This window comes from Streptomyces sp. NPDC029164, from assembly GCF_055563995.1.
The window spans coordinates 57,392-247,029 of the sequence record NZ_JBVHWW010000006.1; the positions used below are offsets into that span (position 1 = coordinate 57,392).

At 71.5% G+C, this 189,638-nt stretch carries 173 protein-coding genes, 5 tRNA genes, 2 pseudogenes and 1 riboswitch (1 of these 181 cut by a window edge); of the genes and pseudogenes, 132 read left to right on the forward strand and 48 right to left on the reverse strand.

Annotated elements, in window-relative coordinates:
- Positions 1–1,941, reverse strand: the 5' portion of a protein-coding gene (gene glgX / locus ACZ4VT_RS07900; RefSeq protein WP_467947615.1) for a glycogen debranching protein GlgX. 438 nt of this gene lie to the left of the window's left edge; only the first 1,941 of its 2,379 coding nucleotides appear in the window; its start codon is at positions 1,939–1,941; the stop codon falls past the left edge of the window.
- 179 nt (positions 1,942–2,120) lie between these two features.
- On the opposite strand from glgX, the gene ACZ4VT_RS07905 reads away from it, so the two are divergent.
- The 6 genes from ACZ4VT_RS07905 (at position 2,121) to ACZ4VT_RS07930 (ending at position 8,923) form a co-directional block, all read left to right on the forward strand.
- Positions 2,121–3,341, forward strand: coding sequence for a L,D-transpeptidase (locus ACZ4VT_RS07905; RefSeq protein WP_467947836.1), 1,221 nt, complete (start codon positions 2,121–2,123; stop codon positions 3,339–3,341).
- Positions 3,342–3,701: 360 nt separating this feature from the next.
- Positions 3,702–4,943 carry a L,D-transpeptidase gene (locus tag ACZ4VT_RS07910; RefSeq protein ID WP_467947617.1) on the forward strand — a complete coding sequence of 414 codons (1,242 nt, stop codon included), beginning with the start codon at positions 3,702–3,704 and terminating at the stop codon, positions 4,941–4,943.
- 87 nt (positions 4,944–5,030) lie between these two features.
- Positions 5,031–5,798 (forward strand): enoyl-CoA hydratase/isomerase family protein, encoded by a 768-nt coding sequence (locus ACZ4VT_RS07915; protein WP_030708276.1) that lies wholly within the window; start codon positions 5,031–5,033, stop codon positions 5,796–5,798.
- Positions 5,799–6,039: 241 nt separating this feature from the next.
- Positions 6,040–6,552 (forward strand): ATP-binding protein, encoded by a 513-nt coding sequence (locus tag ACZ4VT_RS07920; protein ID WP_362805408.1) that lies wholly within the window; start codon positions 6,040–6,042, stop codon positions 6,550–6,552.
- Between the two features lie 377 nt (positions 6,553–6,929).
- Positions 6,930–7,739 (forward strand): polysaccharide deacetylase family protein, encoded by an 810-nt coding sequence (locus ACZ4VT_RS07925; protein ID WP_467947620.1) that lies wholly within the window; start codon positions 6,930–6,932, stop codon positions 7,737–7,739.
- On the forward strand, positions 7,736–8,923 hold the full coding sequence (locus ACZ4VT_RS07930) for a YncE family protein (protein ID WP_467947622.1): 1,188 nt from the start codon (positions 7,736–7,738) through the stop codon (positions 8,921–8,923). The genes ACZ4VT_RS07925 and ACZ4VT_RS07930 overlap by 4 nt, the downstream gene beginning before the upstream one ends.
- Before the next feature lie 107 nt (positions 8,924–9,030).
- Here ACZ4VT_RS07930 and ACZ4VT_RS07935 read toward each other — a convergent pair whose 3' ends face one another.
- The 3 genes from ACZ4VT_RS07935 to ACZ4VT_RS07945 are packed head-to-tail and all read right to left on the reverse strand — an operon-like array spanning position 9,031 to position 10,340.
- Positions 9,031–9,333: a hypothetical protein gene (locus ACZ4VT_RS07935; RefSeq protein WP_467947624.1), complete on the reverse strand. Its 303-nt coding sequence runs from the start codon at positions 9,331–9,333 to the stop codon at positions 9,031–9,033.
- A gap of 55 nt (positions 9,334–9,388) precedes the next feature.
- Positions 9,389–9,610 carry a hypothetical protein gene (locus ACZ4VT_RS07940; protein WP_467947625.1) on the reverse strand — a complete coding sequence of 74 codons (222 nt, stop codon included), beginning with the start codon at positions 9,608–9,610 and terminating at the stop codon, positions 9,389–9,391.
- Positions 9,591–10,340 carry a tRNA-dependent cyclodipeptide synthase gene (locus tag ACZ4VT_RS07945; RefSeq protein ID WP_467947627.1) on the reverse strand — a complete coding sequence of 250 codons (750 nt, stop codon included), beginning with the start codon at positions 10,338–10,340 and terminating at the stop codon, positions 9,591–9,593. The genes ACZ4VT_RS07940 and ACZ4VT_RS07945 overlap by 20 nt, the downstream gene beginning before the upstream one ends.
- A 254-nt stretch (positions 10,341–10,594) precedes the next feature.
- On the opposite strand from ACZ4VT_RS07945, the gene ACZ4VT_RS07950 reads away from it, so the two are divergent.
- Entirely contained in the window at positions 10,595–10,807 is a 213-nt protein-coding gene (locus tag ACZ4VT_RS07950) for an EF-hand domain-containing protein (protein WP_467947629.1), read from the forward strand.
- 69 nt (positions 10,808–10,876) lie between these two features.
- Here the strand turns inward: ACZ4VT_RS07950 and ACZ4VT_RS07955 are convergent, their stop codons facing one another.
- Positions 10,877–11,428: a PadR family transcriptional regulator gene (locus tag ACZ4VT_RS07955; protein WP_467947631.1), complete on the reverse strand. Its 552-nt coding sequence runs from the start codon at positions 11,426–11,428 to the stop codon at positions 10,877–10,879.
- A gap of 95 nt (positions 11,429–11,523) precedes the next feature.
- Here ACZ4VT_RS07955 and ACZ4VT_RS07960 point away from each other — a divergent pair, with 95 nt between their 5' ends.
- Both ACZ4VT_RS07960 and ACZ4VT_RS07965 read left to right on the forward strand, forming a co-directional pair.
- On the forward strand, positions 11,524–12,237 hold the full coding sequence (locus tag ACZ4VT_RS07960; protein WP_467947633.1) for a flavodoxin family protein: 714 nt from the start codon (positions 11,524–11,526) through the stop codon (positions 12,235–12,237).
- Positions 12,238–12,262: 25 nt separating this feature from the next.
- Positions 12,263–12,907, forward strand: a complete 645-nt coding sequence (locus tag ACZ4VT_RS07965) for a dihydrofolate reductase family protein (protein ID WP_467947635.1) — start codon at positions 12,263–12,265, stop codon at positions 12,905–12,907.
- 207 nt (positions 12,908–13,114) lie between these two features.
- Here ACZ4VT_RS07965 and ACZ4VT_RS07970 read toward each other — a convergent pair whose 3' ends face one another.
- Positions 13,115–13,660, reverse strand: coding sequence for an AMIN-like domain-containing (lipo)protein (locus tag ACZ4VT_RS07970; RefSeq protein WP_467947637.1), 546 nt, complete (start codon positions 13,658–13,660; stop codon positions 13,115–13,117).
- A 189-nt stretch (positions 13,661–13,849) separates the two neighbouring features.
- Here ACZ4VT_RS07970 and ACZ4VT_RS07975 point away from each other — a divergent pair, with 189 nt between their 5' ends.
- The gene (locus ACZ4VT_RS07975; protein ID WP_467947639.1) at positions 13,850–14,470 is read left to right on the forward strand and encodes a hypothetical protein; all 621 of its coding nucleotides are present in this window, start codon (positions 13,850–13,852) and stop codon (positions 14,468–14,470) included.
- Between the two features lie 67 nt (positions 14,471–14,537).
- On the opposite strand, the gene ACZ4VT_RS07980 is transcribed toward ACZ4VT_RS07975, so the two are convergent.
- The 4 genes from ACZ4VT_RS07980 to gcvT form a co-directional block, all read right to left on the reverse strand.
- The gene (locus tag ACZ4VT_RS07980) at positions 14,538–15,920 is read right to left on the reverse strand and encodes an L-serine ammonia-lyase (RefSeq protein WP_362854501.1); all 1,383 of its coding nucleotides are present in this window, start codon (positions 15,918–15,920) and stop codon (positions 14,538–14,540) included.
- A 288-nt stretch (positions 15,921–16,208) separates the two neighbouring features.
- A complete protein-coding gene (glyA, locus tag ACZ4VT_RS07985; protein ID WP_467947641.1) occupies positions 16,209–17,465 on the reverse strand; it encodes a serine hydroxymethyltransferase in 1,257 nt (418 codons plus the stop codon).
- Between the two features lie 15 nt (positions 17,466–17,480).
- Positions 17,481–17,861, reverse strand: a complete 381-nt coding sequence (gene gcvH / locus ACZ4VT_RS07990) for a glycine cleavage system protein GcvH (protein ID WP_467947643.1) — start codon at positions 17,859–17,861, stop codon at positions 17,481–17,483.
- Positions 17,862–17,973: 112 nt separating this feature from the next.
- Positions 17,974–19,089: a glycine cleavage system aminomethyltransferase GcvT gene (gcvT, locus tag ACZ4VT_RS07995; RefSeq protein WP_467947645.1), complete on the reverse strand. Its 1,116-nt coding sequence runs from the start codon at positions 19,087–19,089 to the stop codon at positions 17,974–17,976.
- Between the two features lie 140 nt (positions 19,090–19,229).
- A riboswitch (glycine riboswitch) is annotated at positions 19,230–19,333 on the reverse strand.
- Between the two features lie 206 nt (positions 19,334–19,539).
- On the opposite strand from gcvT, the gene ACZ4VT_RS08000 reads away from it, so the two are divergent.
- The 11 genes from ACZ4VT_RS08000 to ACZ4VT_RS08050 all read left to right on the forward strand — a co-directional run bounded on the left by ACZ4VT_RS08000 (position 19,540) and on the right by ACZ4VT_RS08050 (position 31,606).
- Positions 19,540–20,208, forward strand: a complete 669-nt coding sequence (locus tag ACZ4VT_RS08000) for an AAA family ATPase (RefSeq protein WP_467947647.1) — start codon at positions 19,540–19,542, stop codon at positions 20,206–20,208.
- A gap of 135 nt (positions 20,209–20,343) precedes the next feature.
- Entirely contained in the window at positions 20,344–21,078 is a 735-nt protein-coding gene (locus tag ACZ4VT_RS08005) for an enhanced serine sensitivity protein SseB (protein ID WP_467947649.1), read from the forward strand.
- A 56-nt stretch (positions 21,079–21,134) separates the two neighbouring features.
- Positions 21,135–21,875 carry an enhanced serine sensitivity protein SseB C-terminal domain-containing protein gene (locus ACZ4VT_RS08010; protein WP_467947651.1) on the forward strand — a complete coding sequence of 247 codons (741 nt, stop codon included), beginning with the start codon at positions 21,135–21,137 and terminating at the stop codon, positions 21,873–21,875.
- A gap of 437 nt (positions 21,876–22,312) precedes the next feature.
- A complete protein-coding gene (locus ACZ4VT_RS08015) occupies positions 22,313–23,311 on the forward strand; it encodes an ABC transporter permease (protein ID WP_467947653.1) in 999 nt (332 codons plus the stop codon).
- Between the two features lie 77 nt (positions 23,312–23,388).
- Entirely contained in the window at positions 23,389–25,143 is a 1,755-nt protein-coding gene (locus ACZ4VT_RS08020; RefSeq protein WP_467947655.1) for an ABC transporter substrate-binding protein, read from the forward strand.
- Between the two features lie 141 nt (positions 25,144–25,284).
- On the forward strand, positions 25,285–26,292 hold the full coding sequence (locus ACZ4VT_RS08025; RefSeq protein WP_362805376.1) for an ABC transporter permease: 1,008 nt from the start codon (positions 25,285–25,287) through the stop codon (positions 26,290–26,292).
- Complete coding sequence (locus ACZ4VT_RS08030) at positions 26,289–27,413, forward strand: ABC transporter ATP-binding protein (RefSeq protein ID WP_467947657.1); 1,125 nt, start codon at positions 26,289–26,291, stop codon at positions 27,411–27,413. Before ACZ4VT_RS08025 ends, ACZ4VT_RS08030 begins: the two co-directional genes overlap by 4 nt.
- 8 nt (positions 27,414–27,421) lie before the next feature.
- Entirely contained in the window at positions 27,422–28,516 is a 1,095-nt protein-coding gene (locus ACZ4VT_RS08035) for an ABC transporter ATP-binding protein (protein ID WP_467947659.1), read from the forward strand.
- A 192-nt stretch (positions 28,517–28,708) separates the two neighbouring features.
- Positions 28,709–29,365, forward strand: a complete 657-nt coding sequence (locus ACZ4VT_RS08040) for a trimeric intracellular cation channel family protein (protein WP_362805370.1) — start codon at positions 28,709–28,711, stop codon at positions 29,363–29,365.
- A gap of 47 nt (positions 29,366–29,412) precedes the next feature.
- Positions 29,413–30,267, forward strand: coding sequence for a thioesterase family protein (locus ACZ4VT_RS08045; protein ID WP_467947661.1), 855 nt, complete (start codon positions 29,413–29,415; stop codon positions 30,265–30,267).
- A 175-nt stretch (positions 30,268–30,442) separates the two neighbouring features.
- Positions 30,443–31,606, forward strand: a complete 1,164-nt coding sequence (locus ACZ4VT_RS08050) for a cysteine desulfurase family protein (protein WP_467947663.1) — start codon at positions 30,443–30,445, stop codon at positions 31,604–31,606.
- On the opposite strand, the gene ACZ4VT_RS08055 is transcribed toward ACZ4VT_RS08050, so the two are convergent.
- Positions 31,599–32,273 carry an N-acetylmuramoyl-L-alanine amidase gene (locus tag ACZ4VT_RS08055; RefSeq protein WP_467947665.1) on the reverse strand — a complete coding sequence of 225 codons (675 nt, stop codon included), beginning with the start codon at positions 32,271–32,273 and terminating at the stop codon, positions 31,599–31,601. The genes ACZ4VT_RS08050 and ACZ4VT_RS08055 overlap by 8 nt on opposite strands.
- A gap of 69 nt (positions 32,274–32,342) precedes the next feature.
- Here ACZ4VT_RS08055 and mnmA point away from each other — a divergent pair, with 69 nt between their 5' ends.
- Positions 32,343–33,476 (forward strand): tRNA 2-thiouridine(34) synthase MnmA, encoded by a 1,134-nt coding sequence (mnmA, locus tag ACZ4VT_RS08060; protein WP_467947667.1) that lies wholly within the window; start codon positions 32,343–32,345, stop codon positions 33,474–33,476.
- Between the two features lie 65 nt (positions 33,477–33,541).
- Here mnmA and ACZ4VT_RS08065 read toward each other — a convergent pair whose 3' ends face one another.
- Positions 33,542–34,318 carry a PE-PPE domain-containing protein gene (locus ACZ4VT_RS08065; protein ID WP_467947668.1) on the reverse strand — a complete coding sequence of 259 codons (777 nt, stop codon included), beginning with the start codon at positions 34,316–34,318 and terminating at the stop codon, positions 33,542–33,544.
- Positions 34,319–34,517: 199 nt separating this feature from the next.
- On the opposite strand from ACZ4VT_RS08065, the gene ACZ4VT_RS08070 reads away from it, so the two are divergent.
- A complete protein-coding gene (locus ACZ4VT_RS08070; RefSeq protein WP_467947669.1) occupies positions 34,518–37,016 on the forward strand; it encodes a helix-turn-helix transcriptional regulator in 2,499 nt (832 codons plus the stop codon).
- A gap of 61 nt (positions 37,017–37,077) precedes the next feature.
- On the opposite strand, the gene ACZ4VT_RS08075 is transcribed toward ACZ4VT_RS08070, so the two are convergent.
- Positions 37,078–38,004, reverse strand: a complete 927-nt coding sequence (locus ACZ4VT_RS08075) for an NADP-dependent oxidoreductase (RefSeq protein ID WP_467947671.1) — start codon at positions 38,002–38,004, stop codon at positions 37,078–37,080.
- 130 nt (positions 38,005–38,134) lie between these two features.
- Here ACZ4VT_RS08075 and ACZ4VT_RS08080 point away from each other — a divergent pair, with 130 nt between their 5' ends.
- From ACZ4VT_RS08080 to gatB, 11 genes are all read left to right on the forward strand, one after another.
- Positions 38,135–39,100, forward strand: coding sequence for a GlxA family transcriptional regulator (locus ACZ4VT_RS08080; protein WP_467947673.1), 966 nt, complete (start codon positions 38,135–38,137; stop codon positions 39,098–39,100).
- Between the two features lie 89 nt (positions 39,101–39,189).
- Positions 39,190–39,534 (forward strand): DUF1330 domain-containing protein, encoded by a 345-nt coding sequence (locus tag ACZ4VT_RS08085; RefSeq protein WP_467947675.1) that lies wholly within the window; start codon positions 39,190–39,192, stop codon positions 39,532–39,534.
- A 2-nt stretch (positions 39,535–39,536) separates the two neighbouring features.
- Positions 39,537–40,487, forward strand: a complete 951-nt coding sequence (locus tag ACZ4VT_RS08090; protein WP_467947676.1) for a hypothetical protein — start codon at positions 39,537–39,539, stop codon at positions 40,485–40,487.
- A 49-nt stretch (positions 40,488–40,536) separates the two neighbouring features.
- The gene (locus ACZ4VT_RS08095) at positions 40,537–41,226 is read left to right on the forward strand and encodes an SDR family oxidoreductase (protein ID WP_467947677.1); all 690 of its coding nucleotides are present in this window, start codon (positions 40,537–40,539) and stop codon (positions 41,224–41,226) included.
- Complete coding sequence (locus ACZ4VT_RS08100; RefSeq protein ID WP_467947678.1) at positions 41,223–42,206, forward strand: methionine synthase; 984 nt, start codon at positions 41,223–41,225, stop codon at positions 42,204–42,206. The genes ACZ4VT_RS08095 and ACZ4VT_RS08100 overlap by 4 nt, the downstream gene beginning before the upstream one ends.
- 30 nt (positions 42,207–42,236) lie before the next feature.
- Positions 42,237–44,438, forward strand: a complete 2,202-nt coding sequence (ligA, locus tag ACZ4VT_RS08105) for an NAD-dependent DNA ligase LigA (RefSeq protein ID WP_467947679.1) — start codon at positions 42,237–42,239, stop codon at positions 44,436–44,438.
- Positions 44,439–44,845: 407 nt separating this feature from the next.
- A complete protein-coding gene (locus tag ACZ4VT_RS08110) occupies positions 44,846–47,026 on the forward strand; it encodes a putative bifunctional diguanylate cyclase/phosphodiesterase (protein WP_467947681.1) in 2,181 nt (726 codons plus the stop codon).
- 249 nt (positions 47,027–47,275) lie between these two features.
- Entirely contained in the window at positions 47,276–47,572 is a 297-nt protein-coding gene (gatC, locus tag ACZ4VT_RS08115) for an Asp-tRNA(Asn)/Glu-tRNA(Gln) amidotransferase subunit GatC (RefSeq protein ID WP_030010586.1), read from the forward strand.
- 5 nt (positions 47,573–47,577) lie between these two features.
- The gene (gene gatA, locus ACZ4VT_RS08120) at positions 47,578–49,071 is read left to right on the forward strand and encodes an Asp-tRNA(Asn)/Glu-tRNA(Gln) amidotransferase subunit GatA (protein WP_467947683.1); all 1,494 of its coding nucleotides are present in this window, start codon (positions 47,578–47,580) and stop codon (positions 49,069–49,071) included.
- 5 nt (positions 49,072–49,076) lie between these two features.
- Complete coding sequence (locus ACZ4VT_RS08125; RefSeq protein WP_319722110.1) at positions 49,077–49,310, forward strand: hypothetical protein; 234 nt, start codon at positions 49,077–49,079, stop codon at positions 49,308–49,310.
- 16 nt (positions 49,311–49,326) lie between these two features.
- Positions 49,327–50,838 carry an Asp-tRNA(Asn)/Glu-tRNA(Gln) amidotransferase subunit GatB gene (gene gatB, locus ACZ4VT_RS08130; protein WP_467947685.1) on the forward strand — a complete coding sequence of 504 codons (1,512 nt, stop codon included), beginning with the start codon at positions 49,327–49,329 and terminating at the stop codon, positions 50,836–50,838.
- Positions 50,839–50,904: 66 nt separating this feature from the next.
- Here the strand turns inward: gatB and ACZ4VT_RS08135 are convergent, their stop codons facing one another.
- From ACZ4VT_RS08135 to ACZ4VT_RS08145, 3 genes are all read right to left on the reverse strand, one after another.
- Positions 50,905–52,791: a protein kinase domain-containing protein gene (locus ACZ4VT_RS08135; RefSeq protein WP_467947687.1), complete on the reverse strand. Its 1,887-nt coding sequence runs from the start codon at positions 52,789–52,791 to the stop codon at positions 50,905–50,907.
- 169 nt (positions 52,792–52,960) lie between these two features.
- Positions 52,961–53,560: a GNAT family N-acetyltransferase gene (locus ACZ4VT_RS08140; RefSeq protein ID WP_467947689.1), complete on the reverse strand. Its 600-nt coding sequence runs from the start codon at positions 53,558–53,560 to the stop codon at positions 52,961–52,963.
- Positions 53,557–55,698 (reverse strand): penicillin acylase family protein, encoded by a 2,142-nt coding sequence (locus ACZ4VT_RS08145; protein ID WP_467947690.1) that lies wholly within the window; start codon positions 55,696–55,698, stop codon positions 53,557–53,559. Before ACZ4VT_RS08145 ends, ACZ4VT_RS08140 begins: the two co-directional genes overlap by 4 nt.
- A 76-nt stretch (positions 55,699–55,774) precedes the next feature.
- Here ACZ4VT_RS08145 and ACZ4VT_RS08150 point away from each other — a divergent pair, with 76 nt between their 5' ends.
- Positions 55,775–56,515: a siderophore-interacting protein gene (locus ACZ4VT_RS08150; RefSeq protein ID WP_467947691.1), complete on the forward strand. Its 741-nt coding sequence runs from the start codon at positions 55,775–55,777 to the stop codon at positions 56,513–56,515.
- A gap of 80 nt (positions 56,516–56,595) precedes the next feature.
- Here ACZ4VT_RS08150 and ACZ4VT_RS08155 read toward each other — a convergent pair whose 3' ends face one another.
- On the reverse strand, positions 56,596–57,096 hold the full coding sequence (locus ACZ4VT_RS08155) for a DinB family protein (RefSeq protein ID WP_467947693.1): 501 nt from the start codon (positions 57,094–57,096) through the stop codon (positions 56,596–56,598).
- Between the two features lie 73 nt (positions 57,097–57,169).
- On the reverse strand, positions 57,170–57,973 hold the full coding sequence (locus ACZ4VT_RS08160; protein WP_467947838.1) for a GNAT family N-acetyltransferase: 804 nt from the start codon (positions 57,971–57,973) through the stop codon (positions 57,170–57,172).
- 60 nt (positions 57,974–58,033) lie between these two features.
- Between ACZ4VT_RS08160 and ACZ4VT_RS08165 the strand changes: the two genes are divergently transcribed.
- The 6 genes from ACZ4VT_RS08165 to ACZ4VT_RS08190 all read left to right on the forward strand — a co-directional run bounded on the left by ACZ4VT_RS08165 (position 58,034) and on the right by ACZ4VT_RS08190 (position 65,646).
- Complete coding sequence (locus ACZ4VT_RS08165; RefSeq protein WP_467947695.1) at positions 58,034–58,471, forward strand: cupin domain-containing protein; 438 nt, start codon at positions 58,034–58,036, stop codon at positions 58,469–58,471.
- Positions 58,472–58,606: 135 nt separating this feature from the next.
- Positions 58,607–60,856: an MMPL family transporter gene (locus ACZ4VT_RS08170; protein WP_467947696.1), complete on the forward strand. Its 2,250-nt coding sequence runs from the start codon at positions 58,607–58,609 to the stop codon at positions 60,854–60,856.
- 39 nt (positions 60,857–60,895) lie between these two features.
- On the forward strand, positions 60,896–61,450 hold the full coding sequence (locus ACZ4VT_RS08175; protein WP_467947698.1) for a GNAT family N-acetyltransferase: 555 nt from the start codon (positions 60,896–60,898) through the stop codon (positions 61,448–61,450).
- Positions 61,451–61,559: 109 nt separating this feature from the next.
- Entirely contained in the window at positions 61,560–62,147 is a 588-nt protein-coding gene (locus tag ACZ4VT_RS08180; RefSeq protein ID WP_467947699.1) for a hypothetical protein, read from the forward strand.
- Between the two features lie 167 nt (positions 62,148–62,314).
- The gene (locus ACZ4VT_RS08185) at positions 62,315–62,503 is read left to right on the forward strand and encodes a hypothetical protein (protein ID WP_467947701.1); all 189 of its coding nucleotides are present in this window, start codon (positions 62,315–62,317) and stop codon (positions 62,501–62,503) included.
- A 59-nt stretch (positions 62,504–62,562) separates the two neighbouring features.
- A complete protein-coding gene (locus ACZ4VT_RS08190) occupies positions 62,563–65,646 on the forward strand; it encodes a helix-turn-helix transcriptional regulator (RefSeq protein WP_467947840.1) in 3,084 nt (1,027 codons plus the stop codon).
- On the opposite strand, the gene ACZ4VT_RS08195 is transcribed toward ACZ4VT_RS08190, so the two are convergent.
- From ACZ4VT_RS08195 to ACZ4VT_RS08205, 3 genes are all read right to left on the reverse strand, one after another.
- On the reverse strand, positions 65,609–65,797 hold the full coding sequence (locus ACZ4VT_RS08195; RefSeq protein ID WP_467947703.1) for a DUF6191 domain-containing protein: 189 nt from the start codon (positions 65,795–65,797) through the stop codon (positions 65,609–65,611). The genes ACZ4VT_RS08190 and ACZ4VT_RS08195 overlap by 38 nt on opposite strands.
- A 34-nt stretch (positions 65,798–65,831) precedes the next feature.
- Positions 65,832–67,067, reverse strand: a complete 1,236-nt coding sequence (locus ACZ4VT_RS08200; RefSeq protein ID WP_467947705.1) for a PQQ-dependent sugar dehydrogenase — start codon at positions 67,065–67,067, stop codon at positions 65,832–65,834.
- Between the two features lie 105 nt (positions 67,068–67,172).
- Positions 67,173–68,180: an aldo/keto reductase gene (locus tag ACZ4VT_RS08205; protein ID WP_467947706.1), complete on the reverse strand. Its 1,008-nt coding sequence runs from the start codon at positions 68,178–68,180 to the stop codon at positions 67,173–67,175.
- 73 nt (positions 68,181–68,253) lie between these two features.
- On the opposite strand from ACZ4VT_RS08205, the gene ACZ4VT_RS08210 reads away from it, so the two are divergent.
- The 6 genes from ACZ4VT_RS08210 to serA all read left to right on the forward strand — a co-directional run bounded on the left by ACZ4VT_RS08210 (position 68,254) and on the right by serA (position 77,998).
- Positions 68,254–69,201, forward strand: a complete 948-nt coding sequence (locus tag ACZ4VT_RS08210) for a 2-hydroxyacid dehydrogenase (RefSeq protein ID WP_467947708.1) — start codon at positions 68,254–68,256, stop codon at positions 69,199–69,201.
- A gap of 282 nt (positions 69,202–69,483) precedes the next feature.
- Entirely contained in the window at positions 69,484–72,390 is a 2,907-nt protein-coding gene (locus ACZ4VT_RS08215) for a putative bifunctional diguanylate cyclase/phosphodiesterase (protein WP_467947709.1), read from the forward strand.
- 204 nt (positions 72,391–72,594) lie between these two features.
- A complete protein-coding gene (locus tag ACZ4VT_RS08220; RefSeq protein ID WP_467947711.1) occupies positions 72,595–74,481 on the forward strand; it encodes an acetolactate synthase large subunit in 1,887 nt (628 codons plus the stop codon).
- A gap of 31 nt (positions 74,482–74,512) precedes the next feature.
- The gene (ilvN, locus tag ACZ4VT_RS08225) at positions 74,513–75,037 is read left to right on the forward strand and encodes an acetolactate synthase small subunit (RefSeq protein ID WP_030010002.1); all 525 of its coding nucleotides are present in this window, start codon (positions 74,513–74,515) and stop codon (positions 75,035–75,037) included.
- Between the two features lie 128 nt (positions 75,038–75,165).
- Entirely contained in the window at positions 75,166–76,167 is a 1,002-nt protein-coding gene (gene ilvC, locus ACZ4VT_RS08230; RefSeq protein WP_467947713.1) for a ketol-acid reductoisomerase, read from the forward strand.
- 241 nt (positions 76,168–76,408) lie between these two features.
- Positions 76,409–77,998, forward strand: coding sequence for a phosphoglycerate dehydrogenase (serA, locus tag ACZ4VT_RS08235; protein WP_467947715.1), 1,590 nt, complete (start codon positions 76,409–76,411; stop codon positions 77,996–77,998).
- A gap of 66 nt (positions 77,999–78,064) precedes the next feature.
- On the opposite strand, the gene ACZ4VT_RS08240 is transcribed toward serA, so the two are convergent.
- Positions 78,065–79,621 (reverse strand): MFS transporter, encoded by a 1,557-nt coding sequence (locus ACZ4VT_RS08240; protein WP_467947717.1) that lies wholly within the window; start codon positions 79,619–79,621, stop codon positions 78,065–78,067.
- A gap of 89 nt (positions 79,622–79,710) precedes the next feature.
- On the opposite strand from ACZ4VT_RS08240, the gene ACZ4VT_RS08245 reads away from it, so the two are divergent.
- Positions 79,711–80,304, forward strand: coding sequence for a TetR/AcrR family transcriptional regulator (locus ACZ4VT_RS08245; RefSeq protein ID WP_467947718.1), 594 nt, complete (start codon positions 79,711–79,713; stop codon positions 80,302–80,304).
- A gap of 590 nt (positions 80,305–80,894) precedes the next feature.
- Here the strand turns inward: ACZ4VT_RS08245 and ACZ4VT_RS08250 are convergent.
- Positions 80,895–82,262 (reverse strand): PucR family transcriptional regulator, encoded by a 1,368-nt coding sequence (locus ACZ4VT_RS08250; RefSeq protein ID WP_467947720.1) that lies wholly within the window; start codon positions 82,260–82,262, stop codon positions 80,895–80,897.
- Positions 82,263–82,421: 159 nt separating this feature from the next.
- Between ACZ4VT_RS08250 and ACZ4VT_RS08255 the strand changes: the two genes are divergently transcribed.
- The 4 genes from ACZ4VT_RS08255 (at position 82,422) to ACZ4VT_RS08270 (ending at position 86,377) form a co-directional block, all read left to right on the forward strand.
- Positions 82,422–83,348: a proline dehydrogenase family protein gene (locus ACZ4VT_RS08255; RefSeq protein ID WP_030708400.1), complete on the forward strand. Its 927-nt coding sequence runs from the start codon at positions 82,422–82,424 to the stop codon at positions 83,346–83,348.
- A gap of 31 nt (positions 83,349–83,379) precedes the next feature.
- The gene (gene pruA / locus ACZ4VT_RS08260; protein WP_467947722.1) at positions 83,380–85,011 is read left to right on the forward strand and encodes an L-glutamate gamma-semialdehyde dehydrogenase; all 1,632 of its coding nucleotides are present in this window, start codon (positions 83,380–83,382) and stop codon (positions 85,009–85,011) included.
- A gap of 257 nt (positions 85,012–85,268) precedes the next feature.
- The gene (locus tag ACZ4VT_RS08265) at positions 85,269–86,162 is read left to right on the forward strand and encodes a hypothetical protein (RefSeq protein WP_467947724.1); all 894 of its coding nucleotides are present in this window, start codon (positions 85,269–85,271) and stop codon (positions 86,160–86,162) included.
- Positions 86,162–86,377 (forward strand): hypothetical protein, encoded by a 216-nt coding sequence (locus tag ACZ4VT_RS08270; protein WP_467947726.1) that lies wholly within the window; start codon positions 86,162–86,164, stop codon positions 86,375–86,377. The genes ACZ4VT_RS08265 and ACZ4VT_RS08270 overlap by 1 nt, the downstream gene beginning before the upstream one ends.
- Here the strand turns inward: ACZ4VT_RS08270 and ACZ4VT_RS08275 are convergent.
- Positions 86,361–87,062 (reverse strand): nitroreductase family protein, encoded by a 702-nt coding sequence (locus ACZ4VT_RS08275; RefSeq protein WP_467947727.1) that lies wholly within the window; start codon positions 87,060–87,062, stop codon positions 86,361–86,363. The genes ACZ4VT_RS08270 and ACZ4VT_RS08275 overlap by 17 nt on opposite strands.
- 109 nt (positions 87,063–87,171) lie before the next feature.
- On the opposite strand from ACZ4VT_RS08275, the gene ACZ4VT_RS08280 reads away from it, so the two are divergent.
- Positions 87,172–87,453 carry a hypothetical protein gene (locus ACZ4VT_RS08280; RefSeq protein WP_467947728.1) on the forward strand — a complete coding sequence of 94 codons (282 nt, stop codon included), beginning with the start codon at positions 87,172–87,174 and terminating at the stop codon, positions 87,451–87,453.
- Between the two features lie 5 nt (positions 87,454–87,458).
- A complete protein-coding gene (locus tag ACZ4VT_RS08285) occupies positions 87,459–87,992 on the forward strand; it encodes a GNAT family N-acetyltransferase (RefSeq protein ID WP_467947730.1) in 534 nt (177 codons plus the stop codon).
- Positions 87,993–88,011: 19 nt separating this feature from the next.
- On the opposite strand, the gene ACZ4VT_RS08290 is transcribed toward ACZ4VT_RS08285, so the two are convergent.
- Together ACZ4VT_RS08290 and ACZ4VT_RS08295 are read right to left on the reverse strand one after the other, a co-directional pair.
- On the reverse strand, positions 88,012–90,042 hold the full coding sequence (locus tag ACZ4VT_RS08290; RefSeq protein WP_467947731.1) for a phosphocholine-specific phospholipase C: 2,031 nt from the start codon (positions 90,040–90,042) through the stop codon (positions 88,012–88,014).
- Positions 90,043–90,161: 119 nt separating this feature from the next.
- Entirely contained in the window at positions 90,162–90,344 is a 183-nt protein-coding gene (locus tag ACZ4VT_RS08295; RefSeq protein ID WP_467947732.1) for a hypothetical protein, read from the reverse strand.
- A gap of 53 nt (positions 90,345–90,397) precedes the next feature.
- Here ACZ4VT_RS08295 and ACZ4VT_RS08300 point away from each other — a divergent pair.
- From ACZ4VT_RS08300 to ACZ4VT_RS08315, 4 genes and pseudogenes are all read left to right on the forward strand, one after another.
- Positions 90,398–90,914: pseudogene (locus ACZ4VT_RS08300) on the forward strand (LysR substrate-binding domain-containing protein); the annotation flags it as partial.
- Positions 90,915–91,174: 260 nt separating this feature from the next.
- On the forward strand, positions 91,175–91,303 hold the full coding sequence (locus tag ACZ4VT_RS08305; RefSeq protein ID WP_362805286.1) for a hypothetical protein: 129 nt from the start codon (positions 91,175–91,177) through the stop codon (positions 91,301–91,303).
- 78 nt (positions 91,304–91,381) lie between these two features.
- The gene (locus tag ACZ4VT_RS08310) at positions 91,382–92,422 is read left to right on the forward strand and encodes a 3-isopropylmalate dehydrogenase (RefSeq protein WP_467947734.1); all 1,041 of its coding nucleotides are present in this window, start codon (positions 91,382–91,384) and stop codon (positions 92,420–92,422) included.
- Between the two features lie 229 nt (positions 92,423–92,651).
- Complete coding sequence (locus ACZ4VT_RS08315; RefSeq protein WP_351287621.1) at positions 92,652–93,737, forward strand: branched-chain amino acid aminotransferase; 1,086 nt, start codon at positions 92,652–92,654, stop codon at positions 93,735–93,737.
- Positions 93,738–93,813: 76 nt separating this feature from the next.
- On the opposite strand, the gene ACZ4VT_RS08320 is transcribed toward ACZ4VT_RS08315, so the two are convergent.
- The gene (locus ACZ4VT_RS08320; protein ID WP_467947735.1) at positions 93,814–95,247 is read right to left on the reverse strand and encodes a cytosine permease; all 1,434 of its coding nucleotides are present in this window, start codon (positions 95,245–95,247) and stop codon (positions 93,814–93,816) included.
- Between the two features lie 156 nt (positions 95,248–95,403).
- Between ACZ4VT_RS08320 and ureA the strand changes: the two genes are divergently transcribed.
- The 6 genes from ureA (at position 95,404) to ACZ4VT_RS08350 (ending at position 103,044) form a co-directional block, all read left to right on the forward strand.
- Entirely contained in the window at positions 95,404–96,114 is a 711-nt protein-coding gene (gene ureA, locus ACZ4VT_RS08325) for an urease subunit gamma (RefSeq protein ID WP_467947737.1), read from the forward strand.
- A complete protein-coding gene (locus ACZ4VT_RS08330; RefSeq protein WP_467947739.1) occupies positions 96,111–97,853 on the forward strand; it encodes an urease subunit alpha in 1,743 nt (580 codons plus the stop codon). The genes ureA and ACZ4VT_RS08330 overlap by 4 nt, the downstream gene beginning before the upstream one ends.
- 34 nt (positions 97,854–97,887) lie before the next feature.
- On the forward strand, positions 97,888–98,934 hold the full coding sequence (locus ACZ4VT_RS08335) for an agmatine deiminase family protein (RefSeq protein WP_467947741.1): 1,047 nt from the start codon (positions 97,888–97,890) through the stop codon (positions 98,932–98,934).
- 29 nt (positions 98,935–98,963) lie between these two features.
- Complete coding sequence (locus ACZ4VT_RS08340; protein WP_467947742.1) at positions 98,964–99,602, forward strand: TetR/AcrR family transcriptional regulator; 639 nt, start codon at positions 98,964–98,966, stop codon at positions 99,600–99,602.
- A gap of 392 nt (positions 99,603–99,994) precedes the next feature.
- Complete coding sequence (gene cimA, locus ACZ4VT_RS08345; protein ID WP_467947743.1) at positions 99,995–101,623, forward strand: citramalate synthase; 1,629 nt, start codon at positions 99,995–99,997, stop codon at positions 101,621–101,623.
- A 62-nt stretch (positions 101,624–101,685) separates the two neighbouring features.
- The gene (locus ACZ4VT_RS08350; RefSeq protein ID WP_467947744.1) at positions 101,686–103,044 is read left to right on the forward strand and encodes a hypothetical protein; all 1,359 of its coding nucleotides are present in this window, start codon (positions 101,686–101,688) and stop codon (positions 103,042–103,044) included.
- A gap of 48 nt (positions 103,045–103,092) precedes the next feature.
- On the opposite strand, the gene ACZ4VT_RS08355 is transcribed toward ACZ4VT_RS08350, so the two are convergent.
- A complete protein-coding gene (locus ACZ4VT_RS08355) occupies positions 103,093–103,713 on the reverse strand; it encodes a YceI family protein (protein ID WP_467947746.1) in 621 nt (206 codons plus the stop codon).
- Between the two features lie 274 nt (positions 103,714–103,987).
- Here ACZ4VT_RS08355 and ACZ4VT_RS08360 point away from each other — a divergent pair, with 274 nt between their 5' ends.
- On the forward strand, positions 103,988–105,571 hold the full coding sequence (locus ACZ4VT_RS08360) for an acyl-CoA carboxylase subunit beta (RefSeq protein WP_362813625.1): 1,584 nt from the start codon (positions 103,988–103,990) through the stop codon (positions 105,569–105,571).
- A gap of 23 nt (positions 105,572–105,594) precedes the next feature.
- Positions 105,595–105,795, forward strand: a complete 201-nt coding sequence (locus tag ACZ4VT_RS08365; RefSeq protein ID WP_351287646.1) for an acyl-CoA carboxylase subunit epsilon — start codon at positions 105,595–105,597, stop codon at positions 105,793–105,795.
- A gap of 194 nt (positions 105,796–105,989) precedes the next feature.
- On the opposite strand, the gene ACZ4VT_RS08370 is transcribed toward ACZ4VT_RS08365, so the two are convergent.
- The 8 genes from ACZ4VT_RS08370 to ACZ4VT_RS08405 all read right to left on the reverse strand — a co-directional run bounded on the left by ACZ4VT_RS08370 (position 105,990) and on the right by ACZ4VT_RS08405 (position 116,336).
- Positions 105,990–106,577 carry a GTP-binding protein gene (locus ACZ4VT_RS08370; RefSeq protein WP_215149809.1) on the reverse strand — a complete coding sequence of 196 codons (588 nt, stop codon included), beginning with the start codon at positions 106,575–106,577 and terminating at the stop codon, positions 105,990–105,992.
- Positions 106,558–107,112: a DUF742 domain-containing protein gene (locus ACZ4VT_RS08375; protein ID WP_467947749.1), complete on the reverse strand. Its 555-nt coding sequence runs from the start codon at positions 107,110–107,112 to the stop codon at positions 106,558–106,560. Before ACZ4VT_RS08375 ends, ACZ4VT_RS08370 begins: the two co-directional genes overlap by 20 nt.
- 93 nt (positions 107,113–107,205) lie before the next feature.
- Entirely contained in the window at positions 107,206–107,619 is a 414-nt protein-coding gene (locus ACZ4VT_RS08380) for a roadblock/LC7 domain-containing protein (RefSeq protein ID WP_030037347.1), read from the reverse strand.
- A 10-nt stretch (positions 107,620–107,629) separates the two neighbouring features.
- A complete protein-coding gene (locus ACZ4VT_RS08385) occupies positions 107,630–110,812 on the reverse strand; it encodes a sensor histidine kinase (protein ID WP_467947750.1) in 3,183 nt (1,060 codons plus the stop codon).
- A 333-nt stretch (positions 110,813–111,145) separates the two neighbouring features.
- The gene (locus ACZ4VT_RS08390) at positions 111,146–111,730 is read right to left on the reverse strand and encodes a GTP-binding protein (protein ID WP_266605322.1); all 585 of its coding nucleotides are present in this window, start codon (positions 111,728–111,730) and stop codon (positions 111,146–111,148) included.
- Positions 111,711–112,103 carry a DUF742 domain-containing protein gene (locus tag ACZ4VT_RS08395; RefSeq protein ID WP_030037344.1) on the reverse strand — a complete coding sequence of 131 codons (393 nt, stop codon included), beginning with the start codon at positions 112,101–112,103 and terminating at the stop codon, positions 111,711–111,713. Before ACZ4VT_RS08395 ends, ACZ4VT_RS08390 begins: the two co-directional genes overlap by 20 nt.
- Before the next feature lie 153 nt (positions 112,104–112,256).
- On the reverse strand, positions 112,257–112,670 hold the full coding sequence (locus ACZ4VT_RS08400; RefSeq protein ID WP_030708442.1) for a roadblock/LC7 domain-containing protein: 414 nt from the start codon (positions 112,668–112,670) through the stop codon (positions 112,257–112,259).
- A 9-nt stretch (positions 112,671–112,679) separates the two neighbouring features.
- Positions 112,680–116,336, reverse strand: coding sequence for a nitrate- and nitrite sensing domain-containing protein (locus ACZ4VT_RS08405; protein WP_467947752.1), 3,657 nt, complete (start codon positions 116,334–116,336; stop codon positions 112,680–112,682).
- A 578-nt stretch (positions 116,337–116,914) separates the two neighbouring features.
- Here ACZ4VT_RS08405 and ACZ4VT_RS08410 point away from each other — a divergent pair.
- The 11 genes from ACZ4VT_RS08410 to ACZ4VT_RS08460 all read left to right on the forward strand — a co-directional run bounded on the left by ACZ4VT_RS08410 (position 116,915) and on the right by ACZ4VT_RS08460 (position 121,549).
- On the forward strand, positions 116,915–117,103 hold the full coding sequence (locus ACZ4VT_RS08410) for a hypothetical protein (RefSeq protein WP_362859859.1): 189 nt from the start codon (positions 116,915–116,917) through the stop codon (positions 117,101–117,103).
- Between the two features lie 96 nt (positions 117,104–117,199).
- Positions 117,200–117,988 (forward strand): fumarylacetoacetate hydrolase family protein, encoded by a 789-nt coding sequence (locus tag ACZ4VT_RS08415; protein WP_030708445.1) that lies wholly within the window; start codon positions 117,200–117,202, stop codon positions 117,986–117,988.
- The gene (gltX, locus tag ACZ4VT_RS08420) at positions 117,981–119,456 is read left to right on the forward strand and encodes a glutamate--tRNA ligase (protein ID WP_467947755.1); all 1,476 of its coding nucleotides are present in this window, start codon (positions 117,981–117,983) and stop codon (positions 119,454–119,456) included. The genes ACZ4VT_RS08415 and gltX overlap by 8 nt, the downstream gene beginning before the upstream one ends.
- Before the next feature lie 106 nt (positions 119,457–119,562).
- On the forward strand, positions 119,563–119,826 hold the full coding sequence (locus ACZ4VT_RS08425; protein WP_467947756.1) for a hypothetical protein: 264 nt from the start codon (positions 119,563–119,565) through the stop codon (positions 119,824–119,826).
- Positions 119,823–120,194 (forward strand): PIN domain-containing protein, encoded by a 372-nt coding sequence (locus ACZ4VT_RS08430; RefSeq protein WP_467947757.1) that lies wholly within the window; start codon positions 119,823–119,825, stop codon positions 120,192–120,194. Before ACZ4VT_RS08425 ends, ACZ4VT_RS08430 begins: the two co-directional genes overlap by 4 nt.
- Before the next feature lie 42 nt (positions 120,195–120,236).
- Positions 120,237–120,965: an HAD family hydrolase gene (locus tag ACZ4VT_RS08435; RefSeq protein WP_467947758.1), complete on the forward strand. Its 729-nt coding sequence runs from the start codon at positions 120,237–120,239 to the stop codon at positions 120,963–120,965.
- Between the two features lie 86 nt (positions 120,966–121,051).
- Positions 121,052–121,123: transfer RNA gene (locus ACZ4VT_RS08440), tRNA-Gln, on the forward strand.
- 27 nt (positions 121,124–121,150) lie between these two features.
- Positions 121,151–121,223 (forward strand) — tRNA-Glu (locus ACZ4VT_RS08445).
- A gap of 61 nt (positions 121,224–121,284) precedes the next feature.
- Positions 121,285–121,357 (forward strand) — tRNA-Glu (locus tag ACZ4VT_RS08450).
- Positions 121,358–121,381: 24 nt separating this feature from the next.
- Positions 121,382–121,453, forward strand: a tRNA-Gln gene (locus ACZ4VT_RS08455).
- A gap of 23 nt (positions 121,454–121,476) precedes the next feature.
- A tRNA-Glu gene (locus tag ACZ4VT_RS08460) sits at positions 121,477–121,549 on the forward strand.
- A gap of 163 nt (positions 121,550–121,712) precedes the next feature.
- On the opposite strand, the gene ndgR is transcribed toward ACZ4VT_RS08460, so the two are convergent.
- Positions 121,713–122,429: an IclR family transcriptional regulator NdgR gene (ndgR, locus tag ACZ4VT_RS08465; protein ID WP_007266782.1), complete on the reverse strand. Its 717-nt coding sequence runs from the start codon at positions 122,427–122,429 to the stop codon at positions 121,713–121,715.
- Between the two features lie 183 nt (positions 122,430–122,612).
- On the opposite strand from ndgR, the gene leuC reads away from it, so the two are divergent.
- From leuC to ACZ4VT_RS08485, 4 genes are all read left to right on the forward strand, one after another.
- A complete protein-coding gene (gene leuC / locus ACZ4VT_RS08470; RefSeq protein WP_467947760.1) occupies positions 122,613–124,037 on the forward strand; it encodes a 3-isopropylmalate dehydratase large subunit in 1,425 nt (474 codons plus the stop codon).
- Between the two features lie 3 nt (positions 124,038–124,040).
- Positions 124,041–124,634, forward strand: a complete 594-nt coding sequence (leuD, locus tag ACZ4VT_RS08475; RefSeq protein ID WP_362808916.1) for a 3-isopropylmalate dehydratase small subunit — start codon at positions 124,041–124,043, stop codon at positions 124,632–124,634.
- Positions 124,635–124,771: 137 nt separating this feature from the next.
- Positions 124,772–124,999 carry an SCO5555 family protein gene (locus ACZ4VT_RS08480; protein WP_030009267.1) on the forward strand — a complete coding sequence of 76 codons (228 nt, stop codon included), beginning with the start codon at positions 124,772–124,774 and terminating at the stop codon, positions 124,997–124,999.
- A gap of 144 nt (positions 125,000–125,143) precedes the next feature.
- Positions 125,144–125,815 carry an HU family DNA-binding protein gene (locus ACZ4VT_RS08485; protein WP_467947763.1) on the forward strand — a complete coding sequence of 224 codons (672 nt, stop codon included), beginning with the start codon at positions 125,144–125,146 and terminating at the stop codon, positions 125,813–125,815.
- Between the two features lie 301 nt (positions 125,816–126,116).
- Here ACZ4VT_RS08485 and cofC read toward each other — a convergent pair.
- Positions 126,117–126,719 (reverse strand): annotated as a pseudogene (gene cofC / locus ACZ4VT_RS08490) (2-phospho-L-lactate guanylyltransferase); the annotation flags it as partial.
- 268 nt (positions 126,720–126,987) lie between these two features.
- On the opposite strand from cofC, the gene ACZ4VT_RS08495 reads away from it, so the two are divergent.
- Genes ACZ4VT_RS08495 through ACZ4VT_RS08505 form a run of 3 tightly spaced genes read left to right on the forward strand, consistent with a single transcriptional unit; the run spans position 126,988 to position 129,944 of the window.
- Positions 126,988–127,740: a lysophospholipid acyltransferase family protein gene (locus tag ACZ4VT_RS08495; protein ID WP_467947764.1), complete on the forward strand. Its 753-nt coding sequence runs from the start codon at positions 126,988–126,990 to the stop codon at positions 127,738–127,740.
- Entirely contained in the window at positions 127,737–128,747 is a 1,011-nt protein-coding gene (locus ACZ4VT_RS08500) for an NAD(P)H-dependent glycerol-3-phosphate dehydrogenase (RefSeq protein WP_467947765.1), read from the forward strand. Before ACZ4VT_RS08495 ends, ACZ4VT_RS08500 begins: the two co-directional genes overlap by 4 nt.
- A gap of 39 nt (positions 128,748–128,786) precedes the next feature.
- On the forward strand, positions 128,787–129,944 hold the full coding sequence (locus ACZ4VT_RS08505; protein ID WP_467947767.1) for a D-alanine--D-alanine ligase family protein: 1,158 nt from the start codon (positions 128,787–128,789) through the stop codon (positions 129,942–129,944).
- A gap of 93 nt (positions 129,945–130,037) precedes the next feature.
- Here the strand turns inward: ACZ4VT_RS08505 and ACZ4VT_RS08510 are convergent, their stop codons facing one another.
- Together ACZ4VT_RS08510 and ACZ4VT_RS08515 are read right to left on the reverse strand one after the other, a co-directional pair.
- Positions 130,038–130,529, reverse strand: coding sequence for a DUF3515 domain-containing protein (locus ACZ4VT_RS08510; protein ID WP_362809034.1), 492 nt, complete (start codon positions 130,527–130,529; stop codon positions 130,038–130,040).
- 23 nt (positions 130,530–130,552) lie between these two features.
- Positions 130,553–130,786: an Lrp/AsnC family transcriptional regulator gene (locus tag ACZ4VT_RS08515; RefSeq protein ID WP_327416637.1), complete on the reverse strand. Its 234-nt coding sequence runs from the start codon at positions 130,784–130,786 to the stop codon at positions 130,553–130,555.
- A gap of 245 nt (positions 130,787–131,031) precedes the next feature.
- Here ACZ4VT_RS08515 and ACZ4VT_RS08520 point away from each other — a divergent pair, with 245 nt between their 5' ends.
- Entirely contained in the window at positions 131,032–132,015 is a 984-nt protein-coding gene (locus tag ACZ4VT_RS08520; RefSeq protein ID WP_030708470.1) for a thiamine-phosphate kinase, read from the forward strand.
- Entirely contained in the window at positions 132,012–132,812 is an 801-nt protein-coding gene (thiD, locus tag ACZ4VT_RS08525; RefSeq protein ID WP_467947769.1) for a bifunctional hydroxymethylpyrimidine kinase/phosphomethylpyrimidine kinase, read from the forward strand. Before ACZ4VT_RS08520 ends, thiD begins: the two co-directional genes overlap by 4 nt.
- Before the next feature lie 88 nt (positions 132,813–132,900).
- Here the strand turns inward: thiD and rpmB are convergent, their stop codons facing one another.
- Positions 132,901–133,086, reverse strand: coding sequence for a 50S ribosomal protein L28 (rpmB, locus tag ACZ4VT_RS08530; RefSeq protein WP_007266795.1), 186 nt, complete (start codon positions 133,084–133,086; stop codon positions 132,901–132,903).
- Positions 133,087–133,325: 239 nt separating this feature from the next.
- Here rpmB and ACZ4VT_RS08535 point away from each other — a divergent pair, with 239 nt between their 5' ends.
- The 9 genes from ACZ4VT_RS08535 (at position 133,326) to mutM (ending at position 142,357) form a co-directional block, all read left to right on the forward strand.
- Positions 133,326–135,038, forward strand: a complete 1,713-nt coding sequence (locus tag ACZ4VT_RS08535; RefSeq protein ID WP_467947771.1) for a DAK2 domain-containing protein — start codon at positions 133,326–133,328, stop codon at positions 135,036–135,038.
- 26 nt (positions 135,039–135,064) lie between these two features.
- The gene (gene recG / locus ACZ4VT_RS08540) at positions 135,065–137,260 is read left to right on the forward strand and encodes an ATP-dependent DNA helicase RecG (RefSeq protein WP_467947773.1); all 2,196 of its coding nucleotides are present in this window, start codon (positions 135,065–135,067) and stop codon (positions 137,258–137,260) included.
- 72 nt (positions 137,261–137,332) lie between these two features.
- Positions 137,333–137,911 carry a 16S rRNA (guanine(966)-N(2))-methyltransferase RsmD gene (gene rsmD / locus ACZ4VT_RS08545; RefSeq protein ID WP_467947774.1) on the forward strand — a complete coding sequence of 193 codons (579 nt, stop codon included), beginning with the start codon at positions 137,333–137,335 and terminating at the stop codon, positions 137,909–137,911.
- Positions 137,912–137,925: 14 nt separating this feature from the next.
- Entirely contained in the window at positions 137,926–138,405 is a 480-nt protein-coding gene (gene coaD, locus ACZ4VT_RS08550) for a pantetheine-phosphate adenylyltransferase (protein ID WP_362809037.1), read from the forward strand.
- Between the two features lie 103 nt (positions 138,406–138,508).
- On the forward strand, positions 138,509–139,549 hold the full coding sequence (locus tag ACZ4VT_RS08555) for a DivIVA domain-containing protein (RefSeq protein ID WP_467947776.1): 1,041 nt from the start codon (positions 138,509–138,511) through the stop codon (positions 139,547–139,549).
- A 140-nt stretch (positions 139,550–139,689) separates the two neighbouring features.
- Entirely contained in the window at positions 139,690–140,340 is a 651-nt protein-coding gene (locus ACZ4VT_RS08560; RefSeq protein ID WP_351597467.1) for a YceD family protein, read from the forward strand.
- Positions 140,341–140,342: 2 nt separating this feature from the next.
- Positions 140,343–140,516, forward strand: coding sequence for a 50S ribosomal protein L32 (rpmF, locus tag ACZ4VT_RS08565; protein ID WP_003965982.1), 174 nt, complete (start codon positions 140,343–140,345; stop codon positions 140,514–140,516).
- Positions 140,517–140,535: 19 nt separating this feature from the next.
- A complete protein-coding gene (gene rnc, locus ACZ4VT_RS08570) occupies positions 140,536–141,381 on the forward strand; it encodes a ribonuclease III (protein ID WP_030708490.1) in 846 nt (281 codons plus the stop codon).
- 115 nt (positions 141,382–141,496) lie between these two features.
- Positions 141,497–142,357: a bifunctional DNA-formamidopyrimidine glycosylase/DNA-(apurinic or apyrimidinic site) lyase gene (gene mutM, locus ACZ4VT_RS08575; protein WP_467947778.1), complete on the forward strand. Its 861-nt coding sequence runs from the start codon at positions 141,497–141,499 to the stop codon at positions 142,355–142,357.
- Here mutM and ACZ4VT_RS08580 read toward each other — a convergent pair.
- A complete protein-coding gene (locus ACZ4VT_RS08580) occupies positions 142,330–142,734 on the reverse strand; it encodes a winged helix-turn-helix transcriptional regulator (RefSeq protein WP_467947780.1) in 405 nt (134 codons plus the stop codon). The two genes, mutM and ACZ4VT_RS08580, sit on opposite strands and share 28 nt — an antisense overlap.
- Positions 142,735–142,882: 148 nt before the next feature.
- On the opposite strand from ACZ4VT_RS08580, the gene ACZ4VT_RS08585 reads away from it, so the two are divergent.
- Positions 142,883–143,485, forward strand: coding sequence for a flavodoxin family protein (locus ACZ4VT_RS08585; protein WP_467947842.1), 603 nt, complete (start codon positions 142,883–142,885; stop codon positions 143,483–143,485).
- A gap of 5 nt (positions 143,486–143,490) precedes the next feature.
- On the opposite strand, the gene ACZ4VT_RS08590 is transcribed toward ACZ4VT_RS08585, so the two are convergent.
- Positions 143,491–144,429 (reverse strand): CAP domain-containing protein, encoded by a 939-nt coding sequence (locus tag ACZ4VT_RS08590; protein ID WP_467947782.1) that lies wholly within the window; start codon positions 144,427–144,429, stop codon positions 143,491–143,493.
- Between the two features lie 137 nt (positions 144,430–144,566).
- On the opposite strand from ACZ4VT_RS08590, the gene ACZ4VT_RS08595 reads away from it, so the two are divergent.
- The 4 genes from ACZ4VT_RS08595 to ACZ4VT_RS08610 all read left to right on the forward strand — a co-directional run bounded on the left by ACZ4VT_RS08595 (position 144,567) and on the right by ACZ4VT_RS08610 (position 151,217).
- Complete coding sequence (locus ACZ4VT_RS08595) at positions 144,567–144,848, forward strand: acylphosphatase (protein ID WP_030708499.1); 282 nt, start codon at positions 144,567–144,569, stop codon at positions 144,846–144,848.
- A gap of 348 nt (positions 144,849–145,196) precedes the next feature.
- The gene (locus tag ACZ4VT_RS08600; RefSeq protein WP_030708500.1) at positions 145,197–145,415 is read left to right on the forward strand and encodes a hypothetical protein; all 219 of its coding nucleotides are present in this window, start codon (positions 145,197–145,199) and stop codon (positions 145,413–145,415) included.
- A gap of 220 nt (positions 145,416–145,635) precedes the next feature.
- Positions 145,636–149,559, forward strand: coding sequence for an AAA family ATPase (locus ACZ4VT_RS08605; protein WP_467947785.1), 3,924 nt, complete (start codon positions 145,636–145,638; stop codon positions 149,557–149,559).
- A gap of 227 nt (positions 149,560–149,786) precedes the next feature.
- Entirely contained in the window at positions 149,787–151,217 is a 1,431-nt protein-coding gene (locus ACZ4VT_RS08610; RefSeq protein WP_467947787.1) for a sugar porter family MFS transporter, read from the forward strand.
- A gap of 40 nt (positions 151,218–151,257) precedes the next feature.
- Here ACZ4VT_RS08610 and ACZ4VT_RS08615 read toward each other — a convergent pair whose 3' ends face one another.
- Together ACZ4VT_RS08615 and ACZ4VT_RS08620 are read right to left on the reverse strand one after the other, a co-directional pair.
- Positions 151,258–152,244 (reverse strand): LLM class flavin-dependent oxidoreductase, encoded by a 987-nt coding sequence (locus ACZ4VT_RS08615; RefSeq protein WP_467947789.1) that lies wholly within the window; start codon positions 152,242–152,244, stop codon positions 151,258–151,260.
- Between the two features lie 63 nt (positions 152,245–152,307).
- Positions 152,308–153,774 (reverse strand): cytosine permease, encoded by a 1,467-nt coding sequence (locus ACZ4VT_RS08620; RefSeq protein WP_467947791.1) that lies wholly within the window; start codon positions 153,772–153,774, stop codon positions 152,308–152,310.
- A gap of 142 nt (positions 153,775–153,916) precedes the next feature.
- Here ACZ4VT_RS08620 and ftsY point away from each other — a divergent pair, with 142 nt between their 5' ends.
- A complete protein-coding gene (gene ftsY, locus ACZ4VT_RS08625; RefSeq protein WP_467947793.1) occupies positions 153,917–155,131 on the forward strand; it encodes a signal recognition particle-docking protein FtsY in 1,215 nt (404 codons plus the stop codon).
- 87 nt (positions 155,132–155,218) lie between these two features.
- Here the strand turns inward: ftsY and ACZ4VT_RS08630 are convergent, their stop codons facing one another.
- The gene (locus tag ACZ4VT_RS08630) at positions 155,219–155,887 is read right to left on the reverse strand and encodes a bifunctional DNA primase/polymerase (protein ID WP_467947795.1); all 669 of its coding nucleotides are present in this window, start codon (positions 155,885–155,887) and stop codon (positions 155,219–155,221) included.
- Positions 155,888–156,309: 422 nt separating this feature from the next.
- Between ACZ4VT_RS08630 and nsdA the strand changes: the two genes are divergently transcribed.
- From nsdA to ftsH, 6 genes are all read left to right on the forward strand, one after another.
- Positions 156,310–157,800: a transcriptional repressor NsdA gene (nsdA, locus tag ACZ4VT_RS08635; protein WP_467947797.1), complete on the forward strand. Its 1,491-nt coding sequence runs from the start codon at positions 156,310–156,312 to the stop codon at positions 157,798–157,800.
- Positions 157,801–158,092: 292 nt separating this feature from the next.
- On the forward strand, positions 158,093–159,436 hold the full coding sequence (locus ACZ4VT_RS08640; protein ID WP_467947799.1) for an ammonium transporter: 1,344 nt from the start codon (positions 158,093–158,095) through the stop codon (positions 159,434–159,436).
- On the forward strand, positions 159,433–159,771 hold the full coding sequence (locus ACZ4VT_RS08645) for a P-II family nitrogen regulator (RefSeq protein WP_030708521.1): 339 nt from the start codon (positions 159,433–159,435) through the stop codon (positions 159,769–159,771). The genes ACZ4VT_RS08640 and ACZ4VT_RS08645 overlap by 4 nt, the downstream gene beginning before the upstream one ends.
- A gap of 17 nt (positions 159,772–159,788) precedes the next feature.
- Complete coding sequence (locus ACZ4VT_RS08650; RefSeq protein WP_467947801.1) at positions 159,789–162,218, forward strand: [protein-PII] uridylyltransferase; 2,430 nt, start codon at positions 159,789–159,791, stop codon at positions 162,216–162,218.
- 206 nt (positions 162,219–162,424) lie between these two features.
- Positions 162,425–163,999, forward strand: a complete 1,575-nt coding sequence (gene ffh, locus ACZ4VT_RS08655) for a signal recognition particle protein (protein ID WP_467947803.1) — start codon at positions 162,425–162,427, stop codon at positions 163,997–163,999.
- Positions 164,000–164,219: 220 nt separating this feature from the next.
- The gene (gene ftsH / locus ACZ4VT_RS08660; protein WP_467947844.1) at positions 164,220–166,064 is read left to right on the forward strand and encodes an ATP-dependent zinc metalloprotease FtsH; all 1,845 of its coding nucleotides are present in this window, start codon (positions 164,220–164,222) and stop codon (positions 166,062–166,064) included.
- Positions 166,065–166,086: 22 nt separating this feature from the next.
- On the opposite strand, the gene ACZ4VT_RS08665 is transcribed toward ftsH, so the two are convergent.
- Entirely contained in the window at positions 166,087–166,764 is a 678-nt protein-coding gene (locus ACZ4VT_RS08665) for a class I SAM-dependent methyltransferase (protein ID WP_467947805.1), read from the reverse strand.
- Between the two features lie 131 nt (positions 166,765–166,895).
- Between ACZ4VT_RS08665 and proS the strand changes: the two genes are divergently transcribed.
- The 18 genes from proS to ACZ4VT_RS08755 all read left to right on the forward strand — a co-directional run bounded on the left by proS (position 166,896) and on the right by ACZ4VT_RS08755 (position 181,566).
- Positions 166,896–168,308 carry a proline--tRNA ligase gene (gene proS / locus ACZ4VT_RS08670; protein WP_467947807.1) on the forward strand — a complete coding sequence of 471 codons (1,413 nt, stop codon included), beginning with the start codon at positions 166,896–166,898 and terminating at the stop codon, positions 168,306–168,308.
- 211 nt (positions 168,309–168,519) lie between these two features.
- Positions 168,520–169,116: a hypothetical protein gene (locus tag ACZ4VT_RS08675; RefSeq protein ID WP_467947808.1), complete on the forward strand. Its 597-nt coding sequence runs from the start codon at positions 168,520–168,522 to the stop codon at positions 169,114–169,116.
- Between the two features lie 383 nt (positions 169,117–169,499).
- Positions 169,500–169,940, forward strand: coding sequence for a 30S ribosomal protein S16 (gene rpsP / locus ACZ4VT_RS08680; RefSeq protein WP_030386406.1), 441 nt, complete (start codon positions 169,500–169,502; stop codon positions 169,938–169,940).
- A 2-nt stretch (positions 169,941–169,942) separates the two neighbouring features.
- Entirely contained in the window at positions 169,943–170,182 is a 240-nt protein-coding gene (locus tag ACZ4VT_RS08685; RefSeq protein WP_007266827.1) for an RNA-binding protein, read from the forward strand.
- A gap of 163 nt (positions 170,183–170,345) precedes the next feature.
- Positions 170,346–170,924: a ribosome maturation factor RimM gene (rimM, locus tag ACZ4VT_RS08690; protein ID WP_467947810.1), complete on the forward strand. Its 579-nt coding sequence runs from the start codon at positions 170,346–170,348 to the stop codon at positions 170,922–170,924.
- Entirely contained in the window at positions 170,924–171,745 is an 822-nt protein-coding gene (gene trmD / locus ACZ4VT_RS08695; protein ID WP_362858431.1) for a tRNA (guanosine(37)-N1)-methyltransferase TrmD, read from the forward strand. Before rimM ends, trmD begins: the two co-directional genes overlap by 1 nt.
- A gap of 132 nt (positions 171,746–171,877) precedes the next feature.
- Complete coding sequence (gene rplS / locus ACZ4VT_RS08700; protein WP_030823745.1) at positions 171,878–172,228, forward strand: 50S ribosomal protein L19; 351 nt, start codon at positions 171,878–171,880, stop codon at positions 172,226–172,228.
- Positions 172,229–172,271: 43 nt separating this feature from the next.
- The gene (gene lepB / locus ACZ4VT_RS08705; RefSeq protein WP_467947812.1) at positions 172,272–173,069 is read left to right on the forward strand and encodes a signal peptidase I; all 798 of its coding nucleotides are present in this window, start codon (positions 172,272–172,274) and stop codon (positions 173,067–173,069) included.
- Complete coding sequence (lepB, locus tag ACZ4VT_RS08710) at positions 173,062–173,919, forward strand: signal peptidase I (protein ID WP_467947814.1); 858 nt, start codon at positions 173,062–173,064, stop codon at positions 173,917–173,919. Before lepB (ACZ4VT_RS08705) ends, lepB (ACZ4VT_RS08710) begins: the two co-directional genes overlap by 8 nt.
- 112 nt (positions 173,920–174,031) lie before the next feature.
- Positions 174,032–174,928: a signal peptidase I gene (lepB, locus tag ACZ4VT_RS08715; RefSeq protein WP_467947816.1), complete on the forward strand. Its 897-nt coding sequence runs from the start codon at positions 174,032–174,034 to the stop codon at positions 174,926–174,928.
- A 43-nt stretch (positions 174,929–174,971) separates the two neighbouring features.
- The gene (gene lepB / locus ACZ4VT_RS08720; protein ID WP_467947817.1) at positions 174,972–175,754 is read left to right on the forward strand and encodes a signal peptidase I; all 783 of its coding nucleotides are present in this window, start codon (positions 174,972–174,974) and stop codon (positions 175,752–175,754) included.
- A complete protein-coding gene (locus ACZ4VT_RS08725; RefSeq protein ID WP_467947819.1) occupies positions 175,744–176,247 on the forward strand; it encodes an NUDIX hydrolase in 504 nt (167 codons plus the stop codon). Before lepB (ACZ4VT_RS08720) ends, ACZ4VT_RS08725 begins: the two co-directional genes overlap by 11 nt.
- 55 nt (positions 176,248–176,302) lie before the next feature.
- Entirely contained in the window at positions 176,303–176,611 is a 309-nt protein-coding gene (locus tag ACZ4VT_RS08730) for a DUF2469 domain-containing protein (RefSeq protein WP_005311352.1), read from the forward strand.
- A gap of 109 nt (positions 176,612–176,720) precedes the next feature.
- Positions 176,721–177,092, forward strand: coding sequence for a YraN family protein (locus ACZ4VT_RS08735; protein WP_362809013.1), 372 nt, complete (start codon positions 176,721–176,723; stop codon positions 177,090–177,092).
- Positions 177,092–178,726, forward strand: a complete 1,635-nt coding sequence (locus ACZ4VT_RS08740; protein ID WP_467947821.1) for a YifB family Mg chelatase-like AAA ATPase — start codon at positions 177,092–177,094, stop codon at positions 178,724–178,726. Before ACZ4VT_RS08735 ends, ACZ4VT_RS08740 begins: the two co-directional genes overlap by 1 nt.
- Positions 178,723–179,880 carry a DNA-processing protein DprA gene (gene dprA, locus ACZ4VT_RS08745; RefSeq protein ID WP_467947822.1) on the forward strand — a complete coding sequence of 386 codons (1,158 nt, stop codon included), beginning with the start codon at positions 178,723–178,725 and terminating at the stop codon, positions 179,878–179,880. The genes ACZ4VT_RS08740 and dprA overlap by 4 nt, the downstream gene beginning before the upstream one ends.
- A 239-nt stretch (positions 179,881–180,119) precedes the next feature.
- Positions 180,120–180,956 (forward strand): RNA polymerase sigma factor WhiG, encoded by an 837-nt coding sequence (gene whiG, locus ACZ4VT_RS08750; protein ID WP_467947824.1) that lies wholly within the window; start codon positions 180,120–180,122, stop codon positions 180,954–180,956.
- A gap of 52 nt (positions 180,957–181,008) precedes the next feature.
- A complete protein-coding gene (locus ACZ4VT_RS08755) occupies positions 181,009–181,566 on the forward strand; it encodes a TetR/AcrR family transcriptional regulator (protein WP_467947846.1) in 558 nt (185 codons plus the stop codon).
- Between the two features lie 9 nt (positions 181,567–181,575).
- On the opposite strand, the gene ACZ4VT_RS08760 is transcribed toward ACZ4VT_RS08755, so the two are convergent.
- Positions 181,576–182,085 (reverse strand): M23 family metallopeptidase, encoded by a 510-nt coding sequence (locus tag ACZ4VT_RS08760; protein ID WP_467947825.1) that lies wholly within the window; start codon positions 182,083–182,085, stop codon positions 181,576–181,578.
- A gap of 249 nt (positions 182,086–182,334) precedes the next feature.
- Here ACZ4VT_RS08760 and rpsB point away from each other — a divergent pair, with 249 nt between their 5' ends.
- From rpsB to ACZ4VT_RS08795, 7 genes are all read left to right on the forward strand, one after another.
- A complete protein-coding gene (gene rpsB / locus ACZ4VT_RS08765; RefSeq protein ID WP_467947826.1) occupies positions 182,335–183,264 on the forward strand; it encodes a 30S ribosomal protein S2 in 930 nt (309 codons plus the stop codon).
- 135 nt (positions 183,265–183,399) lie between these two features.
- A complete protein-coding gene (gene tsf / locus ACZ4VT_RS08770; protein WP_030718538.1) occupies positions 183,400–184,236 on the forward strand; it encodes a translation elongation factor Ts in 837 nt (278 codons plus the stop codon).
- A 162-nt stretch (positions 184,237–184,398) separates the two neighbouring features.
- On the forward strand, positions 184,399–185,178 hold the full coding sequence (pyrH, locus tag ACZ4VT_RS08775) for a UMP kinase (RefSeq protein ID WP_030016384.1): 780 nt from the start codon (positions 184,399–184,401) through the stop codon (positions 185,176–185,178).
- Between the two features lie 84 nt (positions 185,179–185,262).
- Positions 185,263–185,820: a ribosome recycling factor gene (gene frr / locus ACZ4VT_RS08780; protein ID WP_031144133.1), complete on the forward strand. Its 558-nt coding sequence runs from the start codon at positions 185,263–185,265 to the stop codon at positions 185,818–185,820.
- Entirely contained in the window at positions 185,820–186,896 is a 1,077-nt protein-coding gene (locus ACZ4VT_RS08785; protein ID WP_467947828.1) for a phosphatidate cytidylyltransferase, read from the forward strand. Before frr ends, ACZ4VT_RS08785 begins: the two co-directional genes overlap by 1 nt.
- Before the next feature lie 152 nt (positions 186,897–187,048).
- On the forward strand, positions 187,049–188,164 hold the full coding sequence (rlmN, locus tag ACZ4VT_RS08790; protein WP_327416677.1) for a dual-specificity RNA methyltransferase RlmN: 1,116 nt from the start codon (positions 187,049–187,051) through the stop codon (positions 188,162–188,164).
- A gap of 253 nt (positions 188,165–188,417) precedes the next feature.
- Positions 188,418–189,500, forward strand: coding sequence for a thiamine ABC transporter substrate-binding protein (locus ACZ4VT_RS08795; protein ID WP_467947830.1), 1,083 nt, complete (start codon positions 188,418–188,420; stop codon positions 189,498–189,500).
- The last annotated feature ends 138 nt before the right edge of the window (positions 189,501–189,638 follow it).

A 189,638-nucleotide genomic window follows, 5' to 3' on the forward strand; every position in this document is an offset into this window, starting at 1 on the left:
CAGCCGCTCCGTCAGCGCGAACAGCTCCCGCCACGCCGGGTCCTCCAGCAGCGACCAGTCCACCCACCCCGTCTCGTTGTCCTGGCAGTAGGCGTTGTTGTTGCCGTCCTGCGTGCGCCCGAACTCGTCGCCCGCCACCAGCATCGGCACCCCCGTCGACAGCAGCAGGGTGGTCAGCAGGTTGCGCAGCTGGCGGCGGCGCAGCACGCCGACCCGGGCGTCCTCGCTCTCGCCCTCCGCCCCGCAGTTCCACGAGCGGTTGTCGTTGGTCCCGTCCCGGTTCGCCTCCCCGTTGCCCTCGTTGTGCTTGCGCTCGTAGGACACGAGGTCGCGCAGGGTGAAACCGTCGTGCGCGGTCACGAAGTTGACCGAGGCGTACGGGCGCCGCCCGCCCCAGGCGTACAGGTCGCTCGACCCCGAGAGCCGGTACCCGAGGTCCCGTACGTCGGGCAGCGCGCCCCGCCAGAAGTCCCGTACGGCATCCCGGTAGCGGTCGTTCCACTCCGTCCACAGCGGGGGGAACGCGCCCACCTGGTAGCCGCCCGAACCCACGTCCCACGGCTCGGCGATGAGCTTCACCCGCCGCAGCACCGGATCCTGGGCGATCACCGCCAGGAACGGGGACAGCATGTCCACGTCGTGCATCGAGCGGGCCAGCGCCGCCGCCAGGTCGAAGCGGAAGCCGTCCACCCCCATCTCCGTGACCCAGTAGCGCAGCGAGTCCGTGATGAGGCGCAGCACGTGCGGGCGCCCGGCGTGCAGGGTGTTCCCGCAGCCCGTGTAGTCGGCGTAGCGGCGCTGGTCGGACTGGAGCCGGTAGTAGCCCCGGTTGTCGATCCCGCGCAGCGACAGGGTCGGACCCAGCTCGCCCGCCTCCGCCGTGTGGTTGTAGACCACGTCGAGGATCACCTCGATCCCCGCCGCGTGCAGGGCCCGCACCATCCGCTTGAACTCGCCGACCTGCTGGCCCGTCGTCCCGCTCGACGAGTACCCCGCGTGCGGGGCGAAGTAGCCGATCGAGTTGTAGCCCCAGTAGTTGCGCAGCCCCCGGCGCAGCAGGTGGTCCTCGTGCGCGAACTGGTGCACCGGCAGCAGCTCGACCGCCGTGACGCCCAGCTTCGTCAGGTGCTCGACCGCCGCCGGATGGGCCAGCCCCGCGTAGGTGCCGCGCAGCTCCTCCGGAACACCCGGATGGCGCATCGTGAAGCCGCGCACGTGCAGCTCGTAGATCACCGAGTCGGCCCACGGGGTCTTCGGCCGGACGTCGTCCGCCCAGTCGTCGTCATCGTGGACGACCACGCCCTTCGGGACGAACGGCGCCGAGTCCCGGTCGTCGCGCACGGTGTCCGCGATGTACTGCTGCGGCCAGTCCCGGACGTGCCCGTACACCTCCGGCGGCAGGGTGAAGTCCCCGTCGACGGCCCGTGCGTACGGGTCCAGGAGCAGCTTCGCCGGATTGAACCGGGCACCCGTCCAGGGGTCCCAGCGCCCGTGCACCCGGAACCCGTACCGCTGACCGGGGCGCACGCCCGGCACGAAACCGTGCCAGATCTCGTGCGTCAGTTCGGTGAGCGAACAGCGGGTCTCGCCGCCCTCGGCGTCGAACAGGCACAGCTCCACCGCCTCCGCGCCCTGCGCCCACAGGGCGAAGTTGGTGCCCGCGGTCCCGTCCGGTCCGTGGTGGAACCGGGCCCCCAGGGGATGCGAGGACCCCGGCCACACCGGTGGTCCCGGGCGCGTGTGGACCCGTAACACCTGCCCCTTGACCTGGCCGTTCGGCTGGCCGGCCGGATGACCGTTCGGCCGGCCGTTCGGATGGGCGCCCGGCTGGCCGCCCGGATGTCCGTCGACCCGCGGTGCGGGCGCGGTCTGGCCGCCCCGCACCGCATCGACGGCGTTGCCGACGGCTTCCACCGCCTCTTGCTCGGCTGCGCTCGACACTGCCCGCCTCCACGGCTCCTGGGTACCTGCGGGGGTGGGGAGTGCGGCCCCGGCGTCCCGGCCTGGGCCCGCCCCCGTCTGGTCCTTCACACTGTTCTGCCCGGACTGTTCCGCCCGGAACGTGGCGCGCGCTCACGTTTCCCCCGGAGGGCCCGGTCGTTGGAGGGATCGTGACACTTCTGACGAGGCGGGCAGGGGCGGGCTTGGCCGCCGTGGCGGCATGGGCGGGCCTGTTGGGCGGGCTGGCCGGATGCACCAAGGACGGCAAATCGCCGGTCGAGATCCAGCTGCCCGGCAAACCCCGCTCGCCGGACGAGGCCATCCGCATCACCCCCGGCGACAACGCCAAGGGGGTCCCGGCCGACGCGCGGCTGGTGGTCACCGTGCCCGAGGGCCGGCTGGAGCGGGTCGTCGTCACCAAGGTGGAGGACGCGCAGCAGGAGGACGTCCCCGGCGCCATCGCCGACGACGGGCTCAGCTGGAGCCCCGACCTCGACTCCGGCCGGCTCGCACTCGCGGCCAAGTACACCGTGGACGCCGTCGCCCTCGACGGGCACAACCGCCGCCAGGCCCGGCACACCACCTTCACCACCTACGTGCCCGAGGAGCGGTTCATCGGCTACTTCAAACCCGAGAACCGCTCCACCGTCGGCACCGGCATGATCGTCTCCTTCAAGTTCAACCGCGCGATCGAACGCCGCGCGGAAGTGGAGCGGGCCATCACCGTCACCTCCGACCCGGCCGTGCAGGTCGTCGGCCACTGGTTCGGCAGGGACCGGCTCGACTTCCGGCCCAGGGAGTACTGGAAGGCCGGCACCAAGGTCACCGTGAAGATGGACCTGCGCGACGTCGAGGGCGCGGCCGGCTCGTACGGCATCCAGTCCAAGACCGTCACCTTCACCGTCGGCCGCTCCCAGATCTCCCGGGTGGACGCGGCCGCGCACACCATGGAGGTCCGCCGGGACGGGGAGCTGCTGTCGACCGTGCCGATCAGCGCCGGAGCGCCCAAGACCACCACGTACAACGGGAAGATGGTGGTGATGGAGCTCTTCGACGTCACTCGCATGAACGGCCAGACCGTCGGCTTCGGCGGCGAGTACGACATCCCGGACGTCCCGCACGCCATGCGGCTCACCGCCTCGGGGACCTTCCTGCACGGGAACTACTGGTCCAGCCCCGACACCTTCGGCTCCACCAACGTGAGCCACGGCTGCGTGGGCCTGCGCGACGACAAGGGCGGCGGCTCCGACACCCCGGCCGGCTGGTTCTTCGACCGGACCCTGATCGGCGACGTGGTGGAGGTCGTCAACTCGCAGGACAAGACGGTCGCCGCCGACAACGGGCTGGGCGGCTGGAACATGTCCTGGGCGGACTGGGTCGCCGGCTCCGCCATCGTCTGAACGCCGCCCGGCAGCGCCGTACGAGTGACTCGTGTGATCGCAATGCCGTAACGGAGAGTGTCCGGGCCCCGTCCGCCGGCGCCCGCCCCCGGCCCATCAGGGCTGCCCTCACCGAATCGGACGAGGAGCGCCTCTGGGACCTGCTCGCCGAGGGCGACGCGGTGTACGTGTGGGGCACCGGGCCGGGCACCGGGGACTGACCCCGACGACGGTCCCGGCCACCCTCTCGCCGCCCCGCCCGACGCCAGGTCCGGCCGCTGATCAGCAGTTGGGACGGAACGGTGACAAGACCGTGGCTCATCGTGATCTGCCCATGTGATTTCCTGTCGACAAGCGCGCGACTGTCCGTGCGCGGGGGACATGGGGAGAACAAGAGTGAACCTGCAGCCGATACGCGGCCGCGCCCGCACCGGCCTGCCGGCCCTTCTGCTGGGGGCGGCCCTGCTGTTCACCACCGCGTGCAGCGGTGGTGGCGGGAGTGACAGCAGCGGCAGCGGCGGCGACAACGCCGGGGGTGGCGCCAAGAACGGGACCGAGGCGTCGAAGGCCGTCGTCAGCGTCAAGCCCGACGACGGGGCCAAGGAGGTCGCCACCAGCGGCGTCCTGAAGATCTCCAGCAGCGGCGGCAAGCTCACCACGGTGACCGTCGCCGACACCAAGGGCAACGCGGTGGAGGGCAAGCTCGCCGACGACGGTTCGAGCTGGGAGCCGGCCCGTCACCTGGCCTCCGCCACCGAGTACAAGGTGCACGCGGTCGCCAAGGACGAGGCCGGCCGGGAGTCCGCCAAGGACACCACCTTCACCACCCTGACGCCGACCAACACCTTCGTCGGCCACTACACGCCGGAGGACGGCGCGGAGGTCGGCGTGGGCATGCCGGTCTCGATCAACTTCACCCGTGGGATCACCAACCCCGAGGCCGTCGAGAAGGCCATCACCGTGACCGCCGAGCCGGCCGTGCCGGTCGAGGGCCACTGGTTCGGCAACGACCGCCTGGACTTCCGCCCCGAGAAGTACTGGGCCGCGGGCACCACGGTCACCGTGAAGCTCGCCCTCGACGGCGTCGAAGGCCGCCCGGGCGTCTACGGCAAGCAGACCCGTACGGTCACCTTCAAGATCGGCCGCTCGCAGATCTCCACGGTCGACGCGAGCGAGAAGCAGATGCAGGTCGTCCGTGACGGCCAGGTCATCAAGAACCTCCCGATCACCGCGGGCGCCCCGTCGACCACCACGTACAACGGGCAGATGGTCATCAGCGAGAAGTACAAGGTCACGCGGATGAACGGCGCGACCGTGGGCTTCGGCGGCGAGTACGACATCTCCGACGTCCCGCACGCGATGCGCCTGTCGAACTCGGGCACCTTCGTGCACGGCAACTACTGGGCCTCCTCCAGCACGTTCGGCTCGGAGAACGTCAGCCACGGCTGCGTCGGCCTCAAGGACGTCCGCGGCGCCGGCGACGGCAACCAGCCCGCCGCCTGGTTCTTCAACGAGTCCCTGATCGGCGACGTGGTCGTCGTGAAGAACTCCAAGGACAAGCAGATCGCCCCGGACAACGGCCTCAACGGCTGGAACATGGACTGGGCGGAGTGGATCAAGTAAGCGGGTCCCGTACCCCGTGAAGCCGGCCCGGTGCTGTGACACACAGCACCGGGCCGGCTCGCGTTAACCGCGGCTAACCTGGCCCGTATGACCATCTCTCTCGAAGTCTCCGAAGGCGTCGGCACCATCCGCCTGGACCGGCCGCCCATGAACGCCCTGGACATCGCCACCCAGGACCGGCTGCGCGAGCTCGCGGTGGAGGCGACCGACCGGGCCGACGTCCGCGCCGTCGTCATCTACGGCGGCGAGAAGGTGTTCGCGGCGGGCGCGGACATCAAGGAGATGCAGACGATGGACCACGCGGCGATGGTCGCCCGGTCCCGTGCGCTCCAGGACGCCTTCACCGCCGTCGCCCGCATCCCCAAGCCGGTCGTCGCGGCCGTCACCGGCTATGCGCTGGGCGGCGGTTGCGAGCTCGCGCTGTGCGCCGACTACCGGATCGCCGCCGACAACGCGAAGCTCGGCCAGCCCGAGATCCTGCTCGGCCTGATCCCGGGCGCGGGCGGCACCCAGCGCCTCTCCCGGCTGGTCGGCCCGTCGAAGGCCAAGGACCTCATCTTCACCGGGCGCATGGTCAAGGCCGACGAGGCGCTCACCCTGGGCCTGGTCGACCGGGTCGTGCCCGCCGCCGAGGTGTACGAGCAGGCGCACGCCTGGGCCGCCAAGCTGGCGCAGGGCCCGGCGATGGCGCTGCGCGCCGCCAAGGAGTGCGTGGACGCCGGCCTGGAGGCCGACATCGACACCGGGCTCACCATCGAACGCAACTGGTTCGCGGGCCTGTTCGCCACCGAGGACCGCGAGCGCGGCATGCGCAGCTTCGTCGAAGAGGGCCCGGGCAAGGCCAAGTTCGTCTGAGCGAGGCGCCGGTCCTCCCTGGGGGTGGATTAGCCAGGCCTTAAGGCGGCCTTAAGCGGAAACGGTGATCCACTGACCGTGATCACTTCCCTGCGGTGTGTCACCGCAGGTCAATCCGGGTATTAAGGCACCCTTGTTGCCTCCCGCATATGACAGGACACCCCCTTGGATTCGTTGAATCCGGGGGGTGTTTTCCTCTGGAACGGCCCGGAGGGGCAGGTCGGCCGTCCATGATGGGTGCATGGCGGGCCTGGAGGGTGTGGAACAGCCGCGGCAGCGCGGCAGCGCTTCGACGGTACGGCTCACGGCGGCTGTTGAGGACGAACAGGGTCTCAAGGCGCTGGAGTTGTACGGGAATCCGGCCGAGGCGGAAGTGACACTGCCGTCCATGCCGGAGTCGGCGAGCACGGCACGCCGGCTCACCCAGTGCGTGGTGATCCGCCTCTGGGGACTCTCGCCGCAGATCGCCGAGCATGCCGTCCTGCTGGTCTCTGAACTCGTCGGCAACGCGGTGCGGCACACCGGGGCCCGCTCCTTCGGCTTACGCATGCTGCGGCGGCGCGGCTGGATCCGGGTGGAGGTCCGCGATCCCTCGCGCGGACTGCCCTGCCTGATGCCGGTCCACGAGCTCGACACCACGGGCCGGGGCCTCTTCCTCGTCGACAAGCTGTCCGACCGCTGGGGCGCCGACCTGCTGCCGCGCGGGAAGATCACCTGGTTCGAGATGCGGGTCGCGGACCGCCAGAACGCCTAGGAAACGCCTGAAGCCCCCGGCTCGCCGCGGTGGGGCGGCGTGGGGGCTTCATGGGTGCGCCGAGGATCGAAGGGGGTGTGATCCTCGGCGTGGCGACTTCGCTCGGGTCAATGGGGAAGCCGTGATTCCGACTATGGCAGACGAGGGTCCAAACGCCAAAAGTCCCTACTTGGGCATAAGTGTGCAAATCGTAAGACTTTCTAGCTAAATCCTAGGTGAGGTGGGCCACTCGCCTCGTAATCTATGAATAACCATCGGAACCTCTGAGTAAATCGTTGATCACATAGAGGATTGGCCACCCGTTCGGACCCTTCTGGGGGGCGTCCCGAATTGGGTCAATCATTACCTTCCGGGTCATCCACCCCTTAAATGGGCAGGTGCTCTCACAACCAGGCCGCCGCGCGGCCCTGCGCGGGGCCCTGCGTGCGGCCGGTCTCGGAGCGGCCGCGACCGCGGCGGCCGGCCTCACCGCCGCCTGCGGACCGGGCCGCCCCGCCCCCGGGTCCTCCGCCCCGCCCCCCGGTCCGGCCAGACCCGACCGCCCCGCCAAGGCGGCCGCCGCCTCCCCCCGCCGGTTCGCCGGGCAGCCCGTGGAGATCGGCCACGGCCCGCGCGACCGCCCCCGGGTCGCCCTCACCTTCCACGGCAACGGGGACCCCGCCATCGCCCGGGCGGTCCTGACCGAGGCCGAACGCGGGGGCGCGCGGGTCACCGTACTGGCGATCGGCACCTGGCTCGACGCCCACCCGGACATGGCCCGCCGCATCCTCGACGGAGGCCACGAACTCGGCAACCACACCCAGCGCCACCTCGCCGTCAACGACCTGCCCGAGGCGGAGGCCTACGCCGAGATCACCGGCTGCGCCCAGAGGCTCAAGCGGCTCACCGGCTCCATCGGCACCTGGTTCCGGCCCTCCCAGACCCAGTACGCGACCCCGCTCGTCCGGCAACTGGCCCAGCGGGCCGGCTACCCGCACGTCCTCTCGTACGACGTCGACTCCCTCGACTTCACCTCGCCCGGCGCCGCGGCCGTCATCCGCACCGTCACCGGGACGATCCAAGGCGGATCGGTGGTGAGCCTGCACTTCGGCTACGCGGACACGGTCGACGCGATGCCTCCCCTCCTCGAAGAACTCGCGCGCCGCAAGCTGCGCGCGGTGACCACCACGGAGCTGCTGACCCAATGACCACCACCCGCCTTCCCCGGAAGGTCACCGTGCTGCTGGCCGGTCTGGTCCTCGCCGCCCTCGCCGGCTGCGGCGCAGCCGAAAAGGGGCCCGCCGAGGCGCTCGGCACCAAGGGCCCGGCCAAGCCCGTCAAGGCCGTGCCGGCCATCCCGCCCGGCCTGCCCGGCATGCCGCCGCTCCTCGATCCGAACGACGTCTACGCGGCGGACCGGCCGAACAGGCTCTCCCCGGTGGTCAAGGACTTCCCGTCCCGCGTCTACGTGCCGAACACCAACTCCAACACGGTGTCCGTCATCGACCCGGTGACCTACCAGGTCATCGACACCATCCCGGTCGGCGTCCAGCCCCAGCACGTGGTGCCCTCCTGGGACATGAAGACCCTGTGGGTCAACAACAACCGCGGCCACACGCTCACCCCGATCAACCCGGCCACCGGCGAGGCCGGGAAGCCCGTCGAGGTGCACGACCCGTACAACCTGTACTTCACGCCGAACGGCAAGTACGCGATCGTCATGGCCTCGATGGACAAGGAGCTGGTCTTCCGGGACCCGCACACGATGGACCGCGTCAAGACGGTCCCGGTGACCTGCTACGGCGTCAACCACGCGGACTTCTCCGCCGACGGCCGCTACTTCATCGTGAGCTGCGAGTTCTCCGGCGAGCTCCTCAAGGTCGACACCGAGCGGATGGAGGTCATCGGCCAGCAGAAACTGCCGTTCGAGGGCGCGATGCCGCAGGACGTCAAGGTCTCCCCGGACGGGAAGACCTTCTACGTCGCGGACATGATGGCGCACGGCATGTGGGTGCTCAGCGGGGACAAGTTCGAGACCCCCAAGCTGCTGCCCACGGGCAAGGGCTGCCACGGCCTGTACGTGAGCCGCGACTCCAAGGAGATGTACGTCTCCAACCGCGGCGAGGGCACCATCTCGGTCTACAACTTCCCCGAGAACAAGCTCACGAAGAAGTGGACCCTGCCGGACGGCGGCAGCCCCGACATGGGCGGGGTCTCGGCCGACGGCAAGGTGCTCTGGCTGTCGGGCCGCTACAACTCCGAGGTGTACGCGATCGACACCGTGACCGGCAAGCAGCTCGCCCGGATCCCGGTCGGCGGCGGCCCGCACGGGCTCGCGGTGTACCCGCAGCCCGGCCGCTACTCGCTCGGCCACACCGGGATCTTCCGGTAGCCGAGCACGCGCCAGCCGAAGAGCCCTTCGGCCCAGTGATGTGACGACGGTGCCCCGGGGGCTCGCACGACTCCCGGGACACCGTCGTCGGCCCGTCGGGCCACGGACTACCAGGCGACCGGAAGCCGCTCCGGAAGCCGCTTGATGAAGCCCGTGCGCCAGACGAGGTTCTCGGCGGGCACCGCGAGGCGCAGCCCGGGCAGCCGCTCGACCAGCACCTCCAGCGCGATCTCGGCGTGTGCCCGGCCCAGCGCGCAAGCCGGGCAGAAGTGCCGCCCGGCGCCGCGGGCGAGATGGGCGTTCGGGCTCTCGCGCTCCAGGTCCAGCTCGTCCGGGTGCTCGAAGGCCTCCGGGTCGAAGTCGGCGCCCTCCAGGAGGACGAGGACGAGCTCGCCCTCCTTCACCAGCACGTCGCCGACCCGAACGTGTCGTCGCTCAGGTGGGCCGACTCCGGGTCGGCCTCCTTCAGCCCGGCGAACCTGCCGGGGAGCCCCGTACGCTCCCCGGGGGCCAGCGCGAGCTGGACGCCCAGCCGCTCGGCGAAGTAGCCACGTCCTTGTACCGGTTGAGGGCCGAGTCGGCGAACGGCTCGCGCGCGGTCATGAAGGCGATGTCCAGCGAGAGCGGGAAGTCGAGGAGCGGATGCGGCTCCCGGCCCTCCCGGCCCTCAAGCTGCTCGACGCTCATCGGCGGTCCCTTCGGTCGGTGCGTGGTCCGTGGCCGCGACGGGCTCGGGCCGTACGACGGCGTACGCCTGGTTGCGGGTCGCGCGCAGGCCCCCGCCGCGTGCGAAGAGGACATCGGTCAGCGGCATCCTGACGTGGTAGGCCGCCACCGAGGAGGGCACGTCGAGAATGCTCGGGGTGTCCACGAAGAACGGCAGCTCGGCCGCCATGTAATCGAAACGGACCTGCCACTGGACGGCTGTGATCGATTCACCTTCCGGCAACTTGGATCCGACAAAATGCAGGGCCATCTCCTCGTATCCCTTGCGGAATTCGTCGTCGGTTTCCAGGAAATGCGGGATACGGCGGTGGAGCAGTTGGTAAACGGGGTTGGACTGAAACTCCGACAGGGCTCGCACGCGAATATCGGCCCGTCCGGGTCCGGACTCCTCCACGCCCTTGAGGATCCGCCGCCGGACCGCCTTGATTTCCTTCGCGGCGCGCTTCTCCGCATGCTCGCGGGTGTAGCCGAAGGCGCCGAACATCCGGTCCACGTGGAGGTCTGCGTAGACGAAGTCGACCTGTGCGAAGCGGGTCGTGGCCCACTGGGCGAGGCCGGCGACGCGCTCGGAACTGAAGTGGCTGTTTCCGGGACTCACTCCGATGAGCACATGGTCGCCGTCTTCCCAGATGTGGCGGCAGGTGCGGGTGAAGGGCAGAACTTCGAATGATGCGTCAGCTGTGATCGTCACCGGTGTGATCGCCCTTGTTGCCGCTGGTCCCTGGGAGCCCTGCGCTCCTGGTGTGGCGGCAATTCCGTGACGTTATGCCGTGGCCCCGGAGCGTGACAAGCGCGGGCCGGATTTGTTGGCTGGAATTATCGCTTCCGTATTTCGGAAGGCTCATTGGATTTCTTTCTGCCGTCCGAACGGGACCCGCGGCGGGGGCCGTCCGGGAGGACCGCTACCCTGAGCCGGTCAACAAGCACCAAGAAGGGGTGGACCCAGTGGCGGACATCGAGAGCGCACGGACGACGTTCGGCAAGTTCGACGTGAACGGTGACGGCTTCGTCACGGCCGACGAGTTCAAGGCCGCCATGGCGGCCATGGGCGACCCGTTCGTCACCGGCCCGGTCGCCGACGCCGTGATCGCCGCCAAGGACGCGAACGGCGACGGCCTGCTGAGCTTCGACGAGTTCTGGGCCTCCCTGAGCAAGTAGCCCCTCCACGTCCGCTCCCGCCCCGCGCATCCCGGCCCGCCGGCCGGCCGGGGCGGGAGCGCGTGTGTGTCAGGCCTCCGGCCCGGACGACATGTCCCCGACCTCGGCGAGGGCCTCCTCCAGCCAGTGCAGCCAGAACGTCTCCAAGGCGATCCCGCCGTGCAGGACGAGCCGGCGCAGCCGGTCCTCCACGGCGTCGCGCCCCGGCGGGAAGTCCTTCTCCTCGATGGCCTCGTACTGCGCCAGCCGGCGCCGGTGCAGGTCCAGATGGCGCCGCAGCTCAGGGCCGAGCCCCTGCGGCCCCACCACGCCCGCCGCGCGGATCCGCAGCAGCAGCGGGTCGCGCATCGGCTTCGGGTCCTGGCTCTCGCCGACCCACCGCGCCAGCTCCGCGCTGCCGCCGGGCAGCACCTCGTACTCCTTCTTCTGCCCCCGCACGGGCACCTCGCTGGGCAGCGCCCGGATCAGCCCGGCCTCCTCCAGCCGCCCCAGCTCGCGGTAGATCTGCTGGTGCGTCGCCGACCAGAAGTAGCCGATCGACTTGTCGAACCGCCGGGTCAGCTCCAGCCCGGACGAGGGCTTCTCGAGCAGGGCGGTGAGGATGGCGTGCGGGAGGGACATGCCGCCATCCTAGGTTTGCGGCCGCCCCCGTTCGGCCGCCCCCGTTCGGCCGTCCCCGGCTGGTGGCCGGGCCCGGCGGTCCACAGGCTGGGGGAGTGTCCGCCGACTTCGAGTACCCAGACCTCACCGCCGTGTACGTGAACTGCACGCTCAAGCGCTCGCCCGAGACCAGCAACACCGAGGGCCTGATCGACAAGAGCCGGGCGGTCATGGAAGCCGCCGGCGCCCGCACCTCGCTCATCCGGGCCGTCGACCACGACATCGCGACCGGCGTCTGGCCGGACATGACCGACCACGGCTGGGAGAGCGACCAGTGGCCGGTCCTCTACAGCCAGATCATGGACGCCGACATCCTCGTGCTCTGCGGCCCCATCTGGCTCGGCGACAACAGCTCCGTCATGAAGCAGGTCATCGAACGGCTCTACGCCTGCTCCTCCCTCCTGAACGAGCAGGGCCAGTACGCCTACTACGGGCGGGTCGGCGGCGCGCTGATCACCGGCAACGAGGACGGCGTCAAGCACTGCGCCATGAACATCCTCTACAGCCTCCAGCACCTCGGCTACGCGATCCCCCCGCAGGCCGACGCGGGCTGGATCGGCGAGGCCGGACCCGGGCCCTCGTACCTCGACGCCGGCTCGGGCGGTCCCGAGAACGACTTCACCAACCGGAACACCACCTTCATGTCGTGGAACCTGATGCACCTGGCCGCCCTGCTCAAGCGCGCGGGAGGCATCCCGGCCCACGGAAACCAGCGCTCGCTCTGGGACGCCGGCTGCCGCTTCGACTTCCCCAACCCCGAGCACCGCTGAACCCGTGCCAGACCGGAGGAAGCCTGTGGAGCAACTGCTGAGAGTCCAGAACTTCAGCGTCTCGCGCGACGGATTCGGCGCCGGGGAGCACCAGAGCCTGGAGCGGCCCTTCGGAGACGCCGATCCCGGGGAGATGTTCGCCTGGGCCGGAGCCACGGCGAGCTGGCCCAACCGCACCGACCCCGGAGGCAGCCGCGGCCTCGACGACTACTTCACCCGGGACTTCGCGCACCACATCGGTGCCGAGATCATGGGCCGCAACAAGTTCGGGCCCCAGCGCGGGCCCTGGGCCGACCACGCATGGCGCGGCTGGTGGGGCGACGAACCCCCCTTCCACACGCCGGTGTTCGTCATGACGCACCACGAGCGCCCGTCGTTCACGCTCTCCGACACCACCTTCCACTTCGTCGCCGCCGACCCGGCCACGGTCCTCGGCATGGCGCGGGAAGCGGCGCAGGGCAGGGACGTCCGGCTCGGCGGCGGGGCCACCACCATCCGGGAGTTCCTCGACGCCGACCTCGTCGACACCCTGCACGTCGCGGTCTCACCGGTGGAGATCGGAGCCGGGGCACGGCTCTGGGAGTCCCCCGACGAGCTCCTCGACCGGTTCCACCTCGACGTCGTGCCCAGCCCGAGCGGCGTGACGCACCACCTCTTCTGGCGGCGGTGACCGTCCCAGGGCGCGCCTACGCCGGCACCTCCGCCAGTGCCGACTCCGGCCGTGCCGACTCCGGCCGTGCCGGCAGCGGCCGGGCGTTCATCCGCCGGCAGCCGGCCAGGGCCTCCCGCAGCAGGGCGCGGGCGAGCAGCGGGCCGGTGGCGGGCCCGGGGCACGTGCGACGCCCCGGACCCGCCGGCCTGTCGGCTCGTCCGCTCGTCACTGGGTGACGTGCGAGATGTCCACGACGAACCGCTCCGGGGAGTGCAGGGTGTAGGCGCGGTAGTACGGCACCGTGTCGAAGGCGGCGCCGAGGGTCACGTACCCCTCGTAGTCGCCGGTCAGGGCGAGACCCTTGAGCTTGCTGAGGTAGATCTTCTGGAGCTTGGGTCCCTGGTAGACGTTCTGCCCCGCGTCGTTGTGCGCGGCGGCGGGGTGGAAGCGGATCTCCAGGAAGTACTTCCCGGCCAGCGGCACGGGCTTGCCGGACCCGTCGTAGACCAGCTGCGGGACGGGAGTGACGGTCACCTCGGGGACGTACCCCTGAAGGTCGACGACGATCCGGTCGTACGTGGCGTGCCCGCCCCAGCGGGCATTGACGACGAGCGGGGTCTGGCTCTGGGTGGCGGTGGCGGTGGCGGTGGGGGCGGTAGGGGCGGCGGCGGTGGTAGGGGCGGCCGAGGCAGGCGCGGCGAAGGAGAGGCAGGCGGCGAGCAGAGCGCCGGAGGCCAGGGCCACGATCTGCCGGAGACGTGCGTGGATCATGACGTCCCCTCGATTCCTGAGAGACGGGGACTGGTGGCACGGCTTAGGACGCCACGGAGGGATCCCGCGGTTCCCGCTCTCGCTCCCGCTCTCCTCCCCCTCCTGGTTCGGTCAATCCACCGCTGCACAACTGCCGTGGATGGCAAGGTGGTTGGGTGGAACCCGGCCCGCCCGACAGGAGAGAACCGGATGCGTCTTCCCCGCTTGTCCCGTCTTGCGACGGTCGCCGTGGCCCTCGTGCTGGCGGCCACCGCCTGCGGTGGTGACGCGGAGCGCGAGGTCTCGCAGGAGGGCAAGGGCGGCTACCGCTGGGTGGCCACGGACGAGATCTGCAACGTGCTCCCGTACGGCGAGCTCGCCGACCCGCTCGGAGCGCGCGAGGAGGCCGCGGACCGGGAGAAGCGGTCCGGCACGGGCGCCCCGGGCGTCACGTGCGTCCAGCCGCTCGTCGAGTCCGGCCCGGCGAAGTACGGGAACGTCAAGGTGGAGCTGGACCTCGCGTACACGGAGAGCGTCGACTTCTCCCAGGACGTCTTCGCCAGGGCCCGCGAGAACACGGCCAAGGACATGCCGGACAGCGGCTTCACCGAGGTGAAGGGCGTCGGCAAGGAGGCCTACCGGTTCGCCTTCAACAAGCCGACCGAGCTGCGGCAGGTCCATGCGCTGCGGCTGCGCGACAGCAACATGCTGATCGACGTGACGGTCACGGCCGAGGCGCGCACGCCGCCCACCGCCGAGAGCCTGAAGGCGTACGACGCGGCGGTGGACGATTTCGCCCGGGGGGTCCTCAAGGCCCTGCGCCGCGGATAGCGCCAAGGGCAGACGGAAGGGGCCCGGCGCGCACGCGCACCGGGCCCCTTCCGTCACCTGCCGTCGATCAGCACTCGATGACGTTGACCGCGAGACCGCCGCGGGCGGTCTCCTTGTACTTGACCTTCATGTCGGCGCCCGTCTCCTTCATGGTCTTGATGACCTTGTCGAGGGAGACCTTGTGGGTGCCGTCGCCGCGCATCGCCATCTTGGCGGCGGTGACGGCCTTGACGGCGGCCATGCCGTTGCGCTCGATGCAGGGGATCTGGACCAGACCGCCGACCGGGTCGCAGGTCAGGCCCAGGTTGTGCTCCATGCCGATCTCGGCCGCGTTCTCGACCTGCTCCGGGGTGCCGCCGAGGACCTCGGCGAGGGCGCCGGCCGCCATCGAGCAGGCCGAGCCCACCTCGCCCTGGCAGCCGACCTCGGCGCCGGAGATCGAGGCGTTCTCCTTGAAGAGCAGGCCGATCGCACCCGCTGCCAGCAGGAAGCGGACCACGCCTTCCTCGTCGGCGCCGGGCACGAAGTTCACGTAGTAGTGCAGGACCGCCGGGATGATGCCCGCGGCGCCGTTCGTCGGAGCGGTGACCACCCGGCCGCCGGCCGCGTTCTCCTCGTTCACGGCCATCGCGTAGAGGGTGATCCACTCCATCGAGAGCGCCAGCGGGTCGCCCTCGGAGCGGAGCTTGCGGGCGGTGTTCGCGGCCCGGCGCCGGACCTTCAGGCCGCCCGGCAGGATGCCCTCACGCGACATGCCGCGCGCGACGCACGCCTGCATGACCCGCCAGATCTCCAGCAGGCCCTCGCGGATCTCCTCCTCGGTGCGCCAGGCCTTCTCGTTCTCCAGCATCATCGCGGAGATCGACAGACCGCTCTCCCGGGCCATGCGCAGCAGCTCGTCGCCGGAGCGGAAGGGATACTTCAGCACCGTGTCGTCGAGCTTGATCCGGTCCTCGCCGACCGCGTCCTCGTCCACGACGAAGCCGCCGCCGACCGAGTAGTAGGTCTTCTCCAGCAGCGGGGCGCCGGCGGCGTCGTACGCGAAGAGGGTCATGCCGTTCGCGTGGTACGGCAGGGAGCGCCGGCGGTGGAGGATCAGCTGGTTCGGCTCGTCGAAGTCGATCTCGTGGACGTCGCCTATCTCCGCGCCCAGCAGCCGCAGCCGGCCGCTCTTGCGGATGCGCTCGACCTCGTCGTCCGCCGTCTCGACGTTCACGCTGCGGGGGGAGTGCCCCTCCAGGCCCAGCAGCACCGCCTTGGGGGTGCCGTGGCCGTGGCCCGTGGCGCCGAGGGAGCCGAAGAGCTCGGCCCGCACGGCGGCGGTCTGGGCGAGCACGCCGTCCTTCTTCAGCCGCGTCACGAACATGCGGGCGGCCCGCATCGGACCGACGGTGTGCGAGCTGGACGGACCGATGCCGATCGAGAAGAGATCGAAAACGGAAATGGCCACGTTGGCGGTCTCCCGGGTCATCCCCGCGGTGGCGGGGAACGGACCGTCCAGTCGCGCTCGCAGCGTAGCGAGGCGGCCGACGGAGGGGCGGACTTTGCAGGGATTGCGGGCAAAGATCACCTCGTGGGCGCCCTTGCCCGGTTCATCAGCGTACGTCAGTTCGTGCGGGGGCCGGTTACGCCGACCTGTACGGCGGCTTTCGCGGCCCCGACGTCGAGGACCGCGCCCCGGGTCATGGGGAAGGCCCGGCCTTGTGCGAGACGAGGCCGGGCCTTCCCAAGCCGTTGCCTAGAGCGACGGGTACAGCGGGAACTTCGCGGCGAGCGCGGAGACGCGCGCCTTGAGGGACTCGGCGTCGTAGGCCGGCTTCAGCGCCTGCGCGATGATCTCGGCGACCTCGGTGAAGGCCTCGGCGTCGAAACCGCGGGTGGCGAGGGCCGGCGTACCGATCCGCAGACCCGAGGTGACCATCGGCGGCCGCGGGTCGTTCGGGATGGCGTTGCGGTTGACCGTGATGCCGACCTCGTGGAGGCGGTCCTCGGCCTGCTGACCGTCGAGCTCGGAGTTGCGCAGGTCGACCAGGACCAGGTGCACGTCGGTGCCGCCGGTGAGGACGTCCACGCCCACGGCCTTGACGTCGTCCTGGACCAGGCGGGCGGCGAGGATCTTCGCACCCTCCAGGGTGCGCTCCTGGCGCTCCTTGAACTCGGGCGAGGCCGCGACCAGGAAGGAGACGGCCTTGGCCGCGATCACGTGCTCCAGCGGGCCGCCCTGCTGACCGGGGAAGACCGCGGAGTTGATCTTCTTGGCCAGCTCCTGCGTCGACAGGATGACACCGCCGCGCGGACCGCCGAGGGTCTTGTGCGTGGTGGTGGTGACCACGTGGGCGTGCGGCACCGGGTTCGGGTGCAGACCCGCGGCGACCAGGCCGGCGAAGTGCGCCATGTCGACCATCAGGTACGCGCCGACCTCGTCCGCGATGCGGCGGAAGGCGGCGAAGTCCAGCTGGCGCGGGTACGCGGACCAGCCGGCGACGATCAGCTGCGGCTTGGACTCCTTGGCGAGGCGCTCGACCTCGGCCATGTCCACCTCGCCGGTCTCGTCGACGTGGTACGGGACCACGTTGTAGAGCTTGCCGGAGAAGTTGATCTTCATGCCGTGGGTCAGGTGACCGCCGTGGGCCAGGTTCAGGCCCATGATCGTGTCGCCCGGCTTCAGCAGCGCGAACATCGCGGCGGCGTTCGCCTGCGCACCCGAGTGCGGCTGGACGTTCGCGGCCTCGGCGCCGAACAGCGCCTTGATCCGGTCGATCGCGATCTGCTCGACGACGTCGACGTGCTCGCAGCCACCGTAGTAACGGCGGCCCGGGTAGCCCTCGGCGTACTTGTTGGTCAGGACCGAGCCCTGGGCCTCCATGACGGCGACCGGAGCGAAGTTCTCCGACGCGATCATTTCCAGGGTGGACTGCTGGCGCACGAGCTCGGCGTCGAGGGCGGCGGCGACGTCCGGGTCGAGCTCGTGGAGAGGGGTGTTCAGTACAGACATCAGGGTCCCCTGGGGTCAGTTACCGGCGGTGAGCTTGGTGTACTCCTCGAAGGACAGGGTGTCCTTCGGCTCCTCCGAGAGGCGCACCTTGAAGAGCCAGCCGCCCTCGAACGGGGCGGTGTTCACGAGCGCCGGGTCGTCCACGACGTCCTGGTTGAACTCGACGATCTCGCCGGAGACGGGGGAGTACAGGTCGCTGACCGACTTCGTCGACTCCAGCTCGCCGCAGGTCTCGCCCTCGGTCACGGTCTCGCCGACCTCGGGGAGCTGGGCGTAGACGACGTCACCGAGCGCGTTGGCCGCGAACTCCGTGATGCCGACCGTCGCGACGCCGTCCACGGCGTCCGACAGCCACTCGTGCTCCTTGGTGTAACGCAGCTTCTCGGGGTTGCTCATGACCTGATTCTCCTGGATGCGGGGGAGTGGATACGAACGGTGGTCTCGGGTACTGAGACGCTGCCGGACGGGGTTCCCGTACGGCTCGTGCACGGCTGGACCGTGTGCGGAACTACTTCTGCCGCTTGTAGAACGGCAGCGCCACGACCTCGTACGGCTCATGCGTACCGCGAATGTCGACGCCGACGCCGGAGGTGCCGGGCGCGGCGTGCGCCGCGTCCACGTACGCCATCGCGATCGGCTTGCCCAGCGTCGGGGACGGGGCGCCCGAGGTGACCTCGCCGATGACCTGACCGTCGGCGACGACCGGGAAACCGGCGCGCGGGACGCGGCGGCCCTCGGCGATCAGGCCGACCAGCTTGCGCGGCGGATTGGTGGCGGCGCGCTCGGCGGCGGCCTCCAGCGCGGCGCGGCCGACGAAGTCCCCCTCCTTCTCGAACTTCACGACCCGGCCCAGACCCGCGTCGAACGGGGTGAGGGAGGTGGTCAGCTCGTGCCCGTACAGCGGCATGCCCGCTTCCAGGCGCAGGGTGTCGCGGCAGGACAGGCCGGCCGGCACCAGGCCCACGCCCTCGCCCGCCTTGGTCAGCGCCTGCCACAGCTCCACGGCGTGCTCGGGGGCGACGAACAGCTCGAAGCCGTCCTCGCCGGTGTAGCCCGTACGCGCGATCAGCGCGGGCACGCCCGCGACGGTGCCCGGCAGGCCGGCGTAGTACTTGAGGCCGTCCAGGTCGGCGTCCGTCAGGGACTTCAGGATGCCGGGGGACTCCGGGCCCTGCACCGCGAGCAGCGCGTACGCGTCGCGGTCGTCGCGGACCTCGGTGTCGAAGCCGGCGGCACGCTCGGTCAGGGCGTCGAGGACGACCTGGGCGTTGGAGGCGTTGGCGACGACCATGAACTCGGTCTCGCCGAGGCGGTAGACGATCAGGTCGTCGACGATCCCGCCGTCCTCCTGACAGATGTGCGTGTAGCGGGCGCGGCCGACGCCGACGGTGGAGATGTTGCCGACCAGCGCGTGGTCGAGCGCCTTGACGGCCTCCGGGCCGGTCAGCGTGATCTCGCCCATGTGCGACAGGTCGAAGAGACCGGCCTTGGTGCGTACGGCGTTGTGCTCGTCGCGCTCGCTGGCGTACCGCAGCGGCATGTCCCAGCCCGCGAAGTCGGTCATGGTCGCACCGAGCGAGCGGTGCAGCGCGTCGAGGGCGGTCAGACGGGGGGCAGTGCTCATGGGTGTGGCTCCCGAGTCCCAGGGCATGACATGACGAGGAGGGTCCTCCCCATCTGTCATCGGAACCTGAGAGGTTCGCCGAGAGTTCCTCGGCTTGCACCTTGGGTGGAGCTGTCGAACAGCTCGCTTTTCAGATCTGCCTCATCCACGCGGTACGGGGCCTGAGAGATTCAAGGGAGGATCTTGCTCCTTCGGCGCCCGCGCACGGCCTTGCGGCGTGCCGGGACTCTCCCGCGCGGATTCAAGCGGCCGGTATGCAGTTGGTCCAGATGGCGCACATCATTGCACGCCATGCCCGTGATCGGGCGGAGGGGTCCGAAAGTTCGTACGGTACCCCGAGGGGGCGGACCGGAACCGGGGATGCCGGATTACCGTCTCTTTACACTCAGTGGGCAAGGGTCCTGGTGACCCGATTCGGGGGAGGCGAACACTGTGCGGAGATTCGGAGTGGTGACGACGACGGGAACGGTGGACGCGGTGCCGGCGCAGCGCGAGGCGCGCGGACGGGACCGCGAGCGCGAGCGTGCGGTGGACGCGGGCACCGGGTCCGTACGTGACCTGCGCGGACCCGAGGCAGGCGGCCCGCAGCGGCTCGCCTTCGCGGAGGGGGACATCGTCGTGGTGTCCGGCCTGCCCGGCGGCGGCAAGAGCACCCTGATCAAGCGGGCGGCCGCCGAGGGCGGCGCCGTCGACTCACAGGACACCCGCGAGCGCTGGGAACGGCGCATGCCCGCGGCCCTCCCGTACGCGGTGTACCGGCCGCTGGTGCGTGCCGCGCACTACTGGGGGCTGTGGCGGCTCCTGCGCTCCGGAGCCTCCGTGGTCGTCCACGACTGCGGTACGCAGAGCTGGGTGCGGGGGCTGCTCGCGGCGGCCGCGCGGCGCCGGGGGCGGGCGCTGCACCTGCTCCTCCTCGACAGCAGCCCCGCGGAGGCCCTCTCCGGCCAGGCGGCGCGGGGGCGGCGGGTCTCGGCCTACGCCTTCGCCCGGCACCGGGGCGCGGTGGGCCGCCTCCTGCGCGAAGCCGAAGCGGGCCTCCCCCCGCACGGCTGCGCCTCGGTCACCCTGCTGGACCGCGCCTCCGCCGCGACGGTGACCCGCATCGCGTTCCACGCCTGACCCGCCGGGTGCGGCGCCCCGGTCCTGAAGCCCCGCCGGCGTTCGAGGCGCGGCGGGCCGGGCCCCCGCAGCGGCGGCGCCAACGGGCCGGTACCCTGCGGGGCGACACGCGGCGGGATCACGGAGGCACGGGACATGCAGGGCAGCGGCTGGCCGGGGAATGAGCTGGAGCACGTGCTCGGGGCGGCGCTCGGGCAGCCGGACGCCGGCGGACGGATCCTGGAGGTGCTCGGGCGCAGCCAGGTGTGGGTGCCCCTGCCCGGCGGCGGTGGCCCGGACTCGGCCGACCTCACCCTGCCCACGATGGACATCGACGGCGCGGCCTACGTCCCCGTCTACAGCTCCGAGGCCCAGTTCCTCGCCTGCGTCGGCCCCGGCATGGACTTCGCCGTGGCCCCGGCCGTGGAGTTCGCCCGCGGCCTGCCGCCGCAGCTCGGCATCGCCGTCAATCCCGAGGGCGCCGTCGGCGTCCCGCTCCCCCCGCCCGCCGTCGCGGAACTCTGCCGTACCGGCCGGACCCCGCTCGACGGCGCCTCCACCGGCGGCCGCGTCCGGCTCTACGAGCCCGACTGGCAGGAGGACCCGGTGGACTTCCTGGCCGCCGCCGCCGAGGAGTTCCGGGCCACCGGAGTGGTCGCGGCCGCGCACCGCTGCCTGGCCAGCGTCGAGGGCGGGGCGCCGGAGCTGTTCATCGGTGTCCGCCTGGTGGGATGGGAACCCGAGATGCGCGAGGCCCCGATGGAGGCCCTCGGACGGGCGCTGACGCGTGTCGCGCCGCCGTGGCCCGTGCAGTTGATCCTGCTGGACGCCGCCCAGGACCCGGTCACGGACTGGATTCGTGAGCGCGTACGCCCCTTCTACCTCCCGTAGGGCCGCTTAAGCTGAGGGGCACGCGTGGACGACGGGCGGACGAAGAGGGGTACCGGGTGAGTGCGTCAGGCACGGCCGCGGCCGGGCAGGTCGAGCACATGATGCGCCAGGTGACCCCCGGGCGCTATGAGAGTTACGAGTCGCTCCTGCACGGCCTGTCCGAGGGGCGGCTCTGGATGCTGCTCTGGCAGGGGCAGCCGGGCTCCCCGGACGCCCAGTACGGCGGCATGGAGGTCGACGGCCTCGGGTACGCGCCCTGCGTCACCTCCCCGCAGGAGCTGGCCGCCAGCGGCTGGAACCGGGGCTACGAGGTGGTCACCGGGCGGGACATCGCCCGCGCGCTCTACCCGGACCGCTGGGGCCTGTGGCTCAACCCGCACGCCCCGGGCGGCGGCCTCGGCGTGCCCTGGGCCGACCTGCGCCGGATCGCCACCGGCCTGGACCGGATGCCGGCCGGCCCGCTGCGGCTCTCCGAGCCCGCCATCGAGCTCCCGCAGTTCTACGGGCTGCTGACCCAGCACGCGCACCGCACGCCCGCGGTCCGGTCGCTGCGCCGCGCCTGGGTGCAGCCCGCGCTCGGGTCCCCGTACCTCGCGGTCGGGCTCGACCTGTACGACGCCTCCGCGCCCGCGCTGGAATCCGTACGGGAGATGATGCGCCAGTCCGTCGGGGTGGTGCCCGAGGGCGTCCCGGTGTGCACGGTCGCGCTGGCGGACGAGCACGACCCGGTGGCGATGTGGCTGCGCGCGCAGACCCGCCCCTTCTACGACCGCGAGGGCCAGGCTCCGGCGTACTGATCCGTCTCCTCCACATATCGAGACAACCCCCTCGAAGGCCGCACCGGACCCATCGGTGCGGCCTTCGGCATATCCGCTGAATAGACCCAAGATCCATGCACGAAAAGGCAGTTGGGACGGATGTCCGTTCCGCGCCGAACGTGAGGTCTTGAACCGCTGAGGCGGGTGCGCCGTTCGGATAACGGAAGTCGACTCGTCACATCACGGTTGCGCATCACATCCCCGTCGGGTCTGGCGGGTGATCGAGAGACCGTTGAAGACTCCCCCCACTGAGAGGGCCCAACCAGCGGGTGCCCACTCTTCATCCGCATTTCGCGAGCAGTTCCGTAGCGACGAACCGCCGGCAACCAGCGACAACCGCGACACGATGTGAACCAAGCCGTCACAGCGGCTGGCAGGGGCCGGCCACCAGCCGGCCGAGAGGGGTCCCCACCACGATGACGGCACCTACCGAGACCAGCGGGCCCGCGGGGCTCCAGCCCGGCGCCAGCCCGGACGGGGCGAAGCAAGGGGCGATTGAGGGCCGTTCGCTCGGCCGGATCGCCTGGACCCGCCTCAAGCGGGACCGGGTCGCGATGGCCGGCGGGATCGTCGTCCTCTTCCTGGTCGTGCTGGCCGTTCTCTCGCAGCCGATCCAGGCGATCTTCGGCCTCGATCCCGACGCCCTCCACCAGGACCTGATCGACCCGTCGCTCGCGACCCCCATCGGTCCCTTCGGCGGCATCAGCTGGTCCCACCCGCTGGGCGTGGAGCCGAAGTTCGGCCGCGACATCGCCACCCGCATCCTGGAGGGCTCCTGGGTGTCGCTGCTCGTGGCCTTCGGTTCGACGCTGCTGTCCGTGGTCATCGGCTCGGTGCTGGGCGTCGTCGCCGGCTACTACGGCGGCTGGGCCGACACCGTCATCAGCCGGATGATGGACACCTTCCTCGCCTTCCCGCTGCTGCTGTTCGCGATCTCCATCTCGGCCGCGCTGCAGGGCGGTGCCTTCGGACTGGAGGGACTGCCGCTCCACATCAGCGTGCTGGTGTTCGTGATCGGCTTCTTCGGCTGGCCGTACATCGGACGCATCGTCCGCGGCCAGACCCTGTCCCTGCGCGAGCGGGAGTTCGTCGACGCGGCACGCTCCCTGGGAGCGCGGGGCCCGTTCATCGTCTTCAGGGAACTGCTCCCGAACCTGGTGGCGCCGATCCTCGTCTACGCGACCCTGCTGATCCCCACCAACATCCTTTTCGAGGCGTCCCTGAGCTTCCTGGGCGTCGGTATCCAGCCCCCGCAGGCTTCCTGGGGCGGAATGCTGAGCGAGGCCGTCAGGTACTACAAGGTCGACCCGATGTACATGGTCGTGCCGGGCCTGGCGATCTTCATCACCGTGCTCGCCTTCAACCTGCTCGGCGACGGTCTGCGGGACGCCCTGGACCCCAAGAGCCGCCGCTGAACCGTTTCCTCGGGCGCGGCCGGGCCACCGCCCACCCCATCACCACTCCACTCTGAATCAGGGGGCTTAACTCCACCATGAAAAGCAGGTCGAGATCAGCTGCGGTGCTCGTGGCCGCCATCAGCATCGCCATGGGCGCCTCCGCGTGCAGCGGCGGGGACAAGACGGGCGAGGGCGACGGCAAGGGTTCCGCCGCTGCCAACGCAGCCGTCACGGGCGTCGTCAACGCCTCGGACAAGAAGGGCGGGACGCTCGTCTACGAAGCGTCCGACACGCCCGACTCGTTCGACCCGGGCAACACGTACTACGGCTTCGTCTTCAACTTCAGCCGCCTGTACGCGCGTCCGCTGACCACCTTCGCCCCCGCCCCGGGCGCCGAGGGCAACAAGGTCGTGCCGGACCTCGCCGAGTCCCTGGGCGTCGCGAGCGACGGCGGTGCCACCTGGACGTACAAGCTCCGCAAGGGCGTGAAGTACAGCGACGGCACCGAGGTCACCTCGAAGGACGTCAAGTACGGCGTCGAGCGGAGCAACTTCGCCCGTGACGTCCACTCCAACGGCCCGAGCTACCTGGCCCAGTACCTCAAGGACAACGAGCCGAAGTACGAAGGCCCGTACAAGGACAAGAGCGACGAGGGTCTGAAGTCCATCGAGACCCCGGACGACCACACCATCGTCTTCAAGCTCAAGCAGCCCTTCGCGGAGTTCGACTACCTCCTGGCCAACCCGCAGTCCGCCCCGGTGCCGAAGGCCAAGGACGACGGCGCGGACTACGTCAAGCACATCATCTCCTCCGGCTCCTACATGTTCGAGAGCTACGAGCAGGACAAGCAGGCCGTCCTGGTCCGCAACCCGAACTGGGACGCCGGCAACGACCCGCTCCGCAAGCAGCTGCCGGACAAGATCGTCGTCAAGCTGAAGGTCAACCAGGAGACGATCGACTCCAACCTGAAGGCCGGCAACTCCCACATCGACATCGTGGGCAACGGCGTCGCCCAGCAGACCCAGTCGGAACTGCTGAGCTCGAAGGACCCGAACACCGACAACGCGCAGGGCGGTCGCCTCGTCTACATGGCGATCAACACCAAGGTGGCGCCCTTCGACAAGCCGGAGTGCCGCAAGGCCGTCCAGTACGCGGTGGACAAGGTCTCGGTGCAGACCGCCTTCGGCGGACCGGTCCGCGGCGCCATCGCCACCACGGTGCTGCCGACGGACATCCCGGGCCACGTGGACTTCGACACCTACAAGACCCCGGACAACAAGGGTGACGAGGCCAAGTCGAAGGAAATGCTGACCGCCTGCGGCCAGCCGAACGGCTTCGAGACCACCATCACGGCCCGCAACGACCGTGCCGGTGAGGTCGACATGGCCACCGCGATCCAGGCCTCGCTGAAGAAGGTCGGGATCACCGTCAAGATCCAGCAGTACCCGGCCGGCAAGTACTTCAGTGACTACGCGGGTGTCCCGAAGTTCACCGAGGACAACAAGATCGGCCTCATGATGATGCAGTGGGGTGCCGACTGGCCGACCGGCTTCGGTTTCCTCCAGCAGGTGGTCCACGGTGACGCGATCGGCAAGACGGGCAACACCAACCTGTCGCAGCTGAACAACCCCGAGATCAACAAGATGCTCAACGACAACATCGCCAACACCGACCCCGCCGCGCGGGAGAAGGTCTACGGCGACATCGACAAGAAGGTCATGGACGAGGCGGTCATCGTGCCGCTGACCTACTTCAAGGTGCTGCACTACCGCTCGCCGAAGATCACCAACGCGGTGTCGAACCCGGCCTGGAGCGGCCAGTACGACTACCTCAACGTCGGCCTGAAGTAAGTCCGAACCCAGTAAGGCCCGACCTTTAAGCCCGATCTGCCAGAACCGTGGAAGGCAGGTGAAGGCAGCAGTGCACGCCGGCTCGTGCGGCTCCCCCGACCGGGGAGCCGTACGGGCCGGCGGACGCCGAAGCCGACCCTCGTGTTTGTGTACATCGTCCGGCGGATGATCGCCGCGGTGGCCCTGCTGCTCGTCGTCAGCGCGATCACCTTTGCGATTTTCTTCCTGCTGCCCAGGCTGGCCGGCGGCACCGTCGACTCGCTTGCCACCCAGTACATCGGCAAGAACCCGTCACCGGAGTCGATCGCCGCGGTCAAGCAGAACCTCGGCCTCGACCAGCCCCTGCACCACCAGTTCTGGGAGTTCCTGAAGGGGATATTCGTCGGCCGCGAGTTCAACTTCGGCCCGCAGCCCTCGCAGTGCCACGCGCCCTGCCTCGGCTACTCCTTCAAGGACCACGTCGAGGTCTGGCCCCAGATGCTGGAGCGCCTGCCGGTCACGGCCTCCCTCGCCTTCGGCGCGGCCGTCGTCTGGCTGGTCACCGGCGTGACCACCGGCGTCATCTCCGCCCTGCGCCCCGGCTCGCTCTTCGACCGCGTGGCCATGGGCGTGGCGCTCGCCGGCGTCTCGCTGCCCATGTTCTTCACCGGCGTCCTGTCGCTGGCGCTGTTCGTCTTCAACTGGCCGATCTTCACCAACGTGTACGTCGACTTCTCCGAAGACCCGGCCGGCTGGTTCCAGGCGCTCGTCCTGCCCTGGTGCACCCTCGCCTTCCTCTACTCGGCGCTCTACGCCCGCCTCACCCGGGCCGGGATGCTGGAGACGATGAGCGAGGACTACATCCGCACCGCCCGCGCCAAGGGCCTGCGCGAGCGCGTCGTGGTGACCCGGCACGGCCTGAGGTCCGCACTGACGCCGATCATCACCATCTTCGGCATGGACTTCGGGCTCCTCCTCGGCGGCGCCATCGTCACCGAGACCGTCTTCTCGTACCACGGGGTCGGCGAGTACGCCTACCAGGCGATCGCGGTCAACGACCTCCCGAAGATCCTCGGCGTGACCCTGTTCGCCGCGTTCTTCATCGTGTTGTGCAACCTGGTGGTCGACCTCGTCTACGCCATCATCGACCCGAGGGTGAGGCTGTCGTGACCGACCCGACGAAGCCCGTCAGCGGTGCCGGCCAGGGCACCGGAACCGCCGCCGGCACCGCAGCCGCGACGGCCCCCGCCGCGCCCGGGGCCTTCCTCGACGTCCGCGACCTGCGGGTCCACTTCCCCACGGACGACGGCCTGGTGAAATCGGTCGACGGACTCTCCTTCCAGCTGGAGAAGGGCAAGACCCTCGGCATCGTGGGCGAGTCGGGCTCCGGCAAGTCCGTCACCTCGCTGGCCCTCATGGGCCTGCACCGCGTCGGCAACGGCGGCCGCTCCAGCGCCTCCCTCTCGGGCGAGGTCTGGCTGGACGGCAGGGAACTGCTCTCCGCCCACCCGGAGGAGGTGCGCAAGCTGCGCGGCCGGGAGATGGCGATGATCTTCCAGGACCCGCTGAGCGCGATGCACCCCTACTACACCATCGGCTCCCAGATCGTGGAGGCCTACCGGGTCCACCACGACGTGAGCAAGAAGGCCGCGCGCGCCCGGGCCGTCGAGATGCTGGACCGCGTCGGCATCCCCGAACCCGGCAAGCGGGTGGACAACTACCCGCACGAGTTCTCGGGCGGCATGCGCCAGCGCGCCATGATCGCGATGGCTCTGGTGAACAACCCCGAGCTGCTCATCGCGGACGAGCCGACGACCGCCCTCGACGTCACCGTCCAGGCGCAGATCCTCGACCTCATCCGGGACCTGCAGAAGGAGTTCGGCTCCGCGGTCATCATGATCACCCACGACCTCGGCGTGGTCGCCGAGATGGCCGACGACATCCTCGTGATGTACGGCGGCCGGTGCGTGGAGCGCGGTTCCGCCGAGAAGGTCTTCTACGAACCCCGCCACCCGTACACCTGGGGCCTGCTCGGTTCGATGCCCCGCATCGACCGCGACCAGACCGAGCGGCTCATCCCGGTCAAGGGCTCGCCGCCCAGCCTGATCAACATCCCCAGCGGCTGTGCCTTCAATCCGCGCTGCCCGTACGCCGACGTGCCCAAGGACGGGATCACCCGCACCCGGCGGCCCGAGCTGACCGAGGACGGGCACAAGCACTGGTCCGCCTGCCACATGCCGACGGAGCAGCGGACCCGGATCTGGACCGAAGAGATTGCGCCGAAGCTGTGACCGAGGACATGAAGAAGACGGATGCCCCCGGCGTCCCCGCGCAGCGGGCGGAGGAGCCCGGGCCGCTGCTCAAGGTGTCCGGGCTGACCAAGCACTTCCCGATCCACAAGGGGCTGCTGCGCCGCCAGTCCGGCGCGGTCCAGGCCGTCGACGGCCTCGACTTCGAGGTGCGGCGCGGTGAGACCCTCGGGGTCGTGGGCGAGTCCGGTTGCGGCAAGTCCACGATGGGCCGGCTGCTCACCCGGCTGCTGGAGCCCACGGGCGGGACCATCGAGTTCGAGGGCAGGGACATCACCCACCTCGGGGCCTCGGCCATGCGGCCGCTGCGCCGAGACATCCAGATGATCTTCCAGGACCCGTACGGCTCGCTGAACCCGCGCCACACGGTCGGCACGATCGTCAGCGCCCCCTTCAAGCTGCAGGGCGTGCAGCCGGAGGGCGGGCTCAAGGCGGAGGTCCAGCGGCTGCTGTCGCTGGTGGGCCTCAACCCGGAGCACTACAACCGCTACCCGCACGAGTTCTCCGGCGGCCAGCGCCAGCGCATCGGCATCGCCCGCGCCCTGGCCCTGAACCCGAAGCTCGTCGTCGCGGACGAGCCGGTCTCGGCGCTGGACGTGTCGATCCAGGCCCAGGTGGTCAACCTGCTGGACGACCTCCAGGAGGAGCTCGGCCTCACCTACGTGATCATCGCGCACGACCTGTCGGTCATCCGGCACGTGTCCGACCGCATCGCCGTGATGTACCTCGGCAAGCTCGTGGAACTGGCCGACAGGACCGCGCTCTACGAGACCCCGATGCACCCGTACACCAAGGCGCTGCTGTCGGCCGTACCGGTGCCGGACCCGCGCCGGCGGGGCGCGAAGAGCGGGCGCATCCTCCTCAAGGGCGACGTGCCCTCGCCGATCTCGCCGCCGAGCGGGTGCCGCTTCCACACGCGGTGCTGGAAGGCCACGCAGATCTGCACGACGCAGGAACCGCCGCTGCTGGCGCTGAAGACGGGCCACCAGGTGGCCTGCCACCACCCGGAGAACGCCCCCGACCAGGCCCCGGGCGACAAGCCCCTGCCCGGCGCGGCGGACGCGGTGGCGAAGACGACGGAGTAACCGGGCCGGCGGAGCCGGACAACCCGGCTCCGCCTGGCACTCTCCGGCTCCGCCGCACCAATCCAGCCCCGCCGGCGTTTGAGGCGCGGGGTCCGGGGCGGAGCCCCAGGTCCTTGAGCCGCACCGGCCCCGCACCCCGCACCCCGCCCCACCCCGTCACCCCGTCGGGAGACGAGGGGCGACAATGACCCGGTGCTCCACGATCTCTTCCCGCCCGGGGTCCAGCATGCGCTGGACCTCGCCGGCATCTTCGTCTTCGCCACCGCCGGCGCCCTGCTCGCCGTCCGCAAGAACTTCGACGTCTTCGGCATCGCCGTCCTCGCCCTGGTCACGGCCCTCGGCGGCGGCCTCTTCCGCGACCTCGTCATCGGCGCGGTCCCGCCGGCCGCCTTCGGCGAGCTCAGTTTCTTCGTCACGCCGCTGATCGCCGCCGCGCTCGTCTTCGTCCTGCACCCCGAGGTCCAGCGGATCAACCGGGCCATCAACGTGTTCGACGCCGCCGGCCTCGCGCTGTTCTGTGTGACGGGCACGACCAAGGCCTACGAGTACGGCCTCGGCCTCACCGCGTCCGCCGCGCTCGGTCTCGCCACGGCCGTCGGCGGCGGCGTACTGCGCGACGTACTCGCCAACGAGGTGCCCTCGCTGCTGCGCGACCGCGAGATGTACGCCGTGCCCGCGACCGTCGGCGCCGCGATGGTCGCCGTCTTCATCGCCCTGGACTCCCTCAACGCCGTCACCACCGGCCTGGCGATCGTCACCACGTTCGTTCTGCGGATCCTCGCCATGCGCTACCACTGGCGGGCCCCGCTGGCCTGGAACCGGCGCTCTTCGGTGGCCGAAGAGCCGTAACACGAGAAAGCTACCGCTTAGTAGCAACGCGGTGTACCGTCGTTTTCATGTCACACGCAGCTGCCAAGGCATCCATCGGCGACAGTGAGTTCGACCGCGACACCAGCATCACCGCACGCGCGGACGAGCCCGGGGTGTACGACGCGGAACTCTCCGCCGGGTGGACGATCATCGCCGCCGTCAACGGCGGCTACCTGCTGGCCCTGGTCGGCCGGGCCCTCTCCGCGGCCCTCCCGCACCCGGACCCCTTCACCGTCTCCGCGCACTACCTGACCTCCTCCGTGCCCGGCCCCGCCGTGATCCGCACGCAGGTGGTCCGGGTCGGCCGCACCCTCTCCACCGGACAGGCCTCGCTGTTCCAGTTCGACGAGAGCGGCGCCGAGGTCGAGCGCATCCGCGTCCTCGCCTCCTACGGCGACCTCGCGGCCCTGCCGGACGACGTCCGCACGGTCGCCGAGCCGCCCGTCATGCCCGCCTACGAGGACTGCGTCGGCCCCGAGGCCGGCCCGGCCCCGATCCCCGGCAGCTCCGCCATCGTGGACCGGCTCCGGCTCCGGCTGGACCCGGCGACCGCGGGATGGGCCGTCGGCGCCCCCTCGGGCAAGGGCGAGATGCGGGCCTGGTTCGAGCTGGCCGACGGCCGCGACGCCGACCCGCTGTCCATGCTCCTCGCGGTGGACGCGCTGCCGCCGACCGCCTTCGACCTCGGCCTGGTGGCCTGGACCCCGACCGTGGAACTCACCACGCACGTCCGCCGCCGCCCGGCCCCCGGCCCGCTCCGGGTCGCCATCACCACCCGCAACCTGGCCGGCGGTTTCCTGGAGGAGGACGCCGAAGTCTGGGACTCGACGGACCACCTGGTGGCCCAGTCCCGCCAACTGGCCCGCGCGCTCCGCTCCTAGACGGACTCCGTCCGTCGGGGGCGCCGGGGGTGGCGCCGGCCGAATCCGGCCCCGCCGGCGTTTGAGGCGGGGCCCCCGGACGGAATCCGGGGGAGGGTCTGGGGCGGAGCCCCAGGGGACGGCCGGGGTCCCGCCGGGCGGACCGGCACCGGCGGGCTCGTAGAATCGGGGGATCATGGCCTACCTCGACCACGCCGCCACCACCCCGATGCTGCCGGAGGCCGCCGCGGCGATGACCGCGCAGTTCGCCGCCACGGGCAACGCCTCCTCCCTGCACGCCGCCGGCCGCCGGGCCCGCCGTACCGTCGAGGAGGCCCGCGAGGCCTTCGCCGACGCGGTCGGCGGCCGCCCCAGCGAGGTGGTGTTCACCGCCGGCGGCACGGAGGCCGACAACCTCGCCGTCAAGGGCCTCTACTGGGCCCGGCGCGACGCCGACCCGGCCCGGACCCGGGTCCTCGCCAGCCCCGTCGAACACCACGCCGTGCTCGACGCCGTCCACTGGCTCGCCGAACACGAGGGCGCCCGCGTCGAGTACCTGCCCGTGGACCGCTACGGCCGCGTGCACCCCGACGCCTTCCGGGAAGCCGTCGAGCGCAACCCCGACGACGTGGCCCTGGCCACCGTCATGTGGGCGAACAACGAGATCGGCACCGTCATGCCGGTCCGCGAACTGGCCGCCGTCGCCCGCGAGCACGGGATCCCGCTGCACTCCGACGCCGTCCAGGCCTTCGGGCAGCTCGACGTCCACTTCGCCGACAGCGGCCTCGCCGCCATGACCGTCAGCGGCCACAAGGTCGGCGGCCCCTACGGCATCGGCGCGCTGCTCCTGGGCCGCGACCAGACCCCCGTACCCGTCCTGCACGGCGGCGGCCAGGAGCGGCACGTCCGCTCCGGCACCCTCGACGTGCCCGCCATCGCCGCCTTCGCGGTGGCCGCGGTCCTCGCCGCCGAGCGGCGGGAGCGGTTCGCCACCGAGATCGGCGCCCTGCGCGACGAGCTGGTCGCCGCCGTCCGCGCGGCCGTGCCCGACGCCGTCCTCGGGGGAGACCCCGAGGGGCGGCTTCCGGCCAATGCCCACTTCAGCTTCCCCGGCTGCGAGGGCGACTCCCTGCTGCTCCTGCTCGACGCCCAGGGCATCGAGTGCTCCACCGGCTCCGCCTGCACCGCCGGAGTGGCCCAGCCGAGCCACGTCCTGCTCGCCACCGGCACCGACCCGCAGCTGGCCCGCGGCACCCTGCGCTTCTCCCTCGGCCACACCTCCACCAAGGAGGACGTCGCGGCCGTGGCCGCGGCCATCGGCCCGGCGGTGGAACGCGCCCGCACGGCGGGCCTCAGCTAGGGCCGGACTTCGCCGCGAGCGCTTCCCGAACGAGGCGTACGTAGCGGTCCCAGTCCCAGTGGGGGCCGGGATCCGTGTGGTCGGCGCCCGGCACCTCGGAGTGCCCGACGAGGTGGGCGCGGTCCGCCGGTATCTCGTACCGGCGGCAGATGTCCGCCGCCAGCCGGGCCGAGGCCGCGTACATCGCGTCCGTGAAGTCCTTCGGGCGGTCCACGAAGCCGACGTGCTCGATGCCGATGCTGCGCTCGTTCATCTTGCGGTTCGCCGCGTGGAAGGCCACGTCCATCTCGCGCACCAGCTGCTCCACGTGGCCGTCGCCGCGCACCATGTAGTGCGCCGACGCCCGGTGGAACGGGTTCTTGAAGGCCTGCACCGAGCCCTCGAAGCTGCCCTGTGTGACATGGACGACGATCCGGTCCACCCGGTAGTCGTCGGGCCGGTCCGCCATCCGCCAGTTCGCGGGCGAGGCCGAGGTCCAGCTCGCGCCCACGTGGTCGATCTCGCCTTCCTTGCGCGGCTTGGCCACTCCCGGTATCAGCCACCGGGCCCGGCCGATCTCGTCGCGGCCGGCGACGGCCGCCGCCGCGAAGACCCCGAGCCCGCCGAACAGCACCGCCCTGCGGGTCCGGTTCCGCGGTTTCGATCTTTTGTTCCCGAGTTCGGTCATGTGATCCACCCCCCGTACCCGATAACGCGCTGTGACCCCGGCCGGTTCCCCCGTACCCTGGAAGGCGCTATGACTGAGAACCTGCCGCGCACCGCCCGCCCCCTTCGCGTCCTGGCCGCCATGTCCGGCGGCGTGGACTCCGCCGTCGCCGCCGCCCGCGCGGTCGAAGCCGGGCACGACGTGACCGGCGTCCACCTCGCCCTCTCCGCGAACCCGCAGTCCTTCCGGACCGGCGCCCGCGGCTGCTGCACCATCGAGGACTCCCGCGACGCCCGCCGCGCCGCCGACGTCATCGGCATCCCGTTCTACGTCTGGGACCTGGCCGAGCGCTTCCGCGAGGACGTCGTCGAGGACTTCATCTCCGAGTACGAGGCCGGGCGCACCCCGAACCCCTGCCTGCGCTGCAACGAGAAGATCAAGTTCGCGGCGCTGCTCGACAAGGCCCTCGCCCTCGGCTTCGACGCCGTCTGCACCGGCCACTACGCCACCGTCGTGCTGAACGAGGACGGCTCCCGCGAGCTGCACCGCGCCTGCGACATGGCCAAGGACCAGTCGTACGTCCTCGGCGTCCTCGACGAGAAGCAGCTCGCCCACGCGCTCTTCCCGCTCGGCGACACCCTCACCACCAAGGACGAGATCCGCGCCGAGGCCGAGCGCCGGGGCCTGGCCGTCGCGAAGAAGCCCGACAGCCACGACATCTGCTTCATCGCCGACGGCGACACCCAGGGCTTCCTCGCCGACCGCCTCGGAAAGGCCGAGGGCGACATCGTCGACGAGGCGACCGGCGAGAAGGTCGGCACCCACGAGGGTGCCTTCGGCTTCACCATCGGCCAGCGCAAGGGCCTGCGCATCGGCCACCCCGCCCCCGACGGCAAGCCGCGCTACGTCCTCGACATCTCCCCGGTGAACAACACCGTCACCGTCGGCCCGGTCGAGGCCCTCGACGTCACCGCCCTCACCGCGATCCGCCCCCGCTGGTGCGGAGCCGTGGCCGCCGCCCCGGGCACGTACACCGCCCAGCTGCGGGCCCACGGCGGCGAGACCGAGGTCTTCGCCGAGGTCGTGGACGGCGAGCTGCGCGTCTCCTTCACCGAGCCGGTCCGCGGCGTGGCACCCGGCCAGGCGATCGTGCTCTACGACGGCACCCGCGTGGTCGGCTCCGCCACCATCGCGACGACCACCCGGGCCGCCGCCGCCGTCTGACCGGCGCCCCGCACGGCACGACGCCGCGGCCCCCCGTGCGGGCCGCGGCGTCTCGCTGTCCGGGATCAGGCCGCCGGGTACCAGACGGTGCCGCGGCCGCCGTGCTGGGTGAGGGTGGTGGCGATGATCTCGCCCTCCTGGAAGTAGCGCGGGTGCTGCTGCAGGAAGCCGGGGAAGGAGTCCAGGGACGTCGCGTCACAGACCCCGTCGGTCTGGATGCAGTGGCGCTGGACGGGGACGCCCGGGAAGTCCTCCGGCCCGGTGCCGGGGGAGTAGGCCACGAACGGGATGAGGACCCCCTCCGGGACCAGGCGCCAGAAACCGGTTCCGGGCTGCATCGGGTCGGAGTAGAGCATGCCGTCGACCCGCTCGCGCGGCACCTCGGTGCCGTGGTCGGCGATCGTCTGGAGCAGCAGGTCGGCGACCCAGGCGCCCTGGGAGTACCCGGCGACCGTGAAGGTCGCGTTCGGGTCGGCGCGGTAGGCCTCCTCCAGGGCGGCCTTGGCGTTCCAGTAGCCCTGGTTCACGCTGTCGCCGAAGCTCGGCGCGAAGGGGGCCGGCTGCTCGTTGTGGCTCCCGACGAAGGGGCCGCCGCTGGCCACGTAGCAGACCGGTATCGCGATGCCCCCGTTCAGATCCCTGTTCGCGGCGTCGAAGCTCGTGGTGCATCCGGGCGCGTCCGCGGCCGCGCCGGTGCCGCCGATCTCGATGTAGTAGTGGTTCGCCGGGGCGGCGTGCGCGCCGGTCGGTGCGACGACGGCGCCGGCGAGCAGTAAGACCGTCGACGCGACGACGGACTTGAGGCGGCGGGTGAGCCTGTTCGGCTTCGTGGTGGTGGACATACGGGTCAGCTCCCCTGGGTCGAGGCGGCGCCGCGTCGGGTGCGGCGACAGGCACTCATCGTGGTGTTCGTGCTGGTCGGCGGACCATGCCCGCAACCGGCCATATGTGGCCGGTGGGCCGCGCCCCGTGGTTTGACCGGGATCCCGGAGGACATCGGACACAGGTGGCAGGAGCGTCGTCAGGAGAAAGGGCGTACAAGTGAGCGGCCGGTTCGGTGCGTTGCTCCGCGGGTTGCGGCACGAGGCGGGGATGACGCAGGAGCAGTTGGCCGAGCGGTCCCGGCTGGGGGTCCGCACCATCCACCGGCTGGAGACCGGCAAACCCACCGACGCCCGGATGGGAACGGTGAAGCAGGTCGCGCACGCACTGGCCGACGAGCTGCGCCGCGACCGGGACGAGCTCTGGGCGGACCTGCTGGCCGCCCACCGGGGCACCGGGAGCCCCGCCGGGCAGGCCGCGGGGGAGGGCGTACGCGATCAGCCGTCCGCGCCCGTGGCGGCTCCGGCTCCCGCAGCCGCCTCCGTACCGGATCCCGTACCGGATCCCGTACCGGATCCCGCGCCGGCCCGGCCGGGGCGTCCCGGCACGCTGCCGACGTCCCGGGGCGCCCTGGCCGCCGTCGCCGAGGCGCTCGCCCACGACGTCCACGGCCGCTGCATCCGCGAGGAGGAGCAGCGCCGCGTCCACGACCCCTTCCCGCTGCCCGTGCGCTGGCGCGCTGCGCCCGCCGAGCTGCTCGACCACCGGGCCAACATCAGCGGTGCTCCACCCGGGGCCTCCGACGCGCCCGGAGCACCCGGAGCCGCCGACGGGCCGCCGTCCCTGGACGGCGGCCTCACCGACATCGCCGACGTCTACCGGCGCGTCCGGTCCGGCCGGCTGGTGGTGCTCGGCCGGGCCGGCTCCGGCAAGACCGTCCTCGTCCTGCGGTTCGTCCTCGACCACCTGGGGGCCCGCACCCCCGGCGAGCCCGTGCCCGTGGTCTTCAGCATGGGATCGTGGGACCCGACCGGCACCACCCTGCGCGACTGGCTGATCGCCCGGCTGCTGCGCGACCACCCGCACCTCGACGCGAGCGCACCCGGCGGCTCCACGCTCGCCGCCGCCCTGGTGGACGCCGGATGGATCCTGCCGGTGCTGGACGGGTTCGACGAGATGGCCACCGGGCTGCTCGGCGTCGCCCTGCGCGAGCTCAACACCAGCGCGCTGCCGTTGCTCCTGACCAGCCGCACCGAGCAGTTCGCCGAGGCCGTCGGGGTCGAGGTGCTCCGCCGGACCGCGGGGATCGAGCTGCTGGACCTGGACGCCGACGACCTGGTCCGCTACCTGCCCCGCACCGCGCGCCCCACCGCACCGGCCGACCCCGACGGCCGGGCCGCCACCGGCTGGGACCCCGTGCTGGAGCGGCTGCGCACGGATCCGGAGGGCGCTCCCGGCGCCCGCCTCGCGGCCGTGCTTCGCACCCCCCTGATGGTCCTGCTCGCCCGGACCGTCTACAGCGACACGCCGGCCCAGGACCCGGCCGTACTGCTGGACTCCGCACGCTTCCCGACCCCGGGGGCCGTCGAGGAGCACCTGCTGGCCGGGTTCGTGCCGAGCGTCTACGGGTCGCCCCCCACGGCCGTCCCGGGCGCACGCCGCGCGCGCGGACCCCGTACCTGGGACCCGCAGCGCGCCCGGCACTACCTGGGCCACCTCGCCGGGCACCTGGACCGGCCCGGGCGGCGCGAGGGTCAGGACCTGGCCTGGTGGCAGCTGCGCGAGTCACTGCCGCTGACCTCGCGGATCCTGGCCGTCGTCCTCGCCTGCTCGCTGGTCACCGCGGTCGCCGACTGGCTGGTCTTCCCCGCCAAGAACCTGGCGGCCGGCCACGGCGCCGCCTTCGCGCTCGGTGCGGGCCTGCTGGACGCGCTGCTGTTCGGCCCCGCCGTCGGCCTCGCCTTCGGGCTGGTCCACGGACTCGTGGCCGTGCTCGGGATCCGGGCGTTCGAGCCGTCGCGGGTGCGGATGCGGCTGCCGGGCCGCCGCCGGCCGTCCGCCGGGCCGTCCCTGCGCCGGGTCGCCACTCTCGTACCGGCCGGACTGCTGGGCGGCTGCGTGATGGGCCTCGGGTGCGGGCTCGCCTACACCGTCGGTGCGCAGCTGACGTACGGCGGGGTGCTGGTCAACCCGGCGGTGATCGAGGCGACGGCCGTCAACTGCCTGATGTACGGGCTCACGTTCGCCCTGGCGGGAGGGCTCGTACTCGGGCTCGTGGCCACCCTGGAGACCCCCATCGACCTCGGCCGCGCCGCCACCCCGACGGACCTGCTGGCCATCAACCGCAGCATCGTGGTGCGCCAGGCCCTCTTCCTCGCGCCGATGCTCACGGTGGTGATCGCCTTCGGCGGCCGGCTCATGACCGAGCTGCTCCAGGGCGTCGTCGGCCCCCTGACGTGGCCGATGGCCGACGGGCTCGCGCTCGGCGCCGTGGGCGGGGTGGCCGGAGCGCTCTCCTACGCCCTGGCGTTCACCGCCTGGGGCCAGTGGGTGCTCCTGACCCGCGTCTGGCTGCCGCTGACCGGGCGCCTCCCCTGGGCGACCGTCGCCTTCCTGGAGGACGCCTACCGGCGCGGCGTGCTGCGCCAGGTCGGCGCCGTCTACCAGTTCCGCCACGCCCGGCTCCAGCGCCACCTGCGCGGACGGCCCAGGAGCTAGGTCCGGACAGGGCCTGGGCCCTGTCCTGGGCCGTGGGCCGTCCCGCGGCGGACCGCGCCGCTCAGGCGACGGTCAGGACGATCTTGCCGGGGGTGCGGCCCAGTTCGCCGATCTCGTGGGCCTTCGCCGCCTGCTCCAGCGGCAGCACCGTGTCGATCAGCGGCTTCAGCAGGCCCTGCTCGGCCAGGGCGGCGATCTCCCGCAGGCCCTGCAGGTCGGGCTCCACGAGGACCCAGGAGGCGTGCACGCCCTCCGTGTCGGCGGGGAGGCCCTCCGGGCCGCTCAGCAGGGTCACCAGGTGGCCGCCCGGCTTGAGCACCTTCAGGGAGCGCCGCGTGTAGTCCCCGCCGATGGCGTCGACCACGACGTCCACGCCGGAGACGGCGTCCTCGAAGTCCGTGGTGCGGTAGTCGATCACCTCGTCGGCGCCGAGCTCGCGCAGCAGCGCGTGCTTGCCGGCGCTCGCCGTGCCGATCACGTACGCGCCGCGGGCCTTGGCGATCTGCACCGCCAGGTGCCCGACCCCGCCGGCCGCCGCGTGCACGAGCACCCGCTGCCCGGCCGCGACCCCGGCCGTGTCCACCAGCGCCTGCCAGGCGGTCAGCCCCGCCAGCGGCAGCGCGGCCGCCTGCACGTGGTCGAGGGAGGCGGGCTTGCGGGCGAAGTGCCGGGCGGGGGCGGTCACGTACTCGGCGTATCCGCCGGCCTGCCGCGGGAAGCGGGGCATGCCGTACACCTCGTCGCCGGCCCGGTACAGGGTCACGCCCGGTCCGACGGCCTCGACCGTGCCCGAGACGTCCCAGCCGACCATCGGGACCGGCCCCCAGGGGATCATGGCGCCGCTCTCGCGGGTCTTCCAGTCCACCGGGTTCACCCCGGCGGCGCGGACCCGTACCAGGATCTCGCCCAGGCCCGGCTCGGGCCGGTCCAGCTCGGTCTCGGTCAGGACCTCGGGTCCGCCCCACTGGCTGACGACGATGGCGCGCATGGTTTCTCCTCTGGTGCGATGCGTGTGATTCGCGTGATTCGTGTGTTCTCGTGCTGCTGCCGCACCAGCTTCGGCTCCGTGGCACCCTCGTGGTATTGGCCGTACGGCCACCATGTGACAGGATCTGGCCATGCACAGGATCGCGGTACTGGCCCTCGAAGGCGTCCCCCCGTTCGAGCTCGGGATCCCCTCCCGGGTCTTCGGCAATGCCTTCGACGAGGCCGGGAACCCGCTCTACGAGCTCACCGTCTGCACCGCCGACGGACAGCCGGTGACCAGCGACGCGGGCTTCACCGTGGGCGTCTCGGCGGGAGCCGAGGCCCTCGCCGCGGCCGACACCGTGATCATCACGCCCACGCACGCCATGGACGAGCTCGCACACGGCTCGCCCCTGCCGCAGCCCCTGGTCGACGCCCTCGCCGCGATCAGGCCCGGCACCCGGCTGGTCTCCCTCTGCACCGGCTCGTACGTCCTCGCCGCCGCCGGACTGCTCGACGGCCGGTCCGCCACCACGCACTGGCGGCACGCCCCCGAGTTCCAGCGCGGCTTCCCGCGCGTCCGGCTCGACGAGGAGGTGCTCTTCGTCGACGACGGCGACATCCTCACCTCGGCGGGCGTGGCCGCCGGCGTCGACCTCTGCCTCTACATGATCCGCCGGGACCACGGCACGGCCGTGGCCAATCGGGCCGCGCGCCTGTGCGTCGTACCGCCCTGGCGCGACGGCGGGCAGGCCCAGTACATCGACCGGCCCGTCCCCGAACCCACCATGGCCACCACCACCGCCACCCGCGCCTGGGCCCTGGAACGCCTCGCCGAACCGGTCACCCTCGCCGAACTGGCCGCCCACGCCCGGATGAGCCTGCGCACCTTCACCCGGCGCTTCCGCGACGAGGCCGGCATGACCCCGGTGCAGTGGCTCACCGCCCAACGCCTCGAAGTGGCCCGCCACTTGCTGGAGTCCAGCGACCTTCCGGTCGACCTGGTCGCCCACCGGTCCGGCTTCGGCTCCGCCAACTCCCTGCGCCAGCACATGCGTGCCGCCCTCGGCATCTCCCCGATCGCCTACCGGCGCACCTTCCAGCCCGCGCAGGCATGACCCCGGACGTAATCGCCGCGGCCGGCGCGCGCTGACAGGATCGGATCAACGGGCCCGGACCGACGGGCCGGTCGACAGGGGAGCCGACCATGACCGCGTACGCCATCGCCCACATCCGCCCCGAGACCATGAACGAGGACGTCCTCGACTACATCGAGCGGATCCAGTCGACCATGGACCCCTTCGAGGGCCGCTTCCTCGTGCACGGCAAGGAGGTCGAGGTCCTGGAGGGCCCCTTCCCCGGCACCGTCGTCGTGATCGGCTTCCCGGACATCGAGCGGGCCCGCGCCTGGTACGCCTCGCGCGCCTACCAGGCCATCCTCCCGCTGCGCACCGACCACATCGCCGGCGAGGTCATCCTCGTCGAGGGCGTCCCCGCCGACTACGACGCCTCCGGGACGGCCGCCCGTCTGCGCGAAGAAGCCGGGCTCTGACGATGGGCAACCGGGCCGTCTTCGTCCTCTCGGGCCCCCGGGGCCACACCCGCCACCGCTCCTCCTACGGCGCCGTGCACCTGGACCTCGACCTGCTGGCCGGGCCCGAGGCGGTGCTCCCCTTCCTGCGCGGCCACGCGAGGGAGGACAGCTGGTACCCCGACGACATGGTCGAGGCCGGCGTGCTCGCCGACGAGGCCCGGCGGCTCCTCCTGGTCTTCGCGTGGGAGGGGGCCATTGCCTCGCAGCGCACCCGGGCCGCCACCCTGGAACTGCTGCGGTGTGCCTGGCCGGGCTGGGAGGTGCACTGGCTCTACGACGGCCAGAGCGGGCTGCGCGCCCACCTCGGGCTCGACCCGCGGGAGGCGGACACCGCCGTCCACCCCGGTCCCGCACTGGAGCCGGACGACGAGGAGCTGGACGCCCCCGACCCGCTGGTCGCCGTGGTCACCATCGGAGCGGACCGCTGTCACGTGCTCGCCGACATCAACGACCACCCCGTCGAGGAGGGGCCCGCCCTGCTGGAGCGGCTCCGGGACGCCCCGGACCACGGGAGCCACCGGCTGCGGGCGGACGCCGGCATCCACGTGGATCCCGAGCGGCGCCGGGTCGGCTGGTGGCTGACCGCGGCACGGGCCCGCGGCGGTGCCCTCGCCGCCCGCTGGCCGGGCTGGACGGTGGAGTTCTGGGAGGACCGCTGGGCCGAGCACGAGCGGGCCTGCGGCGGCCGCTTCGCGCCGCCCGCGCCGGACCGCGCCGCCGCGCTGGCCGAGGTACGCGACCAGGCCCTGGAGCGGTGGGCCGGGCCGCGCGGCGACGTACGGGCCCGGCTCGTCGAGGCGCTCCCGCACGCCGTGATCGGCCGGGGCTTCGCCCCCGCCGTCACGGCCGGGCAGGCGGCCGCCGCCCGCGCCGCCGTGGAACGGGCCCACGCGGCGTCCGTCGGCACCTGACCTCGACCTTCGGCTCCCGCGCACGCGCAGGGGTGCGAGCATGGGCGGTATGGCTACTCACATGATCACCGGTGCCGGATCCGGCATCGGCGCTGCCGTCGCGGCCCGCCTGCACGCCCGTGGCGACGACCTCGTCCTCCTCGCCCGCGACGCCGCCCGCGGCAAGCAGCTCGTCGAGCGGTACCCCGGGGCGCGCGCCCTCGTGGGCGACCTCGCCGACCCCGAGCGGCTCTCGTGGGCCTTCTCCAAGCAGGCGATCCCCGAGCGCATCGACTCCCTGCTGCACGTCGCCGGGATCGTGGACCTCGGACCGGTCGGGGAGCTCCGGCCCAAGACCTGGCACCAGCAGCTCAACGTCAACCTGATCGCGCCCGCCGAGGTCACCCGGCTGCTCCTGCCCACCCTGCGCGCCTCCAAGGCCACCGTCGTCTTCGTGAACTCCGGCGCCGGCCTGACCGCCCACGCCGACTGGAGCGCGTACGCCGCCTCCAAGCACGGGCTGAAGGCCCTCGCCGACTCGCTGCGCGCGGAGGAGAAGGCCAACGGGATCCGCGTCACCTCCGTGTACCCGGGGCGGACCGCCAGCCCCATGCAGGCCAAGGTGCACTCCCAGGAGGGCAAGGAGTACGACCCGGCCGCCTGGATCGACCCCGAGTCGGTGGCGACCACCATCGTCATGGCCGTCGACCTGCCGCGCGACGCCGAGGTCAACGACCTGAGCGTCAGGCCGGGCCGGTGACCGCGAGCGCCACCGGCGTCGGTTCGCTGCCCGGCGGCGACGCCCGCGAGGCCGCCAAGACCGTCACCGGGTCCTTCGAGGAGTTCCCGTACCTCCCCGAGCTGCCCGCCCGGGGACCCGGCGCCGACATGATCGGCCGTTCCCTCGGACTGCTCGTCGACATGTACGCGCACGTCGAGCCCAGCGGCTGGCGGATCAGCGACCGCCCCGGACGGGACTCGAAGCGGGCCCGGTCCTGGCTCGGCGAGGACCTCGACGCCCTGGAGGAGTTCACCCAGGGGTACACCGGGAAGCTCAAGGTCCAGGCGGTCGGCCCGTGGACGCTGGCCGCCTCCCTGGAGCTGCATGGCGGCGAGGCGATGCTCCAGGACGCGGGCGCCTGCCGGGACCTGGCCGGATCGCTGGCCGAGGGGCTGCGCGAGCACCTGGCCGACGTGCGCAAGCGGATCCCCGGCGCCGACGTCGTGCTGCAGTTCGACGAGCCGTCCCTGACCGCCGTGCTGCTCGGCCGGGTCCGCTCCGCGAGCGGCTACCGCACGTACCGCGCCGTCGACCGGCAGGTCGTCGAGGGCACGCTGCGCGAGCTCTTCGCCGTGCACGACGGGGATGTGATCGTGCACTCCTGCGCGCCCGAGGTCCCCTTCGGCCTGCTGCGCCGGGCCGGGGCCACGGGCGTGTCGTTCGATTTCTCCCTGCTCACCGAGCGCGAGGATGACGCCATCGGGGAGGCCGTCGAAGGCGGTGCGAAACTCTTCGCCGGAGTGGTGCCGGGCACGGACGGCCCGTTGTCGGACCCTGCCGGTAGCGTCATGGGTGTCAGGAAGCTTTGGCGCAGGCTGGGGCTGGCCCCGGGGACTCTCGCGGAGTCCGTCGTGGTCACTCCGTCGTGCGGTCTGGCGGGCGCCTCGCCCGGCTACGCCCGTGCGGTGCAGGCGCATTGCGTCAGGGCGGCGAGGTCGCTCGCCGACAACCCTGAGTGACGGTCGAGACGGGGCACGGGAGGACACGGCATGGCAGCCGAACAGCAGGACACGGCAGTACCGGCGGCGGTGCGTGAGCAGCACCAGCTGCTCGCCGAGCAGATCGAGGAGCACCGCTTCCGGTACTACGTGAACGACCAGCCGGTCGTCAGCGACGCCGAGTTCGACAAGCTGCTGCGCTCGCTGGAGGCGCTGGAGGAGCAGTACGCGGAGCTGCGCACGCCCGACTCGCCCACCCAGAAGGTGGCCGGGGCGTACGAGACGGACTTCGCCTCCGTCGAGCACCGGGAGCGCATGCTCTCCCTCGACAACGCCTTCGACGACGAGGAACTGGCCGCCTGGGCCGAGCGGGTGGCCCGGGACGTGAACACCTCGGACTACCACTACCTGTGCGAGCTGAAGGTGGACGGCCTCGCCGTCAACCTCACCTACGAGAACGGCCGGCTCACCCGTGCCGCCACCCGCGGCGACGGCCGCACCGGTGAGGACATCACGCCCAACGTCCGCACCATCGCGGAGATCCCGGACCGTCTCAAGGGCGACCGGATCCCGGCCCTCGTCGAGATCCGCGGCGAGGTCTACTTCCCGATGGAGAAGTTCGAGGAGCTCAACGCCCGGCTCGTGGAGGCGGAGGGCAAGCCCTTCGCCAACCCGCGCAACGCCGCGGCCGGTTCGCTGCGGCAGAAGGACCCGAAGGTCACCGCGAGCCGCCCGCTGCACATGGTCGTCCACGGCATCGGCGCCCGCGAGGGCTTCGAGATCGAGCGCCAGTCGCAGGCGTACGAGCTGCTGCGCGAGTGGGGCCTGCCGACCGCCCGGCACAACAAGGTGGTCGCCTCCCTCGCCGACGTCCGCGCGTTCATCGTGGAGTTCGGCGAGAACCGGCACTCGGTGGAGCACGAGATCGACGGCGTGGTCGTCAAGCTCGACGAGATCGCCCTCCAGGGGCGGCTCGGCTCCACCGCGCGCGCCCCGCGCTGGGCGATCGCCTGGAAGTACGCCCCCGAAGAGGTCAACACCAAGTTGATCGACATCAAGGTCGGCGTCGGCCGCACCGGGCGCGTCACCCCGTACGCGCAGGTGGAGCCGGTGACGGTGGCCGGCTCGGAGGTGGAGTTCGCCACCCTGCACAACCAGGAGGTCGTCAAGGCCAAGGGCGTGCTCATCGGGGACACGGTCGTGCTGCGCAAGGCGGGCGACGTCATCCCCGAGATCCTCGGGCCGGTGGTGGACCTGCGGGACGGCAGCGAGCGGGAGTTCGTGATGCCCGCCGAGTGCCCCGCGTGCGGGACGGCGCTGCGGCCCATGAAGGAGGGGGACATTGACGTCCGGTGCCCCAACGCCCAGACCTGCCCCGCCCAGCTGCGCGAGCGGCTCTTCTACCTGGGCGGCCGGCAGTCCCTGGACATCGAGAACTTCGGCATGGTTGCCGCGGCCGCGCTGACCGCCCCGCTGGAGCCGGCCCAGCCGCCGCTGCTCGACGAGGGCGACCTCTTCGGCCTGACCATCGAGCAGCTGCTGCCCATCAAGGCGTACGTCCTGGACCCGGACAGCGGCCTGCCCAAGCGGGACCCGAAGACGGGCGAGGAGAAGATCGTCACGGTCTTCGCCAACCAGAAGGGCGAACCGAAGAAGAACGCCCTGGCGATGCTGGAGAACATCGCCGCCGCCAAGCAGCGCCCGCTCGCCCGCGTCATCAACGGTCTGTCGATCCGTCACGTCGGCCCCGTCGCGGCGCAGGCCCTCGCCCGCGAGTTCCGTTCGATCGAGCGCATCGAGCAGGCCACCGAGGAGGAGCTGACCGCCACCGACGGGGTCGGGGCGATCATCGCCGCCTCCCTCAAGGAGTGGTTCGCCGTCGACTGGCACCAGGAGATCCTGCGCAAGTGGCGGGAGGCCGGGGTACGGATGGAGGAGGAAGGTTCCGCCGAGGAGGAGGGGCCCCGGCCGCTGGAGGGACTGACCGTCGTCGTCACCGGCACTTTGCAGAGCCACACGCGGGACGGCGCGAAAGAGGCCCTGCAGAGCCGCGGCGCCAAGGTCACCGGCTCCGTGTCGAAGAAGACCTCGTTCGTCGTCGTCGGCGACAACCCGGGCTCCAAGTACGACAAGGCCGTGCAGTTGAAGCTGTCCATCCTCGACGACGCCGGTTTCGCGGTGCTGCTGGAGCAGGGCCCGGACGCGGCGCGGGAGGCCGCGCTCCCGGTGGACGGCGAGGGCGAAGGGGAGTAATACCGGTTAGTACCGGGGAAAGCCCGCGAGGGGAATCGCCGAGGGGGAGTAGCGAAGGCGAACGGATGCGTGGCGTGCGGCCGTACGGGCGGGCGCACGCCAGGCGCGGCGGCCGGTGGTAAACGGCTGGTACAAGGCTGGTCGCAGGGCGGTGACCTGTCGGATCATCGGATGGGTGGCGTGGGGGTCCTGGTCCAAACTCACCCGTTCGGCGGATACCGTACTGATGAGGATGGCTGGGTCGCATTCGGGCAACCACTGCCGACCGCTGCCCCTGGGAGCCTCCCGGGTCCTACTGTTGAGGGGTGCGCCTGTCGTGCACGGCTGCAGGATGCGATCCGGCCGTGGTGGCATGACATCGGGGCCATCGCGTGACATCGGCATCGCCGGCTGTGAGAGGTACGGGCATGAAACCCACCGAAAGCGCCGACCCGTCACCTGAATTCGGCGGGGAACTCCCGTCCATGCGGGCGGGCAGGCTCGGGGTCCTGGGTGCCAGGACACCGGAGACCCGACCGATCGACACCGACGCGGGCGGACAGGAACGGCGCGGCGTGCTGCCCTTCCTGGTCGTGGGCCTCTCGGTCGTGGTCCTCGGCGCCGGCATCGTGTCCGCGCTGAGCGGCCGTCACGCGCTGTTCCCCGGCGGCACGGTCGGCTGGGCGCTGGCCCTGCTCACCGGCATCATCGTCGGCCACCTGGTCGCCCTGGGCCGCGACCGCTGGTGGGGCGGCACCGGATCCGGCGCCGCGCTCACCCTCGGCGTGCTCCTCCTCTACGGGTGGGTGCCCGCGGGCCTCGTCTCGCTGGCGGTGGTCTCCCTCGTCGGAGCCGCCCGCCGGCACCGCTGGCGGCAGGGTCTGCTGCACGGCTCCGTGGACATCCTCGGCATCGGCGCCGGGGCCCTCGTCCTCGCCGCCTTCGGGGTGGAACCCTCCGTCGAGACCCCCTGGCTGCCCACCGCCTGGGAGCTGGAGGCGGTCCCCGAGGTGGTCCTCGTCGCCGTCGCCTACCTGCTCGTCACCCGGGTCCTGCTCTGGATCGCGCTCGCCCCGCGCGGCGGCGGCCTGCCCACCGTCGCCCGCACCGCCCTGCTCCGCCAGGCCTTAGTCGCGGTGGCGCTGCTCGGCATCGCCCCCCTGATCTGCGTCGTCGCGGTCACCCAGCCGGTCCTGCTGCCGCTGTTCGCCGTCCCGCTGATCGCGCTGGACTCCACCCTGTGGATCGCCCGGGCGCGCGCCGAGGAACAGCTGCGGGACCCGCTGACCGGCCTCCCGAACCGGCAGTGGCTGCTGGAGCGCGCCTGGTCCGCCCTGGACGAGGCTGAACGTTTGGGCACCCGGGCAGCTCTTGTGCTGATCGACCTGGACCGCTTCCGGGCGGTCAACGACACCCTCGGCCACCTGGCGGGCGACCGCCTGCTGCTCCAGATCGCCGACCGACTGCGCCAGGCCCTGCCCGAGGAAGCCGAGGCGGCCCGGCTCGGCGGCGACGAGTTCGCCGTGCTGCTCCCCTTCACCGACTCCACCACGAGCGCCCAGCGCGTCGCCCGCCACCTGGTCGCGGAGCTCAGCTCCCCGCTCGACCTGGACGGTCTCACCCTCGTCCTTGAGGCCAGCGCCGGCCTCGCCGTCTTCCCCGACCACGCGCTGGACGCGGAGGGGCTGCTGCGGCGCGCGGACGTGGCGATGTACCAGGCGAAGCGCGACCGGACGGGCGTGGAGGTGTACGAGTCCAAGCGGGACAGCAACACCCCCGACCGCCTGGGCCTCCTCGGCGACCTCCGCAGGGCCCTGGACGCCGGCGAAGTGGAACTCCACTACCAGCCGAAGGTCCGCTTCGACGGCCAGGTGGCCGGGCTCGAAGCCCTGGTCCGCTGGGTTCACCCGGAACGCGGGCGGGTGTCCCCGGACGAGTTCATCGCGATCGCCGAGACCTCCGGGCTGATGCCGCACCTGACGGAGTACGTCCTGGAGACGGCGCTCGCCCAGGTGGCACGCTGGCGGGCCCAGGGACTGAAGGTCCCGGTGGCCGTCAACGTCTCGCCCCGCGACGTCCACACCCCGGGCTTCGCCGGTGCGGTGGCCGCCCGGCTGGCCCGGCACGGGGTCCCGGCGAGCGGGCTGCAGCTGGAGATAACGGAACACGTCCTGCTGGAGGACCCCCAGCGGGCGGCCGACACCATGGCCGGGCTCACCGGCCACGGCGTGAAGATGTCCCTGGACGACTTCGGCACGGGCTACTCCTCGCTGGTCCACCTGCGGCGGCTGCCGGTCAGCGAGCTGAAGATCGACCGCTCCTTCGTGGGCCGGCTGGCGGTCGACGCGCAGGACGCGGAGATCGTCCGCTGCACGGTGGACCTCGCGCACTCGCTGGGCCTGCTGGTCGTCGCGGAGGGCGTGGAGGACGACGAGACGTGGGAGCGGCTGCGGGACCTGGGCTGCGACGCGGTGCAGGGGTGGCTGGTCGCCGCCGCGATGCCGCCGCAGGAGGCCACCGCCTGGCTGCTGGCCCGCGGCGAACGCGGCTGGCGCCGCCCGGCCGACATCTCGGCGGAACTGGCCGCGGCCGAGGCCGACGCGGTCTGACCGCCGGCACCCTCCAGCCCCTCCGGCGTTTGAGGAGCGGGGTGCGGGGCGGAGCCCCGGTGTCTGAGCCGCGCCGGCCTGTGCGGCGCGGGTCCGGGCGCCGCCCGGGAGGCCCAGGCAGCCGCCCGCGCGGCGAAACCGCAGCGGCCCCGTTCAGGCATCGGGCCAAACCGTTTCGCAGGCCGGGCGCCGGGCCCCATAGGATTGGGTCCGAAACCAAACATCCACCCACCCCCAGAGGATCGCTGCATGCCTGGCATTACGCGCGAGGAGGTCGTCCACCTCGCTCGGCTGGCGCGCCTTGAGCTGTCCAGCAACGAGCTGGATCACTTCGCCGGACAGCTCGGCGACATCATCGGCGCGGTCGCCCGCGTTTCCGAGGTCGCCGACCAAGACGTCCCGCCGACCTCCCACCCGCTGCCGCTGACGAACGTCATGCGCGCGGACGAGGTCCGTCCGTCGCTCACCCCCGAGCAGGCGCTCTCCGGTGCTCCCGCCCAGGAGCAGCAGCGTTTCAAGGTGCCGCAGATCCTGGGGGAGGACTAACAGCCATGGTCGACATCATCAAGCTCACGGCCGCCGAGACCGCCGAGAAGATCGCCTCCGGCGAGCTCACGGCCGTCGAGGTGACCGAGGCCCACCTGGCCCGCATCGACGCCACCGACGAGAAGGTCAACGCCTTCCTGCACGTGGACCGCGAGGGCGCCCTCGCGCAGGCCCGCGCCGTCGACGCCAAGCGCGAGCGCGGCGAGAAGCTCGGCCCGCTGGCCGGCGTCCCGCTCGCCCTCAAGGACATCTTCACCACCGTCGGGGTCCCGACCACCGTCGGTTCGAAGATCCTCGAAGGCTGGATCCCGCCGTACGACGCCACCCTGACGCGCAAGCTGAAGGAAGCCGACGTCGTCATCCTCGGCAAGACCAACATGGACGAGTTCGCCATGGGGTCCTCCACCGAGAACAGTGCCTACGGCCCCACCGGCAACCCCTGGGACCTCACCCGGATCCCCGGCGGCTCCGGCGGCGGCTCCGCGGCGGCCCTCGCCGCCTTCCAGGCCCCGCTGGCCATCGGCACGGACACCGGCGGTTCCATCCGCCAGCCCGCCGCCGTCACCGGCACGGTCGGCGTGAAGCCCACGTACGGCGGCGTCTCCCGCTACGGCATGGTCGCCTTCTCCTCCTCCCTCGACCAGGGCGGGCCCTGTGCCCGCACGGTCCTGGACGCGGCGCTCCTGCACGAGGTCATCGCGGGCCACGACCCGATGGACTCCACCTCCATCGACGCCCCGGTCCCGCCGGTCGTCGAGGCCGCCCGCAACGGCTCGGTCGCCGGCATGCGCGTCGGTGTGGTCAAGCAGTTCGCCGGCGAGGGCTACCAGGCCGGCGTCGTCCAGCGCTTCAACGAGTCGGTGGAGCTCCTCAAGGAGCTCGGCGCCGAGATCGTCGAGCTGGACTGCCCGTCCTTCGACCTCGCGATGGCCGCGTACTACCTGATCGCGCCGTCCGAGTGCTCCTCGAACCTGGCCCGCTTCGACGCCATGCGCTACGGCCTGCGCGTCGGCGACGACGGCACCAAGTCCGCCGAGGACGTCACCGCCCTGACCCGCGAAGCCGGCTTCGGCGACGAGGTCAAGCGCCGCATCATCCTCGGCACGTACGCGCTCAGCTCCGGCTACTACGACGCGTACTACGGCTCCGCCCAGAAGGTCCGCACGCTCATCACCCAGGACTTCGAGAAGTCCTTCGAGCGGGTCGACGTGATCGTCTCCCCGACGACCCCGACCACCGCCTTCCCGATCGGTGAGCGCACCGACGACCCGCTGGCGATGTACCTCGCGGACCTGTGCACCATCCCGACCAACCTGGCCGGCAACTCCGCCATGTCGCTCCCCTGCGGCCTGGCCCCGGAGGACGGTCTCCCGGTCGGGCTGCAGATCATCGCCCCGGCGATGAAGGACGACCGGCTCTACAAGGTCGGTGCCGCCGTCGAGGCCGCCTTCGTCGCACGCTGGGGTCACCCGCTGCTCGAGGAGGCTCCGTCGCTGTGAGTGCCATGGCAAAGAAGGCCAAGAACTTCAAGAAGTCGAAAACCGGCGTCTACGTCTCGCTGGCCACCACCGCGTTCGGCGCCGTGAGCGTTGCCAAGCAGGCCAAGCTGGCCCGCAGCGACGGCGACGTGCTGCGGCTGATCGACGCCGCCGTGTCCGCCGCCGCCATCGTCACCGGCCTCGCGATCCTGTACCGCGAGCTGAAGCGCCTGGGCGACGACGACGTCCTGCTGGGCTGAGAGGGAAAGTTTCACCGTGACCTTCACCGAACTGCTGTCGTACGAGGACGCTCTCGCCTCGTTCGACCCCGTCATGGGCCTTGAGGTCCATGTCGAGCTCGGCACCAAGACGAAGATGTTCTGCGGCTGCTCCACGGAGCTGGGCGCCGAGCCCAACTCGCAGACGTGCCCCACCTGCCTCGGCCTGCCCGGCTCGCTCCCGGTCGTCAACGCGATCGGCATCGAGTCCGCCATCAAGATCGGTCTCGCGCTGAACTGCGAGATCGCCGAGTGGTGCCGCTTCGCCCGGAAGAACTACTTCTATCCGGACATGCCGAAGAACTTCCAGACCTCCCAGTACGACGAGCCCATCGCCTTCAACGGCTACCTGGACGTCCAGCTGGAGGACGGCGAGATCTTCCGCGTGGAGATCGAGCGCGCCCACATGGAGGAGGACACCGGCAAGTCGCTGCACGTCGGCGGCGCCACCGGCCGTATCCACGGCGCGTCCCACTCCCTGCTGGACTACAACCGCGCCGGCATCCCGCTCATCGAGATCGTCACCAAGCCCATCGAGGGCGCGGGCGTACGGGCCCCCGAGGTCGCCAAGGCGTACGTCGCCGAGCTGCGCGAGGTCATCAAGGCGCTCGGCGTCTCCGAGGCCCGCATGGACAAGGGCCAGATGCGCTGCGACGTGAACCTGTCGCTGCGCCCGACCCCCGAGTCCGAGTTCGGCACCCGCAGCGAGACGAAGAACGTCAACTCGCTGCGCTCCGTCGAGCGCGCCGCGCGCTTCGAGATCCAGCGCCACGCGGCCGTGCTGACCTCCGGCGGCTCGATCGTGCAGGAGACCCGGCACTTCCACGAGGAGGACGGCTCCACCACGGCCGGCCGCATCAAGGACAACGCCGAGGACTACCGGTACTTCCCGGAGCCCGACCTGGTGCCCGTGGCCCCGGCCCGCGCGTGGGTCGAGGAGCTGCGCGGCGCGCTGCCCGAGATGCCGCGCGTGCGCCGCAACCGGCTCCGCGAGGAGTGGGGCGTCACCGAGCACGACATGCAGTCGATCCTCAACGCGGGCGCCGTGGACTCCATCGTCGCCACGATCGAGGCGGGTGCCGACCCGGCCGCCGCGCGCAAGTGGTGGATGGGCGAGCTGGCCCGCAACGCCAACGAGCAGGGCGTCGTGGTCGACGAGCTGCCGATCACCCCGGTCCAGGTGGCCCGGGTCGCGGCCCTGGTCGCGGACGGTTCGCTCAACGACAAGCTGGCCCGCAAGGTCCTCGAAGGCGTCCTCGCCGGCGAGGGCACCCCGGACGAGGTCGTCGAGAAGCGCGGCCTGAAGGTCGTCTCGGACGAGGGCGCGCTCGGCGCGGCCGTGGACGAGGCCATCGCGGGCAACGCGGCCATCGCCGACAAGATCCGCGGCGGCAAGATCGCCGCGGTCGGCGCCCTGGTCGGCGCGGTCATGAAGACCACCCGCGGCCAGGCCGACGCCGCGCGCGTCAAGGAGCTCATCCTGGAGCGCCTGGGCGTCTCCGAGGGCTGAGAGTGAACGAAGGGCGCCCCGCACCGGTTCCGTACCGGTGCGGGGCGCCCTCGCGCGTACCCGGGCTCAGCGCTTCAGGGTGGGGCTGGCGAGGACGACGTACCCGTCCTTGAGGCCGCAGGTGTCCTCGACCCGGATCCGCAGCCGCAGGGCGCCCTTGACCTCGACCGTCTTGGAGACCGGCTTGCCCAGGGAGACCTCCTCGTTGAAGAGGGCGGGCTGGTCGTCGATGGAGACGGAGATGCGGCCCCGCTCGACGGGCGAGTTGTCGGCGATCCCGGCCGTGAACTCAAGCTGGGACCAGGCCCGGTTGAGGTTGAACTCGGTGGACGAGGTCTGCGAGCAGTCCGCGACGAAGGAGCTGCCGTAAGACTTGGTGTTCAGCGTGGCGGCCGACACCCGCAGGCCGTTCAGCCCGTCGATGGGCTGGAGGTTGGTCAGGTCCGCCACGTTGCTCGCCGGCGCGGTGCCGGGGTCGCTCGGTCCCGGACTGTCCGACGGCCCGGACCCGCTGCCCGGCGGGGTGGCGCGGGAGGCGGAGGGTGTCGGTTCGGCCGGAGCGCCGGTGGCGCCCCCGGCGCTCGGGGTGGAGCCGCCCGCCTGGACGCCCCCGCTCTTGTCCTTGTCCTTGTCACCCAGGAGCTGTACGCCGACCACCGCGAGGGCGGCCAGCACCAGCACCGTGGCCACCGAGCCCAGGACCAGGCCGGTCCGCCGCTTCTTCGGACGCACGGGCTCCGGCGGGGCCGGGGCCGGTGCCGGGGCCGGTGCCGGGTTCAGGTTGTACGTCGGCCCGTACCCGGGGGGCACGGCCGCCGCGACAGGCTCCGGCGCGGCCGTCGGCGCGGGATCCGGCACCGTCTCCGGGGCGGTCGCCCGGTCCGGTACCGGGACGGGCTCAGGCGACGCCGCCGGAGCCTCGTGCGCGATCGGGGTGTACGCGGGCGGCGCCGCCGCCGCCACCGGCGGCGGGCTCGCGGGCTGCGGCGGAACCGCGGGCTGGGGCGGGGCGGCCGGGCGCGGCGGAGTCTCCTGGACGGCCCGCTGCGAGGTGGAGGTGGTCGTCGACACCACCGCGTGGCGGACGTCCTTCATCCAGCCGGCCAGGTTCACCGGCCGCTTCCCCGGGTCGGCCGCGTAGATCGAGGCGATCCGCGCCCGCTGCTCGGCGTCCAGCACGGCGATCTGCGGCAGCGCCGTCAGCGCTTGAGCCAGCTGCTCCGGCGTGGCGGGCGGTGACTGCCCGCTCAGCAGGAAGTAGGCGATCGCCCCGAAGGCGTACCGGTCCGTGCCCGGCGTCCGCTTGCCGTCGAAGACCTCGGGTGCCGCGTAGCCCGGGGTGAACCAGACCTCCGCCGTCTGGTGGTCGGCGGTGAGCTTGCTGAGGCCGAAGTCCACGAGCGTGGCCTGCCCGTGGGCGTCGACCATCACGTTGCCGGGGGAGAGGTCGCCGTGGACGACCTGGCGCCCGGACGGGGTGGCCTTCCCCGAGTGCAGCCAGTCCAGTACGTCGGCCAGCTGCTCCAGCGTGCGCATCACCTCGCGCCGCTCGGCGGCGGTGGCGAGCGTCCGCTCGGCCCGCCAGTCCCGCAGGTCCAGGCCGTCGACGTGGTTCATCACGAGGACGAGCGCCCGCCCCGTCAGGGTCGAGGACTCCCCGGGCCGGTGGATCGGCGGACCCTCGAAGTGCTCGCGTACGCCCACCACTCCGGGCCGGTGGACGAAGCGCAGCAGTTCGGCCTGCTCGTTCCACTTCTGGCTGATGCGGTCGAAGATGTCGGGAGTGATGGTCGTCTTGGAGTCGAGCACCTTGACGACCACGGGCTCGGATCCGCCGGCGAGCTCGATCTCCGCGAGATAGAGCACGGCCTCCCCGCCACGCCCGATCGACCGGAGCAGGCGGTACCGGTCCGCCGCCGAGTCCGGTCCGATGTGCAGGTTCTGACTGGTCAATGTCCCCCACCTCAACACAGTTTGAGAGGGCATCAGCTTCCCGGGGGATACGTGCGCGGTCAATCGGAATCGGAAATCCCCGTGGGAAGCGCGGCCGGGCGCCCTGCGCGCGGAACCGCCCGTGGGGCAGGCTCCGTTCGCCGGCCGCCCGGCCGAGTGGGTGAAACCGTCAGCGGGTTGCCGGAGCGTCGTAGAACGCCAGCCGGGCCGGCTTTGCCGGGAGGTAGACCTCGGGCAGGTCGATCTCCGGGAGGACGACATCCGGTCCGAGCACGAAGCCGGTGCGCTCCATGCGGGCGATGGCCTTGGTGTTGCGGGCGTCCGGTTCGACGACCACGCGCCGCGCGGCGCCGTCGGAGAACACGAACCCGATGAAGACGGCCATCAGGGCCCCGGTGAAGCCGCGCTCGGCCGCACCCCCGTTCGGTCCGATCAGCAGGTGCACGCCGACGTCGCCGGGCCGCACCTCGTAGCACTCGCTGACCCGGTCCTCGGCGCAGTCGTACGTCTGGAACAGCGCGACCTGCTCACCGTCGCGGCTGACCATGAAGGCGTGGTGGGTGGTGCGGCGGTCGACGTCCTCGTAGATCTCCTGGACCAGTTCGCGGCTGGCCTCGCCCATGCCCCAGAAGCGGGCCCGCTCCTGCGTGACCCAACTGTGGATCAGCGCGGAGTCGGCGGCCGGGTCGACGGGCGTGATGGTGACGGTGCCGAAGCCCTCGACGACCTGGGTGTGCACGGGCTGTCTGACGGAGGGGGCGGAGGTCATATCGATTCCTTGGTGAGACGGGTCCAGTCGGTGACGACGGGGACGAGTTCGCAAGCGGCCCACAGGGGGAGCTGGTCGCGGTGGTGGGGTGAGCCGGTGACGCCGTCCGCGCCCAGGGGGACCGCCCAGAGACTGTCCTCGCGGCGGGCGAGGTCCCAGACGTAACGGGCCGCCGACGCGCGGGCGGTGAGGTCGGTGAAACCGGGGACGGTGGAGGTGGCGTTCACGCAGTCGTGGTCGCCGCCGAGACCGGGCCACTGCGTGGCCTCCAGGTCGGGCACGGCCTGCCAGGGGGTCAGGCGGTGCACCTCGGACCAGGGGGTGTCGGGGGCGCCGGCCGCGGCCGTCTCCTCCAGGGCGGCCCGGACGTGCGCCGCACGGTCGAGGCCGGGGACGAGGGAGGTGGTGAGCAGGCCTTCGAGGGCGTAGCCGATCTTCGGGACCAGGTACTGCCACGGGTGGAAGACGGCCGGGCCGGCGGGCGCGCCCCACAGCCCCTCGAAGACCGGGTCGGCGGCGAAGCGGCGTACGGTCGCGCTGCGGAAGGCCGAGAAGACGGTGGCGTCGCCGCTGTCGGCGGCCATGTGCCGGTCCCAGGCCAGCAGCCGGGCGCGCAGCGCCTGCGCCGCCGGGGTCAGGTCCTCGAAGCCGGGCAGCAGGGCGAGCAGGGGCGCGGCCGAGGCCAGGTACGTGTCCCGGTGTACGTCGGCCATCGCCTTCGGGGTCCAGTCCGCGGAGCCGCTGAGCAGCTCGCGGATGCGGTTGGCGCGGTGCGGGGGTGCGAACTCCACGCCGAGCGGGGAGGCGATCCCGCGCGCGTTGGCCATCACGGCGAAGCCCTGCACGGGCTCGGCGGGGGTCGGGGCCCAGTCCTGCCAGGCGTGCTGCGGGTCCCAGGCGGGCACGGGGCGCAGCCGGTTGGCGCGGTGGCGCAGCGGCACGGCGCCCGCGACGCGGTGCAGCAGGCCGCCCTCGGTGTCGGCGGCGTGGACGACGTTGACCGGCTCGGCCCAGCCGTCGAAGGCGCGGTCGATGTCGGCGACCGTACGGGCGCGCAGGAGGGCGGGGAGGGCGGCGAAGCCCAGGTCCCGGCGGACCCGGGGCGGGTAGCGGAGGGAGAGCGTCTGCGCGCTGCCGTCGCCGTGGGCCTCGGCGTGCGCGTCGGCCGCGGTGTCCCCGTCCGCGTGGATGATCACGGGGCCGCGGGCGGTCTCCAGGACCTCCACCTCGACGTCCTCGCCGCCGGCCACGGTGATGGTCTCGGTGTGGCGGGTGACGGGCTCCCAGGCGCCGTCCGCGCCGAGGGCCTCGACGACGCCGTCGGCGCCGCGGCGCAACTGCTCGACGTACAGGTCCTGGTAGTCGGACATCGCGTTGGTGATCGCCCAGGCGGCGGTGCCGGTGTGGCCGAAGTGGCCGAGGCCGGGGACGCCGGGGACGGCCAGTCCGAGCACGTCGTACTCGGGGCAGGAGAGACGTATCTGCTGGTAGACGCCCGGGTCCTCGATGAAGCGGTGCGGGTCGCCCGCGATGATCGCCGAGCCGGAGGCGGTGCGGTCGCCCGGCACCAGCCAGCCGTTGCTGCCGGCGGTGCCGGGGCCGTCGGTGGCGAAGAGGGTGACCGCCTCGTCGCCGAGGGCGCGGGCGACGCGCTCGCGCCACAGCTTGGTGGGGAAGCCGGCGAACAGGATGTGGGTGGCCGTCCAGACGGCGAGCGGGACCCACGGCTCCCAGGGGGCGGGGGTGAGGCCGGTGCGGGCGAAGCGCTCGTCGCGGGCGGCGCCGGCGGCGAGCCCGTCGTTGACGCCGTCCACGTACGCGCGGACCCAGGCGGCGGTGGCGGGATCGTCGGCTTCCAGGGCCTCGTGGCAGAGGCGGGCGGTGTCGGCGAGGCGGCACTGGCGGGCGAAGCGGTCCCAGCCGACGGAGTCCGCGCCGAGGAAGGAGGCGCTGGAGCCCTGGGCGCGGTGCCGCTCGACCTCCAGCTGCCAGGCGCGGTCGAAGGCGGTGACGCGGCCCTGCGCGTAGACGAGTCGGAGCTCGTCGGATGCGCGGAGGTGGGGGACGCCCCAGGGGTCGCGGAAGACCTCGTACGCTTCGGAGGTCTCCGAGTCGTTCTCGCTGCTCACACTGCTCACGCTGCTCACACTCTTCCCCAAGGTGCATTAGGTTAGGCTGCCCTAACTATAGATGCGTACAGGGGAGGGGCTGGACATGGCTGTCGGCAAGGGCTGGGAGGGCGTGGTCCTGAAGCTCATGCGGGGCAAGGACTTCACGTTCACGGTCACGGCGGCGGAAGACGTCACGGAGCACTACCGCCGGGTCCACTTCACCGACGGCGGGCTGCTGGCGGCCGCCGGTGAATCGCTGCACCCGACGATGTGGGTCCGGGTCTGGTTCGAGGGCGCGGGCCGCCCGCACCAGCGCGCCTACACGCTCGTCGACCCGGATCCCGAAGCGGGCACCTTCTGCTTCGAGTTCGCCCTGCACGACGGGGCCGCCAGCGCCTGGGCGCGCGGCGCCCAGCCGGGCGACACGATCGAGGCCACGGTCCAGGGCACCGCATTCACCGGCCCGGTCCCGGCCCCCGAGCGCCTGCTCGTCATCGGCGACCCGGCCTCCCTCCCGGCGGTCAACTCGCTGATGGACGCCTACCCGCAGACCCCCGCGACCCTCTGGTTCGAGACGCAGCACGCCTCGGACGCGGAACTGCCGGTTCGCGGGGACACGGAACTGCGCGACGTCCGCCGCGTACCGCGGGGCGGCACGGCGCTGGCCGACCGGGTCCGGGCCGAACTCCCCGAGCTGCTCGGCGACCCGGAGTCGGCGTACGTCTGGCTGGCCTGCGACACGGTGACGACGCGCGCCCTGACGGCGTACCTCCGCAAGGACCTCGCGCTGCCGAAGCACCGGGTGAACGGCCTCGGCTACTGGCGGCCGGGCACGGGCGGCTGAGACGGCGCGCCGGGCCGTGCCGCCGCCGGGCCTGCCGCGCCGTGCCGCCGCCGGGCCGTGTCGCCGGGAGACGGCCCGGCCTAGGCGCCGGTGGCGCCGTCGAGCGCCTCGCGCAGGAAGTCGGCGTGGCCGTTGTGGCGGGCGTACTCGTGGATGAGGTGGAGCATGACCAGGCGCAGCGAGGCCTCCTCCTCCCAGCTCGGCACGTACGCCGTCACGTCCAGGGAGTCGGCTGCGGACTCGATCCGGCGGGCGTGCGCGACCTCGTCCCGCCAGGCGGTGAAGGCCTCGGTGCGGCTGGAGCCGGAGGCGTCGTAGGCGGCCTGGAAGTCGTGGGTGTCCGACCACAGGTGCGGGAGCTCCTCGCGGTTCAGTACGCGGCGGAACCAGTGCCGCTCGACCTCGGCCATGTGCCGGACCAGCCCCAGCAGGGACAGCGTGGACGGGGGCACCGAGCTCTCGCGCAACTGCTCGTCGGTGAGGCCCTCGCACTTCCAGGCGAGGGTGGCCCGGTGATAGTCGAGAAAGGCCCGGAGGGTCTCGCGCTCGTTGCCGGTCAGGGGCGGGCCGATGCGTTCCATGCGGGCGATCCTGCCCGTTGATCCCCTCGCCGGGGAACCCCGGCGGCGGCGGGCAGGACCTCCCCGCCGCGGGTCAGGCGGCGCCGGGGGCCGTCCACATGTACGGCACCGTCACGCCCAGAACCCCGAAGCCCAGCCGCTCCAGGATCGGACGGCTGTCGTCCGAGGCGTCGACCTGGAGGTACGGGATGCCGCGCTCCGCCGCGATCCGGGCGCGGTGGGCCACCAGCAGGCGGTAGATGCCCCGGCCGCGCCACTGCGGGACGGTGCCGCCGCCCCAGAGCCCCGCGAAGGCCGTCCCCGGCCGCATCTCCATCCGGGCCGCGCTCACCGGGGTGTCGCCCGCCATCGCCAGCACCGCGGCGATGCTCTCCGGCTCGTTGCGCAGCTGGTCGAGCAGATGCCCGCGGATCCGCGGCCGCTCCGTTCCGAAGGCCCCCGCGTGGACCTCCATCATCAGGTCGACCCCGGCCTCGTCCGTCACCACCCGCAGCGTGATCCCCTCGGGCGGCTCCACCGGCAGCCGAGCGAGCTCGGTCGCCCGCCCGACCATCAGGGTCTCCGGCGGCTCCGGTACGAACCCGGCCGCCCGCAGCCGTGCCCCGAGATCAGCCGGCCCGTCGTAGTCGTACAGCTTCCACTCGAACTCGGGACATCCGCGTCCCGCGAAGAACGCCACCTGCGCCGCGATCTCCGCGTCCGCGCTCTCCTCGTCGAGGTCCGACCAGAGCACGCCGTTCCACCCGAGCCCGGGCACGCTCTGCCGTACGACCCGCCCCGCCCGCTCCACCTGGGCCTGGGCGCTGTCCGGCTGCGCCCCCTCACGCACCTCGGCGTCGTAGCGGGCGCGCACCTTCAGAAGTCCGTCAAGATCCATCGTCATCGTCCCAGCTCACCAGTGTCCGGCCGCCCGCCACAACTGCATTAGCCTCACCCCGTGAACGACGACTCCACCATCTACACCGGCAAGGCGGCCCCCGACGCCGCCGCCGACCGCGGCTGGCTGCTGGGCCACTTCAAGCACCCCGACGATCCCCGTCACAGCGAGGACGTGGAGATCAAATGGGGTGTCCACCCGAAGGGCGACGAACGGGAGCGGTGGGCGACCGCCGAGCGGCGCACCGCACTGCTGGTCCTGATCAGCGGACGCTTCCGGCTGGAGTTCCCGGGGCGGACCGTCGTCCTCGCCGAGCAGGGGGACTACGTGCTCTGGGGCCGCGGCGTCGACCACTCCTGGTACGCCGAGGAGGACGCGGTGGTCCTCACCGTCCGCTGGCCCTCGATCCCCGGCTACCGGGTGGACGAGCCTTCCCGGGCCGCCTGTGACGATGCACACGAAACGGGCCAACGATCACGAAACGCTGAGACCGTGTAGGTGTAGACCATCTGGGCCCCATCCCCCGGGGCGATCCCCCGGGCCGCCGGCCCGGCCTCGGTCTTCACGAGTTCATGCGTTCTTTGCGACGGGCCGACTCCCGGTGAAGACCCGAACCATCAGGGAGCACGTCCGTTGGCAGGAATCGCACGCTGGTGCATGCGCCACCGTCTCCTCACCGTCCTGATCTGGCTGCTCGCACTCGGTGGGACAGCGGCGGCCGCAGGCATCACCGGAACGGCGTTCTCCAACGACTACGAGGTCCCCGGCACCGAGTCCGGCAAGGCGAACGACCTCCTCCGCGAGGGCTTCCACGGCCAGGGCGGCGACACCGACACCATCGTGTGGCGGGCCCCGGACCATCAGAGCGCGCGCACCCCGGACATCGAGCAGCGCATGACCCGGGCGCTCGACGCCGTCGCCGCGCTCCCGGGCATCGGCTCCGTCGCCGGCCCCTACGGTCCCGGCCCCGAGAGCGCCGCACGGATCAGCCCCGACGGGCGCACCGCCTATGCCGTGGTGACCTTCGACCAGCACGCGGACTCCGTACCCAAGGCCCAGGCCCAGGCCGTCGTCGACGCGGTGAAGAACCCCGCCACCGAGGCCGACGGGCTCCAGGTCGAACTGGGCGGCCGCGCCATCCAGCTCACCGAGGCCCCCACCGCGCACCTCGCCGAGGTCATCGGCGTGGCCGTCGCGGCCCTGGTCCTCTTCCTCGCCTTCGGCTCGCTCGCCGCGAGCCTGCTGCCCATAGCGACCGCCCTGGTCAGTGTGGGTACCGCCTATTTCGGCATCACCCTCCTCGGGCACGCGATGCCCGTCGCCGACTTCGCCCCGATGCTCGGCACCCTCGTCGGCCTCGGCGTCGGCATCGACTACGCGCTCTTCATCGTCACCCGCCACCGCAAGGGCCTCACGCGCTGCCTCCCCGTCGAGGAGGCGGCCGAGAACGCCGTCGCCACCACCGGCCGGGCCGTCGTCTTCGCGGGGGCCACCGTCTGCATCGCCCTGCTCGGCATGCTCGTGCTGCGGCTGAACTTCCTCAACGGCGTGGCGATCGCGGCCTCCGTGACGGTCGTGCTGACGGTCGCCGCCTCGGTCACCCTGCTGCCCGCCCTCCTCTCCTACATAGGGACGCGCGCCCTCTCGGGCCGCGAGCGCCGCAAGCTCGCCGCCGAAGGCCCGCGGCCCGCGCAGCCCTCCGGCTTCGCCGCCCGCTGGTCCGTCTTCGTGGAACGCCACCCCAAACTGCTCGGCCTCGTCGCCACCGCGGTGATGCTGGTGCTGGCCCTGCCCACCCTCTCGCTCCACCTGGGCACCTCCGACCAGGGCAACAACCCGGCCACCTCCACCACCCGCAAGGCCTACGACCTGCTCGCGGACGGGTTCGGGCCCGGCACGAACGGCCCGCTCACCGTCGTCGCCCGGCTGGACGGCGCCGGCGACCGGCTCGCCGTCGACCACCTGGCGCAGGCGCTCCGTACGACGGAGGGCGTCGCCTCCACCGGCCCCGCCGTCCTCAACCGCAGCGGGGACACCGCCGTCCTGACCGTCGTCCCGGAGTCCGCCCCCCAGTCCCGGGCCACGAGCGACCTCGTCGACACCCTCCGCCAGGACGTCATCCCGCGCGCCGGGCACGGCAACTCCATGGAGGTCCGGGTCGGCGGTGTGACCGCCGCCTACGACGACTTCGCCGAGGTCATCATCGGCAAGCTGCCGCTCTTCGTCGGCGTGGTCATCGCCCTCGGCTGCGTGCTCCTGCTGCTGGGCTTCCGGTCCCTCGGCATCCCGGTGAAGGCGGCGGCCATGAACGTCGCCGCCGTCGCCTCCTCCTTCGGCGTCGTGGTCGCGATCTTCCAGTGGGGCTGGGGGAGCGAACTGCTGGGGCTCGGCAGCGCCGGACCCATCGAACCCTTCCTCCCCGTGATCATGGTGTCCGTCCTCTTCGGACTGTCCATGGACTACCAGGTCTTCCTCGTCAGCCGGATGTACGAGGAATGGCTGGAGACCGGCGACAACCGGCGGGCCGTGCGCGTGGGCCTCGCCGAGACCAGCCGGGTCATCAACTCGGCGGCCGTGATCATGATCTCCGTCTTCCTCGCCTTCGTCCTCAGCGGCGACCGCATCATCGCGATGTTCGGCATCGCGCTCGCGGCGGCCGTGGCCCTCGACGCCTTCGTGCTGCGCACCCTCCTCGTCCCGGCCCTCATGCACCTGCTCGGCGGCGCCAACTGGTGGCTGCCCGCCTGGCTCGACCGGCGGCTCCCCAGGATCAGCATCGAGCCCCCCGAATGCCGCCCGCATGCGAAACTTCCGGCACAGCGGTCCGCCGCGGTCCCCGCCACGAGCGAGGACGGCGCCGAGCCCGCCACCACCTCCCGGTGATCCGGCCACCCGCCGTCCGAGACCCAAGGAAGACCGCGCATGTTCTCGATAGACCTCGCCGACGACGCCCAGCTGTTCCCGCTCGAGGCCCGGCACGCCGAGGAGTTCTTCGCCCACATCGAACGCGGCCGGGAGTTCATCGGCCAGTACGTCGGCTTCCCGGACCGCTCGCCCGACCTCGACTCCGCCAGGGCCTTCCTGGCCAAGTACGCCGTGAAGGCGGGCGAGGACGGTGCCCGGTTCTTCGGCATCCGGCTCGACGGCACCCTCGTGGGCGGGGTCCTCTTCCCCGCCTTCGACGCGGACGGCGGCAACTGCGAGATCGGCTGCTGGCTGGAGCCCGCCGCGGCCGGCCGGGGCCTGGTGACCAAGGCCTGCCAGGTCCTGATCGACTACGCCTTCGGCGAGCGCGGCATGCACCGCGTCGAGTGGCACGCCGCCACCGGCAACAAGAAGAGCCTCGCCGTCGCCGAGCGCCTCGGCATGACCCGCGAAGGCGTCATGCGGGAGAACCACCTGCACCGCGGCGTCCGCCAGGACACCGAGGTCTGGTCGCTCCTCGCCCACGAGTGGTCCACGGCCCGCTCCGCCTAGACCGGGTCGAGCGGCCGCCGGCCCGGGCCCCGCCGATCGCGGGGCCCGTTGTGGCCACAACCAGCGGATTCTCAGAAAACTCTCAGACAGGGCGCCTACGGTGCCCCGCATGGACACCACGAAGACCCCCGCCGCGAACGCCACCGAGGCGGACGCCACCCCGGTCGACCTCGACAAGACCGAGGCCGCCCAGCCCGCCGAGGCCGAGGCCGACTCCGTACGCACCGACGCGGACCCGGAGGACGAGACCTTCGCCGAGGACGCGGACGAGGACGAGGACGAGGCGGAGGGCGCGCAGCCGGGCCACGTCGGGTCCGCTGCCTCCGCGATCGTCGCCGCGGGGCTCGGCATCGTGGCCCTCAGCGGCAGCTGGGTCGCCGGCATCGTGTCCGAGCGCGCGAGCATCGCCGCCCGGCTTGAGCTGAGCCAGGCCGCCGACGCCAACGCGCAGATCGCCGCCCAGTTCGTCGACCCGTGGCACACCACCGCGATGGTGAACGGCGTCTTCTCCGCCCTCGCCCTGATCATCGCCACCTTCGTGCTGGCCCTCCCCGCCTTCAGCACCCCCGAGCGCGTCCTCCCCACCTGGGTGCGGTCCGTCTCCTGGGCGGGCATCGGCCTGGGCGCCCTCGGCGTACTCCTCTTCGTCCTCATGTACTTCGACCTCCTCCTCGCCATCCCGAAGGCGGCGGGCTAGGTACTGCCTTAGGCGAACTCGGCCTGGTCCGGGCACATCCCGGCCCGGACTAAGGCCCCCCGCCCCCGGCAGATGCGGCATCCGACCGATGTGCCGGCACCCCCTGGGACGCGAATCTTGGATCACACCGAACGAGGTGCCCGAGAAACGCCACCAGGGAGTACGAGATGTTCGAGTACGAGATCGCCGCCACCGCCCGCACCGCCGACCTCCTCCGCGAGGCCGCCGCGTACCGCACCGTCCGGGACGCCGGCGCGCGCCGCGCCTCCTTGCGCAGCCCCGAACCGCGAGGGTCGGTGAGAGCACTCCGGAGCCGCTTCGCCCGCACCGCGGGCCACGCGCCCCGCACCGCCTGAACCGACGCGTCATGAGAAGCGCACCGATATCGAGTGCCGCCGCACCGGACGGCTGTGCGATGCTCGGCGACGTGGAGACCCGATCTGTCAGCCCGGTGTTCGTCGGCCGAGCCGACGAACTGGCCGTTCTCACCGACGCACTGACCCGCGCCGCCGGCCGGGAGCCGCAGGCGATGCTCATCGGCGGAGAGGCCGGGGTCGGAAAGACCCGCCTCACCGAGGAGTTCCTCTGCGAGGCCGAGCGCCGCGCCGCCGTCGTCGCCGTCGGAGGCTGTGTGGAGATCGGCGCGGAGGGCCTTCCCTTCGCCCCCTTCTCGACGGCCCTGCGCGCCCTGCACCGCCTGCTCCCCGAGGAACTGGCCGCCGCCACCGCGGGCCAGGAGGACGAACTCGCCCGGATCCTCCCCGAACTCGGCGACACCCCGCGCGGCCCGCACGACGAGGAGAGCACCGCCCGGCTCTTCGAACTGACGGCCCGGATGCTGGAGCGGCTCGCCGCCGACCGCACCGTCGTCCTCGTCCTCGAGGACCTGCACTGGGCGGACACCTCCACCCGGCACCTGCTCTCCTACCTCTTCCGCACCCTCGGCAGCGGCCGGCTCGTCCTCGTCGCCACCTACCGCGCGGACGACGTCCACCGCCGCCACCCGCTGCGCCCCCTCCTCGCCGAACTCGACCGGCTCCGCACCGTCCACCGCATCGAACTGGCCCGATTCAACCGGGCGGAGGTGCGCCGCCAGCTCGCCGGCATCCTCGCCACGCAGCCCGACGAGGACTTCGTCGACTCCGTCTTCGACCGGTCCGACGGCAACGCCTTCTTCGTCGAGGAACTCGTCGCCTCCCGGGCGAGCGGCTGCCGCACCGGCCTCACCGAATCCCTGCGCGACCTGCTCCTCGTCCGCGTCGAGGTGCTGCCCGAGGAGACCCAGCGCCTGGTGCGGATCGTCGCCGAGGGCGGCTCCACCGTGGAGTACCCGCTGCTGCGCGCCGTCGCCGGACTCACCGAGGACGAGCTGATCGAAGCGCTGAGGGCCGCGGTCGGAGCCAACATCCTGCTCGCCACCCCCGACGGCGACGGCTACCGCTTCCGGCACTCGCTGGTCCGCGAGGCCGTCAGTGACGACCTGCTGCCCGGTGAGCGGGCCCGCGTCAACCGCCGCTACGCCGAGGCCATGGAGGCCGACGAGTCGCTGATCCGCTCGGGGGAGCGGGTCATCCGGCTGGCCAGCTACTGGTACCAGGCGAACGACCCGGCCAAGGCGCTGCCCGCCGTACTGGCCGCCTCCGTGGCGGCCCGCCGCCGACACGCCTACTCCGAACAGCTGCGCCTGCTGGAGCGGGCCATGGACCTGTGGGACAGCGCTCCGGAGGAAGTCCGCGAGGCGCTCCGCCCGGCGGACTACACCGAGGTGTACCCGCCGTGCGGCTGCGAGGACTCCGCCGCCACCCCGCTCCGGCGGATCGACCTGCTGGCCGAGGCGACCGTCGCGGCACGCTACGGCGGCGAGCGCGAACGCGCCCTGAAGATCACGAAGACGGCGCTGCGCCTGCTGGAGGAGGAGTGCGACTCGCTGCGGGCCGCCTGGTTCTGGACCGAGCGCTCCCGGCTGGTCGCCAGCCTCGGCCGCGGCGACGGCTGGGAGGAGATCGCCCAGGCGCAGGAGCTCGTCCGGGGGCTGCCCCCGTCCCAGGTGCACGCCGAGGTCCTGGTCCGGGCCGCGAGCTGGGGCATGCTCCACAAGCCGGGCCCCGACAACCTCGCCGCCGCCGAACGCGCCGTCGAGTACGCGCGCATGCTGGGCGCCGAGGACACCGAGCTCAATGCCCGGATCACGGTGGGCTGTCTGCTCACCGACTCCGGTGACGGCTCCGGCGGCCTCGCCGAACTGCACGCGGTCAGGGAACGGACCGCGAAGCTCGGACTCACCAAGCTGGCAGGGCGTACGCATGTCAATCTCACCTCTCAGTTGGAAAGCATGGGCCGGTCCCGCGAAGCCGTGGAACTGGCCGAACAAGGGGCAGAACTGGTCCGGAGATCCCGGCTGATGGACAGCGAGGCCTGGATCTGCGGAAACATGGCCGAGAGCCTCTACAGCCTCGGCCGCTGGGACGAGGCCGCCGAGGCGGCCCGGCGCACCCTGCGCGTCGGCCAGAGCGCGGCCCCGCGCGGCTCCGGCTCCGCACGGCTGGCCTACCTCGCACTGGCCCGTGGCGAGTTGACCGAGGCGGCCCACCAGCTCGCCGCCGCCCACGCCCACTTCGGCACCCACGACACCCAGCCCCAGCACCGGATCCCGCTGTACCGCCTCGCCATCGGGATCGCGGCGGGGGAGGGCCGCATCGCCGACGTGCGCGCCGAGACCGCGGCCGCCGTCGCCTACGGGTTCCCGCTCGGCCAGCACCGCTACGCCTGGCCGCTGCTGCTCGCCTCCGCCTCCGCCGAGGCGGACGCCCGCGGGCTGCCGGCCGCCGACGCCGGCCGGGACGCCGCCCTGGGCGTGCTGCGCGGCGCCGCGCGCACGCTCGCCACCCCGGTCCCGCTGTGGGCCGCCCACGCCGAGTACCTCCGGGCCGAGCTGCTCCGGGCCGAGGCCCGGGACACCCCCGCGGACTGGACCGCCGTCGAGGCGGCCGTCCGCCCGCTGGAGCGCCCCTACCTGCTGGCCCGGGCCCGCCACCGGCTCGCCGAGGCCCTGCTGGCCGCCGGCGGCGACCGGGAACCCGCGGCCGCCCTGCTCCGCGAGGCCTACGCCACCGCCGAGCGGATCGGGTCCCGCCCACTGCGCGAGGACCTGGCCCTGCTCGCCCAGCGCGCCCGGCTCCTCCTGACCGACGCCGACACGTCCACGGCCCCGCCCGCCCCGCACAGCGACCCGGTCGAGGCGCTCGGCCTGACCAGCCGCGAGCGGGACGTCCTGCGCCTGGTGGCGACGGGCAGCACCAACCGCAAGATCGCCGAGGAGCTCTTCATCTCCCCGAAGACGGCGAGCGTGCACGTCTCCAACATCCTGGCGAAGCTGGGCGTCGCCGGCCGCGGCGAGGCAGCCGCCCTCGCCCACCGGCTACGGCTCTTCGCCCCGCCCGTCCAGGGCGGCCCCGGCCCCGTCAGTCCTCGTCCGGAGGCTGCTCGGCAAGGCGTATGAGCACTCTGCCGGACTCGAGGTCTATCGGCCCCCGTCCCGGATCGTTGTCATCGACATCGGTCCGGGACAGCTCCAGCCGCTTCTTCTCGTCGTTCGTGTGCGTGCGTCCCGGGTTGAACAGCTCCTCGATCATGTTGAACAACGCGCCCACCGTCCCCGTGGTCCCCGGTGCGAGAAACTGCTGGTCACCGCACCGTCAATGTCAGGATCCTGTCGTCGCCCGCCTCCGGCGACCCCCGGCCGTCCGTCTCGCTCGTGACCAGCAGCAAGCGGTCACCGCCGAGCGCCACCACCGTCCGCAGCCGGCCGTACTGCCCTTCCAGGAAGGCCTCGGGCTCCGCCACCGGCTCCGTCCCGGCCAGCGGTATCCGCCACAGCCGGTTGCCCTTCAGTCCGGCCATCCACACCGAACCCTCCGCCCAGGCGATCCCGCTCGGCGAGGCCTCGTCGGTCTTCCACACGGCCACCGGATCGCGGAAGCCGGGCTTGCCCGCCTTCCCCTCGGCCTCGGGCCAGCCGTAATTCGCCCCGGGCTCGATCAGGTTCAGCTCGTCCCAGGCGTTCTGGCCGAACTCGGCCGCCCACAGCCTCTTGTCCTTGTCCCAGGCGAGGCCCTGCACGTTGCGGTGCCCGTAGGAGTAGACGACCGAATCCGCCTCCGGGTTGCCGTGCACCGGATCCCCGTCCGGGGTCATCCGAAGGATCTTGCCGCCCAGCGACTTCTTGTCCTGCGCGAGCCCCTTGTCACCGGTCTCGCCCGTCCCCGCGTAGAGCATCTTGTCCGGGCCGAAGGCGATCCGGCCGCCGTTGTGCACGAGGCCCTTGGGGATGCCCCGGAACACGGTGTCCGGCGCGCCCAGTTGCTGGCCGGCGGATCTGTGCTCGTCATACCGCAGCCGGGCGATGCGGTTGTCGGACTCGGTCGTGAAGTACACGTACACCAGCCGGTCCGAGGCGAAGGAAGGCGACAGCGCAAGGCCCAGCAGCCCGCCCTCACCACCCGGGGCCACCCCCGGGACCTCACCGATCCGCGTCACCGTGCCCGAGCCCACCGCGACCCTGCTGATCATCCCCTTGTCCCGCGAGGCGACCAGCAGGTCGCCGCCCGGCAGCTCGGCCACGCCCCACGGAGACTCCAGGCCCTTGGCGACCTCGCCGGTCACCGTCACCGCGCCCTTGGCGGGCGGCCCGGTGGGCTCCGGCGGGGCGGACGCGCTCCCCGACGGACCCGCCGGCCCGGAGCCCGCCGCGGCCGTGCCCGGCGGAGAACTCCCACGCCCCGCTCCGGGGGCACCGGCCGGCGAGCAGCCCGCCGCCAGCAGAGCGCCGCATCCCGCCAGAGCCACCGCCGCCAGCACGCTCCGGTGCCGCGCGCCCGGCGCCCCGTACCCCACCAGCCCGGCAGAACTTCCGTATCGCATCGCCCTGCTCCCTTCCGGTCCTCCGATCGTGCCCTTCACCAGTCTCAACAGCAGCGGCAGTTCCCGAAGTTCCACCACTCGTACACTCGATCGAGTGGTTGTCGCTCAGTCCCAGGCTCCCACCTCGGCCGGCAGGGCCGCGATCTCGGCCAGGTCCCCGGCCGAGAGCCGCACCTGCGCCGACCGCGCGTTCTCCGCCGCCCAGTGCGCCCGGTCGGCCCCCGGCACCGGCACCACCTGCGGCCCCTGCGCCAGCACCCACGCCAGGGCCACCTGCGCCGCCGTGACCTCCGCCCCGTGCCGCCGCGCCACCCGCCGCAGCCCCGCCACCAGCACCTGGTTCGACGCCATCGCCTCCGCCGTGAACCGCGGATGCCGGGCCCGCACGTCCTGCGGCTCGAAGCCCTCACCCGGGGTGAGCGTCCCGGTCAGGAACCCGCTGCCCAGCGGCATCGCCGCCAGGAATCCCACCCCCCGCGCCGCACACCACGGCAGCAGCTGCCACGCAGCCTCCGGCGACCACACCGACAGCTCCGCCTGCACCGCGCTCACCGGGAACACCTGCTGCATCCGCTCCAGGTGCCGCAGCGTCGTCCGGTACGTCCGGTCCCCGCCGCGCCCCGCCCCCGGCCCGGCCCCGGCACCCAGCGCGCAGAAACCGAGGGCGCGGACCTTCCCCGCACCCACCAGCTCCGCCATGGCACCCCAGGTCTCCTCCACGGGCACCTCCGGATCCACCCGGTGCAGCTGGTAGAGGTCTATGACATCGGTCCGCAGCCGCCGCAGCGAGGCGTCGCAGGCCCGCCGCAGATAACCGGGCCGCCCGTCGGCGACCACGTGCTGCTCACCCGCCCGCAGACCCACCTTGGCCGAGACGAACGCCTCGGAGCGCCGCTCCCGCAGCACCCGCCCCAGCAGCAGCTCGTTGGTGAACGGCCCGTACACATCGGCCGTGTCCAGCAGGTTCGACCCCAGGTCCAGCGCCGCGTGCACGGCCGCCAGCGACTCCGGCCCCCGCCGCCGCGAAGGCGCGTACGCCCAGCTCATCGGCATACAGCCGAGGCCGACGGCGCCCACGGTCAGCGCCCCCGCCCCGATCGACCTGCGCTCCACCCCTGGGTCCCCCTCACGCTCCGGCCACCAAACTAACGGCTTGATCAAGACGGCTTGGCATAGCCTCGTGATCATGACTGCTACGCCCCAGGACGTCTGGCTCCCCTTCCCCGCCGAGGAGGTCGCCGGCCTCCCCGACTCCTTCCGGTACCGCCTGTGGGACGGCGAGGACACCTACCCGGCCGATCCCGCCGACTGCGTCTTCTACGTGACCCCCTACATGAAGCCCGCCGAGGTCACCGTGCGCCCGCTCGCCGCGATGACCGCGGTCCGCGTCGTCCAGACCCTGACCGCCGGCATCGACGACGTACTCGGCCGCCTCGGCGACCTGCGCCCCGGCGTCCGGCTGTGCAACGCCGCAGGGGTCCACACGGCCAGCACCGCCGAGCTCGCCCTCGCGCTGACCCTCGCCTCCCTGCGCGGCATCCCCGGCATGGTCCGCGGACAGGACCGCGAGGAGTGGCGCTCCGGCTTCTACGACGCACTCGCGGACAAGTCCGTTCTGATCATCGGCTACGGATCGATCGGCTCGGCCATCGAGGACCGGCTCGTACCGTTCGAGTGCGGGCCGGTCGCACGCGTGGCCCGTACGGCGCGGACCACCGGGCGCGGGCCCGTGCACGCCCTCGCCGACCTGCCGGGCCTCCTGCCGCAGGCCGACGTGGTGATCCTCGTGACGCCGCTGACGGACGCCACCCGGGGCCTGGCCGGCGCCGACTTCCTGAGCCGCATGAAGGACGGCGCCCTCCTGGTGAACGTCTCCCGCGGCCCCGTCGTCGACACCAAGTCCCTCCTCGCGGAGGTCGAATCGGGCCGGCTGCGCGCGGCGCTCGACGTCACCGACCCGGAACCGCTGCCCGCCGGCCACCCGCTCTGGCATGCTCCGAATGTCCTGATCACGCCTCATGTCGGCGGCAGCAGCACGGCGTTCGAGCCACGCGCCAAGCGCCTGCTCGCCCGCCAGCTCGGCCGGTTCGCCGCGGGAGATCCCTTGGAGCACACGGTACTGATCACCGAATGACCCGCGCCGCACACGCTCCGCATTCACCCGGACGCGCACCGTGGATACAACTCCCAGATCGGTAACTGAGAGTAGAGGGACTATGTCCCTGAGTGACGAAAGTGGTGTATCGTCCGGAACAAGGGGCTGCGCCACGAACGTCTGGCGCTGGGGAGTGATCGGACACTTTGGGGGGCGACGGGCGATGCACGGCCAATGGACGAAGGATCCGACGCGGCACAGCCGCCGGAGGCGACGCTGCCGAGACTGGACCGCACCGGAACCAGCCGGCGAGGGGGACCGGTGAGTGCCCCGGGGGCGGCGCTCCTGAACCGGCCGTCCGTCTCGGGCGGAGGCAGGGGTCTGGCGATGCAGCTGCTCCTCGCGGTGGTCAGCGGCGGGTACGCCGTCGGCGCCGCCCTCAACTGGGGCTCGGAGGAAGTCGCCGAGATCATGGGGGACTTCGGACTGAGCGCGGCCGGCTTACTCGCCGCCGTCTCCTGCTACACCTACGCACGCGCGATCGACAGCCGTGAACGCCCCGCCTGGCTGCTCTTCGCCTTCTCCTCCCTCATGGGCGCCGGCGGGAACGCGGTCTGGGGCTGGTACGAGGTGATCCTCGGCCAGGAGGTGCCCAAGCCCTCGCTCGCCGACTTCGCCTTCCTCTGCTTCGCCCCGCCCGCCATCGTGGGCCTGCTCGTCCTCGCCAAACGCCCGGTGACCCGCGCCGGCTGGGTCTGCCTCGGGCTCGACTCCTGGCTCATCGGCGGCTCCCTGCTCACCCTGTCCTGGAGCCTGGCCCTGGCCCACGCGGCGCGGACCGCACAGTCCGGCGCCCCCGGGAGCGTCCCGCGCGCCGCGCTCTCCCTCGCCTATCCGCTCCTGGACATCGCGCTCGTCTCGATGGTCCTGGTCCTGCACTTCCGGCGGAGCGAGACCAACCGCTCCGCCGTCAACACCGCCATCGCGGCGCTGGCCCTGACCGTGCTCAGCGACGCGCTGTTCACCTCGCCCCTGCTGAGCGCCGAGTACCAGTCCGGACAGCTGCTCGACGCCGGCTGGTTCGCCGGCTCGCTGCTGCTCGCGTACGCACCCTGGGGCGCCCGGCGCATCCACCCGGGCCCCGAGCCGGCCGGGCACCCGCGCGGGAACCGGCCGCACAGCCGCCCGATCACCGGCTCGCTGCCCGCCCTCACCCCGTACCTCGCGGCCGCGGTGTGCACCCTCGGCATCCTCTACAACGTCGTGGACGGCCGGAAGGTCGACCGGATGGTCGTTTTCACCGGCTGCACGGTCGTGCTCGCCCTCGTCATCCGGCAGGGCATCATGCTCCTCGACAACATCGCGCTCACCCAGGAACTGGCCCAGAAGGAGAACCACTTCCGCTCCCTGGTCCAGGGCTCCAGCGACGTCATCATGATCGCCGCGCCCACCGGCACCCTGCGCTACGTCAGCCCGGCCGCCGCCGGGGTCTACGGCCGCGAGGCAGAGGAGCTGGTCGGCACCGAGCTCGCCACGCTCATCCACCCGGACGACCTCGGCCGGGTGGTCCACGAGGTACGCCGCTTCCTCGCCGCACCGCCGACCGAGGAGCCCACCACCCGCATCGAGTGCCGCTTCAAGTCGGGCGGCGGCGAATGGCTCAACGTCGAGTCCACCGTCAACCGCCACCAGGGCGGGCTCATCCTCAACAGCCGGGACGTCACCGAGCGGGTCCGCCTCCAGGCCCAGCTCCAGCACAGCGCCGAGCACGATCCGCTGACCGACCTGCCCAACCGCGCCCTCTTCACCCGGCGGGTGCGCCAGGCCCTGACCGGCCGGCGCGCGGGCGACCACAGTACCGCCGTCCTCTTCATCGACCTCGACGGCTTCAAGGCGGTCAACGACACCATCGGCCACCAGGCCGGCGACGAGCTGCTCATCGAGGCCGCGCGCAGGCTCCAGGACTCCGTCCGCGCCGGGGACACCGCGGCCCGGCTCGGCGGTGACGAGTTCGCCGCGCTGATCCTGGGCGACGGCAACCGCGACCGCAGCGCACGCGAGTACCAGGCGCGCGAGATCGCCGACCGGCTGCGCACCACCCTCTCCCAGCCGTACCGGATCGGCGGCAGCGAGGTACGGGTGGCCGCCAGCATCGGCGTGGCCTTCGCCGACCCCGGCATCACCCCTTCGGACCTGATGCGCAACGCGGATCTCGCGATGTACCGGGCCAAGGCGGGCGGCAAGGACCGCGTCGAGATGTACGCCCCCCAGATGCAGGCCGAGGTCGTACGGAAGGCCGAGCTCGCCGGCCGGCTGCGGACCGCACTGCACGAGGGGGAGTTCGCGCTGCTGCACCAGCCCGTGGTCTCGCTGGCCACCGGCGAGGTGGCGGCCGTCGCCGCGCAGGCCCGCTGGCGCTCCGCCCAGGGGATCCTCTTCACCCCGGCCGAGTTCCTCCGCGTCGCCGAGTACAGCGAGGGCGGTGCGGGCGGCTCCGGCGGCGCCGGCGGCTCCGGCGCGGCGGGCCCCGACGCCTCGCGCACCGCCGAGCTGGGCCGCTGGCTGCTGGAGGAGGCCGTCGAGCAGGCCGCCGACCGGCACCGGGCCGGGCACGACGTACCGGTGGCCGTGCGGATGACCGCCCAGCGGCTCCTGGACCGTGCCATGCCGCTCGGCTCCGTGGAGGCCCTGCTGACCCGGCACGGCCTGCCCTCCGGAGCCCTGGTGCTGGAGCTCGCCGTATCCGACCCCAGAGTGCCCTTCGACGACCTGGAGCGCCGCCTGACGGCCCTGCACCGGCTTGGGGTGGGTATCTCCCTGGACGGCTTCGGCAGCGGCTACGCGGCCATCAGCGCCCTGCGCCGGCTCCCCGTGGACATGCTCAAGCTGGACCGCGGACTGGTGGAGGGGGTGGTCGAATCGGCCCGCCTCCACAAGATCACTGCCGGTCTCTTGCGGATCGCAAACGACCTGGGCATGCGGTCGGTGGCCGATGGGGTCGACCTCCCCGAGCAGGTCATGGCCCTGCGGGCGATGGGGTGCACGCATGGTCAGGGAATGGCCTTTTCCGGCCCCCTCGACGAGTACAGGCTGCGCCGTGCGCTGGTGCGCGGTACGTTCCCAGTACCGGGCGGAGCGGCCCAGCCGGCTCTGGCCGGAGGCTCCCCCGGGGGCTCGATGGCCATCCGCAGAGGCTCACATAATGAGACGCCCGTCCCACCTACTTGACATCACCCTCCCGCCAGAGGGAGGGTCAGTGCCATGCGCACCCGAATTCTCGTACTTGGAAAGCGCGTCGGCTGAAGCTGGGACCTGCATGTCCCCGCTCAACACCCCCGACGCGCTCCCCTCGCTTGCCTCCTGGCACGAGGGGTTTTTTGTTGCACTGGCACAGAGTCGAATCCGCGTAAAACCCTCAGCTTCGAGAAGAGAATGCCGATGACCGAGCAGGCCACCGGGGCCCACCATCCGCAGCCGCGGCCCCGTTCCGGCGGACAGCAGTCCGCCGCAGTTGAGCACGTCACGGGTGCGCAGTCCCTCATCCGCTCTCTCGAAGAGGTGGGGTGCGACACCGTCTTCGGGATTCCGGGCGGCGCCATCCTCCCCGCGTACGACCCGATGATGGACTCCAAGAAGGTCCGTCACATCCTGGTCCGCCACGAGCAGGGGGCCGGCCACGCCGCCACCGGCTACGCGCAGGCCACCGGCAAGGTCGGCGTCTGTATGGCCACCTCCGGCCCCGGCGCAACCAACCTGGTCACCCCGATCGCCGACGCGCACATGGACTCGGTCCCGCTCGTCGCCATCACCGGCCAGGTCTCCTCCAAGGCGATCGGCACCGACGCCTTCCAGGAGGCGGACATCGTCGGCATCACGATGCCGATCACCAAGCACAACTTCCTGGTCACCAAGGCCGAGGACATCCCGCGGACGATCGCCGAGGCCTTCCACATCGCCTCCACCGGCCGCCCGGGCCCGGTCCTGGTCGACATCGCCAAGGACGCCCTGCAGGCGAAGACCACCTTCTCGTGGCCGCCCGCCCAGGACCTCCCCGGTTACCGGCCGGTCACCAAGCCGCACGCCAAGCAGATCCGCGAGGCCGCCAAGCTCATCTGCCAGGCCAAGCGCCCGGTGCTGTACGTCGGCGGCGGCGTCATGAAGTCCGGCGCGACCGCCGAGCTGAAGGTCCTCGCCGAGCTGACCGGGGTCCCGGTCTGTACCACCCTGATGGCGCTGGGCTCCTTCCCCGACAGCCACCCGCTGCACGTCGGCATGCCGGGCATGCACGGCAGCGTCACCGGCGTCACCGCGCTGCAGAAGTCGGACCTGCTGATCGCCCTCGGCACCCGCTTCGACGACCGCGTCACCGGCAAGCTGGACAGCTTCGCCCCCTTCGCCAAGATCATCCACGCGGACATCGACCCGGCCGAGATCGGCAAGAACCGCGCGGTCGACGTCCCGATCGTCGGTGACGCCCGCGAGGTCATCGCCGACCTGATCCAGGCCGTCCAGGCCGAGCACACCGAGGGCAACGCCGGGGACTACACCGCCTGGTGGAACGACCTCAGCCGCTGGCGCGACACGTACCCGCTGGGCTACGACCTGCCCACCGACGGCAGCCTCTCGCCCCAGCAGGTCATCGAGCGGATCGGCGCGCTCGCGCCGAAGAGCACGATCTTCGCGGCCGGCGTCGGCCAGCACCAGATGTGGGCCTCGCACTTCGTCAAGTACGAGGAGCCCCGCACCTGGCTGAACTCCGGCGGCGCCGGAACCATGGGCTACGCGGTCCCGGCCGCGATGGGCGCCAAGGTCGGCATGCCCGAGCGCACGGTCTGGGCGATCGACGGTGACGGCTGCTTCCAGATGACCAATCAGGAACTGGTCACCTGCGCCCTGAACAACATCCCGATCAAGGTCGCGATCATCAACAACGGTGCGCTGGGCATGGTCCGCCAGTGGCAGACCCTGTTCTACAACCAGCGGTACTCCAACACCGTCCTGCACGCCGACGAGACCGGCCACGACACCGTCGGCTCCCAGCTCGGCGAGTCCATCGCGCCCCGCAAGGGCACCCGCGTCCCGGACTTCGTCAAGCTGTCGGAAGCCATGGGCTGCGTGGCGCTGCGCTGCGAGGACCCGGCCGACCTGGACAAGGTCATCGCCGAGGCCAACGCGATCAACGACCGTCCCGTCGTGATCGACTTCATCGTCCACGAGGACGCCATGGTGTGGCCGATGGTCGCCGCCGGCACCTCCAACGACGAGGTCATGGCAGCCCGGGGCGTCCGTCCCGACTTCGGCGACAACGAAGACGACTGAGCCGAGAGAGCCGAGAGAGAGAACGCCCCACATGTCCAAGCACACGCTCTCCGTCCTGGTCGAGAACACGCCCGGCATCCTCGCCCGGATCGCCGCCCTGTTCTCCCGCCGCGGGTTCAACATCGACTCCCTCGCGGTCGGCGTCACCGAGCACCCCGACATCTCCCGCATCACGATCGTCGTGAACGTCGAGGACCTCCCGCTGGAGCAGGTGACCAAGCAGCTGAACAAGCTGGTCAACGTGCTCAAGATCGTCGAGCTGGAGTCCCACAACGCCATCGAGCGTGAACTCGTCCTGGTGAAGGTCCGCGCCGACAACGAGACCCGTTCGCAGATCGTCGAGATCGTCCAGCTGTTCCGCGCCAAGACGGTCGACGTCTCCCCGGAGGCCGTCACCATCGAGGCCACCGGCGGTTCCGACAAGCTCGGCGCGATGCTCAAGATGCTGGAACCCTTCGGCATCAAGGAACTCGTGCAGTCCGGCACGATCGCCATAGGGCGTGGCGGACGGTCCATCACGGACCGCAGTCTGCGCGCGCTCGACCGCAGCGCCTGACCCGCCCGGCGCAGCGGACACCCAAGCCGCTCCAGACACGCTCAGCTCGCATAGCGAGACCGAGAAACTCAGATTCCGTTCCCCGCCGTACGGTGGGAGCAACACCAGCGCACCAAGGAGATATCCCAGTGGCCGAGCTGTTCTACGAGAACGACGCCGACCTGTCCATCATCCAGGGCCGCAAGGTCGCGGTCATCGGTTACGGCAGCCAGGGCCACGCCCACGCGCTGTCGCTCCGTGACTCCGGCGTCGACGTCGTCGTCGGCCTGAAGGAGGGCTCGAAGTCCAAGGCCAAGGCCGAGGAGCAGGGCCTGAAGGTCGTCCCCGTGGCCGAGGCCGCCGAGTGGGCGAACGTCATCATGATCCTGACCCCGGACCCGCTGCAGGCCGAGATCTACGAGGAGTCCGTCAAGGACCACCTCAAGGAGGGCGACGCGCTCTTCTTCGGCCACGGTTTCAACATCCGGTACGGCTTCATCAAGCCCCCCACCAACGTCGACGTCGCCCTGGTCGCCCCGAAGGGCCCCGGCCACCTGGTCCGCCGTCAGTACGAGGAGGGCCGCGGCGTTCCGTGCATCGCCGCCGTCGAGCAGGACGCCACCGGCAAGGCCTTCGACCTGGCGCTCTCGTACGCGGCCGGCATCGGCGGCACCCGCGCCGGCGTCATCAAGACCACCTTCACCGAGGAGACCGAGACCGACCTGTTCGGTGAGCAGGCCGTCCTCTGCGGTGGCGCCTCCGCCCTGGTCAAGGCCGGTTTCGAGACCCTGACCGAGGCCGGCTACCAGCCGGAGATCGCGTACTTCGAGTGCCTGCACGAGCTGAAGCTCATCGTCGACCTCATGTACGAGGGCGGCCTGGAGAAGATGCGCTGGTCGGTCTCCGAGACCGCCGAGTGGGGCGACTACATCACCGGCCCCCGCATCATCACGGACGCCACCAAGGCCGAGATGAAGCAGGTCCTCGCGGAGATCCAGAGCGGCGAGTTCGCCAACACCTGGATGGCCGAGTACAAGGCCGGTCTGCCGAAGTACAACGAGTACAAGAAGGCCGACGAGGCGCACCTGCTGGAGACCACCGGCAAGAAGCTGCGCAAGCTGATGAGCTGGGTCGACAGCGACGAGAGCTGATCGTGGACGGTGGGGCCGGGATGGTGTGTCCCGGCCCCGCCGCGCGTCGCTTGTCCAACACGGCCAACCCCGGAAGGGTGATCCTTCCGTACAGGCGGAAATCCGGTCCGTCAGCGCCACTACACTGCTCAACACATACGCGTCAGGCCCACAGTGTCGTGCGTCTTCCACGCGGCTACCCCCTCCACCGCCTGCGGCCGTCGGGACGGCCGTCCGCACTGGACTTGTGAGGATGACCCACGTGAGCTCGAAACCTGTCGTACTCATCGCCGAAGAGCTGTCGCCCGCCACGGTGGACGCGCTCGGTCCGGACTTCGAGATCCGGCACGTCAACGGTGCCGACCGCGCGGAGCTGCTGCCCGCGATCGTCGACGTCGACGCGATCCTCGTCCGCTCCGCCACCAAGGTCGACGCCGAGGCCATCTCCGTCGCCAAGAAGCTGAGGGTCGTCGCGCGCGCCGGCGTCGGTCTGGACAACGTCGACGTCGCCGCCGCCACCAAGGCCGGCGTGATGGTCGTCAACGCCCCGACCTCGAACATCGTGACGGCCGCCGAGCTGGCCTGCGGTCTGCTCGTCGCCACCGCCCGCAACATCCCGCAGGCCAACACCGCCCTGAAGAACGGTGAGTGGAAGCGGAACAAGTACACGGGTGTCGAGCTCAGCGAGAAGACCCTCGGTGTCGTCGGCCTCGGCCGCATCGGCGTCCTGGTCGCGCAGCGCATGTCGGCCTTCGGCATGAAGATCGTCGCGTACGACCCCTACGTACAGCCCGCGCGCGCCGCCCAGATGGGCGTCAAGATGCTGACGCTGGACGAGCTCCTCGAAGTCGCCGACTTCATCACCGTGCACCTGCCCAAGACCCCCGAGACCCTCGGTCTCATCGGGGACGAGGCCCTGCACAAGGTGAAGCCCTCCGTCCGCATCGTCAACGCCGCCCGCGGCGGGATCGTGGACGAGGCCGCGCTGTACTCGGCCATCAAGGAGGGCCGCGTCGCCGGCGCCGGCCTCGACGTGTACGCGAAGGAGCCCTGCACGGACTCCCCGCTCTTCGAGCTCGACCAGGTCGTCTGCACCCCGCACCTCGGCGCGTCCACGGACGAGGCCCAGGAGAAGGCCGGTGTCTCGGTCGCCAAGTCGGTGCGGCTGGCCCTCGCCGGCGAGCTCGTGCCGGACGCGGTCAACGTCCAGGGCGGCGTCATCGCCGAGGACGTCCGTCCGGGCCTGCCGCTCGCCGAGAAGCTCGGCCGCATCTTCACCGCCCTCGCGGGTGAGGTCGCGGTCCGCCTCGACGTCGAGGTCTGCGGAGAGATCACCCAGCACGACGTCAAGGTGCTCGAACTCTCCGCGCTCAAGGGTGTCTTCGAGGACGTCGTCGACGAGACGGTCTCCTACGTCAACGCCCCCCTGTTCGCACAGGAGCGCGGGGTCGAGGTGCGCCTGACCACCAGCTCGGAGTCCCCGGACCACCGCAACGTGGTGACCGTCCGCGGCACCCTGTCGGACGGTCAGGAGGTTTCGGTCTCCGGCACGCTCGCGGGCCCGAAGCACCTCCAGAAGATCGTCGGCATCGGCGAGTACGACGTGGACCTGGCGCTCGCCGACCAGATGGTCGTGCTGCGCTACACCGACCGCCCCGGCGTGGTCGGCACCGTCGGCCGCGTCCTCGGCGAGGCCGGTCTGAACATCGCGGGCATGCAGGTCGCCCGTGCGGAGGAGCACGGCGAGGCGCTCGCCGTCCTCACCGTCGACGCGGAGGTGCCGGCGAACGTCCTCGCGGACATCTCCGCCGAGATCGGCGCCGTCTCGGCGCGTACCGTCAGCCTCGACTGACCCGTGTGACACGACGAAGGGCCCGGGGGATTCCCCCGGGCCCTTTCACGTTCCGCGCCGTCCCGATCATTTGTACGTCGGCACCGGCACGTCGCCCTCCGCCACCTCGGCCTGCTCCGCCCCGGCCGGGGCCGGGGTTTCGATGCCCCGCATCAGAGCCGCGGCGAGCACGGCGGCCCCGAGCAGCAGCGCCGCGCCGCCCCAGGCCGCGTACTGCATCCCGTGGACGAAGGCCTCCCGGGCCAGGGCGAGGACCTGCTCGCCCGCCTCCCCGCCGATCCGGTGGGCGGTGGCCACGGCCCCGCCGAGGGTCTCCCGCACGGCGGGCTCGGAGCCCGCCAGGTCGCCGCGGTAGACCGCGGTGCCCAGGCTGCCGAGGACCGCCATGCCCAGGGCGCCGCCGAACTCCGCTCCGGTCTCCAGCAGGGAGGCGGCGGAGCCGGCCTTTTCGGCGGGGGCCGCGGCGAGCGCCATGTCGGAGACCAGCGACATCACGGCGACGACGCCCGAGGAGAGCACCCCGGCGCCGATCAGGACCAGCCACAGGGAGTCGGTGCCCACGAGGCCGAACAGGATGAACCCGGCGGCGGCGAGGACGAACCCGCCGGCGATGACGTAGCCCCGGTCCACCTTCTGGGCGAGGGCGGCGGAGACGGGGGCCGCGGCGCCGATGACGACCGAGGGGGCGAGGCTCCACAGGGCAGCTTCCAGGGTGCCCATGCCGAGCACCGACTGGAGGTACTGGGTGGTGAAGTAGGCCGAGCCCATCACGGCGAAGGCGGAGAGGGTGTTCAGCGCGATGCCCGCCCCGAAGCCGCGGCCTTGGAAGAGGGCCCGGGAGATCATGGCGTCGTCACGGGTGCGCTGGCGGCGGATGAAGACGTACGCGAAGGCCAAACCGACGGCGAGGCAGCCCACGTAGAGCGGCTCGAAGCCCTCGGCGGCGATCTCCTTGAGGCCGTAGACGACCGGCAGCACGGCGGCCATGGACAGCGGGACGCTCAGCAGGTCGAAGCGGCCGGGGGCCGGGTCCTTGAACTCCGGGACCAGGACCGGGACGAGGAGCAGCAGGAGCAGCATCGCCGGCACGTTGACGAGGAAGACCGAGCCCCACCGGAAGTGGTTCAGCATCACACCGCTGAGCACCGAGCCGAGGGCGATGCCGCCGGTCATGGCCCCGGACCAGATGGCGATGGCCTTGCCGCGCTGCTTGTCGTCCTGGAAGAGGTTCCGTACGAGGGCCAGCGTGGACGGCATCAGGGTCGCGCCGCCGATGCCGAGCAGGACGCGGCAGGCGATGAGCATGTCGGCACTGGTGGCGTAGCCGCCGCCGATCGAGGCGATGCCGAAGGCGGCCGCGCCGATCAGCAGCAGTTTGCGGCGGCCGATCCGGTCCCCGAGGGAGCCCATCGTGATCAGCAGGCCGGAGAGGGCGAAGGCGTAGCTGTCGAAGATCCAGAGCTGCTGGGTGGCGCTCGGGGCGAGCTCGTCGGTGATGGCCGGGATGGCGAAGTAGAGGACGGAGACGTCCATCGACACCAGGAGGAGGGGCAGCAGGAGGACGGTGAAAGCGGTCCATTCGCGGCGGCCGGCAAGTCGCGCTGGGGCGACGGGAGTTGTCATGAGCAGGAATATACATACGTCTTAAACGTCTGTCTATGACGATTGTATAGAACTGTTGTCTCAGACGGTTGTCTTGCTACCGTGTGGCCATGGGACATCGCGAAGATCTGCTCGAAGGCGCCAAGAAGTGCCTGGTCGAGAAGGGGTTCGTGCGCACGACCGCGCGCGACATCGTCAGCGCCTCGGGGACCAACCTGGCGTCCATCGGCTACCACTACGGCTCGAAGGACGCCCTGCTCACCCAGGCCTTCATCGGCCTGATGGAGGACTGGGGCGCCGTCTTCCAGGCCGGCCTGGACGGTGAGGGCGGCTCACTGGAGCGGTTCCGCGCGCTCTGGGAGGGCGTCCTCGCCCAGCACGACGCGTCGGGTCCGGTCTGGGCGGCCAGCCTGGAGGTGGCGCTCGGCAGGGACCAGCGGCCGGAGTTGCGCGCCATGCTCGCGGCCTCGCAGGCCGAGGGGCGCCGCGGCCTGATCTCCATGCTGACCGGCACTCCCGAGGACCAGCTCGACGACCGGGACGTGCGCACGCTGGGCACCTTCTACCAGGCGCTGCTGAACGGCCTGATGATCCAGTGGCTGTTCGACCCGGAGTCGGCGGCCACGGCGGAGGAGTTCACCGAGGGCATGCGCCGGGCCGCCGAGGCGATGATCCGCCCCCGGGACCCCGAGAACGCGGAGTAAGCGGAGCGGGAACCACCCTCGGGAACGCCCCGCACCACCCCCGAATCGGCCCGGGACGAGGGGGAGTCGCCAGGGCGGCAGCGCGAGCGGGAGCCGGAGGGGCGAGAACAAGGACAGGGGGAGCGCCGACGCGGTCGGGCGCGGTGAGGTGCGCTCTGGCGGCGGTGCTCCTGACGGCCGCCTGCGGTGCGCCGCGCGGCGCGCACGAGGGCACCCCCGTGAACACGGGCCGGAGACCCGGACGGACACCCGGACGACCATCCGTCAGCGGATGGAGCAGGTGGCCGCCGCCTGGGAGGGTTCGGCGGCCCTCCGGCAGTGGCGCGAGGGCTTCCACCCGCTGGACGAGCAGGACTGGCAGCCGCCGGGCGGCTTCCGCTCCGGGGAGGACACGCGTACATCGGGAAGAGCTTCGTCCTGCGCGCCGAACTGCCACCCACGCCGCCGCCGGCCACCCCGGTCCGGTGGCCCGACGGCAGCACGCTCACCCGCCTGCGTGGCGGACCGGTCCGGTGCGGAAGGGGTCGGCTGACCGGAAGGCCAACGCTGTGCGCGACGCTGGGCGGCCGACGGCCGGGCCCCGACATTCCCTACGTCAGGCGGGCGGCTTTCAGGGCCATGTGGAGCAGCAGGCGGTCCTCGCCCTCGTCCAGATCGAGCCCGGTCAGCTGTTCCACCCGGGCGAGGCGGTAGTAGAGGGTCTGGCGGTGGATGCCGAGGGCCGCCGCCGCGCGGCCCGCCTGGCCGGCGCAGTCCAGGAACACCTCCGCGGTGCGGGCGAGTTCGCGGTGGGCCGGGGTCAGCAGGGCGCGCGCCGCCGGATCGTCCACCGGGTCGGCGGCGAGGGTCGCGAGCAGCCGGTACGGGCCGATCGCCGACCACTGGGCGACCGGGCCGAGCCGGGGCTGCGCGACGGCCGCCCGGGCCGCCGCCACGGCCTGCTCCCAGGCGGCGGGCAGCTCCGCGAGACCCCGGACGGGGTCGGCGACGCCCGCGGTCATCCGGCGGGCGGGGTCGGCCGTGGGCGTGGCCCCGGCCTTGGCCGCCGCGGGCGCGGCCCTGGCCTTGGCGGCCGTGGGCGCGGCCCTGGCCTTGGCCGCCGCGGTCGACCCGGCCGCCGCCTTGGCCGCCGTGCCCGTTCCGCTCGCGCCGCCCGTTCCACCTGCCGCGGCCGCCGCGCCCGCTCCGGTCGTCCGCGCCGGTTCCGCCGCGCGCGGCAGCAGCCGGGCCACGGCCGTCAGGGCCGGGGTCAGCGCGTCCGTCGAGCGCAGCCGGAGCAGCACCGCCAGAGCCGGGTCGCCCGCCGCCCCCGCTTCGTCCCCGCCCCCGCCCCGCCGCGGTACGAGGCACACGGCCGCCGCGCCCGGTACCGACGCCGGAGCCTCCCCGGACCAGGGCGCCACGCACACCGCCGCGTGCAGCCCGTCGCCGCCCGGGCCGAGGGCGACCCGCAGCGCGGCCACGGCCATGTCCTGCTGCCAGCCCCGCCCCGCGGTGAGCACGGCCTGGAACTCCCGCGACAGGTCAGCCCCGGCCTTCGCCTCCTCGGCGAGCAGCACCCCGATCCGCTGGGCCACCTCCATGGCCGCGGCCAGGGCAGCCTGATCGGGGCCGGGCGTGCCGGGCTCCTGGTCGAGGAGCCATACGTAGCCCTGCACGATGCCCCGGAACCGCACCGGCAGGCAGATCCGCCCCCGGAAGACCCCCGCGTCGGGCGCCGCCGGGATCCGGACGGGGCCGGTGGCGCGGGCGATGCCGAAGCCCTCGAACCAGGAGCGGACGGCCGCCGTCGACTGCCGCGTCAGGATCGAGCGGGTCCGTACCGGGTCCATCGCGAGATCGTCATCGCTGTCGTGCGCGCCGAAGGCGATCAGGCGGAAGTCCCGGTTCTCCAGGGTCGCCGGGGCACCGAGCAGCGCGGAGATCTCGTCCACCAGGTCCTGGTAATCGCCCTTCACCCGAACATTCTCCCACCCCGGGACCGGCTCTTCAGACAGATGTATGAGATCCGGGACACGGATGCGTGACAGCTGTCGATGGCAGAGGATCAAAGCGATCCTTAGGTTTCACGGTGGTTTTACTTGCGCTTTTCTTCTGCCACCCGCTGGAGGTGCCCCGTGCTGGGTCCCGTGATCCTCGCCGCTTCGCGCAGCGACAAGATGCGTCGTATCGTCTCTGCCGCCCCGGTGACCAAGCCCGTGGTGAATCGGTTCATCCCCGGCGAGACCGTCGACCAGGTCATCCCGATCGTCGAGGAGCTCACGCAGGCCGGGCTTGAGGTGACCCTCGACGTCGTGGGCGAGGACATCACCGAGGTGGCGCAGTCCTACGCCGCCCGGGACGCCTACCTCCAGCTCATCGAGCGCCTCGCGGAGCTCGGCCTCGGCGAGAAGGCCGAGATGTCCGTGAAGCTGTCGATGTTCGGCCAGGCGCTGGAGGGCGGCCACGAGCTCGCGCTCGCCAACGTCCGCCCGGTCGTCGAGGCCGCGGCCGCCATCGGCACCACCGTGACGCTCGACGCCGAGGACCACACCACCCTCGACTCGATGTTCGCCATCCACGAGGAGCTGCGCCGGGACTTCCCGCAGACCGGCTGCGTGATCCAGGCGTACCTCTTCCGCACCGAGGCCGACGCCCGGCGCCTGGCCGCCGCCGGCAGCCGCGTCCGGATCGTCAAGGGCGCCTACAAGGAGCCCGCCGAGGTCGCGTACCAGGACAAGGCGGAGATCGACAAGGCGTACGTCCGGATCATGAAGATCCTGATGGAGGGCGAGGGCTACCCGATGATCGGGTCCCACGACCCGCGGCTGATCGCCATCGGCCAGGAACTGGCCCGGCAGGCCGGGCGCAAGCTGGACGAGTACGAATTCCAGATGCTGTACGGCATCCGCAGCGAGGAGCACCTGCGGCTCGCCGCCGAGGGCCACCGCATGCGGGTGTACACCGCGTACGGGACGGACTGGTACGGCTACTTCATGCGCCGCCTCGCGGAGAAGCCGGCCAACCTGCTGTTCTTCCTCCGCTCGATGATCACCAAGAACTAGCCAAGAACTAGGTCAAGGAGTTACCAGCCCCATGGATGCTGTGACCCAGGTCCCCGCGCCGGTCAACGAGCCGGTCCACTCGTACGCCCCCGGCACCCCGGAGCGCGCGCGGCTCGAAACACAGCTCAAGCAGCTGTCCGAGAACCCGATCGACCTCCCGATGACGATCAACGGCGTCAAGCGGATGGGCGGCGGCGAGCGTTTCGACGTGGTCCAGCCGCACGACCACAAGTCGGTGCTCGGCACCTTCGCCAACGCCACCCAGGGCGACGCGCAGGAGGCCATCGACGCCGCCCTCGCCGCCGCCCCGGCCTGGCGCTCGATGTCCTTCGACGACCGCGCCGCGATCATCCTGCGCGCCGCCGAGCTGCTGTCCGGCCCGTGGCGCGAGAAGCTCGCCGCCTCGACCATGCTGGGCCAGTCGAAGACCGCGCAGCAGGCCGAGATCGACACCCCTTGCGAGCTCGTCGACTTCTGGCGCTTCAACGTCCACTTCGCCCGCCAGATCCTGGCCGAGCAGCCGGTCGCGAACTCCGCCGGCGTGTGGAACCGCAGCGACCACCGCCCGCTCGAGGGCTTCGTCTACGCGATCACGCCCTTCAACTTCACGGCCATCGCGGGCAACCTGCCGACCGCCCCGGCCCTGATGGGCAACGTGGTCCTGTGGAAGCCGTCCCCGACGCAGACCCACTCCGCGGTCCTCCTGATGGAGCTCCTGGAGGAGGCCGGCCTGCCCAAGGGCGTCATCAACCTCGTCACCGGTGACGGCATCGCGGTCTCGGAGGTGGCCCTGAACCACCCCGAGCTGGCCGGCATCCACTTCACCGGTTCGACCAAGACCTTCCAGTACCTGTGGAAGACGGTCGGCAACAACATCGAGAAGTACAAGTCCTACCCGCGCCTGGTCGGCGAGACCGGCGGCAAGGACTTCGTCGTCGCGCACCCGTCCGCGGACCGCGCCGTCCTGAAGACCGCCCTGACCCGCGGCTCCTTCGAGTTCCAGGGCCAGAAGTGCTCGGCGTCCTCGCGCGCCTACGTCCCGGCCTCGATCTGGAACGACGGCTTCAAGGAGGCCTTCGCGGCCGAGGTCGACGGCATCGCCATGGGTGACGTCCGCGACCTGACCAACTTCATCGGCGCCGTCATCGACGAGCGTTCGTTCGCGAAGAACAAGGCCGCGATCGACCGCGCCATCGCCGACCCGACCTGCGAGATCATCGCCGGCGGCACCTACGACGACTCGGAGGGCTACTTCGTCCGCCCGACCGTCATCGCGTGCACCGACCCGGAGAACGAGGTCTTCACGACCGAGTACTTCGGCCCGATCCTCGCGATCCACGTCTACGAGGACGCCGACTTCGACGCGATGCTGGCGCAGATGGAGTCCGTCTCGGCGTACGCCCTGACCGGCTCGATCATCGCGGCGGACCGTTACGCGGCCGCGGACGCGATGGAGAAGCTCCGCTTCGCGGCGGGCAACTTCTACATCAACGACAAGTCCACCGGCGCCGTCGTCGGCCAGCAGCCCTTCGGCGGCGGCCGCGCCTCCGGCACCAACGACAAGGCGGGCGCGGCGACCAACCTGCAGCGCTGGACCTCCACGCGCTCCATCAAGGAGACCCTGGTCGCGCCGACCGAGTACGGCTACCCCCACATGGGCTGATCCCCGGCCCCACTGAACCCCGCCCCCGCTCCGGTACCCCCAAGTCCGGAGCGGGGGCGGTTTCCATTTCGCCCCCCGGTACCCCCCAACCGCTGCTAGCCTGAGGCCAGTTGTCGCGTACGGCGACACGCTCCACTACTCGGGCCCGGTTACCCGAGGGAGCGAAGGGCTCTCGCGAGTTCCCGTGCGGGGTGGGATGTTTGCCAGGAAATACGAGACCTCTACGCGTCCGTGCCGGGACGACGCCGGGGAGACGTATGTCCAGGCGCACCGACAACCGCCACCGCGTGGCAACCATCTGCCGCGAGGCCACGGGCCTGCCGCACCACACCTGCCTCCGCTGGGCCGAAGCCGGCCTGATCACGCGCCACCAACCGGTCCCGGAGCCCGAGGACGAGGCGCAGCGCACCCTCGAATCGCTCCTGGTGTCCGAGCTCGCCGACGGGCTCCGCGAGGGCGACCTCCGTGACGGGGCGCTCTTCGGTTTCACCTCCGCCCGGCCCGCCCAGGGCGGCCTGGCTCTCGGGCTGCACCCGGCCATGGCCGATCCGGTCCTCGCCACTGTGCTGCCGCGCATCGACCAGCGCTACGGCGGACTCCGCGGAGTGCCGGGCCTGCGCATCGTCCCGACGGGGCGTGGTTGGGCACTGATCCACCTGCCGGGCCGAGCCGCCGTCCATCTGGTGCACCCCGACCCGGACTGGCGCCCGGTGCTGCCGGACCACGGCGACGGGCTGACGCAGCTGTGGCGGCGCAACCGCCACCGCCCGCACCCAGCCGAGGCGGCGGACCTGCGGGAGCGCGCCGGCGCGGGGGCCGATCCCGGATCGGCCGCGGCCCAGGACTGGCTGAACAGCAGGCTCCTGAGGCGGCCACGACTTCTGGGCGCGGCCGGTGCCGCCCACGGATCGGCGAACGTGTACACCCACGGCGGCGGGGACCTGGTCGTCGAGTGGTGCTGCGCCGTGGAACGGGACGAATTCGAACGGAGGCTGCGCCGGAGCGGTCTGGCGCAGCGGCCGGGCCGGGTCCCCGAGCGGCTCCGGGACCAGCCGTGGTTCCCCGGCGAGATCGCCATGGGGGGAGCCTTCGTCACCCTGCGGCGGGGGCCCTGCTACGCCCCGGATGCCTCGGCGCGGAGGTACGGGTGATGCTGACCGCGGCGATCGTGACGGCGGCCGTGCTCGGGGTGAGCAAGGTGGTGCGGGACTGGTTGATCCTGCGGCAGGTGCGGGCGGCCATGGACGCGGGGACCTCGGAGGACCGGGTGCGGATCGGGATGCGGCTCGCGGAAGCGCTCGGCGGCGGGCAGTCCGGGCCGTTCCCGGAGCCGCCCGCCGGGGAGGTCGTCACACCTCCACGATGACCTGGGGCAGGGACTTGCGGACGAGGTCCGGGACCTCGCAGTCGTCGGCCGGGTAGCCGACCGGGATGACGGCGAAGGCCTTCTCGTTCTCCGGGCGGTTCAGGACGTGGCTCAGGAAGCGCATCGGGCTCGGGGTGTGGATCAGTGCGGCGAGGCCCGACAGGTGCAGGGCGGACAGGAGCATGCCGACCGCGATGCCGACCGACTCGTCGACGTAGTAGTGCTTGTGCTTCGTGCCGTCCGGGCCGAGCCAGTAGCGCTGCTGGAAGACCACGATCAGCGCCGGGGCGTCGGTGAGGTGGGTCTTGACGGCGTCCGTGCCGATGGGGCGCAGGGCGGCGAGCCATTCGTCGCCGAGGCGGCCGTCGTAGGACAGCTGCTCCTCCTGCTCGGCGGCCGCGCGGATCTGCTGCCGTACGGCCGGGTCCTTGACCAGGACGAAGGTCCACGGCTGCTGGTGCGCCCCGGACGGAGCGGTCGCCGCGCAGGCGATGGCGTCCCGGACGACCTGCTCCGGTACCGGGTCGGGGGAGAAGTGGCGTACGGTCCGCCGCTCGTCCATCCGGGCCCGCAACTCGGCGGCCCGCGCGAGGGATTCCTCCTGCGGCATCCGCGCGGGGCGGTAGGGGGCGGGGCGGTACGGCTGGCCGTGGATCGGGGTCCACTGCTGGATCTGAGGCGACATGCGGCGAGTCTGCCGAGGCAATGGTCCAGACCGCCAGGGCCGCGTCGGCCGATTCCGGCCGGGGGACGGCGTCGGGCGTCCGCAATGCGGTCCTTGGTACGGTCGCGGGATGAGCGACTGGGATGCGGAAGCCGTACGGGCCCGCCGGCTGGCCGCGCCCTGCCCGATCCGGGAACCCCGTCCGTTCGACGTGAACCGGAGGTTCGACGAGCGCGAGGGGCTGACCCTGGGCACGCTGATGCTCACCGAACAGGGGTGCGGCATGTACACGCGGCTGATCCTCAACGGGCCGCTGGCCGGCCAAGTCTGGCACCTGGACCAGGACTTCGGGACCTGCCTGCCCGCGAGCCCGGACTTCCGCACCTGGTACACCGACTGGCTGGAGAAGTGAGGGACGTGCGCGTCGCACACACCGCCGGGCTGACCGGCGACGAGCTCCGCGAGGTGCGGGCCCTGCTCGACGAGGCCTTCGAGGGGGACTTCGGCGAGGAGGACTTCGAGCACGCGCTCGGCGGGATGCACGTGCTGGTCCGGGACGCGGGCGGCCTGCTCGTCGCGCACGGCAGTGTGGTGCAGCGCCGGGTCGTGCACGGTGGGCGGGCCCTGCGGACCGGGTACGTGGAGGCCGTCGCCGTACGGGCCGGCTCGCGGCGGCGGGGCCTCGGCGGGCAGGTCATGGCCGAGCTCGAACGGATCGTCGCGGGCGCCTACGTGCTGGGCGCGCTGTCGGCGTCGGAGGAGGGGGCCGGGCTCTACCTCGGCCGCGGCTGGTCGGTGTGGCCGGGCCGGGTCGGCGCGCTGTCGCCCGACGGGCCGGTGCCCCTGCCCGAGGAGGAGGGGTCGACGTACGTCTGGGTGCCGCCCGGCGGGATCCGGCTGGACCCGGCCGGGCGGCTCGACTTCGACTGGCGGGACGGGGACGTGCTCTAGCGGGCTCTGGCGGCGGGGATCACGAGCCCGAGATGCTCGGTGCGCCGGACTCGATGTGGCCGGTGTAGCGGCGCGACCAGGTGCCGTCGGAGTCGGCCAGGATCGTGAAGTCGTACCAGCCGTTGCCGTAGGCCACGGCGTTGAAGTAGTCCTCGCGCGAGGACTTCGCGGGGACGGTGTACGTCCAGGGGCCGTCCGTGCGGTAGGCGTTCGAGCGGATCGTGAAGGTGACGGGGGAGGCGGAGGAGTTCGTCAGCTTGAAGTAGACAGCCGTCTTGCCGGTCCCCGGCTCGATCGCGAAGCGGGCCGCCACCTCGATGTCCTTGCCCGCCTTCGAGGCGTCGCCGATGAAGCGGCGCAGGAAGCGGTTCGGCCCGTACATCGAGATGTCGTACTTGCCCGAGCCGTGGCCGAGGCCGATGTTGAAGTAGTCGCTGCCGGTGGCGCCCGGGTCGACCGTGTACTGCCAGGCCGCGGTGTCCCGGTGCTGGTGCGGGTGGATGGAGAAGTGCGCGGGCCGCTTCGCCTCCGTGCCCTGGTTGGTCATCGAGAACCAGGCCAGGATCTTGCCGGCCGCCCCGAACTCGAAGCGGTCCAGGTTCCCGTTCACCTGGTACGGAAGGGGCCGCGCCGGGCGGGTGCCGGGCTCCTGCGCGGGGAGGGCGTTGTCCTGGGGCGCCGGGTTGGGCAGCGGACCGCAGGTCGACTGGCCGATGACCTTGGCGGTGGACGGGAGGCCGGCCGGGACCCCGTAGACCGGGTGCGCGAAGTCGAAGACGCCGGTCAGGTCGCCGACCACCTTCCGGCGCCACGCGCTGATGTTCGGACAGGTGGCCGGGGTGCCGAGGGCGGCCGTCCACTGCTCCATGAACCGCAGGACGGAGGTGTGGTCGAAGACCTCCGAGCTCACCCAGCCGCCGCGGGTCCACGGGGACATCACGATCATCGGGACGCGGAAGCCGAGCCCGATCGGGATGCCGTCCAGGTACTCGCCGGGGGTGCCGGGCGGGGCGATGGGCGGGGGCACGTGGTCGAAGAAGCCGTCGTTCTCGTCGTAGTTGAGGAAGAGGACGGTGGAGTCGAAGACCTCCGGGTTCGCGGCCAGGGCGCGGTAGACCAGGTCGACGAAGTGCGCGCCGTCGCCGGGCGGGGCGTACGGGTGCTCCGAGAAGGCCTCGTTGGCGACGACCCAGGACACCTGGGGGAGGGTGCCCGCGACGACATCGGCGCGGATCGCGGCCGCGATGTCGTCCGGGGTGGAGCCGGTGACCTTGGGGACCGAGCCCATGCCCCGGTCCCACAGCGGGTTGCCGGGGGCCGCGTCCGTGAACTTCTTGAAGTAGGCGAGACCGTTGTCCCCGTAGTTGTCCTGGGCGTTCTGGTAGACCTTCCAGCTCATGCCGGCCCGCTGGAGGGCCTCCGCGTACGTCTCCCAGGTCAGCCCGGACTCGTCGCCGCCGTCCTTGCTGGAGGCGTCGATCTTGCCGCTCCACAGGAAGGTGCGGTTGGGGCCGGTCGCGCTGAGGGTGGAGCAGAAGTAGGCGTCGCAGATCGTGTAGTTGTCGGCGAGGCCGTAGTGGAACGGTATGTCCCCGCGGTCCAGGTACCCGAGGGTGCGGGTGTTGCCCACGCCGGTGACCCAGTTGTCCATCCGGCCCTTGTTCCAGGCCGCGTGCTGCGAGGTCCAGCTGTGCGGGAGGTCGCCGTTGCACTGGGCCAGGGTCTCGCCGTCGACGCCGCCGGCCGGCGGGGTGGAGCTGAGCTTCCACGGGTACTGGCGGCCGCCCCGGTTGGGCTGGTTGAACATGCCCCAGCCGCCCGGGATGTTGCCGGCGGCGCGGTCGCCGAATCCGCGGACGCCCTTCAGCCTGCCGAAGTAGTGGTCGAAGCTGCGGTTCTCCTGCATGAGGATCACCACGTGCTTCACGTCGGTGATGGTGCCGGTCGCGGCGGCCGCGGCAGCCGTCGTCGGCAGGGCCGCGGGCAGGGCGGCCCCCGCCATCAGCCCGGCGCCGATTCCCACGAAACCTCTGCGGCTGATCGGTGTCACTGGCCCCTCGCCTCCAACTCAAGTGCCCCGCTGGCACATCGACGGCAAGAGTGGCGGCGCCGGAGTCAAAGGTCTACAGCCGTGCGGTAAGAGTTCGGTGAACATAAGGGTGGCTGGAATCAGCCGTCCGTCCGGACCGGAATCTTGCCCGGATCGTCCCCGCGGAGCATGCCCGGAAAGGCCCCCACCGTCCGGTCGAAGCCCTGGACAACGGTGGTGCCGGTGCTGATCCGGCCGCTGCTCAGATGCGGCACGAGGAACTCCTGCGGCTCCTCCTGCAGATTGGTGTGATTGCGAACCAATACCCCTTCCAGTCGAAGTGACTTGTGTACGACCGCGAAGAGGTTGCGGGTTGCGGGGCGCGGCCGGGGAACGGCCCCCGTTGTACGGCCCCGGCAGGGGGTTGCGGGCCGTCGCCCTCGCCCGCCGGATCCTGCGGATGTACGAGGTCCTCGGTGCGGAGGTCCGCAGCGCGGGCCGGGGCGCGGCGGAGGGCGTGCTGCGGATCGCCGCGTTCCGCAGTGCCGCCCTGGTCCATCCGGCCTGGCATCCGGACCCGAAGGGTGTGCCGCTGATGGACCGGGACGAGAACTGCGGTTCCCGCACACGTTCCTGGTGGCGGACCCAGGACTGGATCCCGCGGGCGACGGTCACGGCGGAGGACGACGCGATGTGCTGACCATGGTCGGCCGCGGGCTCGGCATGGCGATCATGCCCGAGCTGTCCCTGACGGAGGCGACCGAGGCGGTCGGCATCACCCATCTGGCCCCGGGGAACCGGTGAGACAGGTGGGGTACGTCACTACGGCGGAATGGGCCCCGTCTCTCGTCGTGCACGCTCTGATCAGGGAACTTCGCTCCAGCGGGGGCTGAAACGGATCGCTGGGAGGGGGCCTTCCGATGGGGTTCGCGTCTCAGATAGTAGGAAGTCCGAGTAATTGCCGAGACATACAGCGAGACCTGCCCTAGCGTTGTAGAAGCCGAACGTCTCGCCGATCCGGCGAATGGCGGCCGAGAGCGCGCGCCCCTGGCAGGCAACCCCTGCGGCGCACTGCTCCCCGCCTCTTCCGGCGCCTTGAAGGAACCCCTCATCCGTGGCCCCGCCACGCCGTGATCTCAAGGAGTCGATCACCATGACCGCAACCACCGCCGCCCGTCGCGTCCGCCACACCTCCGCCTCGGCCGCCGACCGCAAGAACGCCGCCGCCGCCCTCCAGCGCGCCCTCGACCGCCGTGACAACGGCGGATCGACCGGCCACTGAGCCACCCGCGCGGACATATTGCGTCCACATGATGGACGCAATATGTCTGAGGGCTGGGACAGGGAGTACGGTTTCGTCATGTCGACCAGCATCAATCTCGCAGTGATCCCCGGTGATGGCATCGGCCAGGAAGTCGTGGCTCAGGGACTCAAGGTCCTTACCGCGGTCCTGCCCCAGGACGTGAAGCTGGAGACCAAGCAATACGATCTCGGCGCGCAGCGCTGGCACCGCACCGGTGAAACCCTCCCGGACGCGGAGCTCGAAGCCCTCAAGCACCACGACGCGATCCTCCTCGGCGCCATCGGCGACCCCTCGGTCCCGTCCGGCGTGCTGGAGCGCGGTCTGCTGCTGAAGCTCCGCTTCGCCTTCGACCACTTCATCAACCTGCGCCCGTCGAAGCTGTTCCCCAACACGGCCACCCCGCTCGCCGGCCGTCCGGACATCGACTTCGTCGTGGTCCGCGAGGGCACCGAGGGCCCGTACACCGGCAACGGCGGCAGCCTGCGCACCGGCACCCCCGCCGAGGTGGCCACCGAGGTCAGCCTCAACACCGCGTACGGCGTGGAGCGCGTGGTCCGCGACGCGTACGAGCGGGCCAACGCCCGCCCCCGCAAGAAGCTGACGCTCGTCCACAAGAACAACGTCCTCGTGTACGCCGGTCACCTGTGGAAGAACATCTTCGACAAGGTCGGCCAGGAGTACCCCGAGGTCACCACCGACTACCTGCACGTCGACGCCGCGACGATCTTCTTCGTCACCCAGCCCGACCGCTTCGACGTCATCGTCACGGACAACCTCTTCGGTGACATCCTCACCGACCTGGCCGCCGCCGTGACCGGCGGAATCGGCCTCGCCGCCTCCGGGAACATCAACCCGACCGGCGCCTTCCCGTCCATGTTCGAGCCCGTCCACGGCTCGGCCCCGGACATCGCCGGCACCGGCAAGGCCGACCCGACCGCGACGATCCTCTCCGTCGCCCTCCTGCTGCGCCACCTCGGCTACGAGGCCCAGGCCGCCCGCATCGAGGACGCGGTCTCCGCCGACCTGGCGGAGCGTGACGGCACCTTCCGCTCCACCGACGCGATCGGCGACGCGCTCGCCGCTCGAGTAGCCGGCTGACCCGGCAGCCCCACCTCACGAAGGAAGCCGCCGGGTCACAATGGGACCTGGCGGCTTTTCCTGTGCGGCCCCGGGTGCCACCATCTCCCCTGGGCCGCAGTCCCCGCTTTTCCGCAGCTCCCTCGCGCGCGATAATCGAACGCGAGGCCGCGGAATGCGGGGAAGCTCGGACGTCCTAGCACGCCGTGAGCGCGGTCCGCCATACACAACCGGTGAAGGACAAGCACTCATGACGACGCCCACGATCGAGCTCAAGCCCTCCTCGAACCCGCTGTCCGATGCGGAGCGCGAGGCGATCCTGGCCAGCCCCGGCTTCGGCCGCCACTTCACCGACCACATGGTGACGATCAAGTGGACCGAGGGTCGCGGCTGGCACGATGCCGAGCTGGTCCCGTACGCGCCGCTCGCGATCGACCCGGCGAACATGACCCTGCACTACGCGCAGACGATCTTCGAGGGGCTCAAGGCCTACCGCCAGCCCGACGGCACCGTGGCCACCTTCCGCCCCGAGGCCAACGCCGCCCGCTTCCAGGCCTCCGCCCGCCGGATGGCCATGCCGGAGCTGCCGGCCGAGCTGTTCATCGAGGCCTGCGACGCCCTCATCAAGCAGGACCGCGCCTGGGTGCCGGACTCCGGCGAAGCCTCGCTGTACCTGCGGCCGTTCATGTTCGCCTCCGAGGTCGGCCTCGGCGTCCGCCCGGCCAACGAGTTCCTCTTCATCGTCATCGCCTCGCCCGCCGGCGCGTACTTCCCCGGTGGCGTCAAGCCCGTCTCCGTCTGGCTGTCCGAGGACTACGTCCGCGCGGTCAAGGGCGGCACCGGCGCGGCCAAGACCGGCGGCAACTACGCGGCCTCGCTGGTCGCCCAGGCCCAGGCGGCCTCCCACGGCTGCGACCAGGTGGTCTGGCTCGACGCCGTCGAGCACCGCTGGATCGAGGAGATGGGCGGGATGAACCTGTACTTCGTGTACGGGGACCGCATCGTCACTCCGGAGCTCACCGGCTCGCTCCTTCCGGGCATCACCCGCGACTCCCTCCTCACCATCGCCCGCGACCTCGGCTACACCGCCGAGGAGGGCCGCCTGACCACCGAGGACTGGCAGCGCGACAACGCGAACGGCACCCTCACCGAGGTGTTCGCCTGCGGCACCGCCGCCGTCATCACCCCGGTCGGCTCCGTCAAGTCCGAGCGCGCCGACTGGACCCAGGGCGACGGCGAGCCCGGCGAGGTCACCATGCGGCTGCGCAAGGCGCTCCTGGAGCTCCAGACCGGCCACAGCGCCGACACCCACGGCTGGATGCACCCGCTGGGCTAGTCCCGAGGGCTCCAAGCACCCAGGCCCGCGCCCCGGAAATCTCCGGGGCGCGGGCCTGCGTACGTCCAGGGGGTGCTCAGGCGTTCGCGGGCTCCTCGGCGGCGGGGGCGGCGAGCGCCGGGACCGGGGCGGGGGAGCGGCGGGCGGTGAGCGCGGTGTACACGAGCCCGCCCGTCAGGCCGGAGAGGACGAAGGAGCAGTCCACGCCACCCGTGAGGGCGAGCAGCGGGCCCTCGTAGAAGGGGGTCGTCACGGCGAGCAGGCCGACGCCCGCACCGATCGCCCAGGAGGCGGTGGCCGCGAGGTTCCAGCCGGCGCGGTACCAGTAGATCCCGCCCACCGAGCGGCGGTTGAAGACCTGGAGCGCGTCGGCGTCGTAGACCCCGCGGCAGCGCACGTACCCGATGAGGGTGATGACGGCCCACGGGGTGCCGATCGCGGTCAGCAGCAGCACGAAGGAGGTCATCGCGGACTGCACGTCCCACTCGAAGGAGCCGAAGAAGACGAAGGCGGTGGCGACGGCCGCGGCGACCAGGGTGGCGGTGGTGCGGGTGGCCTTGGGGACGATCGCGTCGAGGTCCAGGCCCATGGAGTAGAGCATCAGCCCGGCATTGCCCACCGAGCCGGCCGCCGCGGCGACCAGCAGCGGGACCAGGTACCAGAACGGCGCGGCCTCGACGAGCGGCCCGGCGTAGTCCAGCCCCGCCCGGGCGGCCAGCGCGGTGTACGTGCCGAACAGCTGCGGTGTGAGCAGGCCGATCAGCAGGCCGAAGGCGGTGGCCCAGAGCACCTTGCGGGAGCCGTGCCGGCGCGGGGAGATGTAGCGGGTGTAGTCGCCGAGCAGGGTGATGAAGGCGACGGGCCCGCTGAGGCCGGCGGCGACGGCGGCCAGCAGCCAGGTCGGCCAGAAGGAGCCGAGCAGGTACGAGGTCTCCGGCGGAGCGGCGGTGGTGAAGTCCGGGGCGTAGGCGAGGAAACCGGCGGCCAGCAGGATCACCATGCCGATGGAGAGCACCTTGCTCATGCGCAGCAGAAGCCGGTAGCCGAAGACGGCCCCGACGACGGTGCACGCGGCGAGCACCCCGTACATCGCGGCGCGCGAGACACCGGTGTCCGGAAGCCCGGTGAGCCGCGAGAGGGCGCCCACCATCACGTCGCCGCCGATCCACAGGGTGAGCGCGGTGTAGCCGAGCGAGAGCAGCAGGCCCACCACCGAGCCGACGAGCCGGCCGCGGACGCCGAACTGCGCGCCGCTCGAAGTGGAGAGGTTGGTCGCGGTGCGCAGGGAGACGAGCGCCAGCGGCGCGGTGAAGGCGATACCGACGAGCGTGCCGGTCACGATGGCGGTGACCGAGGGCCACAGGCCCAGTCCGAAGGACGGGGGCAGCCAGCCGAAGACGATCACACCGAGGCAGAGGTTGGAGCCGAGGAGGATCGAGATCAGGTCACGGGGACCGCTCGTCCGCTCCTCCTCCGGGATGGTGTCGACTCCGCGCTGTTCGATGGGCATGGGGGGACTCCCTTGGCAGGGCGGGGGGTGGTTCGCATTTGTTTGAGCGACACTCAATGTGACGCAAGCCCATGTCCCAGGTCAATGATTCCCTACAACGAAATGAAGAGTTAGAGTGATGCTCTAACCCATCGACTCAAGAGGTGGTGGATCGGCGTGCGGCTGACCCCTACGGAGCGCGACCGGCTGCTGCTCCGCAGCGCGGCGGAACTGGCCAGGGCCCGGCGGGCCCGTGGCCTGAAACTCAATGTCCCCGAGGCCACCGCGCTGATCGCGGACACGGTCTGCGAGGCCGCGCGCGACGGCAAGCGGCTCGCGGAGGCCATCGAGGAGGCCCGCAGCGTGCTGGGCCCCGGCGATGTCCTGCCGGGCGTTTCCGACGTGGTCACCGAGGTGCACGTGGAGGCCGTCTTCGACGACGGATCCCGCCTCGCGGTGGTCTCGTCGCCGATCCGGGGCGCGCGGCCGCTGGGCGACGACGCCCCGGGCGCGGTCGTCCCCGGCCCCGGCGCCCCCCAGCCGGAGCCGGTGGTGCATCTGCGCGTGCGCAACACCGCCGCCGTGCCGGTGAGCGTGACCTCGCACTTCCACTTCTTCGAGGCCAATCCGCGCCTGGACTTCGACCGCGCCGCGGCCTACGGGATGCGGCTGTGCGTGCCCGCGGGCTCGTCCGTACGGTTCGACCCGCACGGCGAGGGCGAAGTCGGCCTCGTCCCCATCGGCGGCGATCGGATCGCGATCGGCTTCGCGGGCCTGGTCGACGGCCCGCTGGACGCCCCCGGAGCCAAGGACGAGGCCCTGCGGCGCGCGGCGGCCTGCGGATACCTCGGCGTGACCGGAACCGGCAGCGAAGGAGCACAGGCGTGAGCCGTCAGACCCCCCACAGCGATCACAGCGCGCACTGTGCGCCCGGCAGCCGGCACATCGACCCGCACGAGTACGCCTCCGTCTTCGGCCCCCGCGCCGGGGACCGGGTCCGGCTCGGCGATTCCGGGCTGACCGTCCGGGTGGAATCGGACGCGCAGAAGCCCGGTGACGAGTTCCTGGCGGGCTTCGGCAAGACGGCCCGTGACGGTCTGCACCTGAAGGCGGCCGCGGTCCGTGAGACCTGTGACGTGGTGATCAGCAATGTGCTGGTCATCGATGCCGTGCTGGGTATCCGCAAGGTGTCCATCGGCATCCGTGAGGGGCGCATCCACGCGATCGGGCGGGCCGGCAACCCGGACACCCTCGACGGCGTCGACGTGGTCGTCGGCACCGGCACCTCGATCGTCTCCGGCGAGGGCCTGATCGCCACCGCCGGAGCCGTGGACACCCACGTGCACCTGCTCTCCCCCCGGATCATGGAGGCCTCGCTCGCCGCGGGTGTCACCACGATCATCGGCCAGGAGTTCGGACCGGTCTGGGGCGTCGGCGTCAACTCCCCGTGGGCGCTGAAGCACGCCTTCAACGCCTTCGACGCCTGGCCGGTGAACATCGGCTTCCTGGCCCGGGGTTCGTCCTCGGACGCGGCTCCGCTGGTGGAGGCGCTGGCCGAGGGCGGCGCCTGCGGCTTCAAGGTCCATGAGGACATGGGCGCCCACACCCGCGCCCTGGACACGGCTCTGCGGGTGGCCGAGGAGTACGACGTGCAGGTCGCCCTGCACTCGGACGGCCTCAACGAGTGTCTTTCCGTCGAGGACACCCTGCGGGTCCTGGACGGCCGGACCATCCACGCCTTCCACATCGAGGGCTGTGGCGGCGGGCACGTGCCGAACGTGCTGAAGATGGCGGGCGTGCCCAACGTCATCGGCTCGTCCACCAACCCGACGCTGCCCTTCGGCCGGGACGCGGTCGCCGAGCACTACGGCATGATCGTCTCCGTCCACGACCTCAAGCCGGACCTGCCGGGCGACGCCGCGATGGCCCGCGACCGGATCCGGGCCGGAACCATGGGGGCCGAGGACGTGCTGCACGACCTGGGCGCCATCGGCATCACCTCCTCCGACGCCCAGGGCATGGGCCGGGCGGGGGAGACGATCCGCCGCACCTTCGCGATGGCCGCCAAGATGAAGGGTGAGCTCGGCCCCCTGGCCGGTGACGGCGAGGGCGACGACAACGCCCGCGTGCTGCGGTACATGGCCAAGCTGACGATCAACCCGGCCATCGCCCACGGCCTGGCCCACGAGATCGGCTCCATCGAGGTCGGCAAGCTCGCCGACATCGTCCTGTGGCGCCCGCAGTTCTTCGGCGCCAAGCCCCAGCTCGTCCTCAAGTCCGGCTTCCCGGCGTACGGAGTCACCGGCGACCCCAACGCCGCCACCGACACCTGCGAACCGCTGGTGCTCGGCCCGCAGTTCGGTTCGTACGGGGCCACCGCGGCCGACATCTCCGTCGCCTTCGTCTCCGCCGCGGCCGCCGCGCTCGGCTCCGACGAGATGCCGACCCGCCGGCGCCGCGTGGCCGTCCGCGGCACCCGCGGCATCGGCCCCAAGGACCTCCTCCTCAACTCCCGGGTGGGCGCGGTCGATGTGGACGCGCGCAGCGGGCTCGTCTCCCTCGACGGGGAACCGCTGCGCTCCGAAGCCGCCGAGTCGGTCTCCCTCAACCGCCTGTACTTCCTGTAAGAGCACAGTCCGTAAGCCCGTTAGGACCCCTGCCATGACCGCACAGCCCGCCAAGCCCGTGAACGACGGCTTCCGGATGCCCGCCGAGTGGACGCCGCACGAGCGCACCTGGATGGCCTGGCCGAGCCCCAACCCCACCTTCACCAACGAGCAGGAGCTCGCCGAGGCCCGCGAGGCCTGGGGCGCCGTCGCCCGCGCGGTCCGTTCGTACGAGCCCGTGACCCTGGTCGTCTCGCCCGGCGACGCCGAGAGCGCCCGCGCGATCGTCGGCGACGACGTACAGCTGGTCGAGCAGGAGCTCGACGACGCCTGGATGCGGGACATCGGCCCGACCTTCGTCACCAACGACGCCGGCGAGATCGCGGCCGTCGACTGGACCTTCAACGGCTGGGGCGCCCAGGAGTGGGCCCGCTGGGACCACGACTCGAAGATCGCCCGGCACGTCTCGGACGTGGCCGGCACCCGTACGTACAGCACCGCGCTCGTCAACGAGGGCGGCGCCCTCCACGTCGACGGCGAGGGCACCGTGCTCCTCACCGACACCGTGCAGCTGGGGGAGGGCCGCAACCCCGGCTGGACCCGCCAGCAGGTCGAGGCGGAGATCCACGCCCACCTCGGCACCACCAAGGCGATCTGGCTGCCGTACGGCCTGGCCGGCGACTACGGCACCTACGGCACCCAGGGCCACGTCGACATCGTCGCCGCCTTCGCCCGCCCCGGCGTCGTCATGGTCCACACCCAGCCCGACCCGGCCCACCCGGACCACGAGCGCTGCAAGACCATCGCCGCCATCCTGCGCGCCTCCACCGACGCGCGGGGACGGCAGCTGGAGGTCGTGGAGATCCCCGCGCCGACCGTGCTGGAAGAGGACGGGGAGTGGGTGGACTACTCGTATATCAACCACTACCTGTGCAACGGCGGCGTGGTGCTGTGCTCCTTCGACGACCCGCGCGACGAGGAGGCGGCGGAGATCTTCCGCGGACTGTTCCCCGAGCGGACCGTGACACTCGTTGACGCACGTACGATTTTCGCCGGGGGTGGCGGAATCCACTGCATCACCCAGCAGCAGCCGAAGGTCTGACCTTCGGGAAACGAACGAGGAGTGGGCCCATGGTGGCGGGTGGAGTACCGGTACGGGCGGCGCGCAAGAACGCGCCCCCGCGCGAGGACGTACTCGTCGCCGCCATGGCCACGATCGCCGAGCGCGGCCTGGAAGGCCTGACCATGGCCGGTCTGGGCCGCGAGGTCGGCATGAGCAGCGGCCACCTCCTCTACTACTTCCGCAGCAAGGACGAGCTCCTGCTGCAGACCCTGGAGTGGAGCGAGGCGGCACTGGGCAGCGAGCGGCGGGCCCTGCTCTCCCGGCGCGGCCCGGTCGCCGAGCGCCTGCGCGCGTACGTCGACCTGTACGTGCCCACGCAGGCCCGCGACCCGCACTGGACGCTGTGGCTGGAGGTCTGGAACCGCTCCCAGAACGCCGGCCCCCAGGAGCGCGAGCGGCAGGCGGCCATCGAGGGCGCCTGGCACCGCGACCTGGTGGCACTGCTCGCCGAGGGCATCTCGCGCGGGGAGTTCCGCCCGGTGGACGCCGACCGCGCGGCGACCCGCATCCGGGCCCTGCTCGACGGATTCAGCATCCAGCTGGCGGTGGGTCTGCCGACGATAGGCCGGGAGGAGATCCTGGCCCACGTCCGTGAGTTCCTGACCGACACCCTGACCCCGCACCCGGACAGCCCCGCCGGCGTCTGAGGCGCGGGGGCCCGGGGGCGGAGCCCCGCAACGGCGCCGCAGTCGCCCCGGGGCCCACCCCCGAACGCCCGCGCGAGCCCGCTGCCCGCATGCTGAGATCCTCGTCCATTCGCGGCGAGCGGTGTGGCACACTGCCAGCGTGCCTGCTCAGCTCATGATTATCGCCAGCAGCGCGCCGGTCCCCAGTGGCCGCTGAACCGCGGAAGAACTTCGCGGAAGCGGCCACCGTGCCTCGGACCCGCGCGCAGACCTCTCGCTACCCGCGAGAGGTTTTTTCGTTTCCCGGACCATCCGAGCCGGGACCGGACCGCGCGCGATGATGGGGGCAGTGACGGCGGCCTGCCCCCTTGGCGGGCGTCCGGAACCACTCATCCGACAGGAGTCAGATCAGCATGACGACGACACCAGAGGCGGCAACTGTGCGCTCAGGGGGCCTGGACGACAGCTTCCACGTCTTCGACACCACCCTGCGCGACGGCGCCCAGCGTGAGGGCATCAACCTCACGGTCGCCGACAAGCTGACGATCGCCCGGCATCTGGACGACTTCGGAGTGGGCTTCATCGAGGGCGGCTGGCCCGGCGCCAACCCCCGTGACACCGAGTTCTTCGCCCGCGCGCGCGCCGAGATCGACTTCAAGAACGCCCAGCTGGTCGCCTTCGGTGCCACCCGCCGGGCGGGCGGCACGGCCGCCGCGGACCCGCAGGTGCGGGCGCTGCTGGAGTCCGGTGCCCCCGTGATCACGCTCGTCGCCAAGTCCCACGACCGCCACGTCGAACTCGCCCTGCGCACCACCCTGGACGAGAACCTGGAGATGGTCCGGGACACCGTCTCCCACCTGGTCGGCCAGGGCCGCCGCGTCTTCGTCGACTGCGAGCACTTCTTCGACGGCTACCGTGCCAACCCCGCGTACGCGAAGGCCGTCGTGCGCACCGCCCACGAGGCCGGCGCCGACGTGGTCATCCTCTGCGACACCAACGGCGGCATGCTGCCCGCCCAGGTGACCGCCACGGTCGCCACCGTCCTCGCCGACACCGGAGCCCGCCTGGGCATCCACGCCCAGGACGACACCGGCTGCGCCGTCGCCAACACCCTGGCCGCCGTCGACGCCGGCGCCACCCACGTCCAGTGCACGGCCAACGGCTACGGCGAGCGCGTCGGCAACGCCAACCTCTTCCCGGTCGTCGCCGCCCTGGAGATCAAGTACGGCCGCAAGGTGCTGCCCGAGGGCGCGCTCGCCGAGATGACCCGCATCTCGCACGCCATCGCCGAGGTCGTGAACCTCACCCCCTCCACGCACCAGCCGTACGTCGGCGTCTCCGCCTTCGCGCACAAGGCGGGCCTGCACGCCTCGGCGATCAAGGTGGACCCGGACCTCTACCAGCACATCGACCCCGAGCGGGTCGGCAACACCATGCGGATGCTGGTCTCCGACATGGCCGGCCGCGCCTCCATCGAGCTCAAGGGCAAGGAGCTCGGCGTCGAGCTCGGCGGGGACCGCGCGCTGATCTCCCGGGTCGTGGAGCGGGTCAAGGAGCGGGAGCTCAAGGGCTACACGTACGAGGCCGCCGACGCCTCCTTCGAGCTGCTGCTGCGCGCCGAGGCCGAGGGCCGGGCGCGCAAGTACTTCCGCATCGAGTCCTGGCGGGCGATCGTCGAGGACCGCCCGGACGGCACCCACGCCAACGAGGCCACGGTCAAACTGTGGGCGAAGGGCGAGCGGATCGTCGCGACGGCCGAGGGCAACGGCCCCGTCAACGCGCTGGACCGGGCCCTGCGGGTGGCGCTGGAGCGGTTCTACCCGCAGCTCGCCAAGTTCGAGCTGGTCGACTACAAGGTCCGCATCCTGGAGGGTACGCACGGCACGGAGTCCACGACCCGCGTGCTGATCGCCACGACGGACGGCGTGCGCGAGTGGTCCACGGTCGGTGTCGCCCCGAACGTGATCGCCGCTTCCTGGCAGGCCCTGGAGGACGCGTTCACGTACGGCCTCCTGCACGCGGGGGTCGAACCGGCCGAGTAGGCCCGTGGCGGCCTTATGTCCTGTTCACACAGGAAAGTCCGGGTTCGGGTAGCGTCGTCGGTATGAGGACCAGGCTTATATCCGTACGTCTTGGCTCAGTGCTGGCCGGTCTGCTGCTGGGCCTGTCGGGGACCGCGCTCGCGGCCGCCCCTCAGGCGTCGGCGGCGACCGGGGTCGCCGCCGTGGGGGAGGCCCTCAAGGAAGGGCCCGTCTACGTGGATCCCGGGGCGCGGGAACAGCTGTCGCAGGCCGAGGCCGACGCGCTCGCGAAGAGGATCAAGGACGCCGGGAAGCCGGTGTTCGTCGCCGTGCTGCCCGCGACGAGCGAGTTCCCCGCCGACAAGGTGTTCGGCGCCGTCCGGGCCGAGACCGGCATCACCGGGCTCTACGCGATCCGGCTCGGTGACGGCTTCAGCGCCCGCGCCGACCAGGCGGTCATGCCGGCCAACGCCGTGCGCAACCTGACCGACGCCGTCAAGGTGGGGTCGCCCGACGCGGCGACCCAGCTCGACAACTTCGTCGACCAGGCCCTGAGCCAGGCCAAGGGCAGCGCCCCGGCCTCCTGGGGCACCACGGGCGCCGAGGCCGGCGCTCCCGTCGGCGGGCTGATCACCCTCGGCGCGGTGGCCGTGATCGGCGGCGGCGGGGCGTACGCGCTGGTCCGCCGCAACCGGAAGAAGAAGGAAGAGGCCCGGCGCGAGGCCCTGGAGCGCCTCAGCGTGGTCGTCGACGAGGACATCACGGCCTTCGGCGAGGAGCTCGAACGGCTCGACTTCCATCCCGCCGAGCGCGGCGCCGACGACGCCATGCGCAAGGACTACGAGCAGGGGCTCGACTCGTACGACAAGGCCAAGCAGATCATGGGCTCGGTGCAGTACCCGGAAGAGGTCAAGGGCGTGACCCAGGCCCTGGAGGACGGCCGGTACGCCCTGGCCTGCCTGGACGCGCGCCGACAGGGGAAGCAGGTGCCCGAGCGCCGCTCGCCCTGCTTCTTCGATCCGCGCCACGGGCCGAGCACCGAGGACGCCACCTGGGCTCCGGCCGGCGGGGCGGCCCGTACCGTGCCCGTCTGCGCGGCGGACGCCGTACGCCTGCGCGACGGCCTGGACCCGGCGGTCCGCACGGTCGACACCGAGCACGGGCCGCGGCCGTACTACGACGCCGGCCCGGCGTACGGACCCTGGGCCGGCGGCTACTTCGGCGGCGGCATCCTGCCCGGCCTGCTGGTGGGCACGATGCTCGGTTCGATGATGTCCAGCCCGGCCTACGCCTCGGACCTCGGCGGCGGCATGGGCGGCGGCTTCGACGGCGGGGACGTCTCCGGGGCCGACTTCAACCCGTCCGACTTCGGCGGCGGGGACTTCGGCGGCGGTGGCGGATTCGACGGGGGCGGCGGTTTCGACGGCGGGGGCGGCTTCTAGGCCCGGACAGGGCCCGACCGCCCCCGGGGGTTCGCCGGATTCCGCCGGTCAGCCCTGCTTGATGGCCGAGATGTCGAAGGTCAGCTTCACCTTGTCGCTGACCATGACACCGCCGGCCTCCAGCGCGGCGTTCCAGGTGAGGCCCCAGTCGGAGCGCAGGATCTGGGCGGAGCCCTCGAAGCCCACGCGCTCGTTGCCGTAGACGTCCTTGGCGGAACCCGTGAACTCCAGGTCGATGGCGAGCGGCCGGGTGACGTCCTTGATCGTCAGCTCGCCGGTGATGCGGTAGGCGTCCCCGCCGAGCGCGCGCGCCCCGGTGGAGCGGAAGGTCATCAGCGGGAAGAGCTCGGCGTCGAAGAAGTCGCTGCCCAGCAGGTGGGCGTCGCGGTCGGCGATGCCGGTGCTCACCGACGGGATCTTGACGTCGATGGAGGCGGTGGAGCGGGCCGGGTCGGCGCCGTCCAGGTGCAGGGTGCCCTCGTGCTCCGCGAAGGAGCCGCGGACGTTGGTGACCATGGCGTGGCGGACGACGAAGCCGATGCTGCTGTGGGCGGCGTCGATGACGTAGTCGCCGGTGAGGGCGGCGAGCGCCGGGTCGACCTCCAGGGTGGCGACGGCGGCGCCGTCCTGGACGATCGCGTTCTGGTGGCGGCGGCTGAAGATGCCCATGACTGCTCCTTGGTGGTGTGCCGATCGGATCGACCGACTATCTGTTGAATGTTCAACAACTTCGACGGGAATGACGCTAGACCCATTCCGTTCAAATTTCAACATCTAGGCGGGGTGTCAGGCCATTTTGTGAACATCCCACAATGGACGGGGGTCCCGTCTGGCGGAGTCCCTACATCCTCCGGACGTACTGTGCGGGCCACACAGCGGAAGACTCCCGAGACTGTGCGGAATGAACGGAGGTTTTTCATCGCGATCTTCGTAAGGTCGGTACATGACCGTTGTGGACCAGACCCCGAGCGAGCCGACGGACGCCCGTGGACGCGTGGCCGAGCTGCACTCCCTGCGCGAGCAGGCGCGGCGCGGCCCCAGTGACCGCGCGACCGAGACCCAGCACGCCAAGGGCAAGCTGACCGCCCGCGAGCGCATCGCGCTGCTCCTCGACGAAGGTTCCTTCAAGGAGGTCGAGCAGCTCCGCCGCCACCGGGCGACAGGGTTCGGCCTGGAGGCCAAGAAGCCCTACACCGACGGCGTCATCACCGGCTGGGGCACGGTCGAGGGCCGCACGGTCTTCGTCTACGCGCACGACTTCCGCATCTTCGGCGGCGCCCTGGGCGAGGCCCACGCCACGAAGATCCACAAGATCATGGACATGGCCATCGCGGCCGGTGCCCCGCTGGTCTCCCTGAACGACGGCGCCGGCGCCCGCATCCAGGAGGGCGTCTCCGCCCTCGCCGGCTACGGCGGCATCTTCCAGCGCAACACCAAGGCCTCGGGCGTCATCCCGCAGATCTCGGTCATGCTCGGTCCGTGCGCCGGCGGCGCCGCGTACTCCCCGGCCCTCACGGACTTCGTCTTCATGGTCCGGGAGACCTCGCAGATGTTCATCACCGGCCCGGACGTCGTCCGCGCGGTGACCGGCGAGGAGATCACCCAGAACGGCCTCGGCGGCGCCGACGTGCACGCCGAGACCTCGGGCGTCGCACACTTCGCGTACGACGACGAGGAGACCTGCATCTCCGAGGTCCGCTACCTCATCTCGATGCTGCCCTCCAACAACCGCGAGAACCCGCCCGTCCACGAGACGAGCGACCCCGCGGACCGCCGCAGCGAGGTCCTGCTGGACCTGGTGCCCGCCGACGGCAACCGCCCGTACGACATGCTCAAGGTCATCGAGGAGATCGTCGACGAGGGCGACGTCCTGGAGATCCACGAGCGCTGGGCCCGCAACATCATCTGCGCCCTGGCCCGGATGAACGGCCAGGTCGTCGGCATCGTCGCCAACCAGCCCGGCCACCTCGCCGGCGTCCTGGACATCGAGGCCTCCGAGAAGGCCGCGCGCTTCGTCCAGATGTGCGACGCCTTCAACATCCCGATCGTCACCCTGCTGGACGTCCCCGGCTTCCTGCCGGGCGTCGACCAGGAGCACGGCGGCATCATCCGCCACGGCGCCAAGCTGCTGTACGCGTACTGCAACGCCACCGTCCCGCGGATCTCGCTGATCCTGCGCAAGGCCTACGGCGGCGCGTACATCGTCATGGACTCCCAGTCCATCGGCGCCGACCTCACCTACGCCTGGCCCACCAACGAGATCGCCGTGATGGGCGCCGAGGGCGCGGCCAACGTCATCTTCCGCAAGCAGATCGCGGACGCCGAGGACCCCGAGGCCATGCGCGTCCGCATGGTCAAGGAGTACAAGGCCGAACTGATGCACCCGTACTACGCGGCCGAGCGCGGCCTCGTCGACGACGTCATCGACCCCGCCGAGACCCGCGAGGTCCTCGTGAGCGCCCTCGCGATGCTCCGCAACAAGCACGCCGATCTGCCGTCCCGCAAGCACGGCAACCCGCCGCAGTAACCGCGAAGGAGACCTGCCACCCCATGACCACCGCCACTGACACCCTGCTGCGCGTCGAAAAGGGCAACGCCGCGCCCGAGGAGCTGGCCGCGATCACCGCGATCCTGCTCGCCCGCGCCGCCGCCACCCCCGAGGAGACCGCGGTCCGCACGCCGCGCCAGGCCGGCTGGCGCCGTCTGGAGCGCACCCCGGGCTTCCGCGCCCCGCACAGCTGGCAGGGCTGAGTCCAGAGCCCGGCGCAAGGCCCCGCACCCCTTCCGGGTGCGGGGCCTTCCGCGTACCCGGTCCGGGGCGCGTGGCCTTCCCGTACGGCGGCACCGCACCGGCGGCCGGGCCCCGGCTGTACGGCCGCCCGCCCACGCCGAAGGCCCCCGCGTCGTGTGACACGGGGGCCTTTCGATGCTGCGGAACGCGACCGCTACCGCAGGCGCGCCATGAGGGCGTGCTCGACGAGCGTGATGAGCGCGCTCTTGGCGTCCGCGCGGTGGCGGGCGTCCGTCGTGATGATGGGGGCGTCCGGGCCGATCTGCAGGGCCTCGCGGACTTCCTCCGGGGTGTAGGCCTGGTTCCCGTCGAAGCCGTTGAGGGCCACGACGAAGGGCAGGCCGCTGTTCTCGAAGTAGTCGACCGCGGGGAAGCAGTCGGCGAGGCGGCGCGTGTCCACGAGCACGACGGCGCCGATGGCGCCGCGGACGAGGTCGTCCCACATGAACCAGAAGCGGTCCTGGCCCGGCGTACCGAAGAGGTACAGGATCAGGTCCTGGTCCAGGGTGATGCGGCCGAAGTCCATGGCGACCGTGGTGGTCGTCTTGTCACCGGTGTGGGTGAGGTCGTCGATGCCGGCGGAGGCGCTCGTCATGACGGCTTCGGTGCGCAGCGGGTTGATCTCGGACACGGCTCCGACGAACGTGGTCTTGCCCACGCCGAAGCCGCCCGCCACCACGATCTTCGCGGAGGTGGTGGAGCGAGCAGGAGCCGCTCCGCCGTTAGAGCTTGCGAAGTCCACTGAGCACCCTTTCGAGCAGTGTCACATCTGGCTGGCCACCGGCAGACTCGTCGCCGCCGGGCTGGTGAATGGCGACAAGGCCCGCCTCCGCCAGGTCGGCGACGAGGATGCGGGCGACACCAAGAGGAATGGAGAGAAGTGCCGAGATCTCCGCGACGGATTTGATCTCCTGGCACAGGCGGCAGATGCGCTGGTGCTCGGGCAACTGCCCTTGCAGACGCGCGGGATCGGCCGTGGTACTGACCAGCGCCTCGATGGCGAGCTGGTAACGCGGCCGGGTACGGCCGCCGGTCATCGCGTACGGGCGCACCAGCGGGTTGTGGGCCTTCGGCGCCGGCTGCCGAGCGGCGCGCGGAGGCGGCTGCTGGGGCATCTGGTACTGGGGCTGCTGGGGCTGTCCGTACGGCTGCTGCTGGTACGGGCTCTGCTCCGGCACGGGCCGGCTGGGAGCGGAGGGGAAGTTGAAGCGGTTCTGGTCGTGCCCACCCTGCGGCTGCTGCGCGCCGCCATAAGGATGTCCTCCGGGTGTTGTCACGTTTCCTCCTCCGACTCCAAGTACGCAGTACTCCCTGTGGAACCGCGCCACCGCACCCTATGGTGCGATGGCGCGAAACGCACTGCCTGTCTGCTAGTTGAGAAGACTTCCCTGCAGCTCGGCGCGCAGGTCCGGGGTGAGGACACTGCCCGCACGATCCACCAGAAGGGCCATCTCGTAGCCCACGAGGCCGATGTCGCACTCGGGGTGCGCGAGCACCGCGAGGGACGATCCGTCCGAGACGGACATGAGGAAGAGGAATCCCCGGTCCATCTCGACCACGGTCTGGTTGACGGCACCACCCTCGAAGATGCGGGAGGCCCCGGCGGTCAGCGACGTCAGACCGGAGGCCACGGCCGCCAGCTGATCGGCGCGGTCGCGCGGGAACCCGTCGGACATCGCCAGAAGAAGGCCGTCGGCGGAGACCACCACGGTGTGGGACACCCCTGGGGTGTTGTCCACGAAGTTGGTGATCAACCAGTTCAGGTTCTGTGCCGCCTGGCTCATCGGGCTCACACTAACGCTCCTGGTCATAGCTGTTACTTGACTGCTCAGAACCCGCGCTGCGTCCCTGCTGGACACCTCGCCGCAGGTTGCTCAACCTGCCGCGGACGTCCTCCGGAGCGCGGGAGACCTGGGGGCCGCCCTGCGGGGTCGTCTCCGCCGCGCCCTCGACCAGGTTGGCCTTGGGCACGCGCCGAGGGAGACCGGACGGGGTGACCCCGCCGGCCTTCGGCTCACGGAGTTTGGCGGCCTGCTGCCAGCGCTCGTCGTTACCCGAGCGCCAGTCGGTGCCGCCTTCCTTCCCCTGCTCCGGAGCGGCGGGCTGCTGCTGACGCGGCGACCGCTGCTCGAAGAGGGATCCGGTGGACTCCGCTTCCTGCTGTGCCGGCTGCCACTGCTGCTGGCTGCCGCGGCGCGGCAGGCCCGCTCCGGTCATCGCGTGACCGGTGTCGGCAGCGGCGCCCGGACGGTCGAAGCCTACGCGTTCCGGAGCCGGTTCGGGGACGGCCTGGGATTCCGATTCGGTCCCGTAATCCTGCTGGTAGGCAGCCGGATACGTGTTCTGACCGGGCCACTCGGCCTGCTCCGCCCGGGCTTCGTAGCCGTTGTCGTAGCCCTGAGCGGCCGGCTGCTGGTCCGGGTAACCGTCTTCCGTATAACCGTAGTCCTGCTGCGGGTACGCCTCGTAACCCTGCTGGCCCTGCTGCGCCTCGTAGGAGGTGTCGTAGGCCTGCCCGGACTGCTGATCGAAGCCCTGGTACTCCTGGTACCCGTGCTCCGGCTGAGGTTCCGGATACTCCTGGGTGCCCGGCTCGGCGTACTGCTGCTGGTCCTGCGGGAAGCTCACCTGGGCCGCCAGCGCGGCCCGGCGCTCCTGCTGTCCCAGGGACCGGCCGACCGGGTCGGCGGGGAGGCCGTCGGCGCCCTGCTGGTCGTACCGCGAGTCGTCGAAGCCGAGCTCGGCGGCGGTGCGCAGCGGGGCGGCCTGCTGGGCCTTCTGCTCCGGGATGATCTGGGAGACCGTGAAGTCGTCGTCCGGTATGCCCTCGCCACCGCCACCGTGGGTGATGGCGTCGGGGAGCATGACCAGCGAAGTGGTGCCGGCCGCCTCGCCCGAGGGGCGCAGCTGGACGCGGATGCTGTGGCGGTCCGCCAGCCGGCCGACCACGAACAGACCCATGCGCTGCGAGATCGCGGCGTCCACGGTCGGCGGGTTGGCCAGCTTGTGGTTGATGTCCGCGAAGTCCTCGGCGGTGAGGCCGATGCCCTTGTCGTGGATCTCGACCATCACGCGGCCGTCGGGCAGACGGGTCGCGTTCACGCGGACCTTGGTCTGCGGGGAGGAGAACGTGGTGGCGTTCTCCAGGAGCTCGGCGAGCAGGTGCACGAGGTCGGTCACGGCCTGGCCGTGGATCTCGGCCTCGGAGACGCCGGAGAGCTCGATGCGCTCGTACTGCTCCACCTCGGAGGAGGCGGCGCGCAGGACGTCGACGAGGGGCACCGGCTGGTCCCAGCGGCGGCCCGGCTCCTCACCCGCGAGGATGAGGAGGTTCTCGCCGTTGCGGCGCATGCGGGTGGCCAGGTGGTCCAGGCGGAAGAGGTTCTCCAGCTGGTCCGGGTCGGCCTCGTTGTTCTCCAGGTCGGTGATGAGGGTCAGCTGGCCCTCGATCAGCGACTGGTTGCGCATGGAGAGGTTCGTGAAGATCGCGTTGACGTTGCCCCGCAGGAGCGCCTGCTCGGCGGCGAGCCGGACGGCTTCCCGGTGGACCTGGTCGAAGGCGCGGGCGACCTCGCCGATCTCGTCCTGGGAGTCGATCGGGATCGGGAAGACACGGGTGTCGACCTTGCCCGGATCGGTGCGCGAGAGCTGGTCGACGAGCATCGGCAGGCGCTGCTCGGCGATGTCGAAGGCCGAGCTGCGCAGGCGGCGCATCGCGCGGCCCATCTGGCGGGCCATGAGGCCGGCCATGATGAAGGCGGCGAGCAGGGCCACGACCACGATGGCGCCGTTGACGATGGCGTCGGTGCGGGCCTCGTCGGAGACCGCGACGGCGTCCTTGACGGCCTTGTCGAGGAGTTCCCTCTCGATCTCGTCGTAGCCGTCGAACTTGGCGGTGGCGGCGGCCTGCCAGAACACCGGGTTCGTGCCGTTCTCGGCGAGCTTCTTCTTGTTCTCGCCGCTGGCGATCGCCTCGGTCATGCCGAGCAGCGGGTTGCCGTTCGGGGCGGGCGGCGGCACGAAGCGGGTACCGGCCTGCTCGGCCTGGTGCTTGGCCTCGGCGAGCTTGGCCTTGCCCTCGTCCGACTTCTTGCCCATGACCTCCTTGAGGCGGTTCACGTCCTCCTCGGTGCCGGCCGCGACGTACTCGCCGATGGCGATTTCCTCGAGGTAGGCGTAGGAGGAGAAGGCGACGAGCTGGGCCTTGCGCACGTTCTCGTCCGTGCTGGGACGGACGAGCAGGTGGGTGCCGACGGAGCGCTGCAGCGAGTTCGCCGCCTTGGCCAGCTGGACCGCGTAGACCATGCGGCCGTACGAGGTCACGTTGCCGGTGCCGAGGCCGAGCTCGTTGGCGAACTGCATGAGGTAGTGCTCGACGCCGACGTAGCCCTCTTCGGTCGGGATGGGGCCGGCCGCGCTGGGGAGGTTCTTCTTGGGCGTCTCGAAGGCGGCCTGGTAGGCCTTCTCCCGGACTTCCTTGAGCTTGGGCTCCTCCGCGCGGAAGAGGTCCAGGCGCCGCTCCAGGCCCTGGTTCTTCGGCATGTCCTGGACGGCCTTGTCGAACTTCTCCTTGGCCTCGGTCGTGACCGCGTAGGCCTTGGTGACCTGCTGGGAGTTGGTCTGGCCGTTCAGGAGGGGCTCGGCCGTCAGGTCACGCTCGTTGAGCAGTGCCTGGCTGTACTCCGAGGCCGCCTGGACGACCCGGGCTATCTGCTCGGCGTCCTTGGCCTCGTTCCACTGGTCGACGGAGCCCTTCACCTGGAAGCCGCCCATGACCAGGCCCACGAGGGCCGGCACGAGCAGGATCGCGTTCAGGCGGGTCGGCACGCGCCAGTTGCGGGGCGAGAACTTGCTGGTGCTCCCGGGGCGCGCGGGTGGCTCCACGGGCACGTCGACGGGCGACGCGGCCGCTCGCGGCGGCGGGGTGAAGTTGCCACGCGCGGGTTCAACCGCGGGGCTTGCGTTGCTTCGCCTCACTCGACCAACAACCTTCCGGCGGTGCTACTAGCTAGTTCGTTGAATTCCAGCACGGTTAACGGCCGTGTTCCAAACAGTTGGAATCAGCCATTCCAAGATCCTTATGCCCCACGTAAATCGGACATAAAGACCTTCCTGCGGCAAAAATAGGGGGAGTTGTGCGCGTAGCGACACCAAGCGAACGCACCCCGTTGCCAACTGGCGGCAATTGTCTGTCGAAACGTTATGAACCGAGAGGGCGGGCCGTGTCCTATGACACAGCCCGCCCTCTCATGTTGTGAAGAACCCGTGGGACTTGAGTGGTGCCGCTTGAGCCGGGCTGCCTGTGTGGTGTTACTTGAGACGCGCCATGAGGGCGTGCTCGACGAGCGTGATGAGCGCGCTCTTGGCGTCCGCGCGGTGGCGGGCGTCCGTCGTGATGATGGGGGCGCCGGGGCCGATCTGCAGGGCCTCGCGGACTTCCTCCGGCGTGTACGGCTGGTGTCCCTCGAAGCCGTTGAGGGCCACGACGAAGGGCAGGCCGCTGTTCTCGAAGTAGTCGACCGCGGGAAAGCAGTCGGCGAGGCGGCGCGTGTCCACGAGCACGATCGCACCGATGGCGCCGCGGACGAGGTCGTCCCACATGAACCAGAAACGGTCCTGGCCCGGCGTACCGAAGAGGTACAGGATCAGGTCCTGGTCCAGGGTGATGCGGCCGAAGTCCATGGCGACCGTGGTGGTCGTCTTGTCACCGGTGTGCGTGAGGTCGTCGATCCCCGCGCTCGCGGAGGTCATGACGGCTTCGGTGCGCAGCGGGTTGATCTCGGACACGGCTCCGACGAACGTGGTCTTGCCCACGCCGAAGCCGCCCGCCACCACGATCTTGGCGGAGGTGGTGGAGCGAGCAGGAGCCGCTCCGCTAGATGTTCCGAAGGCCACTGAGCACCCTTTCGAGCAGCGTTACATCCGGCGTGCCGCCGGCCTCTCCATTGCCCGGCTGGTGGATGGCCACCATTCCGGCCTCCGCCAGGTCGGCGACGAGGATCCGGGCGACACCGAGCGGCATCGACAGCAGTGCGGAGACCTCGGCGACCGACTTGACCTCGCGGCACAGGGTGCAGATGCGCTGGTGCTCCGGGAGCAGGCCGGACAGGTGCATCGGATCGGCGGTGGTGCTGACCAGTGCCTCGATGGCGAGCTGGTAGCGGGGCCGGGTCCGGCCGCCGGTCATCGCGTACGGACGCACCAGCGGCTGATCGCCTTCCGAGTACGAATCTCCGTACGCGTCGGGGTAGGCGGGGGGCGGGGTCATTGATCCTCCGGGCTGGACAGCAGTGGTCAGCGTGCCGTCTGACGGGGCGGCCGGTGGGGGGGGACTGTATGACGGCCTGGCGGGGGTACTGGATTCCGGGGGCGGGGCCCCGGTCTCCCGGCCGGTAGTACCGTCCGGCCGGGAGGGGGGAAGTCAGCCGAGCAGGCTTCCCTGAAGTTCGGCGCGCAGGTCCGGGGTGAGGACACTGCCCGCGCGATCCACCAGAAGAGCCATCTCGTAGCCCACGAGGCCGATGTCGCACTCGGGGTGCGCCAGTACGGCCAGCGAGGATCCGTCCGAGACGGACATGAGGAAGAGGAATCCCCGGTCCATCTCGACCACGGTCTGGTTGACGGCGCCGCCCTCGAAGATGCGGGAGGCACCGGCGGTCAGCGACGTCAGTCCGGAGGCCACGGCCGCCAGCTGATCGGCGCGGTCGCGGGGGAATCCTTCGGACATGGCCAGAAGGAGTCCGTCGGCGGAGACCACCACCGTGTGGGACACCCCTGGGGTGTTGTCCACGAAGTTGGTGATCAACCAGTTCAGGTTCTGTGCCGCCTGGCTCATCGAACTCAACTAACGCTCCTGCTGGTAAGTGGGGTCGATGTGGTAACTGCCGGTCGCCGGTCCGTTGTTGCCGGCCTGGCGGCCCTGCTGGATACCGCGTCGGAGGTTGGTCAGACGGCCGCGGACGTCGTCGGGCGCCCGCGAGACCTGCGGACCCGCCTGTGCCTCGGGCTGCTGCTGCGCGGTGCCGGCCACGAGGTTCGCCCGCGGGACCCGGCGGGGCAGCCCCGAGGTCGTGATACCGCCGGCCGCGGGCTGGCGCACGCGCTCGGCCTGGCGCATCAGCTCGTCGTTCGGCGAGGACTTCCAGCTGACGGTCGGCATGCTGCCGGTCGCCGCCGCGGCGGGCTCGGCCGCGGACTCCTGGCCGCGCTGCGGCAGCGCGGAGGCCGCCGGAGCGGACTGCTGCGGCTGCCGGCCCTGCTGGGGCATCGCCGAGCCCGGTCCCTGCGCGGGGGGCTGCTGCCCCTCCTCGCGGAACCAGTTCGACTCGAGCGTGTCGAAGATCGGGCTGCGGCCGTCGCCGGAGCTCTGGGCCGGCGGCAGCGCCTCCGGCCGGTGAGCCTGCGGCAGTCGCGGGGTCTCCGGGCGCGCGGGCGGTACGGGTGCGTACCCGCCGCCGGGCTGCGGAGGCTGCGGCTGCGTGTGCTGCGGCTGGGGCTGCTGCGGGGCCTGGGGCTGACGGGCGAATCCGCCGACACCGGGGCCGCCGGGCCGCTGGGGCTGGTAGCCCGGGCGCTCGAACTGTCCGGTGGTGGACGGGTCCACACCGCCCCGCACGTCCGGACGCTCGAACTGTCCGGTCGTGCTGCCCAGGCCGTCGGCCTGCGGCATCGGGGCGTTGAAGTCGGGGCGGGCGAACTCCGCCGTCGAGCCGGGTCCCGACAGCTCGTCGTGACCGCGCGCCTGGTCGGCGCCCCAGCTGGTGGTCTGCGGGCCGGGAAGCTCCGGACGCGCGGCGCCGCCGCGCGGCGGCAGCTGCGGGCGGGCGCCGTTCGGACCCGGGGCCGGCGGCTGCTGCTGGGGCTGGGCCTGCTGCTGGGGCTGCTGGGGCTGCTGGGGACGCTCGAAGCCGTTGCCCTGCGGGAACCCGGACGGGCCGGCCGCGGAGGGCGACTGGGCCGGACGGGCCTGCGGGCCGCCGGAGAATCCGGCACTGGCCACCGGACCGCGGGCCGGCATCGGGCCACCGGCGCCGAAGCCACCCTGGCCCTGGCCCGCGGTGGTCTGACCCTGCTGCGGACGGGCACCGGGAGCACCGGGGCCGCCCTGCTGCGGAGGCCGCCCGCCCTGCGGGCCCTGCGGACGCTGACCGGAGCCGTCGCGGCCCGGGAGGGCGGCGCGCTGGCCGCCCGTACCGACCTGACCGCGCTGCGGACCCGCGCCCACGGACGGCCGTGCGGCCGCACCGGACACGGAAGCCTGACCGCCGGGGGCACCCTGGGCGCCACCCGGGCCGCCCTGACCGCCCTGGCCCGGCATCGGACCCGGCTTCTTGCCGCCCTGGGCGACGTCCACCGGCAGCATGACGAGGGCCGTCGTACCGCCCGAGTCGGACGGGCGCAGCTGGATGCGGATGCCGTGTCGCAGGGACAGGCGGCCGACCACGAACAGGCCCATGCGGCGGGAGACGGAGACGTCCACGGTCGGCGGCGACGCGAGCCGCTCGTTGATCGCGGCGAGGTCCTCGGGGGAGAGGCCGATACCGGTGTCGTGGATCTCGACGAGCACGCGGCCGTCGGGCAGCGCGTGACCGGTGACCTTGACCTTGGTCTGCGGGGAGGAGAACGACGTGGCGTTCTCCAGCAGCTCGGCGAGCACGTGCACGAGGTCGTTGACGACGCGGCCGGCGACGTCGGTGCCGGGCACCGAGGCGAGCTCGACGCGCTCGTACTGCTCCACCTCGGAGGCGGCGGCACGGAGCACGTCGACGAGCGGGACGGGGCGCGTCCACCGGCGGCCGGGCTCCTCGCCCGCGAGGACGAGGAGGTTTTCGCCGTTACGGCGCATGCGGGTCGCGAGGTGGTCGAGCTTGAAGAGCGAGGAGAGCTGGTCCGGGTCGGCCTCGCGCGACTCCAGTTCGGAGATGAGCGACAGCTGACGCTGGATGAGGCCCTGGGAGCGGCGCGAGAGGTTGGTGAACATCGCGTTGACGTTGCCTCGCAGGAGGGCCTGCTCGGCGGCGAGGCGGACGGCCTCGCGGTGCACGTCGTCGAATGCCGCGGCCACCTGGCCGATCTCGTCGCGGGTGTGCACACCGACCGACTCCACGGACGTGTCCACGTCCTGCGGGTCGGACTCGGAGAGCTGCTTGACGAGCTCGGGCAGCCGGTCCTGGGCGACGCGCGTCGCGGTGTCCTGCAGGCGGCGCAGCGAGCGGATCATCGAGCGGGCCATGACGAAGGCGCCGACGAGGGAGACACCGAGGACGAGGAGGATCAGGGCACCGTTGATGATGGCGTCCTGCTGGGCCTCGTTCTTCAGCTCGCGGGCCTTCTGCTCCATCTCCTCGAGCAGGGTCAGCTCGATGACCTTCATGGCCTGGAGCTTGGTGCCGTCGGCGTCGTACCAGTCCAGCCAGGACCGGTTCTTCTCGCGGAGGAAGGCGTCCTGGCTGGCCAGCACGCGGCGCGCGTAGTGGTCGGCGGTGGAGATCTCCGAGTTGCTGTCGCCGAGGCCGGCGAGGAGATCCTCGGTGCGGCCCTGGTAGACGAGCTCGAAGGTGGTCTTCGCCTGCGTCTCGCCCTTCTGCGCGGAGAGGGCGTAGAGCCGGTCGTTCTCCTTCAGCTCACCCTGCTTCTCCGAGGTGTCGGGGAGCGAGGCGGCGATGATCGCGCGCTGGATGGAGGCGTACTCCTTGGCGGCGGAGAAGGCCGCCAGTGCTCGCGTACGCTTGATCATCTCGGGGTTGGAGGTGGCCTGCGCCATGTCCTGGGAGAGCGAGAGCAGCGAGACGATCATCGCGTTGTACTCGCTGACGGTCTGCTGGGCGCCGTTGACGTACGCCTTGTCGCGGACCGTCTGGATGTTCGCGATCTGACGGCCGATCTGCAGCACGTTGTTGCGGATCGACTTGAGGGTGTCGTCCTTCTCGCCCGTGCCGTCGACCTTGTCGGTCGCCGCGGCGAAGGCCTTGGCTGCCGTGTCGGTCTGCTGGCGGACACCGTCGACGGAGCTGGTGCTCTTGCCCTTGGAGATCGAGAGCGGACCCGCGGAGAGGTCGCGCTCCTCCTGGAGCATGGCGGCCAGGTTGGTGGCCTGCCGGGTCATCGTCGTCAGCAGCTGCATGTGCTCCAGCTGCGCGATGTCGTTGAGCGAGTCGTTGATGCGGAAGCCACCGAGCGTGGTGGCGGCGACGACCGGCAGGGTCAGCAGCGACACGAGTCGCGTGCTGATGCGCCAGTTCTGCATGGCGAGGCGAGAGCCGGGCCCACTGGGGGCCTTCGGTATCGCCACGTCCTGCTCAGCCGGCCCGGCCTTGGCCTTGCCGGCCTTCGCGGACTTCCCACGGCCCTTCGCCTTCACCGCGGCGGAGGAGTCGGGGCCTGCGCCTTCGACAGCCGGCCCGCGGTTCTGGGCGTGCTGGGGCGAGGAGCCACGGTCGGTCCCGCCGCGCGGCTCCTGCTCCGCCGCAGCGCTGCCATCCCTCTTGAATCGTCCCTGCACTAGCGTCGCAACCTCTGGACCAGGCGTCCCGCCGGGCGACCGGTGGGACGGTGTCGAGTCGTGGGGCACGTGCGGCCCCATGGTGGTCGTCGGTGACCGGCGCGTCTCCCTCTCCTTGCCGCCGCGCTCGGCGCTGAGTCGCGCCACCTGCGCGCCGGCTGATTCCCGCGGCGGTCCCGCGAATTCCAGCACAGTGGAGGATCTCCAACAAGGTGCGCGTGTCGGCCCGGAGAGTCGGTCACGTGACGTGACGCAGGCGCTACGCGATGTGCGACCGCATTCGGTAGAAACCGGACTTACATCATCCAAACAACAAGGCTGGCAAGGTGTCCCAGTCGCGATGATCAGGAGCGGAATGACGCATTCAGTGGCGCAATGTCCGTTTCGCCGGGTGGAGTTGACTGTCCACTATGCCGGAAATGACTGGTCACGGGTGAGCAAACTCACACAGCCGTGGCCATTACTTCCTGGTTCGGCGGGGGATTCAGATGTTTAGCCTTGCCCCTTAAAGGGTTGGCGCCAGGGTTGGTGCATCGACAGCCGACACTCACAGATCGAACCGAGGACCCCGAACTCCCATGAAGACGACGATGATGTTCCGCAACATAGCCAACCCCCGCCGCACCACCCTCGCGCACCTCAAGGACGCCGAGGAGCTGCAGGCGGCGCCGGCCACCCCGGAACACTCCGTCGAGCTGCCCACGCAGACGGCCAACCCGCGGCGCACGGTCCTCATGGACGCGCCGGTCGCCGCCGCCGCGCAGTAACCGCACAGCTGCGGAACGCGAAGCGTCCCTGCCCGCCGCGTTAGCCTGGGGTCCGCAGACTCCAGCCGCGGACATACAGAGGGGCAGACGCAACACGTGCGCATCGCCAGGTTCTCGATCGACGGAAATGTCGCGTTCGGCGCGGTCGAGGGCAGCACCGCCCCCGGCGACGAAGCGACGCTCGTGCTCGACATCATCAAGGGCATCCCGTTCGCGGACTTCGAGCTCTCGGGCACGAAGGTGCCGCTGAGCAAGGTCCGGCTGCTGCCGCCCGTGCTCCCGAACAAGGTCGTGGCCATCGGCCGCAACTACGCGGAGCACGCGGCAGAGCTCGGGAACGAGGTTCCGGACGCGCCGATCACCTTCTTCAAGCCCTCCACCTCGGTGGTCGGCCCCGGTGATCCGATCACGTACCCCTCCTTCTCCCAGGACGTCCACCACGAGGCGGAGCTCGCCGTGGTCATCGGCCGCATGTGCCGGGAGGTCCCCAGGGAGCGCGTCAAGGACGTCATCCTCGGCTACACCTGCGCCAACGACGTCACCGCGCGCGACGTCCAGCAGCGGGAGAAGCAGTGGGCCCGGGCCAAGGGCTTCGACAGCGCCTGCCCCCTCGGCCCCTGGATCGAGACCGACCTGGACCCGGGCGACCTGACCATCCAGTGCACCGTGAACGGCGAACAGCGCCAGCTCGGCCGCACCAGCGACATGGTCCGCTCCATCGAAGACCTCGTCGTCCACATCACCGAGGCCATGACGCTGCTCCCGGGCGACGTCATCCTCACGGGGACCCCGGCCGGAGTCGGCCCCCTGAACGTCGGCGACGAGGTCGCCGTCACCATCGAAGGCATCGGCACTCTCACCAACAAGGTGATCAAGCGTGGTTAACGGACCTGTCCGCGTACGTTTCTGTCCCTCCCCGACCGGCAACCCCCATGTGGGTCTGGTCCGCACCGCCCTGTTCAACTGGGCGTTCGCCCGCCACCACGGCGGTACGTTCGTCTTCCGCATCGAGGACACCGACGCGGCCCGCGACTCCGAGGAGTCGTACGGCCAGCTGCTCGACTCGCTGCGCTGGCTCGGCTTCACCTGGGACGAGGGCCCCGAGGTGGGCGGCCCGCACGCCCCGTACCGCCAGTCCGAGCGCATGGACATCTACGCGGACGTGGCCCAGCGCCTGCGCGACGGCGGCTACGCCTACGACTGCTACTGCACGACCGAGGAGCTCGACGCGCGCCGCGCCGCCGCCCGCGCGGCCGGCAAGCCCTCCGGCTACGACGGCCACTGCCGCGAGCTGACCCAGGTCCAGCTGGAGGCGTACCAGGGCGAGCACCGCCCCTCGATCGTCCGCTTCCGGATGCCCGACGAGCCGATCACCTTCACCGACCTGGTCCGCGGCGAGCTGACCTTCACGCCGGAGAACGTGCCGGACTTCGGCATCCTGCGGGCCAACGGCGCTCCGCTGTACACGCTGGTCAACCCGGTCGACGACGCGCTGATGCAGATCACGCACGTGCTGCGCGGCGAGGACCTGCTGTCCTCCACCCCGCGCCAGATCGCGCTCTACAAGGCGCTGATGGAGCTCGGTGTCGCCACCGGCATCCCGCAGTTCGGCCACCTGCCGTACGTCATGGGCGAGGGCAACAAGAAGCTCTCCAAGCGCGACCCCGAGGCCTCGCTCAACCTGTACCGCGAGCGCGGCTTCCTCCCCGAGGGCCTGCTGAACTACCTCTCGCTCCTCGGCTGGTCCTTCTCCAAGGACCAGGACGTCTTCTCGATCGAGGAGATGGTCCAGAAGTTCGACATCGACGGCGTGAACGCCAACCCGGCGCGCTTCGACCTGAAGAAGGCCGAGTCGATCAACGGCGACCACATCCGCCTGCTCGACCCGAAGGCCTTCGCGGACGCCTGCGCCCCCTGGCTGCGGGCCCCGCACGCCAACTGGGCGCCCGAGGACTTCGACGCCGAGGCCTGGGAGCGCATCGCCCCGTACGCACAGACCCGCGTCACGGTCCTGTCGGACATCACGGCCAACGTCGACTTCCTGTTCCGGAAGGAGCCGGTCGAGGACCAGGCCTCGTGGGACAAGGCGATGAAGGGCGAGCCGGCGGCCCTCCTGACGACGGCGCGCGAGAACCTGGCGAACGCCGACTGGTCGGACCCCGAGTCCCTCAAGCAGGCCGTCCTGACCGCCGGCGAGGCCCACGGCCTCAAGCTCGGCAAGGCCCAGGCCCCGGTCCGCGTGGCCGTCACCGGCCGCACGGTCGGCCTGCCGCTCTTCGAGTCCCTGGAGATCCTGGGCAAGGACCGCTCCCTGGCCCGCATCGACGCGACGCTGGCCAAGCTGGCCGCCTAGCTCTCCCCGTACGTCCCGCAGGGGGCGGCAGCCGACATGGCTGCCGTCCCCTCGGCGCGTGTGACCGGGGTCACGAAGTGTCGGTATTCAATGGTATTCTCGCGGCATGGCTGACACGACCATAAAGATCACCGAAGAGGCTCGTGACCGGCTCCGGCTCCTCGCCGAAGAACGGGGTCTCAGTACCCGGGCGTACGTCGAGCGGCTGGCGGCGATGACCCCCGTCGAGGCGGAGCGTGCCGAGCGAACCGCGCGTGCGGTCGCGTACGTACGGGCCAATCTGCGGTCGGACTTCACCGACGAGGACGTGCGCGAGGGGGAGCGCTGGCGCGATGCGATCGCCGCACGCCAGGTGGGCGGCCGTAGGTGATCATCCTGGACCACACCGCGGTCCTCGCGCTGTGTCGCGGACACAGGCTCCTGTCCGGCATCGCCGTCGTGGAGGTTGACGATCCGTCCCGGCGCGCCCACGTGCCGGCCTTGTGTCTCGTCGCCGCCGGCATGGAACTGCCGGGAACGGCCGCTCACGTGGGCGCGTTGCCGGGCCTGGAGTTCCTGCCGCTCGACTTCGCGGGTGCCGCGACCGTCGAGGACGTCTCGGCGTCCGGGATCGACTGGCGGTATGCGCACGCCGTGTTCGCGGCGGCGTCCGGTGCGGTGGAGGGGCAGGTGCTGACCGCGACGCCCGAGGCGTACGACGGAACGGGTGTCTGGGCCGTCGACATCGGGAAGCCGTAGAACGGGCCCCGGGGGCACCAATGCGGGCGTAGGCTCGGCCCCATGCCGATCCGCGCCGTGCTGTGGGACATCGACGACACCCTCTTCGACTACACGGGGGCCGATGCCGCCGGGCTCGCGCGGCAGCTGGAGACCGAGGAACTCGCGGACCGGTACGGCACCCCCGCGCAGGCGCTCGCGCTGTGGCGGGCAATCACCGACCGGCACTGGGCGCGCTTCGCCGCCGGTGAGGGCAGCTTCCAGGGGCAGCGGCAGGAGCGGGTACGGGAGTTCCTGCAGCAGCCCGCGATGACCGCGGACGAGGCCGACGCCTGGTTCGACCGCTACGTCGAGCACTACAAGGCCGCCTGGACCGTCTTCCCCGACGTGGTGCCCGCCCTGGACGCCCTCGCGGCCGGCTACCGGCACGGGGTGCTCTCCAACTCCTCCGGCGCCAACCAGGACCCCAAGTTGCGCCACCTGGGACTGCGCGACCGCTTCGAGGTGCTGGTCTGCGCCGTGGAACTCGGGGTCAGCAAGCCCGACGCGGAGGCCTTCCTGGCCGCGTGCGAGGCGCTCGGGCTGCCGCCGGGGGAGGTGGCGTACGTGGGTGACCAGCCGGAGATCGACGCCCGTGGGGCCCGTGACGCCGGACTGCTGCCCATCTGGCTGGACCGGACCGGCGGCCGCGGCCGGGGGCCGGACGGCGTGCACCGCATCGAGGGCCTTGACCGGCTTCCGGAGCTGCTGGCAGGGGATACCCGTTTTGGAGCACGGTCAGGCATCCGGTAATGTTCTTTCTGCGCCGCCGGAGCGGGCCGAAAGGCCGGACGGAGGCGCCACCCAAAGAAGAGGCCCCGCAAGGGGTTGACTTTTGGTGGGGTATAGTGTAATTGGCAACACGAGGGTTTCTGGTTCCCTTATTCTAGGTTCGAGTCCTGGTACCCCAGCGCAGTGCAGCAGTAACGCAGTGCTTTGCCCCCGTTGTGTAGCGGCCTAGCACGCCGCCCTCTCAAGGCGGTAGCGCCGGTTCGAATCCGGTCGGGGGTACAGATCCTTCCCGCGAGATCTCCAGGGTCGCACCCGGACGTCTTGATGCAGGATCGCTAGGGCCCCCGTTGTGTAGCGGCCTAGCACGCCGCCCTCTCAAGGCGGTAGCGCCGGTTCGAATCCGGTCGGGGGTACTGTTGGTCTGGTCTAGACCACTTTGGGCTATAGTGTAATTGGCAACACGAGGGTTTCTGGTTCCCTTATTCTAGGTTCGAGTCCTGGTAGCCCAGCGCAGTAACAGCAGCACCAGCTAGCCCCCGTTGTGTAGCGGCCTAGCACGCCGCCCTCTCAAGGCGGTAGCGCCGGTTCGAATCCGGTCGGGGGTACGCATCGAAGAGGCCCTCCGCGTTCATCGCGGAGGGCCTCTTCGCCGTTTCCGGCCCGGACGCCGGCACCCGGTACAAGTACGGGCCCGGCGGCGCGTGTTCGGACGTGTGCGGCGTCGTACGCGCCCCCGGGCCCGGGGGTGGGATAAGGGACTGTTGTGGGTCAGCCGGAGCGGCGCAGGGCCTCCGTGAGGCGAGCGGCCGCGTCGATGACGGCCTGGGCGTGCATCCGGCCCGGGTGGCGGGTCAGCCGCTCGATCGGTCCGGAGACCGACACGGAGGCCACCACGCGGTTCGACGGCCCGCGCACCGGCGCCGACACGGAGGCCACGCCGGGCTCCCGCTCGCCGATCGACTGCGCCCAGCCGCGACGCCGGACGCCCGAGAGCGCCGTCGCCGTGAAGCGCGCGCCCTGCAGCCCGCGGTGGAGCCGCTCGGGCTCCTCCCAGGCCATCAGGATCTGCGCGGCCGAACCGGCCTTCATCGGGAGCGTGGAGCCCACCGGGACGGTGTCCCGAAGGCCCGACAGCCGCTCCGCGGCCGCCACGCAAATGCGCATGTCTCCCTGACGGCGGTAGAGCTGCGCGCTCTCGCCCGTCACGTCACGGAGGTGGGTGAGTACCGGTCCCGCCGTGGCCAGCAGGCGGTCCTCGCCGGCCGCGGCGGCGAGCTCCGCCAGCCGCGGACCGAGGATGAACCGGCCCTGCATGTCCCTCGCCACCATCCGGTGGTGTTCCAGTGCCACGGCAAGGCGATGTGCCGTGGGTCGTGCGAGCCCTGTCGCCGCGACCAGCCCGGCGAGGGTGGCCGGACCGGACTCCAGTGCGCTCAGTACCAGAGCTGCCTTGTCGAGAACGCCGACGCCGCTAGAGTTGTCCATGAAACGATATTCGCGTCTCACACTGTGAAACGCAAGTTCAATTTTTCCAAGAACCAGCGAGTCTGTATGTGCGGGTCCACGAACCACTGGGTCCGAGCCGTCGTCCAGGACGTGGGGTACGGGCGACAGGCGCACAAGATCTCTATGAAGCGCCGGCACAACCGGCCGGCCGGAGGGAAAGCGATGGGTAGGACACTCGCGGAGAAGGTCTGGGACGACCATGTCGTCCGGCGCGCCGAAGGCGAGCCCGACCTCCTCTTCATTGATCTGCACCTGCTGCACGAGGTGACCAGCCCGCAGGCCTTCGAGGGCCTGCGTCAGGCCGGCCGCAAGGTCCGACGCCTCGACCTCACCATCGCGACCGAGGACCACAACACCCCCACCCTCGACATCGACAAGCCGATCGCGGACCCGGTCTCCCGGGCCCAGCTGGAGACGCTGCGCAAGAACTGCGCCGAGTTCGGCGTCCGCCTGCACTCGCTGGGCGACGTCGAGCAGGGAGTCGTCCACGTGGTGGGACCGCAGCTGGGACTCACCCAGCCCGGCACCACCGTGGTCTGCGGTGACTCCCACACCTCCACGCACGGCGCCTTCGGCGCGCTGGCCTTCGGCATCGGCACCAGCCAGGTCGAGCACGTGCTGGCGACCCAGACGCTGCCGCTGGCCCGCCCGAAGACGATGGCGATCACCGTCACCGGCGCGCTGGCCGAGGGTGTCACCGCCAAGGACCTGATCCTGGCGATCATCGCCAAGATCGGTACCGGCGGCGGCCAGGGCTACATCCTGGAGTACCGCGGCGAGGCCATCGAGCAGCTCTCGATGGAAGCCCGCATGACCATCTGCAACATGTCGATCGAGGCCGGCGCCCGCGCGGGCATGATCGCCCCCGACCAGACCACCTTCGACTACCTGCAGGGCCGTGACCACGCCCCCGAGGGCGAGGACTGGGACGCGGCGGTCGCGTACTGGAAGACCCTGCGCACCGACGACGACGCGGTCTTCGACGCGGAGGTCGTCATCGACGGCACCACGCTGTCCCCGTTCGTCACCTGGGGCACCAACCCGGGCCAGGGCGCGCCGCTGTCGGCCAACGTCCCCGACCCGGCTTCGTACGAGGACGCTTCGGAGCGCCTGGCCGCCGAAAAGGCCCTGGAGTACATGGGGTTGACCGCCGGGCAGCCGCTGCGCGACATCAAGGTCGACACCGTCTTCGTAGGTTCCTGCACCAACGGCCGCATCGAGGACCTGCGCGCCGTCGCCGGCATCGTCGAGGGCCGCAAAGTCGCCGACGGCGTACGGATGCTGGTCGTCCCGGGCTCGGTCCGCGTCGCCCTGCAGGCCGTGGAAGAGGGCCTGGACAAGGTCTTCAAGGAGGCCGGCGCCGAATGGCGGCACGCGGGCTGCTCGATGTGTCTGGGCATGAACCCCGACCAACTGGCGCCCGGTGAGCGCTCCGCGTCCACCTCCAACCGCAACTTCGAAGGCCGGCAGGGCAAGGGCGGGCGCACCCACCTGGTCTCCCCGCAGGTGGCCGCCGCCACCGCGGTGCTGGGCCATCTGGCCTCGCCCGCCGACCTGTCCGCCGCCGACGCGACCGCCGGAGTCTGAACCATGGAAGCCTTCACCACCCACACCGGCCGGGCCGTCCCGCTGCGCCGCAGCAACGTCGACACCGACCAGATCATCCCGGCCCACTGGCTGAAGAAGATCACCCGCGACGGGTTCGAGGACGGGCTCTTCGAGGCCTGGCGCAAGGACCCGGAGTTCGTCACGAACCGCCCGGAGCGCGCCGGCGCGACCGTGCTGGTCGCGGGCCCCGACTTCGGTACGGGTTCCTCGCGCGAGCACGCCGTCTGGGCCCTGCAGAACTTCGGCTTCAAGACGGTCATCTCCTCCCGCTTCGCCGACATCTTCCGCGGGAACTCGCTGAAGAACGGCCTGCTGACGGTCGTGCTGCCGCAGGAGACCGTCGAGCAGCTGTGGAAGTTGACCGAGGCGGACCCCACCGCCGAGATCACGGTCGACCTGGTCGACCGCCAGGTGCGAGCCGAGGGCGTCGTCGCGGAGTTCGAGCTCGACGACAACGCCCGCTGGCGTCTGCTGGAGGGCCTGGACGACATCTCGCTCACCCTTCAGAACGAAGCGGACATCGCTGAGTACGAAAGCACCCGCCCGGCCTTCAAGCCGCGCACGATTCGGGCCTGATTCCTGCCTGATCAGCGCTTATTCACCCTAGGGTGATCACATCGGCCACACTGTGCCCCCCGCCTTCCGGCGGGGGGCACAGCCGTTTGTTGAGGCCCCGTGAGGCGACAACTCGCCCCAGATGGCACAATCTGTGCATGGAACGCGACAGTCAACTCGAGCTCTACGAACTCGTCGCGGACCGGTTGAAAGAAGCACACACACGGGTGCGCTCACTGCAAGTCCCGGAGGGCGTAAGGATGGCGCTGTCCCGGAAGCTGTTGGTCGTCACGGCCGCGGCGAAGCACGATCTCGCCGATGCGGCAAGGCGCCTGGACAGGTTGATGAAGGACCTCGACGAGGGTCGATTCCCTGAAGGCGACTGATGCGAAGGAACTCCGTAACGGCCTCCAGCGTTGCGGCACTAGGGTGATTAGCCCGTTTCGTGTTTGATTTGCGGTATATATCCGCCTAACGTGCGAAATAAGCTTGAACACATTCGTTCTGGCGAAGTCTCCGAAGGGGAAGACGTGAACAAGGCGCAGCTCGTAGAAGCGATTGCCGACAAGCTGGGCGGCCGCCAGCAGGCCGCGGATGCTGTCGACGCGGTACTGGACGCGATCGTCCGCGCTACCGTCGCGGGCGACCGGGTCTCGGTCACGGGCTTCGGCTCGTTCGAGAAGGTCGACCGTCCGGCCCGTTACGCCCGCAACCCGCAGACGGGTGAGCGCGTCCGGGTCAAGAAGACCTCCGTGCCCCGATTCCGCGCCGGCCAGGGCTTCAAGGACCTGGTCAGCGGCACCAAGAAGCTGCCCAAGGGCGGTGAGGTGTCGGTGAAGAAGGCGCCCAAGGGCAGCCTCACCGGTGGCGCCTCCGCGACGGTCAAGAAGGCCGCCGCGAAGAAGGCCACCACCGCCAAGAAGGCCGCGGCAAAGACCACGGTCGCAAAGAAGGCGACGGCGAAGAAGACCACCGCGACCGCCAAGAAGGCGGCGGTGAAGAGCACGGCCACCACGAAGAAGGCCACGGCCACCGCCAAGAAGGCGGCGGTGAAGAGCACCGCCACGGCGAAGAAGACCACGGCCGCCGCGAAGAAGACCGCCCCGGCGGCCAAGAAGGTCACCGCCGCGACGAAGGCGCCCGCCAAGAAGACGGCGACGCGCAAGGCCACCGCGAAGAAGACCACGGCCCGCAAGAAGTAGGGATACGGGTCACACACGCCGGGCCGGCTTCCCCCTGTTGGGGAAGCCGGCCCGCGGTGCGTTCCGTCGCAGGTCAGACGGCCGGACGGCCGGACCGTCAGAAGGTCTGCAGCGTCACCAGGGTGATGCGCAGGTCCGCGCCCTCGCCGTCCGTCTCGATCCGGACCCGCTGCCCGGGCCGCAGCAGCCGCAGGCCGCCCGCGTCGAAGGCAGGGGCCTCGAAGGGCACCGGGGTGCCGTCGTCCAGCAGCACACTGCCGCTGCGGGTCTGGGAGTCGTACGTGTACGCGGTCGCCTGCATACCGGCACTGTATCGGGCCGTGTGACGCCCCACACCGAGGGCGAGCGCCGTCCGCAGATCCGCCGCCGTATCCACGTCCCGGCGCACACTGTCGACGTCCGCCAGAGCGATTTCCACCGCCCCCGAGGCCGAATGCCTGGCCCGTGACGGCCCGCCGAAGGAGGGGGCCAATTCCACGTCCGGCGCAGCGGAAAGCAAGGTCGTCCCGATTCCGGCCGCATCCGCCAGAAATGCCCGCGGAAATACCGAGGCGTTTTCGAGCACGCGTAGCAATTCGGGGGCCCGCAGCGCCGGCAGATCGGCGTTCATCGCGGCCACCGCGGCACCGGGCCGCCCCGACCGCACCGCCCGCGCCCCATGGGCCAGCGCCGCGTTGAGTCCGGCCGCCGGGGCGTCCGGCACGATCCGCGCGCCCAGCCGGGACAGTTCCGCACCGGCCGCCGCGTCGTCCGTGACGACCACCACATCCGCGACCGCCGCGCAGGCCAGAGCCCCTGCGACGGTGTCCTGCGCGAAGGCCAGCGCGAGCCCCGGACGGGAGGCGCCCACGGCCGCCGCGAGACGGCTCTTGGCGAGCGCCAGAGGCTTCAGCGGGACCACCAGACTCCAGACGGCGTTCGTGACGGACCCCTTCCCTGCGGTGCGCTCCGGCCCATCCCCGGACCATGGTCAGGTCATGGCGGGGTCATGTGTCGGCCCATTGTCGCCCCGCCCGGGCGACCCGGGAGCCCGGTGGCGTGAGCGGGGCGTACGGTGTTCTCGACAGAGACCGGTCCCGGGGCGACACTTGTCCGGCCGACGAGGTGCCCGAGTTCCCCCAGCCTCCGCTGGGAGGTACCCCCGCCCACCGGTCCAGAGGAAAGGTGTCCGAGTGTCCCGCCGCAGAATCGGCTTCTGGTACCGCCTGGCGGCGGTCATCGCAAAACCGCCGCTGGTAGTGCTCTTCAAGCGGGACTGGCGGGGAATGGAGCACATTCCGGCCGAGGGCGGCTTTATCACCGCCGTCAATCACAACTCGTATCTGGACCCGCTGTCGTACGCGCACTTCCAGTACAACACCGGCCGAGTGCCCCGATTGCTCGCGAAGGCGGCCCTCTTCAAGGTCCCTATTGTCGGGTCGATCCTGCGCGGCTCCGGTCAGATCCCCGTCTACCGGGAGAGCACCAACGCCCTGGACGCATTCCGGGCAGCGGTGGGCGCGATCGAGCGCGGCGAATGCGTGGCCTTTTACCCGGAAGGCACCCTCACCCGTGACCCCGACATGTGGCCGATGGCCGGCAAGACCGGCGCCGCCCGTGTCGCACTGATCACCAGGGCGCCCGTCATCCCGGTGGCCCAGTGGGGCGCGAACCTCGCGATGCCGCCGTACGCCGAGGAGAACAAGGTCCGCCTCTTCCCGCGCAAGACCCTCCGGGTGCTCGCCGGACCGCCGGTGGACCTCTCCGCCTTCTACGACCGCGACCCCACCCCGGACGTGCTCAAGGAAGTCACCGAGGTCATCATGGCCGCCATCACCGCGCTGCTGGAGGAGGTGCGGGGAGAGACCGCGCCCGAGCAGCCGTACGACCATCGCAACGCCAGGGCGGAACAGCGGCGCAAGGCCGCAGGGGAGGGCAAGAAGTGACACGTCCCGTGAAGGCGACCGTCTTCGGAACAGGCTCGTGGGGCACGGCCTTCGCCATCGTGCTCGCCGACGCCGGATGCGAGGTGACCCTCTGGGGCCGCCGGCAGGAGGTGGTCGACGCCATCAACACCGGCCGGACCAACCCGGACTACTTCCCCGACGTCGAACTCCCCGAGAACCTGCGGGCCACCACCGACCCGGCCGAGGCCGCGGCCGGGGCCGACTTCACCGTCCTCGCCGTCCCCTCCCAGACCCTGCGCGACAACCTCGCCGCGTGGGCGCCCCTGCTGGCCCCCGACACGGTGCTCGTCTCCCTCATGAAGGGCATCGAACTCGGCACCGCCAAGCGGATGAGCGAGGTCATCGAGGAGGTGGCCAAGGTCCCCGCCGAGCGCATCGCCGTGGTCACCGGCCCCAACCTGGCCGCCGAGATCGCCGCCCGCCAGCCCGCCGCCTCCGTCGTCGCCTGCGTGGACGAGACCGTGGCACAGCGCCTCCAGGCCGCCTGCCACACCCCGTACTTCCGCCCGTACACGAGCACCGACGTCACCGGCTGCGAGCTCGGCGGCGCCGTCAAGAACGTCATCGGCCTCGCCGTCGGCATCGCCGACGGCATGGGCCTGGGCGACAACACCAAGGGCTCCCTCATCACCCGAGGACTCGCCGAAGCCACCCGGCTGGGCGTGGCGATGGGCGCCGACCCGCTCACCTTCTCCGGCCTCGCGGGCCTCGGCGACCTGGTCGCGACCTGCTCCTCGCCGCTCTCCCGGAACCACACCTTCGGCACCAACCTCGGCCGCGGGATGACGCTGGAGGAGACCATCGCGGTCACCAAGCAGACCGCCGAGGGCGTCAAGTCCTGCCAGTCGGTGGCCGATCTGGCCCGCCGGCACGGGGTCGACATGCCCATCACCGACACCGTCGTGGACATCGTCCACCACGGCAAGCCGACCCTGGTCGCGCTGAAGGAACTGATGGGCCGCAGCGCCAAACCGGAACGTCGCTGACTCCGTTCCGGACGCATGAGCGGGTACTCTCGTGGCGATATGAGCAGCGAGAACCTCTCCCAGACCCCTGAGCAGCAGGGCCGCAAGCCCCGCGTGGCCGTCGTGTTCGGCGGCCGCAGCTCGGAACACGCCATCTCGGTCGTCACGGCGGGCGCCGTGCTGCGCTCCATCGACCGGTCCAAGTACGAGGTGCTGCCCATCGGCATCACCACGGACGGCCGATGGGCGCTGACCGCCGACGAGCCCGAGCGGATGGCCATCGCCGACCGCCGGCTCCCGAGCGTCGAGGAGCTCGCCGACTCCGAGGACGGCGCCGTCGTGCTCTCGGTCGACCCCGCGAGCCGCCAGGTCGTCTACACCGAGCCGGGCGCCGTTCCGAAGGCCCTCGGCGAGGTCGACGTCGTCTTCCCCGTCCTGCACGGCCCGTACGGCGAGGACGGCACCCTCCAGGGCCTCCTGGAGCTGTCCGGCATCCCGTACGTCGGCTCGGGCGTCCTCGCCTCGGCCGTCGGCCAGGACAAGGACTACATGAAGCGGGTGTTCACCTCCTTCGGGCTGCGCGTCGGCCCGTACGTGACCATCCGCCCGCGCGAGTGGGAAGCCGACCGGGACGCCGCCAAGGCGAAGATCCTGGACTTCGCCGCCGAGCACGGCTGGCCCCTGTTCATCAAGCCCGCCCGGGCCGGCTCCTCCATCGGCATCACCAAGGTCGACGACGCATCCGGCCTGGACGCCGCCGTCAAGGAGGCCCGGCGCCACGACCCGAAGATCATCGTGGAGGCGCTGCTGCGCGGCCGCGAGATCGAGTGCGGGGTCCTGGAGTTCGAGGACGGTCCGCGCGCCAGCGTGCCCGCCGAGATCCCCCCGGTCTCCAGCCACGACTTCTACGACTTCGAGGCGAAGTACATCGACTCCGCCTCCGGGATCGTGCCCGCCCCGCTCACCCCGGAGCAGACCGCCGAGGTGCAGCGGCTCGCGATCGAGGCCTTCGAGGCCGCTTCCTGCGAGGGCCTCGTGCGCGCCGACTTCTTCCTCACCGAGGACGGCACCTTCGTCATCAACGAGATCAACACGATGCCGGGCTTCACGCCGATCTCCATGTACCCGCTGATGTGGCAGAAGACGGGCGTCGCCTACCCGGAGCTGGTGGACCGCCTGATCCAGGCCGCCCTCAGCCGCTCCACCGGGCTGCGCTAGGCCGGTACGCGAACACACGACGACCGCCCGCCGGGATGCCCGGCGGGCGGTCGCTGTGAGTGCGAGCGGTCTGCCGGCCGGGGCCGGCGGGGATCAGTACGAGGAGAAGCCCAGGGGAACCGTCTTGGAGATCGCCGCGGACAGCCCGACCAGCATCCCCGCGTCCGTGGCATGCTCCTTGTCGACCAGGACCTCCGTGTACGCCTTCCGCATCCCGGAGACGAAACGGAACCCCCCGTCGGACTGCTTGTCCAGCAGCCAGGCGACGTCGTTGACGTGGACGCCCTCCTGCTTCTCGTCCAGCATCTCGGGGGGCTTGGGGACACCGCACCGCAGTACGATCGCCGAGCCGCCCCACGCGGCCGTCAGAGCGGACTCCGGATCGGTCCGGGTCCGCTCCAGGCCGGCCACCGTCTCCGGAAGCTCCTCGTGCAGTGCCGCACAGAGCTCCCCGATGGCGGCGGGCGGCGTGGGCGGCGGATCCACCCGGGCCTCGGAACCGCCCGGTGAGCACGCCGCGAGGCCCAGCAGGGCCAGCGCGGCGGGCAGGGCCAGGACACGGAGGGGCCGGCGGTGAGTGGTCATCACCGGCCAAGAGTAGACGGGGGCTACAGATGGACCACCGGGCAGGTCAAGGTGCGGGTGATCCCGTCCACCTGCTGGACCTTGGCCACGACCATGCGGCCGAGCTCGTCCACGGTGTCGGCCTGGGCGCGCACGATCACGTCGTACGGGCCGGTCACGTCCTCGGCCTGGATCACCCCCGGGATCTGGCCGATGGACTCGGCGACGAACGACGCCTTGCCCACCTCGGTCTGGATAAGGATGTACGCCTGTACCACGGAACCTCCAGGGCGGCCACGAGGATCATTTCCCCTAACCTTCGGGTGGGCCCCACACGCTCGACAGGGCCGGGGGAAGAAGGGACGCCACGGTACCGCGTCGCCGTGCGCCGCGGGGAGACCTGCGGGCCCGGCGCCACGCACAGCGGGGCGTACGGAGAGCAGAAGTTGACGTATCTGTTGACGGTACCCAGAGCTGTGACGGCTCGCGACCGCAAGCGGACTGGCCAAGAAGGGGCACAGCGATGAAGGGCACTGTGGGCGAGCTGGGGGAGTTCGGGCTGATCAGGGAGCTCACCTCACGGCTCACCACCACCCCGGCGGTCCGGCTCGGACCGGGCGACGACGCCGCGGTGGTGTCGGCCCCCGACCGGAGGGTCGTGGCGAGCACCGACATCCTCCTCGAAGGCCGGCACTTCCGGCGCGACTGGTCCACGGCCTACGACGTCGGCCGCAAAGCCGCCGCGCAGAACCTCGCCGACATCGCCGCCATGGGCGCGGTCCCGACCGCGCTGCTGCTCGGCCTCGTCGTCCCCGCCGAACTCCCGGTCACCTGGCCCACCGAGCTGATGGACGGCATCCGCGACGAGTGCCAGGTCGCCGGCGCGGCCGTGGTCGGCGGGGACGTGGTCCGCGGCGACGTCATCACCGTCGCCATCACCGCCCTCGGCGACCTGCGCAACCACGAGCCCGTGCTGCGCTCCGGCGCCCAGCCCGGCGACGTCGTCGCCGTCACCGGCTGGCTGGGCTGGTCCGCCGCGGGCTTCGCCGTGCTCTCGCGCGGCTTCCGCTCCCCGCGGGCGTTCGTGGAGGCGCACCGGCGCCCCGAACCGCCGTACCACGCCGGCCCCGCGGCGGCCGGGCTCGGCGCCACCGCCATGACCGACGTCAGCGACGGCCTGATCGCCGACCTCGGGCACATCGCCGAGGCCAGCAAGGTACGGATCGACCTGCACTCGGGGGCCGTCGACATCCCGACCCAGATGCACGACATCGGGCAGGCCGTCGGCGTGGACCCGCTGCAGTGGGTGCTCACCGGGGGAGAGGACCACGCGATCGTGGCGACCTTCCCGCCCGACGTGAAGCTCCCCGCCCGCTGGAAGGTCATCGGCGAGGTGCTGAACCGCTCCGCGCTGCCCCAGGTGACCGTGGACGGCGCGCCCTGGACCAGCACCGGCGGCTGGGACCACTTCGGGGCCGACCCGGCCGCCCAGGACGGCGCGCCGTGAGCACGGCCCCGCCGCTGTGCCTGACCGTCGCCGGATCCGACTCCGGCGGCGGCGCGGGCATCCAGGCCGACCTCAAGACGATGCTCGCCCTCGGCGTCCACGGCATGAGCGTCGTGACGGCCGTGACGGCACAGAACTCGCTCGGGGTGCGGGGAGCCTGGGAACTGCCCGCCGAGGCCGTCACGGCCCAGTACCGGGCCGTCGTGGACGACATCGGCGTGCAGGCCGTGAAGACCGGGATGCTGTCCTCCGCCGTGCTGGTCGAGACGGTCGCGGCCCTGCTCGCCGACACCCCCGCCCCCGCGGTCGTGGACCCGGTGGGCGTCTCCAAGCACGGGGACGCGCTGCTCGCCGCCTCCGCGCTGGACGCCGTACGCAAGGAGCTGCTGCCGCGGGCCACCCTGGCCACGCCCAACCTGGACGAGGTGGCACAGCTCACGGGCGTGCGGGTGGAGACCGAGGAGGACATGCGGCGGGCCGCCGACGCGATCCTCGGCTTCGGGCCGCGGTGGGCGCTGATCAAGGGCGGACACCTCGCGGCGCACGGCGACGAGGCGGTGGACCTGCTCACCGACGGCACCGAGGAGCGGTGGCTGCGCGCCCCGCGCCACGACAACCGGCACACCCACGGCACGGGATGCACCCTCGCCAGCGCGATCGCGGCGGGCCTGGCCAAGGGCCTGGCCGTCCCGGAGGCGGTCGCGGCCGCCAAGGAGTACGTCACGGGCGCCATCGCCGCCGGCTTCGCGCTCGGCGGGGGCATCGGCCCGGTGGATCACGCCTGGCGGTGGCGCTGAGCCCCGCCGGACAAGGCAAAAGGCCGGTTCACCAGAGGTGAACCGGCCTTTTTGGCAACCGGAAAGGGCTGCGCTACGACGGGAGGCGTCAGCGCGAGACCTTGCCGGCCTTGATGCACGAGGTGCAGGCGTTGAGGCGCTTCGGCGTCCCATTGACCACGGCACGGACGCGCTGGATGTTCGGGTTCCAGCGACGCGAGGTGCGGCGGTGCGAGTGGGAGATGTTGTTGCCGAAGCTCGGCCCCTTGGCGCAAACGTCGCAGTTGGCAGCCACAGGTCACTCCAAGACTTCAGATGCAATTACAGTGAAACCGGCGCACCGGAATCAGAGATCTGAAGTGGTTTGCCGGGGAATGGCCCGACTCTCATCGGGCAACCGGAGCAGCATACAACGACTGCGTCCGTCCAAGAAAACTACCATGACCGCCGCTGCCCCCGCCCCGCGGTCCGGACGTCCGGGCAGACCTTGGCTACCCTGCGGTGAACCCTGGCCCGCACAAGGAGGAACGCCCGGTGCCGCACGAGTCGCAGCCGCAGCGCCCTGACGAGCTCGACGCCGAATCGGTGCGCACCTGGAGCTCGCTGGCCCTGGCAGCACTGGGCCGGGCCCGCGAGGACATCGACGCGATCAACGTCTACCCGGTCGCCGACGCGGACACCGGAACCAACCTCTACCTCACCGCCGAATCCGCCGACCGCGCACTGGACGACGCCTTCGCGAAGGTGACCGAGGGCACAGCGCCCACCTCCCTGGCGCGCGCCGTACGGGCCTGGGCGCAGGGCGCGCTCGTCGGGGCCCGGGGGAACTCCGGGACGATCCTGGCGCAGCTGCTGCGCGGAGTGGCCGACGTACTCGGCGACGAACCCGCGGCGGCGGGGACCGCGCAGGCCGGCTCCGCGGCGGCCGGGCCCGGGGCGGCCGGACCCTGGGAGCGCGGCTCCGGTGCGCTGCTGGCGCGGGCACTGACCCGGGCCGCCGAGGAGGCGTACGCCGCCGTCTCGCACCCGGTGGAGGGCACCATGCTCACCGTCGCCGGCGCCGCCGCCCGGGCCGGCGAGGCCGCCGGCGCCGCCGCCGGGACCGCGGCCGACGTGGCCCGCGCCGCCTACGACGGGGCCCGCGCCGCCCTGGCCGAGACCCCCGGCCAGCTCGCCGCACTCGGCCGGGCCGGAGTGGTCGACGCCGGGGGCTGCGGGCTGGTCGCCGTACTCGGGGCCCTGTGGCAGGCGCTGTCCGGCCAGGAACCGGCCGCCGAACCCGTACGCGGCCGGGCGGTGCCCGTGCCCCGGCCCGCGGACCCCTGCGCGCAGGAGGAGGAGGGGCCCGCGTACGAGGTGATCTACCTGTTGGAGGCCACCGAGGCGGCCGTCGGTGAACTGCGCGAACGGCTCGACGGGCTCGGCGACTCCCTGGTCGTCGTCGGCGGCGACGGGCTGTGGAACGTCCACGTGCACGTCGACGACCCCGGCGCGGCCGTGGAGGCCGGAGTCGTCGCCGGCCGGCCGTACCGGATACGGATCACGCACTTCGGGGACGAGCGGCGCCGGGGGCGTGTCGAGCGCGCCCAGCGGGCCGTGGTCGCCGTGGTCCCCGGCGAGGGACTGGCCGGCCTGTGCGGGGAGGCGGGAGCCACCGCCGTGCTCGTGCGCTCCGGAGAGGTCCCCGCCGCCCCCGAACTGCTCGACGCCATCCGCCGCGCCCACGCCCGCGAGGTGGTCCTGCTGCCGGGCGGCGCCGAGCTGCGCGCCGCCGCGGCCGCCGCGGCCGAACAGGCCCGCGCCGAAGGGGTGCGGGTGGCCGTGATCCCCACCCGCTCCGCGGTCCAGGGGCTGGCCGCCCTCGCCGTGCACGACCCGGACGGCAGCTTCGACGAGGACGTGGTCGCCATGACGGCGGCGGCCGGCGCCACCCGGTACGCGGAACTGGCCGTCGCCGAACGGCAGTCCTTCACCTCCGCCGGCATCTGCCAGGCCGGCGACGTGCTCGGCCTCATCGACGGGGACGTCGCCGTGATCGGCTCGGACCTGGCCGAGACCGCCGAGGCGGTCCTGGAACGGATGCTCGGCTCCGGCGGCGAACTCGTCACCCTGGTCCTCGGACCCGACGTGGCGGACGCGCTCGCCGAGCGCCTGGAGGCGTACGTCCAGCACGGCCACCTGGCCGTGGACACGGTGACCTATCGGGGCGGCCGGTACTCGGCGCCGCTCCTCATCGGGGTGGAATAGCGGGCTTGTCAGCGCCATGGTGTGCAATGGAACACGTGCCCGCGCTCGACGAAGACCTCAAGAAGACCCTCGGACCCGCCACCGCCAAGGTGCTGGCCGAGCAGCTCGGCCTGCACACGGCCCTGGACCTCCTGCACCACTACCCGCGGCGGTACGCCGAGCGCGGTGAGCTGACCTCGCTGGCCGAGCTCGCCGACCAGATCGACGAGCACGTGACCGTCGTCGCGCAGGTCGCCGACGCCCGGATCCTGACCTTCAACGGAGGCCGCGGCAAGCGCCTGGAGGTGACCATCACCGACGGCAGCGGCCGCCTCCAGCTGGTCTTCTTCGGTGCCGGCGTCCACAAGCCGCACAAGGACCTGCTGCCCGGCAGCCGCGCGATGTTCGCCGGCAAGGTCTCCAAGTTCAACCACAAGCTCCAGCTCGCCCACCCCGCCTACGAGCCGCTCGGCGCGGACGCCTCCGACAGGGACGCCGCCACCGCCTTCGCGAGCCAGCTCATCCCGATCTACCCGGCCTGCGCGAAGCTGGAGTCCTGGAAGATCGCCAAATGCGTGGACGCGGTGCTGCCCAGCGCCCAGGAGGCCGTGGACCCGCTGCCGCCCGCCCTGCGCGAGGGCCGCGGGCTGGTCCCGCTCACCGAGGCCCTGCTGAAGATCCACCGGCCCGCCACCAAGGCCGACATCGAGGACGCCCGCCAGCGCCTGAAGTGGGACGAGGCCTTCGTCCTCCAGGTCGCCCTGGCCCGCCGCCGCCACGCCGACGCCCAGCTCCCGGCCGTACCCCGCCGCCCCACCCCCGGCGGCCTCCTCGACTCCTTCGACGCGAAGCTCCCGTTCACCCTCACCGACGGCCAGCGCACCGTCTCGAAGGAGATCTTCGACGACCTGGCCACCAGCCACCCCATGCACCGCCTCCTCCAGGGCGAGGTCGGAAGCGGAAAGACGATGGTGGCGCTGCGGGCCATGCTCGCCGTGGTGGATTCCGGGGGACAGGCGGCGATGCTCGCGCCCACCGAGGTGCTCGCGCAGCAGCACCACCGGTCCATCGTCGAGATGATGGGCGAGCTCGCCGAGGGGGGCCTGCTCGGCGGCTCCGACCAGGGCACCAAGGTCGTGCTCCTCACCGGGTCGATGGGGATGCCCGCGCGCCGGCAGGCGCTGCTGGACCTGGTCACCGGCGAGGCCGGGATCGTGATCGGCACGCACGCGCTGATCGAGGACAAGGTGCAGTTCCACGACCTCGGGCTGGTGGTCGTCGACGAACAGCACCGCTTCGGCGTCGAGCAGCGCGACGCCCTCAGGTCCAAGGGGAAGCAGCCCCCGCACCTGCTGGTGATGACCGCGACCCCGATCCCGCGCACGGTCGCCATGACCGTCTTCGGCGACCTGGAGACCTCCGTCCTCGACCAGCTGCCCGCCGGGCGCTCGCCGATCGCCACCCACGTGGTGCCCGCCAAGGACAAGCCGCACTTCCTCGCCCGGGCCTGGGAACGGGTCCGCGAGGAAGTGGAGAAGGGCCACCAGGCGTACGTGGTGTGCCCGCGCATCGGCGACGGCGAGGACGAGCCCAAGAAGAAGAAGGCGGCCGAGGAGGACGGGGACAAGCGCCCGCCGCTGGCCGTCCTGGAGATCGCCGAGCAGCTCACCCGCGGCCCGCTCGCCGGACTGTCCGTCGAGGTGCTGCACGGCCGGATGGACCCGGCCGACAAGGACGACGTCATGCGGCGCTTCGCCGCGGGCGAGGTCAAGGTGCTCGTCGCCACCACCGTCATCGAGGTCGGGGTGAACGTCCCGAACTCCACCGTCATGGTGATCATGGACGCGGACCGGTTCGGCGTCTCCCAGCTCCACCAGTTGCGCGGCCGCGTCGGCCGCGGCTCCGCGCCCGGCCTGTGCCTGCTGGTCAGCGAGATGCACGAGGCCAGCCCCGCCCGGGCCCGGCTGGCCGCCGTCGCCGCCACCCTCGACGGCTTCGAGCTCTCCCGCATCGACCTGGAGCAGCGCCGGGAGGGCGACGTGCTGGGCCAGGCCCAGTCGGGCGTCCGCTCCTCGCTGCGCATGCTCGCCGTCATCGAGGACGAGGAGGTCATCGCCCAGGCCCGCGAGGAGGCCACCCGCGCCGTCGCCGAGGACCCCGCGCTGGAGCGGTTGCCGGGGCTGCGGACCGCGCTGGACGCCCTGCTCGACGCCGAGCGCGAGCAGTACCTGGAGAAGGGCTGAGCGGCACGACCTATCGTTGGAGTGCCGCGGCAGCCCCGCGGCGCCCCCTACCGCCGTACCGAAGGACCCCAGATGACCCGCGTGATCGCCGGCAGCGCCGGCGGGCGACGGCTGGCCGTGCCCCCCGGCACCGGCACCCGCCCGACCTCGGACCGGATGCGCGAAGGCCTCTTCTCCACCTGGGAGTCGCTGCACGGCGTCGAAGGGGCCCGGGTGCTCGACCTGTACGGCGGCTCCGGCGCCGTCGGCCTGGAGGCCCTCTCCCGCGGCGCGGCCCACACCCTGCTGGTGGAGGCGGACGCCAAGGCCGCCCAGGCGATCCGGGACAACATCAAGTCGCTGGGTCTGCCCGGCGCGGAGTTCCGCGCGGGCAAGGCCGAGCAGATCGTGGCGGCCCGGGCGGCCGGGGACCCGTACGACGTGGTCTTCCTGGACCCGCCGTACGCCGTGGACAGCGGTGATCTCCGGGAGATCCTCCTCACACTCCGGTCCAATGGCTGGCTCACGGACGATGCGCTCGTCACCGTGGAGCGCAGCACCAGGGGCGGCGCCTTCCCGTGGCCCGAGGGCTTCGAGCCGCTCCGGTCGCGCAAGTACGGTGAGGGCACCCTGTGGTACGGCCGCGCCGCCTTCACCAGCGAAGACTCATGAACGAGGGAGTTCAGTTGCGCCGCGCCGTCTGTCCGGGGTCCTTCGATCCCATCCACAACGGACACCTCGACATCATCGGACGCGCCTCCAGGCTCTACGACGTCGTCCACGTCGCCGTGATGATCAACAAGTCGAAGCAGAGCCTCTTCACCGTCGAGGAGCGGATCGAGCTGATCCGCGAGGCCACGGCCGACTACGGCAACATCGAGGTCGAGTCCTTCCACGGCCTGCTCGTCGACTTCTGCAAGCAGCGGGACATCCCGGCCATCGTCAAGGGCCTGCGCGCGGTCAGCGACTTCGACTACGAGCTGCAGATGGCCCAGATGAACATGGGCCTGTCGGGCGTCGAGACCCTGTTCGTCCCGACCATCCCCACCTACAGCTTCCTGTCCTCCTCGCTGGTCAAGGAGGTCGCGGCCTGGGGCGGCGACGTCGCCCACCTGCTGCCGGCGCACGTGCACACGGCCCTCCTGGAGCGGCTGCGCAACCGCTGACCATCTGACGGGCCGTCAGGCAGTGTCGGGTGCCCGCCCGGTGGCCTTACAGTCGTCCCGTCCGTCTCAGGAACCGCCTGAGGCCGAGAGAGTGCGAGCCCCCATGGACGTGCAGAAGAAGCTCGACGAGATCGTCGCGGCCGTCGGCGGCGCCCGGTCCATGCCCATGTCGGCCTCCTGCGTGATCAACCGCGCCGAGCTGCTCGCCCAGCTCGAAGAGGTGCGGCGCGCGCTGCCCGGCTCGCTCGCGCAGGCTCAGGAGCTCATCGGCGGGCGGGAGCAGATGGTCGAGGAGGCCCGCCGGGAGGCGGAGCGGATCATCGACGCCGCCCACAACCAGCGCGGCTCGCTGATCTCCGACACCGAGATCGCGCGGCGCTCCCAGGCCGAGGCGGACCGGATCCTCGACGAGGCCCGCCGGGAGGCCGAGGAGATCCGGGCCGAGGCCGACGACTACGTCGACAGCAAGCTCGCCAACTTCGAGGTCGTGCTGACCAAGACCATCGGTTCGGTGGACCGGGGCCGGGAGAAGCTGCTGGGTCGCGGCCCGGGCCTGGACGAGCACGGCTACCGGGACCCCGACTACGACGAGGCGCCCGAGCGCAGCCACGATCCCGAGACGCAGCGGCAGCAGGCGGACGCGTACGTGGACACCAAGCTGGCCACCTTCGAGGCGGTGCTGTCCAAGACCCTGGAGGCCGTGGGCCGCGGCCGCCAGAAGCTGCTGGGCCGGGTTCCGTCGGACGACCTGGGCGTGCACATGGCCGCCCAGGACGCGGCGGGCGGCCAGTCCTCGCGCTCCGCGAGCGACTCCGACTTCCTGGCGGGCCTGGCGGAGCCGGAGCCGCTGCACGTGCAGGCGCCGATCCCGGCCCAGGCCGAGCCCGCGTACGACTCGTACTCCTACCAGCAGCCCGCGGCCCAGCAGCAGGACGCGTACGCGTACCAGGATCCGTACGGCGGCTACCAGCAGCAGCCCGACCCCTACGCGGCCTACCAGCAGCAGCAGCAGCCGGACCCCTACGCCGCGCACTACGACGCGCAGCAGCCGCAGGCGCAGCAGCCCTCGCTCGACGAGACCAGCCTCTTCGACACGAGCATGATCAACCTGGACCAGCTGCGCCAGTACGAACAGGGGCGCTAGCACCGGATTGGGCGCTGGGCGCCGCGCCGGGTATCCTGGCTCTTCGGTCGCGCGTATGCACCGCGATCCGTGCTGCCCTTACGTGCGGCATACATGCAGCATTCTTTGATCTTCAGCGATCTGTGAAAGCAGGAACGGCCCTGAATACCCGCCTCGACCACCGCAACCCCCTCGTGTTCGACACGCACGAGCTGGGTCGGCGTCCTGGTGCCATGCAGCGGCTGTCCCGTGAGATCGCGGCACCGGCGGACCTCGGTCTCGCCGGCGTCATCTGGGTGCCGGAAGGCAGCCCGCTGAAGCTCAAGCTCCGCCTGGAGTCGGTCATGGAAGGGGTGCTTGTCACAGGCACCGCCCGTGCATCGGCCGTGGGGGAGTGCGTAAGGTGTCTGGAGTCCGTCGAGCGCGAGCTCAAGGCGGACTTCCAGGAGATGTTCTCGTACCCTGACGCCGACGACCGGAGCCGCTCCAAGGCGGAACCGGCCGACGACGCCGAGGACGACGAGGACACGCTCTTCCTCGAGGACGGTTTGTTCGACCTCGAACCCGTGCTGCGCGACGTGGTGGTGCTCGCACTGCCGCTGCAGCCGGTGTGCCGGGAGGACTGTCTCGGACTGTGCCCCGATTGCGGGCTCAGCCTGAACGACGACCCGGACCACCACCATGACGCCGTCGACATCCGTTGGGCGGCATTGCAAGGACTCGTCGTGACCGATCAGGACGACGAGAAGGACAACATGAGCGGCACTGCCTCTGACGGAGTTCAGGGCGCCGCCGAGAAGCAGGAGAAGTAGCCGTGGCTGTTCCGAAGCGGAAGATGTCGCGCAGCAACACGCGCCACCGCCGGTCGCAGTGGAAGGCTGCGGTCCCCACCCTGGTTTCGTGCGAGCGTTGCCAGGAGCCGAAGCTCCAGCACATTGCGTGCCCGAGCTGCGGCACCTACAACAAGCGCCAGGTCCTCGAGGTCTGAGCGGCTGGTGAGAGGCGCAATGTCTGAGCTGTCCAACGCTGAGAAGCAGGCAGACAGTAACAACGCGGCCTCGTCCCACACGCTTCTGGAAGGGCGGCTCGGGTATCAACTCGAGTCCGCCCTTCTGGTGCGTGCACTGACCCACCGCTCGTACGCGTACGAGAACGGCGGTCTGCCCACCAACGAACGCCTGGAGTTCCTCGGGGACTCCGTGCTGGGCCTGGTGGTCACGGACACGCTGTACACGACCCACCCCGATCTCCCCGAAGGCCAGCTGGCCAAGCTTCGGGCCGCGGTGGTCAACTCGCGCGCACTGGCGGAGGTCGGGCGCGGCCTCGAACTCGGCTCCTTCATCCGGCTCGGCCGGGGCGAAGAGGGCACGGGCGGCCGGGACAAGGCCTCCATCCTCGCCGACACCCTTGAAGCGGTGATCGGCGCGGTCTACCTCGACCAGGGCCTCGACGCGGCCTCGGAGCTGGTTCACCGGCTCTTCGACCCGCTCATCGAGAAGTCCTCGAACCTCGGGGCCGGCCTGGACTGGAAGACCAGTCTCCAGGAGCTCACGGCGGCCGAAGGTCTTGGCGTACCGGAATATCTGGTCACCGAGACCGGTCCGGACCACGAGAAGACCTTCACTGCTGCCGCTCGCGTCGGTGGTGTCTCGTACGGCACCGGCACCGGCCGCAGCAAGAAGGAAGCGGAACAGCAAGCCGCGGAGTCCGCCTGGCGCGGCATCCGCACCGCGGCGGACGAGCGGATCGCGGCGGCTGCCGTGGCCGCCGCCGCTCCGGCCGAGGTCCCGGCTCCGGCCGTGGCCGAGGACGGCGGGGTGCCGACGCCCGCCGATCCGGCGCCGGACGCCTGACCCTTCCTTCCGGAAGTGCCCGCCCGCCCCTGCCCCGCAGGGGCGGGCGGTTCCGTTTACAGGGGGCCGGTACGCTCGCCGGGAGCGTCCAGATCCGCGTCCCCGGAGGTACACCGTGCCCGAGCTGCCCGAAGTCGAAGTCGTGCGGCGGGGGCTGGAGCGCTGGGTGGCCGGGCGGACGATCGAGGCCGTCGAGGTCCTGCACCCGCGGGCCGTGCGCCGCCACCCGGGCGGCGGGGCCGACTTCGCGGAGCGGCTGCGCGGGGAGACCGTCGGAGTGCCGCAGCGGCGCGGCAAGTACCTGTGGCTGCCGCTGGAGGGGCGGGACCTGTCCGTGCTCGGGCACCTCGGGATGAGCGGGCAGCTGCTCGTGCAGCCGCAGGACGCCCCCGACGAGAAGCACCTGCGGATCCGCGTGCGCTTCGACGATCCAGCCGGGACGGAGCTGCGCTTCGTGGACCAGCGGACCTTCGGCGGGCTCTCGCTGCACGACAACACGGCCGCCGGGCTGCCGGACGTCATCGCGCACATCGCCCGGGACCCGCTCGACCCGCTCTTCGACGAGGGCGCGTACCACCTCGCGCTGCGCGCCAAGCGGACCACCGTCAAGCGGGCGCTGCTGGACCAGTCCCTGATCAGCGGGGTCGGCAACATCTACGCCGACGAGGCGCTGTGGCGCGCCAGGCTGCACTACGAGCGCCCCACCGCCAACCTGACGCGCCCCCGGAGCACCGAACTCCTCGGCCACGTCCGGGACGTCATGAACGCCGCCCTCGCGGTCGGCGGCACCAGCTTCGACAGCCTGTACGTCAACGTCAACGGCGAGTCGGGCTACTTCGACCGCTCGCTCGACGCCTACGGGCGCGAGGACGAGCCGTGCCGACGCTGCGGCACCCCGATGCGCCGCCGCCCGTGGATGAACAGGTCGAGCTACTTCTGCCCGCGCTGTCAGCGGCCGCCGCGCCTGGCGTCGTAGGAGGTCCGGGCGGTCAGCACCGCCGGCATGTTGCCCTCCAGGCAGTGGATGAGCGCGAGCAGCCGGTCCGCGACCTCGATGCCGAGCGGGGTCAGCTCGTAGTCGACGCGGGGCGGGTTCGTCGGCTGGGCCTCGCGGTGGACTATGCCGTCGCGCTCCAGCGCGTGCAGGGTCTGGGAGAGCATCTTCTCGCTGACGCCCTCCACCCGGCGGCGCAGCTCGTTGAAGCGGCACGGGCCTTCGCGCAGGGCGCCCACGGTGAGGCTGCCCCAGCGGCCGGTGACGTGTTCCAGGGTCTCGCGGGACGGGCAGGCACGCGCGAAGACGTCGAACGGTTGCTCGGTCTCGGCGGCTTCGGTTCGGACAGGGGTCTCCATAAAGAAAGCGTACTCCTCCGCAGCGCTAACTAGAGGGTTGCGCTTTCTAAAAGTTAGTGCTTTTCTTGGTGTCGTCACAGTCCTGCTCCCACCGCACCACGCCCTGTGCGGCGGCGGGAGTTTTCCGAGGGAGAGCACCTTGTCCGGTATCGCGCACACCCCCGTCGTCTCGATCGCCTACCACTCCGGCTACGGCCACACCGCCGTGATCGCCGAGGCGGTCCGCAGCGGCGCCGCCGACGCCGGCGCGACCGTCCACCTGATCAAGGTCGACGAGATCGACGACGCGCAGTGGGAGCTGCTCGACGCGTCCGACGCGATCGTCTTCGGCTCTCCGACCTACATGGGTACCGCCTCCGGCGCCTTCCACGTGTTCGCGGAGGCCACCTCGAAGCGCTGGTTCGGTGACGTCTGGCAGGACAAGGTCGCCGCCGGCTTCACCAACTCCGCCTCCAAGAGCGGCGACAAGCTGCACACCCTGCAGTTCTTCCAGATCCTCGCCGCCCAGCACGGCATGAGCTGGGTCAACCTGGGCCTGAAGCCGGGCTGGAACAGCAGCACCGCTTCCGAGAACGACCTCAACCGCCTCGGCGTCTTCGCCGGCGCGGCCGCCCAGAGCAACTCCGACGAGGGCGCGGACGCCGTCCACAAGGCCGACATCGCGACCGCCGAGCACCTGGGCCGGCGTGTCGCGGAGCAGACCCGCATCGTGATCGCGGGGCGCGCGGCCCTGGCCGCCGTCGGCGCCTGAGCCTGCTAGAAGCCGAAGTCCTGGGTCCACCAGGGGCCGCCGGCGGCGACGTGGACGCCGACACCGAGGGTGCGGAACTCACAGTTGAGGATGTTCGCCTTGTGGCCCGGGCTGTTCATCCAGGCGTTCATGACCGCCTGGGCGTCACCCTGGCCGCGGGCGATGTTCTCGCCGCCGAGTCCGGAGAGGCCCGCCTTGGCGGCGCGGTCCCACGGGCTGTTGCCATCGGGGTCGTCGTGGCTGAAGAAGCCCCGGGTGGCCATGTCCTTGCTGAAGGCTCCGGCCAGTGCCGCGAGCGGCGGATTGGCCCGGACCGGACCGCACCCGGCCATCGCGCGCTCCTGGTTCACCAGGGCGACCACGGCGTCCTCCTCCGCGGAGTGACCGTCCAGGTCCGGCGGGGTCGCCGGGGTGGCGGGCTTCGAGGGCTCCGGGGCCGGCTTCGAAGGCGCCGGAACCGGCTTCTTCTGCGGGGCCTTGGTGGGCGGAGCGGGCTTGGCCGCGGGCGGGGCGCTCGGCGGGGCGGACTCGGCGGCGCTCGGCGAGGCCGAGGCTGAGGCCGACGGGGTGGCCGAGGCTGACGGGGTGGCCGAGGCCGAAGGGGACGGCGAGGCGGATGTGGACGGCGAGGTCGACGGGCTCTTGGACGGGGTGCCGGAGGCGGTCCCCGTCCCGGCGCGGCCGGACAGGCTGGCGAGGCCGCCCTGCTGCTCGGCCGCGGCGTCCGGAGCCGGCGAGGCCTTGGCCTTGGCTTCCGGGGTGCCGTCGGCACCCGTACCGCTGACGCCCACATAGGGGAACGAGGCGCCGACCGGCACCATGCCGGTGGTGACGGCCGCCGTGCCGAGCGCCACGGCCACCGAGACGCCCAGCAGGCTGGTGCGCAGGACGGTGCCGCGCTTGCCGCCGCTGCGCGGCGCGGCGTTGAGTCGGTGGCGTCCCATCGCTGTCGTGCCCTTCCATGCCGGATCAAGATCATCCCTTACTCACCCAAATGGGTGAGTTCGTTGCTGCGCGACTGTACGGCATGGGGCCAGGGGGCGATGTGTCCGGAAAGTGATCGCCCGGTTAGCGTTCACGCATGAACGAAGATGTCCGTCTGACCGCCTGGGTGCGCGGCCGTGTGCAGGGAGTGGGCTTCCGCTGGTTCACCAGGGAGAACGCCTTGGAGATCGGAGGCGTCGTCGGCTTCGCGCTCAACCTCGACGACGGGCGAGTACAGGTGGTCGCCGAAGGTCAACGTGAGAATTGCCACCGGCTGCTCGACTGGCTGCGCTCCGCCGACACGCCCGGCCGGGTGGACGGAGTGACAGAGATCTGGGGCACACCGCGCGGTGGCTACGACGGATTCGGGATGCGGTGACCGATCGGCTGATCATGCACTCATCACACCTCTGATCGCCCGCACACGGTCGGAACTGCGCATTCGTCGCCCACGCGTTGCCGACGGGGGCGAACCGTGGAAGGCTCGGAGATGAGGATGATCTCCACGCCCCCTGCCGGGGCCGGGACGCCCACGGATACGGGGTGTGATCGTGTTGACCGTCAAACTTTTTGGTGAGACGCTGGAAGCCCCGCGCACCTGAGCTGTTTGGCAGTGTTGGCAGTAGCAAGCGCAGTGACTGTCAGTCGCTGCCGGACATCCGCGGGTGCGATTCCCTCACGACCCACACCGCTTCGGTCGGTCACTCAGTGTGGAGGACCATCCATCATGGCAAAGGCGCTTCTCGGTTACGTCGGCGGTTCCGATCCGCGACTCCTCGCCGAGATGCGACGGCTTCAGCAGCGCGTCCAGGACCTCGAGTCCGAGCTCGTACGGATTCAGTCTGAAAATGACGCGCTCAACGCGGCCGCCGCTCAGCACGACGGAGACTCGCTGCTGGACCGCATCGACATCGACGTACCCCAGGCGGAGCCTGCGCTCACCTGATCCGCGCTCACTCGTCGCTCGACTCCAGCCCCGTTAGATCTGCAAGGGACGCTTCGGCGTCCCTTCTTTCTTTGACCGCTCCCTCGCCCCCTTCGCCCCTCCCGCCGTGCCCTCCGCGCCGCCGACCAGAGGGCCAGGTGGGGGGCGTGATGCCTTTAGCGTCAGTGGTGCCCTGCACCTTCATGGGTGAAACCGAACGTGAAAGGTAGAGTCCGGCGGCGTGCACCTCAAGTCCCTGACCCTGCGTGGCTTCAAATCCTTCGCCTCCGCCACCACCCTGCGCTTCGAACCCGGCATCACCTGTGTCGTGGGTCCGAACGGCTCGGGCAAGTCCAATGTGGTGGACGCGCTGTCCTGGGTCATGGGGGAGCAGGGGGCCAAGTCCCTGCGCGGCGGGAAGATGGAAGACGTCATCTTCGCCGGGACCACCGGCCGGCCGCCGCTCGGGCGCGCCGAGGTGTCCCTGACGATCGACAACTCCGACGGCGCGCTGCCCATCGACTACGCCGAAGTCACCATCACCCGGATCATGTTCCGCGGCGGCAGCAGCGAGTACCAGATCAACGGTGACACCTGCCGGCTGCTCGACATCCAGGAGCTGCTCTCCGACTCCGGCATCGGCCGCGAGATGCACGTCATCGTCGGCCAGGGCCAGCTGGACTCCGTCCTGCACGCCGATCCCATGGGCCGCCGCGCCTTCATCGAGGAGGCGGCGGGCGTACTGAAGCACCGCAAGCGCAAGGAGAAGGCGCTGCGGAAGCTCGACGCGATGCAGGCCAACCTCGCGCGCGTGCAGGACCTCAACGACGAGCTGCGCCGCCAGCTCAAACCCCTGGGACGGCAGGCCGCGGTCGCCCGGCGGGCCGCCGTGATCCAGGCGGACCTGCGCGACGCGCGGCTGCGGCTGCTCGCCGACGACCTGGTCACGCTGCGGCGGGCGCTGGACGCGGAGATCGCGGACGAGGCGGCGCTCAAGGAGCGCAAGGAGGCGGCCGAGGCCCAGCTGGCGCTCGCGCTGCGGCGCGAGGCCGAGCTGGAGGAGGCGGTACGGGAGCTCGCGCCGCGGCTGCAGCGGGCGCAACAGACCTGGTACGAGCTGTCGCAGCTCGCCGAACGGGTCCGGGGCACCACGTCCCTGGCGGACGCGCGGGTGAAGAGCGCGACGGCCCCGGTGGAGGACGAACGGCGCGGCCGCGACCCGGACGACATGGAGCGCGAGGCCGCGCGGATCCGCGAGCAGGAGGCGGAACTGACGGCGGCTCTGGAAGCGGCCTCGCGGGCGCTGGAGGACACGGTCGAGCACCGGGCCGAGCTGGAGCGGGCGCTGGCCGAGGAGGAACGGCGGCTGCGGGACGCCGCGCGGGCCATCGCCGACCGGCGAGAGGGGCTGGCCCGGCTGACGGGGCGGCTCGGCGCGGCCCGCTCCCGCGCGGGGGCGGCGCAGGCGGAGATCGACCGCCTCGTCGCGGCGCGGGACGGGGCGCAGTCCCGGGCCGCCGCCGCGCAGGCGGAGTACGAGGCGCTGGCGGAGGAGGTCGGCGGGCTCGACGAGCCGTCGGCGGACGCGGACCACGAGGCCGCGCGGGCCGAGCTGGCGGCGGCCGAGGCTGGCCTGTCCGCCGCGCGCGACGCGCTGTCCGGGGCGGAACGCTCGCGGGCGGCGGTGTCGGCCCGGCGGGACGCGCTGGCGATGGGGCTGCGCCGCAAGGACGGTACGGGGGCGCTCCTCGCGGCGCGGGAGAAGCTGGCCGGGCTGCTCGGACCGGCGGCGGAGCGGCTGACGGTGACACCGGGCTACGAAGCCGCGGTGGCCGCTGCGCTGGGCTCGGCGGCGGACGCGCTGGCGGTGTCCTCGCCGGGTGCGGCGGCCGAGGCGATCCGCCACCTCCGCGACACCGACGCGGGCCGCGCCACCCTCCTGATCACCCCTCCCGTCCGGTCCGCGCCCATGGCCGTCCCGGGCCAGGCCGCCGATCCCGGCGGTCCGTCGGCCGTGCCGGGCCAAGCCCCCGACGCTGCGGGTCTGTCCGGTGCTCCGGGGCGGGCATCGGCTCCCGCCGCGGAGTCGGGCGCCCAGCTGCCCGGGCAGGCCTCGGCCGGAGGGCTTTTCCCCCACCCCGCCCCTTCCCGAGACCGGGCTCTGCCCGGACCCGGTCCTCAAACGCCGGACGGGCTGAAAGATCCGGCCCCGCCGGGGTTTGAGGTGCGGGGTGCGGGGCGGGGTCCCGGCGGCGGGGCGGCGGGCGAGGTGGTTGCCGCGGTCCGGCTGGTCGACGGCGCGGCGCATGATCCGGCCCCGTCGGGGTTTGAGGTGCGGGGGCCCGGCGACGAGCCCGCGGCCGAGGGGATTGCCGCGGCGCGGCTGGTCGACGGGGACGACGAGGCGCGGCGGGCGGCCGCCTGGGTGCTGCGCGACCACGTCGTCGTCGGCACGCTCGACGCCGCCGAGGCCCTCGTCGCGGCGCGGCCCGACACGGTGGCCGTGACCCTCGACGGAGACGTGCTCGGGGCGCACCTCGCGCACGGCGGTTCCGCCGGGGCGCCCAGCCTGATCGAGGTGCAGGCCGCCGTCGACGAGGCGGCGGCGGAGCTGACCGCCCTGGACGAGCGCTGCGCGGAACTGGCCGGGGCCCAGACGGCCGCCCGGTCCCGGCGCCAGGACGCGGCCGCCCTGGTCGAGGAGCTCGCCGAGCGCCGCCGTGCCGCTGAGCAGGCCCGCGCCGGGGTCGCGCAGCAGCTCGGGCGGCTCGCAGGGCAGGCGAAGGGGGCCGCCGGCGAAGCCGAGCGCGGCGCGGCCGCGGCGGCCAAGGCCCAGGACGCGCTGGAGCAGGCGCTGGCCGACGTGGAGGAGTGCGCGGAACGGCTCGCGACGGCCGAGGAAATGCCGGTGGAGGAGGAGCCGGACAGCTCCCGCCGGGACCGGCTCGCGGCCGACGGGGCCAACGCGCGGCAGACCGAGATGGAGGCCCGGCTGCAGCTGCGGACCCATGAGGAGCGGGTCAAGGGACTGGCCGGACGGGCCGACTCCCTCGACCGCGCGGCCCGGGCGGAGCGCGAGGCCCGGGCCCGCGCCGAGCGGCGCCGGGCGCGGCTGCGCCACGAGGCGGAAGTGGCCCGGGCCGTGGCCGACGGCTCCCGGCAGCTCCTCGCGCACGTGGAGGTCTCGCTGCTGCGGGCCGACGAGGAGCGCGTCGCGGCCGAACGGGCGAAGGGCCTGCGCGAGCGGGAGCTCGGCGAGGCGCGCAACCGCGGCCGGGAACTGAAGGGGGAGCTCGACAAGCTCACCGACTCCGTCCATCGCGGCGAGGTGCTCGGCGCCGAACAGCGGCTGCGCATCGAGGCGGTGGAGGCCAGGGCGCTGGAGGAGTTCGGCATGGAGTCCGCCGGGCTCGTCGCCGAGTACGGCCCCGACCAGCCGGTGCCGCCGTCCCCGCCGGCCGAGGGCGAGGAGCTGCCCGAGGACCCGGAGCACCCGCGCAACCGGCCCGGCCCCTTCGTCCGCGCCCAGCAGGAGAAGCGGCTCAAGGCGGCCGAACGCGCCTACCAGCAGCTCGGCAAGGTCAATCCGCTCGCGCTGGAGGAGTTCGCGGCGCTGGAGGAGCGCCACCAGTTCCTCAGCGAGCAACTGGAGGACCTCCGCAAGACGCGAGCCGATCTCCTTCAAGTGGTGAAGGAGGTCGACGAGCGCGTCGAGCAGGTGTTCACCGAGGCCTACCGGGACACGGCCCGGGAGTTCGAGGGGGTGTTCTCGCGGCTGTTCCCCGGCGGCGAGGGCCGGCTGATCCTGACCGACCCCGACAACATGCTGGCCACCGGTGTCGACGTGGAGGCCCGTCCGCCGGGCAAGAAGGTCAAGCGGCTGTCGCTGCTCTCCGGCGGCGAGCGCTCGCTGACGGCCGTGGCCCTGCTGGTGTCCATCTTCAAGGCGCGCCCCAGCCCGTTCTACGTGATGGACGAGGTGGAGGCCGCGCTCGACGACACCAACCTGCAGCGGCTGATCCGGATCATGGAGGAGCTCCGGGAGAGCTCGCAGCTGATCGTGATCACGCACCAGAAGCGGACGATGGAGGTCGCGGACGCCCTGTACGGCGTCTCGATGCAGGGAGACGGGGTCTCCAAGGTCATCAGTCAGCGTCTTCGCTGACCGCGTTCTGAGCGCTCACTTCAGGAAGTGAACGCTGTGGCTCTCTTCACTCAGGCTTGGTGGTTCCTCAGCGGCTCTTGACTTCAGAAAGTGAAGCCATAAGCTCTGCTTGCCGTGTCCGACGTTCAGGTGGTGGTGAGCAGTTTGCTGTGCGCCACTGGAGGAACACGCGAAAAGACGTACACCCCCACACCGCCCGCCGTCGGCGTCGGGCCCAGGAGCACACCTTGACCAGCACAGCGAACGCACCCGCGTCCGGCAGTGGCCGGGAGGCACGCCCCGACCACCTCGGGCACGTCATCTTCATCGCCGCGGCCGCGGCGATGGGCGGTTTCCTCTTCGGCTACGACAGCTCCGTCATCAACGGCGCCGTCGTCGCCATCCGCGAACGGTTCGACGTCGGGTCCGCGGCGCTCGCCCAGGTGATCGCCGCCGCCCTGATCGGCTGCGCGTTCGGCGCCGCCACCGCCGGCCGCATCGCTGACCGGATCGGGCGAATCCGCTGCATGCAGATCGCCTCGATCCTCTTCACCGCGAGCGCCATCGGCTCGGCCCTGCCGTTCGCCCTGTGGGACCTGGCGATGTGGCGCGTCATCGGCGGCTTCGGCATCGGCATGGCCTCCGTCATCGGCCCCGCCTACATCGCCGAGGTGTCCCCGGCCGCCTACCGCGGCCGTCTCGCCTCCTTCCAGCAGGCCGCCATCGTCATCGGCATCGCCGTCTCCCAGCTCGTGAACTGGGCCATCCTCAACATCGCCGACGGCGACCAGCGCGGCGAGATCGCCGGCCTGGAGGCCTGGCAGTGGATGCTCGGCATCATGGTCATCCCGGCCGTGATCTACGGGCTGATGTCCTTCGTCATCCCGGAGTCCCCCCGCTACCTGATCTCCGTCGGCCGCACCGACCAGGCCAAGAAGGTGCTGCGCGAGGTCGAGGGATCGAAGATCGACATCGACGCGCGCGCCGTCGAGATCGACCGGGCCATGCGCTCCGAGCACAAGTCCACCTTCAAGGACCTGCTCGGCGGCCGCTTCGGCTTCCTGCCGATCGTCTGGATCGGCATCGGGCTCTCCGTCTTCCAGCAGCTCGTCGGCATCAACGTGATCTTCTACTACAGCTCCTCGCTGTGGCAGTCCGTCGGCATCGACCCGTCCAGCTCGTTCTTCTACTCCTTCACCACGTCGATCATCAACATCATCGGCACGGTGATCGCGATGGTCCTCGTCGACCGGCTGGGCCGCAAGCCGCTCGCCCTCATCGGTTCCGCGGGCATGGCGATCTCCCTCGGCGTCGCCGCGTGGGCCTTCTCCTTCAAGGAGGGCACGGGCGACAACATCACCATGCCCGACACCCAGGGCACCGTCGCGCTGATCGCGGCGCACTCCTTCGTGCTCTTCTTCGCCCTGTCCTGGGGCGTGGTGGTCTGGGTGCTGCTCGGCGAGATGTTCCCGAACCGCATCCGGGCCGCGGCGCTCGGTGTCGCCGCCGCGGCCCAGTGGATCGCCAACTGGGTCATCACGGTCACGTTCCCGACGCTCTCGGACTGGAACCTGTCCGGCGCGTACATGATCTACACGTTCTTCGCCCTGCTCTCGATCCCGTTCATCCTCAAGTGGGTGCCGGAGACCAAGGGCAAGGCGCTGGAGGAGATGGGGTAACCATCCCCGCCACCACCCCTCTCCTCGATACTGCCCCGGCTCAGTCCTTGAGCCGGGGCAGTACCTGTTCGCACAGCAGGTGCAGGCTGCGCCAGCCCTCGTCCAGCGGCATCCCGCCGCACAGCGGGTGCAGGACCAGGTTCCCCGCCTCGCCCGCGCCCCGGGCGTACGCGACGGCCTCGTCCGGGGTGAGGATCCGGTACACGCCCTCCGCGCGCAGCTCCGCCACCGAGCGCGCGCCCGACCGTACGGCGCTGCGGATGTCCTTGGACTGCCAGGACGCGTACATCCCGGCCTCGTGCAGGAAGCGCTCGCCGTGCTCCGCCCAGACCCGGTCCGGGTCCTCCGCGATGTGCAGCAGCGGGGTCTCGGCCGCCGGCATCATGCAGAAGCCCTCCGTGCCGTACTCCGCGAGCTTCGCGTGGTAGTACGCCTCCAGCTCCGGCAGGTGCGCGCTGGGGAAGAACGGCAGCCCCAGCCGGGCCGCACGGCGGGCCGCCGCCTCGGAGCTGCCGCCGACCAGCAGCAGCGGGTGCGGCCGCGTGAACGGCGTCGGGGTGACCCGTACCGTGCGGCCGCGGAACTCGAAGGGCTCGCCGGTCCACGCCTTCAGCAGGGTCTCCAGCAGCTCGTCCTGGAGCCGGCCGCGCCGGCCCCACTCGACGCCGTGCTGCTCGTATTCCTCGGGCCGGTAGCCGATGCCCGCGACCGTCACGAGGCGGCCGCCGCTCAGCAGGTCCAGGACGGCGATGTCCTCGGCCACCTTCAGCGGGTCGTACAGCGGCCCGATGATCGCCGAGACGGTGACGGCGATCCGGCGGGTGGCGCCGAAGACGGCGCCCGCGAAGGCGAAGGGGGAAGGCAGCCAGTTGTTGCCGGTGCCGTGGTGCTCCTCGGTCTGGACGGTGTCGATCCCGCGGTCGTCCGCGTACCGGGCCATCTCCAGGGCTGCCCTGTAGCGGGCGGAGAGGGATTCGGGGGTGCCGTTCGGGTCGACGAGATTGAACCGGGCCACGGTGATGGGCATGGAGGAGTCCCCCTTCGCCGGATGTGGGTGGGCGGGCGAAGGGGGACGTTAGCTGACGCGGCGTCAGTTGGACAGGGATCCGGCGAGCGCGGGCTCCTCCGACGCGGCGGCGTCGGGCTCCGGCTCCGCGGGAGCCGTGCGCGGCAGGACGGCGTACAGCAGGCCCGAGGTCACGATGCCGGCCACCCAGCCGAGGCCGTTGCGCCCGATCCAGGTGGTCGCGAGCGGCCCGCTGAACCAGTCCACCGAGGTGAACAGCAGCCCGACCACCAGGGCCAGGGCCCACGCGGTCATGGCCTGCCAGGCGAAACCGCCCTTGTACCAGTAGGCGCTGGTCCGCGTGGTGTCCAGCAGCGCGGCCCCGTCGTAGGTCCGGCGGCGCAGCATGTCCACGCCGAAGACGCCGATCCACGCCGAGAAGGCCACGGCCAGCAGCGTCAGGAAGGAGATGAAGGAACCGAAGAAGCTCGTCGCGACCACCATCAGCAGGAAGCCGAAGACCAGGCTGATGGCCGCGTTGACGCTGACCGCCCACGCCCGCGGGACCTTGATGCCGAGGGTCTGCGCGGTGAAGCCGGCCGAGTACATGGACATCGAGTTGATCAGCAGCATCCCGACCAGCGCGACGAGCAGGTACGGGACCGCGATCCAGGCCGGGAGCAGCTCGCCGATGAAGGACACCGGGTCCTGGGCGGTGGCCAGGTCCGGGGTGCCGACGGCCATGACCGCGCCCATCAGGACCATCGGGAGGACGACGACACCGGCGCCGCCGATCGTCGCGCCCACCAGCCCCTTGGAGGAGGCGGTGCGCGGCAGGTAGCGGGTGAAGTCGGGACCCGAGGGCACCCAGCTGATGCCGCCGGCCGCGATGGTGCCGATGCCCGCGATCATCATCGCGGTGGAGCCGGCCGGCTTGCCGAGGACGGCGGACCAGTCGGTCGTGAAGAGCAGGTACCCGAGGACGAGCACGCTGAAGGCGCCGAAGAGGTACGTCGACCAGGTGGAGCAGACGCGCAGCGCCTTGATGCCGAGGCCCGAGACCACGAAGGTGCAGCCCACGAAGAACAGCAGGGTGACGACGATGAGCGGGGTGTTGCTCTTGATCCCGAAGAGCAGGTCGAGCACGGTCAGCACGGCGTAGGCGCCGCTCACCGCGTTGATCGTCTCCCAGCCCCACCGGGCCACCCAGATCAGGGAGCCCGGGAAGAGGTTGCCGCGCTGCCCGAACACGGCCCGGGAGAGGGCCATGCCGGGAGCGCCGCCGCGCTTGCCGGCGATCGATATGAGGCCGACGATCCCGTACGAGAGGACCGGCGCGGCGACCGCGACGACGAGCACCTGCCAGATGTTCAGCCTGTTGAAGATCACCAGACCCGCGCCCATGGTCAGCAGCAGCACGCTGATGTTGGCGGCGACCCACGTGGGGACGAGATCGCGGACGCGGCCGCCGCGCTCGCTGTCCGGGACGGGCTCCAGTCCGCGGGTCTCGATCGCGGTTTCGGTTCCGCCGTCGGCGGGCTCGGCAGGCATGCGGCTGCTCCGTGGGGGAGGGACGAGGGGAAGTCGCCCATCATCGTAGATGTGCCGCTAAAACAACAGACAGAGGCTTACGTCCCAGTTGAATGCCCGGGGTCCGGGCTCCGGGCCGCCCGTGGCCGATACTGGTGAGGTTATGGACATCCTCATCCTTGCTGTAGTCATCGCCCTGGTCGCGGTCGGCGCGATCAGCGGGCTCGTGGTCAGCAGCCGCAAGAAGAAGCAGCTGCCCCCGGCCCCGCCCAGCTCGCCGACCATCACTGCCCCGCCTGCCGAACCGCAGGTGGGGGAGGACGCCGTAGAGACGGCGGAAGAGCCGCGCCGCACGATCGAGGAGGTCGGGCTCCCGCAGGCGGAGGCCGAGGCCCCGGTCGAGGCGCCGGCCGCCGAGCCCGAGGCCCCGGCCGCACCCGCGATCGAGGTGCCCGAGCCCACCGCCGGCCGCCTGGTCCGGCTGCGCGCCCGCCTCGCCCGGTCGCAGAACTCCCTCGGCAAGGGGCTGCTCACGCTGCTCTCGCGGGAGCACCTCGACGAGGACACCTGGGAGGAGATCGAGGAGACCCTCCTCGTCGCCGACGTCGGTGTCGTGCCCACCCAGGAGCTCGTCGACCGGCTCCGCGACCGGGTCAAGGTGCTCGGCACCCGCACTCCGGCGGACCTGCGCGCCCTGCTCAAGGAGGAGCTGCTGACCCTGGTCGGCACCGACTTCGACCGTGCCGTGAAGACGGAGAGCGGCGAGGACACGCCCGGCGTGATCATGGTCGTCGGCGTCAACGGCACCGGCAAGACCACCACCACCGGCAAGCTGGCCCGGGTGCTCGTCGCCGACGGCCGCAGCGTGGTGCTCGGCGCGGCCGACACCTTCCGCGCCGCCGCCGCCGACCAGCTGCAGACCTGGGGCGACCGCGTCGGAGCCCGTACCGTACGCGGCCCCGAGGGCGGCGACCCGGCCTCGATCGCCTACGACGCGGTCAAGGAGGGCATCGCCGAGGGCGCCGACGTGGTGCTCATCGACACCGCCGGCCGCCTGCACACCAAGACGGGCCTCATGGACGAGCTCGGCAAGGTCAAGCGCGTCGTCGAGAAGCACGGCCCGCTGGACGAGATCCTGCTGGTCCTCGACGCCACCACCGGGCAGAACGGCCTGACCCAGGCCCGCGTCTTCGCCGAGGTCGTGGACATCACCGGCATCGTGCTGACCAAGCTCGACGGCACGGCCAAGGGCGGCATCGTCGTCGCCGTCCAGCGCGAACTGGGCGTCCCGGTCAAGCTCGTCGGACTCGGCGAGGGCCCGGACGACCTGGCCCCCTTCGAGCCGGAGGCGTTCGTCGACGCCCTCATCGGCGACTGAGCGCGCTCTCGCGCACAACGGGTGCCCCCGAGTTCCCAAGAGGAACGCGGGGGCACCGTCGCGTGGGGGGTGTGGGCGTGGGCGCGCCTACCGGCGCGAGCGGTGGCAGATGTAGGCGAGGGTGCCCAGCAGCAGCCGGGCCTGCGGCGGGCCCCCGGCGCAGTCCAGCGCGGGCGGCCGCAGCCAGCCGACCTGGCCGAGCCCGGCCCGGTCGGAGGGCGGGGCCGTCACGTAGGCCCCGTGGCCCAGGGCCCGCAGGTCGAGGTCGGCGTCGTCCCAGCCCATCCGGTACAGCAGCTGGGGCAGTTCGGCCGCCGCGCCGGGGGCCACGAAGAACTGCGCCCGGGCGTCCGCGGTCACGATCACCGGGCCCAGCGGCAGCCCCATCCGCTCCAGCCGCACCAGCGCCCGCCGCCCGGCCTCCTCGCAGACCTCGATGACGTCGAAGGTGCGGCCCACGGGGAGCAGCACCGCGGCGCCCGGGTAGTCGCCCCAGGCCTCGGTGACTTCGTCCAGGGTGGCCCCGGCCTTGACCGTGGGTGCGAAGGGGAGCGGATGCGCCCCGGGGGACGCGCACTCCGCGTCCCCGCAGGAACAGTCGCGGGCGGGCGCCGCGGCGCGGGCGCCGGGGACCACGTCCCAGCCCCACAGCCCGGTGTACTCCGCCACCGCCGTGCACTCCGAGGTCCGGCCGCGGCGCCGGGTGCCGGAACGGAACTCCCTGGTGCCGCGGCTGCCGCCGATCGTGAAGCCCATGCCCATGCCCCCTCCAACGGGTCGGACGCGCCGGTGGTTACGACGCCGGTGGTGACGGTGTCGGCGGAACCCGCGGACCGGGGTCCGCCACGGGGTGCCTTCCATGGCCGCCCGGCGCACTCCTCGCCGCGCGCGCCCCGAGCGCACTCCAGTCCAACCGAGCCGTTTCACCTCGGTGTCAAGTGAATCGCGCCTGGCCGGTGGCGAGTTCATTCGAAGGGGTGGCGAATGGTGGCGTTTCTGGAATCGACCTCGCCGCAGGGGTGATCGTAGGATTACTTTCGGTACACGAACCCCAAAGGCAGACCCGTCCGTGGGTATGCCGGAGGCAATGTGTGAAGGACCTGTGAAGGTCCGTGGCGGCGCCCTGCGCCCCGGCCAGGGTTTCGTGTGGAAGAGGCTGAGCGGATGGGGGCGTTCCAGTGAGCGGCAACGGCGCAAGCGGAACGATCGAGGACGCTGCTGCGCGCAATGACCAGCTGACCTCGTGGTTCGTCCGCAGCGGCTGGTCCAAGGGCGAACTCGCCCGGCAGGTCAACCGCCGGGCCCGCCAGATGGGCGCCCACCACATCAGCACGGACACCTCCCGGGTGCGCCGCTGGCTGGACGGCGAACAGCCCCGCGAGCCCGTCCCCCGCATCCTGTCCGAGCTGTTCTCCGAGCGCTTCGGCTCCGTCGTCGCCATCGAGCAGCTCGGCCTGCGCACCGCCCACCAGACCCCCTCCGTCTCCGGGGTCGACCTGCCCTGGGCCGGCCCGCAGACCGTCGAGCTGCTCGGCGAGTTCTCCCGCAGCGACCTGATGCTGGCCCGCCGCGGCTTCCTCGGGACCTCGCTCGCGCTCTCCGCCGGCCCCGCCCTCATCGAGCCCATGCAGCGCTGGCTCGTGCCGGTCCCGGCCGCCGACCCGGGACCGCGGACGGCGGGGGCGACGGGGGCCCTCGGCGGCCACCGCCCGCCCCGGCTCTCCGAACCGGAACTCGACCTCCTCGACGCCACCACCGTCATGTTCCGCCAGTGGGACGCCCAGTGCGGGGGCGGGCTGCGCCGCAAGGCCGTCGTGGGCCAGCTCCACGAGGTCACCGACCTGCTCCAGGAGAACCACCCCGCCCCGGTCATGAAGCGGCTCTTCAAGGTCGCCGCCGAACTGGCCGAACTGGCCGGCTGGATGAGCTACGACATCGGCCTGCACCCCACCGCGCAGAAGTACTTCGTCCTCGCCCTGCACGCGGCGAAGGAGGCCGGCGACAAGCCGCTCGGCTCCTACATCCTCTCCGGCATGAGCCGCCAGATGATCCACCTGGGCCGGCCCGAGGACGCCCTCGAACTCGTCCACCTCGCGCAGTACGGCAGCCGAGACTGCGCCGGCCCGCGCACCCAGGCCATGCTGTATGCGATGGAGGCACGCGCGTACGCCAACATGGGCCAGCCCAGCCGCTGCAAGCGGGCCGTGCGGATGGCCGAGGACACCTTCTCCGACGTCGCCGTCGGCGGCGAGCCCGAGCCCGACTGGATCCGCTTCTTCTCCGAGGCCGAGCTGAACGGCGAGAACTCCCACTCGTACCGGGACCTGGCCTACGTGGCCGGGCGCAGCCCCATGTACGCCTCCCTCGCGGAGCCCGTCATGGAGCGGGCCGTCGAGCTCTTCGAGAAGGACGAGGAGCACCAGCGCTCCTACGCCCTCAACCTCATCGGCATGGCCACCGTCCACCTGCTACGGCGCGACCCGGAGCAGGCCGCGGCCCTCGTCGACAGGGCCCTTGACGTGGCGGGAAAGGTGCGGTCCGAACGGGTGAACACGCGCCTGCGCAAGACCGTCGACAGCGCCGCCCGTGAGTACGGCGACGTCGCCGAGGTGGTCCGGCTCACCGACCACCTCGCCTCCCGGCTCCCCGAAGCCGCGGAGGCCGTCTGACGGCCCCGGCGGCCGCCCCTCAGGCCCCGGCCGCGGCAGTCACCCCGTGAAGCCCGATCAGGCTCCCCCAGCCAGGACGTCCGGGTCACCGCCGCGGCCGGTTGCACCACCCGCACAGTTCATGGACGCGTAACACGCCCGACCTCTTCGTCATCGGCGCGAAACACCCAGCGGCGCCGCCGGAAACCGGCCTGCGCGAATCTCATGGCCAATAACCGGCCAGATCCCCATGCCGCCGCTCAGTTTTTCACGATCGCCCGCACGCGAACGTACCGACGACGAGGAGACGCCGATGGCATCAGCCATCACGACCCTCGCGGCAGACGCCCCGACGCTGTCTGCCGCGAACACCGGGTTCATGCTCATCTGCTCCGCCCTGGTCATGCTGATGACCCCGGGACTCGCCTTCTTCTACGGAGGCATGGTCCGCGTCAAGAGCAGCCTCAACATGCTGATGATGAGCTTCATCAGCCTGGGGATCGTCACGATCCTCTGGGTCCTCTACGGCTTCAGCCTCGCCTTCGGCACCGACTCCGGCTCCCTCATCGGCTGGAACTCCGACTACGTAGGCCTCAGCGGCATCGGGATCACCGAGCTGTGGGACGGCTACACCATCCCGGTCTACGTCTTCGCCGTCTTCCAGCTGATGTTCGCCGTCATCACCCCGGCCCTGATCAGCGGCGCCCTCGCCGACCGCGTGAAGTTCAGCGCCTGGGCCCTGTTCACCGTCCTGTGGGTCACCGTCGTCTACTTCCCCGTCGCCCACTGGGTCTGGGGCGCGGGCGGCTGGCTCTTCGAGCTCGGCGTCATCGACTTCGCGGGCGGCACGGCCGTCCACATCAACGCCGGCGCCGCCGCCCTCGGCGTGATCCTGGTCATCGGCAAGCGCGTCGGCTTCAAGAAGGACCCGATGCGCCCGCACAGCCTGCCCCTCGTGATGCTCGGCGCCGGTCTGCTGTGGTTCGGCTGGTTCGGCTTCAACGCGGGCTCCTGGCTCGGCAACGACGACGGCGTCGGCGCGGTCATGTTCGTCAACACCCAGGTCGCCACCGCCGCCGCCATGCTCGCCTGGCTCGGCTACGAGAAGCTGCGCCACGGCTCCTTCACCACCCTCGGCGCCGCCTCCGGCGCGGTCGCCGGCCTCGTCGCGATCACCCCCGCCGGCGGTGCGGTCAGCCCGCTCGGGGCCATCGCGGTCGGCGTCATCGCCGGTGTGCTCTGCGCCATGGCGGTGGGCCTCAAGTACAAGTTCGGCTACGACGACTCCCTCGACGTGGTCGGCGTCCACCTCGTCGGCGGTGTCGCCGGCTCCCTCCTGGTCGGCCTCTTCGCCACCGGCGGGGTCCAGTCCGACGTGGCCGGCCTCTTCTACGGCGGCGGCCTCGAACAGCTCGGCAAGCAGGCCATCGGGGTCTTCTCCGTCCTCGCCTACTCTCTGGTGGCGTCCGCGCTGCTCGCCTTCCTCCTCGACAAGACGATCGGGATGCGGGTCAGCGAGGACGTCGAGGTCGCCGGCATCGACCAGGTCGAACACGCCGAGACCGCCTACGACTTCAGCGGAGCCGGTGGCGGAGCGGCCTCGCGCAGCACCTCCGCCCCCACCCCCGCCGCCGCGAGCAAGAAGGTTGACGCATGAAGCTGATCACCGCGATCGTCAAGCCGCACAAGCTGGACGAGATCAAGGAAGCCCTCCAGACCTTCGGAGTGCAGGGCCTCACGGTCACCGAGGCCAGCGGCTACGGCCGCCAGCGCGGCCACACCGAGGTCTATCGCGGTGCCGAGTACCAGGTCGACCTCGTCCCCAAGATCCGCATCGAGGTGCTGGTCGACGACTCCGACGCCGAGGAACTGATCCGCGTCATCGTGAGCGCGGCGGCCACCGGAAAGATCGGTGACGGCAAGGTGTGGAGCGTCCCCGTGGACTCGGTCGTACGGGTCCGCACCGGCGAGCGCGGCGCTGACGCGCTCTAGGTGACGGGAGCTCCTGGGTGACGAGCGTCGAAGAGACCACGGACAACACGGCCGACTCGGGACCCAGCGGATACGCCGCGGCCCGGCTGCGACTCCTCCAGGAGGAGTCGCGGTCCGGGCCGTCGCGGCGTTCCGCCCTGGCCGGGCTGACCGACGACTGGCTGAACGCCCTGTTCACGACCGCCGTACGGGAGACCGGCGTCCGCGGCGCCACCCTGGTCGCCGTCGGCGGCTACGGGCGGGCCGAACTCTCCCCCCGCAGCGACCTCGACCTGGTGCTGCTGCACGACGGCAAGGCGGAGCCGCGGGCGCTGAGCGCGCTGGCCGACCGCCTCTGGTACCCGGTGTGGGACCTCGGCCTCGCCCTCGACCACTCGGTACGGACCCCCGGCGAGGCCCGCAAGACCGCCGCCGAGGACCTCAAGGTGCAGCTCGGCCTGCTGGACGCCCGGACCGTCGCCGGTGACGCCGGACTCCTCGCCGGACTGCGGACCTCCGTCCTGGCCGACTGGCGCAACCAGGCCGCCAAACGGCTCCCGCAACTGCACGCCCTGTGCCGCGAGCGGGCCGAGCGCGCCGGAGAGCTCCGCTTCCTGCTCGAACCGGACCTCAAGGAGGCCCGCGGCGGGCTCCGCGACGTCACCGCGCTGCGGGCCGTCGCGGCCTCCTGGCTCGCCGACGCCCCGCGCGACGGCCTCGCCGAGGCCCGGCGACGGCTCCTCGACGCGCGGGACGCCCTCCACCTGGTGACCGGCCGGGCCACCGACCGGCTCTCGCTCCAGGAACAGGACCAGGTCGCGGCGCAGCTCGGGCTGCTCGACGCGGACGCGCTGCTCCGCGAGGTGTACGAGGCCGCGCGGGTCGTCGCGTACGCCGGCGACGTGACCTGGCGGGAGGTCGGGCGGGTGCTGCGGGCCCGCGCCGCCCGGCCCCGGCTGCGCGGGCTGCTGGGCGCCCGGGCCGCCGCGGCCGCCGCGCGGGCACCGCTGGCCGAGGGCGTGGTGGAGTCCGACGGGGAGGCCGTACTGGCCCTGGCGGCGCGCCCCGACCGCGATCCCGTCCTGCCCCTGCGGTTCGCCGCGGCCGCCGCGCAGGCGGGTCTGCCCGTATCGCTGCACGCCGTACGCAGGCTCGCGGCGCAGGCCAAACCGCTCCCGGTGCCCTGGCCGGCCGAGGCGCGGGAACAGCTCGTGACCCTGCTCGGAGCGGGGGAGCCCACGGTGGCCGTGTGGGAGGCGCTGGAGGCGGAGGGCCTGATCACACGGCTGCTCCCCGACTGGGAGCGGGTGCGGTGCCGCCCGCAGCGCAACCCCGTCCACACCTGGACGGTGGACCGCCACCTCATCGAGACGGCGGTGCGGGCCGCGGCCCTCACCCGCCGCGTCGGCCGCCCCGACCTGCTGCTGATGGCGGCCCTCCTGCACGACATCGGCAAGGGCTGGCCGGGCGACCACTCGGTGGCCGGCGAGACGATCGCCCGCGACGTCGCCGCCCGCGTGGGCTTCGACGCGCAGGACGCCGCCGTGCTGGGGGCGCTCGTACGGCACCACCTGCTGCTGATCGACACCGCGACCCGGCGCGACCTGGACGACCCGGCCACCGTCCGCTCGGTCGCCGAGGCCGTCGGATCGGTGGGCACGCTGGAGATACTGCACGCCCTGACGGAGGCGGACGCCCTGGCCACCGGGCCCGCGGCGTGGAGCGCGTGGCGGGGCTCGCTGGTGGCGGACCTCGTCGCGCGGGTCGCCGCCGTGCTCCGCGGCACGGCCCCGGCCGTGCGGGAGGCGGAGATCCCGACCACGGAACAGGAACGCCTGGCCGTAGAGGCCCTGCGCACCCGGGAGCCGGTGCTCGCGCTCCACGTCCGGGAGGAGGAGGAAGACGCGGTCGGCGGGGAACTGGTCGTGGCCGTACCCGACCAGCCGGGAGTCCTCCCGGCGGTGGCGGGGGTGCTGGCCCTGCACCGGCTCACCGTACGGGCGGCGGACCTGCGCTCCATGGAGCTCCCGGACCGGCTGGGCGAGGTCCTGGTGCTGCGGTGGCGGGTGGCGGCGGAGTACGGCGCGCTGCCCGAGGCCGCGCGGCTGCGCAGCGACCTGGTCCGGGCCCTGGACGGCTCGCTGGACGTCCCGGCGAAGCTGGCGGACCGCGAGGCGGCGTACCCGCGCCGGCGCGGGGTGGTCCCGCCGCCGCCCCGGGTCACGGTCGTCCCGGACGTCTCCTCGCTGGCCACGGTCCTGGAGGTCCGCGCGCCCGACGCGGTGGGGTTGCTGCACCGGATCGGGCGGGCGCTGGAGTCCCGGGGCGTGCGGGTCCGCAGCGCGCACGTCTCCACGCTCGGCGCCAACGCGGTGGACACGCTGTACGTGACCACCGCCGAGGGCAAGCCCCTGGACCCCGCGGAGGCCGTCACCCTGGCCGGGTCGGTGCAGGCCGCCCTGTCGTAGCCCTGCGGCGCCGTTGCGGGGCCCTGCCCCCGGACCGCGGCTCCTCAAACGCCGGAGAGGCCGAAAGATTCGGCCTCTCCGGCGTTTGAGCTGCTGGGGGAGCGTCCGGGCGGAGGCCGGGGCGGACCGCCGGGTCCACCACGTGGTACGGCCGGATACCCTGGGGGACGACCACAACGCCCCCGACCCGAGGAATCGCGACCACCGTGTTCGATACGCTCTCCGACCGCTTGGCGAATACCTTCAAGGGCCTGCGCGGCAAAGGCCGGCTGTCCGAGGCTGACATCGACTCCGCGGCCCGGGAAATCCGTATCGCCCTCCTCGAGGCCGACGTCGCTCTCCCGGTCGTCCGCTCCTTCATCGCGAACGTCAAGGAACGGGCCCGCGGCGAGGAGGTCAGCAAGGCGCTGAACCCCGGCCAGCAGGTCCTGAAGATCGTCAACGACGAGCTCGTCACGATCCTCGGCGGCGAGACCCGGCGGCTGCGCTTCGCCAAGACCGCGCCCACCGTGATCATGCTGGCCGGTCTCCAGGGTGCCGGTAAGACCACCCTCGCCGGAAAGCTCGGCCTCTGGCTCAAGGGGCAGGGCCACACCCCGCTCCTCGTCGCCTGCGACCTCCAGCGCCCCAACGCCGTCAACCAGCTCTCGGTCGTCGCCGACCGCGCCGGCGTGGCCTTCTACGGCCCCCAGCCCGGCAACGGCGTCGGTGACCCGGTCCAGGTCGCCAAGGACTCGATCGAGTACGCGCGGACCAAGCAGCACGACATCGTCATCGTCGACACCGCCGGCCGCCTCGGCATCGACCAGGAGCTGATGCAGCAGGCCGCGGACATCCGCGACGCCGTCAGCCCCGACGAGATCCTCTTCGTCGTCGACGCCATGATCGGTCAGGACGCGGTCAACACCGCCGAGGCCTTCCGCGACGGCGTCGGCTTCGACGGCGTGGTGCTCTCGAAGCTCGACGGCGACGCCCGCGGTGGTGCCGCGCTCTCCATCGCGCACGTCACCGGCAAGCAGATCATGTTCGCCTCGAACGGCGAGAAGCTCGACGAGTTCGACGCCTTCCACCCGGACCGCATGGCGGGCCGGATCCTCGACATGGGTGACATGCTCACCCTCATCGAGCAGGCCGAGAAGACCTTCAGCCAGGCCGAAGCCGAGAAGATGGCGGCCAAGCTGCAGAAGGGCCCGAAGGAGTTCACGCTCGACGACTTCCTGGCCCAGATGGAGCAGGTCCGCAAGATGGGCTCCATCTCCAAGCTGCTCGGCATGCTGCCCGGCATGGGTCAGATCAAGGACCAGATCAACAACATCGACGAGCGCGACGTGGACCGCACCGCCGCGATCATCAAGTCGATGACCCCGGCCGAGCGCCAGGACCCGACGATCATCAACGGCTCGCGCCGTGCCCGTATCGCCAAGGGTTCCGGCACCGAGGTCAGCGCCGTCAAGTCGCTCGTCGAGCGCTTCTTCGACGCCCGCAAGATGATGTCCCGCATGGCTCAGGGCGGCGGCATGCCGGGCATGCCCGGCATCCCCGGGATGGGCGGCGGCCCCGGCCGGCAGAAGAAGCAGGTCAAGCAGGCCAAGGGCAAGCGCAAGAGCGGCAACCCGATGAAGCGCAAGGAAGAGGAGGCCGCGGCAGCGGCCCGCCGCGAGCAGGGCCCGCAGGCGATCGAGCCCGCGCCCGGCGGCAGCCCCTTCGGCCTTCCCGCCGGCGGCGGCCAGCCGGGCCAGGACTTCGACCTTCCGGACGAGTTCAAGAAGTTCATGAAGTAGCACCCGCGCAGGCAGGCAGCGGAGGGCCCCGGTCGTGATCCCACGGCCGGGGCCCTCCGTCTTCTGCGGGGCAACGGGTCGATTTGTCGCTTATTGTCGGCCGGGAGGATGGCAGAAGGAGGCCCCCGTGCCCAGCCCCACCCCCGTACCTCCCCGCGACCGGGCCGACACGCCCTGGCGCTCGGAAGGCGCCCCGCCCACGCCTCCCCCGAAGAAGAGGATGCCGGGCGGCTGGAGGGGACTGATCCTCGCCGCCCTGATCGTCTACCTGGTGACCAACCTGGTGCTGTCCTTCTTCAACGAGGGGGACGAGCCGACCATCTCGTACACCGAGTTCAGCAAGCAGGTGGCCAACGGCAACGTCTCGAAGATCTACTCCAAGGGCGACGCGATCCAGGGCGAGCTGAAGGCCAAGCAGCCGCTGCCCGACGGGGACAAGGGCGACTACACCAAATTCGTCACCCAGCGCCCGGCCTTCGCCGACGACGATCTGTGGGCCGACCTCACCCAGCAGAACGTGACCGTGACGGCCTCCCCGGTCGTCGTGCAGCGCAGCTTCCTCGCCAATCTGCTGCTCTCCCTCGCCCCCATGCTCCTGCTGGTCCTGCTGTGGGTGGTCATCGCCCGCCGGATGGGCTCGGGGATGGGCGGCATGGGCGCCCTCGGGCGCAAGGCCCCGCCCAAGCCGGTGGTGCTGGAGACGGGCGACAGGCGCACCACCTTCGAGGACGTGGCCGGCATCGACGAGGTCGAGGGCGAGCTCAACGACGTCGTCGACTTCCTCAAGAACCCGCAGGCCTACCGGAAGCTGGGCGCCCGGATGCCCGGCGGCGTCCTGCTGTCGGGCCCGCCCGGCACCGGCAAGACCCTGCTGGCGCGGGCGGTCGCGGGCGAGGCCGGGGTGCCGTTCTTCTCCGCCTCCGCCTCCGAGTTCATCGAGATGATCGTCGGCGTCGGCGCCTCCCGGGTTCGCGAGCTCTTCACCGAGGCGCGCAAGGTGGCCCCCGCGATCATCTTCATCGACGAGATCGACACCATCGGCCGGGTGCGCGGCGGCGGCGCGGCCATGGGCGGCCACGACGAACGCGAACAGACCCTGAACCAGATCCTCACCGAGATGGACGGCTTCTCCGGCTCGGAGGGGGTGGTCGTCCTCGCCGCCACCAACCGGGCCGACGTCCTCGACCCCGCCCTGACCCGGCCCGGCCGCTTCGACCGGACGGTGGTCGTCTCCCCGCCCGACCGGGCCGGCCGCGAGGCCATCCTGCGCATCCACACCCGGGACATCCCGCTCGGCCCGGGCGTCGACCTCGCGCAGGTGGCCCGTACCACCCCCGGAATGACCGGCGCCGAACTGGCCAACCTCGCCAACGAGGCCGCGCTGCTCGCCGTCAAGCGCCGGCAGGACCAGGTCACCCAGTCCGACCTCTCCGACGCCCTGGAGAAGGTCCAGCTCGGCGCGGAGCGGTCCCTGGTCATGCCGCTGGAGGAGCGCCGCCGCACCGCCTACCACGAGAGCGGCCACGCCCTCCTGGGCATGCTCCAGCCGGGCGCCGACCCGGTCCGCAAGATCACGATCGTGCCCCGCGGCCGCGCCCTCGGCGTCACCCTCTCCACCCCGGACGCCGACCGGTACGCGTACACCGAGGAGTACCTGCGCGGCCGCATCATCGGGGCGCTCGGCGGCATGGCCGCCGAACACGTCGTCTACGACGTCATCACCACCGGCGCCGAGAACGACCTCGAACAGGTCACCAACATCGTCCGCGGCATGGTCGGCCGCTGGGGCATGAGCGACCGCGTCGGCAAGCTCACCGCCATCCCCTCCGACGGAGGCGGCCCGTACGGCCTGTCCGCCGCCCCCGCCACCCTCGACGCCGTCGACCACGAGATGCGGCGGATCGTCGACGAGTGCTACATGGACGCCTGTCGCCTCCTGCGCGAACACCGCCCGCAGCTCGACGCCCTGGCCGAGGCCCTGCTCGCCAACGAGACCCTGGACGAGGCGGCCGCCTACGCCGCCGCCGGGATCACCCGCCTGACGAAGGCGCACGACACCGGCTGACGGCGGCCGGCCGCGCGGAAACCTAGCCCACCCGGGCGATCACATACCGGAAGATGTTCGGCAGCCACACGGCGCCGTCGGACCGCTCGAACGGGTGAAGCGCCTCGGCCAGTTCCTTCTCCGCGAGCGCGGGGTCGGCCGCGCCGTCGTAGAGCCCGGTCGACACCAGCCCGCGCACCGCGCTGTCCACGTCCGCGTACCCGAACGGGCAGAACACCCGCCCCGATCCGTCCGGTCTGAGTCCGGCCCGCTCCACCAGCGCGTCCAGGTCGCGGGGCGAGGGTCCGCCGCCCAGGACCGCGGGCACCGTGCAGCGCTCCGCCGGGCCCCAGCCGGCCAGCACCACCGCCCCGCCGCGGCGCACCGCGGGCAGGGCCGCGGCCAGCTCCGCCGGGGACGGCGAGAAGGCCAGCAGGGCGTCGTACGGGCGCGGCGCCGACGGCGGCGCCGCCAGTACCTCCAGCAGCCGCTCACGGGCCAGTGCCCGCCGGGCCGGATCCGCCTCCACGCCCGTGGCCAGGGCTCCCCGCCCGGCCGCGAGCAGCAGGGGCAGGCCGGCCCCGCAGTCGAGGCCCAGCAGCCGGTCACCCGGCCCGACCTCCAGTCGGTCGTAGACCGCTTCGTACAGCGGTACCAGCATCCGTTCCTGGATCTCCGCCCAGTCCCGGGCGACGAGCGTCGCCGTCGGCGTCGGTGTCATCGAAAGAGCGCTCCTGATTCCGTGTCGCCCCCATGCCCCCGTTGCCAGAGAACTCCCCATTCGCCCCCGCGTCCAGAGGAGCGCGGCACCCGATTCACGCATCGCGTGCCCGGCGCCGTACGATTCGCGGCATGGCAAAGGCACCCGTTCTCACCCCGCAGGCGGAGGATTTCCCCCGCTGGTACCAGGATCTGATCAACAAGGCCGAGCTGGCCGACAACGGTCCGGTCCGCGGCACCATGGTCATCCGACCGTACGGCTACGGCCTGTGGGAGCGGATGCAGCAGGAGATGGACGCGCGCATCAAGGACGCGGGCGCCCAGAACGCGTACTTCCCGCTCTTCATCCCGCAGTCGTACCTGACGAAGGAAGCCGAGCACGTCGAGGGCTTCGCCCCCGAGCTCGCGGTCGTCACGCACGGCGGCGGCAAGGAGCTCGAAGAGCCTGTCGTCGTCCGGCCCACCTCCGAGACGATCATCAACGACTACTTCTCCAAGTGGGTCCAGAGCTACCGCGACCTGCCCCTGCTGATCAACCAGTGGGCCAACGTGGTCCGCTGGGAGATGCGCCCGCGCGTGTTCCTCCGTACGAGCGAGTTCCTCTGGCAGGAGGGCCACACCGCCCACGCCACCTACGAGGACGCCCGCGACTACGCCGCCCGGATCCACAGGGACGTCTATGGCGACTTCATGACGAACGTGCTCGGCATCGACGTCGTGCTCGGCCGCAAGACCGCCAAGGAGCGCTTCGCCGGCGCCATCAACACCCTCACCCTCGAGGGCATGATGGGCGACGGCAAGGCCCTCCAGCTGGGCACGAGTCACGAGCTCGGCACCAACTTCGCCAAGGCCTTCAACACCCAGTACCTGTCGAAGGAAGGCAAGCAGGAGCTCGTCTGGCAGACCTCGTGGGGCGTCTCGACCCGCATGGTCGGCGGCCTGATCATGTCCCACGGCGACGACAACGGCCTCCGGGTCCCGCCGCGCCTCGCGCACGTCCAGGTCGTCGTCATGGCGATCAAGGGCGACGAGGCCGTCGCCAAGGTCCGCGAGCTCGGCGCCCAGTTGAAGGCCGCCGGACTCCGCGTCCAGGTCGACGACCGCGTGGACACCCCCTTCGGCCGCCGCGCCGTGGACTGGGAGCTCAAGGGCGTACCGGTGCGCATCGAGATCGGCCCCCGCGACCTGGAGGCCGGCACCGCCATGCTGGCCCGCCGGATCCCGGGCGGGAAGACCCCGGTGCGGATCGACGCGCTCGCCGACCTGCTGCCCAAGGTGCTCGACGAGGACCAGGCGCAGCTGCTGCGCGAGTCCCGCGAGCGCCGCGAGTCCCGCACCTCCGACGTCGCGACCATCGAGGAGGCCGCCGAGGCCGCCATCGCCGGCGGCTGGGCGCGGATCCCGTGGGCGGACCTCGGTCCGGAGGGCGAGGCGAAGCTGGCCGAGCAGGCCGTCTCCGTGCGCTGCCTGATCGCCGCGGACGGGTCGGTTCCCGAGGCGGACGACGCTCCGGGTACCCTCGCGATCGTCGCGCGCTCGTACTAGTCGGGCCCCCGAAGGCTCCTGCGCCCCGGCGTGCGGCTCGTGCCGCGCGCCGGGGCGGAATCGTCGGTCGTCCTCGTTAAGTACCGACTCCTCCTGGGATCGGCGCACCCGTCCTCGTCAGGACGCATGAGACTGAACTGACTGGTACGTGCAAAAAATTTGGAATGGCCCGGAATCGGAACACCCGGGCACCCCGGCTCGTTGTCACGACGTGAGCACGACACCACCTGTTCTCGCCGCAGAGCTGGCGCAGGCGTGGGCCGATATTCAGCGGCACCACCCCGAGCTGCCTGACCTTGCCGCGCCCGAGTCCCTGATCGGAGAGTCCTCGTCCGCCTGCGGCGCCGAGCTCTCCTTCGAGCGACTGCTGCACGAGGCAGTCCACGGCATCGCCGCCGCCCGCGGGGTCCGAGACACCTCGCGCGCCGGCCGCTACCACAACCGCAGATTCCTCGCGATCGCCGAGGAGCTGGGGCTGGACCACTCCGAGGAACCACACGCCAGCAGCGGTTTCTCGCTCGTCACGCTCAATCCGGAGGCGAAGCGGCGCTACCGCCCCACCATCGAACGGCTGCAGCGCGCCCTCAAGGCGCACAGCGCCGCCACGGCCGCCGACACCAAGCGCAGCTTCCGCGGACCGGCCGCCCGGCACGGGTCCTCCGGCGGCGGCGTGCGCGTCAAGGCGGTCTGCGACTGCGGGCGCAACGTGCGGGTGGTCCCCTCCGTACTGGCCCAGGCGCCGATCGTGTGCGGTGGGTGCATGAAGCCCTTCCGCATCCCCGAAGTCGCCATCGCGGCGGCCTCCTGACCGCCGTCACCGTCGCCACCGGGGCCACCGCCCCACGGCGAACCGGCCGCCGGGCCCTCGCCCCCACCGGGGCGACCGCCGACGGCGCGCACGCGGGCAGCCCGCACCGCCGCACCACCGGCGGACCGTGTCCCGCGCCCCGCACCGCCGTCCCCGCGGCACGCCATGTCCGTACGGGGACGGGAGCGGGCCGCCCGCCGGAACCGGACCGCCCCGCCCGGCCGAGCGCGCCGCGGGCGTATGGCACAATGGCTAGCTGTACTCGACAGTCGCATAGGACCCCTCTCTCCTCCGGCTGACGCGTCCATCGGGCACCCGAGTACCGCAACCCCACGTGGCATCTCATGTGCCCAACCACGTCAAGTTCAGGAGACACCACTCCAGTGGCAGTCAAGATCAAGCTCAAGCGCCTCGGCAAGATTCGCCAGCCGCACTACCGCATCGTCGTCGCCGACGCCCGCACCCGCCGGGATGGTCGCGCGATCGAGGAGATCGGTATCTACCACCCGACCTACAACCCGTCGCGCATCGAGGTCAACGCCGAGCGTGCGCAGTACTGGCTGTCCGTCGGCGCCCAGCCCACCGAGGCTGTGCTCGCCATCCTGAAGCTGACCGGTGACTGGCAGGCCCACAAGGGTCTCCCCGCCCCCGCGCCGCTCCTGCAGCCGGAGACGAAGGAGAGCAAGCGTCGCTCCTTCGACGAGTTCGCCAAGGCCCTCGAGGGCATCGGCGAGGGCAAGGGCGAGGCCATCACGCAGAAGGCGAAGAAGGCCGACAAGAAGGCGGACGAGGCTGAGGCCGCCGCCGAGTCGACCGAGGCCTGAGCATGCTCGAGGAGGCTCTTGAGCACCTCGTAAAGGGCATTGTGGACAACCCCGACGATGTGCAGGTCGCCTCGCGCAACCTGCGCCGCGGGCAGGTGCTTGAGGTCCGGGTCCACCCCGACGACCTCGGCAAGGTGATCGGCCGCAACGGCCGCACCGCGCGTGCTCTGCGTACCGTCGTGGGCGCCATCGGCGGCCGTGGGATCCGTGTCGACCTCGTCGACGTGGACCAGGTCCGCTGAGCAGTTGAATCACCGGCACGGGCCGGGGAGGGCGATGGTTGCCCACCCCGGCCCGAGTCGTTTTTGCCCCCGGCAAGAGCAACGATTGATTGAGCAACCACGGCGGAGAGCAACCACCTCCGCGAGAGCGGCGGCGGTCTGGCCGCAAGGGGAGAGAGACACAGTGGAGCTGGTAGTCGCGCGGATCGGCCGCGCCCACGGCATCAAGGGTGAGGTCACCGTCGAGGTGCGCACGGACGAGCCGGAGCTGCGGCTCAGCCCCGGCGCCGTGCTCAAGACGGAGCCCGCCGCGGCGGGACCGCTGACCATCGAGACGGGCCGGGTGCACAGCGGCCGGCTGATGCTCCGCTTCGCCGGCGTCAAGGACCGCACCGGGGCCGAGGCGCTGCGCAACATCCTGCTGATCGCCGAGGTGGACCCGGCGGAGCTGCCGGAGGAGGAGGACGAGTACTACGACCACCAGCTGATGGACCTGGACGTGGTACTGGAGGACGGCACCGAGATCGGCCGGATCACCGAGATCTCCCACCTGCCCTCGCAGGACCTCTTCATCGTCGAGCGGCCGGACGGCTCCGAGGTGATGATCCCCTTCGTCGAGGAGATCGTCGCCGAGATCGACCTGGAGGAGCAGCGCTGCGTCATCACCCCGCCGCCCGGGCTGATCGACGAGCGCGAAGCGGTCATCGCCTCGACCCGTGACGAGGACCCGGCCCCTGACGCGGACTCCGGGGACGACGCCTGATGCGACTCGACGTCGTCACGATCTTCCCCGAGTACCTGGAGCCGCTGAACGTCTCCCTCGTCGGCAAGGCCCGGGCCCGCGGGCAGCTCGACGTCCACGTCCACGACCTGCGGGACTGGACGTACGACCGGCACAACACGGTCGACGACACCCCGTACGGCGGCGGTCCCGGCATGGTCATGAAGACCGAGCCCTGGGGCGAGGCCCTGGACGCGGCGCTGGCCGACGGCTACGAGGCGGGCGCGCGCGGGCCCGTCATGGTCGTCCCCACGCCCAGCGGCCGGCCCTTCACCCAGGAACTGGCCGTCGAGCTCTCCGAGCGGCCCTGGCTGATCTTCACCCCGGCCCGGTACGAGGGCATCGACCGCCGGGTCATGGACGAGTACGCCACGCGCATGCCGGTGTACGAGGTCTCCATCGGCGACTACGTCCTGGCGGGCGGTGAGGCCGCCGTCCTCGTCGTCACCGAGGCCGTGGCCCGGCTGCTGCCCGGGGTCCTCGGCAACGCCGAATCGCACCGCGACGACTCGTTCGCGCCGGGCGAGATGGCCAACCTGCTGGAGGGGCCCGTCTTCACCAAGCCCCCGGTGTGGCGCGGCCGCGACATCCCCGAGGTGCTGCTCAGCGGCCACCACGGGAAGATCGCCCGCTGGCGCCGGGACGAGGCCTTCCGCCGGACCGCGCGGAACCGCCCCGACCTGATCGAGCGCTGCGAGGCCTCCGCCTTCGACAAGAAGGACCGCGAGATCCTCTCCATCCTGGGCTGGACACCGTCCCCGGACGGCCGATTTTGGCGCAGGCCGCAGACCGTGGAAGAATAGGCGGCTGCTGTACGCCCGCGAGCGCCCCTGCCACAGGGGGACCGTCGCCCGCCGGGTGGGACAGCTCCCGAATTCTCTACGGAAACCCGCCCGGCGGCCTGTGGCGTCGTGCGAAGAAAGCAGACGAAGAACATGTCTCACCTGCTCGATGGCGTCAACGCCGCCGCGCTCCGCTCGGACGTCCCGGCCTTCCGCCCGGGTGACACGATCAACGTGCACGTCCGCGTGATCGAGGGCAACCGCTCCCGTATCCAGCAGTTCAAGGGCGTCGTCATCCGTCGCCAGGGCGCCGGGGTCTCCGAGACCTTCACCGTCCGCAAGGTCTCCTTCAGCGTCGGCGTGGAGCGTACCTTCCCGGTCCACTCCCCGATCTTCGAGAAGATCGAGCTCGTCACCCGCGGTGACGTTCGCCGTGCGAAGCTGTACTACCTCCGTGAGCTCCGCGGCAAGGCCGCGAAGATCAAGGAGAAGCGCGACAAGTAAGGTCGCCTCCGGTGTTCGGGGGCGGCCGGATAGGCTCGCCCCGATGGACACCGAAGCACCTCACACGCAGCGCGGCCACTCTTCCCCCGGCGAGGGGGAGGAGAGGCCGCGTTCTGCGTTCTCCGCGCCCGGGAGGGCCGGGGCGCGGAAGCGGGCGTCCGGCGGGCCCGCGTCCGGGGCTCCCGTGAACGGGCGGGCGCCGGCCCGGGGGCCGCTGACCTGGCGGCGGGCCGGAGTGCTCGGTGTGATCTGCACCGTCTTCCTGCTGCTCTTCAGCAACTTCGTGGTCCAGCCCTTCCTGATCCCGAGCCGCTCCATGGAGCCGACGCTCCAGGTGGGGGACCGGGTGCTGGTCAACAAGCTGGCGTACCGTTTCGGCGACCGGCCGAGCCGCGGGGACCTGGTGGTCTTCGACGGTACGGGCTCCTTCGTACGGGAACGCCCGGCCGGCAATCCGGTCGGCGTGCTGCTGCACGGCGCGGCCTCGGCGCTCGGGCTCGCGGAGCCGTCCGACACCGACTTCGTGAAGCGGGTCGTGGGCGTCGGCGGTGACGACGTGGTGTGCTGCGACGCCGCCGGGCGGGTCGAGGTCAACGGCGTGCCGCTGGACGAGCCGTACCTGTATCCCGGTGACGCTCCCTCGAAGGTGCCGTTCCGGATCGTCGTACCCCTGGGGAGCCTGTGGGTGATGGGTGACCATCGGTCCCAGTCCCGGGACTCGCGGGACCACCTCGGAGAACCGGGTGGGGGGATGGTGCCGGTGGAGATGGTGATCGGGCGGGCCGACTGGATCGGCTGGCCGGTCTCGCGCTGGGGCGCGGTCGGCGGCGGCCATGGGTAACCGGGGACGGCCGCGGGGCGGCCGGGAGCGGGAGCCCGAACCGGAGCCGGAACCGGCACCCGTACCGGTGGTGGAGGGCGGCCGGGCCCAACGGCGCCGGACGGCCCGCAAGGTGCGCCGGCGCCGCCGCACGCGCCGGGCGGGCGAACTGCCGCTGCTGGTCGTGGTGGCGCTGTGCATAGCCCTGCTCCTCAAGACCTTCCTGGTGCAGGCCTTCTTCATCCCGTCGGGCTCGATGGAGCAGACCATCCGGATCGGCGACCGGGTGCTCGTCGACAAGCTGACCCCGTGGTTCGGCTCCAAGGTCGAGCGCGGTGACGTCGTCGTGTTCAAGGACCCCGGCGGCTGGCTCAAGGGCGAGGCGGCCCGGCCCGCCCCGGACCCGGTCGGCGTCAAACAGATCAAGCAGACCCTCACCTTCATCGGCCTGCTGCCCTCGGCCGACGAGCAGGACCTCATCAAGCGCGTCATCGGCGTGGGCGGGGACACCGTCAAGTGCTGCGACAGCCGGGGCCGGGTCACCGTCAACGGCTCCCCGCTCGACGAGCCGTACGTGAACCCGGGCAACGCTCCCTCGGAGATCACCTTCGAGGTCGAGGTGCCGCCCGGCCGGCTCTTCGTCATGGGCGACCACCGGGCGAATTCGGCGGACTCGCGCTTCCACCTCGACGAGGCCTTCGAGGGCACCATCGACGAGAAGGGGGTCGTCGGCGAAGCCGTGGTGATCGCCTGGCCGTTCGGGCACTGGAAGCGACTGGAACAGCCCGCGACCTTCCGCATGGTGCCCGATCAGGCACGGAGCGAAGGACGCGGACGGCGTAAGCGCCGTCGGGGCGTGCCGTTCGCATAGTGTGTCTTCGGTCTCCCGCGCCTTAGGGAACTCCCGCTCGTTAAGGGAGGGGAGGGCCTGTGCCTGTTTCGGCGCGGGCGGCGATCGCGAGTGAGGAGTGGATGTGGGGGATGTGGCGGTAGGCGCACGATCCGGACGCGACGAGGGCGAGGAGCGGCCGGACGATGCAGTCGAGCGCGAGGCCGACGAGGACGGTACCGCGGCGCGTGCGCACCGCTCGTTCTGGAAGGAGCTTCCGCTCCTCATCGGCATCGCCCTGCTGCTGGCCCTGCTGATCAAGACCTTCCTGGTTCAGGCGTTCTCGATCCCGTCCGACTCGATGCAGGACACACTGCAGCGCGGGGACCGGGTGCTGGTGGACAAGCTGACCCCGTGGTTCGGTTCCGAGCCGGAGCGCGGTGAGGTCGTGGTCTTCCACGACCCGGCGAGCTGGCTCTCGGGGGAGCCGACCCCGGAGCCGAACATCGTGCAGAAGGCCCTCAGCTGGATCGGCCTGATGCCGTCCGCCGAGGAGAAGGACCTGATCAAGCGGACCATCGCCATCGGCGGTGACACGGTCGAGTGCAAGAAGGGGGGACCGGTCGTCGTCAACGGCAAGGAGCTCGACGAGCCGTACATCTTCCCCGGCAACACCCCTTGTGACGACGCCCCCTTCGGCCCGATCACCGTGCCCAAGGGCAAGATCTGGGTGATGGGCGACCACCGGCAGAACTCCCAGGACTCCCGCTACCACATGCAGGACTCCACGCAGGGCTTCGTTCCGGTCGACAAGGTCGTCGGACGCGCCGTCGTGATCGCGTGGCCGCTCACCCGCTGGTCGACCCTGCCGATCCCGGACACCTTCGACCAGCCGGGCATCGGCAACCAGGCCGCCGCGACCGCGCTCGGTCTCGGGGCCGCCGGGCTGGCGCCGGTCGGGCTGGGCCCGGCCGCGCTGGGGCTCGTCGGGGCGGTTCCGCTCGTCATGTGGCGCAGGCAGAAGCTGACCACCGGGCGTACCGCCCGGTAGGGTGCCGCCCAGGTCGACGATCCCGGAGTGTGGGGGCGCTGCAATGGGCGGAACACAAGCGATACGCAGTGGCAAGGATGGCCGCGGCGGTCTCGGCAACGTGCTGTCGGGACTCGCCGTGGCCATCGGCTTCGCGCTCTTCCTCGGCGGCTTCGTGTGGGGGGCGTTCCTCTACCAGCCCTACACGGTGCCGACCGACTCGATGATGCCGACGGTGCGGCCCGGGGACCGGGTGCTCGCACAGCGCATCGACGGCGGCGAGGTGCGCCGCGGGGACGTGGTCATCTTTACTGATTCCATGTGGAGCGATTCGCCCATGGTCAAGCGGGTCGTCGGCATCGGCGGCGACACCGTGAAGTGCTGCGGCGCGGGCGGCGAACTCACCGTGAACGGCACGCCGCTGGACGAGCCGTACGCCGATACCACCCGGCCGGACACGGGTCTCGCCACGCCGCCCGGGCAGGCCGCGCCGCCCGGGACCCCCTTCGAGGTGACGGTCCCCGAGGGGAACCTCTTCCTGCTGGGCGACCGGCGGGCCGCGTCGCTGGACTCCCGGGCCCACCTGCAGGAGGCCGGGCAGGGCACCGTGCCCCGGACGGCCGTCAGCGCCCGCGTCGACGCCCTGGCCTGGCCCTCCGCGAAGATGCTGGAGCGGCCCGCGACGTACGCCGCCCTGCCCGGCGGCATCTCGCAGCCCGGGCCGCTGCGGCTCCAGCTGGTGGCCGTGGTGGCCGGCGCCGCCCTGGTCCTGCTGGGGGCCGCCTACGGACCCCTGGCGCGGGTCCTGGGGCGCACGCGGCGGCAGGAGCGGGCCGGTGTCCGCTGACCAGGCCGGAACGGGCCACCGGAAGGTGTCGCGGGTGATCCTGCTGGACCCGCGGGACCGGATCCTGCTGCTGCACGGCTTCGAGCCGGCGGACCCCTCGGACGACTGGTGGTTCACCCCGGGCGGCGGGCTGGAGGGCACCGAGAGCCGGGAGCAGGCCGCACTGCGCGAGCTGGCGGAGGAGACGGGGATCACAGAGGTGGAGCTGGGGCCGGTGCTGTGGCACCGCTACTGCTCCTTCCCCTTCGACGGGCGCCGCTGGGAGCAGGACGAGTGGTACTTCATGGCACGTACCAGCCAGACGGCGACCGGGATGGGCGGGCTCACCGAGCTGGAGCGGCGCAGCGTCACCGGAGCCAGGTGGTGGACCTCCGAGGAACTTCTCTCGGCCCATGAGACGGTGTACCCGACCAGACTCGGCGAGCTGCTCCGTACGCTGCTCGACGACGGTCCTCCGGGTGCGCCGGTGGTCCTGGCCCCGGAAATCGTTTAGGGGCGCATGGGCCTGGCGCACAATAGGGGGACGCACGGCTGAAGGGGAACATGCCATGAGTGCCGAGGACCTCGAAAAGTACGAGACCGAGATGGAGCTGAAGCTCTATCGGGAGTACCGCGACGTCGTCGGGCTGTTCAAGTATGTGATCGAGACCGAACGCCGTTTCTACCTCACCAACGACTACGAGATGCAGGTGCACTCGGTCCAGGGTGAGGTCTTCTTCGAGGTCTCGATGGCCGACGCGTGGGTCTGGGACATGTACCGGCCGGCCCGCTTCGTGAAGCAGGTCCGGGTGCTGACCTTCAAGGACGTGAACATCGAGGAGCTCAACAAGAGCGACCTCGAACTGCCCGGCAGCTGAGCTTCCTCACCCGGGAGGGTGAGCGGGTTGTCCACAACGGCCGGCTTGTCCACCAAGATCCACAAGGTGGGCGGGGACGCGGGACCGTCGGTGCCGGAGGTGGTGCCGGATGAACGCGAAGGGCGTGGCACAGCAGGCATTGGGGCGGTACGGCGAGGATCTAGCGGCGCGCCGGCTGACCGAGGCCGGGATGACCGTGATCGCGCGGAACTGGCGGTGCCGCGGCGGGGAGATCGACATCGTCGCGCGGGACGGGGACGCCCTCGTCGTGTGCGAGGTGAAGACCCGCCGGGCAGGTGACTTCGAGCATCCCATGGCCGCCGTGCGCCCGGCCAAGGCCGAGCGCTTACGGGGGCTCGCCGGGCGGTGGCTCGCCGACCACGGTGGTCCACCCCCGGGCGGCGTGCGGATCGACCTCGTCGGCGTCCTGCTGCCGCGGCGCGGCGCTCCCCTGGTGGAACACGTCAGGGGGGTGGCCTGATGGGGTTCGCGCGCGCCTGCTCGGTGGCCCTGGTCGGCGTCGACGGGGTGGTGGTCGAGGTCCAGGCCGATCTGGAGCCCGGGGTCGCGGCCTTCACTCTGGTGGGGCTGCCGGACAAGACCCTCGTCGAGAGCCGGGACCGGGTGCGGGCGGCCGTGGTCAACTCCGGTGCGGCCTGGCCGCAGAAGAAGCTCACCGTCGGGCTCAGCCCGGCCTCCGTGCCGAAGTCCGGCGCCGGATTCGACCTGGCCGTGGCCGCGGCGGTGCTCGGGGCCGCCGAGGTGGTCGACCCCGGCGCCATCGCCGACCTCGTCCTCATCGGGGAGCTGGGACTGGACGGCCGGGTGCGTCCCGTCCGCGGCATCCTGCCCGCGGTCCTCGCCGCGGCGGAGGCCGGATACCGGCAGGTGGTGGTGCCGCAGCAGTGCGCCGCCGAGGCCGCCCTCGTGCCGGACGTCTCGGTGCTCGGCGTGCGCAGCCTGCGCCAGCTGATCGCCGTCCTGACCGACGGGGTGGTCCCCGAGGAGGATCCGCCCGAACCGCCGGGGCGCCCCGATCCGATACTGGCCGGCCTGCTCGTCCCCGGTGCGGGGCTGGGCACGGGTCTCGCCGCCGGCCGCCCGGGCCGGGGGGACGCCGCGGACTTCCCCGACCTCGCCGACGTGGCCGGGCAGCACCGGGCGCGCCGCGCCCTGGAGGTGGCGGCCGCCGGAGGTCACCACCTGTTCCTCAGCGGACCCCCGGGCGCGGGCAAGACGATGCTGGCCGAGCGGCTGCCCTGGATCCTGCCGCCGCTCACCCGCCAGGACTCGGTCGAGGTCACCGCCGTCCACTCGGTCGCGGGCATCCTCCCGCCCGGCGAACCGCTGGTCGCCCGGCCGCCGTACTGCGCACCGCACCATTCGGCGACCATGCAGTCCCTGGTGGGCGGCGGGAGCGGAGTCCCCCGGCCCGGGGCGGTCTCCCTGGCCCACCGCGGCGTGCTCTTCCTGGACGAGGCCGCGGAGTTCCACAGCCGGGCCCTGGACGCGCTTCGCCAGCCCCTCGAATCGGGACACGTGGTCATCGCCCGCGCGGCCGGGGTGGTGAGGCTGCCGGCCCGGTTCCTGATGGTGCTCGCCGCGAACCCCTGCCCGTGCGGGCGCCACACCCTGCTGGGAGCCGGGTGTGAATGCCCGCCCTCGGTGATCCGGCGCTACCAGGCGCGGCTGTCCGGGCCGCTGCTCGACCGGGTGGACCTGCGGGTGGAGGTCGAGCCCGTGACCCGCTCCGATCTGCTGGGACAGGGTGGGCGGGGAGAGGCCACCGCCGTGGTCGCCGAGCGGGTGCGGGAGGCCCGGGAGCGCGCGGCGGCCCGGCTCGCCGACACCCCCTGGCGGCTCAACTCCGAAGTGCCCGGACAGGAACTGCGGACCCGGTGGCAGGCGGGCCCCGGTGCACTGGCGCAGGCCGAGCGCGAGCTGGAACGGGGGCTGCTCACCGCGCGCGGGCTGGACCGGGTCCTGCGGGTCGCCTGGACCGTGGCCGACCTGCGGGGGCGGGACCGGCCCGACGCGCTGGACGTGGCCGTGGCACTGGAGCTGCGGACCGGGATCACCCGCGGGGCGATCCCGGTGGCGGGAGGCGGGACATGACCGGCGCCGGGGAAGGGGCGGCGGAAGCGGAACTGCTGGCGCGGGCGGCGCTCACGCGGGTGCTGGAGCCCGGGGACGAGCACGGCGGGCGCTGGCTGCGCGAGCACGGCGCGGTCGGGCTGATGGGGCTGCTCACCGGCCCCGAGGCGGGATCGGAGGTCCCGGCCGGAGTGGGACCGGAGCGGCTCGCCGGATACCGCAGACGGGCGGCGCTGGCCGATCCGCGGCGCGACCTCGAACAGGCCGCCGCGACGGGAGGCCGGTTCGTGTTCCCGGGATCGGCGCAGTGGCCGACCCAGCTCGACGACCTCGGCGACGCCCGCCCCGTGGGGCTGTGGCTGCGGGGCCGGCCGAACCTGCGGACGTGGGCGCTGCGTTCGGTCGCCGTGGTCGGGGCCCGGGCCTGCACTCCATACGGCGCTCACATGGCCCAGACCCTGGCCGCCGGGCTCGCCGAGCGGGGCTGGGTCGTGGTCTCCGGGGCCGCGTTCGGGATCGACGGCGCCGCCCACCGCGGGGCCCTCGCCCCGGGCGGGGCGACGGCGGCGGTGCTGGCCTGCGGGGTGGACGTCGCCTACCCCCGCGGGCACACCGGGCTGCTCGACCGGATCGCCGGCCAGGGGCTGATCCTCGGGGAGCTGCCGCCCGGCAGCCACCCCACCCCCAGCCGGTTCGTCCTGCGCAACCGGGTCATCGCGGCCCTCACCCGGGGCACCGTCGTCGTGGAGGCCGCCCACCGCAGCGGCTCCCTGGTCACCGCCCGGCGGGCCCAGCAGCTCGGACGGATCACGATGGGCATCCCGGGGCCCGCCACCAGCGGACTCTCGGCCGGGGTGCACGAACTGCTGCGGGGCGAGGCCGCGCTCGTCACCGACGCGGCGGAAGTCGTCGAACTGGTGGGCGCCATGGGAGAGCTGGCTCCCGAGCGGCGCGGCCCGGTGCTCGCCCGGGACCTGCTGGACCGGGAGACCGCCCGGGTGCTCGAAGCGCTCCCGGCCGGACGCCCGGCAAACGCGGCGGAGCTGGCACTTGCCTCCGGCACCGGCACCGATGAAGTCATCGGCAGACTGTACGAACTTCACTCTCTGGGGTTCGTCGAACGGCAGGGCGACGGCTGGCAGTTGAGCAGACAAACTGCTGGAGGGGACATATAAACGCGGTCCACCCGGCGAGGCGGTCGTTGACCTGGGGAGTTCCGGTGAAAGAGTGAAACCGATGAGAGACGCGGTCTTCCCGATGGCAGCCGCCGGGACCGTGCGCACGGCGCCGGTCCCGGGCGGCGCGTGCGAGCCGGGGCGCGCCTGCGCCCCCGCGCCATCCCGTACTCTTCGCGCACCGCGACACTTCCGTCACGCTACGCTCCCAAGGAATCCGGCTCCGGCAAAGGCGAAGCATGCCCCAGCACACCTCAGGGTCCGACCGCGCTGCGGTGCCCCCCGCTGCCCGCGGCGGCGTGCGGTCCACCGCGCCCTCGTCCCTGGAGGTGCTGTGGCGCTCGTACAAGGAATCGGGTGACGAGCGGCTGCGGGAGCAATTGATCCTGCACTACTCGCCGCTGGTGAAGTACGTCGCCGGCCGCGTCAGCGTGGGTCTGCCCCCCAATGTGGAGCAGGCCGATTTCGTCTCCTCCGGGGTCTTCGGGCTGATCGACGCCATCGAGAAGTTCGACATCGACAGGTCGATCAAGTTCGAGACGTACGCGATCACCCGGATCCGCGGCGCCATGATCGACGAACTGCGGGCACTGGACTGGATCCCCCGCTCGGTCCGGCAGAAGGCGCGGGCCGTGGAACGGGCCTACGCCACGCTGGAGGCCCAGCTGCGGCGCACCCCGACGGAGAGCGAGGTCGCCGGGGAGATGGGCATCGGGGTGGAGGATCTCCACACCGTCTTCAGCCAGTTGTCCCTCGCGAACGTGGTCGCGCTGGAGGAGCTGCTGCACGTCGGCGGCGAGGGCGGCGACCGCCTCTCGCTGATGGACACCCTGGAGGACACCGCCGCCGACAACCCGGTGGAGGTGGCGGAGGACCGCGAACTGCGGCGCCTGCTGGCGCGGGCCATCAACACACTGCCCGAGCGGGAGAAGACCGTGGTGACCCTCTACTACTACGAGGGCCTCACGCTCGCCGAGATCGGGAACGTGCTGGGCGTCACCGAGAGCCGGGTCAGTCAGATCCACACCAAGTCCGTCCTGCAGCTGCGCGCGAAGTTGGCGGATGTAGGACGGTGAGCTTGCGCCACGTCCGTAGAGTGGATGCGTGCCCAGGATTCGAGCGGCCTCCGTGGCCGAGCACCGGTCGATGCAGCGCGGCGCCCTCTTGGACGCCGCGCGTTCCCTGCTGTCCGAAGGCGGGACGGAGGCGCTGACCTTCCCCGCCCTGGCGGAGCGGACCGGGCTCGCCCGGTCCTCCGTGTACGAATACTTCCGCTCCCGCGCGGCCGTCGTCGAAGAGCTGTGCGCGGTGGACTTCCCCGTGTGGGCCGCCGAGATCGAGGCGGCGATGGAGCGGGCGGAGTCGCCGGAGGCGAAGATCGAGGCCTACGTGCGGAGCCAGTTGGGGCTGGTGGGGGACCGGCGGCACCGGGCGGTGGTGGCCATTTCGGCGAGCGAGCTGGACGCCGGGGCGCGCGAGAAGATCCGTGCGGCGCACGGGGGACTGGTCGCGATGATCGTCGAGGCGCTGGCCGGGCTGGGGCAGCCGGAGCCGCGCCTCGCGGCGATGCTGTTGCAGGGGGTCGTGGACGCGGCGGTCCGCCGCATCGAGCTCGGCGCGGCGGAGGATCCCGCCGTCGTGGCGGAGGCGGCCGTGGCCATGGCCCTGCGGGGCGTGCGCGGCTGAAGGGTCGCCTCATGCCCCGGCGGGGCCGGGGATGCCGGCGGGGGCCGGGTCCGGCAGGAGGCGGGGCGTCGGGTGGGGGACGAGGGTGAGCGGGTTCAGGTAGGTCTCGCCCGACAGGAGGCCCCAGTGGAGGCAGGGCCGCGGGCAGTGGGAGCCCTCCGTCAGGACCGCCACCACCTGGCCCGCCGTGACCTCCTCGCCCTCCGTGACCAGCGGGCGGACCGGTTCGTAGGTCGTGCGCAGGCCGTTGGGGAGGGTCAGGGAGAGCACCCCGCGGCCCGCGACCAGCCCGGCGTGGTGGACCCGGCCGGGGCCGACCGCGCGGAGCTCCGCGCCCACCGGGGCGGACAGGTCCACGCCGCGGTGCCCGGCCGCGTACGGGGTCGGCGGCGGGTCCCACCAGCGGGCCACCCTCAGCGGCGCGGGCAGCGGGCGGACGCCGGGAGCGGGCCCGGTGGCGGGCCCCGGAAGGACCGTCTGGGCCAGGGCCAGGAGCAGGCTGAGCAGCAAGGTCGTCATGGGCCGTAGCGTCCCGCGCCCGTACGGGGCCGGGGGCGGGCCTGTGGACGGTCCGGGCGCTGTGGACAACGGCGTCACCCGGCATACCGCCGGGTCCCGTACACTTCTTGTGGCGATCCGGGTCACCGGGTCGACTTCGCACGCCCCAGCACCAGCCCGAAAGGGCCAGGTGAAAGCGTCTCTCGGTCCCTCATGGGGCAGGGCGCGGCGGGGCGTCAGGAACCAAACCGAGAAACCAAGGAGATGGCCATGGCCGTCGTCACGATGCGGGAGCTGCTGGAAAGCGGCGTCCACTTCGGTCACCAGACCCGCCGTTGGAACCCGAAGATGAAGCGCTTCATCTTCACGGAGCGCAACGGCATCTACATCATCGACCTGCTGCAGTCGCTGTCGTACATCGACCGTGCCTACGAGTTCGTGAAGGAGACCGTCGCGCACGGTGGCTCCATCATGTTCGTCGGTACCAAGAAGCAGGCGCAGGAGGCCATCGCCGAGCAGGCGACGCGCGTTGGCATGCCGTACGTCAACCAGCGGTGGCTGGGTGGCATGCTCACCAACTTCTCCACCGTCTACAAGCGCCTTCAGCGTCTGAAGGAGCTTGAGGCGATCGACTTCGAGGACGTCGCCGCCTCGGGTCTCACCAAGAAGGAGCTCCTGGTCCTCTCCCGCGAGAAGACCAAGCTGGAGAAGACCCTCGGTGGTATCCGCGAGATGTCGAAGGTCCCCAGCGCTGTCTGGATCGTCGACACCAAGAAGGAGCACATCGCCGTCGGTGAGGCGCGCAAGCTCCACATCCCGGTCGTCGCGATCCTCGACACCAACTGCGACCCCGACGAGGTCGACTACAAGATCCCGGGCAACGACGACGCGATCCGCTCCGTCACCCTGCTCACCCGCGTGATCGCCGACGCCGTCGCCGAGGGCCTCATCGCCCGCTCCGGCGCTGCGACCGGCGACTCGAAGCCGGGCGAGAAGGCCGCCGCCGAGCCGCTCGCCGAGTGGGAGCGCGACCTGCTCGAGGGCGACAAGAAGGCTGAGGAGGCCCCGGCCGCCGACGTCGACGCCGCCAAGGTGGACGCCGACGCTGCTGCCGAGGTCGCTGCCGAGGTCACCCCGGCCGCCGAGGTCGTCGAGGCTCCGGCCGCCGACGCCCCGGCCGCCGACGCCGAGCAGGCCTGACCCACTGAGAGCGCCCGGCGTTCACGCGCCGGGCACTCACAGCACGGACGATGACGGCGGGGGAGCCGCGCCACGAGCGCGGCACCTCCGCCGTTCACCCGTAGATCTACGACTTCGAGAGAGAATCACAGACTCATGGCGAACTACACCGCCGCTGACGTCAAGAAGCTCCGCGAGCTCACCGGCGCCGGCATGCTGGACTGCAAGAACGCGCTCGTGGACGCCGACGGTGACGTCGACAAGGCCCAGGAAGCGCTCCGCATCAAGGGTCAGAAGGGCGTCGCCAAGCGCGAAGGCCGTTCTGCCGAGAACGGTGCGGTCGTCTCCCTCATCGCCGACGACAACACCTCCGGTGTCATCGTCGAGCTGAAGTGCGAGACCGACTTCGTCGCCAAGGGCGAGAAGTTCCTGGCCGTCGCCAACCAGCTGGCCGCCCACGTGGCCGCCACCTCCCCGGCCGACATCGAGGCGCTCCTCGCGTCCGAGATCGAGCCCGGCAAGACCGTCACCGCTTTCGTCGACGAGGCCAACGCCAACCTCGGCGAGAAGATCGTCCTGGACCGCTTCGCGCAGTTCACCGGCGGCTACGTGACCGCGTACATGCACCGCACGATGCCCGACCTGCCGTTCCAGATCGGCGTCCTGGTCGAGCTCGACAAGGAGAACGCCGAGGTCGCCCGCGGCGTCGCGCAGCACATCGCCGCGTTCGCCCCGCAGTGGCTGTCCGCCGAGGACGTCCCGGCCGAGAAGGTCGAGTCCGAGCGTCGCATCGCCGAAGAGGTCACCCGCGCGGAGGGCAAGCCCGAGGCTGCCATCGCGAAGATCGTCGAGGGTCGCGTCAACGGCTTCTTCAAGGACGCCACGCTGCTCGGCCAGGCGTACGCCCTGGACAACAAGAAGTCCGTCCAGAAGGTTCTGGACGAGGCCGGTGTCACCCTGAAGCGCTTCACCCGCATCAAGGTCGGCATCTGAGTCCGTCCGTACGCGACGGACACCGGACCCCGGTAGGGTCTGAAGCAGTCGTCCGCGCTTGCGCGAGGCGACCGCAGATCTGACGAGGAGGCCATTGCCGTAGAGGGAACCGCAAGGACCCACCGGCAATGGCCTTCTTCGTATGTGCACGAGGAGATCTCCATGAATCAGGGCGTGGACCCCCACACCGCATCCGACGACAAGAGCGACCAGGACAAGAAGGGCCGCCGCTTCATGCTGAAGCTGTCGGGCGAGGCCTTCTCCGGTGGCGGAGGACTGGGCGTCGACCCCGACGTCGTCCACGCCATCGCGCGTGAGATCGCCGCGGTGGTCCGCGACGGCGCGGAGATCGCCGTCGTGATCGGCGGCGGCAACTTCTTCCGCGGCGCCGAACTCCAGCAGCGCGGCATGGACCGGGCACGGTCCGACTACATGGGCATGCTCGGCACCGTCATGAACTGCCTCGCCCTCCAGGACTTCCTGGAGAAGGAAGGCATCGACTCCCGCGTGCAGACCGCCATCACCATGGGCCAGGTCGCGGAGCCGTACATCCCGCTGCGTGCCGTGCGCCACCTGGAGAAGGGCCGCGTCGTCATCTTCGGCGCGGGCATGGGCATGCCGTACTTCTCCACCGACACCACGGCCGCCCAGCGTGCCCTGGAGATCGACGCCGAGGCCCTGCTCATGGGCAAGAACGGCGTCGACGGGGTCTATGACTCCGACCCGAAGAAGAACCCGGACGCGGTGAAGTTCGACGCGCTGGAGTACAGCGAGGTCCTCTCCCGCGACCTCAAGGTCGCCGACGCCACCGCGATCACGCTCTGCCGCGACAACAAGCTGCCGATCCTCGTGTTCGAGCTGCTCGCCGAGGGCAATATCGCCCGCGCCGTCAAGGGTGAGAAGATCGGCACGCTCGTCAGCGACCAGGAAACCCGGGCCTGAGCGGTCCGCGCCGGACCGAGCCCGGACCGGCCCCGCCGGCCCCGCCCGCCTGAACCATCCATTCAAGACATGCAGGAGCACGTGGTGACCGAAGAGATCCTCCTCGAGGCCGAGGAGAAGATGGAAAAGGCCGTCGTCGTCGCCAAGGAAGACTTCGCCGCGATTCGCACCGGTCGTGCGCACCCGGCGATGTTCAACAAGATCGTGGCGGACTACTACGGCGCCATCACGCCCATCAACCAGCTCGCGTCCTTCTCGGTGCCCGAGCCGCGCATGGCGATCGTGACCCCGTTCGACAAGAGCGCCCTGCGCAACATCGAGCAGGCCATCCGCGACTCCGACCTCGGTGTCAACCCGAGCAACGACGGCAGCATCATCCGGGTGACCTTCCCCGAGCTGACGCAGGACCGCCGCAAGGAGTACATCAAGGTCGCCCGCACCAAGGCCGAGGACTCCAAGGTCTCCATCCGCGCCGTGCGCCGCAAGGCCAAGGACGCTCTCGACAAGCTCGTCAAGGACAAGGAAGCCGGCGAGGACGAGGTCCGTCGCGCGGAGAAGGAGCTCGACGACACCACCGCGAAGTACGTCGCGCAGGTGGACGAGCTCCTGAAGCACAAGGAAGCCGAGCTCCTCGAAGTCTGATGAACGACACTTCCTGGCAGCCGGAGCCGGTTCCGGCGGGTCCCGCATACGATGCGCAGGTGGGCCCGCACACTCGGCCCATGCCCATCGTGCCCGATGCCGCCGGCCGTGACTTCGACGACCGGGAAGCACGCGATCGGGGGGCCGCCCTGGACGGCGGCCCCCTCTTCCGCGCCGATACGCCGCCGCAGGAGCCCATGCCCAGCCCCCCGCCTCCGCATGCCCCGCAGCCGCAGGACGCCTCGCCTCCGCCGCCGAAGAAGCGCGCGGGCCGGGACCTGCGTGCCGCCATAGGGGTCGGTGTCGGTCTCGGCGCGGTGATCTTCGCCTCGCTGCTGATCGTCAAGGCGGTCTTCGTCGGCGTCATCGTCGTCGCGGTCGTCGTGGGCCTGTGGGAGCTGACCTCCCGGCTGCAGGAGAAGAAGGGCATCAAGGCCCCGCTGGTCCCGCTCGCGGTCGGCGGCGCGGCCATGGTCATCGCCGGGTACGTGCGGGGGGCCGAGGGCGCCTGGGTCGCCATGGCCCTGACCGTGCTGGCGGTCCTGGTGTGGCGGATGACCGAACCTCCCGAGGACTACCTCAAGGACGTCACGGCGGGCGCCTTCGCGGCGTTCTACGTGCCCTTCCTGGCCACCTTCGTCGCGATGCTGCTCACCGCCGACGACGGCGCCGAGCGCGTGATCACCTTCCTGCTGCTGACCGTGGTCAGCGACACCGGGGCCTATGCGGTCGGCTGGCGCTTCGGGAAGACCAAGCTCGCGCCGCGCATCAGCCCCGGAAAGACCCGCGAGGGGCTCTTCGGCGCGGTGGCCTTCGCGATGGCGGCCGGCGCGCTGTGCATGGAGTTCCTGATCGACGGCGGCGCCTGGTGGCAGGGCCTCCTGCTCGGCCTCGCGGTCGCCGTCAGCGCCACCCTGGGCGACCTGGGCGAATCCATGATCAAGCGGGACCTGGGCATCAAGGACATGGGCACCCTGCTGCCGGGCCACGGCGGCATCATGGACCGGCTCGATTCGCTGCTGCCGACCGCCCCGGTGGTGTGGCTGCTGCTGGCCGGTTTCGTGGGCACGGGCTGACACGGCTGGTGTGGGCACGGGCCGATCCGCCCGGGTTATCCTGGAAGGCGCGCCGCGACCACGCGGCGCGCCTTTTCCGTCTCGCGGCCGAGCCGCGGACCGGCCCTGCACGCGCGGGGTGCCCCCCACCTCGTCGTACTGAGGAGTACCGCATGGCCCCCCGTCCCGTTCCGGGTGAGCTCACTTTCGTCGCGCCCCGCGGAGCGAAGCGGCCGCCCCGGCACCTCGCCGACATGACCCCGGCCGAGCGCCGCGAGGCGGTCGCCGCGATCGGCGAGAAGCCGTTCCGGGCCAAGCAGCTCTCCCAGCACTACTTCGCGCGCTACGCGCACGACCCGGCCGAGTGGACCGACATCCCGGCGGGCTCGCGGGAGAAGCTCCAGCAGGAGCTGCTGCCGGACCTGATGAACGTCATCCGGCACATCTCGTGCGACGACGACACCACCCGCAAGACCCTGTGGAAGCTGCACGACGGCACGCTCGTCGAGTCCGTGCTGATGCGCTACCCCGACAGGGTCACCATGTGCATCTCCTCGCAGGCCGGCTGCGGCATGAACTGCCCCTTCTGCGCCACCGGCCAGGCGGGCCTCGACCGCAACCTCTCCACCGCCGAGATCGTGCACCAGATCGTCGACGGCATGCGCGCGCTGCGCGACGGCGAGGTCCCCGGCGGCCCGGCGCGGCTGTCGAACATCGTCTTCATGGGCATGGGCGAGCCGCTCGCCAACTACAACCGCGTGGTCGGAGCCATCCGCCGGCTCACCGACCCCGAGCCCGACGGCCTGGGCCTGTCGCAGCGGGGCATCACCGTGTCCACCGTAGGCCTGGTCCCGGCCATGCTGCGGTTCGCCGACGAGGGCTTCAAGTGCCGTCTCGCCGTCTCGCTGCACGCGCCCGACGACGAGCTGCGCGACACCCTGGTCCCCGTGAACACCCGCTGGAACGTCCGCGAGGTGCTCGGCGCGGCCTGGGAGTACGCGGAGAAGTCCGGCCGCCGGATCTCCATCGAGTACGCCCTGATCCGCGACATCAACGACCAGGCCTGGCGTGGTGACCTGCTGGGCAAGCTGCTCAAGGGCAAGCGCGTCCACGTCAACCTGATCCCGCTGAACCCCACGCCCGGCTCGAAGTGGACCGCCTCGCGGCCCGAGGACGAGAAGGCCTTCGTGGAGGCCATCGCCCGCCACGGCGTGCCCGTGACCGTGCGCGACACCCGCGGCCAGGAGATCGACGGCGCGTGCGGCCAGCTCGCGGCCTCGGAGCGCTAGGTTCCGGTCAGCGGAGGTCATATTCGGCCACGGGGTACCCTGTGGCCGAACCAATTTCATATTCCGACAGGGGAGCGCCACAGCGCTGAGAGTGCGGTATCCGTCATCCGCAGACCCTCTGAACCTCGCCCCGGTCATTCGGGGTAGGAAGTTCGGTCACCACTCAAGCTGTTGCGCCCTGCCCGGCGTCCGCTCCCACAGAGCGCCGGGCAGGGCCGCGTCTTCTCCTGGACATCCCAGGAGGAATTCACCAGTGAGCACCACCAAGAAGATCGCGGGCGCCGCGCTCGCGGCCGCGCTGGGCGTCACCACGCTGAGCGCGTGCGGCGACTCCGACGACAAGTCAGCGGGCACGACCGACAAGACCGTCACGCTCGTCTCCCACGACTCCTTCAACGTGACCGCCACGGTCCTCAAGGAGTTCGAGCAGCAGAGCGGCTACACCGTCAAGGTGCTGAAGTCCGGCGACGCCGGCGCCGCCCTGAACCAGGAGATCCTCACGAAGGGCTCGCCGCGCGGCGACGTGTTCTTCGGCGTGGACAACACCCTGCTCTCGCGCGCCCTCGACAACGGCATCTTCACGGCGTACGAGGCCAAGGGCCTGGACACGGTCAAGCCCGAGTACGTGCTCGACAAGGAGCACCGGGTCACCCCGATCGACTCCGGCGACATCTGCGTCAACTACGACAAGGCCTACTTCGCCGACAAGAAGATCGCCCCGCCGCAGACGCTGGACGACCTGGTCAAGCCCGAGTACAAGAACCTGCTGGTCACCGAGAACGCCGCGACCTCCTCGCCCGGCCTCGGCTTCCTGCTCGCCTCCGTCGGCAAGTACGGCGAGGAGGGCTGGAAGGACTACTGGAGCAAGCTCAAGGCCAACGGCGTCGAGGTCGTCGACGGCTGGGAGCAGGCCTACAACGAGCGGTTCTCCGGCTCCGCGGGCGGCAAGAAGGCCAAGGGCGACCGCCCGCTGGTCGTCTCCTACGCCTCCAGCCCGCCGGTCGAGGTGCTGTACGGCGAGCCGCAGCCGGCCGAGGCCCCGACGGGCGTCGCCACCGGCACCTGCTTCCGCCAGGTCGAGTTCGCCGGCCTGCTGAAGGGCGCGAAGAACGAGGCGGGCGGCAAGGCCCTGCTGGACTTCCTGGTCAGCAAGAAGTTCCAGGAGGACATGCCGCTTCAGATGTTCGTGAACCCGGTGACGAAGGACGCTGCCCTGCCGGAGCTGTTCACGAAGCACGGAGTGGTGGTCGAGAAGCCGGAGAACGTGGCTCCCGAGACCATCGCCAAGAACCGTGAGCAGTGGGTCAAGGCATGGACCTCGCTCGTCGTGAAGTAGGCGGTACCACGGGGTCGGGGGGGGGGGGGGGGGGGGGGGGGCCCGGCCCCCGCCCCCCCCCGCGCGGGCGGGGGAACGCGGTGCGGGTTGCCCCTCTGGTCTTGCCCCCCGTCTTTTTTTGGGTTTTTTTTCTCTCCC

Bases quoted from the DNA above. Each gene is read 5' to 3' on its own strand.
- ACZ4VT_RS08210 (WP_467947708.1), top strand. From the start codon at position 68,254: ATGACTGCTACGCCCCAGGACGTCTGGCTCCCCTTCCCCGCCGAGGAG.
- ACZ4VT_RS08580 (WP_467947780.1), bottom strand. From the start codon at position 142,734: ATGGAGACCCCTGTCCGAACCGAAGCCGCCGAGACCGAGCAACCGTTC.
- rpsB (WP_467947826.1), top strand. From the start codon at position 182,335: ATGGCCGTCGTCACGATGCGGGAGCTGCTGGAAAGCGGCGTCCACTTC.
- ACZ4VT_RS07955 (WP_467947631.1), bottom strand. From the start codon at position 11,428: ATGTCCCTCCCGCACGCCATCCTCACCGCCCTGCTCGAGAAGCCCTCG.
- ACZ4VT_RS08595 (WP_030708499.1), top strand. From the start codon at position 144,567: ATGAACGAAGATGTCCGTCTGACCGCCTGGGTGCGCGGCCGTGTGCAG.
- lepB (WP_467947812.1), top strand. From the start codon at position 172,272: ATGGACACCGAAGCACCTCACACGCAGCGCGGCCACTCTTCCCCCGGC.
- ACZ4VT_RS08600 (WP_030708500.1), top strand. From the start codon at position 145,197: ATGGCAAAGGCGCTTCTCGGTTACGTCGGCGGTTCCGATCCGCGACTC.
- ACZ4VT_RS08400 (WP_030708442.1), bottom strand. From the start codon at position 112,670: ATGAGCCAGGCGGCACAGAACCTGAACTGGTTGATCACCAACTTCGTG.
- gatC (WP_030010586.1), top strand. From the start codon at position 47,276: ATGCCTGGCATTACGCGCGAGGAGGTCGTCCACCTCGCTCGGCTGGCG.
- ACZ4VT_RS07970 (WP_467947637.1), bottom strand. From the start codon at position 13,660: ATGATCCACGCACGTCTCCGGCAGATCGTGGCCCTGGCCTCCGGCGCT.
- gcvT (WP_467947645.1), bottom strand. From the start codon at position 19,089: ATGAGCACTGCCCCCCGTCTGACCGCCCTCGACGCGCTGCACCGCTCG.
- ACZ4VT_RS08310 (WP_467947734.1), top strand. From the start codon at position 91,382: ATGTCGACCAGCATCAATCTCGCAGTGATCCCCGGTGATGGCATCGGC.
- rlmN (WP_327416677.1), top strand. From the start codon at position 187,049: ATGGCCCCCCGTCCCGTTCCGGGTGAGCTCACTTTCGTCGCGCCCCGC.
- ACZ4VT_RS08270 (WP_467947726.1), top strand. From the start codon at position 86,162: ATGCTGACCGCGGCGATCGTGACGGCGGCCGTGCTCGGGGTGAGCAAG.
- ACZ4VT_RS08305 (WP_362805286.1), top strand. From the start codon at position 91,175: ATGACCGCAACCACCGCCGCCCGTCGCGTCCGCCACACCTCCGCCTCG.
- ACZ4VT_RS08685 (WP_007266827.1), top strand. From the start codon at position 169,943: ATGCTCGAGGAGGCTCTTGAGCACCTCGTAAAGGGCATTGTGGACAAC.
- ACZ4VT_RS08510 (WP_362809034.1), bottom strand. From the start codon at position 130,529: ATGACCACTCACCGCCGGCCCCTCCGTGTCCTGGCCCTGCCCGCCGCG.
- ACZ4VT_RS08645 (WP_030708521.1), top strand. From the start codon at position 159,433: ATGAAGCTGATCACCGCGATCGTCAAGCCGCACAAGCTGGACGAGATC.
- ACZ4VT_RS08180 (WP_467947699.1), top strand. From the start codon at position 61,560: ATGGACACCACGAAGACCCCCGCCGCGAACGCCACCGAGGCGGACGCC.
- pruA (WP_467947722.1), top strand. From the start codon at position 83,380: ATGGATGCTGTGACCCAGGTCCCCGCGCCGGTCAACGAGCCGGTCCAC.
- ACZ4VT_RS08055 (WP_467947665.1), bottom strand. From the start codon at position 32,273: ATGACCGAACTCGGGAACAAAAGATCGAAACCGCGGAACCGGACCCGC.
- ACZ4VT_RS08735 (WP_362809013.1), top strand. From the start codon at position 176,721: ATGAACGCGAAGGGCGTGGCACAGCAGGCATTGGGGCGGTACGGCGAG.
- ACZ4VT_RS08200 (WP_467947705.1), bottom strand. From the start codon at position 67,067: ATGCGATACGGAAGTTCTGCCGGGCTGGTGGGGTACGGGGCGCCGGGC.
- ACZ4VT_RS08615 (WP_467947789.1), bottom strand. From the start codon at position 152,244: ATGCCCATCACCGTGGCCCGGTTCAATCTCGTCGACCCGAACGGCACC.
- ACZ4VT_RS07930 (WP_467947622.1), top strand. From the start codon at position 7,736: ATGACCACCACCCGCCTTCCCCGGAAGGTCACCGTGCTGCTGGCCGGT.
- ndgR (WP_007266782.1), bottom strand. From the start codon at position 122,429: ATGGACAACTCTAGCGGCGTCGGCGTTCTCGACAAGGCAGCTCTGGTA.
- ACZ4VT_RS08505 (WP_467947767.1), top strand. From the start codon at position 128,787: ATGAGCAGCGAGAACCTCTCCCAGACCCCTGAGCAGCAGGGCCGCAAG.
- whiG (WP_467947824.1), top strand. From the start codon at position 180,120: ATGCCCCAGCACACCTCAGGGTCCGACCGCGCTGCGGTGCCCCCCGCT.
- ACZ4VT_RS08050 (WP_467947663.1), top strand. From the start codon at position 30,443: ATGGCCTACCTCGACCACGCCGCCACCACCCCGATGCTGCCGGAGGCC.
- ACZ4VT_RS08150 (WP_467947691.1), top strand. From the start codon at position 55,775: ATGGCTGTCGGCAAGGGCTGGGAGGGCGTGGTCCTGAAGCTCATGCGG.
- mnmA (WP_467947667.1), top strand. From the start codon at position 32,343: ATGACTGAGAACCTGCCGCGCACCGCCCGCCCCCTTCGCGTCCTGGCC.
- ACZ4VT_RS08045 (WP_467947661.1), top strand. From the start codon at position 29,413: ATGTCACACGCAGCTGCCAAGGCATCCATCGGCGACAGTGAGTTCGAC.
- ACZ4VT_RS08065 (WP_467947668.1), bottom strand. From the start codon at position 34,318: ATGTCCACCACCACGAAGCCGAACAGGCTCACCCGCCGCCTCAAGTCC.
- ACZ4VT_RS08125 (WP_319722110.1), top strand. From the start codon at position 49,077: ATGGCAAAGAAGGCCAAGAACTTCAAGAAGTCGAAAACCGGCGTCTAC.
- ACZ4VT_RS08140 (WP_467947689.1), bottom strand. From the start codon at position 53,560: ATGACCTCCGCCCCCTCCGTCAGACAGCCCGTGCACACCCAGGTCGTC.
- tsf (WP_030718538.1), top strand. From the start codon at position 183,400: ATGGCGAACTACACCGCCGCTGACGTCAAGAAGCTCCGCGAGCTCACC.
- ACZ4VT_RS08160 (WP_467947838.1), bottom strand. From the start codon at position 57,973: ATGGATCTTGACGGACTTCTGAAGGTGCGCGCCCGCTACGACGCCGAG.
- trmD (WP_362858431.1), top strand. From the start codon at position 170,924: ATGCGACTCGACGTCGTCACGATCTTCCCCGAGTACCTGGAGCCGCTG.
- ACZ4VT_RS08665 (WP_467947805.1), bottom strand. From the start codon at position 166,764: ATGACACCGACGCCGACGGCGACGCTCGTCGCCCGGGACTGGGCGGAG.
- pyrH (WP_030016384.1), top strand. From the start codon at position 184,399: ATGAATCAGGGCGTGGACCCCCACACCGCATCCGACGACAAGAGCGAC.
- ilvN (WP_030010002.1), top strand. From the start codon at position 74,513: ATGTCCAAGCACACGCTCTCCGTCCTGGTCGAGAACACGCCCGGCATC.
- ACZ4VT_RS08760 (WP_467947825.1), bottom strand. From the start codon at position 182,085: ATGACGACCTTGCTGCTCAGCCTGCTCCTGGCCCTGGCCCAGACGGTC.
- ftsH (WP_467947844.1), top strand. From the start codon at position 164,220: ATGCCGGGCGGCTGGAGGGGACTGATCCTCGCCGCCCTGATCGTCTAC.
- ACZ4VT_RS08185 (WP_467947701.1), top strand. From the start codon at position 62,315: ATGTTCGAGTACGAGATCGCCGCCACCGCCCGCACCGCCGACCTCCTC.
- ACZ4VT_RS08480 (WP_030009267.1), top strand. From the start codon at position 124,772: ATGGAACGCGACAGTCAACTCGAGCTCTACGAACTCGTCGCGGACCGG.
- ACZ4VT_RS08035 (WP_467947659.1), top strand. From the start codon at position 27,422: ATGAAGAAGACGGATGCCCCCGGCGTCCCCGCGCAGCGGGCGGAGGAG.
- ACZ4VT_RS08020 (WP_467947655.1), top strand. From the start codon at position 23,389: ATGAAAAGCAGGTCGAGATCAGCTGCGGTGCTCGTGGCCGCCATCAGC.
- dprA (WP_467947822.1), top strand. From the start codon at position 178,723: ATGACCGGCGCCGGGGAAGGGGCGGCGGAAGCGGAACTGCTGGCGCGG.
- leuD (WP_362808916.1), top strand. From the start codon at position 124,041: ATGGAAGCCTTCACCACCCACACCGGCCGGGCCGTCCCGCTGCGCCGC.
- ACZ4VT_RS08355 (WP_467947746.1), bottom strand. From the start codon at position 103,713: ATGGGCATCTTCAGCCGCCGCCACCAGAACGCGATCGTCCAGGACGGC.
- ACZ4VT_RS08590 (WP_467947782.1), bottom strand. From the start codon at position 144,429: ATGGGACGCCACCGACTCAACGCCGCGCCGCGCAGCGGCGGCAAGCGC.
- ACZ4VT_RS08175 (WP_467947698.1), top strand. From the start codon at position 60,896: ATGTTCTCGATAGACCTCGCCGACGACGCCCAGCTGTTCCCGCTCGAG.
- recG (WP_467947773.1), top strand. From the start codon at position 135,065: ATGGAACACGTGCCCGCGCTCGACGAAGACCTCAAGAAGACCCTCGGA.
- gatA (WP_467947683.1), top strand. From the start codon at position 47,578: ATGGTCGACATCATCAAGCTCACGGCCGCCGAGACCGCCGAGAAGATC.
- ACZ4VT_RS08410 (WP_362859859.1), top strand. From the start codon at position 116,915: ATGAAGACGACGATGATGTTCCGCAACATAGCCAACCCCCGCCGCACC.
- proS (WP_467947807.1), top strand. From the start codon at position 166,896: ATGGCAAAGGCACCCGTTCTCACCCCGCAGGCGGAGGATTTCCCCCGC.
- ACZ4VT_RS08320 (WP_467947735.1), bottom strand. From the start codon at position 95,247: ATGCCCATCGAACAGCGCGGAGTCGACACCATCCCGGAGGAGGAGCGG.
- ACZ4VT_RS07940 (WP_467947625.1), bottom strand. From the start codon at position 9,610: ATGAGCGTCGAGCAGCTTGAGGGCCGGGAGGGCCGGGAGCCGCATCCG.
- ACZ4VT_RS07910 (WP_467947617.1), top strand. From the start codon at position 3,702: ATGGGGAGAACAAGAGTGAACCTGCAGCCGATACGCGGCCGCGCCCGC.
- ACZ4VT_RS08190 (WP_467947840.1), top strand. From the start codon at position 62,563: ATGCTCGGCGACGTGGAGACCCGATCTGTCAGCCCGGTGTTCGTCGGC.
- ACZ4VT_RS08425 (WP_467947756.1), top strand. From the start codon at position 119,563: ATGGCTGACACGACCATAAAGATCACCGAAGAGGCTCGTGACCGGCTC.
- ACZ4VT_RS08085 (WP_467947675.1), top strand. From the start codon at position 39,190: ATGACCGCGTACGCCATCGCCCACATCCGCCCCGAGACCATGAACGAG.
- ACZ4VT_RS08265 (WP_467947724.1), top strand. From the start codon at position 85,269: ATGTCCAGGCGCACCGACAACCGCCACCGCGTGGCAACCATCTGCCGC.
- ACZ4VT_RS07975 (WP_467947639.1), top strand. From the start codon at position 13,850: ATGCGTCTTCCCCGCTTGTCCCGTCTTGCGACGGTCGCCGTGGCCCTC.
- ligA (WP_467947679.1), top strand. From the start codon at position 42,237: ATGGCAGCCGAACAGCAGGACACGGCAGTACCGGCGGCGGTGCGTGAG.
- ACZ4VT_RS08280 (WP_467947728.1), top strand. From the start codon at position 87,172: ATGAGCGACTGGGATGCGGAAGCCGTACGGGCCCGCCGGCTGGCCGCG.
- cimA (WP_467947743.1), top strand. From the start codon at position 99,995: ATGACGACGACACCAGAGGCGGCAACTGTGCGCTCAGGGGGCCTGGAC.
- ACZ4VT_RS08340 (WP_467947742.1), top strand. From the start codon at position 98,964: ATGGTGGCGGGTGGAGTACCGGTACGGGCGGCGCGCAAGAACGCGCCC.
- ACZ4VT_RS08730 (WP_005311352.1), top strand. From the start codon at position 176,303: ATGAGTGCCGAGGACCTCGAAAAGTACGAGACCGAGATGGAGCTGAAG.
- ACZ4VT_RS08245 (WP_467947718.1), top strand. From the start codon at position 79,711: ATGGGACATCGCGAAGATCTGCTCGAAGGCGCCAAGAAGTGCCTGGTC.
- ACZ4VT_RS08630 (WP_467947795.1), bottom strand. From the start codon at position 155,887: ATGGGCTTCACGATCGGCGGCAGCCGCGGCACCAGGGAGTTCCGTTCC.
- ACZ4VT_RS08785 (WP_467947828.1), top strand. From the start codon at position 185,820: ATGAACGACACTTCCTGGCAGCCGGAGCCGGTTCCGGCGGGTCCCGCA.
- ACZ4VT_RS08015 (WP_467947653.1), top strand. From the start codon at position 22,313: ATGACGGCACCTACCGAGACCAGCGGGCCCGCGGGGCTCCAGCCCGGC.
- gcvH (WP_467947643.1), bottom strand. From the start codon at position 17,861: ATGAGCAACCCCGAGAAGCTGCGTTACACCAAGGAGCACGAGTGGCTG.
- ACZ4VT_RS08380 (WP_030037347.1), bottom strand. From the start codon at position 107,619: ATGAGCCAGGCGGCACAGAACCTGAACTGGTTGATCACCAACTTCGTG.
- ACZ4VT_RS08080 (WP_467947673.1), top strand. From the start codon at position 38,135: ATGCACAGGATCGCGGTACTGGCCCTCGAAGGCGTCCCCCCGTTCGAG.
- ACZ4VT_RS08335 (WP_467947741.1), top strand. From the start codon at position 97,888: ATGACCGCACAGCCCGCCAAGCCCGTGAACGACGGCTTCCGGATGCCC.
- lepB (WP_467947817.1), top strand. From the start codon at position 174,972: ATGGGCGGAACACAAGCGATACGCAGTGGCAAGGATGGCCGCGGCGGT.
- ACZ4VT_RS08275 (WP_467947727.1), bottom strand. From the start codon at position 87,062: ATGTCGCCTCAGATCCAGCAGTGGACCCCGATCCACGGCCAGCCGTAC.
- ACZ4VT_RS08005 (WP_467947649.1), top strand. From the start codon at position 20,344: ATGCAGGGCAGCGGCTGGCCGGGGAATGAGCTGGAGCACGTGCTCGGG.
- ACZ4VT_RS07915 (WP_030708276.1), top strand. From the start codon at position 5,031: ATGACCATCTCTCTCGAAGTCTCCGAAGGCGTCGGCACCATCCGCCTG.
- ACZ4VT_RS08640 (WP_467947799.1), top strand. From the start codon at position 158,093: ATGGCATCAGCCATCACGACCCTCGCGGCAGACGCCCCGACGCTGTCT.
- ACZ4VT_RS08360 (WP_362813625.1), top strand. From the start codon at position 103,988: ATGACCGTTGTGGACCAGACCCCGAGCGAGCCGACGGACGCCCGTGGA.
- lepB (WP_467947814.1), top strand. From the start codon at position 173,062: ATGGGTAACCGGGGACGGCCGCGGGGCGGCCGGGAGCGGGAGCCCGAA.
- rnc (WP_030708490.1), top strand. From the start codon at position 140,536: ATGTCTGAGCTGTCCAACGCTGAGAAGCAGGCAGACAGTAACAACGCG.
- ACZ4VT_RS08090 (WP_467947676.1), top strand. From the start codon at position 39,537: ATGGGCAACCGGGCCGTCTTCGTCCTCTCGGGCCCCCGGGGCCACACC.
- ACZ4VT_RS08240 (WP_467947717.1), bottom strand. From the start codon at position 79,621: ATGACAACTCCCGTCGCCCCAGCGCGACTTGCCGGCCGCCGCGAATGG.
- rplS (WP_030823745.1), top strand. From the start codon at position 171,878: ATGTCTCACCTGCTCGATGGCGTCAACGCCGCCGCGCTCCGCTCGGAC.
- ACZ4VT_RS08220 (WP_467947711.1), top strand. From the start codon at position 72,595: ATGCCGATGACCGAGCAGGCCACCGGGGCCCACCATCCGCAGCCGCGG.
- rsmD (WP_467947774.1), top strand. From the start codon at position 137,333: ATGACCCGCGTGATCGCCGGCAGCGCCGGCGGGCGACGGCTGGCCGTG.
- ACZ4VT_RS08155 (WP_467947693.1), bottom strand. From the start codon at position 57,096: ATGGAACGCATCGGCCCGCCCCTGACCGGCAACGAGCGCGAGACCCTC.
- ACZ4VT_RS08315 (WP_351287621.1), top strand. From the start codon at position 92,652: ATGACGACGCCCACGATCGAGCTCAAGCCCTCCTCGAACCCGCTGTCC.
- ACZ4VT_RS08620 (WP_467947791.1), bottom strand. From the start codon at position 153,774: ATGCCTGCCGAGCCCGCCGACGGCGGAACCGAAACCGCGATCGAGACC.
- ACZ4VT_RS08365 (WP_351287646.1), top strand. From the start codon at position 105,595: ATGACCACCGCCACTGACACCCTGCTGCGCGTCGAAAAGGGCAACGCC.
- ACZ4VT_RS08350 (WP_467947744.1), top strand. From the start codon at position 101,686: ATGAGGACCAGGCTTATATCCGTACGTCTTGGCTCAGTGCTGGCCGGT.
- glyA (WP_467947641.1), bottom strand. From the start codon at position 17,465: ATGTCTGTACTGAACACCCCTCTCCACGAGCTCGACCCGGACGTCGCC.
- ACZ4VT_RS08110 (WP_467947681.1), top strand. From the start codon at position 44,846: ATGAAACCCACCGAAAGCGCCGACCCGTCACCTGAATTCGGCGGGGAA.
- ACZ4VT_RS08520 (WP_030708470.1), top strand. From the start codon at position 131,032: ATGAAGGGCACTGTGGGCGAGCTGGGGGAGTTCGGGCTGATCAGGGAG.
- ACZ4VT_RS08095 (WP_467947677.1), top strand. From the start codon at position 40,537: ATGGCTACTCACATGATCACCGGTGCCGGATCCGGCATCGGCGCTGCC.
- ftsY (WP_467947793.1), top strand. From the start codon at position 153,917: ATGGACATCCTCATCCTTGCTGTAGTCATCGCCCTGGTCGCGGTCGGC.
- ACZ4VT_RS08075 (WP_467947671.1), bottom strand. From the start codon at position 38,004: ATGCGCGCCATCGTCGTCAGCCAGTGGGGCGGACCCGAGGTCCTGACC.
- ACZ4VT_RS08740 (WP_467947821.1), top strand. From the start codon at position 177,092: ATGGGGTTCGCGCGCGCCTGCTCGGTGGCCCTGGTCGGCGTCGACGGG.
- ACZ4VT_RS08435 (WP_467947758.1), top strand. From the start codon at position 120,237: ATGCCGATCCGCGCCGTGCTGTGGGACATCGACGACACCCTCTTCGAC.
- leuC (WP_467947760.1), top strand. From the start codon at position 122,613: ATGGGTAGGACACTCGCGGAGAAGGTCTGGGACGACCATGTCGTCCGG.
- ACZ4VT_RS08555 (WP_467947776.1), top strand. From the start codon at position 138,509: ATGGACGTGCAGAAGAAGCTCGACGAGATCGTCGCGGCCGTCGGCGGC.
- ACZ4VT_RS08395 (WP_030037344.1), bottom strand. From the start codon at position 112,103: ATGACCCCGCCCCCCGCCTACCCCGACGCGTACGGAGATTCGTACTCG.
- ACZ4VT_RS07920 (WP_362805408.1), top strand. From the start codon at position 6,040: ATGGCGGGCCTGGAGGGTGTGGAACAGCCGCGGCAGCGCGGCAGCGCT.